The 230,686-nt window shown below is 31.2% G+C and carries 210 protein-coding genes, 2 tRNA genes, 9 pseudogenes and 2 riboswitches (2 of these 223 running past the window's edge); of the genes and pseudogenes, 149 read left to right on the plus strand and 72 right to left on the minus strand.

Going from position 1 to position 230,686, the window contains the following annotated elements; genetic code table 11:
- The 5 genes from ACWJKS_RS07820 to ACWJKS_RS07840 form a co-directional block, all read left to right on the plus strand.
- Positions 1-68 carry the 3' portion of a class I SAM-dependent methyltransferase gene (locus tag ACWJKS_RS07820; RefSeq protein ID WP_462960883.1) on the plus strand. 736 nt of this gene lie to the left of the window's left edge, so only the last 68 of its 804 coding nucleotides appear in the window; its start codon lies off the left edge, out of view; it ends in the stop codon at positions 66-68.
- 191 nt (positions 69-259) lie between these two features.
- Positions 260-616 carry a PadR family transcriptional regulator gene (locus ACWJKS_RS07825; protein WP_462960884.1) on the plus strand — a complete coding sequence of 119 codons (357 nt, stop codon included), beginning with the start codon at positions 260-262 and terminating at the stop codon, positions 614-616.
- Positions 600-1,154 (plus strand): DUF2812 domain-containing protein, encoded by a 555-nt coding sequence (locus ACWJKS_RS07830; RefSeq protein ID WP_462960885.1) that lies wholly within the window; start codon positions 600-602, stop codon positions 1,152-1,154. The genes ACWJKS_RS07825 and ACWJKS_RS07830 overlap by 17 nt, the downstream gene beginning before the upstream one ends.
- Positions 1,155-1,470: 316 nt before the next feature.
- The gene (locus ACWJKS_RS07835; RefSeq protein WP_462960886.1) at positions 1,471-1,806 is read left to right on the plus strand and encodes a DUF3784 domain-containing protein; all 336 of its coding nucleotides are present in this window, start codon (positions 1,471-1,473) and stop codon (positions 1,804-1,806) included.
- Between the two features lie 427 nt (positions 1,807-2,233).
- A complete protein-coding gene (locus tag ACWJKS_RS07840) occupies positions 2,234-3,694 on the plus strand; it encodes an IS1182 family transposase (RefSeq protein ID WP_462960113.1) in 1,461 nt (486 codons plus the stop codon).
- A gap of 134 nt (positions 3,695-3,828) precedes the next feature.
- Here ACWJKS_RS07840 and ACWJKS_RS07845 read toward each other — a convergent pair whose 3' ends face one another.
- Genes ACWJKS_RS07845 through sigY form a run of 3 tightly spaced genes read right to left on the minus strand, consistent with a single transcriptional unit; the run spans position 3,829 to position 4,973 of the window.
- The gene (locus ACWJKS_RS07845) at positions 3,829-4,035 is read right to left on the minus strand and encodes a hypothetical protein (protein WP_216303587.1); all 207 of its coding nucleotides are present in this window, start codon (positions 4,033-4,035) and stop codon (positions 3,829-3,831) included.
- A complete protein-coding gene (locus tag ACWJKS_RS07850) occupies positions 4,035-4,442 on the minus strand; it encodes a hypothetical protein (RefSeq protein WP_462960887.1) in 408 nt (135 codons plus the stop codon). Before ACWJKS_RS07850 ends, ACWJKS_RS07845 begins: the two co-directional genes overlap by 1 nt.
- Complete coding sequence (sigY, locus tag ACWJKS_RS07855) at positions 4,443-4,973, minus strand: RNA polymerase sigma factor SigY (RefSeq protein WP_462960888.1); 531 nt, start codon at positions 4,971-4,973, stop codon at positions 4,443-4,445.
- Positions 4,974-5,136: 163 nt separating this feature from the next.
- On the opposite strand from sigY, the gene ACWJKS_RS07860 reads away from it, so the two are divergent.
- Positions 5,137-5,868 (plus strand): TraX family protein, encoded by a 732-nt coding sequence (locus tag ACWJKS_RS07860; protein WP_462960889.1) that lies wholly within the window; start codon positions 5,137-5,139, stop codon positions 5,866-5,868.
- A 79-nt stretch (positions 5,869-5,947) separates the two neighbouring features.
- Complete coding sequence (locus ACWJKS_RS07865) at positions 5,948-6,394, plus strand: GNAT family N-acetyltransferase (protein WP_462960890.1); 447 nt, start codon at positions 5,948-5,950, stop codon at positions 6,392-6,394.
- A 108-nt stretch (positions 6,395-6,502) separates the two neighbouring features.
- On the opposite strand, the gene pdaA is transcribed toward ACWJKS_RS07865, so the two are convergent.
- Positions 6,503-7,396, minus strand: a complete 894-nt coding sequence (gene pdaA / locus ACWJKS_RS07870; protein ID WP_462960891.1) for a delta-lactam-biosynthetic de-N-acetylase — start codon at positions 7,394-7,396, stop codon at positions 6,503-6,505.
- A 312-nt stretch (positions 7,397-7,708) separates the two neighbouring features.
- Between pdaA and tnpA the strand changes: the two genes are divergently transcribed.
- The 4 genes from tnpA (at position 7,709) to yfcE (ending at position 11,891) form a co-directional block, all read left to right on the plus strand.
- Positions 7,709-8,113, plus strand: a complete 405-nt coding sequence (gene tnpA / locus ACWJKS_RS07875; protein ID WP_462960892.1) for an IS200/IS605 family transposase — start codon at positions 7,709-7,711, stop codon at positions 8,111-8,113.
- Positions 8,114-8,125: 12 nt separating this feature from the next.
- The gene (locus tag ACWJKS_RS07880) at positions 8,126-9,577 is read left to right on the plus strand and encodes a nuclease/transposase family protein (protein WP_462960893.1); all 1,452 of its coding nucleotides are present in this window, start codon (positions 8,126-8,128) and stop codon (positions 9,575-9,577) included.
- Positions 9,578-9,820: 243 nt separating this feature from the next.
- Complete coding sequence (locus ACWJKS_RS07885) at positions 9,821-11,323, plus strand: LexA family protein (protein WP_462960894.1); 1,503 nt, start codon at positions 9,821-9,823, stop codon at positions 11,321-11,323.
- A gap of 25 nt (positions 11,324-11,348) precedes the next feature.
- A complete protein-coding gene (gene yfcE, locus ACWJKS_RS07890) occupies positions 11,349-11,891 on the plus strand; it encodes a phosphodiesterase (RefSeq protein WP_462961060.1) in 543 nt (180 codons plus the stop codon).
- A 36-nt stretch (positions 11,892-11,927) separates the two neighbouring features.
- Here the strand turns inward: yfcE and ACWJKS_RS07895 are convergent, their stop codons facing one another.
- Complete coding sequence (locus tag ACWJKS_RS07895; RefSeq protein ID WP_462960895.1) at positions 11,928-12,773, minus strand: hypothetical protein; 846 nt, start codon at positions 12,771-12,773, stop codon at positions 11,928-11,930.
- Between the two features lie 335 nt (positions 12,774-13,108).
- On the opposite strand from ACWJKS_RS07895, the gene ACWJKS_RS07900 reads away from it, so the two are divergent.
- Positions 13,109-13,966 carry a DegV family protein gene (locus ACWJKS_RS07900; protein ID WP_462960896.1) on the plus strand — a complete coding sequence of 286 codons (858 nt, stop codon included), beginning with the start codon at positions 13,109-13,111 and terminating at the stop codon, positions 13,964-13,966.
- A gap of 100 nt (positions 13,967-14,066) precedes the next feature.
- Here the strand turns inward: ACWJKS_RS07900 and ACWJKS_RS07905 are convergent, their stop codons facing one another.
- The gene (locus ACWJKS_RS07905; protein WP_220319743.1) at positions 14,067-14,948 is read right to left on the minus strand and encodes an FUSC family protein; all 882 of its coding nucleotides are present in this window, start codon (positions 14,946-14,948) and stop codon (positions 14,067-14,069) included.
- Between the two features lie 242 nt (positions 14,949-15,190).
- Between ACWJKS_RS07905 and ACWJKS_RS07910 the strand changes: the two genes are divergently transcribed.
- From ACWJKS_RS07910 to argH, 5 genes are all read left to right on the plus strand, one after another.
- Positions 15,191-15,343: a hypothetical protein gene (locus ACWJKS_RS07910; RefSeq protein WP_462960897.1), complete on the plus strand. Its 153-nt coding sequence runs from the start codon at positions 15,191-15,193 to the stop codon at positions 15,341-15,343.
- Between the two features lie 332 nt (positions 15,344-15,675).
- A complete protein-coding gene (locus ACWJKS_RS07915; protein ID WP_216303578.1) occupies positions 15,676-16,722 on the plus strand; it encodes a carbamoyl phosphate synthase small subunit in 1,047 nt (348 codons plus the stop codon).
- A 102-nt stretch (positions 16,723-16,824) separates the two neighbouring features.
- Positions 16,825-20,031, plus strand: coding sequence for a carbamoyl-phosphate synthase large subunit (carB, locus tag ACWJKS_RS07920; RefSeq protein ID WP_462960898.1), 3,207 nt, complete (start codon positions 16,825-16,827; stop codon positions 20,029-20,031).
- Positions 20,032-20,366: 335 nt separating this feature from the next.
- Entirely contained in the window at positions 20,367-21,569 is a 1,203-nt protein-coding gene (locus ACWJKS_RS07925) for an argininosuccinate synthase (RefSeq protein ID WP_462960899.1), read from the plus strand.
- Positions 21,570-21,610: 41 nt separating this feature from the next.
- Positions 21,611-22,924, plus strand: coding sequence for an argininosuccinate lyase (argH, locus tag ACWJKS_RS07930; protein WP_220286800.1), 1,314 nt, complete (start codon positions 21,611-21,613; stop codon positions 22,922-22,924).
- A gap of 126 nt (positions 22,925-23,050) precedes the next feature.
- Here argH and ACWJKS_RS07935 read toward each other — a convergent pair whose 3' ends face one another.
- Together ACWJKS_RS07935 and ACWJKS_RS07940 are read right to left on the minus strand one after the other, a co-directional pair.
- Positions 23,051-23,911, minus strand: coding sequence for an SDR family oxidoreductase (locus ACWJKS_RS07935; protein ID WP_462960900.1), 861 nt, complete (start codon positions 23,909-23,911; stop codon positions 23,051-23,053).
- 186 nt (positions 23,912-24,097) lie between these two features.
- Positions 24,098-25,108, minus strand: coding sequence for a patatin-like phospholipase family protein (locus ACWJKS_RS07940; protein WP_462960901.1), 1,011 nt, complete (start codon positions 25,106-25,108; stop codon positions 24,098-24,100).
- Positions 25,109-25,242: 134 nt separating this feature from the next.
- Here ACWJKS_RS07940 and ACWJKS_RS07945 point away from each other — a divergent pair, with 134 nt between their 5' ends.
- The 12 genes from ACWJKS_RS07945 to ACWJKS_RS08000 all read left to right on the plus strand — a co-directional run bounded on the left by ACWJKS_RS07945 (position 25,243) and on the right by ACWJKS_RS08000 (position 36,876).
- The gene (locus ACWJKS_RS07945) at positions 25,243-25,542 is read left to right on the plus strand and encodes a hypothetical protein (RefSeq protein WP_216303573.1); all 300 of its coding nucleotides are present in this window, start codon (positions 25,243-25,245) and stop codon (positions 25,540-25,542) included.
- Between the two features lie 87 nt (positions 25,543-25,629).
- Positions 25,630-25,739: riboswitch (TPP riboswitch) on the plus strand.
- 112 nt (positions 25,740-25,851) lie between these two features.
- Positions 25,852-26,142, plus strand: coding sequence for a thiamine-binding protein (locus ACWJKS_RS07950; RefSeq protein WP_216303572.1), 291 nt, complete (start codon positions 25,852-25,854; stop codon positions 26,140-26,142).
- Positions 26,114-26,890 carry an ABC transporter permease gene (locus ACWJKS_RS07955; protein ID WP_216303571.1) on the plus strand — a complete coding sequence of 259 codons (777 nt, stop codon included), beginning with the start codon at positions 26,114-26,116 and terminating at the stop codon, positions 26,888-26,890. Before ACWJKS_RS07950 ends, ACWJKS_RS07955 begins: the two co-directional genes overlap by 29 nt.
- Positions 26,891-26,929: 39 nt before the next feature.
- Entirely contained in the window at positions 26,930-27,934 is a 1,005-nt protein-coding gene (locus ACWJKS_RS07960; RefSeq protein WP_216303570.1) for an ABC transporter substrate-binding protein, read from the plus strand.
- Positions 27,915-28,670: an ABC transporter ATP-binding protein gene (locus ACWJKS_RS07965; RefSeq protein WP_216303569.1), complete on the plus strand. Its 756-nt coding sequence runs from the start codon at positions 27,915-27,917 to the stop codon at positions 28,668-28,670. The genes ACWJKS_RS07960 and ACWJKS_RS07965 overlap by 20 nt, the downstream gene beginning before the upstream one ends.
- Positions 28,671-28,814: 144 nt before the next feature.
- Complete coding sequence (locus ACWJKS_RS07970) at positions 28,815-30,572, plus strand: helicase-related protein (protein WP_462960902.1); 1,758 nt, start codon at positions 28,815-28,817, stop codon at positions 30,570-30,572.
- A 168-nt stretch (positions 30,573-30,740) separates the two neighbouring features.
- Positions 30,741-30,923, plus strand: coding sequence for an alpha/beta-type small acid-soluble spore protein (locus ACWJKS_RS07975; RefSeq protein ID WP_216303567.1), 183 nt, complete (start codon positions 30,741-30,743; stop codon positions 30,921-30,923).
- Positions 30,924-31,079: 156 nt separating this feature from the next.
- Positions 31,080-31,154 (plus strand) — tRNA-Glu (locus tag ACWJKS_RS07980).
- A gap of 17 nt (positions 31,155-31,171) precedes the next feature.
- Positions 31,172-31,246 (plus strand) — tRNA-Gln (locus ACWJKS_RS07985).
- 217 nt (positions 31,247-31,463) lie between these two features.
- A complete protein-coding gene (locus ACWJKS_RS07990) occupies positions 31,464-31,667 on the plus strand; it encodes a cold-shock protein (RefSeq protein ID WP_165413599.1) in 204 nt (67 codons plus the stop codon).
- A 197-nt stretch (positions 31,668-31,864) separates the two neighbouring features.
- On the plus strand, positions 31,865-35,131 hold the full coding sequence (locus tag ACWJKS_RS07995; RefSeq protein WP_462961061.1) for an SNF2 helicase associated domain-containing protein: 3,267 nt from the start codon (positions 31,865-31,867) through the stop codon (positions 35,129-35,131).
- 136 nt (positions 35,132-35,267) lie between these two features.
- A riboswitch (purine riboswitch) is annotated at positions 35,268-35,369 on the plus strand.
- 109 nt (positions 35,370-35,478) lie between these two features.
- Positions 35,479-36,876 (plus strand): NCS2 family permease, encoded by a 1,398-nt coding sequence (locus ACWJKS_RS08000; protein ID WP_216303564.1) that lies wholly within the window; start codon positions 35,479-35,481, stop codon positions 36,874-36,876.
- 113 nt (positions 36,877-36,989) lie between these two features.
- On the opposite strand, the gene ACWJKS_RS08005 is transcribed toward ACWJKS_RS08000, so the two are convergent.
- Entirely contained in the window at positions 36,990-37,814 is an 825-nt protein-coding gene (locus tag ACWJKS_RS08005) for an MBL fold metallo-hydrolase (RefSeq protein ID WP_216303563.1), read from the minus strand.
- Between the two features lie 231 nt (positions 37,815-38,045).
- On the opposite strand from ACWJKS_RS08005, the gene ACWJKS_RS08010 reads away from it, so the two are divergent.
- The gene (locus tag ACWJKS_RS08010; protein WP_462960903.1) at positions 38,046-39,536 is read left to right on the plus strand and encodes a Na+/H+ antiporter NhaC family protein; all 1,491 of its coding nucleotides are present in this window, start codon (positions 38,046-38,048) and stop codon (positions 39,534-39,536) included.
- A 172-nt stretch (positions 39,537-39,708) separates the two neighbouring features.
- Here ACWJKS_RS08010 and ACWJKS_RS08015 read toward each other — a convergent pair whose 3' ends face one another.
- Positions 39,709-40,074, minus strand: coding sequence for a hypothetical protein (locus ACWJKS_RS08015; protein ID WP_462960904.1), 366 nt, complete (start codon positions 40,072-40,074; stop codon positions 39,709-39,711).
- Positions 40,075-40,466: 392 nt separating this feature from the next.
- Between ACWJKS_RS08015 and ACWJKS_RS08020 the strand changes: the two genes are divergently transcribed.
- The 7 genes from ACWJKS_RS08020 to ACWJKS_RS08050 all read left to right on the plus strand — a co-directional run bounded on the left by ACWJKS_RS08020 (position 40,467) and on the right by ACWJKS_RS08050 (position 49,792).
- A complete protein-coding gene (locus ACWJKS_RS08020) occupies positions 40,467-41,225 on the plus strand; it encodes an exodeoxyribonuclease III (protein WP_216303560.1) in 759 nt (252 codons plus the stop codon).
- Positions 41,226-41,251: 26 nt separating this feature from the next.
- Positions 41,252-42,265 (plus strand): WG repeat-containing protein, encoded by a 1,014-nt coding sequence (locus ACWJKS_RS08025; protein ID WP_462960905.1) that lies wholly within the window; start codon positions 41,252-41,254, stop codon positions 42,263-42,265.
- 145 nt (positions 42,266-42,410) lie between these two features.
- Positions 42,411-44,789, plus strand: a complete 2,379-nt coding sequence (locus tag ACWJKS_RS08030) for a U32 family peptidase (protein ID WP_462960906.1) — start codon at positions 42,411-42,413, stop codon at positions 44,787-44,789.
- Positions 44,790-44,839: 50 nt separating this feature from the next.
- Positions 44,840-47,206, plus strand: coding sequence for an endonuclease MutS2 (locus ACWJKS_RS08035; RefSeq protein ID WP_462953906.1), 2,367 nt, complete (start codon positions 44,840-44,842; stop codon positions 47,204-47,206).
- Positions 47,207-47,220: 14 nt separating this feature from the next.
- On the plus strand, positions 47,221-47,682 hold the full coding sequence (locus ACWJKS_RS08040; RefSeq protein WP_165413608.1) for a 2-thiouracil desulfurase family protein: 462 nt from the start codon (positions 47,221-47,223) through the stop codon (positions 47,680-47,682).
- Between the two features lie 12 nt (positions 47,683-47,694).
- Positions 47,695-48,708, plus strand: coding sequence for an alpha-hydroxy-acid oxidizing protein (locus tag ACWJKS_RS08045; RefSeq protein WP_216303555.1), 1,014 nt, complete (start codon positions 47,695-47,697; stop codon positions 48,706-48,708).
- A gap of 238 nt (positions 48,709-48,946) precedes the next feature.
- A complete protein-coding gene (locus tag ACWJKS_RS08050) occupies positions 48,947-49,792 on the plus strand; it encodes a hypothetical protein (protein WP_216303554.1) in 846 nt (281 codons plus the stop codon).
- Between the two features lie 19 nt (positions 49,793-49,811).
- On the opposite strand, the gene ACWJKS_RS08055 is transcribed toward ACWJKS_RS08050, so the two are convergent.
- Positions 49,812-51,302 carry an aminotransferase class I/II-fold pyridoxal phosphate-dependent enzyme gene (locus ACWJKS_RS08055; protein WP_165413611.1) on the minus strand — a complete coding sequence of 497 codons (1,491 nt, stop codon included), beginning with the start codon at positions 51,300-51,302 and terminating at the stop codon, positions 49,812-49,814.
- 409 nt (positions 51,303-51,711) lie between these two features.
- On the opposite strand from ACWJKS_RS08055, the gene ACWJKS_RS08060 reads away from it, so the two are divergent.
- From ACWJKS_RS08060 to ACWJKS_RS08210, 31 genes are all read left to right on the plus strand, one after another.
- Positions 51,712-53,442, plus strand: a complete 1,731-nt coding sequence (locus tag ACWJKS_RS08060) for a phospho-sugar mutase (RefSeq protein WP_220286808.1) — start codon at positions 51,712-51,714, stop codon at positions 53,440-53,442.
- 150 nt (positions 53,443-53,592) lie between these two features.
- Positions 53,593-54,663, plus strand: a complete 1,071-nt coding sequence (locus ACWJKS_RS08065) for a tetratricopeptide repeat protein (RefSeq protein ID WP_462953903.1) — start codon at positions 53,593-53,595, stop codon at positions 54,661-54,663.
- The gene (locus tag ACWJKS_RS08070; protein ID WP_165413614.1) at positions 54,663-55,334 is read left to right on the plus strand and encodes a YveK family protein; all 672 of its coding nucleotides are present in this window, start codon (positions 54,663-54,665) and stop codon (positions 55,332-55,334) included. Before ACWJKS_RS08065 ends, ACWJKS_RS08070 begins: the two co-directional genes overlap by 1 nt.
- Before the next feature lie 12 nt (positions 55,335-55,346).
- Complete coding sequence (locus ACWJKS_RS08075; RefSeq protein WP_165413615.1) at positions 55,347-56,030, plus strand: CpsD/CapB family tyrosine-protein kinase; 684 nt, start codon at positions 55,347-55,349, stop codon at positions 56,028-56,030.
- Positions 56,031-56,051: 21 nt separating this feature from the next.
- On the plus strand, positions 56,052-56,828 hold the full coding sequence (locus ACWJKS_RS08080) for a tyrosine-protein phosphatase (protein ID WP_216303550.1): 777 nt from the start codon (positions 56,052-56,054) through the stop codon (positions 56,826-56,828).
- 55 nt (positions 56,829-56,883) lie between these two features.
- Entirely contained in the window at positions 56,884-57,792 is a 909-nt protein-coding gene (gene galU, locus ACWJKS_RS08085; protein ID WP_462960907.1) for a UTP--glucose-1-phosphate uridylyltransferase GalU, read from the plus strand.
- 463 nt (positions 57,793-58,255) lie between these two features.
- Entirely contained in the window at positions 58,256-59,665 is a 1,410-nt protein-coding gene (gene ltrA / locus ACWJKS_RS08090; RefSeq protein ID WP_258280593.1) for a group II intron reverse transcriptase/maturase, read from the plus strand.
- 349 nt (positions 59,666-60,014) lie between these two features.
- Complete coding sequence (locus tag ACWJKS_RS08095; RefSeq protein ID WP_216304330.1) at positions 60,015-61,331, plus strand: nucleotide sugar dehydrogenase; 1,317 nt, start codon at positions 60,015-60,017, stop codon at positions 61,329-61,331.
- Positions 61,332-61,424: 93 nt separating this feature from the next.
- Positions 61,425-62,513: a Gfo/Idh/MocA family protein gene (locus tag ACWJKS_RS08100; protein WP_216304329.1), complete on the plus strand. Its 1,089-nt coding sequence runs from the start codon at positions 61,425-61,427 to the stop codon at positions 62,511-62,513.
- Positions 62,514-62,547: 34 nt separating this feature from the next.
- Positions 62,548-63,288, plus strand: a complete 741-nt coding sequence (locus ACWJKS_RS08105; RefSeq protein WP_216304328.1) for an N-acetyltransferase — start codon at positions 62,548-62,550, stop codon at positions 63,286-63,288.
- A 22-nt stretch (positions 63,289-63,310) separates the two neighbouring features.
- Complete coding sequence (locus ACWJKS_RS08110) at positions 63,311-64,015, plus strand: acylneuraminate cytidylyltransferase family protein (RefSeq protein WP_462960908.1); 705 nt, start codon at positions 63,311-63,313, stop codon at positions 64,013-64,015.
- Positions 64,008-65,051 carry an N-acetylneuraminate synthase gene (gene neuB / locus ACWJKS_RS08115; protein ID WP_216304326.1) on the plus strand — a complete coding sequence of 348 codons (1,044 nt, stop codon included), beginning with the start codon at positions 64,008-64,010 and terminating at the stop codon, positions 65,049-65,051. The genes ACWJKS_RS08110 and neuB overlap by 8 nt, the downstream gene beginning before the upstream one ends.
- A 74-nt stretch (positions 65,052-65,125) precedes the next feature.
- Positions 65,126-66,274, plus strand: a complete 1,149-nt coding sequence (gene neuC / locus ACWJKS_RS08120; RefSeq protein ID WP_216304325.1) for a UDP-N-acetylglucosamine 2-epimerase — start codon at positions 65,126-65,128, stop codon at positions 66,272-66,274.
- A 21-nt stretch (positions 66,275-66,295) separates the two neighbouring features.
- Positions 66,296-66,937, plus strand: a complete 642-nt coding sequence (locus tag ACWJKS_RS08125) for an acetyltransferase (protein ID WP_216304324.1) — start codon at positions 66,296-66,298, stop codon at positions 66,935-66,937.
- Between the two features lie 4 nt (positions 66,938-66,941).
- Positions 66,942-67,997 carry a nucleotidyltransferase family protein gene (locus ACWJKS_RS08130; protein ID WP_216304323.1) on the plus strand — a complete coding sequence of 352 codons (1,056 nt, stop codon included), beginning with the start codon at positions 66,942-66,944 and terminating at the stop codon, positions 67,995-67,997.
- Between the two features lie 16 nt (positions 67,998-68,013).
- Positions 68,014-69,006 (plus strand): NAD-dependent 4,6-dehydratase LegB, encoded by a 993-nt coding sequence (locus tag ACWJKS_RS08135; protein ID WP_462960909.1) that lies wholly within the window; start codon positions 68,014-68,016, stop codon positions 69,004-69,006.
- A gap of 37 nt (positions 69,007-69,043) precedes the next feature.
- The gene (locus ACWJKS_RS08140; protein WP_462960910.1) at positions 69,044-70,147 is read left to right on the plus strand and encodes a LegC family aminotransferase; all 1,104 of its coding nucleotides are present in this window, start codon (positions 69,044-69,046) and stop codon (positions 70,145-70,147) included.
- Positions 70,148-70,217: 70 nt separating this feature from the next.
- Positions 70,218-71,657, plus strand: coding sequence for a lipopolysaccharide biosynthesis protein (locus ACWJKS_RS08145; protein ID WP_462960911.1), 1,440 nt, complete (start codon positions 70,218-70,220; stop codon positions 71,655-71,657).
- Positions 71,658-71,771: 114 nt separating this feature from the next.
- Positions 71,772-73,526 carry a hypothetical protein gene (locus tag ACWJKS_RS08150; protein ID WP_462960912.1) on the plus strand — a complete coding sequence of 585 codons (1,755 nt, stop codon included), beginning with the start codon at positions 71,772-71,774 and terminating at the stop codon, positions 73,524-73,526.
- Between the two features lie 64 nt (positions 73,527-73,590).
- Positions 73,591-74,670 carry a glycosyltransferase gene (locus ACWJKS_RS08155; RefSeq protein ID WP_220286820.1) on the plus strand — a complete coding sequence of 360 codons (1,080 nt, stop codon included), beginning with the start codon at positions 73,591-73,593 and terminating at the stop codon, positions 74,668-74,670.
- A gap of 69 nt (positions 74,671-74,739) precedes the next feature.
- Complete coding sequence (locus ACWJKS_RS08160; protein ID WP_462959192.1) at positions 74,740-76,215, plus strand: O-antigen ligase family protein; 1,476 nt, start codon at positions 74,740-74,742, stop codon at positions 76,213-76,215.
- 27 nt (positions 76,216-76,242) lie between these two features.
- Positions 76,243-77,586: a glycosyltransferase gene (locus tag ACWJKS_RS08165; RefSeq protein ID WP_462960913.1), complete on the plus strand. Its 1,344-nt coding sequence runs from the start codon at positions 76,243-76,245 to the stop codon at positions 77,584-77,586.
- 81 nt (positions 77,587-77,667) lie between these two features.
- Entirely contained in the window at positions 77,668-78,723 is a 1,056-nt protein-coding gene (gene wecB / locus ACWJKS_RS08170) for a non-hydrolyzing UDP-N-acetylglucosamine 2-epimerase (protein ID WP_462953893.1), read from the plus strand.
- A gap of 10 nt (positions 78,724-78,733) precedes the next feature.
- Positions 78,734-79,951, plus strand: coding sequence for a glycosyltransferase family 4 protein (locus ACWJKS_RS08175; RefSeq protein ID WP_220319723.1), 1,218 nt, complete (start codon positions 78,734-78,736; stop codon positions 79,949-79,951).
- Between the two features lie 35 nt (positions 79,952-79,986).
- Positions 79,987-81,243 (plus strand): O-antigen ligase family protein, encoded by a 1,257-nt coding sequence (locus tag ACWJKS_RS08180; protein ID WP_165414070.1) that lies wholly within the window; start codon positions 79,987-79,989, stop codon positions 81,241-81,243.
- Positions 81,244-81,312: 69 nt separating this feature from the next.
- A complete protein-coding gene (locus ACWJKS_RS08185) occupies positions 81,313-81,954 on the plus strand; it encodes a sugar transferase (protein WP_462955844.1) in 642 nt (213 codons plus the stop codon).
- 29 nt (positions 81,955-81,983) lie between these two features.
- A complete protein-coding gene (locus tag ACWJKS_RS08190; RefSeq protein WP_462960914.1) occupies positions 81,984-82,703 on the plus strand; it encodes a WecB/TagA/CpsF family glycosyltransferase in 720 nt (239 codons plus the stop codon).
- Positions 82,704-82,750: 47 nt separating this feature from the next.
- Positions 82,751-83,839 (plus strand): glycosyltransferase, encoded by a 1,089-nt coding sequence (locus tag ACWJKS_RS08195; RefSeq protein WP_462960915.1) that lies wholly within the window; start codon positions 82,751-82,753, stop codon positions 83,837-83,839.
- 106 nt (positions 83,840-83,945) lie between these two features.
- The gene (locus ACWJKS_RS08200; protein WP_216304310.1) at positions 83,946-84,497 is read left to right on the plus strand and encodes a nitroreductase family protein; all 552 of its coding nucleotides are present in this window, start codon (positions 83,946-83,948) and stop codon (positions 84,495-84,497) included.
- Between the two features lie 482 nt (positions 84,498-84,979).
- Positions 84,980-86,389: a group II intron reverse transcriptase/maturase gene (ltrA, locus tag ACWJKS_RS08205; protein ID WP_258280593.1), complete on the plus strand. Its 1,410-nt coding sequence runs from the start codon at positions 84,980-84,982 to the stop codon at positions 86,387-86,389.
- Positions 86,390-86,841: 452 nt separating this feature from the next.
- Positions 86,842-87,102, plus strand: a complete 261-nt coding sequence (locus tag ACWJKS_RS08210; protein ID WP_165414112.1) for a DUF1653 domain-containing protein — start codon at positions 86,842-86,844, stop codon at positions 87,100-87,102.
- Positions 87,103-87,192: 90 nt separating this feature from the next.
- On the opposite strand, the gene ACWJKS_RS08215 is transcribed toward ACWJKS_RS08210, so the two are convergent.
- A complete protein-coding gene (locus ACWJKS_RS08215; protein WP_462961062.1) occupies positions 87,193-88,542 on the minus strand; it encodes a sodium-dependent transporter in 1,350 nt (449 codons plus the stop codon).
- 307 nt (positions 88,543-88,849) lie between these two features.
- Here ACWJKS_RS08215 and ACWJKS_RS08220 point away from each other — a divergent pair.
- The 4 genes and pseudogenes from ACWJKS_RS08220 to ACWJKS_RS08235 form a co-directional block, all read left to right on the plus strand.
- Positions 88,850-89,218: pseudogene (locus ACWJKS_RS08220) on the plus strand (mannosyltransferase YkcB-related protein); the annotation flags it as partial.
- Between the two features lie 244 nt (positions 89,219-89,462).
- Complete coding sequence (locus tag ACWJKS_RS08225; protein WP_462960916.1) at positions 89,463-90,323, plus strand: YitT family protein; 861 nt, start codon at positions 89,463-89,465, stop codon at positions 90,321-90,323.
- Positions 90,324-90,486: 163 nt separating this feature from the next.
- Positions 90,487-90,615: pseudogene (locus ACWJKS_RS08230) on the plus strand (glycosyltransferase); the annotation flags it as partial.
- Between the two features lie 504 nt (positions 90,616-91,119).
- Positions 91,120-92,034, plus strand: a complete 915-nt coding sequence (locus ACWJKS_RS08235) for a GH25 family lysozyme (RefSeq protein ID WP_258280690.1) — start codon at positions 91,120-91,122, stop codon at positions 92,032-92,034.
- A gap of 162 nt (positions 92,035-92,196) precedes the next feature.
- On the opposite strand, the gene ACWJKS_RS08240 is transcribed toward ACWJKS_RS08235, so the two are convergent.
- Positions 92,197-92,904 carry a DNA alkylation repair protein gene (locus ACWJKS_RS08240; protein ID WP_462960917.1) on the minus strand — a complete coding sequence of 236 codons (708 nt, stop codon included), beginning with the start codon at positions 92,902-92,904 and terminating at the stop codon, positions 92,197-92,199.
- Positions 92,905-93,260: 356 nt separating this feature from the next.
- Between ACWJKS_RS08240 and ACWJKS_RS08245 the strand changes: the two genes are divergently transcribed.
- The 8 genes from ACWJKS_RS08245 (at position 93,261) to ACWJKS_RS08280 (ending at position 101,065) form a co-directional block, all read left to right on the plus strand.
- Positions 93,261-93,512: a hypothetical protein gene (locus ACWJKS_RS08245; protein WP_216304349.1), complete on the plus strand. Its 252-nt coding sequence runs from the start codon at positions 93,261-93,263 to the stop codon at positions 93,510-93,512.
- Positions 93,513-93,893: 381 nt separating this feature from the next.
- Positions 93,894-94,205, plus strand: a complete 312-nt coding sequence (locus tag ACWJKS_RS08250) for a hypothetical protein (RefSeq protein ID WP_462960918.1) — start codon at positions 93,894-93,896, stop codon at positions 94,203-94,205.
- Positions 94,206-94,636: 431 nt separating this feature from the next.
- Complete coding sequence (locus tag ACWJKS_RS08255) at positions 94,637-95,686, plus strand: alpha/beta hydrolase (protein ID WP_462960919.1); 1,050 nt, start codon at positions 94,637-94,639, stop codon at positions 95,684-95,686.
- Positions 95,687-95,940: 254 nt separating this feature from the next.
- Positions 95,941-96,615: a response regulator transcription factor gene (locus ACWJKS_RS08260; protein ID WP_462960920.1), complete on the plus strand. Its 675-nt coding sequence runs from the start codon at positions 95,941-95,943 to the stop codon at positions 96,613-96,615.
- A complete protein-coding gene (locus ACWJKS_RS08265; protein ID WP_462960921.1) occupies positions 96,612-97,643 on the plus strand; it encodes a sensor histidine kinase in 1,032 nt (343 codons plus the stop codon). The genes ACWJKS_RS08260 and ACWJKS_RS08265 overlap by 4 nt, the downstream gene beginning before the upstream one ends.
- 282 nt (positions 97,644-97,925) lie before the next feature.
- The gene (locus ACWJKS_RS08270) at positions 97,926-98,696 is read left to right on the plus strand and encodes an ABC transporter ATP-binding protein (protein ID WP_216304354.1); all 771 of its coding nucleotides are present in this window, start codon (positions 97,926-97,928) and stop codon (positions 98,694-98,696) included.
- Between the two features lie 176 nt (positions 98,697-98,872).
- On the plus strand, positions 98,873-100,648 hold the full coding sequence (locus ACWJKS_RS08275) for an FtsX-like permease family protein (RefSeq protein ID WP_462960922.1): 1,776 nt from the start codon (positions 98,873-98,875) through the stop codon (positions 100,646-100,648).
- Positions 100,649-100,798: 150 nt separating this feature from the next.
- Complete coding sequence (locus tag ACWJKS_RS08280) at positions 100,799-101,065, plus strand: serine hydrolase domain-containing protein (protein WP_216304356.1); 267 nt, start codon at positions 100,799-100,801, stop codon at positions 101,063-101,065.
- 34 nt (positions 101,066-101,099) lie between these two features.
- Here ACWJKS_RS08280 and ACWJKS_RS08285 read toward each other — a convergent pair whose 3' ends face one another.
- Positions 101,100-101,711: a class I SAM-dependent methyltransferase gene (locus ACWJKS_RS08285; RefSeq protein WP_216304357.1), complete on the minus strand. Its 612-nt coding sequence runs from the start codon at positions 101,709-101,711 to the stop codon at positions 101,100-101,102.
- Between the two features lie 535 nt (positions 101,712-102,246).
- Here ACWJKS_RS08285 and ACWJKS_RS08290 point away from each other — a divergent pair.
- From ACWJKS_RS08290 to ACWJKS_RS08300, 3 genes are all read left to right on the plus strand, one after another.
- Positions 102,247-102,411 carry a hypothetical protein gene (locus tag ACWJKS_RS08290; protein ID WP_220286835.1) on the plus strand — a complete coding sequence of 55 codons (165 nt, stop codon included), beginning with the start codon at positions 102,247-102,249 and terminating at the stop codon, positions 102,409-102,411.
- A gap of 468 nt (positions 102,412-102,879) precedes the next feature.
- Positions 102,880-103,932 (plus strand): tetratricopeptide repeat protein, encoded by a 1,053-nt coding sequence (locus ACWJKS_RS08295; protein ID WP_462960923.1) that lies wholly within the window; start codon positions 102,880-102,882, stop codon positions 103,930-103,932.
- Between the two features lie 161 nt (positions 103,933-104,093).
- Complete coding sequence (locus tag ACWJKS_RS08300) at positions 104,094-105,164, plus strand: tetratricopeptide repeat protein (protein ID WP_462960924.1); 1,071 nt, start codon at positions 104,094-104,096, stop codon at positions 105,162-105,164.
- A gap of 341 nt (positions 105,165-105,505) precedes the next feature.
- Here the strand turns inward: ACWJKS_RS08300 and ACWJKS_RS08305 are convergent, their stop codons facing one another.
- Positions 105,506-106,774, minus strand: a complete 1,269-nt coding sequence (locus tag ACWJKS_RS08305) for a VanW family protein (RefSeq protein ID WP_462960925.1) — start codon at positions 106,772-106,774, stop codon at positions 105,506-105,508.
- Between the two features lie 310 nt (positions 106,775-107,084).
- On the opposite strand from ACWJKS_RS08305, the gene ACWJKS_RS08310 reads away from it, so the two are divergent.
- On the plus strand, positions 107,085-107,963 hold the full coding sequence (locus ACWJKS_RS08310; RefSeq protein WP_462961063.1) for an aldose 1-epimerase family protein: 879 nt from the start codon (positions 107,085-107,087) through the stop codon (positions 107,961-107,963).
- Positions 107,964-108,139: 176 nt separating this feature from the next.
- Here ACWJKS_RS08310 and ACWJKS_RS08315 read toward each other — a convergent pair whose 3' ends face one another.
- The 4 genes from ACWJKS_RS08315 to ACWJKS_RS08330 form a co-directional block, all read right to left on the minus strand.
- Positions 108,140-109,600, minus strand: coding sequence for an IS1182 family transposase (locus ACWJKS_RS08315; protein ID WP_462959746.1), 1,461 nt, complete (start codon positions 109,598-109,600; stop codon positions 108,140-108,142).
- Between the two features lie 187 nt (positions 109,601-109,787).
- The gene (locus tag ACWJKS_RS08320) at positions 109,788-109,928 is read right to left on the minus strand and encodes a zinc ribbon-containing protein (RefSeq protein ID WP_462960926.1); all 141 of its coding nucleotides are present in this window, start codon (positions 109,926-109,928) and stop codon (positions 109,788-109,790) included.
- Positions 109,929-110,030: 102 nt separating this feature from the next.
- Positions 110,031-111,293, minus strand: coding sequence for an MFS transporter (locus ACWJKS_RS08325; RefSeq protein ID WP_462960927.1), 1,263 nt, complete (start codon positions 111,291-111,293; stop codon positions 110,031-110,033).
- 12 nt (positions 111,294-111,305) lie between these two features.
- A complete protein-coding gene (locus tag ACWJKS_RS08330) occupies positions 111,306-111,758 on the minus strand; it encodes a MarR family winged helix-turn-helix transcriptional regulator (RefSeq protein ID WP_216304165.1) in 453 nt (150 codons plus the stop codon).
- Between the two features lie 213 nt (positions 111,759-111,971).
- Between ACWJKS_RS08330 and ACWJKS_RS08335 the strand changes: the two genes are divergently transcribed.
- Positions 111,972-112,652 carry a DUF5680 domain-containing protein gene (locus tag ACWJKS_RS08335; RefSeq protein WP_462960928.1) on the plus strand — a complete coding sequence of 227 codons (681 nt, stop codon included), beginning with the start codon at positions 111,972-111,974 and terminating at the stop codon, positions 112,650-112,652.
- 334 nt (positions 112,653-112,986) lie between these two features.
- The gene (locus tag ACWJKS_RS08340) at positions 112,987-113,568 is read left to right on the plus strand and encodes an RRXRR domain-containing protein (protein ID WP_462960929.1); all 582 of its coding nucleotides are present in this window, start codon (positions 112,987-112,989) and stop codon (positions 113,566-113,568) included.
- A gap of 19 nt (positions 113,569-113,587) precedes the next feature.
- Here the strand turns inward: ACWJKS_RS08340 and ACWJKS_RS08345 are convergent.
- A protein-coding gene (locus ACWJKS_RS08345) for an IS3 family transposase (protein WP_462959637.1) occupies positions 113,588-114,732 on the minus strand; the annotation gives its coding sequence in 2 pieces (ribosomal slippage) (positions 113,588-114,483 and positions 114,483-114,732; 1,146 coding nt in all).
- A gap of 108 nt (positions 114,733-114,840) precedes the next feature.
- Between ACWJKS_RS08345 and ACWJKS_RS08350 the strand changes: the two genes are divergently transcribed.
- On the plus strand, positions 114,841-115,287 hold the full coding sequence (locus ACWJKS_RS08350; RefSeq protein ID WP_462960930.1) for an HNH endonuclease: 447 nt from the start codon (positions 114,841-114,843) through the stop codon (positions 115,285-115,287).
- A gap of 274 nt (positions 115,288-115,561) precedes the next feature.
- Positions 115,562-116,431, plus strand: coding sequence for a methionyl aminopeptidase (locus tag ACWJKS_RS08355; protein ID WP_462960931.1), 870 nt, complete (start codon positions 115,562-115,564; stop codon positions 116,429-116,431).
- A 263-nt stretch (positions 116,432-116,694) separates the two neighbouring features.
- On the opposite strand, the gene ACWJKS_RS08360 is transcribed toward ACWJKS_RS08355, so the two are convergent.
- A complete protein-coding gene (locus ACWJKS_RS08360) occupies positions 116,695-117,681 on the minus strand; it encodes an ABC transporter permease (protein WP_216304168.1) in 987 nt (328 codons plus the stop codon).
- 1 nt (position 117,682) lies between these two features.
- Entirely contained in the window at positions 117,683-118,606 is a 924-nt protein-coding gene (locus ACWJKS_RS08365) for an ABC transporter ATP-binding protein (RefSeq protein WP_462960932.1), read from the minus strand.
- 448 nt (positions 118,607-119,054) lie between these two features.
- On the opposite strand from ACWJKS_RS08365, the gene ACWJKS_RS08370 reads away from it, so the two are divergent.
- From ACWJKS_RS08370 to ACWJKS_RS08400, 7 genes are all read left to right on the plus strand, one after another.
- A complete protein-coding gene (locus ACWJKS_RS08370) occupies positions 119,055-119,213 on the plus strand; it encodes an aspartyl-phosphate phosphatase Spo0E family protein (protein ID WP_216304170.1) in 159 nt (52 codons plus the stop codon).
- 348 nt (positions 119,214-119,561) lie between these two features.
- Entirely contained in the window at positions 119,562-120,020 is a 459-nt protein-coding gene (locus tag ACWJKS_RS08375; RefSeq protein WP_462960933.1) for a hypothetical protein, read from the plus strand.
- A 200-nt stretch (positions 120,021-120,220) separates the two neighbouring features.
- Positions 120,221-121,888 (plus strand): ABC transporter permease, encoded by a 1,668-nt coding sequence (locus ACWJKS_RS08380; protein ID WP_462960934.1) that lies wholly within the window; start codon positions 120,221-120,223, stop codon positions 121,886-121,888.
- Between the two features lie 4 nt (positions 121,889-121,892).
- Positions 121,893-122,651, plus strand: coding sequence for an ABC transporter ATP-binding protein (locus tag ACWJKS_RS08385; RefSeq protein ID WP_462956020.1), 759 nt, complete (start codon positions 121,893-121,895; stop codon positions 122,649-122,651).
- Positions 122,652-122,709: 58 nt separating this feature from the next.
- A complete protein-coding gene (locus tag ACWJKS_RS08390) occupies positions 122,710-122,937 on the plus strand; it encodes a hypothetical protein (RefSeq protein WP_462960935.1) in 228 nt (75 codons plus the stop codon).
- A complete protein-coding gene (locus ACWJKS_RS08395) occupies positions 122,934-123,659 on the plus strand; it encodes a sensor histidine kinase (RefSeq protein ID WP_462960936.1) in 726 nt (241 codons plus the stop codon). The genes ACWJKS_RS08390 and ACWJKS_RS08395 overlap by 4 nt, the downstream gene beginning before the upstream one ends.
- 71 nt (positions 123,660-123,730) lie before the next feature.
- Positions 123,731-124,033 (plus strand): hypothetical protein, encoded by a 303-nt coding sequence (locus ACWJKS_RS08400; RefSeq protein ID WP_462960937.1) that lies wholly within the window; start codon positions 123,731-123,733, stop codon positions 124,031-124,033.
- A 127-nt stretch (positions 124,034-124,160) separates the two neighbouring features.
- Here ACWJKS_RS08400 and ACWJKS_RS08405 read toward each other — a convergent pair whose 3' ends face one another.
- The gene (locus tag ACWJKS_RS08405) at positions 124,161-124,586 is read right to left on the minus strand and encodes a VOC family protein (protein WP_462960938.1); all 426 of its coding nucleotides are present in this window, start codon (positions 124,584-124,586) and stop codon (positions 124,161-124,163) included.
- Positions 124,587-124,737: 151 nt separating this feature from the next.
- Between ACWJKS_RS08405 and ACWJKS_RS08410 the strand changes: the two genes are divergently transcribed.
- A complete protein-coding gene (locus ACWJKS_RS08410; protein WP_462959168.1) occupies positions 124,738-125,682 on the plus strand; it encodes a helix-turn-helix transcriptional regulator in 945 nt (314 codons plus the stop codon).
- Between the two features lie 16 nt (positions 125,683-125,698).
- Here ACWJKS_RS08410 and ACWJKS_RS08415 read toward each other — a convergent pair whose 3' ends face one another.
- Both ACWJKS_RS08415 and ACWJKS_RS08420 read right to left on the minus strand, forming a co-directional pair.
- Complete coding sequence (locus ACWJKS_RS08415; protein WP_462961064.1) at positions 125,699-126,199, minus strand: DUF1287 domain-containing protein; 501 nt, start codon at positions 126,197-126,199, stop codon at positions 125,699-125,701.
- 15 nt (positions 126,200-126,214) lie between these two features.
- Positions 126,215-126,976, minus strand: a complete 762-nt coding sequence (locus ACWJKS_RS08420; RefSeq protein WP_216304179.1) for a YdcF family protein — start codon at positions 126,974-126,976, stop codon at positions 126,215-126,217.
- Between the two features lie 202 nt (positions 126,977-127,178).
- On the opposite strand from ACWJKS_RS08420, the gene ACWJKS_RS08425 reads away from it, so the two are divergent.
- The gene (locus tag ACWJKS_RS08425) at positions 127,179-127,592 is read left to right on the plus strand and encodes an RrF2 family transcriptional regulator (RefSeq protein ID WP_165414758.1); all 414 of its coding nucleotides are present in this window, start codon (positions 127,179-127,181) and stop codon (positions 127,590-127,592) included.
- Between the two features lie 150 nt (positions 127,593-127,742).
- Here ACWJKS_RS08425 and ACWJKS_RS08430 read toward each other — a convergent pair whose 3' ends face one another.
- A complete protein-coding gene (locus ACWJKS_RS08430; protein ID WP_462960939.1) occupies positions 127,743-128,942 on the minus strand; it encodes an FprA family A-type flavoprotein in 1,200 nt (399 codons plus the stop codon).
- A 56-nt stretch (positions 128,943-128,998) separates the two neighbouring features.
- Positions 128,999-130,906, minus strand: coding sequence for an acyl-CoA dehydrogenase family protein (locus tag ACWJKS_RS08435; RefSeq protein WP_220287125.1), 1,908 nt, complete (start codon positions 130,904-130,906; stop codon positions 128,999-129,001).
- 441 nt (positions 130,907-131,347) lie between these two features.
- On the opposite strand from ACWJKS_RS08435, the gene ACWJKS_RS08440 reads away from it, so the two are divergent.
- From ACWJKS_RS08440 to ACWJKS_RS08460, 5 genes are read left to right on the plus strand one after another with little or no spacing between them, the layout of a single operon-like run.
- A complete protein-coding gene (locus ACWJKS_RS08440; RefSeq protein WP_462960940.1) occupies positions 131,348-132,040 on the plus strand; it encodes a response regulator transcription factor in 693 nt (230 codons plus the stop codon).
- A 9-nt stretch (positions 132,041-132,049) separates the two neighbouring features.
- On the plus strand, positions 132,050-133,030 hold the full coding sequence (locus ACWJKS_RS08445) for a sensor histidine kinase (protein WP_216304182.1): 981 nt from the start codon (positions 132,050-132,052) through the stop codon (positions 133,028-133,030).
- A gap of 37 nt (positions 133,031-133,067) precedes the next feature.
- Positions 133,068-133,793: a response regulator transcription factor gene (locus ACWJKS_RS08450; RefSeq protein ID WP_462956016.1), complete on the plus strand. Its 726-nt coding sequence runs from the start codon at positions 133,068-133,070 to the stop codon at positions 133,791-133,793.
- Positions 133,794-133,853: 60 nt separating this feature from the next.
- A complete protein-coding gene (locus tag ACWJKS_RS08455) occupies positions 133,854-134,774 on the plus strand; it encodes an ATP-binding cassette domain-containing protein (protein ID WP_462960941.1) in 921 nt (306 codons plus the stop codon).
- Positions 134,767-135,519 carry an ABC transporter permease gene (locus ACWJKS_RS08460; protein ID WP_462960942.1) on the plus strand — a complete coding sequence of 251 codons (753 nt, stop codon included), beginning with the start codon at positions 134,767-134,769 and terminating at the stop codon, positions 135,517-135,519. The genes ACWJKS_RS08455 and ACWJKS_RS08460 overlap by 8 nt, the downstream gene beginning before the upstream one ends.
- A gap of 14 nt (positions 135,520-135,533) precedes the next feature.
- Here the strand turns inward: ACWJKS_RS08460 and ACWJKS_RS08465 are convergent, their stop codons facing one another.
- Positions 135,534-136,595, minus strand: a complete 1,062-nt coding sequence (locus ACWJKS_RS08465; RefSeq protein ID WP_462959495.1) for an IS30 family transposase — start codon at positions 136,593-136,595, stop codon at positions 135,534-135,536.
- Between the two features lie 186 nt (positions 136,596-136,781).
- Between ACWJKS_RS08465 and ACWJKS_RS08470 the strand changes: the two genes are divergently transcribed.
- The 5 genes from ACWJKS_RS08470 (at position 136,782) to ACWJKS_RS08490 (ending at position 141,489) form a co-directional block, all read left to right on the plus strand.
- Positions 136,782-137,207: a histidine kinase dimerization/phospho-acceptor domain-containing protein gene (locus ACWJKS_RS08470; RefSeq protein ID WP_462960943.1), complete on the plus strand. Its 426-nt coding sequence runs from the start codon at positions 136,782-136,784 to the stop codon at positions 137,205-137,207.
- A 32-nt stretch (positions 137,208-137,239) separates the two neighbouring features.
- On the plus strand, positions 137,240-137,686 hold the full coding sequence (locus ACWJKS_RS08475; RefSeq protein ID WP_462960944.1) for a sensor histidine kinase: 447 nt from the start codon (positions 137,240-137,242) through the stop codon (positions 137,684-137,686).
- A gap of 178 nt (positions 137,687-137,864) precedes the next feature.
- Positions 137,865-138,719 (plus strand): undecaprenyl-diphosphate phosphatase, encoded by an 855-nt coding sequence (locus ACWJKS_RS08480; protein ID WP_462961065.1) that lies wholly within the window; start codon positions 137,865-137,867, stop codon positions 138,717-138,719.
- Positions 138,720-138,877: 158 nt separating this feature from the next.
- A complete protein-coding gene (locus tag ACWJKS_RS08485) occupies positions 138,878-139,624 on the plus strand; it encodes an ABC transporter ATP-binding protein (protein WP_216304186.1) in 747 nt (248 codons plus the stop codon).
- On the plus strand, positions 139,624-141,489 hold the full coding sequence (locus ACWJKS_RS08490; protein ID WP_462960945.1) for an FtsX-like permease family protein: 1,866 nt from the start codon (positions 139,624-139,626) through the stop codon (positions 141,487-141,489). Before ACWJKS_RS08485 ends, ACWJKS_RS08490 begins: the two co-directional genes overlap by 1 nt.
- A gap of 438 nt (positions 141,490-141,927) precedes the next feature.
- On the opposite strand, the gene ACWJKS_RS08495 is transcribed toward ACWJKS_RS08490, so the two are convergent.
- Positions 141,928-143,421, minus strand: a complete 1,494-nt coding sequence (locus ACWJKS_RS08495) for a multicopper oxidase domain-containing protein (RefSeq protein ID WP_220319700.1) — start codon at positions 143,419-143,421, stop codon at positions 141,928-141,930.
- A gap of 591 nt (positions 143,422-144,012) precedes the next feature.
- Between ACWJKS_RS08495 and ACWJKS_RS08500 the strand changes: the two genes are divergently transcribed.
- The 5 genes from ACWJKS_RS08500 (at position 144,013) to ACWJKS_RS08520 (ending at position 148,263) form a co-directional block, all read left to right on the plus strand.
- Complete coding sequence (locus ACWJKS_RS08500) at positions 144,013-144,171, plus strand: winged helix-turn-helix domain-containing protein (RefSeq protein WP_216304028.1); 159 nt, start codon at positions 144,013-144,015, stop codon at positions 144,169-144,171.
- A 466-nt stretch (positions 144,172-144,637) separates the two neighbouring features.
- The gene (locus ACWJKS_RS08505; protein ID WP_462960946.1) at positions 144,638-145,831 is read left to right on the plus strand and encodes a phosphoenolpyruvate hydrolase family protein; all 1,194 of its coding nucleotides are present in this window, start codon (positions 144,638-144,640) and stop codon (positions 145,829-145,831) included.
- 84 nt (positions 145,832-145,915) lie between these two features.
- Positions 145,916-147,124, plus strand: a complete 1,209-nt coding sequence (locus ACWJKS_RS08510) for a Tm-1-like ATP-binding domain-containing protein (RefSeq protein ID WP_216304003.1) — start codon at positions 145,916-145,918, stop codon at positions 147,122-147,124.
- A gap of 105 nt (positions 147,125-147,229) precedes the next feature.
- Entirely contained in the window at positions 147,230-148,060 is an 831-nt protein-coding gene (locus ACWJKS_RS08515) for a phosphoenolpyruvate hydrolase family protein (protein ID WP_216304004.1), read from the plus strand.
- 50 nt (positions 148,061-148,110) lie between these two features.
- Entirely contained in the window at positions 148,111-148,263 is a 153-nt protein-coding gene (locus ACWJKS_RS08520; protein WP_216304030.1) for a hypothetical protein, read from the plus strand.
- 178 nt (positions 148,264-148,441) lie between these two features.
- Here the strand turns inward: ACWJKS_RS08520 and ACWJKS_RS08525 are convergent, their stop codons facing one another.
- On the minus strand, positions 148,442-148,708 hold the full coding sequence (locus ACWJKS_RS08525) for a hypothetical protein (protein WP_216304005.1): 267 nt from the start codon (positions 148,706-148,708) through the stop codon (positions 148,442-148,444).
- Between the two features lie 161 nt (positions 148,709-148,869).
- On the opposite strand from ACWJKS_RS08525, the pseudogene bla reads away from it, so the two are divergent.
- The 22 genes and pseudogenes from bla to ACWJKS_RS08635 form a co-directional block, all read left to right on the plus strand.
- Positions 148,870-149,391: pseudogene (gene bla, locus ACWJKS_RS08530) on the plus strand (class A beta-lactamase); the annotation flags it as partial.
- 217 nt (positions 149,392-149,608) lie between these two features.
- On the plus strand, positions 149,609-149,926 hold the full coding sequence (locus ACWJKS_RS08535) for a hypothetical protein (protein ID WP_216304006.1): 318 nt from the start codon (positions 149,609-149,611) through the stop codon (positions 149,924-149,926).
- Positions 149,927-149,979: 53 nt separating this feature from the next.
- Positions 149,980-150,045 (plus strand): annotated as a pseudogene (locus tag ACWJKS_RS08540) (hypothetical protein); the annotation flags it as partial.
- A 63-nt stretch (positions 150,046-150,108) separates the two neighbouring features.
- A pseudogene (locus ACWJKS_RS08545) lies at positions 150,109-150,678 on the plus strand (IS1595 family transposase); the annotation flags it as partial.
- Between the two features lie 42 nt (positions 150,679-150,720).
- A complete protein-coding gene (locus ACWJKS_RS08550) occupies positions 150,721-151,065 on the plus strand; it encodes a hypothetical protein (RefSeq protein WP_216304008.1) in 345 nt (114 codons plus the stop codon).
- A gap of 258 nt (positions 151,066-151,323) precedes the next feature.
- A complete protein-coding gene (locus tag ACWJKS_RS08555; RefSeq protein ID WP_216304009.1) occupies positions 151,324-151,836 on the plus strand; it encodes a hypothetical protein in 513 nt (170 codons plus the stop codon).
- Between the two features lie 150 nt (positions 151,837-151,986).
- Positions 151,987-152,529: a CDP-alcohol phosphatidyltransferase family protein gene (locus tag ACWJKS_RS08560; RefSeq protein ID WP_462960947.1), complete on the plus strand. Its 543-nt coding sequence runs from the start codon at positions 151,987-151,989 to the stop codon at positions 152,527-152,529.
- 137 nt (positions 152,530-152,666) lie between these two features.
- Positions 152,667-153,560, plus strand: a complete 894-nt coding sequence (locus ACWJKS_RS08565) for a GNAT family N-acetyltransferase (RefSeq protein ID WP_462960948.1) — start codon at positions 152,667-152,669, stop codon at positions 153,558-153,560.
- Between the two features lie 282 nt (positions 153,561-153,842).
- Positions 153,843-154,556, plus strand: a complete 714-nt coding sequence (locus tag ACWJKS_RS08570) for a CPBP family intramembrane glutamic endopeptidase (protein WP_165412960.1) — start codon at positions 153,843-153,845, stop codon at positions 154,554-154,556.
- A 215-nt stretch (positions 154,557-154,771) separates the two neighbouring features.
- A complete protein-coding gene (locus ACWJKS_RS08575) occupies positions 154,772-155,014 on the plus strand; it encodes a hypothetical protein (RefSeq protein WP_220319694.1) in 243 nt (80 codons plus the stop codon).
- Between the two features lie 54 nt (positions 155,015-155,068).
- Positions 155,069-155,389, plus strand: a pseudogene (locus tag ACWJKS_RS08580) (MerR family DNA-binding transcriptional regulator); the annotation flags it as partial.
- A gap of 9 nt (positions 155,390-155,398) precedes the next feature.
- Positions 155,399-155,956, plus strand: a pseudogene (locus tag ACWJKS_RS08585) (RNA-guided endonuclease InsQ/TnpB family protein); the annotation flags it as partial.
- A 169-nt stretch (positions 155,957-156,125) separates the two neighbouring features.
- Positions 156,126-157,856, plus strand: a complete 1,731-nt coding sequence (locus ACWJKS_RS08590; protein WP_462960949.1) for an ABC transporter ATP-binding protein — start codon at positions 156,126-156,128, stop codon at positions 157,854-157,856.
- Positions 157,853-159,634 (plus strand): ABC transporter ATP-binding protein, encoded by a 1,782-nt coding sequence (locus ACWJKS_RS08595; protein ID WP_462960950.1) that lies wholly within the window; start codon positions 157,853-157,855, stop codon positions 159,632-159,634. The genes ACWJKS_RS08590 and ACWJKS_RS08595 overlap by 4 nt, the downstream gene beginning before the upstream one ends.
- Positions 159,635-159,721: 87 nt before the next feature.
- The gene (locus tag ACWJKS_RS08600; protein ID WP_462960951.1) at positions 159,722-160,660 is read left to right on the plus strand and encodes a hypothetical protein; all 939 of its coding nucleotides are present in this window, start codon (positions 159,722-159,724) and stop codon (positions 160,658-160,660) included.
- 111 nt (positions 160,661-160,771) lie between these two features.
- Positions 160,772-161,476, plus strand: coding sequence for a response regulator transcription factor (locus tag ACWJKS_RS08605; RefSeq protein WP_462960952.1), 705 nt, complete (start codon positions 160,772-160,774; stop codon positions 161,474-161,476).
- A complete protein-coding gene (locus ACWJKS_RS08610) occupies positions 161,473-162,879 on the plus strand; it encodes a HAMP domain-containing sensor histidine kinase (RefSeq protein ID WP_462960953.1) in 1,407 nt (468 codons plus the stop codon). Before ACWJKS_RS08605 ends, ACWJKS_RS08610 begins: the two co-directional genes overlap by 4 nt.
- Positions 162,880-163,035: 156 nt before the next feature.
- A complete protein-coding gene (locus ACWJKS_RS08615; RefSeq protein ID WP_462960954.1) occupies positions 163,036-164,406 on the plus strand; it encodes an alpha/beta fold hydrolase in 1,371 nt (456 codons plus the stop codon).
- A gap of 316 nt (positions 164,407-164,722) precedes the next feature.
- Positions 164,723-165,313: a DUF1349 domain-containing protein gene (locus ACWJKS_RS08620; RefSeq protein WP_462960955.1), complete on the plus strand. Its 591-nt coding sequence runs from the start codon at positions 164,723-164,725 to the stop codon at positions 165,311-165,313.
- A gap of 345 nt (positions 165,314-165,658) precedes the next feature.
- The gene (locus ACWJKS_RS08625) at positions 165,659-166,834 is read left to right on the plus strand and encodes an ATP-binding protein (RefSeq protein ID WP_216304021.1); all 1,176 of its coding nucleotides are present in this window, start codon (positions 165,659-165,661) and stop codon (positions 166,832-166,834) included.
- Entirely contained in the window at positions 166,824-168,392 is a 1,569-nt protein-coding gene (locus ACWJKS_RS08630; RefSeq protein WP_462960956.1) for an ORC-CDC6 family AAA ATPase, read from the plus strand. Before ACWJKS_RS08625 ends, ACWJKS_RS08630 begins: the two co-directional genes overlap by 11 nt.
- 149 nt (positions 168,393-168,541) lie before the next feature.
- A complete protein-coding gene (locus ACWJKS_RS08635; RefSeq protein WP_220319690.1) occupies positions 168,542-169,822 on the plus strand; it encodes a methionine gamma-lyase family protein in 1,281 nt (426 codons plus the stop codon).
- Positions 169,823-169,928: 106 nt separating this feature from the next.
- On the opposite strand, the gene lexA is transcribed toward ACWJKS_RS08635, so the two are convergent.
- Both lexA and ACWJKS_RS08645 read right to left on the minus strand, forming a co-directional pair.
- Positions 169,929-170,537 (minus strand): transcriptional repressor LexA, encoded by a 609-nt coding sequence (gene lexA / locus ACWJKS_RS08640; RefSeq protein ID WP_216304024.1) that lies wholly within the window; start codon positions 170,535-170,537, stop codon positions 169,929-169,931.
- 353 nt (positions 170,538-170,890) lie between these two features.
- On the minus strand, positions 170,891-172,315 hold the full coding sequence (locus ACWJKS_RS08645; protein ID WP_462960957.1) for a transposase: 1,425 nt from the start codon (positions 172,313-172,315) through the stop codon (positions 170,891-170,893).
- Between the two features lie 341 nt (positions 172,316-172,656).
- Between ACWJKS_RS08645 and ACWJKS_RS08650 the strand changes: the two genes are divergently transcribed.
- Complete coding sequence (locus tag ACWJKS_RS08650; protein ID WP_462960958.1) at positions 172,657-173,115, plus strand: hypothetical protein; 459 nt, start codon at positions 172,657-172,659, stop codon at positions 173,113-173,115.
- 243 nt (positions 173,116-173,358) lie between these two features.
- Here the strand turns inward: ACWJKS_RS08650 and ACWJKS_RS08655 are convergent, their stop codons facing one another.
- Together ACWJKS_RS08655 and purB are read right to left on the minus strand one after the other, a co-directional pair.
- A complete protein-coding gene (locus ACWJKS_RS08655; RefSeq protein WP_216304026.1) occupies positions 173,359-174,357 on the minus strand; it encodes a tyrosine recombinase XerC in 999 nt (332 codons plus the stop codon).
- Between the two features lie 382 nt (positions 174,358-174,739).
- Positions 174,740-176,170: an adenylosuccinate lyase gene (gene purB / locus ACWJKS_RS08660; protein ID WP_462960959.1), complete on the minus strand. Its 1,431-nt coding sequence runs from the start codon at positions 176,168-176,170 to the stop codon at positions 174,740-174,742.
- A gap of 247 nt (positions 176,171-176,417) precedes the next feature.
- Between purB and ACWJKS_RS08665 the strand changes: the two genes are divergently transcribed.
- Positions 176,418-176,624, plus strand: a complete 207-nt coding sequence (locus ACWJKS_RS08665) for a DUF378 domain-containing protein (protein ID WP_462960960.1) — start codon at positions 176,418-176,420, stop codon at positions 176,622-176,624.
- Positions 176,625-176,812: 188 nt separating this feature from the next.
- On the opposite strand, the gene ACWJKS_RS08670 is transcribed toward ACWJKS_RS08665, so the two are convergent.
- The 19 genes from ACWJKS_RS08670 to ACWJKS_RS08760 form a co-directional block, all read right to left on the minus strand.
- Positions 176,813-178,273, minus strand: coding sequence for an IS1182 family transposase (locus ACWJKS_RS08670; RefSeq protein WP_462959746.1), 1,461 nt, complete (start codon positions 178,271-178,273; stop codon positions 176,813-176,815).
- A gap of 307 nt (positions 178,274-178,580) precedes the next feature.
- On the minus strand, positions 178,581-179,672 hold the full coding sequence (locus ACWJKS_RS08675) for a hypothetical protein (protein WP_462960961.1): 1,092 nt from the start codon (positions 179,670-179,672) through the stop codon (positions 178,581-178,583).
- Positions 179,673-180,480: 808 nt separating this feature from the next.
- A complete protein-coding gene (locus ACWJKS_RS08680) occupies positions 180,481-180,993 on the minus strand; it encodes a GNAT family N-acetyltransferase (protein ID WP_165412980.1) in 513 nt (170 codons plus the stop codon).
- A 123-nt stretch (positions 180,994-181,116) separates the two neighbouring features.
- Complete coding sequence (locus tag ACWJKS_RS08685; protein ID WP_462960962.1) at positions 181,117-182,061, minus strand: DMT family transporter; 945 nt, start codon at positions 182,059-182,061, stop codon at positions 181,117-181,119.
- Between the two features lie 338 nt (positions 182,062-182,399).
- On the minus strand, positions 182,400-182,801 hold the full coding sequence (locus ACWJKS_RS08690; protein ID WP_216304057.1) for a GerW family sporulation protein: 402 nt from the start codon (positions 182,799-182,801) through the stop codon (positions 182,400-182,402).
- An 87-nt stretch (positions 182,802-182,888) separates the two neighbouring features.
- Positions 182,889-183,557 (minus strand): DUF2953 domain-containing protein, encoded by a 669-nt coding sequence (locus ACWJKS_RS08695; protein WP_462960963.1) that lies wholly within the window; start codon positions 183,555-183,557, stop codon positions 182,889-182,891.
- A gap of 27 nt (positions 183,558-183,584) precedes the next feature.
- Positions 183,585-184,049, minus strand: coding sequence for a zf-HC2 domain-containing protein (locus ACWJKS_RS08700; protein ID WP_462960964.1), 465 nt, complete (start codon positions 184,047-184,049; stop codon positions 183,585-183,587).
- Between the two features lie 2 nt (positions 184,050-184,051).
- On the minus strand, positions 184,052-184,615 hold the full coding sequence (locus ACWJKS_RS08705) for an RNA polymerase sigma factor (RefSeq protein WP_462960965.1): 564 nt from the start codon (positions 184,613-184,615) through the stop codon (positions 184,052-184,054).
- Positions 184,616-185,049: 434 nt separating this feature from the next.
- The gene (locus ACWJKS_RS08710) at positions 185,050-185,700 is read right to left on the minus strand and encodes a hypothetical protein (protein WP_462960966.1); all 651 of its coding nucleotides are present in this window, start codon (positions 185,698-185,700) and stop codon (positions 185,050-185,052) included.
- Positions 185,636-186,925, minus strand: a complete 1,290-nt coding sequence (locus tag ACWJKS_RS08715; RefSeq protein WP_462960967.1) for an ABC transporter permease — start codon at positions 186,923-186,925, stop codon at positions 185,636-185,638. The genes ACWJKS_RS08710 and ACWJKS_RS08715 overlap by 65 nt, the downstream gene beginning before the upstream one ends.
- Positions 186,918-187,787, minus strand: a complete 870-nt coding sequence (locus tag ACWJKS_RS08720; protein ID WP_462960968.1) for an ABC transporter ATP-binding protein — start codon at positions 187,785-187,787, stop codon at positions 186,918-186,920. Before ACWJKS_RS08720 ends, ACWJKS_RS08715 begins: the two co-directional genes overlap by 8 nt.
- 12 nt (positions 187,788-187,799) lie before the next feature.
- Positions 187,800-188,081 (minus strand): hypothetical protein, encoded by a 282-nt coding sequence (locus ACWJKS_RS08725; RefSeq protein ID WP_462960969.1) that lies wholly within the window; start codon positions 188,079-188,081, stop codon positions 187,800-187,802.
- A complete protein-coding gene (locus tag ACWJKS_RS08730; RefSeq protein ID WP_462960970.1) occupies positions 188,075-188,602 on the minus strand; it encodes an RNA polymerase sigma factor in 528 nt (175 codons plus the stop codon). The genes ACWJKS_RS08725 and ACWJKS_RS08730 overlap by 7 nt, the downstream gene beginning before the upstream one ends.
- Positions 188,603-188,798: 196 nt before the next feature.
- Entirely contained in the window at positions 188,799-191,414 is a 2,616-nt protein-coding gene (locus ACWJKS_RS08735; protein ID WP_462960971.1) for an ABC transporter permease, read from the minus strand.
- Positions 191,411-192,094 (minus strand): ABC transporter ATP-binding protein, encoded by a 684-nt coding sequence (locus tag ACWJKS_RS08740; RefSeq protein ID WP_462960972.1) that lies wholly within the window; start codon positions 192,092-192,094, stop codon positions 191,411-191,413. The genes ACWJKS_RS08735 and ACWJKS_RS08740 overlap by 4 nt, the downstream gene beginning before the upstream one ends.
- A gap of 83 nt (positions 192,095-192,177) precedes the next feature.
- A complete protein-coding gene (locus ACWJKS_RS08745) occupies positions 192,178-193,188 on the minus strand; it encodes a sensor histidine kinase (RefSeq protein ID WP_462960973.1) in 1,011 nt (336 codons plus the stop codon).
- On the minus strand, positions 193,181-193,858 hold the full coding sequence (locus tag ACWJKS_RS08750; protein WP_462960974.1) for a response regulator transcription factor: 678 nt from the start codon (positions 193,856-193,858) through the stop codon (positions 193,181-193,183). The genes ACWJKS_RS08745 and ACWJKS_RS08750 overlap by 8 nt, the downstream gene beginning before the upstream one ends.
- Before the next feature lie 228 nt (positions 193,859-194,086).
- Positions 194,087-194,716: a hypothetical protein gene (locus ACWJKS_RS08755; protein ID WP_462960975.1), complete on the minus strand. Its 630-nt coding sequence runs from the start codon at positions 194,714-194,716 to the stop codon at positions 194,087-194,089.
- 112 nt (positions 194,717-194,828) lie between these two features.
- Entirely contained in the window at positions 194,829-197,207 is a 2,379-nt protein-coding gene (locus ACWJKS_RS08760; RefSeq protein WP_462960976.1) for a preprotein translocase subunit SecA, read from the minus strand.
- Positions 197,208-197,488: 281 nt separating this feature from the next.
- On the opposite strand from ACWJKS_RS08760, the gene ACWJKS_RS08765 reads away from it, so the two are divergent.
- The gene (locus ACWJKS_RS08765) at positions 197,489-198,490 is read left to right on the plus strand and encodes an alpha/beta hydrolase (protein ID WP_462960977.1); all 1,002 of its coding nucleotides are present in this window, start codon (positions 197,489-197,491) and stop codon (positions 198,488-198,490) included.
- A 296-nt stretch (positions 198,491-198,786) separates the two neighbouring features.
- Here ACWJKS_RS08765 and ACWJKS_RS08770 read toward each other — a convergent pair whose 3' ends face one another.
- Both ACWJKS_RS08770 and ACWJKS_RS08775 read right to left on the minus strand, forming a co-directional pair.
- Entirely contained in the window at positions 198,787-199,224 is a 438-nt protein-coding gene (locus ACWJKS_RS08770; protein ID WP_216304072.1) for a hypothetical protein, read from the minus strand.
- Positions 199,205-199,363, minus strand: a complete 159-nt coding sequence (locus ACWJKS_RS08775) for a helix-turn-helix transcriptional regulator (protein ID WP_220287238.1) — start codon at positions 199,361-199,363, stop codon at positions 199,205-199,207. Before ACWJKS_RS08775 ends, ACWJKS_RS08770 begins: the two co-directional genes overlap by 20 nt.
- Positions 199,364-199,949: 586 nt before the next feature.
- On the opposite strand from ACWJKS_RS08775, the gene ACWJKS_RS08780 reads away from it, so the two are divergent.
- The 4 genes from ACWJKS_RS08780 to ACWJKS_RS08795 all read left to right on the plus strand — a co-directional run bounded on the left by ACWJKS_RS08780 (position 199,950) and on the right by ACWJKS_RS08795 (position 203,250).
- Complete coding sequence (locus tag ACWJKS_RS08780; RefSeq protein ID WP_216304073.1) at positions 199,950-200,636, plus strand: response regulator transcription factor; 687 nt, start codon at positions 199,950-199,952, stop codon at positions 200,634-200,636.
- Between the two features lie 9 nt (positions 200,637-200,645).
- Entirely contained in the window at positions 200,646-201,890 is a 1,245-nt protein-coding gene (locus ACWJKS_RS08785) for a sensor histidine kinase (RefSeq protein WP_462960978.1), read from the plus strand.
- A gap of 128 nt (positions 201,891-202,018) precedes the next feature.
- Positions 202,019-202,702: an ABC transporter ATP-binding protein gene (locus ACWJKS_RS08790; protein ID WP_216304075.1), complete on the plus strand. Its 684-nt coding sequence runs from the start codon at positions 202,019-202,021 to the stop codon at positions 202,700-202,702.
- Positions 202,699-203,250, plus strand: a complete 552-nt coding sequence (locus tag ACWJKS_RS08795; protein WP_462960979.1) for an ABC transporter permease — start codon at positions 202,699-202,701, stop codon at positions 203,248-203,250. Before ACWJKS_RS08790 ends, ACWJKS_RS08795 begins: the two co-directional genes overlap by 4 nt.
- Here ACWJKS_RS08795 and ACWJKS_RS08800 read toward each other — a convergent pair.
- Positions 203,245-204,389 (minus strand): IS3 family transposase gene (locus ACWJKS_RS08800; RefSeq protein WP_462959637.1). Its coding sequence is split into 2 segments (ribosomal slippage): positions 203,245-204,140 and positions 204,140-204,389, totalling 1,146 coding nucleotides; the frame shifts between segments, so codons are not numbered across the junction. The genes ACWJKS_RS08795 and ACWJKS_RS08800 overlap by 6 nt on opposite strands.
- Positions 204,390-204,513: 124 nt before the next feature.
- On the opposite strand from ACWJKS_RS08800, the gene ACWJKS_RS08805 reads away from it, so the two are divergent.
- A complete protein-coding gene (locus tag ACWJKS_RS08805) occupies positions 204,514-206,367 on the plus strand; it encodes an ABC transporter permease (protein ID WP_462960980.1) in 1,854 nt (617 codons plus the stop codon).
- A gap of 368 nt (positions 206,368-206,735) precedes the next feature.
- Here ACWJKS_RS08805 and ACWJKS_RS08810 read toward each other — a convergent pair whose 3' ends face one another.
- The 3 genes from ACWJKS_RS08810 to ACWJKS_RS08820 all read right to left on the minus strand — a co-directional run bounded on the left by ACWJKS_RS08810 (position 206,736) and on the right by ACWJKS_RS08820 (position 208,296).
- Entirely contained in the window at positions 206,736-206,951 is a 216-nt protein-coding gene (locus ACWJKS_RS08810; protein WP_442781449.1) for a helix-turn-helix domain-containing protein, read from the minus strand.
- Positions 206,941-207,309 carry a recombinase family protein gene (locus ACWJKS_RS08815; RefSeq protein ID WP_462960981.1) on the minus strand — a complete coding sequence of 123 codons (369 nt, stop codon included), beginning with the start codon at positions 207,307-207,309 and terminating at the stop codon, positions 206,941-206,943. The genes ACWJKS_RS08810 and ACWJKS_RS08815 overlap by 11 nt, the downstream gene beginning before the upstream one ends.
- A gap of 240 nt (positions 207,310-207,549) precedes the next feature.
- A complete protein-coding gene (locus ACWJKS_RS08820) occupies positions 207,550-208,296 on the minus strand; it encodes an alpha/beta fold hydrolase (RefSeq protein WP_462960982.1) in 747 nt (248 codons plus the stop codon).
- 492 nt (positions 208,297-208,788) lie between these two features.
- Between ACWJKS_RS08820 and ACWJKS_RS08825 the strand changes: the two genes are divergently transcribed.
- On the plus strand, positions 208,789-209,037 hold the full coding sequence (locus tag ACWJKS_RS08825; protein ID WP_462960983.1) for a hypothetical protein: 249 nt from the start codon (positions 208,789-208,791) through the stop codon (positions 209,035-209,037).
- Between the two features lie 179 nt (positions 209,038-209,216).
- On the opposite strand, the gene ACWJKS_RS08830 is transcribed toward ACWJKS_RS08825, so the two are convergent.
- The 3 genes and pseudogenes from ACWJKS_RS08830 to ltrA (ACWJKS_RS08840) all read right to left on the minus strand — a co-directional run bounded on the left by ACWJKS_RS08830 (position 209,217) and on the right by ltrA (ACWJKS_RS08840) (position 211,746).
- Positions 209,217-209,387 (minus strand): His/Gly/Thr/Pro-type tRNA ligase C-terminal domain-containing protein, encoded by a 171-nt coding sequence (locus ACWJKS_RS08830; protein WP_375294754.1) that lies wholly within the window; start codon positions 209,385-209,387, stop codon positions 209,217-209,219.
- Positions 209,388-209,487: 100 nt separating this feature from the next.
- Positions 209,488-210,172: pseudogene (locus tag ACWJKS_RS08835) on the minus strand (threonine--tRNA ligase); the annotation flags it as partial.
- 164 nt (positions 210,173-210,336) lie between these two features.
- Positions 210,337-211,746: a group II intron reverse transcriptase/maturase gene (gene ltrA / locus ACWJKS_RS08840; RefSeq protein ID WP_258280593.1), complete on the minus strand. Its 1,410-nt coding sequence runs from the start codon at positions 211,744-211,746 to the stop codon at positions 210,337-210,339.
- A gap of 513 nt (positions 211,747-212,259) precedes the next feature.
- Between ltrA (ACWJKS_RS08840) and ACWJKS_RS08845 the strand changes: the two genes are divergently transcribed.
- A protein-coding gene (locus ACWJKS_RS08845) for an IS3 family transposase (RefSeq protein WP_462959637.1) occupies positions 212,260-213,404 on the plus strand; the annotation gives its coding sequence in 2 pieces (ribosomal slippage) (positions 212,260-212,509 and positions 212,509-213,404; 1,146 coding nt in all).
- 96 nt (positions 213,405-213,500) lie between these two features.
- The gene (locus tag ACWJKS_RS08850; protein ID WP_462960984.1) at positions 213,501-213,869 is read left to right on the plus strand and encodes a tyrosine-type recombinase/integrase; all 369 of its coding nucleotides are present in this window, start codon (positions 213,501-213,503) and stop codon (positions 213,867-213,869) included.
- 27 nt (positions 213,870-213,896) lie between these two features.
- On the opposite strand, the gene ACWJKS_RS08855 is transcribed toward ACWJKS_RS08850, so the two are convergent.
- A complete protein-coding gene (locus tag ACWJKS_RS08855) occupies positions 213,897-214,643 on the minus strand; it encodes a site-specific integrase (RefSeq protein ID WP_462960985.1) in 747 nt (248 codons plus the stop codon).
- Between the two features lie 559 nt (positions 214,644-215,202).
- Complete coding sequence (locus tag ACWJKS_RS08860) at positions 215,203-215,493, minus strand: hypothetical protein (RefSeq protein ID WP_268064135.1); 291 nt, start codon at positions 215,491-215,493, stop codon at positions 215,203-215,205.
- Between the two features lie 63 nt (positions 215,494-215,556).
- On the opposite strand from ACWJKS_RS08860, the pseudogene ACWJKS_RS08865 reads away from it, so the two are divergent.
- Positions 215,557-215,685: pseudogene (locus ACWJKS_RS08865) on the plus strand (transposase); the annotation flags it as partial.
- A gap of 531 nt (positions 215,686-216,216) precedes the next feature.
- Positions 216,217-217,659, plus strand: coding sequence for an IS4 family transposase (locus tag ACWJKS_RS08870; RefSeq protein WP_462960986.1), 1,443 nt, complete (start codon positions 216,217-216,219; stop codon positions 217,657-217,659).
- Between the two features lie 482 nt (positions 217,660-218,141).
- On the opposite strand, the gene megL is transcribed toward ACWJKS_RS08870, so the two are convergent.
- The 5 genes from megL to ACWJKS_RS08895 form a co-directional block, all read right to left on the minus strand.
- Positions 218,142-219,344: a methionine gamma-lyase gene (gene megL / locus ACWJKS_RS08875; RefSeq protein ID WP_220287207.1), complete on the minus strand. Its 1,203-nt coding sequence runs from the start codon at positions 219,342-219,344 to the stop codon at positions 218,142-218,144.
- A 68-nt stretch (positions 219,345-219,412) separates the two neighbouring features.
- Positions 219,413-221,089, minus strand: a complete 1,677-nt coding sequence (locus tag ACWJKS_RS08880; protein WP_462960987.1) for an ASKHA domain-containing protein — start codon at positions 221,087-221,089, stop codon at positions 219,413-219,415.
- Positions 221,089-222,120 (minus strand): MtaA/CmuA family methyltransferase, encoded by a 1,032-nt coding sequence (locus ACWJKS_RS08885; RefSeq protein ID WP_216303493.1) that lies wholly within the window; start codon positions 222,118-222,120, stop codon positions 221,089-221,091. The genes ACWJKS_RS08880 and ACWJKS_RS08885 overlap by 1 nt, the downstream gene beginning before the upstream one ends.
- Before the next feature lie 36 nt (positions 222,121-222,156).
- Positions 222,157-222,819 (minus strand): corrinoid protein, encoded by a 663-nt coding sequence (locus tag ACWJKS_RS08890; protein ID WP_462960988.1) that lies wholly within the window; start codon positions 222,817-222,819, stop codon positions 222,157-222,159.
- Positions 222,820-222,843: 24 nt separating this feature from the next.
- Positions 222,844-223,509 (minus strand): DUF1638 domain-containing protein, encoded by a 666-nt coding sequence (locus ACWJKS_RS08895; protein ID WP_165414838.1) that lies wholly within the window; start codon positions 223,507-223,509, stop codon positions 222,844-222,846.
- Between the two features lie 180 nt (positions 223,510-223,689).
- On the opposite strand from ACWJKS_RS08895, the gene ACWJKS_RS08900 reads away from it, so the two are divergent.
- Positions 223,690-225,183: a hypothetical protein gene (locus ACWJKS_RS08900; protein ID WP_462959674.1), complete on the plus strand. Its 1,494-nt coding sequence runs from the start codon at positions 223,690-223,692 to the stop codon at positions 225,181-225,183.
- A gap of 155 nt (positions 225,184-225,338) precedes the next feature.
- Here ACWJKS_RS08900 and ACWJKS_RS08905 read toward each other — a convergent pair whose 3' ends face one another.
- Positions 225,339-226,415, minus strand: a complete 1,077-nt coding sequence (locus ACWJKS_RS08905) for a uroporphyrinogen decarboxylase family protein (RefSeq protein WP_462960989.1) — start codon at positions 226,413-226,415, stop codon at positions 225,339-225,341.
- Between the two features lie 1,432 nt (positions 226,416-227,847).
- Positions 227,848-228,303, minus strand: coding sequence for an AraC family transcriptional regulator (locus ACWJKS_RS08910; RefSeq protein WP_216303489.1), 456 nt, complete (start codon positions 228,301-228,303; stop codon positions 227,848-227,850).
- Between the two features lie 667 nt (positions 228,304-228,970).
- On the opposite strand from ACWJKS_RS08910, the gene ACWJKS_RS08915 reads away from it, so the two are divergent.
- A complete protein-coding gene (locus tag ACWJKS_RS08915) occupies positions 228,971-229,225 on the plus strand; it encodes a hypothetical protein (RefSeq protein WP_216303488.1) in 255 nt (84 codons plus the stop codon).
- A 1,138-nt stretch (positions 229,226-230,363) separates the two neighbouring features.
- On the opposite strand, the gene ACWJKS_RS08920 is transcribed toward ACWJKS_RS08915, so the two are convergent.
- Positions 230,364-230,686 carry the 3' end of a VanZ family protein gene (locus ACWJKS_RS08920; RefSeq protein ID WP_220319670.1) on the minus strand. It continues 991 nt past the right edge of the window, so 323 of the gene's 1,314 nt are visible here — the last part of the coding sequence; its start codon lies off the right edge, out of view — the gene reads right to left on this strand; the stop codon is at positions 230,364-230,366.

Here is a 230,686-nt window from a genome sequence, read left to right on the forward strand (position 1 = left end):
TAGAGAAATGTGAACTTCCGCAATATAGAGATGCAACTGAGCATTTAAATATAATAGTTAGGATTTAAAGAACACAAAAATAAACTCTTGATTTTTCAAGAGTTTATTTTTGCGCCTCCATATATAGGCCACTTAGGACAGGCTAATGAAACTGTAACTAAAAAGAAAAAATTTCCAAAAAAATATTGACAGTTTTATAGAAATAGAATACTATATCATTAAATGATACATTCTACAATTATATTAAGGGAGTGAAAAGGTGGCTAGAGGAAAAGATTTAGATGAGGATATATTAACGGATTCAACCTACTGTATTTTACTTACACTAGTGAGGCCTATGCATGGATACGGAATAATGCAGGATATTGAAAGATTTTCAAAAGGCGAAATGTTAATAGGTCCGGCAAGTCTTTATACAATTATAAAAAAATTGCAAAATGCAGATTTAATCCAATTAGTAGAAGATGATGAAGAGAGACGTAAAACCTATACACTAACTTTTAAGGGGAAAGAAATATTAAAAAAAGATATTAAGAGAAGGATAACTATGATAAAGCATGGAGAGAAAGCTTTAAAATATTTAGAAGGGGATGATATTAATGGAAAAGAAGAATAGATATATAATGAATATGGGGCTAGCATTTGATGAAGATAGAGCTATGAAAAAATTGGGTCAAATGGCTAAAGAGGGGTGGATTCTTAAAGAAATGTCTTTGTCTAGGTATAAATTAGTAAAAGGTCAACCAAGAGAAATAGTTTATTCTATGGATTACAAAGAATTAAGTAAAAGTGATAATGAGTATTTCAAGTTATTTCAGAGTAGTGGATGGGAGCATATGTTTTCTTATGGTCCTTATCATTTTTTTTCAGCTCCACCCGAAACTGTTCCAATATACACTGAAAAAGAGAACCATATAAGCAAGTATGAAAGGGTAAAATACTTGTGTAAAAAAGCATCAATTATATCAACAGTAATACTGGTTTTTGTAATCCTAATTGAATTTTTGCTAGTAAGCAGAATAGAAGGAACAATGATGAAAAATCAAATGCTATTTACAGGTGTTATTCTAAGTATTATTTCAGTAGCTATTGCAGTGCCTTCACTTATGATGTGTATTGCATATTATTTAAAAGAAAAGAGGATTTTAAAGTAAAGGGGCCTATTGCAATTTTTTTATTAGTAACCTCAAATAAATCGAATGTATCATCAAGCTAATACATAATATGTATAACTGTATGAACTTTCTCCGAAAGTGACTTACAATAAGAAGAGCAGAAACATTGAAATTCCATTAGTGTTGCCACAAAATATTTTGCTAATTACATGTATTGGTTTAAATGGTTAAAGTTGTTTAATGTGGAGAAGCAATCTGTATATAGTTATGTTAAATATTTGAATAATTATATCGATATACTGTATAATTGAATAAAGACACAGTTATAAAATATTTTGGTGTAGGGGGATTAATTATGATTATTGTTGGGATAATAGATATACTTTTTTTTTCAATTATAGGTATTTGTCTTATATGCCGAAAAGGTAGTTGGATGATTTCAGGTTACAATGCTATGAGTAAAGAAGAAAAAGCAAATTGTGATATAAAGAAAATTTCTCGTGCTGTAGGGATTTTCTTATTAATTATTGGGGTTCTTATAGGTGCTATGTTCTTTGTTATCCAATATGGCATAACCAATGATGTTAAAAATATCATTGGTTATGCAGTAGGTGTGGTTGCTTTTGTAGTTACTGTGGGTAGCATTATTTTGATTATAATTTTACAGAAGTATGATAAAAATAAAAAATAAAAATACACCTTCAAAAGGTGTTATATTAAGCATAATCCATAGTAGTTATTTAATTATATATCGTGAAAATGTGAACTAAGGGAAGCAATTTCTGATTCCCTTGAAAATGTTCATATTATCAACATCCTTCTTAAACATAGCCTTTAAATAATAGAGAAAGGTACTTTAAACACTTATTTAAATGATAAAACACATGAAAGTAATAACGAGTCAGTATACGAGTCTATTTTGTGTCATACGGATTCTTTCTCATTGTCTGACACAAAATATCCCTCGCATCCTTGGAGGCCACTGAAAAACTATATGAAAAATCGTCATCTAATTAAAGATGGCGATTTTTTTATATAAAAGACTAAAAAACAAAAAGGAATTTTAAAAGATATGTCGAATTAGTATAGTAGAATAAAATAAAAGGGGCTAAACTATTATGCTAAAAGGACAATTGGAAATAAAAATAAATACATACCATAGCTTATATTCGTTAATTATTCCGAAAGATAACATTTTAAAGCAAATTAATGACCTTGTTGACTTTTCATTTGTTTATGACGAATTGATGATTAACTATAGTTCATCTATGGGTAGAGGTGCTATTAACCCCATAATGCTATTTAAATATTTACTTTTGAAAGTAATATATGAATTGTCTGATGAAGATGTTGTTGAAAGAACTCTTTATGACATGTCCTTTAAATATTTTCTAAATTTAGCCCCAGAAGAAACAAATTTAATAAACTCAAGTACACTAACTAAATTTAGAAAGCTTCGCCTTAAAGACATGAATTTATTGGATTTATTAATAAACAAGACTGTAGAACTTGCTATAAAAGAGGGAGTTTTAAAAAGTAAAGCAATAATAGTTGATGCTACGCATACCAAGTCACGTTATAACCAAAAGTCAGCAAGCGAGGAATTATTGAAACGTGCAAAAAACTTAAGAAAAACATTGTACGGAGTACATCCTGGTATTAAAGAAGAGTTACCTAATAAAGTTACAACTGGAGTACTTGAAGATATTCTTGAGTACTGCAAATTATTAATTGATACCATAAACGAGAAGCCAGAAACTGCAGCAAATCCAGCTGTGAAAACTAAATTAAACTACTTAATGGAAGCTATTAATGATGACTTAGAAAATCTAAAAATATCAAAAGATGAGGATGCAAAAGTGGGGCATAAAACTGAGGATAGTTCTTTTTTTGGATATAAATCACACCTTGCTATGAGTGAAGAACGTTTAATTACAGCAGCTGTTATTACAACTGGCGAAAAAAGTGATGGAAAGGAGCTCATAACCTTAATAGAAAAAAGCCGTGAGGCTGGTATAGATGTAAATGAAGTAATTGGAGATACAGCTTATTCTGAAAAGAAAAACCTAGAATATACAAAAGAAAATAAAATTGCATTAATTTCAAGACTAAATCCTGTAATTTCACAAGGAATGCGAAAAAAAGAAGATGAATTTGAGTTTAATAAAGATGCTGGTTTATTTGTATGTCCGGCAGGTCATATGGCTATTAAAAAAGCAAAACAGGGAAAGAAGAATGTTGGTAAAAATCAAGTGCTAACCTACTATTTTAATGTAGAAAAGTGTAAAAATTGTGTTCATAAAGATGGGTGTTATAAAGAAGGCGCTAAATCTAAAACTTATTCAGTTTCAATAAAGTCAAATACTCACAAAGATCAAATAGAGTTCGAAAAAAGTGAATATTTTAAAAAACGAGCTAGGGAACGTTATATGATAGAGGCTAAAAACAGTGAACTTAAGCACCAACATAGCTATGATGTAGCAATATCGTCAGGCTTAATTAGCATGCAAATGCAAGGTGCATTATCAATCTTCACTGTGAATATAAAGAGAATAATTAAGTTGAAAAGCATGAAATAGGGCTTTTAAAACTTAATTATAAAATAAAAAGCATGAGATATCCAAAATATGGACATCTCATGCTTTTTCTATTCAAGCTTGAAAACTCTACTAAATAAAGAGTGCTTTTTTCAGCGGCCTCCATCCTTGACCTGTTATTTTTTATTTTTTAATATTACTCGTGTTACTAATAGATAAATAAGCAGATTACCTGGTGTATTAATCAGTGCAAAAATCCCCCAAAGCCAATAGTATTTTTCTTTACGCCTTCTTGCATCACAAAATACCCAAGCTCCTTGAATTAATAATATAGGAATAGCTATTGCAAGCACTATAGTTAGTTTATTATTTAAAATCACCATTAACCTTCACTTCCCCTTCTTTTGATTGCTAAAACAGGTATTATTATCCAAGGAATAATGGTAATAATAAGAATCTGTGAAATAATTAGTAGTTTAGTACCTAAGAAAATGGTGGCTATAGCATACACAGAAAGAATTATAAAGGATGTTAATATAAAGAGAATGAATTCTTTTTTAGCCTTACTATTGCCTCGTATACACTCTCCTTGCTCTATTATGCTTAAGGTATCTATATCAAAATCAAATATATCTTCATTTAAAACATCCATTTTTTTAGCTGTGGAATTAAGGACGTTTTTAAATTCTTTATATTCATCACTATACTCTATACTTTTATCAACCTGTTCATGAGATTCATTGTAAAATTCATCAATTAAAGAGTTTTTAATCTTATCAGAATCCTTCATTTATATAATCTCCTTCCTTTCAATTTCGCTTATTATATATTTCACTGCGTTATGAAGCCTTGACCTAACTGTTCCAAGGGGACATCCTAAAATTTCTGATATTTCCTCATATTTGTAACCATAATAATGTTTTAAAATAAATACAGCCCTTTTCTCATAGGGTAAATTTAAAATTATTTTCATTATCTCTTTATATTCATAATTTGATATTACAATGTCCTCCACTTGTTTGCTTTTATCAGCCCAACTTTCCTCTACTAGTTTAAATGATCTATTTTTTCTTAAATAATCTCTGTAAACATTAGTGGCTATTTTTATGAGCCAGGTAGAAAACTTTGCTCTAGGCTCAAACTTATTTATATTAATCACAGCTTTAAGCAATGCATCCTGAATAATATCCTGTGCTAAGTGTGGGTCTCCTACCATTTTAACAGTGTATCCTTTTAAAATATTGTAATTATCTTTAAAAAGAGAATTTAGCGCGCTTTTATTTCCATCCTTAGCTTTATTAATAAGCTCTAGTTCATCCAATAATAATCACTCCTAGCAATCCTTTAACGGAGAACTTCACTAAAAAGTTCACTATATTTATTATAATACTATTAGTGTTAAAAACATAGTAATGCAAAAACATGAAATAAATGGTATCATATTATAAATACAATTAAATGAAAAAGTAATTATGGGGGTATTGATGACAGCCAGTATGTTAAAAGTTATTGCAATTTTATTTATGTTAATTGACCATATAGGAGCAGCACTTTTTCCAGAGGTTATCATTCTAAGAATGATAGGAAGGTTATCATTTCCTATATTCGCTTATTTAATTGCTGTAGGATATGCTAAAACAAAATCATTTTCTAAATATTTACGAAGATTATTAATATTTGCAGTTGTATCACAAATACCATTTTCATTAGCTTTTGGGGAACCTTTTAGTATAAATAGTTTCTCTGATTTTGTAAGATTTTTTATAGGAAGTCCATATCCGCATTTAAATATTTTTTTTACATTAGCATATGGATTATTAGTAATACATAAATGGGATAAAAATGAGTCTAAATTTGGTAAAATAGTATATGCAGTAGCGATGGGATTAACAACTGAAATTCTTCATGCCGATTACGGAATCTATGGAGTTGCTATGATTCTTGCGTTTTATGTTTTTAGAGATAGCAAAATTAAAACAATTATATCTCAGATTGTTGTATATGTATTATTTAATGCATCACAAATATTAGTCTATATGCATGAATTCTCAGTTACGACAATAGAGCTAGTTTGGTTTAATCAAGCATTATCCCTATTAGCGTTAATTTTTATATTTATGTATAACGATAAGAAGGGTAAAGACTTAAAATACTTTTTTTATGCTTTTTATCCAGTTCATTTATTAGTAATAGGATTAATAAAAGTCTTTGCGTAAAACATTATTGTAATATCAATAGTGAATACACAGAGAAATTATTAGAAAGACAACATTAAGAAAAGGAGGTTTAAGCAGTATGAAATGGGAAATAAAAAAATTCAATGAACTAAGTGGTGAAGAAGTATATGAAATTTTAAAACTTAGAAGTGAAGTCTTTGTTATAGAGCAACAATGCATTTACGAGGAGTGTGATGGTAAGGATAATAAATCCTATCATTTATTTGCAAAAGAAAATGGGCAAATCATTGTTTACTTAAGGATTTTAAAAAAAGGTATTTCTTATAATGAAATATCTATAGGTCGGGTATTAACTGATAAAAAATATCGTGGTAAAGGTTTAGCAAAGCAAATGATGATAAGAGCAATAGAATTTATCGAGAATAATTTAAATGAGAAGGTAATTAGGATTGGCGCACAGGAGTATTTGGTAAATTTCTATGAGGGTTTAGGGTTTGTGAGGGTTTCTGAGGTATATTTGGAAGATAACATTCCACATATAGAAATGTTATATAAAAATCTTTAATTATATATTAGCATCAGATTCATCTTAACGGTTTTTTTACAAAAAACAAATTAAACCCTGTCTAATATAGATAGGGTTTAATTTAAGATATAGAAAATATATAATTTTTTAATGTTTAGCAGGTAATTCATCTAAGCTTTTTAGTTCATAGCCTTTGCTTTCCCATTCGGTAATTACATCATCTAATATTTCAGCATTGGTTTTTGACACTGCATGTAGTAACATAATTCCACCGTTATGGGTTCTTTGCATAATACGTTTTTTTGCGGCTTCATGTGATGGCTGTTTATCTTTAATCCAATCCATATAAGCAAAACTCCAAAATATAGTTTTATATCCGTAATTTTGAGTGTATTGTAAGGATAACTCACTATATTTTCCCATTGGAGGTCTAAAATACTTAGACATCTTTTTATGAGTAATATTTTCAAATGCTTCTTCTACATCAGATAATTCTTTATTGAATTTATCTTCATCCTTTATAGAGGCCATTGAAGGATGGTGATTACTGTGGTTGCATACTAGGTGGCCTTCATTTACCATTCTTTTAATTAATTCTGGGTTAGAAGTAATATAAGGTTTTACAACGAAAAATGCTGCTTTTACATTATGCTTTTTTAAAACATCTAAAATTGGAGCGGTATATCCAGCTTCATAACCCTCATCAAAAGTTAGATATAATATCTTTTTTGATGTATCGCCTAAATGATAACATCCATACTTTGATATAAATTCTTTGGTTTCTTTAGGTCCTTCAGGTGGATTATTGTCATTACGCGGTTGGAAATACCAATTATATTCTTTAGTGCTTAATCCAGTAGAGGGCTTAGTATTACTAAAGACACTTTTGAAAAAATTTACTATGGTAGGTGTTTTTGAATCTTGATTATTATAATATCCATTGTTTGAGCCTTTAATTGAAATATTGCTTAAATCTTTGCTATAAGCAACACTTGAAAAAGAGTTAACAAAAAGCATTGAAGAAACAATAGTACTTAACATCTTTCCTTTCAGAATAATCACCTCTAGTTTATTTTATTTAGATATAAATTAATAAATTAATATATAACTTAGTATGCTCAGTAAATGCGTGTAGATATTCCTCAATCTAATGTTACATAACTAGTAATTTTTATTAATATTCCCATAAATATATTTGCACGACATTTTAAATTTACAATTTCATAAAAATTTTACAATGAATTTGTGCGGAAAGCCCACTCCTTGAGGTGTGGGATGGATAGCATAAGAAATTTAATTTTAAACGTGTACATTATTAATGACAACATACACGTTTTGAGGTATACTTTAATTATGGAAAATAAATATAGAACAACTAAAACAACCGTGTCATTAATTAATTATCATTTTATATTTTGCCCAAGATATAGAAGGAAAATATTCTTAATACCTAATGTGGAAGAAAGATTTAAGCATATGGTCAAATGTGTATGTGAGGAGATAGATATTGAAATTATCGCAATAGAATGTGATAAAGACCATACTCATATGTTTTTGAATTGTATTCCAACATTAAGTCCTTCTGATATTATGCAAAAAATAAAGGGTGTAACAAGTAGGATTTTGAGAGACGAGTTTAACGAATTGAAGAAAATGCCTAGTTTATGGACTAGAAGTTATTTTATATCAACTGCGGGAAATGTAAGTAGTGAAACGGTAAAAAAATATGTGGAAAATCAAAAAACAAGATATAATTAGGAGGTGAAAATTGTGTCAAATTATATTTTAACATTAAAACTAGATACAGAAAAATATCAAGAAGATATTTTAGATAAGAGATTAGAAATAAGTAGGAATATATATAATAGTTGTTTAGGAGAATTACATAAAAGATATAATTATATGAGACAGTCTAAGGAATATAAGAAAGTTGTTAAAATGGCTAAAGGAAAAGAACGTAATAAACAATTTAATGAATTAAATAAAAAATATAGTTTGACAGAGTATTCGCTTCATAAGTTTGTAAAACCTATTCAAAAACATTTTAAAAATAATGTAGATAGCTTCACCACTCAAAAAACAGCTTCAAGGTGTTTTAGTGCATTTCAAGGATTAATGTTCCATACTGCAAATAAGGTTTGTTTTAAGAAATATGGAGAAATGAACAGTGTCGAAGGGAAGTCCAATGGAACGGGGATTAGATTTAAAGATAATCAATTGATATGGAATGGGCTTAAAATCAACCCTATTGTTAAAAACAATGATGAATATGCAGAAATTTCGCTATTAAACGAAGTTAAATATTGTAGAAAATTTATTCGCGGAAAATACAAATATTATACTCAATTGGTTTTAGATGGTATTCCTCCTGTTAAATACAATAAAGAAACTGGGGAAGTTAAAAATAGTATAGGGAGGGGCAATGTTGGAATAGATATTGGGACCCAAACTATAGGAATTGCTTCAAAATATGATGTTGAATTATTAGAATTAGCACCCGAAATTAATAATATTGAAACAATTAAAAGAAGATTATTAAGAAAATTAGATAGACAAAGAAGAATTAACAATGCTAATAATTTTAATGAAAATGGTACAATAAAACATGGTATAAAATTAATATGGGTTAAATCCAACAAGTATATTAAAACGCAAAATGAATTAAGAGATATTCAAAGGAAACAAGCTGATATAAGAAAGCAAAGTCATAATATTTTAGCTAATAAAATAGTGGGCTTAGGTGATAGGATATTAGTGGAAACAATGAACTATAAAGGATTGCAAAAACGTTCTCAAAATACTACCGTTAACGAGAAAACAGGAAAATTTAATAAGAAAAAAAGATTTGGAAAGTCTTTAGCAAATAAAGCCCCAAGTATGCTTTTAACTATATTAGACAATAAATTAAAGTGGAATAATACTGAATTATATAAAGTTAATACTTATAAAATAAAAGCATCACAGTACAACCATTTTGATGAGAAGTATAGTAAAAAAGAATTAAGTGAACGTTGGAACATATTTAATATAGATAATGAAGAAATTAAAATTCAGAGAGATTTATATTCTAGTTTTTTAATAATGAATGTAAAAGAAAATTTAGAAGAAATAGATAGAGAAAAGTGTTTCAGCGAATACGGTAATTTTAAAATGCTTCATGATAAAGAAATAAATAGATTATTAAGTAGTAATGATAAGAAAATATCAAGTATGGGAATATAAAAAAATAATAAGGTTTTGATATGAGCCTTTAAACTATCGTCAATTTATCCATTGGGATAATTGGTAGTAAAAGTCTTAGAGAAGTTATTTAGTTCTTATATGTTGTAATTTATAGTTTTTATATAAATGAGAGTATAAGAGAATATAATGTATTTAAGAACCCCATGCCTTTAGGCGTGGGAGTATCAGTTTCAGGTTATTATTATTGTATACTATTAGTATGTCTACAGTGGAGGCGATTAAATGGAATTAAGTTTAGAGCAACAAAAAATGATTCATAGCAAACCCTCAAGATATAGCTTAATTAGAGGAATTCAAGGTTCAGGTAAAACGACAGCAGCCATTTATAGAAGCCTTTATTTAAAAAATAACTATTGTTTATATGAAGGGGATAAAATATTAATGTTAGCATCTAAGGATGAAGACATAAATTATATTGAAAATATATATAACAGAGCAGAAGAAGAAACTAGGTTAGATTATTTAAGTCTATTTTCTAATAGTGAAAGAAACTTTCATGTGGTTACATTAGAAAGTATTTTACATAGATATTTTATTAAATATAAAAACAAGCATAAATTAAAAAATAAAATAATTGTAGATAATGATAAAAAAAATAGCATTATGAAAGATTGCATATTAGAAATTAAAAATATTTATCCAAGACTAAGAATATTACATACAGATTATGCTCAATTTTTTATAGAAGAAGTAAAGTGGATAAAAAGTTGCAATTACTTAAAAGCTGATTTGTATTTGCAAGTAAATAGAAGAGGAAGAAAATGCGAAAAAGGACAAGGACCTCAAAGAATTCTTAAAAATTCAACTGCTAGGAAAGCAATATTTCAACTTATGATCACGTATAATGAAAAGCTTAAATCAGAGGGTTTAGTTGACAATGAAGATATTAATATATATGCTCTGCGAATGGCACAAACGACTACAGTGGGCAGGTATTCTCATATCATAATTGACAAAAGTAATAATTTAACTAAGATACAAGTGGATTTTATTAATGCATTATTTAATGAAAAATCTTATTCGAACATGGTGTTTCTTCTTGATGTGGATAGACCACACAATTCTAATTCATGGATGGTGAAAGGCAAAAGAGTTAATACTAAACCGCTAAGAGAAAAAGTAAAGTCTTATTCATTCAAAAAATACTATAAAACACAAGAAAAGCTCCAAAAAAAGTGTGATGAAATAACAAGCAAAAACTTGGATATTAATTCACTTGAGAACTTTAAGTATTGTGATATAAGACATAACAGAGCATATGAGTTTATGAGGGATTATAGTAGAAGATCAGATATTATAGTAAATGATGAAAAAGGCAACTATGAGTATATAAATGAGGAATTATTGGAGCTACCCGTGTATAGTGATATAGCAGCAGGCGAACCTATGCTTATTAATTCTGAAATGGAAGGTAAATTTTATATCCCGAAATATTGGTTAAAGGGAGTAAAAAACCCATTCATTTTAAAGGTTAAAGGTGACAGTATGATTGGGGCTCACATTAATAATGGAGATTATGTAGTAATACGGCAGGAACAAGCTGCAAATAATAAGGATATCGTAGCAGTTGACATAGGCGGAAATGCTACTTTAAAGAGACTTTCTATAAACAAAGATAGAATATTACTTATGCCAGAGAATGAAAAATATCAGCCTATTGTAGTAGATAGTGAAGATACATACATTTTAGGAGTAGCTATAGGAATTATAAAGCATGAAAATTAATCTATTTGAAAGGAGCTAAGTTATGATGAAGATATTTTTTATTTCCGATATCCATGGTTCTTTATACTATCTTAAAAAGGCTATAGAGCGGTATAAAGAAGAGGGAGCGGGTTATATAGTGCTTTTAGGAGATGTGTTATATCATGGCCCAAGAAATCAATTGCCAAAGGATTACAATCCACAATTAGTAGCTAGTCTCTTAAACGAATATAAAGACAAAATGATAGCTGTTAGAGGGAACTGTGATAGTGAGGTGGATCAAATGATTATTGAGTATCCTATGATGTCTGATTATTCTATAATATTATGCAATAATAGAAGATTATTTTTGACTCATGGGCACATATATAATGAGGATAATTTGCCCGAACTAAGTGAAAATGATGTTTTGGTATTTGGACACACGCATGTCCCTGTAGCTAAAAAACACAATAAAATATATGTGTTAAATCCTGGCTCGGTATCTTTACCTAAGGAAAATAACCCTAATTCTTATGCAATACTCAAAGATGATTTATTTCAAATAAAAGATTTAGATGGCGCTGTTATAAAAGAAATAAAATTATAAAAAATAATACCTCAGGGTGCCCTGAGGTATTATTTTTTATTTTCTAAGAAAAAAGCTAAATTGATCCTTTGTTGTAGTTGTAACAGATAGATTTCGTTTATGAAGTATACTATCAAATACTTCAAGTTGACCATCACATACATAGGCATAATCAGTTTTACCATCTTTTACCCAACCCATAAATATATAGGCATGGGAAGGCGTACCAGGACTTTCTGGCATATCTGTAGTGAAACATATATCACCTTTTTTTAATTTAGTGAAGTCAGTATTCTTTTTCCAGTCCATAGAAGTTAAAGATTCCATTAATCCCTTTACTGTTGTTGTATTCGCAGGGATAGCAATGGAATTAATTCTCAAAATCTCTGATAAGAGACATACAGTAACACCCTTTTGATTTCCACTATTTAAAGTAATTGCTTTTTTTAGGACAGATGTTCTATTTGCGTCTATATTTAAATATTCATAAATTTTAGTTGAAGTTACGGTAGGGTTAATGGTGTCAGGTTTAGTAGTTTCAGTAACTTCAGGAGCTTTAGTAGATGGGCTAGCATCGGGATTTTTTTGGACTGATTTAATGGTAGCTACATCTGCTTTGGGTTTCATGAATGAGGTGTTCATAAAAATAGAAAATATAATTATAGATACTATAACTATACCAAGTCCTAAAACAACCGCATTGTTCTTAAACTCGTTTTTGTCTGCTAACTCATGCATTTCTTTTATGTATTTTTCACTTTCCTCATCATCTTTTAACTTAGCAACTTCACTATTGTCAGTTTCAGAGTCAGGTTTTTCAGGAATATTTTTGTTTGAATACAAATTATTTATAATTTCATTATTTTCATTATTTTCATTGTTTACTAGGTCCTCTTTATTCATATTTTTCTGCTTGCCAATATAGGTAGAAATTTATCGGTTAACCTATATTTTTGCAGCACCTCCCTTTATTTTATATTGATTATATCAAAGCTTTAATTTTAAAAATTATTTATCAACTGACACAGTTTACTAAATTATTTACACCACCTACTTTTTATATTATAATTATAACATATTAAGAGGTATTTGAGTGCTATTTGTAGGAGTTTAAAGTAATTTAATATTTTGTGAAATATATTACAGTTATTGTGTTTATAATGTAATATAAAGATTGATTTTGTTTAGAACAAGACTGTAGTATAATATAATTAAAATTAATAAGTGAGGGATGTATAATGGCGGTAAAAATAGTCACTGATAGTACCTCATATATAAGTGAGGATTTAAGGAAAAAATATGATATTTCGATAGTTTCATTAAGTGTTATTTTTGGAAATAAGGAGTTCAAAGAAACCCTTATTGAAAATGAAAGTTTTTACGAAAAACTTGATAAGAACTTAAGTATTCCTACTTCATCACAACCATCGCTTGTGGAAATGTACAATATGATAGAAAATCAGGTAAGAGATAATAATGAAGTGGTTGGTGTTTTCCTTTCTTCAGACATGAGTGGAACTTATTCAAATGCATGCCTTGCAAAGAGTATGATTCTTGAAAACTACCCAAATGCACTAATTGAGATTATAGATTCTAGATCCAATTGCATGCAATTAGGATTTGCAGCCTTAACAGCGGCGATTGCGTCGCAACAAGGAAAATCAATAAATGAAGTAGTTGATATAGTAAAAAACAATATAAAGAGAAGTAGATTTCTGTTTATTCCTGATAATTTAGAGTATCTAAAAAAAGGTGGCAGAATAGGTGGTGCAAGTGCACTGTTAGGTACTATTTTTCAAATCAAACCTATTCTTACCGTAGTGGATGGAAAAACAGGATTATTTAATAAAGTAAGGACTAAAAAACGTGCAATACAAACTATGATTGATAAATTCATCGAGGACATAACAAAACATGGACTTGGAGAGGTAATGATTCATCACATAAATGATGTTGAAGGAGCACTGGCTTTTGCAAAAAAAGTCGAAGAATGTATAGGAAAAAAAGTAGACATAGCTCCAATTGGACCTGTAATAGGAACTCATGTTGGATCCGGTGCATTAGGTATTGTGTATTATACAAAGACAGATTTATAAATTAAGCAAAGCCGTATTGTGGATATATACGGCTTTGCTTATAAAATAATTTGTATAAAACACGAAATACACTCAGTAAGTTATGTTTTTAAGTAGTTTTTTAGTATATTTTTTTTGAAATAGTTAAAGTTTCAATTAAATTTTGAAGGTGAAAGTTAAATACTATATTTATATCATTACTAATGTACGGGTAACTAAACATATTTTCATTAAATAATTCATTTATTCTAATACAGTTACTCTCGTTGATATAACAATTAGAATGAGAAGGCGTAAAGGTTAAAGACTTTAGTATAACTAGGTGATTATAAGCAGTTTTAGAAGTATCTATGACTTTGTTAATTTTAAGTATATGGTGGCTTTCGACATTCTCACTTTGTATTTCACTTAAGTATGAGTCTAATGATTTTTCCAATTTGGATATTTGGATGTTTAAACTAGAAAGATTAATATCTGTATTGAAATTAATCATCTCTTTAGAAATTATAAAAACATTATGGGTTAGATTTTCTGCATCCCGATGTAAGTTATCTAAGTATTTACGATGGAATATAAGATAGTTTACTGAAACTGATACAAAAATACCAATAAAAGTTTCTTCAACCCTACTTAAACTATAAAATAGAGGAGTGCCTTGTTTAAGATTCGTCATTATTGCTAAAAAAACTACGCATGCAATTATAATAGACTTTTTTCTATTAAGAAGATTCAAAGAATAAATTACAAATACTATTCCAATGCTGGTAAGAAATACATTGTTGGGACTTATAAGTGTGAATATTAATCCCCAAATTGCACCTACAATAGTACCAATCATTCTGTTTTTACCAGCAGTAAAGGAATCATGTACAGCACTTTGCATTGTTATTACAGCAGCTATACATGCATAAAAGGGAAATGTATTATGAAAAGCTCTTAGTATAATTATACATAAAAAAACTGAAATTGCAGTCTTTATATTTCTCATTCCTATTTTTTGCACACTGTTGCCTCCTGTTTTATTCTGTAGGGTGGATATAGTTTAGTGAATTAGAATTAGTGATAGATGTATAGAATAACTTATAAAGTATGAATAAACTTGCAACCTAAAATTACATTTATACATTGACAAATAATAAAATTTAAATTAAAATAGAAAGAAATTATAAAACATAAAAATTACAAATAAAAGTAAAGTACACTTTTAAATTAGTCCTGTGAGACTAGGAAGGAGTATAGATAATTATGGCATGTGTTTTTTGTTCTGTCAATTTTGAATTTAATACTATTAAATATAATACAATTAATAATATTCAGAATAATGCTATAGATTTATTTTCTATTTTGTTAATAAATGCTATTAATATATTAATAAAGGGTAACGGAGAGATTATTTAAATAATCTCTCTGTTATCCTTTATTTTATTGAAAAAACATAATGATTTTTTTAATAAAAATGAGCAAAACCAATTAATTTGGAAAGTACTTGATTTTTATTGTGCATAAATATTATGCTAAATGAATAATGAAATAAGAAAAAACATTGCATTATTATAAAAAACAATATATAATAAATAGAATTAAGCCTGTACGTATGAGGAATATGGCTAAAAATAAATTTAAAAACATATATATTAGAAAAACATATAATATTCATAAAAATGAATAATTATTCATAAATGTCTTTTATTAATTGGAGAAAGTTTTTAGTTTACTAAGGAGGATTTAGTATGAAGGGTAAGTTGATTTTAGAGAATGGAATAATATTTGAAGGTGATATATTTGGGTGTTTAGAAGAAAATGTTGGGGAAGTAGTTTTTAATACGGGTATGACTGGATATGAAGAAGTTTTAACGGACCCATCTTATTATGGACAAATAGTGACAATGACGTATCCGCTCATCGGGAATTATGGTATTAATTTGGAGGATGTAGAGTCGAAGTATCCGAAGGTAAAGGGGTTCATTGTTAGAGAAAAATGTGATTATCCTAATAACTTTAGATGCGAAATGGATTTGGAAGCATACTTTAAACAAAATAAAATAATAGGACTCGAAGGGATTGATACAAGGGCATTAACGAAAATACTTAGAAATAACGGGACCATGAAAGGTATTATTGCTACAAAGGAACTTACTAAAATTGAAATAAATCAAAAATTTGCGAGTTTTAATAATAACGATGCGGTGATGAAAGTTACAACGAAAGAGCGCTACACGATTGAGGGCACAGGACGACATGTGGCTATTATAGATTTTGGAATAAAGGAAAATATACTTCGCTCGTTTATTGCGAGAAATTGCAAATTAACAATATTTCCTGCATGCGAGAAATCGGAAGAAATATTAAAGGTTAACCCTGATCTAGTATTTTTATCGAATGGACCTGGGGACCCGGAGGATTTGCAAGAAGTGATCAAGACGTTGGGAGAGATTATAGGTAAAAAACCTGTAGTTGGAATTTGCCTAGGGCATCAACTTTTAGCGTTAGCCCTTGGCGGGAAAACTGAAAAACTTAAGTTTGGTCATAGAGGGTGTAATCATCCAGTTAAAGATGTAGAAGAGAATAAGGTTTATATTACATCACAAAACCACGGATATTATGTGAGTGAACTGCCGGAAGATATGGAGGTTACGCATGTAAGTGTAAATGATGGAACGATAGAAGGAATGAGGCATAAGAAACTGCCGATACTTAGCGTGCAGTTCCATCCGGAAGCTTGTCCGGGGCCTAAAGATATAGATGCTATTTTTGATAAATTTCTGTCGCTGATATAGGGTAGATATTTAAAACTGAAAGTTGAGAAGGAAAGTTAAGAACTAATGAAATTAGGATGCATAAATAGAATTTAAGAAGAAATAACATATAGGGGGATTCGTATGCCATTAGATAAAAGCATTAAAAAAGTATTAGTAGTTGGGTCAGGGCCGATAATAATAGGGCAAGCGGCGGAATTTGATTATTCTGGAACACAAGCTTGCCAAGCGTTGAAAGAGGAAGGCGTAGAAGTTGTACTTGTGAATAGTAATCCGGCAACTATAATGACTGATAAAGAAGTTGCTGATAAAGTTTATATAGAACCTTTAACTATAGAATTTTTGGAGAAGGTTATTGATAAGGAGAGGCCGGACAGTTTACTTGCGGGTATGGGCGGGCAAACAGGACTTAATTTAGCGGTTGAACTATTTGATAATGGAATTTTAGAAAAATATAATGTGAGAGTGATTGGAACCTCGATAGAAGCGATAAAAAAAGGTGAAGATAGAGAGCTTTTTAGAAATCTTATGCAGGAAATTGATCAACCGGTAGTGGAAAGTGCGATTGCTACAGATATAGCAGGAGGACTAAGATTTGCGAGCGAAATGGGATATCCCGTAATTGTAAGACCGGCATATACTATGGGAGGAAGTGGCGGTGGAATTGCAGAATCAGAGGAGCAACTACTTGAAATCCTAGAACTGGGATTGCAGTTAAGCTCTATAGGGCAAGTTCTTTTAGAAAAGAGTATTAAAGGGTGGAAAGAAATAGAGTATGAAGTTATGAGGGACGGAAATGGCAATTGCATTACCATATGTAATATGGAAAATGTAGATCCTGTAGGAATACATACTGGAGATAGTATTGTTGTAGCGCCAAGCCAAACTCTTTCTGATAGAGAATACCAGATGCTTAGAAGTGCATCTATTGATATTATAAATAGTGTAGGAATAGAGGGTGGATGCAATGTGCAACTTGCGCTTGATCCCAAAAGTTTTGAGTACGCAGTTATAGAAATTAATCCGAGGGTGAGTAGATCGTCTGCGCTAGCTTCGAAGGCTACGGGATATCCTATTGCCAAAGTAGCGGCAAAAATAGCACTAGGATATGCACTAGATGAGATAAAAAATGCAGTAACGCAAAAAACCTATGCCTGTTTTGAACCTTCGCTAGACTATGTGGTAGTTAAAATTCCTAGATGGCCTTTTGATAAGTTTGAGGGTGCGAATAGGGTTTTAGGTACGAAGATGATGGCTACAGGTGAAATAATGTCAATTGGAAGCAATTTTGAGGCAGCTCTATTAAAGGGAATTCGCTCTTTAGAAATAGGAAAGTATTCATTGCAATACGACTGCCTAGCGCGAAAAAATTTAAGCGAATTAAAGAAAAGAGTGATGGCTCCTGATGATGAGAGGATATTTCATTTGGCTGAAATGCTTAGGCGTGATTATATGGTGGAAAAGGTTTCGGAAATTACAGGAATAGATAAATTCTTTGTAAACAAAATTAAGTGGATAGTGGATGAAGAGGAAAAGATTAAAAAAACGTCAGTGCAAGATATGAATAAAGATTGGTTGCTTTTGTTAAAGAAAAAGGGGTTTTCAGATAAAGGCATTGCAGATTTATTAGAGGTGAATCCAAATGTAATTTACGAACTCAGAAATATATGGGATATCAAACCTGTCTATAAGATGGTAGATACATGCGGAGGGGAATTTGAAGCATTATCACCATATTACTACTCGACTTATGATGAATATGATGAGGTAGAGATAAGTGATAGAAAGAAGGTTATGGTAATAGGATCGGGGCCTATAAGGATAGGGCAGGGCATTGAGTTTGACTATGCATCTGTTCATAGTGTAATTACTCTTAGAAAGCTGGGGATTGAGACTATAATAGTAAATAACAACCCGGAAACAGTAAGTACGGACTTTAATATTTCGGACAAATTATATTTTGAACCATTAACAGAAGAAGAAGTATTTAATATTGTTGAAAAAGAAAATCCTGATGGGGTTATACTTCAATTTGGAGGTCAGACCGCTATTAAACTCGCTAAATTCTTAAAGGAAAAAAACATACCTATATATGGAACTAAACCTGAGCAAATGGACGTAGCGGAGGATAGAGAAAAATTCGATGCGCTTTTGGAAGAGCTAAATATAAATAGACCAACGGGGAAAGCTGTTTGGAATTTAAAACAAGGATTAGAAGAGGCTGAAAACATAGGTTATCCGGTTTTGGTTAGGCCGTCGTATGTATTAGGTGGACGGGGAATGGAAATAACTTATTCGGAAAAAGAATTGGAACATTATTTAAAAAATGCATTTGAGAAAGATAAGAAAAATCCTGTTTTAATAGATAGATATTTATTGGGTAGAGAAATAGAAGTTGATGCTATTTGTGACGGTGAGGAAATATTAATACCGGGCATTATGGAACACTTAGAGAGAGCTGGAATTCACTCCGGAGACAGCATTACAATATATCCAAGTCGAAATATATCATATGCTATAAAAGAAAAGATATTAGAATACACTAAGAAGATAGCAATAGGACTCGAAGTGATAGGCATGATTAATATTCAATTTATAGAATTTAAAAGTGAATTGTATATAATAGAGGCTAATCCAAGAGCTAGCCGAACGGTTCCGTACATTAGTAAAGTTAGCAAAGTACCGATCGTAGAGCTTGCCACAAGAGTAATGCTGGGGGAAAAGTTAAAAAATTTAGGGTATGGTAATGGAGTTTATAAAGAAGCGGAGTTGGTGTCAGTTAAGGTTCCGGTATTTTCAACTCAAAAACTTCCGGAGGTTGAGGTGTGCCTTGGGCCGGAAATGAGATCCACAGGAGAGGTGCTCGGAATAGGAAGAGACTTTGAAGAAGCTCTATATAAAGGGTTTGTAGCGTCTGGAATGAAGGTTGAAAAAGAAAAAGGAGTTATCTTGGCAACGATAAATCCGCAGGATTACGAAGAGTTTTTGCATATTGCAAAGGCGTTTAATGAATTGAATTATAAATTTATAGCGACGAAAGGTACGGCTAAGTTATTGAGAAATAATGGGATTGATGCCTTAGATGTTAAAAAAATTACGGATGGAGCCCCTAATATCATTGATGTGATAAAGAGAAGGCAGGTTGATTTAGTGATAAATACACCTACTAAGGGAAATGATTCGAAAACAGATGGTTTTAGAATTAGAAGAACAGCTATAGAAAATAACATTTCTGTTATTACTTCATTAGATACTGCGAAGGCTTTAGTAGAGATTATGAAGAAAAATATTGCGAGTATAAATTTAGAAGTATTTAATATTGCGGATTAGTATATTCTATTTAAAAAAATATTGAATTATAAATTAAAACTGCCCTTAGCTTATGATTAAGCTAAGGGCAGTTTTAAACCTCATCTTGGTTTGCTTTATGTATAAATATTATAATAAATGAATAATTAATAAGGCAAAAGCATTGCATTAATATAAAAAATAATATATAATAAATAAAAACAAGCCAGCAACATCAGTAAAAATGGTTAAAAAATAGCTGTAAAAGATAAATAAACGAAAATAAGTAATATGCATAAGAATGTATAAACATTCAAAGATGCAATATGTTATAAAGATAGTGGTTACACTATCTAGAATCTAAGGGGGATATTAAAATGAAAGAAAAAGTGGTTTTAGCGTATTCTGGAGGATTAGATACATCTATAATAATAACTTGGATTAAGGAAAACTATGATATGGACGTTGTAGCAGCTTGCATTAATATTGGTCAAGAAGATGATATGAAGGCAATTGAGAAAAAGGCTATAAGTTCAGGCGCGCAAAAAATATATATTGAGAACGTAACAGCTGAATTCATAAAAGATTACGTATTTAAAGGAGTTAAAGCAAATGCTGCATATGAAGGAACATATTTATTGGGTACAGCATTTGCAAGACCATTAATAGCTAAAAAACTTGTTGAAATCGCTCATAAAGAAGGGGCAAAATATATATGTCACGGATGTACTGGGAAAGGAAATGATCAAGTTAGATTTGAAGTTGGGATAACAGCCATTGATCCTTCTATAAAGGTTATTGCTCCTTGGAGAATTTGGGATATAAAATCAAGAGAAGATGCTATAGATTATGCTAATGATAGAGGCATAGAAATATCAGTTACCAAGGAGAAAATCTATTCAATAGATCAGAACTTGTGGCATGCAAGTCATGAAGGCGGAGATATTGAAGAATTAAATAATGAGCATAAAAGAGATATGTATCTTATGGTTACACCTCCAGAAAAAGCTAAGGATGAACCTACTTATGTAGAGATATATTTTGAAAAGGGAATTGCGACCAAAATTGACGGAATTGAACTTGAGCCAATTGATATTGTTTCAACATTAAATAAAATTGGTGGAGAAAATGGAATTGGAGTTATAGATATAGTAGAGAATAGACTTGTGGGGATGAAATCAAGAGGAATATATGAGACTCCTGGTGGGACTGTACTTTATGCAGCACACAAAGAACTAGAGGAAATAACTTTAGACAAGGATACACTCCACTTTAAATACTTAGTATCACAAAAATATGGGGAATTAGTATATAATGGACTTTGGTTTAGCGCTATGAGAGAAGCCCTTGATGCATTTGTGGATAAGACTCAAGAAACAGTAACAGGGACGGTTAAACTAAAACTTTATAAGGGAAACATCATGTCAGCAGGTAAAGAATCACCTAATGCTCTTTACGACGCGGGTATATCTTCGTTTGGAGCAAGTGATTTATATGATCATAAGGATGCAGAAGGATTTATAAACTTATTTTCATTGCCAAGTAAAATTAAAGCATATAAAAATTTAAACAATAGCTAAGAAAAATTATAAAATTTATGAAGGAAGAGCGGGTGATATATATGAAACTTTGGGGTGGAAGATTTAAGGAAAAAGAAAGCAAGCTTATGGAGGACTTTAATAGTTCTCTAAGCTTTGATAAAAGATTATATTATGAAGATATTATGGGTAGCATAGCCCATGTTAAAATGCTTGCTAAATGTAGTATTTTAACAAATGAGGAAAGTGTGACTATAGTTAATGGTCTGAATTCTATTCTTTCAGATATTCAAGAAGGCAAACTTAAAATTGAAGGTGATTATGAAGATATTCACAGTTTTATGGAAATACAGCTTACAAAACTTGTAGGGGATGTAGGTAAAAAACTCCATACAGCTAGAAGTCGAAATGATCAGGTTGCAGTAGATATGAGATTATATTCAAAATACAAAGCATTGGATGTTATTGATAACTTAGATGTTATTTTAAACACTATTGAAAAAGTTGGGAATGATAATGCGGTTATAATGCCAGGGTATACACATATGCAAAGAGCACAAGTAGTGACATTTAAACAGCACATTATGGCGTACTTTAATATGTTTCGTCGCGATAAGAAAAGGATTATAAGCGCTACAGAGATTATGGATGAAAATCCTCTTGGATGCTGTGCACTAGCGGGAACAACATATGATACAGACAGGAAGTTTACAACAAGCGAGCTAGGGTTTAAAAAACCTACAGATAATTTTATGGATGGAGTAAGTGATAGAGATTATTTATTAGAACTTTTATCCGATTTTTCTATAATAATGATGCATCTTAGTAGATTAAGTGAGGAGTTCATTTTATGGAGTACTAAAGAATTTAATTTCATTGAAATTAGCGATGAATTCTCCACGGGCAGTAGTATAATGCCACAGAAAAGAAATCCAGATGCAGCAGAATTAATAAGAGGGAAAACTGGAAGAGTATATGGAGATTTAATGAGTCTGCTTACCACTATGAAAGGAATACCACTTGCCTATAATAAAGATATGCAAGAAGATAAAGAACCTTTCTTTGATGCAGTTGACACAGTTTTAAAATGCTTAAAGGTTATGAATGAAATGTTAAGTACTTTAAAAATTAAAAAAGATAATATGTATAACGCAGTTAAAAGAGGTTTTCTAAATGCTACGGAAGCTGCAGATTATCTTGTAAGCAAAGGGGCAGCCTTTAGAGATGCTCATGGTGTTATAGGCGCTATAGTTATAAATTGTGAAAAAAAACATAAGGCTATAGAAGATTTAAGTTTAGAAGAACTTAAAAGTTTTAGCGATTTATTTCAAAATGATGTGTATGAATTTATAGATTATGAAAAGACTTTAAGCCGCGGTATAAAAAAAGAAATGTAAAGGCCGCCTTAGAGGTGGCAGAATACCCCCTTTAAATATAAGGCACGTAACAGGTAAATCCCCACCTGTTACGTGCTTTTTAGTAGATAAAGCTACTTTAGTAGATAAAGCTACTTTAGTAGACAATTAATAGTTGAAATCTTTAAGGCACTTTTTAATGCAATCTTCAGTTTTAGGCATAACAATATCATAATTCTTCAATTTGCTATTACTTATTCGTAAGTCCCTTGGATGTTCTTTGTATTTTTCGGTATCTTTTTCTAAATAATTACCTGCTTTATGATTTAAGCCAATTTCTTTTAATATGAGCAAAGCTATATCATAAGTGCTTAAGTTATTTTCGCTTCCAGTGTGATAAGTTCCGTATGGAAGAGTAAAAATCTTATCAAAATTTGCTATTATATCATAAACATAGGTCATTCCTCTAAATTCATTTGAGGGTAATTTCATTTTTTTATCCTTTAAAATAGAAGATACAACATTCCATAGTATATTAGAATTTACCCTGCAATTTTTTTCTGGAAATCCAAATAACCAAGTAAGTCTTAAAATCCATAGTTCATCAATAATTCCTTTTAATTCGTTTTCGGCTTCAAGTTTATGTTTCCCATAAATGGTATTTGGAGTTGGAATGTGATTTTCATTATATGGTCCTGATTCGAAATTGCCATTAAAAATTTGTTCAGAACTTAAATATATTAATTTAGATTTTGTTAAACTACAGGCTTTAGCAATGTTAATTGAACCTTTTACATTTATTTCATAAGATAGTTCTGGGTTTCGTTCACACAAACCTGTATCAGCAATAGCAGCGGTATGTATCACGTAATCAGGTTTGAATTTCTGTATAATTTCTAAGGCTTTACTCTCGTCTGTTATATCTAACTCTGCATGTCCTAATGGGATTATTTCGTATTTATCTTTATAATATGTGTAATATCTTGACGCTAAGAAACCATTAGAGCCGGTTAATAATACTTTTTTCATTGAACTCACCTCATTTTTTTTTTCTTAATATTATAATATCACATTATTTGAACTGTGACTAAATTTGTGAACTAAGAAAAAAACACCTAAGCTTAGTGCACTTTTAGATTCTTAGTATTGCTCAATAAATAAATGTAAGATGGTGTATATATGAATAAAAAGATTTAGTGTTTTTAGCAACGATTATTATTTAAAAGAATTACTTCTAAAGATTCTATGCTTTTTATAATTATCTTCCCAATTTTTAAGAAATTCTTTTGCACAAACTTCACCAGAATTATATAACTCCATAATTTTTTTATTCCCAATATTAAAATCTGTGGTTTTAATATCAAGGGTATCGATTTTTACAGTACGCAAGAAATCCATTTCGCTTATATGAATATCATCTTGTGCTTCTAACATAGTCTCAATAATTGAGCTAGTAAAATTTAAGATATTTGTGATTTTATGTTCTCGTATTTCTTTGTTCCCTCCGAGTTTAAAACCGATGGTTGGCCAGAGAGGAATACCATTCACATCAAAAATCCAAACTGGATAATTGCTTAAAACACCACCATCAACAATGAGAGACTTTTTATTAGTCTTTATATTATATAAGTTTACAGGGTGGAAAAAATAGGGGATAGATATGCTCATTCTTATTGCCAAACTTACTTCAAGTTCATCAGGATTTATCCCGTATCCCGCAATATCCTCTGGTAGTATTAGCATCTTTCCACAGCTAATATCAGTTGCTATAATATGCAGTTTGTATTTTCTTTTATACTTATTATTATTTAAAAGAATACCCTTTTCTCCTGGAATAATCAAATCTCCGAAGGTTATTTTTTCCCTATTTGTAAGCTTAAGTTTATGCGATAGAACTTCGTCAATCCAATTTTTTATATAGTCACCTTTATAAATGCCTTTTTTAAAAAGTAGATTGTAAGCATCAGAGAATATAGGTATATTAAAATGACTTTTATCAGCAAATTTTGTGTAGTCTAGATTTAGCATTAATTTTTTTATCTCGTCAGCTGGGTAGCCTACCGCAACTAGTGCAGCTATAATAGATCCGGCAGAGTTTCCTGAAATATTTTTCCATTGATATCCATTATCCTCAAATGTTTTTAAGGCACCTACAAGACCGATGCCCTTAACTCCGCCACCTTCAAACACAATATCTGCAAATCTTCTATTGTTGTATATATTCATATATATCACCCCTTTATGAGTAATATATGAATAAAAATATCTTCATGTCATATATTTAAAAAATAATATTAGTTACACTTTTTTTTGTTAAAAGAATATAATATATTACAACCATTTTATAAAAGAGGCAATGTATGAAAAAGTTAGAAGAATTCACGCCTTGTCAATTAGCCACATTAGCAACAGTAATAGGGATTATAATTGCTGGAAAACTTAATGTTAATCAACAAAATGTAATAGGTAATTTTTTAACGGGTTTGGCGCAGAGTATTTTGATAATTGCAGCTCAGTCTCAAAATCTTGAATCGCAGGATGGCAATCAATCTGGAGATAATGGAAACAGTAATTCTAAGGGCGATAATAAGGATTTACAAAAACAAATAGATGAACTAAAGGAAAATATTAAAAAGTTTGAAGATAATATGGATTGTTAAGAAAAACGCACTGAATAAAAGATGCGTTTTTTATGGTTTGACATTATAAGAATTTTTAGGTAGTATATACGTGTAAAGTAATTTAATATTAAAAACTAGGGGAGTCAATATTTTTGTCTGAGAGGAAACAGTTAAGTTTCGACCCTTATAACCTGAATTGGATAATGCCAGCGGAGGGAAAATATAATTTGCATTTAGGTTAAAATAAGAATATATAAATGGTGCAAAGTTATTCGATTATAGAACCCTTCGCTTAAAAATGAGCAAAGGGTTTATTTTACTTTAACAATATTATAAGGGGGAATTGAAATGTCAGTTGTAAATGTGAGTCTTCAAGTTATACCAGTGGTTGCGGAAGAAAAAATTTACCCAGTAGTAGATAAGGTTATAGAATATATTCAATCTAGTGGAGTGAAATATGAGGTAGGACCAATGGAAACCACTATGGAAGGTGAAATGGATGAGCTTTTAGATATAGTAAAAAAGGCCCAGGAAATTTGTGTAGTTCATGGAGCAAGTAGGGTTGTTTCTATAGTGAAAATCGATTATAAAGCTGAAGGCGTGACTATGAATGAAAAAACATATAAGTATAGAAAATAAACTTATTCCTATAGTTTTTCAATTAATAATTCTTTTTATATGGCAGATAGCTGTAGATAAATGGAAGGTTCCGCAATATATATTGCCTTCGCCAAAAGATATTATTAGTACCTTGGTGAATATAGTTCCAAGCATTACTAAGCATATTTATGCGACTTTATATGAAGCCTTGATTGGATTCGCAATATCAATTTTGATTGCGTTAATTTTAGCCATCTTAATGGATAATGTGAAAATCATTAAAAAATGCATATATCCAATTTTAGTAGTATCTCAAACTGTTCCAATTATTGCTCTAGCACCACTTTTCATAATATGGTTTGGTTTTGGAATATTGCCTAAGATTATTGTAGTAGTGTTAGTGTGCTTTTTCCCTATAGTTGTTAGTTTGATTGATGGATTAGAATCAGTAGACGCGGATATGGTAAACCTTTTAAAGACTATGGGAGCTAGTAAGTTTCAAATTTTCACCATGGTGAAGCTGCCATCCTCTACTGTAAATTTTTTTTCGGGCCTTAGAATAGCAGCAACCTATAGTATTATGGGGGCAGTTATTGGAGAATGGCTTGGAGGAGATAAGGGTCTTGGGGTATATATGATTAGAGCTAAAAATTCATATGCACTTGATAAAGTTTTTGCAGTGATTATAATTATTGTAATATTAAGCATGGGACTATTTGGACTCTTGAATTTATTACAATATTTTTTTACTCCTTGGACTAGAAATAAAGCAGATAACAATGACTAAATTTAAATAGGACATATTATTTTATTTGGAGGTAAAATCATGCTAAAGAAAGTAATTTCATTATTATTAACAGTTTCAATGACTACGGTTTTATTTGTGGGTTGTGCTGCAAAAAAAGAAGATGTAAAGAAGGAAGAAACTTTAAAAAAGGTTACTGTTATTTTAGATTGGATACCAAACACTAATCATACTGGATTATATGTAGCGAAAGATAATGGATATTTTAAAGAAGAAGGACTTGACGTGGAAATTATTCAACCAGCGCAGGGAAGTACTGCAAGTTTAATTGCAGCGGGCAAAGGAGATTTTGGCGTAAGCTATCAAGAAGATGTAACTTATGCTAGAACTGCTAAAGATCCACTTCCAATAAAAGCTATAGCCACTATTATTCAGCATAATACTTCCGGGTTTGCATCGCCTAAGGAAAAAAATATTAAATCTCCTAAGGATTTTGAAGGAAAAACCTATGGCGGATGGGGGTCGCCTTCTGAAAATGCAATTTTAAAGGCGGTTATGGAAAAAGATAATGCGGATTTTTCAAAACTAAAGATGGTAGATGCAGGATCAGAGGATTTCTTTGCTGTAACTAAGAAAAATATTGATATTGAATGGGTATTTTATGGATGGACAGGAATAGAAGCGAAGCTTAAAAATATTCCTATTGACTATATTGATATTGGAAAATTAAATAAAGATTTAGATTATTATACTCCGGTAATTATAGCCAATGAGAACAAATTAAAAGCGGATCCTGAAATGGCAAAGAAATTTTTAAAAGCAGTTACAAAAGGATATGAATACAGCATGGAGAAACCTGAGGAAAGTGCTAAGGTTTTACTGAAAAATGCACCGGAGACAGATGAAGCTCTTGCCGTCGCAAGTCAAAAATATTTAAAGGATCAATATAAAGCTGAAGCTGAAAAATGGGGCGTAATGAAAGAATCGGTTTGGAATAATTACACCAAATTTCTTTTAGATAAAAAGCTTATAGGAAAAGATATGAAGGCGAGTGAGGCATTTACTAATGAGTACTTACCGAACTAGTAATGAAAAATTAAGAGTAGAAAATATTAAAAAAACTTTTGGAAGTATGAATATAATAAAGGATGTTTCTTTTTATGCAAGAGAGAATGAGTTTATAAGTTTACTAGGACCAAGTGGAAGTGGTAAAAGTACAATTTTTAATATTATATCAGGCCTTTTGCGTAAAGATTCGGGTGAAATTATATTTGACGGAGAAAAATGCTGCGATACTTTTGAAAAAGTAAGTTATATGCATCAAAAGGACCTGCTACTTCCATGGAAAAACATTGTGGATAACACTACACTTTCTCTTATTATAAAAGGAAAATCTAAAAAAGAGGCAAGGGCTCAGGCGCTTAGTCATTTTAAAACATTTGGGCTTGAAGGCTTCGAATATAAATATCCTTTTCAACTTTCAGGAGGTATGAGGCAGAGAGCTGCATTGCTTAGAACATATATGTCATCATCTGATATTATGCTGTTAGATGAGCCTTTTGGTGCACTTGATGCAATTACTAGGGCAAAGATGCACTATTGGCTAATAGACGTAATTAAAGAGCTAAAAGTTACCATAATATTTATAACTCATGATATTGAAGAAGCAGTATTCTTATCTGATAGAATATATGTATTATCAGATAAACCGGCAACTATAAAAAAAGAAATAATCGTTGATTTACCTAAAAACAGAAATAAGGATATTGTTACATCAGAAAAATTCAATGAAATAAAGAAAATCATTTTACAGACATTATAAGGAAAACACCCAGCTTAAAAGCATTTAAGTTGGGTGTTTTCCTTATAATGAGATTGAAAAATGTATGATAAATTTATAGTTGTGAGAAAATAGAACAATAAGCCACATGGAAATAAATAAAAAGTCAATATTGGAGGAAACAAAATGAAACAAGGAGCTATAGAAAGGAATTTAAAAAAAATAAAAAGTCAATTTGCTCAGATTGAAGAAATAGTAAAGCATACTAAGTCAAATGTACTATGGGAACATGAAGCTGCTGTAAGAAAGAAACTAAAGGAATTAAATGAGTTTAAGAAAGAAAATTTTAAAGACTATAAAAGGGTTCATGAAAATTATTCAGCATTACTTAAATATATATCAATAAGGCTTGTTGAGGACTATAACAAGAAAAATAATACAGATTTTAATTTTGAGAACATTTTAAAGGACAAGGGTGAAAGCTATTTAAAATCAGGAATTATAAGTGTGTTAATAACGGAGCATATTCCTGAGATTATATCTAGTGAGTTTGAACGCGTGTTTCCAACTAATCCTAAAAATGAATATGAGGGATCAAGAAAATTTAAAAGAAAATTTTATCTCCATTTAGGTGAAACTAATACTGGGAAAACATATAATGCAATGATGCGGCTTAAAGAGGCAACAAAAGGAATTTACCTTTCTCCCTTAAGAATATTAGCACTTGAGAATTTTGAAAGATTAAATAGAGAAGGTGTAAAATGTAATCTTGCAACTGGAGAAGAAGAAATAATCATTGAAGATGCAGCTCATGTATGTTGTACTATAGAAAAATTAAATATAAATGAGGAATATGAAGTTGGTATTATAGACGAAATTCAAATGATAGATAATGACCGGAGGGGAGCTGCCTGGACAAGAGCTGTTTTAGGATTAAAAAGTAAAGAGATACACATTTGCGGGGCTACGAATGCGAAAGAATTGCTAATAAAAATAATAGAGGATTGCTCTGAGGAGTACGAGATTATAGAGTATAAAAGGGATACCCCTCTTGTAATGGAAAATAAATCTTTTGTATATAAAAGCATTGAGGTGGGTGATGCGCTTGTTACATTTTCGAAGAAGAAAGTATTAGAACTAGCTTATCATTACTCAAACCTAGGTATAAAAGTAAGTTTAATCTATGGAGATTTACCGCCAGAAGTTAGAAAAAAACAGTACAATCAGTTTATTAACAAGGAAAGCACAATTTTAATATCTACTGATGCAATAGGTATGGGAGTTAATCTTCCTATAAAAAGAATAATATTTATGGATATTAAAAAATTTGATGGTAATGAGATAAGGTATTTAACTTCTCAAGAAGTGAAACAGATCGCGGGAAGGGCAGGTAGAAAAGGGATATATGAGGTTGGATATGTAGCATCTTATGGCGATTCTCAAGATTTTATAAGCGAAAGTTTAGATACAAGGGATGCAACTATAGAAAAAGGAGTAATAGGCCCAAGTGAAGCTATATTAAAAATCAGTTCGCTTTCTCTTAGAGAGAAATTAGCGTTATGGAGTACAAAAGAAGAAAAAACACCTTTTTATAGAAAAATGGATATAAGCGAGTATTTAGTGGTATTAGATAATTTAAGGAGTTACAAATTGGAAGAAAGAATTCAATGGAGACTCCTAAAAATTCATTTTGATGTATCTAATGATAAGATGATGAATGCGTTTTTAAAATATGTAGATGAATTGTTTATAACTAAAAGAGAGATTATCTCAAAACCACAGCGTCTATTAGAGGATCTTTATGAATTAGAGCTTTACTACCAAAAAATAAATATTTATTATTCCTTCTCAAAAATTTTTAAATTAAATTTTGATGAACAATGGGTATATGAGAATAGAATAAAAGTCAGTGAAGATATTAATAAAATTTTGAAAAGTATATAAAACAAATGATAACATCGATGATTCTTATAGAAAATAATATTTAAAAGTATAACTATTACTTGCTATACTTTTTTTACCTTTGTGCCCATCAAAACGCTGTTATAAAATATATTAAATATGTACATTATATTAATATAACAAAAAATCAACTTAAAGGAGGCACATAGTATGTCATACAGGAGTTTAGTACCAGAAGCAAAAGCAGGATTAAACAAATTCAAAATGGAAACAGCAAATCAATTAGGAGTAAACTTTACGGACTATAATGGAGATTTAACATCAAGACAATGTGGTTCAGTTGGTGGACAAATGGTTAAATTAATGGTAGAACAATACGAAAAAAACTTATAAGTTAAAATTAGATAGGGTGTGCAGCAAAACTGTATACCCTATCTTTTATTAAGGCATATTCACATAAATAATTAATTGGAAATTTATTTTTTATATATAGTTGACTTATACTACATAATGAAGTATACTAGATCTCGTAGTGTTAATTACTAATAAGGCTCCTTGGTCAAGCGGTTAAGACACCACCCTCTCACGGTGGGATCAGGGGTTCAATTCCCCTAGGAGTCACCATTAACACTTTTTTTTATTGGGATGTAGCCAAGCGGTAAGGCACTAGACTCTGACTCTGGCATCCGCAGGTTCAAATCCTGCCATCTCAGCCAAATATATTATCATAATGAATATAAATAATTCTAGCATAATGTTTATTTTGCTGGGGTTATTTTTTTGTATATTTTTTCCTTGAAATAATATTAATAATTATATTGTTAGATGAAGAAGTTAGGCATAATAAAAAGTATTAGTTAGACATTTATAGTTAATACTATATTTAAACTTTGAATTGTTTTGTACTTCAGAGAAGGACAAGGAGGGAAATATATGAAAACAGGTATAGTAAAGTGGTATGATGTTGAAAGAGGATATGGATTTATATCCGCTCAAGAAGGCGCGGATGTATTTGTTCATCATTTAGCAATAAAAGAACAAGGGCCAAGAAAGGATTTACATGAGGGAGAAGAAGTGCAATTTGATGTTGTAGATGCACCTAAAGGCCCTCAAGCTATTAATGTTCAAAAAATGTAAAAATATTCGTTATTATTAAACAATATAAATGGAAAAATTCCGGCACGCTCATTTAATCCTTTGAGTGTGCTTTTTTACAATGTATTTTGAATTTATTTGGTTGAAAAATATGGGCGTGCGTATAGTATATAATGGTAACACATTCTGGAATTTATAATATATAAAAATAGAAAAAACTCGATGGGGTGAAACTTTTGATTGCTATTAATGAAGAGATTATACGAGAACACAGTGATAAAGATTCTTATAAAAGTGGAACAGAGTATTATTTAAGTAATAAGGTTAAGCATATTGATATAGAAATAAAGAAGCGGGAAGATTACAGGGAAACTAAGATAACTTCAGATGTGGAGTCAACAAATTTCACTCGGTATAAAGTAGACACAAGTTTTAATAATAGTAATTCTTTTATAAGTTATCATTGTCAATGTAATGATTGTTATAGTTATTATGGAGAGGTGAGCATGTGCAAGCATGTAGTGGCTACATTATTAAAGTATTTTTATGAGAAAGACGAAATTATTAAAGCAAAAAGAATGGCTAAAACAAATAGTTTAATTAAACAAATAACTAAAAGTATAAATGGTGATCAAAGGATAAAATCATATCTAAATGTAGATGTAAAATATGAGCATGATCCTAATAGTGATAACCGAAAATCTTTTGTAAGTCTAAAGGTTGGAGAGGATAAGCAATACGTAGTTAAAAACATAAAAGAATTTTTTATTTGCTATAATAAAAGTTTTGAGTCTATGGAGTTTGGGAAAAAATTTACATACAATCCCTATTTGCACTCATTTAAAGAAGGTGATTTAAATATCATAGAACTTTTTAAAGAAGCGAGTGAACTTGAAGCGGTGGCTGGGGCTGCAAATACATATAAGGGAAATACAGTGAAATTTCTGTCTGGTAAAAAAGCTTATTTTACAGATAGCATGGTTAAAAGGTTATTTAAATGCTTATACAATAGGGATCTAACTGTGGTAATAAAAGGCGAAACGTTTACTAATGTACACATAAGGCAGAAAGCCATGCCCTTAGAATTCGAAATCAATAGAGAAGATAGTAAATTTATACTTCAGCAAAAAGAAGATATGCCTATTGCAATAAGCAATGATGGGGAATTCTTTTTCTATAAAGGTGAAATATATCAGCCACCTATTGCTCAAAGGGACGCATATTTACCTTTTTATAATAGATTTAAAGAGGAAAATAATAATTGCATAGAATTTTATGAACAAGAGAAAGATGATGTAGCATCATTTGTACTTCCAACTTTAAACAAGATAAGTGATAGAGTTGCCATAGACACATCATTAGAAAAAGAATTTTATATAGAAGAGCTTAAGGCGGTTGTTCATTTTGAAAAAAAGTCTAAAAATGTAGAGGTGTTCATAACTTTCAAGTATGGAGAGGTTGAGATAAATCCTTTTAATAGTAAAGAAAACAAAGCACAAGAGGGAAGAGTACTTATAAGAGACATAGAGAAGGAAATGGGTATCATAAATCAATTTCTTGAATTTGGTTTTGTTAGTACAAATAAGGGGTTTGATATTCGAGATGAAGCAAAGCTTCTAGAGTTTTTAGTTTCAGGACTGGAAAAGCTTCAGCAAGTGGCGGAGGTATATTATTCTGAAGAATTCAAGAAGATTAAGGTGCACGGAAATGCTGGATATAAGTCGAATATAAAGCTTAATAAGGATAATCTTTTAGAATTCAGCTTTAGCATTGAGGGGGTAGATAATACTGAACTCAGTAATGTTTTCTCAGCTTTAAGAGAAAAAAGAAAGTATCATAGGCTTAAAAACGGCAGTTTTGTTTTATTAGATTCAAATAATTTATTAAAAGTTGCTCAAATGATAGAGTATCTAAATATAAAGGATAGCGATATTGCGAAGAATAAAATTCTACTTTCAAAATATAATGCCATATATATAGAAGAAAAATTAAAACGAGAACAAATGGATTTTGTGAATACAAATAAAAAATTTAGAGACCTAGTTAATACTGTTAAGGATATTAGAGAATTGAAAGTAATAGTTCCTAAAACCTTAGATAGTATAATGAGAGATTATCAAAAGGTAGGGTTTAAGTGGTTAAAAACGCTTGCAAGTTGTGGATTCGGAGGGATACTAGCGGATGAAATGGGGCTGGGTAAAACACTTGAGGCTATAGCATTTATTCAATCAGAAGTGCAGGAAAATGAAAATAAGCAACCATCCCTGGTAGTATGCCCTACGTCGGTTGTATACAATTGGAAGGATGAAATAGAAAAATTTGCACCATCACTAAATTGTATAGTAATATCCGGAAATAAAAGTCAAAGAGTGCAGCAAAAACAAAGCATTGATGAGACTGATGTGATTATTACATCATATGCACTTATACGGCGAGACCTTGAGGACTATCAAAAGATAAAATTTAGATATTGTTTCTTAGATGAGGCACAGTATATTAAGAATTTTAATTCGCAAAATGCACATTCTGTGAAAAGTATAAATGCTATAAGTAAATTCGCACTTACAGGAACGCCTATTGAGAATTCTCTTACGGAGCTTTGGTCTATTTTTGACTTTATAATGCCAGGTTATCTTTTAAATCATAGTGCTTTTTCGAAAAAATACGAAGCGCCAATTGTGAAGGATGGAAGTCATGAAGCGCTACAAGAACTAAATAATCATGTAAAACCATTTATACTTAGAAGGACTAAATTAGAGGTTGCAAATGATTTGCCTTCTAAAATAGAACATAGAATTTCAGTAGAAATGACGGAGCAGCAGAAAAAGGTGTATTTAGCCTATTTAAAGGATGCAAAGGGAGAACTAGAAGAAGATATTAAGGCGAAAGGGTTTAATAAAAGCAAGTTTAAAGTACTGTCAATTTTAACAAGGCTAAGACAGATATGTTGCGACCCTTCTACTTTTATAGAGGACTATGTTGGGGGTAGCGGTAAAATGGAAGCTCTAGATGAAATTTTAGGAAATAGCTTAGAAGAAGGTCATAGAATATTAATATTTTCTCAATTTACTAGGGTGCTTAAAAACATTTCTAAGAGGTTAGATCCTAAAGAGATAAAGTACATGTATTTAGATGGCTCTACTAAGGCAGAAAAAAGAGTAGAAATGGTAAAAACCTTCAATGAAGGAGACACACAGGTATTTTTAATTTCTCTTAAAGCTGGGGGTACGGGTATAAACCTTACAGGTGCAGATATGGTAATACACTTTGACCCTTGGTGGAACCCGGCTGTGGAGTCTCAAGCTACAGATAGGGCTCATAGAATTGGGCAAAAGAAGACAGTAGAGGTGATAAAATTAATAGCAAGAGGGACTATAGAAGAAAAAATATTTAAGTTGCAACAAAAGAAAAAAGAAATTGTTGAAAGCGTTATTAATGATGAAACAGGAGCAGAATTATTTCTTTCTCAGATGAGCCAAAATGAAATTGAAGATCTATTTGTTTAATAATGCAGCTCCGCAGGAGATGATTTAACTGAATAAATTTATTAAGTAGTATCTTGCTATGGGGAAATAATATTGGGGTTTTTAGTGAAAAAACGAAAAAAATGTTGACTTATGTAGAAATGAATGTTATTATTTTGAAAAATGAATAATAATAATCCGTATAATCTTGATAATAAGGTTCAAGAGTTTCTACTAGAAGGCCATTAACCTTCTAACTATGGATTAATCCTATAAGTAAAGATTTTTACTGAAATTATGCCCGTGGATTAATCCTATCCATGGGCATTTTTTTTTGCTTAATAAGGATTTATAAATTCAACATTATATTTTACCTAGGAGGAAATGGCATGAAATCATTTTTGCAATCATTTTTTAAACTCAAAGAAAATAATTCAAACGTTAGGACCGAAATATTAGCGGGTGTTACTACCTTTATTACTATGGCATATACTATATTAGTAATTCCTAATATTTTAAAGTTTAGTGGTATGAATCTTCCTGGAATAAAGGGCGATGGTGCTGCAGTTTTTACAGCAACAAATGACCCTGTGGTAGGAGCAATTTTTACAGCAGTATGTGTAGGCTCTGGAATTGGTACTATTTTAATAGGTACCTATGCAAATTTACCTTTTGCAATTGCACCAGGTATGGGATTATGTGCTTTCTTTACATATAGTGTATGCTTAACACTCGGCTATACTTGGAATCAGGCTTTAGCAGCTGTATTTATTTCTGGAATTTTATTTATAATAATTACGGTTACTTCAATACGCGAAAAAATAGTAGATGCGCTACCAGCAAATCTCAAGATAGCTATTTGCGGTGGTATAGGATTATTTATTGCGTTAATAGGTTTTAAAACTGGAAGCATAGTAGTTCCGAATCCAGGAACTCTTATAAGTTTTGGTGAATTCACAAATCCACACGCTGCTCTTACAATTATCGGTATAATTATAACAGCAATTTTAATGGCTAGAAATGTAAGAGGAGCTATGCTTATTGGAATAATCGCAACGACAATAATTGGAATACCTATGGGTATAACAAATTTAGCTGGAATAAAGCTCTTAAGTACACCACCATCCATTGCTCCAACTTTTATGGCTTTTGACTTTAAGGGTCTTTTAGGAGCTGGAGGAGCAGGTGTTATAGGAGCGATAACTAGCATAATTATGGTGGTTTTAACTTTTAGTTTAGTAGACTTATTTGATACAATTGGTACTTTGGTTGGAACAGCAGAAAAAGCCCAGATGTTAGATGAAAATGGAAAAGTTCGAAATATGAGAAAAGCGCTCTTATCAGATGCTATCGCAACAACTATAAGTGCCTGTATTGGTACACCCACTATGGCAACTTATGTTGAATCTACTGCGGGCATAGCTGAAGGAGGAAGAACTGGGTTAACATCTTGCGTGGTAGGCGTTTTATTTCTATTCTCTTTATTCTTTGCAGGTATAGTTGGGATAGTGCCACCAGAAGCAACAGCACCTGCGCTTATAATGGTTGGAGTCCTTATGATGGGTGCAGTTACTAAATTAGATTTTGATGATTTTACAGAAGCACTTCCAGCTTTTTTTACTATGGCTATAATGCCTTTTAGCTATAGCATAGCTAATGGTATAGCGGCGGGAATAATATTTTACCCTATACTTAAGGTTAGCACAGGAAGAAGGAAAGAAGTTCATCCAATAGTTTATGTGCTTGCAGCGTTATTTATTTTAAGATTTATCTATCTACCGGATTAAGAAGTTATAGTTAATTAATTAAAGATATCATAAATATAACTTCTTGTTTATAAAAAAACAGGCCTAGACTTATTTGAAAGTTCTAGTGCCTGTTTTTTATTTTGTTTAAATCATTATAATTTTACAGTTTGACCGATATCAATAATTTTTATGCTTCCATCATTTATTCTTTTTAAAGTATCACAGGTAACCTCATCTTCATCCTGAGCTAAAATATAGGTTTTATAATGAACTGGGATCATGATTTTAGCTTCTGTCATTTTAAACATTTTAAAGCTCTGCTCAGGAGTACAATGCATTTCTTGAAACTCATCAGGTTTATAGCAGCCTACAGGCATGATAGCAACATCTGCTATTAAATTTTTATATGTATCAGTATATGCAGTATCACCAGCAAAAAAAATCTTTTTTGAACTACTTTCAATTATATAGGAATTGCTCTCAGCTTCAGCTCCCCAAGGATAACGTCTACCATCATGATTTGCTTTTAAAGCCTTTATTTTTATGTGATTATCATTATACGTTTCATCATTGTTTAGAAGAATTATACTTTTAAAACCTAAAAGTCTTAAAGGAACCTTTAGGTTTTTAGGAGCAATAATTATAGCACTTTTATTTAGTTTCATTAGAGTGGAGTAATTCATATGATCCATATGACCATGAGACAGCAATATATAATCAATATTAATGGAGGCTAAGTTTAAAGATGGTTTAACTAATCTTTTTAATTGACCAAGATATATACTAGTTACAGGGTCAGTTACTATAACCTTACCACTTAAATTAATAACTACAGTAGCATGGCCTACCCAATGAATAGAATTTGTTACTACGGGCTCATACGATGGCACACTAATGGGATTGAAGTACAATTTAAAGTTTCTACGATGTAATTCATACATATATTTAAAGATTTTCGGGAATTTATTAAAGCTCATTTTATACCTCTTAATTTTAATATATTCGTTTTATAATAAGATTAAAAAATCTAATTTAATTATAACATAACCTGCTATATTATATATATATATGTATTAAATTACTAAATAAAAAACAATTGAACTAATATAATATATAATATATAATGTACACAAGAAAGTGTGTACATTATATATTATATACATATTCTATTATTTATGTAAACGGAATCAAAAAAGGGGGACTTATACATGATTGGCTTCTTAAACGCTTTACTAAAAATATCACCAGTATTTTTAATGGCAGGATTAATGATGTCTAAAATGGATGCATTACTAGCGGCACCAATAGCAACTATTTACGCAGCTATAATAGCATCATTAGTATGTAAATTTAAATTTAATGACATTGTTGATGGTGCGGTGGATAACGTAAAAGAAATGCAATTAGTTTTCTTTATACTGATGGCAGCTTATGCAATGGCAGAGGCTTTTATGTCAACAGGAGTGGGTGCATCAATAATTAATTTCTCATTAACACTTGGATTAACAGCTAGAACTGTAGCTGTAACAGGATTTATGGTAACGGCAGTGCTTTCAGTTGCAACTGGTAGTTCATGGGGAACCTTTGCAGCTTGTGCTCCGATTTTTCTATGGCTAAACCATATAGTAGGAGGAAATTTATTACTTACTACAGCAGCAATTGCTGGTGGAGCTTGTTTTGGAGACAATATAGGGCTTATTTCTGACACAACGGTCGTAAGTTCAGGTATTCAAAAAGTGGAAGTTATTGATAGAATAAAGCATCAAGGTGTTTGGTCACTAATATGTTTAACAATAACTGCAATTATGTTCTATGCTGTAAGCGTTGGAATGGGACTTCCAACAGTAATTGGTAATGCAGCGGATGCAATAGATAAAATTCCAAAAGATGTATGGGTATCACTTGAAAAAGCTAGACCTTCAGCAGTTGAACTTTTAAATCAAGTTAAAACCGGGGTTCCATATTATATGGTAATTCCATTATTGGTTGTACTTGTAGTAGCAATTAAAGGACTTCCAACACTTGCATGTTTAGGGCTTGGAATAATAACATCTTTAATCCTTGGATTGACAGCGGGAACAGTAGAATCTGTACCTCAATTTTTAGGATTAATGAAAATAGGTTTCGCAGATGCAGGTTCATGGGTTATTGTCATGATGATGTGGGTTGGTGCCTTTGGAGGCATCATGGGTAAAATGGATGCATTTGCTCCGTTATCAAGATTAGTTTCTAAAATTTCAAAAAATGTACGCCAACTTATGTTTTGGAATGGAATGTTGTCAATTTTAGGTAATGCTGCATTAGCAGATGAAATGGCACAAATAGTAACAGTTGGACCAATAATCAAAAATTTACTTGAAGATAACGTAGAGGGTAGCGAAGAAGATATGTATACATTACGTTTAAGAAATGCTACTTTCGGTGATGCGCTTGGTGTATTTGGGTCACAGCTTATTCCATGGCATGTATATATAGCTTTTTATATGGGGATAGCTTCATCAGTTTATCCACTTCACAAGTTTGTACCTCTTGATATAATAAGATATAACTTTATGGCTATGGTGGCAGTAGGTTCATTATTACTACTTACTATAACAGGACTAGATAGATTTATACCATTATTTAAATTGCCGACTGAACCCAATGTTAGATTAAAGAAAAATATTAAGACGGATAGTAAAGATGAATTATCTGCTTAAATGTAAAGTTTTAATAATATGTAATAAAGCACTATATTGTAAATATACAATATAGTGTTTTTATTAAATATCAAAAAAATAATGAATTTGCTTAAATCAGCTCCTGCGGAGCTGAAGTCGTTAAATTGAGGAAAAGAAAAATTTTATATAAACATACTAGTTGATAAATAATTTAATAGTTATTCATGGTAAAATGTTTATCTATAATCATTTTTGAATCTTCTTCGGAGTCTTCTTGAAAATCTTCTTCGGAGTCTTCTTGAAAATTTTCTTCGGAGTCTTCTTGAAAATTTTCTTGGAAATTTTCTTCGAAATCTTCGTTTTTTTCTGGTTTTTGTCCCCATTTAACTTTAATTGAGAAATCACCATAATTTTCGTCCCTAACAAATTTAAATTCATAACCTAATTCTTCATTGTCAGGTATTAAAACACGGGTTCCGTCTATTTTGAGTTTGTCTTTGAATAATCTTATAACTTCATCTTTTAGGAAAAAGTAAAACTCTTCTTTGCTTCCAACATATCTTTCTATAGAATTCATGTATAAACCCCCTTTCATTATAATAATATTCAGATTTAATCATAAAGGTGATAGTAATTGTGTGTATTTTTACTAAAAAGCAATTTTTAACGACATTTTAGAAGGAAAGTCTCCCACTTCTATAAGCGGGAGTTACATAACCTAACAAATAGAAAACTTTAGTGGGAGTATAAATCTCCTTCTGAAGTCGTCAATGCAGCTTCTGTGAAGCTGTTGCAGCTCCGCAGGAGATGATTTAATTATAGCGAAATTAGGATATAATACTTGTTGATAGGCATAGCTAAATAAATAATTCAATAATATTCAATAATATGATATATTAAATAAAGAATATATGAAAATTATATAGGTAATGCACTTGTATGAAATAACTGTAGAAGGAAGGTTTTTTTATGAAAATTTATTCATGGAATGTAAATGGCATAAGAGCTATAAAAAATAAAGGATTTATTGAATGGATTAAAGAAGAACAGCCAGATATTTTATGTGTTCAAGAAACTAAAATCCAAGAAAACCAAATAGTTGAGGAGCTTAAAAATATAAAAGGTTATTACTCATATTTTTCGTGTGCGGAGAAAAAGGGGTATAGTGGTGTAGCTACTTACACTAAGGAAAAACCAATATCTGTTACGTACGGTATTGGAATAGAAAGATTTGATAGTGAAGGCAGAATATTAATAACTGAGTTTGAAAAGTTTACTCTATTTAACATATATTTTCCTAATGGGCAGAGAGATGAAGAAAGGTTAAATTATAAAATGGACTTTTATGATGCACTGCTCTCCTACTGTGAGACGCTTAAACTAAAAGGGAAAAAATTAATTATTTGTGGGGATTACAATACTGCACACAAAGAAGTAGATCTTAAAAATCCAAAAGCAAACGAAAAATATTCAGGGTTCTTACCGGTAGAGAGAGCTTGGATGGATAAATTTATATCATATGGTTATGTTGATACTTTTAGATATCTCCACGGGGCAGAAACCAAATATTCTTGGTGGAGTTATAGATTTAAGGCTAGAGAAAAAAATGTAGGATGGAGAATTGACTATTTTTTTGTAACTGAGGAGTTAGTAAGTGAATTAAAAGAAGCTAATATTTTAAATGATGTTTTAGGATCGGATCATTGTCCTGTGAGCATTATTTTATAGATATATATAAGAAAGGAAGTTATAGTATGAAGAATGAGAAAACATTATATCCTGTGAAATCAAAAAAAAGGTATGGGTATATAGATAAGGAAGGCAATGTAGTTATAGAATGTAAATATAATTATGCTGAGGAGTTTGAAGGCGAACTAGCCATAATTGGAATAGAGGAAAAGTATGGATTTATTAATAAAGCTGGAGAGGTTGTAATAGAACCTAAATATGATGAAGTTCAACAGTTTAGCGAAGGATCTGCAGTAATAAAGTTGGAAGGAAAGAAAGGCTATATTAATTTAAACGGTGAAATTATCGTTGAGCCTAAATATGATGAAGCTAATTACTTTATGGAGGGAAGAGCAGCAGTAAAGAATGGATATATGTGGGGATATATAGATGCTGAAGGTACGGAAATAGTGCCGGTAAACTTTTTAGATGCAAGCGACTTTAGTGAAGGGTTAGCAGCAGTGCAAATAGGTGGTAGAATAGCTTATATTGATAAATATGGAAAAGTTATAATAGATGCGATCTATGAGTATGCCCATGCATTTAACGATGGGATGGCATCTGTTTGCGCTAATGGAAAGTATGGCTATATAAACAATAAGGGAGAAATAATTATACCCCTTCGATATAATGTTTGTGGGGAGTTCAATGATGGACTCGCACCAGTTGAAATGAGGGAAAAATACGGCTATATAGATTGCAGCGGCGAGCTTATTATAAAACCTAAGTTTCAATGGGCAGATAGTTTCTATGAAGGCATAGCTGTAATTTGTGAGAATGAAAAATATGGTTGCATTGATAAAAATGGAAGCATTATAATACCCACTAAGTTTGAAGATGTAGATATTATGAGTGAAGGTTTAATAGCAGTTCAAATAGGAGAAAAGTGGGGTTACATAGATTGCGTTGGGGAAATAGTTATAGAGCCAAGTTTTGAAGAAGCATATGAATTTATTGGTGGAATTGCAAGGGTTGAATTAGGTAAAAGAATTGGATATGTTAATAAATTAGGGGAATATGTTTGGAAATTACAATCATAAAATTTTAATGGATGGAAGTTTCTTAAGTCTATTATAATTAAATAAGTATTGAAACCTCTACTGGAAATCCAGTGGAGGTTTTGTTGTATTGATGACAACATTTACTGTATAATAAGACTTACAACACTAATTAGGAGAGATGTAAATGGAAAAGATTGAATTACTAGCCCCTGCTGGAAGTATGGAAAGCGTATATGCAGCAGTGCAAATGAGGGCAGATGCAGTTTATATAGGAGGAAGTAAATTCTCAGCAAGAGCTTATGCTTTTAATTTTGATAATGAGAACCTCGCTCGGGCAGTAGATTACTGTCATATTTATGGAGTTAAAGTATATGTTACTTTAAACACATTACTAAAGGATAACGAATTAAAAGAAATTATGGAGTATGTAGGCTTTTTATATAGTGTAGGAGTAGATGCACTGATTGTTCAAGATACAGGATTAATATACTTAATAAGAAATAATTTTCCTGATTTTGAGCTTCATGCGTCCACACAGATGACGATTCATAATGGCGAAGCTGCCTTGTTTTTAAAAGAGATGGGATTTACTAGGATAGTTCTCTCAAGAGAGCTTAGTTTAAAAGAAATTGATTACATATCTAACACTTTAAAAGTGGAAACAGAAGTTTTTGTTCATGGAGCTTTATGCATATGTTATTCGGGACAGTGTCTTATGAGTAGTATTATTGGAGGGCGGAGTGGAAACAGGGGCAGATGTGCTCAACCCTGCAGATTACCTTATACACTAACAGATAAAAACACTGACAAAATGTATAAGGCATACCTTTTAAGCCCTAAAGATACTTGTACAATAGAAAACTTAAAAGATATAGCTAAAAGTGGCACGTCTTCACTAAAAATTGAAGGAAGAATGAAAAAACCGGAATATGTTGCAGGTGTTGTGGAAATATATAGACGAGCGCTGGACAATATTTGTAATAATAAAATACAAAAATTAGATAAGGATACTAAAGTTTTAACACAATTATTTAATAGAGAAGGGTTTTCAAAAGCTTACCTATATGGTAACAAAGGAAAAGATATGATGGCATATAAAGTGCCTAAAAATTCTGGGCTACCAATAGGCATCGCAAATGATGATTTGTCAGTAACACTTTTAGAGAATGTAGCATTAAAAGATGGTGTAATGTTTTTAGAGGATGGGTTTGCTATTTCAAAAATAATAAAGAATGGAATAGAGGTCGAAAATGCAGTGACCTCCGATAGAGTTTTATTAAAACCAGCTAAATTTAAAGCTGGAGACTTTTTATACAAAATTTCTGATGTTAAGTTAATGGATGATCTTTCAAATAGGTATAAGGATAAATTTAAGAGGAAAATAGAAATAAATCTTTCGATTGAGTTCGCCACAAATAAGCCTTTAAGTATAAGTACAAGTTATATGGGAAAAGGCTTTAATGTTAAGGGAGATATTGTTCAAGAAGCTTTAAATAAACCACTTGAAAGAGAACGTATAACCAAAAATCTATCTAAAACAGGAGATACTCCTTTCAAAATAAATGAAGTGAATTTTGAAAGCTTTGAAGAAGGTTTTGTGCCAATGGCAACATTGAATTTAGTTAGGCGAGAATTAATAGATGACGTTCAAAATTATATAATAGCAAAATATAAAAGAGAAAAAAATAATGTGCAGATTAATTACAATAAAGGACTTAGCCTACAGGGAGAAAAGAATTATTTAGAATTTAATGAGAATAAAAATAACATTATACCTGAGACACTTATATATGTAACAAATGAAGAGCAATTAAAAGCGGTACTTGAAATGGGTTTTGATAATATTGCTATAAATCCTTTTATGAGAAGATGTAACATCAACTTTAATGAGTATGATGTAAATATTTATTTTAAGGTTCCCAATATTATGAAAGAAGAATTTGAAAGTATTTGTGAATTTATTGAGAATAACTTAGGTAAATTAAAAGGTATTATTACTGCTAATCTAGGAATAATTAGTAGATTTAATAAAAAAATCACTGTAATTGGGGATTATAAATTGAATATTTTTAATAGCTATGCAGGAGATTTTTACAAGGATTTTCTAACGGGAACTTGTATTAGTGCTGAGTTAAACCAAATGGAAATCAAGAAAATTGCAACTAAAAGTTCTTTGCCACTGCAAATTATGATTTACGGAAAATATGAGCTTATGGTTAGTGAATATTGTGCTATAGGAAGCGTTTTTGGAAACAAGAGTGATAATAATACCTGCAAAGAGAAATGCATCAAAGGATTGTATACACTTAAAGATAGAATGGGCGCAGAATTTAGTATTGATACTGACAAATATTGTAGAAGCTATATTTATAACAATGTGCCTGTGAATTTGATCTCAAATATGGATGAAATAAAGAAAAATAATATTTCCTCTTTTAGATTAGATTTTATCTATGAAAATTATGAGGAAACTATAGAGGTTCTTAGAAATTATATCAATAAAGAATGGCAAGGAGAATTTAAAAATTATACTAGAGGGCACTATAAAAGAGGAGTCGAATAAATAATAGTAGGCTTTTAAATTTTTTAACAAAGGAAAGATGGTGAATTATTATGAATACAAAATCATTAAAGGTTTTAGAATACTATAAAATTAAAGAAAAAATCAAAGCATACACGCACACTACGGCAGGTAAAGACCTTATAGAGGGTTTGGAGCCTTACACTAATATTTATGAAGTAAAAGAACACTTACAGGAAACTAATGAGGCATTACTGCTTTTATCAAAAAAAGGAAGTGCACCATTTGAAGGTATATATGATGTTCGATCTGCAATAATAAGGGCATCAAAAGCAGCATCACTTATGCCAACGCAGCTTTTGAGGATAGCGCAAATGCTTAGGTGTGCTAGATTATTTCAAAATTATGTTGGTAACAAGTCAGATGAGCAGTCCTCTAGAGTTTTAGAAGATATATGTATAGGGATTGTCCCAATAAAAAAATTAGAAGATGAAATTTTTATAGCAATAATTAGTGATGAAGAAATTTCTGATAGGGCTAGTAGTTTGCTTTTTAGCTTAAGGAAATCTTTAAAAGAGAAAAATGCTTCAGTAAAAGATAAGGTAACTTCACTAGTTAGATCAAATGCAAAATATCTTCAAGAAAGCCTTTATACTATAAGAGGGGATAGATACGTAATTCCTGTTAAAATAGAACATAAGGGTAGTGTGCCAGGAATTGTGCATGATCAGAGTTCTTCAGGGGCTACACTATTCATTGAGCCAATGAGTTTAGTGAACCTAAATAATGAAATTAAGGAAATTATGCTAAAGGAAAAGGCTGAGGTTGAAAGAATTTTGGCTGAATTATCCTATAAGATATATGAAAATATAAATATTGTTGGTAACAATGCAAATATAGTATGGGAATTAGATTTTATTTTTGCAAAGGCAGGGTATGCAATAGAAATTAATGCTATTATTCCAGGGGTTAATGAAGAGGGAGTAATAGATATAATTGAAGCAAGGCACCCTTTGATAGATCCGTTGGTTGTAGTACCTAGTAATATTTATTTAGGAGGAGAATTTACTTCACTAGTAATAACAGGACCCAATACCGGGGGTAAAACAGTAACTTTAAAAACTGTAGGCTTAATTCAGTTAATGGCTATGAGTGGGATTTTAATTCCAGCTAGAGAAGGGTCCATGGTAAGCTTTTTTCATGAGATTTTCGCAGATATAGGTGACGAGCAAAGCATAGAGCAAAGCTTATCTACCTTTTCTTCCCATATGGCAAATATAGTAAATATAATTGAAAAAGCAGATATAAAATCTCTAGCTCTATTTGATGAATTAGGAGCTGGAACAGATCCTACAGAGGGAGCAGCACTTGCTGTTTCGATTCTCGAAAATTTAAGGGCAAGAGGTACAAAAGTAGTTGCGACTACCCATTATAGTGAATTAAAAGGATATGCTTTAAAAACTACAGGGGTTGAAAATGCTTCTGTAGAATTTAATGTAGACACGTTAAGCCCAACATATAGACTGATAATTGGAGTACCAGGTAAATCAAATGCTTTTGAAATATCTAAGAGACTAGGTCTCCCAGATTACATTATTAAAAATGCAAAAGAGAATATTTCTAAAGATACATTAGAGTTTGAAGAATTAGTTCAAAGTTTGCAAGAAAAGAGCATAAAGGCAGAGCGTGATGCTAGGGAAGCTGAAGCTTTGAAGCTAGAAGCTAGTAAGTTAAAAGACAAATACCAGGAAAAATTATATAAACTTGAAAACATTAGAGAAAATGCAATGTATGAAGCTCAAAGGGAAGCAAAGAGACTTATAAAAGATGCCAAGGAAGAATCAGATGTCATTCTTAAAAACATGAGACAACTTGAAAAGCTTGGATATTCCTCTGAAGCAAGGCAAAAGCTTGAAGAGGAAAGAATGAAAATTAAAAATAAGCTTGAAACATTAGATAGACATGTAGAAAAAAGCAATGACGAACTAGGAGAAAAATTAAAAAATGTAAAACAAGGTCAGGAAGTATATTTACCATCTCTTAACCAAAAGGTTATTGTAATCTCAAAACCTGATAAAAAGGGTGAGGTGCAGGTTCAAGCTGGCATTATGAAGATAAATGTCAAAGTGGGTGATCTGAGAGAATCAAAGCTTACGCAGGAAGATAAGAAAAAGGCAAAGATAATTAAGAGAGAAATGAAGCTAAATATAAGAAGTGTGTCAACTTCTGTAGATTTAAGAGGTATGGATTCGGAGGAAGCTCTTTATACTGTTGATAAATATTTAGATGAAGCTTGTTTAGGAGGACTTAAAGAAGCTACAATTATTCATGGCAAGGGGACAGGAGTTTTAAGAAAAGCTATTACAGATATGTTAAAGAGGCATGGCCATGTTAAAACATATAGATTGGGAAATTACGGTGAAGGCGGTAGTGGAGTTACTGTAGTAGAACTAAAATAAAGGATGGTTATGATATGATTATTGCAAGTGCTTGTTTATGTGGAGTTAATTGTAAATATAATGGTGGCAATAATTTAGATTTAAGGGTGCTTAAACTATTGAAAGAAGGAAAAGTTATGCCTGTTTGCCCAGAACAGTTAGGGGGACAAGAAACCCCTAGGGCTCCTCATGAAATTGTAAACGGGAATGGTAGAGATGTGCTAGAAGGTAAAGCTAGAATTCTTGGGCCAGAGGATGATGATGTAACTGCAAAGTTTATAAAAGGGGCTTATGAAACTCTTGAAATTGCACAAAACGTTGGAGCTAGTATTGCTATTTTAAAAGCACGAAGTCCTTCTTGTGGAACTCCCCAAATATACGATGGAACTTTTAGTGGAACCAAAAAAAAAGGTAATGGAGTTACTGCGGAGTTATTATTATCCAGGGGTATAAAAGTTTTTACAGAAGAAAATCTAGATGATTTAGATTATAACTAAGGGGGAAATAAAATGAATTATAAAGATGTTTTAAAAGATGCTAGAGGGAATTTAAACAAAAGCTGTAGAGTTTGTCCTATATGTAATGGAGTAGCTTGTGCTGGAGAGGTACCTGGAATGGGCGGAAAAGGAACAGGGGATGCTTTTAAAATTAATATAGAGTCACTGGCAGCTTATAAACTTAATATGAGAACTATACATGATGCAAAAAACCCAGATACTTCTATAGAATTATTTGGAATAAAAATGGATATACCTGTATTTGCAGCTCCCGTATCTGGAACTACTTTAAACATGGGTGGTAAATTTAGTGAAGAAGAATATATATCTTGGGTTATTAGTGGATGCCTTAAGGGTGGTATAATCCCAATGGTGGGAGATACTGCTGTAGATTCTTTTTTTACAACTAATCTTTGTGAATTAGAAAAACAGGGTGGAAACGGCATTGCAATAATAAAACCTTGGGAAAATGCAAACGTTATAGAAAAAATTAAATTAGCAGAAAAAGCAGGCGCATTTGCTATAGGTATGGATATAGATGCTTGCGGTCTTATTACGTTAGCACTTCATGGCAAACCAGTTATGCCTAAAACCGTAGAAGAGATTAAAGAAATTGTTGAATCAACGAAGCTTCCATTTATTTTAAAAGGAATAATGACAGCAGACGAAGCAAAACTTGCGGTGGATGCAGGGGTATCCGCAATTGTAGTGTCAAATCATGGTGGGAGAGTATTAGACCAAACCCCGGGTGTAGCAGATGTTCTTACGGAAATTGCGAAGGAAGTTAAGGGTAAAGTAATTATTTTAGCTGATGGTGGAGTTCGAAGTGGAGCAGATATACTTAAAATGCTAGCACTAGGTGCAGACGCGGTACTTATTGGGAGGCCATTTGTAACCGCATCATTTGGAGGCAAGGCTGAAGGCGTAAAATCTTATATTGATTACCTTAGAGGTGAATTAAAATCAGCTATGGTGCTTACAGGGTGTAAATCTATACAAAATGTTAATAATAGAATTTTATATTAAATTTATTAAAAGGTCACTGAAATATTGTGATCTTTTTAATTCTCTACTCCTTTTAGTAGATTAAATCATCTCCTGCAGAGCTTCACAGCTTCGAGGAAGATGCATCGACAACTTCAGAAGGAGATTTATACTCCCACTTATAGAAGTAGGAGACTTTCCTTCTGAAATGTCGTTAAATTGGCAAAAACATTTGTAAAAGCCTTAGAATCGTAAATGAGAAAACAAAGGAGGAATAAAAATGCCAATATACATACTAGCATCTAAAGAAATATTAGAGCATATAAAGCAATATACAAAGAAAGGTGAAGTAGTTAGGATCTCTACCCCTTTAGAATATAATAATATATTATATAGAGAGATTGTATTTTCTAAGAAATTGTTCGGAAATTTTCGTAAAGAAAATTTGGGATATCTTTATATTAATGAAAAAAATGAAATTGCTACTGAAAAATTTTTACAAGAAAGACTAGCGAAATTAGCTTATTTTTCAGAAATATTTTATAATACAGAAAACAGAGCATGCATAGTAAATTCATTTCAAGATGAATCTACAGTTGAAAAGGATAAGAAAGAGTATAAATTAGTGGCTAAGGGTTTAGAGTTATTAACTAAAGAAGGAGTTGTGGACTCAGAGCAGGTAAAACAAATTGTTACTCAATTGCCTGATATTAGAAAAAAGAATAATGAAACTTTAAAACAACTTATAGATAAATCTCAGGAATTTAAAGAGGAGAAAAAATATTTTAATGAACATATGTTGGAAGAATTATTGCCAACATACAGAGATGCCTTAAGCATAAATTTACAAAAGATAAGATTGGTATATTCTGCAAGCGAATGCTATGAAAATATTAAAAGAATTTCCGAAAATAAGAGAAAACAAATGTCCATTAGGCTTAATCAAAAATTAGCTGAACCCTTAAAAAAGATAATTCATGTTATGGAGTATTTTATTAAAACAGTTAATACCTGTGAAAAAATAAGTGAAATGCAAGACACTGAATATTTCAAGTATTTAGGAACTATTGAAAAAGCAAATGTTGATTATAGAGTAAAATTGAATAGAAGAAAAAAGAACTCCTAAATCAGGAGTTCTTTTTCTTCTATTCAACAGTTATATAAACAGCATCTTCTTCTCTAACAACTTTTATATATTCAACTTCAGGGTCTTCAGTTCCTTGAACATATAATCCAGTGTTTTTCAATTTTTCAACATAATCTACGATTTCTTGAGTTATTCTCTCACCGGGGCAAAGTACTGGAATGCCAGGTGGATAAGCCATCAAGAATTCTCCGCTTATCATACCAACACTATTTTTGATTTCAACAGCAGTGTTTACGCTGTTGAAAGCCTCGCGTGGAATTTGAACTTGCTCTGGAATACTAGGAATATCAATAAAATCAGATTTTATTGTGCCTTTGCCATAGTACTCATTGCTTATTTCTACTAAAGCTTGAAGTAATTGCTCCATTCCATCTTTTGTATCTCCATACGAACCAACGGCTAATATGTTATAAAGATCAGATAATTCCATTTGGATATGATATTTGTTAGATAAAATCATATCCAAGTCATAACCAGTTATTCCTAAATCTCTACAAGTTATTGTTATTTTAGTTGGATCAAAAGCGTAAGCACCAAAACCATCTAAAACCTCTTCGCCAAAACAATAAAATCCTGGGATTTTATTTACTTCATTTCTTACATAATTACATAAATCAATAGTTTTTTCTAAAAGCTGAGTGCCCTCTAATGCAATTTGTCTCCTAGCACAATCCAGTGATGCCATTAGAATGTAGGAAGGTGACGTTGTGTGCATTAGGTTTATTAGTTGTTTAACTCTAGCGGGGTTAACACGCTTTGAATTAACATGTAGCATTGAACTTTGAGTTAATGAACCTATAATTTTATGAGTGCTTTGAGCACAGATGTCTGCACCAGCTTCCATTGCTGACATTGGTAATTTGCTATTAAAATTAAGATGAGGGCCATGAGCTTCATCAACTATAAAAGGAATATCGTATTCATGAACAATATCTGCAATTTTCTTAATATCAGTGGAAACTCCATAATATGTTGGGTTAATTATAAGTACAGCTTTTGCATCAGGATTATTCTTTAAGGTTTCTTCCACTGTTTCTGGGGAAACTCCATGAGCAACACCTATTTTTTTATCTAGTTCTGGTTGCATATAAACTGGAACTGCACCTGATAAAATGATACCACCAGTTATGGATTTATGTACATTTCTAGGTACAATGATTTTATCACCAGATCCAACTACAGACATAATCATAGCTTGAATAGCGCCAGAAGTTCCATGTACTGAGAAAAATGATGCATCAGCACCATAAGCATCCGCTGCTAATTCTTGTGCCTTTTTGATAGGTCCAGTTGGGTGGTGAAAACTATCAACAAGTTTAAAAACCGTAACGTCAATTTTAAAAGGGTTTTCCCCCATAAAATTTCTAAATTGTTCATCAGCGCCTATTCCTTTTTTATGCCCAGGTACGTGAAAAGGTAAGGTTTCTCTGTCTACATATTCCATTAGAGCATCAAATAGTGGAGTTTCATTTTGATTTAATCTATACAATCTATACACCCCTTTCAAAAGAATTTATATTAGAAAACATTTAAATAAATAACGAGTCAGTATGTTAGACTATTATATCCTAGTCTATTTATTTAAATGTTCCAAATTTTTAAAACTGTTCTTTATAGTATATTCATTCAGCCAATTTATAATTATAAATGATTAGATATATAAATGCAATTATAATCTTCAAATAAAAGATAATCATGTCGTAAATGCTAGGCAATTAAGCTTTTTAGTAGAAATACAGTAATTGAAAACATGAAAAAGTGGGTTATTTGTAAAAAATGCCTTTTATTTGTAATGCATTGATAGTATAATATAATAGACTAAAGATAGATTAGGAGGAATAGAAAGGAAGATAATAATTGTTTGCTTCCTCAGGGGAATATAAGGAGGGTAATATAAAATGTACAAAGAAAAATATAAAAGTTGGATTAATTCTAATTTGATAGACTTGAAATTAAAGAAAGAGCTAGAGCAATTAGTAGATGAAAAAGAAATTGAAGATAGATTTTATAAGGATTTAGAGTTTGGTACAGGAGGATTAAGAGGTGTAATTGGAGCAGGAACAAACAGAATGAATATACATACCATAGGTAAAGCTACTCAAGGGTTAGCAGATTATTTGAACTCAAGATATAAGGGGAATATATCAGTTAGCATAGCGTATGATTCAAGAAATATGTCTAAGGAATTTGCAATAGCTGCTGCAGAAACTCTTTGTGGGAATGGTATTTTCGTTAATTTATTTGAACAATTAACACCGACTCCAATTTTATCTTATGCTGTACGCGCACTAAAAAGTAAAGCCGGTATTGTTATTACAGCATCACATAATCCTAAAGAGTACAATGGATATAAGGTTTATGGAGATGATGGTGGACAAGTCACTGATGAAGCTGCAAGCCAAATTATAAATTGTGCAGCTAGCATAAAAGATTTTTCTAAGGTTAAAACTATGGAGTTTCATAAAGCTAAAACCAATGGAATGTTAACAATAATTGGAGAAAATCTTTATTTATCATACATTGATAAGGTTAAAAATTTAACTATGAGAAAAGACCTAGTTAAGGAATATGCCAAGGATTTAAAAATAATTTATACTCCTATTCATGGATCTGGAAACGTACCTGTGAGGAGAGTTTTAAAAGAATTAGGATATGATAATGTATTTGTTGTAAAAGAGCAGGAAATGCCAGATGGGAATTTCCCTACGGCGCCATATCCTAATCCAGAAGAACCAAAGGTATTTGAATTGGCGCTTATTATGGCAAAAGACATTAATCCTGACATTATTTTTGGTACGGACCCTGACTGCGATAGGATTGGAGTAGTAGTTAAAGACAAAGAAGGAAAGTATAAGGTTCTTACAGGAAATCAGACAGGTGTATTATTAAGTAATTATATTTTAAGTTCATTAAGTGAAACTAATGGGTTGTCTAAAAATGGCGTAGTAATAAAAACTATTGTTACTACAAATATGGTAGAGAGTATTGGGAAAAAATATAATGTTGAAGTGTTAGATGTACTCACAGGATTTAAATATATTGGAGAAAAAATTAAAGAGTTTGAAAATGCGGGTGAAAAAGAATTTATATTTGGTTTTGAAGAAAGCTTTGGTTATTTAGCAGGAAATTTTGTGCGTGATAAAGATGCAGTAATAGCTGCAATGCTAATTTGTGAAATGACACTCTACTATAAAAACAAAGGCATGAGTTTGTATGATGCTTTGATGGATATTTATAAAGAACATGGATACTACGAGGAAGGTTTAGTTTCAATAGAACTTGCAGGAAAAGATGGCGCAGAAAAAATAGGTAATATAATAGAACATTTAAGACATTCAATGAATGGCTTAATAGGTAATAACAGAATTATAAAAAAAATGGATTATAGAGCTGGTTTAGAAGTGGATTTAATCACAAATAAAGAAAAAATAATTAAATTGCCAAAATCAAATGTATTAAAGTTTGTCTTAGAGGATGGTTCTTGGTTTGTAGTTAGGCCTTCTGGAACTGAACCAAAAATGAAAATTTATTTATCTGTTAAAGGGAATTCATTAGAGAATACATATAAAAAAATAACTGAGCTAAAAGAAAATGTTATGTCAATATTTGATGAAGCAGGCATAAATTAAAAACGTATCGTAGGTAGTTATTAAATGCATAAAAAACCATAATTTTCATTTTTATGATTTTATATGGTTTACAAAACAACCTCAGTATACTATTATTATTAATAGTAACATTTGTAGCATAAATTTTTAAACCAGTAGGAAGGTGTAATCATGGATATTAAAACATATTTTTCTGAAAAATTATCAGTTCTTCTTTTTCTAGAAATAAAAAAAGACAGCAAAATTAATGATTTTGTGATTTTGGAGGACATATATTTCCCAGTGAGAACTAATGAGATAATCCAAAAAGTAAAGAATAAAGAAGATTTCGATAATATACCAGTTAATCTATTTATAGAAGGGATGTTCTATGTTTTAGGAGCAGATGAACTTTTTAAATACAATAAAGAGTATAAACAAATTATAAATACTATTCCAAATTCAATAGGATTTATTAAGGGCGTGATATTTAAAGAAATTCAGAATGAAAAGTACGAAGAAGCATTTATCTTCTTAAAAGGATTGTTAACTATAGAAGAAAATAAAGATAATTACGATAAGATTTTTTTGTTAGTTGATAAATTAAGAGCTACAAATAGTATATTCAAGGATGAGCAACTAAAACTTGTAGAAAAAGCTAAACAAATCACTAATTACAGTAATCCATATTTATATGAGGCGCTAGTTTTAAATAGTGAAAGTAAACATGAATTAGCATTAATAGCAATAAGCAATTATACTATAAATGGTGGAGAACAAACGGAAGCGGTTATTGAACTTAAAAACGATTTGGAAACCATAACAAATTTTCATAAAGCGAAAGATTTAGTATCTAATAACCCTAAAGGTGCACTTGAAATTTTTATTCCTTTAATGGAACAATTAGGAGATAGAGCAGATATATATTATCACACTGCTGTAGCATACAGGAATTTACAAAATTATGAGAAGGCTATATACTATTTAAACGAAGCACAAGCAATTGACAACGATTTGATAGAGGTAGTAAATGAATTTGGTATTAACTATGCTTGTCTTGAAAATTACGAAGCAGCTATTCAATATTTTAGGAAAGCATTTGAGGTTACAAAGTCTATAGAGATATGTACAAATCTTGTTATGTGTTATTTAAATGTTGAAAACTTTGCGCAGGCGAGAATACATTTAGATATGGCTAAAAAAATAGATCCACAAGATGAAATTGTAATGCAACTAGAAAATCAATTGGCGGAGGGTAAATAATGGAGTTAGTGGAGTATTTTAATATTATAAAAAAGAGGTTACTATTAGTGATTTTAGTAACAATAGGAGCAACGGTGCTTAGTGGGGTTTTAAGCTATTTTGTTATTACACCTAGTTATAAATCTGATATATCAGTAATAATTGGAAAACCAGAAAGTAAATCTGCGGCGCCGCAGGATAGTTATAATGATGTAATTATGTATCAAAAATTAGTCAAAACTTATAGTGAATTTTCTAAATCACGAAAAGTTTCAGAACATGTCATTAAAGCACTTAAGTTAAATATAGAGCCTAATCAGCTTCAAGGAATGATATCAGTAGCACCTAAAGGAGATACTGAATTTTTAACGATAACAGTTAAATCTAAGGATCCCAAAGAAGCTATGAACATTGCTAATCAGTTAGCGAAGTCATTAAAATACATAAGTAACGATGTCAAAAAAGTGGATAATGTACAACTTTTAGATGAAGCACTACAACCTACAAGACCAGATAGTCCAAATTCAAAGTTAAACATAGCAATTGCATTTTTTATTGGACTAATGGTTTCGCTTGGAATAGCATTTTTATTGGAGTACTTAGATAACACTGTAAAAAGCCAAGAGGACATAGAAAAATTAACTGGGTTACCAGTTATAGGTATTATTCCTTTAACTCAAGATAAAAAATAGGAGGGTGAGAATATGTTAAAAAAATTAGTAACATTAAGAAATCCAAAATCTAGAACGGCAGAAGCTTTTAGAACATTAAGAACAAATATTCAATTCTCTTCCTTGGATAAAGAATATAAATCCATAGTAGTTACTTCATCTGGCGTTGGAGAAGGTAAAAGTACAGTAATGTCAAATTTAGCTATAACTATGGCTGAAAGTGGTAAAAATGTTATTCTTGTAGATTGTGATTTTAGAAAACCTTCAATCCACAAGAAAATGGGAATTACCAATTCTGTAGGATTAACAAATATATTAGTTCAAGGTGTGAAAAAAGAGGAATGTGTTGTTAAGTCAACTGTTAATAATCTTTTTATACTAACTAGTGGTCCGGTGCCCCCAAATCCAGCAGAATTATTAGGAAGTAAAAAAATGCGGGACTTTATTGAAGTGCTAAAAAGTGAATTTGATTTAGTTCTTATTGATGCACCACCAGTTCTTGCGGTAACGGATGCACAAATTATATCTACAATAGTAGATGGCGTGATTTTTGTAGCTTCATATGGTGAGGCTCAAAAAAAAGCATTGGTAGATGCGAAACAATTGATTGATAAGGTTGGTGGAAAGATACTGGGAGTTGTATTTAATAAAGTTCCTCAATCTGTAAGCGGTTATTATGGAAAATATTATAAGGGCTATTATGGAAATGAAAACTAAAGGTTTAAAAGGTGTAAATTTATGATAGATTTTCATAGTCATATAATATATGCTATTGACGATGGATCAAAAAACTTAGACATGTCCATAGAAATGTTGAAAACAGCAGATAGTGAAGGTGTAGAATATATTTGTGCTACTCCTCATTTTATAACTGAAGAATTTGAATTTAGTCACGAGGAATATATTGAAAAAATAGATAGATTAGTTTTAGCCTCTAGGGAAGAAAATCTTAATATTAAGATTTTATCTGGACTAGAAATTTATATGCACCCCGATTTGCCAAAACTCTATAAAGAAAAGAAGATTTGGGGAATTAACGACTCGGAATATCTACTTATTGAGCTTCCTATGGGGCAGTTTCCTCTGTACACTGAAGATGTATTTTATGAGTTAATGTTACTTGGGGCAAAACCCATTTTAGCACATCCAGAGAGAAATCTTAGGATTATGAAAAATTATGATTTAGTTATTAATTTAATTAACCAAGGGGTATTGATGCAAATAAATTCTGGTAGTTTATTAGGTGATTATGGTAAGGAAGTTAAAAAAACAGCTGAAGAATTTGTAAAAAGGAACATGATACATTTGGTGGGTAGTGACGGACATAATATTACGAGCAGAAAAACGAAGATAAAAGAAGCTTATGCAATTATAAAACATAAAAATCAAGCTGTATATAACTGGATTGCTGAAAATCAAACTAACATTATTAATAATGTTTCCTCATTGGAAGTCTTAGAAATAAAACTTAAAAAAGAAAAAGGCAAGATTTCATTTTTAAGTTTTATCAAATGAATTTTGAGAAATAAGGTTGAAATATAGAAATGCATTATTTGAGGGGAGAAAAACTATGAGAGTAAAAAAAGCTATAATTCCAGCAGCGGGGCTTGGTACAAGATTTTTGCCAGCAACAAAGGCACAACCAAAAGAGATGTTACCAATTGTTGATAAACCAACAATACAGTATATTATAGAGGAAGCGGTTGCGTCTGGGATTGAGGAAATATTAATTATAACAGGAAGAAATAAAAGAGCAATCGAAGATCATTTTGATAAGTCGATTGAACTTGAACAACAATTAGAGAAGAACGGTAAGGAAGATACCTTAACAATGGTTAGGGATATATCTAATATGGCAAACATTTATTACATACGTCAGAAAGAACCTAAAGGACTAGGTCATGCTATAGGTTGTGCAAAAACCTTTGTGGGGAACGAACCTTTTGCTGTAATGTTGGGCGATGATGTGGTGGATAGTGAAGTACCTTGTTTAAAACAACTCATAGATTGCTACGGCAAATATGAAACTTCAATTTTAGGAGTTCAAAAGGTTCCTTTAAGTGAAGTTAGCAAATATGGCATAGTAAAGGGAACTTCAGTAGAAGATAGAGTTTATAAGGTTGAAGATGTTATTGAAAAGCCTAACGCATCCGAAGCACCATCAAACATAGCAATACTCGGAAGATATATTATAACACCTAGAATATTTGATATTTTAGAAAATACAAAGCCTGGTAAGGGTGGGGAAATTCAACTTACAGATGCTTTAAAAACTTTAATAGCAGAGGAAAATATGTATGCTTATAATTTTGATGGCAGAAGATATGATGTAGGGGATAAAGAAGGATTTTTAGAAGCAAATGTAGAATATGCACTTAAAAGAGATGATCTTAAAGAAGCATTTATGAAATATCTCCTAACTATTAAGGATAACGATTCTTTTAAAGAAATTTATAATAAATGTAGTAATAATCTATAACAGAGAGTATTAGTAAAAAGCCAAGTGAAACTGGCTTTTTTTTATTGTGCGCCCGGCATGGGCGCAATCTAATGGGTGAAAGTCCCTAGCACGGGTTAATAGTGCGAAGTGCATAGCTTAAGACAAGGGTGTCCATCGTGAGATGGAATCTGAAGGAAGTTGGCGGCCAAACTCCGGTCTGACGAACAGAAACTACATATAAGGCATATGCTTGTGGGTAAGTTTGCAATACAAAACGAAGCCCAAAACTATTCGAAACAAGTGGTGTAAATGTAGCAGATAGATGGAGTGAAAGATTGCGTTCTTACCCGGGGAGATCTGATAGGTAAGTTGTGGATATGAATTTAGAAATAACAACCCATACAGTGATGTATGGCTGAACTATCAGAAGTCAGCAGACGTCATAGTACCATGCAAAACGCGTTAGCGTGGGAAGGACTGAACAATAGGAGGTTTTGGAATTTTGAAGGATACGAGAAAATATGATAAAAGCAGACAACTTCATAAAGAAGGCTCTCTACGAGAGAATAGAGTGGAACTCGAAGGTAATGTAGAAGTGCATAGTATTTCCTCTATGTCAGAAGAAGGAAGAAACGATGTGAATGAATATGATAATGGTTTACTCGAGCAGATATTATCGAGAGATAATATGAATAAAGCATATAAAAGAGTAAAAGCCAATAAAGGAAGTCATGGGATTGATGGTTTGACAGTAGATGAACTTCTACATTATCTAAAAGAGCATGGACAAGAATTAAGGCAATCATTATTAGAAAGTAGATATAGACCTCTAGCCGTAAGAAGGGTAGAAATACCAAAACCTGACGGTGGAATTAGGCTACTTGGAATACCTACTGTATTAGATAGAGTTATTCAGCAAGCGATATCACAAACTCTAATACCAGTATATGAAAAGAAATTTTCTGATAATAGTTACGGTTTTAGACCTTTAAGAAGTGGAAAACAAGCTGTTGAAAAATGTAGGGGATATATTAATGCTGGACATACATGGACGGTGAATATAGACCTTTCTAAATACTTTGATACGATAAATCATGATAAATTAATAAGGATACTATCGGAAGATATTAAAGATAGTAGAGTAATTTCTCTGATACGAAAGTATCTACAAAGTGGAGTGATGATAAATGGGGTATTTATGAATACAGAAGAAGGAGCACCTCAAGGCGGGCCTTTGTCCCCATTATTAAGTAACGTAATGTTACATGAACTCGATGTAGAACTAACAAAACGAGGACTAAACTTTTGTAGATATGCTGATGATGCGAATATATACGTCAAAAGTGAGAAATCAGCAAATAGAGTAATGAAGAGTATTACGAGATTTATTGAGGAAAAGTTAAAGCTTAGAGTGAATAAAGAAAAGAGTACAGTAGATAGACCTTGGAAACTTAAATTTTTAGGATTTTCATTTTACCGAGCAAAAGGTGAATACAGAATGAGAGTTCCTCAAAAACCTATAATCAAATTCAAAGCAAAGCTAAAAGAATTAACTTCAAGAAGTAATGCGATGAGCATGAAATATAGGTTTATGAAACTTAAGCAAGTGATAGTTGGATGGATAAATTATTTTGCTATTGCAGACATTAAAAGTATTCTTAAAACACTTGATGAATGGTTAAGGCGAAGAATTAGAATGTGTTTTTGGAAACAATGGAAAAAGATTAAAACAAAATATGGGAACCTTGTTAAATTAGGAATACCAAACAATAAAGCTTTGCAATATGCAAATACAAGGAAAGGCTATTGGAGAACATCCAATAGCCCTATATTAAACAAAACATTGACCAATAAATACCTTAAAAATATAGGATTAGTTTCTATATCTGAGACATATTTATTAAAACATTAATTTCTATTGAACCGCCGTGTACCGAACGGTATGCACGGTGGTGTGAGAGGTCGCTAAATAAATTAATTATTTAGCTCCTACTCGATTGGTGCGCTCAGTATTGGGGATGAACCAAGTAAATTTATTAGAAAATAGATTACTTGATTTTTAAGAAATTTTAAATAAATAGTTAATAAACTCCCATAGATTGAACAAATAGAAATATTTGGGGTAAAATATTATATGCTATTATAAAAAATATATTGAGAGGTTTTGGGTAGGAACTTATAATGTGGTAAAATGTAGCCATGAAGCTGTTGATAAAAGATTTGTCAAAATCATATGATCTAAGGCTATAGGAGGTAACAAAATGTTTCAATTTAAAGAGGAGTTATTATTAAAATTGAAAAATAAAACAGCTAAACTTGGTGTAGTAGGCTTGGGTTATGTGGGATTGCCATTAGCTGTAGAAAAGGCTAAAGTAGGATATGAAGTAATAGGGTTTGATGTTCAAGATCAAAAGGTTCAAATGGTAAATGAGGGACACAATTACATTGGTGATATTGTAGATTCAGATTTACTTAGATTAGTACAAGAAGGAAAACTTAAAGCTACCACAGACTTTAGCTTTGTTAAGGATGTTGATACAGTGTGTATTGCAGTCCCTACGCCACTAGATTTATATAAGCAACCGGATTTATCATATGTAGTGGAATCAACTAGAAGTGTAGCTAAGTATTTACATAGGGGGATGTTAGTAGTACTCGAAAGCACTACATACCCAGGAACAACGCAGGAAGTACTAAAACCAATACTTGAAGAATCAGGTTTAAAATGTGGAGTAGATTTTTTCTTGGCATTTTCTCCAGAGAGAGTTGATCCAGGGAATAAGCAGTTTAATACAAAAAACACCCCAAAGGTAGTTGGAGGATGTACTCCTAATTGTACTGAAGTAGCAGGAATGTTGTACAGAAGTGTACTAGAGGGAGAAATATTGGAAGTGTCTTCTCCAGCAGTGGCTGAAATGGAAAAAATTCTTGAAAATACTTTTAGAAATGTAAATATAGCACTAGCTAATGAAATGGCTATTCTGTGTAAAAGGATGAATATAGATGTTTGGGAAGTAATAGATGCAGCTAAAACTAAGCCTTATGGATTTATGCCATTCTACCCAGGCCCAGGGATTGGTGGACACTGTATACCACTTGATCCATTTTATCTAGAGTGGAAAGCAAAAGAGTATGATTATCATACAAAATTAATAGAAGCGTCGGGTATAATTAACGATTATATGCCTGAATTTGTGCTTGAAAATGTTATGAAACTTTTAAATGGTAATAAAAAGGCACTAAACGGAGCAAAAGTTCTCCTTATGGGTGTAGCTTACAAGAAAGACATAGATGATGTGAGAGAATCACCAACATTAAAGGTTATTGATCAATTAGAAAAAAATGGTGCGGATATAATTATAAATGATCCATTTATTAAAAAATTCACACACAAGGGTAAAGAATATGTATCTGTAACTTGGGAATATGAAATAAAAAATGCGGATATAGTAGTAATAACCACAGATCATAGTGGTTATAATTATGAAAAAATTGTGGAAGAAGCTAGCTTACTATATGATACTAGAAATGCTACAAAGCATGTTGTAAATAATAGAGAAAAGATAAATAAACTCTAAATAATGCATGCAAGCATTGTAAAATATTTTATAATATTGCATGCCAAAATCCTAGGAAGGCACCTTTAAGAGTAATTGCAAGGAGGGGTTTAAATGAAAAAATTAAAAATTGCAATAATAGGATGTGGAAGAATAGCATACAAACACGTGGAGGCTATAACACAAAATAAAACAGAAGTTGAACTTGTAGCAGTTTGCGATGTGTTAGAAGTTAATGCTAATTCCAAAAGAGATGAGTATATAGAAGCAATAGGTGAAAATTCAGATGTAAAAGTTTATATAGATTATAAAGAAATGCTTGAGAAAACTGATATTGATATGGTTTCTATAGCTACTGAAAGTGGGTATCATCCAGAAATAGCTATATATTGCATGAATAGTGGGAAACATGTAATTGTTGAAAAACCAATGGCATTATCTATTCAAGATGCTGATAGAATGATTAAATGCTCAAGAGAAAATAATGTAAAGCTTTGTGTTAGTCACCAAAATAGGTTTAATGAGCCAATAAGAAAACTTAGAGCTGCAGTCGACAAAAACAGGTTTGGAAAATTAGTTAATGGAACAGCAAGAATTCTTTGGAATAGAAATATGGAATATTACACGCAAGCACCTTGGAGAGGAACGTGGAGCCTGGATGGTGGTACTTTAATGAATCAATGTATTCACAATATTGATTTATTACAATGGATGATGGGTGGAGAAATAGATACGGTTTATGCTCAGTGTGGTACTTTCCTTCGAGATATAGAAGGTGAGGATTTTGGAGCAATAATTATAAGATTTATAAATGGAGCTATAGGTATAGTTGAAGGATCGGCTTGTGTATATCCTAAAAACTTGGAAGAAACATTGAGCATTTTTGGTGAAACTGGTACTGTTTCTATCGGAGGCATTGCAGTTAATTCAATAGAAACTTGGAGATTTGCTGATAATAAGGATACTGAGCAGGAAATATTAACGCAGCAAAAGGGAAATCCAGATTCAGTATATGGCTTCGGACATACCCCCTTATTTAAAAATATGATAGATGCTATAAATATGCATAGAGAACCGCTTATAAATGGCGAAGAAGGAAAAAAAGGTATGTCTATTATACTTGCAGCTTATAAATCAAGACTTACAGGTCTCCCAGTTAAATTTCCAATGGGGGATTTCTCAACACTCGAAATGAAAAAATAATTTTGAAGATATTATATGAAAAGAGGGTATTTTTATGAATTATGTTTCAGAAAAAAGCAAAATTGGCAATAATGTAACAATGGGACATTTTGTGGTAGTAGAAGATAATGTAGTAATAGGTGAAAATTGTATTATAGGAAGTAATGTAGTTATTCACATAGGAACTGTTATAGCAGATAATGTTAGAATAGATGATAATACGGTAATAGGTAAACAACCTATGAGATCAGTAAACAGTATATTCAAAAGTGAGGAAAAATTGCTTCCAGCTGAAATAAGTGAAGGTTGCATTATAGGGGCAGGAGTGATTATTTATTGTGGATGCGCAATTGCAGAAAAAACACTTATTGCTGACACTGCTGTAATAAGAGAAAATGTAATTGTAGGTTCAAAAACAATTATCGGCCGCGCAGCAACTATTGAAAATTTCTGTAAGGTTGGTTCTAATTGCAAAATACAGACTAATGTATATTTAACAGCTTATTCAGAAGTTGAGGATTATGTATTTATTGCGCCATGTGTTACAACCTCTAATGATAATTATGCAGGCAGATCAAAAGAAAGATTTGGAAAGTTCAAAGGGGTAACTATAAAAAAAGGTGGTAGAATTGGAGCAGGAGCAGTTATCCTGCCAGGTATTGTTATACATGAAGATGGTTTTGTGGCAGCAGGTAGTGTGGTCACAAAAGACGTGGAAGCAGGTAAAATCGTAGTTGGTAATCCAGCTAAAGTGCTTCGATCTGTACCAGAGGATCAATTGCTTAAAAATCAATAAAAGGAAGCAAAAGGTGATAATTATGTATAAGAATAAGAAGTTTCTAGCTATTATTCCAGCAAGAGGTGGTTCGAAAGGTATACCAAATAAAAATATTATGGCTATAAGTGGTAAACCACTTATAGCTTATACAATTGAATCAGGAAAAAAATCTAAATATATAGATGAATTAATTGTATCAACAGATAGTGAGGTTATTAAGGTTATAGCACAGCAATATGGGGCTAAGGTACCTTTTTTAAGACCAGAAGAACTATCAAATGATACTTCAAAATCCATAGACGTAGTTATACATTCAATAGATTTTTACAAAAAAAATAATGTAAGTTTTGATTACGTAATATTATTGCAACCCACATCTCCATTAAGAACGTTTAAGCACCTGGATGAATCTATAGAAAAGCTTATTGAGAGTAATAGTACCTCTTTAGTAAGTGTATGTGAAGCCTATGAAAATCCTGTACTTATGAGAAGTATAGAAAATGAAAAGCTAAAAGAAGTCATAAGTTTTGAAGGAACAAATATCAGAAGGCAAGACTTACCTGCTTTTTATATATTTAATGGTGCACTATATATAAATTCAAATGATATGTTAGTTAACAAAAAAAAATTTGTTGATGAAAACACAATCCCTTATGTAATGAACAAGGAAAGCTCTATAGATATTGACACGATGCTCGATGCAAGAATTGTAGAGATGATAATAGAGGAGAGTATTCATGTTTAAGATAGGAAATAAGGCTATAGGCGATGGAAATTCAACTTTTATTATAGCAGAGGCTGGGGTTAATCATAATGGAGACATAAAAATAGCAAAAGAGATGGTAGATAAAGCTGTATTTGCAGGGGCCGATGCCATAAAATTTCAAACATTTATTACAGAAAAATTAGTTACTGGATATGCAGAAATGGCTGAATATCAAAAGGACAACATAGGAAAAATTGACTCACAGTTTAATATGTTAAAGAAACTAGAACTATCGCACGAAAGTTTTATAGAAATACAAGAATACTGTATACATAAGGAAATTATGTTTTTATCTACACCTTTTGATTTTGAAAGCGCTGATTTTTTAGCGTCTATAGGCGTGGAGGCTTTTAAGATTAGTTCGGGAGACTTAACTAATATTCCATTTTTAGAACATATAGCAAGATTTAATAAACCTATAATTTTATCTTCTGGCATGGCGACACTTTCAGAAATCGAAGAAACAATAAATGTAATAAATTTCCTGGGCAATAAAGAAATAGCAGTGCTTCACTGTACTTCAAATTATCCAGCTAAATTAGAAAGTGTTAACTTGAATGCAATGAATACCATAAAAAAATCTTTTGAAATTGTGTCTGGATATTCCGATCACACTGAAGGAATAACAGTGCCTATTGCAGCAGTGGCTATGGGAGCAAATATAATTGAAAAGCATTTTACAATGGACAAAAGTATGGAAGGGCCAGATCATAAAGCTTCTCTGAATCCAATAGAGCTAAAAGAGATGGTTAAAGCGATTAGAGATGTAGAAATAGCACTCGGAACTGGAATTAAAATGTATAATTTTAGTGAAGTTGATACCATGAAGGCAGCTAGAAAAAGTATAGTCGCAGTTAGATATATAAAAGCAGGGGAGAGTATAAGATTCTCGGACTTAGATTACAAAAGACCAGGAAACGGACTTTCGCCTAAATTCTACATTGATATTGTTGGGCGAAAAACTAATAGAGATATAAAAATTGACGAACAAATAGCCTTAAATATGGTGGAATAAAAATTAGCTAAATTATTTCGAGCACATGGAACATGAGTACATAGAACATGCACTTATAGAATGGGAGATTAAATATGAAAAGAAAAATAGCAGTTATAACAGGTACGAGAGCAGATTATGGTATATTTTATCATGTTCTTAAAGAAATTGAAAAACATGAGGAATTGGATCTTAAGCTTATCGTTTGTGGAATGCATTTATGTCCTGAATTTGGCATGACTATAAATGAAATAGAAAAAGATGGCTTTGTAGTATCAGATAAATTTGAAACTGTTTTAGCTTCTGATACAGGGGCGGCAATGGCTAAATCTATAGGACTTTCAATTATAGGTATGGCTCAAAGCTTTGATAAAATAAAACCGGACCTAGTACTAATACTAGGTGATAGAGGAGAAATGCTAGCGGCAGCAACTGTAGCTATCCATATGAATATTCCTGTGGCTCATATTCATGGAGGAGAAGTAACGGGAACAGTAGATGAGTCTGTAAGGCACGCTATAACTAAATTTTCTCATATTCACTTTCCAGCAAATGAGGACAGCATGCAAAGAATAATTAAATTAGGGGAGAAGGAAAAAAATATTTTTGTAGTAGGAGCGCCGGGACTTGATTATATTGCGAAAGCAAAATATTTATCAAGGGAAGAAATACTAGAAAAATTTAAATTAAAAGATGATAAGATATTTTTAATGACTCAGCACCCAGTAACTACAGAAAGGGACATGGTGGAATGGCAAGTAAGAGAAACTTTAGATGCGGTTGTAGAACTTGGATATCAAACTATAGTTTCATATCCTAACAGTGATAATGGAGGAAGCGAAATTATAAGGGTTATTGAGGAGTATAGCGCTAAATATCCATTTTTAAAAGTATTTAGAAATTTAAGTCAAGTAGAATACCTAAGTTTTTTAAGTATAGCTCAGGTAATGATAGGAAATTCATCGTCAGGTATAATTGAAGCACCTAGCTTTAAACTGCCTGTAGTAAACATAGGGTCAAGGCAGGACGGAAGACTAAGAGCCCTCAATATAATAGACGTACCTTATGGAAAGGAAGCTGTAAAAGCAGGCGTTAAAAAATCAATAGACGATGAGAACTTTAAGAAGCAATTAGAAAACTGCACAAACCCTTATGGTGATGGGAATGCAAGTGGTAAAATAGCACAAATTTTAAGTGAGATAAAGATAGATAGGGAACTTATACAAAAAAGGATAACGTATTAGTTGATAGTTAGGGGTGAGATTATGGAGAAAATCGTACTTGTAGGTGCAGGTGGCCATTGCAAGGTTATTATAGACATTATAAAAAGTGCTTCTAGATATAATATTGTGGGGGTAACTGATAAAGATTATAACTACGATAAATTTGTATTAGATATACCTATAATAGGCGATGATAGCATTTTAGAAGAATTATATAATACTGGTGTAAAAAATGCATTTGTATGTGTTGGTGCACTCCAAAACATTTTAACTCGCGAAAATATATATAATAATTTAAAAGCTATAGGGTTTAACATACCGGTACTTATACATAAGGATGCAATGGTTTCACCTTATGCAAATGTTGCAGGAGGAACTTGTATAATGCCTGGAGCCATAATCAATCCAGGAGCTTACATAGAAGAAAATTGCGTAGTAAACACCGGTGCAGTAATAGAACATGATTGCAAGCTGCAAAGGAATACACATATTTCACCTAAGGCTTGTTTAGCTGGCGGAGTTAGCATAGGGTGTAACACCCATATAGGTATGGGAAGTTCTATAATTCAATCAGTGCATATAGGGAATAATGTAATTATTGGAGCAGGAGCTGTGGTTATTGAAAATATAGCAGATAATGCAGTTGCTGTAGGAATTCCATCGAAAATTATAAAGTGTAGGTGATGTTATGAAATTTCCAATTGATGATTATTGTATAGGAGTGAATTCTACTATAAAAGAAGCTATGAAGGTTATAGATAAAAACTTAACAGGGGGAGCTTTAGTTGTAAATGGAAATAATGAATTAGTGGGAACTATTACAGATGGGGATATACGGCGTGCTATACTTAAAGGCCACAGTATAAATGAGGGTATAGAGAATACATATTTTAAGGATTTTAAATTTGTTACAGAAGAGTATGGCAAAAAGAAAGCAAAAGAGTATATGATTAAGAAAAAGATAAGGCAGGTACCTGTTATTGATAAAAATAAAAAGCTCATAGACTTATATTTTTTAGATGACATATTATCTTATGATAAAAAGCAAAATTATGTTTTTATTTTAGCAGGAGGTTTGGGAACTCGGTTAAGACCATTAACTGAATCACTACCTAAACCTATGCTAACAGTTGGTGATAAACCTATCTTGGAGCTTATAATAGAACAATTTAAAGAATATGGGTTTACGAACTTTATTATTTCTCTTAATTACAAAGGGAAAATGATAGAGGAACACTTTAAAGATGGAAAAGAATTTGATGTAAACATAGAATACATTAGAGAAACTAAAAAACTAGGCACAGCAGGCTCAATAGCATTAGTAAAAGAAAAGTTTACAAAACCTTTCATAGTTATAAACGGAGATATATTAACAGGAATTGATTTTGAAAAATTTTTAAATCATCATATGAATAATAACTTTAATATAACTGTAGGTGTTAGAAATTATGAAATTAACGTTCCTTATGGAGTCTTAGTCACTGATAATATGATTATAGAGTCTGTAGAAGAGAAGCCTACATATAAATTTCACATTAATGGTGGAGTATATGCTGTTAATCCTGAAATTATAAAATACATACAGGAAGATGGAGTCTATAATATGACTGATTTAATAGAAGATGCAATTAACAATAATTGCACGTCAGGTATTTATGAGATAACTGAATACTGGAAAGATATAGGTAGAATGGAAGACTATAAAATGGCCAACACGGATATTAACAAATATTTTAAACTATAAGAAAGGAGCAGATGAAATGAACTGGCAAGGGAAAAAAGTTTTAGTTACAGGTGCAGAAGGTTTTATAGGAAGCCATTTAACAGAAAGATTGGTGGAACTTGGAGCAGATGTTACAGCCCTAGCTCAATATAATTCATTTAATAACTGGGGATGGATTGATACTTTTGATAAGTCAGTAAAAGAAAGTATTAAAGTTGTTACTGGAGACATAAGAGAATACGATGGAATGAAAAGAATTATTAAAGGACAAGAGGTAGTGTTTCATCTTGCTGCACTAATTGCAATCCCGTATTCTTATTTATCGCCTATGGCCTATGTAAGAACAAATGTGGAAGGCACTACTAACGTTTTAGAAGCCTGCAGAGAATATGGGGTAGAAAAGATTGTACACACATCAACGTCTGAAACCTATGGAACAGCACTTTATGTACCAATTGATGAAAAACACCCAATGCAGGGTCAATCTCCATATTCAGCATCAAAAATAGGAGCAGATAAAATGGCGGAAAGTTACTATAAAAGTTTTAATATGCCTATAGCAACTATTAGACCGTTTAATACATATGGACCAAGACAATCTGCAAGGGCTGTAATTCCAACAATAATATCACAGATACTCGCAGGGAAAACAGAAATCAAGCTTGGAAGCCTAACTCCGACTAGAGACTTTAACTTTGTATTGGACACTGCCCAGGCATTCATAAAAATAGCAGAGAGTGAAAAAACTAATGGTGAAGTTATAAATGCTGGTTCAAATCACGAGATAACTATAGGAGAAACAGTTAAAAAAATAATAAGTATAATAGGTAAGGATGTAAAAATTATTTGCGATGATGAAAGGTTAAGACCTATAAACAGCGAAGTTAATAGATTATGGGCTGATAATACTAAAATAAAGGAATTAACGCTCTGGAAGCCTAATTACACTATAGACAGAGGTCTTGAAGTGACAGTAGATTGGATAAAAAATAATATGCAACATTTTAAGACAGACATATATAATATTTAGCAAAAGAATAATGTTTAAAAAGTGGGAGGGTTTTGTTATGATACCTTTATGTATACCAGAAATTAGAGGAAACGAACTTAAATATGTTAAGGACTGTATAGATACTAATTGGGTATCTTCAGTAGGTAGTTATGTTAATTTATTTGAAGAAAAATTTAGTGAATATGTAGGTAGCAAAAGTGCAGTTGTCACAAATAATGGTACATCAGCACTTCAATTAGCGTTAGTAACCCTTGGAATAGGATACGCAGATGAAGTTATAGTTCCATCTTTAACTTTTATATCTCCAGTTAACACTATAAAATACGTAGGAGCACAGCCTGTATTTGTAGATGTATGTAGAGATACCTTTGTCATGGATGCAGAAAAGATAGAGGAATTAATAACACCTAAAACAAAGGCTATAATGCCAGTACATATTTATGGCCATCCTGTAGATATGGATAGAGTAATTCAAATAGCTAAAAAACATAATCTATTTGTTATAGAAGATGCAACTGAATCATTAGGATCTACTTTTAATGGCAGAATGACAGGTACCATAGGGGATATAGGCTGTTTTAGTTTTAATGGGAACAAAATTATAACTACTGGAGCAGGTGGAATGCTTGTAACTAATAATTCAGAATATGGCGCACGAGCGAAATTTTTATCCACTCAAACAAAAGTAGTTACTGAAAATAAAGCATTCTATCATTCAGAAATAGGATATAATTTTAGAATGCCAAATCTTTTGGCTGCATTTGGAGTGGCTCAACTTGAAAATATTAAAGAATATTTAAAAATTAAAAGACAAAATGCGGCATATTACAATGAACTATTAAGTGAAATTAAAGGAATTACCTTACCTATAGAAAAAGAGAATGTAGAAAATTGTTTCTGGTTATACTCAATCCTAATTGAGGAAAAGTATGGTATAACTCGCGACGCGCTTATACAAAAATTGAATAAAGAAAAGATAGAAGCAAGACCATTCTTTATGCCTATACATGATATGATTCCATATAAAACTTGTACACATGGGGATTTAAGTATTACAAATGAGCTTTATCAGCGTGGAATAAATCTTCCAAGTTCTGTTGGACTTAAAAAAGAAGACATTGCAAAGGTATGTCAAATAATAAAAGAATTCAATAAATAACTCTGTTATTTATTTGCATTTAAGGGCGAAAGTCATTAATTAAGCCGCTTTAGTGGAGGGTTATGATACATTGGTAAGGTGGATAGGAGATAATATGAATATAGATTTTATAAAGAAATTGTACAAAAGCAGATTGGTGAGAAGTGGAATTTGGTTTACTATAGGGACCTTTTTTGTTCAAGGCATTTCATTTGTAACTATGCCTATTTTTACGCGGTTACTTAGTACTAGTGATTATGGAATAACTGGGGTATACACCACATGGCTTTCCGTTTTTACAACTATAATTACATTAGGGCTATTGGCTACAGTTAATAATGCCAAGGTGGATTTTCAGGAAAGATATGATGAGTATGCTTCATCTATACTTTTTTTAGTCACACTATTTGCTATTATGTGGCTTATAATTGGATTTGTGTTTAAAAAGCAAATATCTTCTATTATAAATTTAAATTCTATATTAGTCATCTTCCTTATTATTCAAGGTTTTTTTGGATTTATCGTGGATTTTTCTAATGCCAAATTAAATGCTGAATATAAATATAAGAAATATTTACTTATATCAATAAGTAGTGCTATTATAAACACAATTCTGGCTATAATACTCATAAGTAATATTAAAAGTGATAAGTATTATGGTAGGATTGGTTCTTTAATTATTGTAGCTTTAATTTACGGTACAGTTTTATATGTAATTGCTATGAAAAAAGGCAAAAAACTAATTAGTTTTGAATACTGGAAGTATGGATTAGCCATATCTATACCGGCAATTGTACATCTTTTATCAGGCGTGATTTTGCAGTCTGTGGATACGGTTATGATAAATAGTATGATAGGATCTAGTGCTGCAGGAATATATACCTTTGCATATAAAATTGGAATGATAATGTATATTGTATGGTTGGCGTGTAATAAGGCTTGGGTACCGTGGTTTTATGAGAATATGAAAGAAAAAAATTATGATGACATAAAGCTGAAAATTAAATGTTATATTATGTTATTTTCTGTGATGGGGTTTATACTTATATTTATATCTCCTGAAATAGGAAAACTAATGGGTACAAAAAAATTTTATAAAGGGTTAGATTACGTTCCATTAATTATAATAGGATATTATTTTCAATTTCTATACAGTATACCAGCTAATATTGAATTCTATACTAAAAATACAAAGTTCCTTTCCCTAGGAACCCTTATTGCAGCTTTAATAAATGGTGTATTAAATTATATTTTAATTCCAAGATACGGCGCAGTTGCAGGGGCATGGACAACAATAATATCGTATATCTTATTATTTTTATATCATTATTATATATCTTTACGCATATTAGACGTAAGAATTTATACGTTTAAACCTTTTGCATATGGCATTTTATACATAGTACTTAGCAGTGTAATATTTTTTATAGTCAAAAACAATTGGGTTTTGAGATATGGAATATTAATAGCAACATTAATTGTATTAGGATATGAGATTAAAAAAATCAGTGGAAAATTAATGCAAAAATAAGTTAAAAGAGATGATTCAACGACATTTCAGAAGGAAAGTGTCCCACTTCTATAAGTGGGAGTACAAATCTCCTTCTGAAGTCGTTGATATTGCAGCTCCGCAGGAGATGATTTAATGGTTAAATTAATCTATACAGCACAAAAAAAAGAACTGATAATAGATAGAAAAGTTGTGGATTTATTTGAATATATAGGAAATGTAAACGCAGAAAAGGAAGCTTTTGAGTATTTAACTTATTTAGAAAATCAAAAGGTTAATGGGTTAAAGCTTGAAGAGTTATATTTATATGATGATATACCATTATATATTTTTAGTAGACCCACTATTTATAGAAAATTAAATGGTTTGATTTTCTGTATTATGGTTATAAGAAATGCTCAGTATAAAACGAATGAAGAAATACAAGTAAAAACAGATGATGACTTTATGGAAAAGGTTTGTGTAGAGGTATTCAACCTTAAATGTGAGAAAATTTATAGTGAAAAAAACATTCAAGCTATAAGTAAAGGCAAGTTAACTAAACGGTTTATTAGGGGAATAGGGAGTTACTGCAAATTTATATTTAAAAACTTTTTAACGAAGAGTAGAAATTATAAAGAACCATTTTTAATTATTTCACATGCTTCAAGTTTAAACTTAGTTAAAGGCAATACCGATGGCTATTACGATACTCAATTAGGGAAAGTTATAAATAAATTAAAAGAAACTTATAATATTTTAAATTTTCAACTCTTAAACAATAAATACATCATAGATAAGACTCTAAATTGTCATGAAAATTTTGTGCCATTTGAATTATTTATTTTATACAAAAGGCTTAAAGCCAAGAAAAATGTAAATAATAATTTATTAGTAGATAATTTAATTTATTTAGATAAGTTAGATTTTCACTTAAATGAACTTGATCTTAAAAATATACTTTTAGGATTTGTGATGAAGGATTTAAGAACGAGTTATCTTTCCTATTTATATGAACTATTAATGGCAGGAAAAATTATTAGAAAGTTGAAAAATAAAAAATGTTTAGTAGCAGGAGAAGGCGACAGGGGAAGGTGCTTTATAGTCGCAGGAAATAAGTTGAATATAGATACTTATGCTGTGCAACATGGAATAATAAATGAAACCTCATCTACTTACATAATTAATTCAAAGTATAAAGATTTGTTGGTGCCACGTAATACATTTGTCTGGGGGGAAAAGTATAAAGAATTATTGATATCTCATACAAATGTATATAATAAAGAAAATGTTAATGTAGTTGGTCAAGTAAGAACAGACAATTTAGTTCAAAATGGATATTTGAAAAAGTTTAAAAAAAATGGGACACTGAGAATACTTTATGCCACTCAATATTTTAGGGATTTACTTGAACCGGCTACCTTAATGCTATTTAAGGCAATAAATTTAATGAAGGAAGATTACGAATTAATTATCAAACTTCATCCTGTAGATTTGAATTTTGAATTTTATGAAGTTATGGTGGAAAAGTTCCACATTAAAAACTGTAAGATAATGAAGGATGGAGATTTGTATGAATTAATTAAATGGAGTGGTTTGGTAGTAAGCGTACATTCTACAGTAGTTGTAGAAGCGGCACTTATTAATAAACCTTCTATATGTATATTACTCCCTAAATATAATGATGCTGGTGGTTTTGTTAAAGAGGGGGTATCCTTTGGAGTTAAGGATGAAAATGAGCTTTTAGAGTGTATGATTAAAATAAATATAGGTGACGTGACACTAAACCACGACATGCAAAAGTATATCCATGAAAATTTCTATAAGTTGGATGGAAAAGTAACAGAGAGGATAATAAATATTATAGTAAATTCTCCTGAGAAGCTTTTAGAAACAATAAAGAATGAGTAATTAAAGATAACTTTCTAAGATTCTTAATTATACTTAAATAGTGTAAAAGAACAGGAGGAAATTTATGAGAAAAATTTGCTTTTTAGCGGATGCACATAGTATACATACAAGAAAATGGGTTCAATATTTTGCGAGACTTGGTAATGAGATTCATATAATTTCTATGAGAGAAACAGATTATGTGTATGAAAACAATGTAAATTTGCATGTGTTAAGAACTATAGGTACAAATAAGTTAAGTTATTTTTTATTAATTAAATCAATTAAAAAATTAGTAAAAGACATTAATCCAGATATATTACACAGTCACTATGCTACTAGCTATGGACTTTATGGGAGAATGTGCAATTTCCATCCATTTGTAATATCTGTTTGGGGTAGCGATGTGTATGAGTTCCCTAAAGATAATAAAGCTAAAGAATTGCTACTTAAGTATATATTAAAAGGAGCGGATAAAGTTTGCTCTACAAGTTATAATATGACTGAGGAAACAAAAAAATACTACAACAAAGAGATAGTAGTAACCCCCTTTGGTGTAGATTTAGATAAATTTAAATGTAACACACCTATACTAAATAGTAGTTATATTACCATAGGTGTTATTAAGGGATTAGAAAAAATATACGGGTTAAATTATCTTATTGAGGGATTTTCAGAGCTTATACGTAAATACAGCGGAACCAAAGATTTAAGACTTTTAATTGTTGGAGATGGTACCCAAAAATTAGAGCTTGAGTCTTTAGTAAAGAAATTAAATTTAAATTCTAAGGTTACATTTACAGGTAAAATAGATAATGAAAAAGTACCTGAATACATAAACAAGATGGATATAGTATGTCTGCCATCCTTAAGTGAAAGTTTTGGAGTTTCAGCTGTCGAGGCCTGTGCGTGTGGACGGCCAATAATAACTACAGATGTAGGTGGATTAAAAGAGATAATTTTTAATAACTATAACGGTTTTGTAATCAAGCAAAAGAGTAGTTATGATATAACATTAAAACTTATGAAAATCATTGAAAATGAAGATCAAATGAAGGAATTTTCAAAAAATGCAAGAAGATTAGTCCGGGAGAGGTATAATTGGTTTGACAATGCAAAAATCATGAATGATATATATAAAACACTTGAGAAGGTTAGTAAATAGTAATGGTATATTCTAGCTTGCAATGCACTTGTCATTTGAAAATATCAGAAAGTATGTAGGAGGATAAAAATGCAATTAACGCAAGAGATTAAAGAGTATTACTATTATTTGAAAAAGTATATTCACATAATTCTAATATTATATGCTGTTATAGAAATAGGATTGTTTATAAAGATGGGTACATCAAATGTGCTCATGTTCGTAAGTAGCATATTTGTAACCTTGTTCGTAATTTGTAGTTTGATTTTAATGTTTAAAGATTTTGTTACCGCAAGTTTAGTTTACGCGGTAGCAATACCAATAATACCTATGGCATTGTATATTATGAATAGGTTAAATATAGCTGGGATAGGTGAAGTGGTATATTTAGCTTATTTTGCTATATATTTAACAAATATGGCTCGCGAATTTAAATATGGAGGATTTGATTTTTCAAAGCTTACGGTTAAATACACCAAGCTAAGTGTACTCTATATTATATTGTTATTATTAGCGACTATATCTTCTATGCTAAGTATTCATGTTTTAGAAGCATTTAAGCTAGTGCTACTTAACATGGTTTCAATGATGACCTATAGCATAGGTATACTTTGCTATAAAAAAAGCAATAAAGAGTTTTACAAGGATATATTGCTCTATTTATGCGTGGGAGTTACGTTATCATCAATACCAGATATAATAGTAACTTTATATAATTTAATTGTACGTAGCAATAATCAGCATCTCTATGGGGTCTTAGGTAGCAATTTCATGCTTGGATATACTATAATAGTAATGCCTTTTATATTGTTATATGCTATAAATAAAGAGCTATCAGGGAAACATAACAAAATATATATATTCTTATTATTAATTCAAATAATTAATTTTAGTACTCAAAAATCAAGGGGCATTCTACTAACATTAGCTATGTGTTTTTTTATTGTAATTATAGTAGATATAAATAATTGGAAAAAATATTTACTAATTTCTATAGTTGTGATTTCTTGCATGACATTTAATGTTATGCATAGGTGGGAAGTGGAAGAAATTGCAACGGACATAAAGATAAACAGTATAGAAGACCTAGTCAGCAACAATGCCAGAATGCTTAAAAGATTAATAGAGCAAACTAAAAGTCGAAGACCAATATGGGCCTTAGCTTTTGAAATGATAAATGACCACTTTTATTTTGGTGTGGGACCAGGGCACTTTAAATATTACTATTTACAATATGGTGGAAACCCTAAAAAATTGTACATAGATGCTCATAATATAATTCTTAATTTAATTACAGAATTTGGAATTATATTTACTTTTACTTTTATGTTAGCTTGGCTAAGCAGCTTAATAAAGTCAGTATTGGATATAATTAAAAATAATAAGAAAGATTTCAAAGAATTTAAATGGCCAGGAATTATTGGGCTTTTATGTCTCTTAGTTTATGGAAATATTACAGGCCAATCTTTTATGGCCTCAAGAGATCCAATAAGTGTAGTGCCTGCTTTTGTTTTTACTGTAGTGATGATACTAATGATATATTCAGAAGGGAAATCTGTTAGTTAAGAGTTAGGACAATGAGAGGTGTTAATAATGAAAAACATATTAATTGTAGCTTATGTTTACCCACCACTAGGAGGTGCAGGGGTTCAGAGAACTTTAAAATTTGCTAAGTTTCTAAAGAAATTTGGATACAACGTAAACGTGCTTACTGTAAATAATGAAAAGAGCACTATAAAGGATGAGTCTTTGGAAGCTGAATCAACGGATGGAATAAAGGTATTTAGGGCTATGCAAAGAGATAATTTTATTGTCAATACTATTGCTAATAGGAATATAACCCATGTCAAAACCATGAAGGTTGAAAATAAAGAGGATATAATAAAAATAACCTCTGAAATTACACTTAAATCTAAAGTTAAGAGAAAAATAAAAAAAACCTTATTAAATATTTATAGAAATATGTACATACCGGATGATAAAATTTCATGGAAAAAAGATGCGGTAGAATTAGGACTTAAAATAATTAAGGAAGAAAAAATTGATATAATATACTCTACCTCAGCACCATATACTGGGCATTTAATTGCTTGTGAATTAAAGCAAAAATCTAACATAGCGTGGATTGCTGACTTTCGTGACCAATGGGTAACTAACCCATTCGCAGATTACACGCCCTATGCTAAGAGAAAAAATGAAAGGATGGAGACGACAGTTATTGAAAAAGCGAATGTTGTAATATCTGTAAGTAAACCTATAATAGATGATTTTATTGATAGATATAAGAATCAGAGGGCAGATAAATTTAAAATAATTACTAATGGATATGATGAGGATGATTTTGATGATTATAATATAGATAGGATACCTCCCAAATATATTATAACTTATAATGGAACCCTGTATGGGAAGATATCACCAAAGAATTTCTTAATAGCTATAGATAGGCTTATTGAGGATAAAAAAATAAAACTGGAAGAGCTTATCATTAGATTTGTCGGGCAAATAGGCAAGGATGCCCAGGAACATATTACGTTTTTTCTTGCAAAATATGATAAGGTTATTGAATTTATATCATATTTGCCCCATAAAGAAAGTTTGAAGGAATTAGAAAATTCTTCAGCAGCGCTTCTAATTATAGGAGCTTTTGAAAGAAGCGAAGGCGTATATACAGGAAAGATATTTGAGTACATAAGAAGTGGAAGGGTTGTTATAGGCATTGTACCGGACGGTGTTGCTAAAGATTTAATACTTGATACGAACACAGGATTTTGTTGTCATCCTGAACAAATAGATGAAATTAAAGCAGTTATATATAAATCCTATGGCATTTGGAAAGGCACGCAGGAAAAGTTAGATATTCATTGGGAAAAAGTTAAAAAGTACAACAGAGAAAATTTAACTAGAGAACTGATGAGTATTATAGAAAGTTTATAAATGATGATTTGAAAAGGAAGTGCAATTCTAATTTTTATAAAAAACTTTATTAAAAAAACTTATTAAAAGTCAGGAGTCTATATGAAAATATTAACAGTCGTAGGAGCAAGACCGCAGTTTATAAAAGCAGCTGCAGTATCGAATATAATTAGAAATGAGCATGAAGAAATTTTAATACATACAGGTCAACATTATGATGAAAATATGTCAAAGATTTTTTTCGAAGAACTTAAAATACCTAAGCCTAGTTATAATTTAGAGGTAGGTTCAGGTGGACACGGCATGCAAACTGGTAGGATGTTAATAGAGCTCGAAGAAATTTATATAAAAGAAAAGCCAGATATGGTTTTAGTTTATGGGGATACGAACTCAACCTTTGCTGGAGCAATTTGTGCAAGTAAGTTACGTATTCCAGTAGCACATATAGAAGCGGGACTTAGAAGCTTTAACATGAATATGCCGGAGGAACAAAATAGAATCTTAACAGATCATATTTCAAAATATCTGTTTGCACCTACAACTTCAGCGGTTAAAAACCTAAGTACTGAGGGCATAACTAAGGGTGTTCATAATGTAGGGGATGTAATGTATGATGCGACCCTTAATTTTTCAAAGATTTCAAAAGAAAAATCTAAGATTATGAAGAAACTTAATTTATACCAGGAAGAATTTATTTTAGCTACCATACATAGAGCAGAAAATACTAATGATATAAATAGATTAAGAAATATTAGTGAGGCATTAAATGAGAGCGGCAAAAAAATAATATTACCCCTACATCCAAGAACAAAAAAATATATGGATGATTATGGTTTGAAATTTAATAATAATATAAAGATAATTGACCCAGTTGGGTATTTAGACATGATCATTTTAGAAATGTACTGTAAAAAGATTGTCACAGACAGTGGTGGAGTTCAAAAGGAAGCTTTCTTTATGAGTAAGCCTTGTATTACTATGAGAGAAGAAACAGAATGGGTAGAAACAGTAGAAAATGGATGGAATATTATTGTTGGAACTGATAAAACTAAGATTTTAGAGGGCATAGTTAATTTTATGCCAAATAAATCTCAGCAAAATGTTTTTGGAGATGGCCATGCTGCAGAGAAAATTTTAAAAATTATAAACAAACAATAGAGGTGAAAACATGCGTATTTTATTTTTAACTCAGTACTGTCCCCCAGAGGTGGGGGCACCTCAAAATAGAATTTTTGAGTTTGCTAAAAAATTACAGGAATTTGGCCATGAAATTACAATATTAACAGCAATGCCTAACTACCCTAGAGGGGAGATTTTTGATGATTATAAAGGTAATAAGGTGGTCATAGAAGAAATTGAAGGTATAAAGATAATTAGAACTAGTATTTATGCTACAAAATCTAAGAGTTTTACTAAGAGATTAAGAAATTATTTATCTTTTACTTTTTCTTCTGTACTTCAAGGGGCTATTCATATAAATAAGCAGGATGTAGTAATAACGGAATCTCCACCACTGTTTCTAGGCTTTTCAGGGTATGTAATAGCTAAGCTTAAAAAAGCTAAATTTGTTTTTAACATATCTGATTTATGGCCAGAATCAGCTATAAAATTAGGTATGCTTCATAATAAGTTATTCATTAAAATGTCTGTATGGTTAGAAGAATTTTGTTATAGACGTGCAGTAGCTGTTACTTGTCAAACAGAAGGAATAGTTGATGATATAGTCGGTAGAGGATTTGATAAAAACAAAGTACATCTGCTAACTAATGGAGTTGATACAAAGCTATTTAAAAGTGAAAATAGGGATGAAACATTTAGAAGTGAAATTGGAGTAGAAAATAAGTTTGCACTATGTTACGCTGGTATTCATGGACTTGCACAAGGACTACAAGTTATAATAAATGCAGCAGAGATAGTAAAAGAGGAAAAAAACATTCAATTTGTTTTTGTAGGTGATGGTCCGGAAAAACAAGATCTTGTAAATATGGCAAAAGAAAAAGGATTAAAAAATGTTACCTTTTTACCTCTTCAGCCAAAGGTAAATATGCCTAAAATAGTAGCTTCTATGGATGCTGCAATAATCCCTTTAAAGAAGTTAGAACTTTTTAAAGGTGCTCTACCTTCAAAAATGTTTGAGACCTTAGCTTCAGAAATACCTATTATTTTACCAGTACAGGGTGAAGCGGCTAAACTAATAAACAGTGCAAATGCAGGAATTGTAGTAGAACCAGAAAATTCAAAAGAAATTGCAGAAGCGGTGTTAAAGTTATATAATAACATGGAGCTTAGAAATAGGTTGGGTGAAAATGGAAGGGCTTATGTTATGGAGAATTATGCTAGAGAGGATATAACAAGAAAATTAGAAAAAATATTGATGAATTTATAAAAATTATAATATTAGTCTATAAAGAGGTGTAAAAAATGAAAGCTAAGTGTAGTATTTTGTATTATTTAATGTGTGCTTATATAGTGATAATGCCTCTAATTCAAGAGGGAACAAATTTAAAAGGAGTATCTGTTTCAGATATTTTATTAGGAATAATTATGTGCTTATATCTCATAAAGTTGATTTTTAATAGGGATACGAGGGGAAGGTTTCTTTATGGGATTAGAGACTTCTTTAGTAGTACTTTAAGTATTTGCATAGTGATGTTATTGGGTATTATGTTATTATCAACTTTTTATGCATTAGAAAAGGGATTAGCATTAAGCGAAAGCGCAAGATTTTTAACATATGTATTTATATTTTTTATAATTAAGTATGAATTTAATACAAAAAAATTAGTGAAAAACTTATTGAGATGCTTTATATTCACATCAGGAGTCTTGAGTATTTTTGGTATAATTCAATACTTTACAATAATTGGATTAGATAAAAGGTTTATTGTGAAATACTCCTATGGATATAGAGCAAGTAAGATTGCTGCAACAATGCAAAATCCTAATGCATATGCGGGCTTTCTTATTTTAATTATTTTTCCATTAGTAATGCTAACAATTTATGAAAAAAATAAAAAATTAAAAAGTATGTATGGAATAATATCAATTCTAATATTTCTCAATATACTTATGACTTATTCTAGAAATGTTTTATTAGGCGTTTGTATCGGTGCAGCGGTTTTATGTGTGCTGTATAGTTTAAAATTAATTGTAGTTTTTGGAGGGGTAGGTATTTTGGCTTTATTTAGTCCGGCGGTTCTTGATACAGTTAAGGATTTAACAAATAATGGACAAAATGTGGCTAGAATTAAATTGTGGAAAACGGCTCTAATGATGATTAAGGAACATCCAATTCTAGGAGTTGGTAATGGTAATTATATCAGTAGGTATAACGAATATATTAATAAGTATAAAGGCCTAAGCTACAACTCGTATACAAGATATCCTACACATAGTTCTTATTTAAAGACTCAAAGTGAATTGGGCATAATAGGAATAACATCTCTTTTAGTAATTTTAATAACAGTGCTTATTAGATTGAAAAAATTAATTACTATAACAGATGACAAATTTTTGCAAGCTTTTTACATGGGTGCATTGGCATCGATGGTAGCATTCTATTTTATGAATTTATCAGACAATCTATTTTTTGTGCCTAAAGTTACAACATATTTTTGGTTTATAGTAGCTACAGCTGAAAGTTTATTAAACGCATCAACAAATAATTTGAATATATAAGTTGGTGAAGAAACTTAGAAATACAGGGGGACGCTTAAATATTCATCAGAAAGTAGGAGTTAACGCAATATGATAAATATAGATAAAAAAGCGCATATTGAGAATAAGAAGCTTCAATTTGGACTTAAGAGATTAATGGATATTACATTATCTTTTATAGGTATAATTATATTATTGCCTATATATTTAATTATCATTATTGCTATTAAACTAGATTCAAAAGGAGCAACTGTATTTAAGCAGGTTAGGGTAGGTAAAGATGGAAAAAACTTTAATATTTATAAATTTAGAACTATGATAGCTCAAGCTGAAAGCAAAATAGAACTTAATATAGATCCGTTTGATTTGGAGAATTTTGTGTTTCAAGACAAGTCGGACGTTAGAATAACAAGGGTTGGAAAATTTTTAAGGTGCAACAGCCTAGATGAGATTCCACAATTTTTCAATGTTTTGTTTGGACAAATGAGCATTGTAGGTCCTAGGCCTGAAATACCAGAGATAGTTAAGTATTATCCCGAAAGCTACTACCAAAGACTCTTAGTTTTGCCAGGAATTACTGGACTTGCACAGATTAGTGGAAGAGGAGAAATCGAACTAGGGAAAACAGTTACTTATGATTTGGATTATATTAAAAATTTTTCAGTCCAATTAGATATAAAAATTATCTTCTTAACAGTTGTATCTGTGTTTAAAAAAGACGGCGCTTATTAGGGAGTTGTTAATTTGGAGGGGTTTTATTTATGATAACAAGGATTTTTCAATTCGAAATTTTTAATGATACCATAGAAGAATTGTTTAAAAACATAAACAGTTTTAAAAAGGTACATATTGTTTCAGGAAATCCACAAGTTCTTTTTAGTGGGCTACAAAATAATTTATTGTTAAAAAATTTCACTAGTAAAAATTCAATCATTATTCCAGATGGAATTGGTACAGTAATATGTTCTAAAATTGTAGGTCAACCGGTGAAAGAAAAAATTGCTGGTGTAGAACTTATGGATTGTATAGTAAAAAAATGTGAAAAAGAAAGCCAAGGAATATATTTGTTAGGGTCCACCCAGGAAACAGTGAATATGTGCAATATTAATCTGCGAACTAAATATCGCAAATTAAATATTTTAGGGAGTCATGATGGATATTTCGAAATGGACAATTGTGAAGAACTATTAAAAGAAATAGAAAAAGTTAGTCCACAAGTCTTATTTGTTGCTATGGGATGCCCAAGGCAAGAAGTATTTATAGCGAAATATATGGACAGACTTCCTTGCAAAGTATTTATGGGAGTTGGAGGAAGTTTTGATATTATAGCTGGTAATGTTAAACGTGCACCTAAATGGATGATAAATATAGGCATGGAATGGTTATACAGAGTTGCGAAAGAACCATTTAGAATTAAAAGATTATCATCTATACCTAAGTTTATTTTAATGGTAATAAAGGACAAGTATAAACGTAAATAATTGTTATTAACATCAGAGAAGTAAAGGAGAGGATCCATATTAAAGTTTTGCATGTCATATCAGGAAATGATAATGGTGGTGGTGGAAAACACGTATTAAACATATGCAGTAAATACAATAACAAATTTGAGAATATAGTCGGTTGCTTGGGAGAAGGTCCACTTTACTCAAAAGTTAGAGTTATGGATATTAGCTACAAACTTTTTAGTAAGAAGCTTAATAATATTGAGCTAGTGAATTTTATAAGATGCAATTCGATAAGTTTAGTAAATTTCCATGGAGCAAAGCCATTCCTAATGCATTTAATTTTAAAAAGTAAATTAAACGTACCTACAGTAGCTGTAGTTCACAGTGATTTTAGATATGATTTCCTTAATAATAAAGTGAAATATTTTATTTTTACTCCCCTGAGTATTAAGGGTCTAAAGAGCTTTAATAATTATATTTGTGTATCAAATAATTTGAGGGTTTTATTAGAAGAAAAAAATATTCAAGGAAGTAAATCAGTTGTAAATAATGGTATAGATATAAAGAAAATTAGTATTGTGACGCCAACAGAAGATATACGAAATAATTTGAATTTAAAGAAGAATGATTTTGTATATGTTATGGTTGCGAGATTACATCCTATAAAAAATCATAGAGAAGTTATAGTGGGATTTAGAAAACTTACTATTGAATTTCATGATGTAAAATTGCTTTTAGTTGGTGATGGTGAGCTACAATCCGAACTAGAGAAGTTAATAGTGGAGCTAAAAATAGAAAATAAAGTTATAATGACCGGAAATGTTTCTAATCCAATAGACTATATAAACGCCTCTGATGTTAGTGTTTTAGCTTCTTTAAGCGAGGGTGGAGCACCACCCTTAACGGTTTTAGAATCAGCAATTGTAAAGAAACCTTTGATTTATACTGAAGTGGGCGACTTACAAAGTATATTAGGCGAAGACAGCGGGTATAAAGTGAAGAATCAAAACAACGAAAATATTTATAAAGCTATGAAAGAAGCATATTTAGATAAGAGCAATTTTAACATAAAGGGTGAAAAGTTATATAACATTGTTGTAAATAATTTTACTATAGAGAAGTTTTGGAAAAATTATTTTGAAATTTATAAGAGTATACTAAAAAAATAATAAGTACACTTTTTTATTTTTTTAATTCTATCTTTAAAATTTTAGGTGAAACAACTACATTATTTATGAAGCGATTACACATACTATAATTAAAGGAGTGTGTTATATGGAATTTTATGATGTAGTCAAAAGTAGAAAAAGTATTAAAAAATTTAAGAATACCCCAGTAAATAAAGAAAAATTAGCAAAAATGATTGATTCAGCTATGATGTCCCCTTCATGGAAAAATAATACTTCATACAAATTTATTTTAGTTGATGAAAAAAACAAACTAGAACAAATTTCTAAATCTATAATGAATAAGGACAATTCAGCAGCACAATCAATATTAGATGCTCCAATGACGGCGGTTATAGTAGCAAAGCCAGATGCTTCTGGAGAAGTTGAAAACAGAGAGTATTATTTAGTGGATAGTGCCATTGCTATGGAGCATTTTATTTTGTCAGCTACTAATGAGGGTTATGGAACTTGTTGGATTGCTGCAATTGATGAAGATATTATAAAAAAAGCATTAGCCATTCCACAAAATTACAAAGTAGTTGCAATGACTCCTATTGGGGAAATTGCAGAAAGTAAAGAACATAACAATAAAAAAGATGCAAAAGATTATGTATTCTTGAATACTTGGGATAATGCCTATGCTGAAAACACTAAATAAATTATGATTTAGATGATTTTTTTTAATTACCCTATGTCTGCAAAAGCAGACATAGGGCTTTTATTGTGCGCCCGGCATGGGCGCAATCTAATGGGTGAAAGTCCCTAGCACGGGTTAATAGTGCCAAGTGCATAGCTTAAGACAAGGATGTCCATCGTGAGATGGAATCTGAAGGAAGTTGGCGGCCAAACTCCGGTCTGACGAACAGAAACTACATATAAGGCATATGCTTGTGGGTAAGTTTGCAATACAAAACGAAGCCCAAAACTATTCGAAACAAGTGGTGTAAATGTAGCAGATAGATGGAGTGAAAGATTGCGTTCTTACCCGGGGAGATCTGATAGGTAAGTTGTGGATATGAATTTAGAAATAACAACCCATACAGTGATGTATGGCTGAACTATCAGAAGTCAGCAGACGTCATAGTACCATGCAAAACGCGTTAGCGTGGGAAGGACTGAACAATAGGAGGTTTTGGAATTTTGAAGGATACGAGAAAATATGATAAAAGCAGACAACTTCATAAAGAAGGCTCTCTACGAGAGAATAGAGTGGAACTCGAAGGTAATGTAGAAGTGCATAGTATTTCCTCTATGTCAGAAGAAGGAAGAAACGATGTGAATGAATATGATAATGGTTTACTCGAGCAGATATTATCGAGAGATAATATGAATAAAGCATATAAAAGAGTAAAAGCCAATAAAGGAAGTCATGGGATTGATGGTTTGACAGTAGATGAACTTCTACATTATCTAAAAGAGCATGGACAAGAATTAAGGCAATCATTATTAGAAAGTAGATATAGACCTCTAGCCGTAAGAAGGGTAGAAATACCAAAACCTGACGGTGGAATTAGGCTACTTGGAATACCTACTGTATTAGATAGAGTTATTCAGCAAGCGATATCACAAACTCTAATACCAGTATATGAAAAGAAATTTTCTGATAATAGTTACGGTTTTAGACCTTTAAGAAGTGGAAAACAAGCTGTTGAAAAATGTAGGGGATATATTAATGCTGGACATACATGGACGGTGAATATAGACCTTTCTAAATACTTTGATACGATAAATCATGATAAATTAATAAGGATACTATCGGAAGATATTAAAGATAGTAGAGTAATTTCTCTGATACGAAAGTATCTACAAAGTGGAGTGATGATAAATGGGGTATTTATGAATACAGAAGAAGGAGCACCTCAAGGCGGGCCTTTGTCCCCATTATTAAGTAACGTAATGTTACATGAACTCGATGTAGAACTAACAAAACGAGGACTAAACTTTTGTAGATATGCTGATGATGCGAATATATACGTCAAAAGTGAGAAATCAGCAAATAGAGTAATGAAGAGTATTACGAGATTTATTGAGGAAAAGTTAAAGCTTAGAGTGAATAAAGAAAAGAGTACAGTAGATAGACCTTGGAAACTTAAATTTTTAGGATTTTCATTTTACCGAGCAAAAGGTGAATACAGAATGAGAGTTCCTCAAAAACCTATAATCAAATTCAAAGCAAAGCTAAAAGAATTAACTTCAAGAAGTAATGCGATGAGCATGAAATATAGGTTTATGAAACTTAAGCAAGTGATAGTTGGATGGATAAATTATTTTGCTATTGCAGACATTAAAAGTATTCTTAAAACACTTGATGAATGGTTAAGGCGAAGAATTAGAATGTGTTTTTGGAAACAATGGAAAAAGATTAAAACAAAATATGGGAACCTTGTTAAATTAGGAATACCAAACAATAAAGCTTTGCAATATGCAAATACAAGGAAAGGCTATTGGAGAACATCCAATAGCCCTATATTAAACAAAACATTGACCAATAAATACCTTAAAAATATAGGATTAGTTTCTATATCTGAGACATATTTATTAAAACATTAATTTCTATTGAACCGCCGTGTACCGAACGGTATGCACGGTGGTGTGAGAGGTCGCTAAATAAATTAATTATTTAGCTCCTACTCGATTTGTTATATATCTATAAATGAGCGAAACGATTCCTGAAGAAATTATTAGTGATATATTGATGATGTTTTTAAATTGGCAAGAAGAAGGTAATACTGTAGAAAGTATTGAGTGCATAAGGTAAGAAAAGCGGGTATAATAAAGTAAGCTAAGTATGTCTATAATTCTAATGGTAACTTACGTATTAAACTTAAATTTTATAAAAAAATAAATATTTATTAACCGTGAAAAATAGAAAAATGAGGGAGTGGCAGTAATGTCTTCAGATCAAGCATGTAATTAAACTCACTCATTTCAATTTAGAAGAGATAATAAGTTAGAAGATTTAAAGCCTAAAAAATATATTTCTATAAAGAAGGTATGTATTAATGAATGAAAATAATATTGTAATCGGTAAAAAATATAGACATTTTAAAGGCAATGAGTATTTAGTGCTTTATGTAGCAAAACACTCAGAAACGCGTGAAGATATGGTGGTTTATCAGGCCCTTTATGGAGAAAGAGGAATATGGGTTAGACCATTAAGTATGTTTTTAGAGAAAAAAGAAGTTGATGGTAAAATGGTAAATAGATTTGAAAAGATTGATAACGAACTGGAATTAGCCGAAGAAATGCATCACAGTAGTTGATGTTATTAAGGTTGAAAACCAAATTAGTGGCATAGATGTGAAAGGTAAACCACTTCAGTAATGAAGTGGTTTGTTAATAAATATTTTTATTTAAAATTTAATTATTCCTATAGAATTTAAGAAAATAATTAAAAGAAGGATTGGTGATATAAATTTAATAAATACATATATAATGTTTAACACAGAATCGTTATTTAAAGTTCCTTGATTTGATAGTTCTAGTTTGAAATCTTCCTTTTTAGTAAAGTATCCAACGTAAATCGCTATTAAAAGCCCACCTATTGGAAGTAATATATCTGAAGATAAGTAGTCAAAGGTATCGAAAAATCCTCTCTGGCCTATTATATGAATATTAGCAAGGGTACTCGTGGGATGAGCCGATAATGTTGCGAGAATTCCAAACACCATCATTATGCTTGTTGTAAATAACACAGCTTTCGTTCTACTCATACCCTTTTCTTCTGTAAAATACGCAACTGGGACTTGAACCATAGATATCAGTGCTGTTGTAGCGGCTATTGCAGTTAAAAAGAAAAATGCGACTAATAATACACTGCCAAAAGGTATTTTTGAGAATACAAGTGGTATAGTCATAAATAAAAGACCAGGACCTTCACTAGGTTTTAGACCAAAAGAGAATACGGCTGGGAATATTGCAATTCCTGCCAATATTGAAATTAGTGAGTCAGATAAGGCAACCTTAACTGAAGTTGCTATCATATTATTATCAGGTGTAAAATAACTTCCATAAGTAATCATTGTTCCCATTCCGAGGGACAGTTTGAAAAAGGCTAGACCAAGAGCTGCTAATATAACACGTCCAGTTAATTGCGAAAAATCCACATGAAATAAAAATTTTAATCCTTGTGATGCACCTGGAAGTGTTAATGCCCTTGCACCACATATAATAATTAGTATGAATAATACAGGCATAAGTGTCTTTGTTATTCTTTCAATTCCATTTTTAACTCCTGCAATTAAGATTATTGAAACTACGATGAGAACTATAAATTGCCATACTATTGGAGACAGTGGTCCAATTAAGGTTGACATGAATTTTGCCGAAGCAGTACTAGAAGTAACCCCCCTAAAATCGCCCTTTATTGCCTTGAATACATAGGAATAAACCCATCCTGCAACACAGCTATAAAAAAATGCTATTAGAAATGCTGTAGATGTCCCCATTAATCCAATAGTTTTCCAGCCTTTAGCAGCATTTAATTTTTTAAAAGCTCCGACTGCATTTTTCCTTGATTTTCTTCCAATGTAAAATTCACATGCCATAATGGGAATACCAACTAATACAACACATAAAAGATATACTAAGAGAAAAGCTCCTCCACCGTTAGACCCTATTAAATAAGGGAATTTCCATATGTTACCTAAACCTACGGCTGAACCTAATGTTGCAAAAAAAATTGCAAATCCTGTAGAAAACATCTCTCTTTTATTTTTCTCTGCCACTGCATATCACTCCTCTTTATCTTTAATTAAACAATTATCTGTACTACAAAATTAGAGTACTGTTTAAATGATATCAAATTTATTTAAAAGGTAAAATTAATTTGTATCTGTTACTTTAACACCTTAGCACGTACATTTAAATATATCAATAAAAAAGTATTATTACGGAACGTTATTTTTATTTATTATTTCTCTTATTAGTGTATATATTCATATCTTATGAAGGTGTACAGACAAAGCAAATTAAGATAAAACACCGATATAAAAAGTAAAACAATATGATATTACCTATTTATATAGTAATAAAACAACTGAAAAATATATCCTAGTTACATCATCTACCAATGGAAATGCAACAGATATAATACTTAAAACTGATGAATCTGTAATGATAGGGGGCTTTTTCGGAACTGATAAGGCAATAACACTCGCTCAGTTTAAATCCCTAGTGAATAAAGGAGAAGTTAGGTACGTAATGATAGGCGGCCAAGGTGGCGGCTCAAGTAACGAAATCATGACCTGGGCTAAAAAGGCCGGTAAAATCGTTAAAGAGAGTGAATGGAAAGATTCTACAAATTCAAAAAATCAGCAACCTGATGGTGGAAGTTCCGAAGAGTTATATGATTTAAAAGCTGCCGATACTACAAAATAACAAACTTATGTATTAGGATAACGCCATAAAACAAAAAAAATCTAGTTTTAATCCACCATTTACTATGCAGTAGAACTGTATTAGGTACATGGTGGTTTTTTATTCTTATTTACATTTAATTCATATAATGATACTGTTATGACACACTATAACAAGAAGGTCTATATGATTAATTCATAAAGTTTTCATGTTAAAGACTATTATAGACTCTGAAAAATAGCTTTACTCTGGAGGAGGAAACAATATGTTTAATTATATAAACAAAAATATCATTAAGAATATCTTCTTTATACTACTGGGAAGTTTGATATCTTCACTCGGAATTAATTTGTTTATTTCCAAAGCCAAACTTCTAAGTGGTGGTGCAACTGGTATATCGTTAATTATCCAATATTTATTTAAATTTCCTGCTGGATATACTATACTCTTATTAAATATTCCGTTATTAATACTAAGTTATAAATATCTTAACAAACGATTTACTATTTTTTCAATTATAGGTATAATCTCATTTTCTTTGTTCTTAATTTTAACTGCTCCTTTAAAAGAACTGATTGGCACAAACGATACGTTACTATTATGTTTATACGGTGGAGTATTAAATGGAATTGGCATAGGAATAATATTCAGCAATCACGGTTCCGGAGGAGGAGCCAACATTGTTTCAGCTTTGATAAAAGTAAAGCATGATAACTTTAATATAGGACAAATATCATTTTGTGTTAATATGATAATTGTTTGTATCGGTACTTTCTTTTTTGGAGTAACTAGCGCGTTGTATACTATAGCTTCTATGTATATAACGGCTGAAGTTACCGATAGAATAATTCATGGAATGAAAAAACAAAAATTAGTTCTTATTATTACTACAAAAGAAAAAGAAATTTGTAGTGGAATTTTGTATAAAATGCATAGAGGAGTTACTTTTTTATATGGAGAAGGTGCATATACTGGTAATCATCAAAAAATATTATTTTGTACAGTAGCACTCCATCAAATTCCTGAATTAAAATTAATAATTAAAGAAATAGACAATAATGCTTATATGATAATAGTTGATGCTTCAGAGGTGAGAGGTAAAGGATTTAAAAACGATTTAATATAGTAGTAACCACTCCAACAGTAACTGGCTGCCTTTCTTAGGTAGCCTTTTTATATAACTTATCACATAAAGTTCACATATTAATTTGATACTGCTGATACAATTTACCCTTATAATTTTAATTGTGGAGAAACATTTAATAATTAAAGTGAAGGGAATGATAATAATGAGTAATGGAATTATTTTTTCTGTAATAGTGCCTTTGTATAATGAAGAACTTGTTATAAATGAGAGTTACAAAAGATTAAAATCCGTCATGGATCGAACACTTGAAAATCATGAAATTTTATTTATTATAAACCATTAATGATTACTGGCTACTTTGGAGCATTTGCAGGTTTAATAGGTACTATTTTATTAATTAGTAGTATTACAACCTCACCGTTTAAGCAAAGCAATATATTAAATTTAGGTCTAATACTTTCCATTAACTTAATTATGTTTGGCATTATGTTTTGCTTTCTCGCTATTATAGGGCAATATATTGGAAGAATATCTGATGAGAGTAAAGACAGACCTTTATATATAATTGCAAGTACAATAAGTTACAATGAACTTAAAAATAGTGTGACTTTTAAAGGTAATTGAGGATAGTATTGTGGATATGAAAGGTATAGAAAGTTTAATTGCTGATTTGATACTACAGCTACTAAGCTATGTGGCAGGGGACAATAAATATCAGAGAAGTTTTCACCAGCAAGATACTCCTTTGTTACATAAAAATATTATAAACACCTGAGCGGTATCAAAGATGTGGGTTGAAACATATATTGTTACGAGAAAATAATTAAAATTGGAGATGGGTTTTATTAAAGGAATAGATATATCTAGTTACCAACAAAATGTAGATTTAAAAAAAGTAAAAAACAGTGGAATAGAAATAGTTTATATTAAAGCCACGGAAGGAATCAATTATAAAAATCCACTGTTACAATCACAATATAGTGGAGCAATTGAAGCAGGACTTAAAATTGGGTTTTATCATTTTTTAAGAGCAAATGATCCAATATTAGAAGCAAAACATTTTCTAAGTGTTATAGAAGGGCTTTCATCCGATTGTAAATACGTTATAGATGTAGAAGTGGCATTAGGGCAAACAGTAACTAAGACAAGCTCTAATGTAAGACTTTTCGCGAATTATCTAATATCAAATAATAAGGAAGTATGCATTTATACAGGAGATTATTTTTACGCAAACAATTTAAATAGCTCAGTTAAAGATATACCTTTGTGGGTGGCTCATTATGGAGCAGCAAAGCCCGATGTAATTAATTATATAGGATTTCAATATTCAAGCTCTGGGGGAGTAGACGGAATAAATGGACCTGTTGATTTAAATGAATTTAAATCTGATATATTTATTAATTCAGTCTCACATGTACCTGTAAATATTGTTGTAGTAGCTTTTCAACATGCTGTCAACATACTCGGATTAAAAGATAAAAACGGGGACAAGCTTGTTGAAGATGGCATCAAAGGTACACATACTAATGAGGTTGTAGCTAAGACATTTGTTACTAGAGGCGCCCATAATGAACTTGTAAGGTGGATACAGCAGCGACTTATTGCATTAGGATTTAGTTGTGGTAAAACAGGATCTGATTCAAATTTTGGATTGAACACATTATTATCTGTTCAGCATTTTCAGGCTTCAAGAGGGTTAAAACCAGATGGAATTGTCGGGCCAATAACCATAATACAACTTTTAAAATAAAAAGTAGTTTTTATGAATGTAACTCAACAGTATTGTGTTGCATTCATAAATTATAGCAAATGGGTATTTAATTTCTTATTTTACTTGTTTATGCCAAATTTATTAGGGAAGGGTCTCTTCCTTCACTTGGTTGCTATTTTTTAATTATTTTGAGCTAAACCCCTAACAAATATATTTCTTTCTTTTAATGCCTATTTTATCCATATTAATCATTTTTTCTATAATTTCCTTAGCTAGTGGCACTTTACAACTAGTTTTATTCATTAAAGCATTAACTTTACCTATATTAAAAGCAACCTTTAATGCTTTTTCATTTAATTCTGTTATATAAGTTCCAACATCTATTACAAACCCATTCATAGTATATTTAACCCTATTCTTTTCATTACGTATATTTGCTTCTATATTATTTAAAAGATATTCTATTTCATTAATATCAATTAGATTATCCTCTGCTACAGATATATAAATGCTATATGTACTCCAACCACAAGCTGCAATCAGTTCATTTTCAGATGTTATCCATTCCTTTGCAAGTTCTACTGCATAATCACTTCCGGCTGTTACAGTTGCAACTATATATTCCGCAATTGGATAACAATAAGCTTTATCTATCCACCCTTCTAGTTCTTCCTTTGACATGCTTTTAGGATTTATAGATAATGCTGCTAAATACATAGCATCATAAATCCCTGTTTTATATAATTCTTTCGCCAAATCATTATTTTTCTTTACAAACTTAACTAACTTTTTCAAATCAGCTATTTTAGCTCCAAAGAATGGTTCGCATATTCCATGATTAGACAATACATTTTTTATTTGAGGTGTCCCAAATGCTTCTATTTTGTTTACTATTTCATTTAACTCCATAAAGTCCTCCTAAATTATTTTATATTCTCAAAAGTTTATTTCTTATTTTCCTTATTAATATCAGCGTAATCAACCATATTATTAAACATCCTCAGTGTGGCATTGATACTCATTATCAATTATATTTTACTGAATAAAACATAATCTGTCAAATATATTAAAAAAATATTAACAATAAAAGTTTTAAATTAATTAAAATGGAGTTCCTGGTTTTTGTGAGATTCAGCGACGATAAATCACTTAAAGATTGTACCATATAATAATAGCTATCTTAAACTATATTTTATAGAATTGGGTAAGCTATAGTATACACTTATTAATACAGTGTAATTTATATATTTGAAGGGAGAATACTTATGAATAATAAAAATAAAAACGCTAATGTAAGCAGTAGCACTAGTGGCGCCACATTACAATCAAGTAAAGAATCAACTGGTTTTAAGGTTGGTTCAGTAAAAGTGCTAAGTAATGAACAATCTTATGCATCAAAGGACGATCCAAGCACTGATATGTCTACTATGACTAATAATATTAAATTTAGCACTCCAGAAGATGTAAAAGAATTTAATGAACGTTCAGAAGCTATTATAGCTGCAGGTAAAAAATAAACTAAGTATTAGATTAAGAGGATAAATATAAATTATGGATATAAAAAAGTTGAAGAGATTAAAGCTGATGCCATATATGAAATTAATCAAATGGTGGCTCTAATCGATGATCAAATGGAAGAAATGGTATTTTATAGTGAGTATGGTTTTTATGAATGGTAGGAAGTCACCTTGGAATTATATTTTACAAAGGAAATTCCAATAAAGTACTGCATTGGGCATTCGTCCTAATGCAGTATTTTATTTATACATCAAGTCTAATAAGATATTTGCATAATATGATAATGTATCCTTTTCAACAATCAATAATTTTGCTGGTAGGTACCCTTTCATATCCCGTGAATATAATAATATCATAGAATTTATTTAGGAGGATTTATTTTGGAAGAAAAAATAAAAGATAGTAAACCAACATATCAACCTTGCCCATTTATGTTGCAACAACCTATGGATTATACTGGTATGATGGGACAAATGTCTATGAGTAATCCAACAGAAAGAGAAGAAGATGAAGACTTTCTTGTAAGACAACACGGTCACGGAGGGGGCGGTGGACATTTTGGACATGGTGGTAACTTCGGTCACGGTGGTGGACTTTTTGGTGTCTTTGATTTTTTTCCATTCTACCTTTATCCTTATCCATATTATGATTATGATTACGATTATGATTATGATTATCCAACACCTTATTAAAGAAATTATAAAACAACAAATTGGGCAATCTCCTAAGAGACTGCCCTTTAAGTTATTCTGCTACTGTTTGATTAACTATCAAAGTTGCAACTAGCTTAAATGTAGAAAGCTATAAAACAACTATTAACTTTCCAATATCAATTGGTAACTAAACGATGTTCAAATAAAATATCCAATAAGCGCACTCCATATAATTATTAACCTATGTTCATTATATGGTCAGTATAAACAAAATTTGAATAGGGTAATATAATATAGTCGATATAAAATACAAAGGCGATTAACATATCTATCTATTCGTGATATTAACTTATGGATATATCAATGAGTTTAGTTATTTATTAATTCATCCATAGTACTGCATAGGATTGGTACCAATCATAAATAAAAATGAATTTTGTAAATAGTTAAGTTAATGGTGGAGGTATTGAATGAAAAAGAAAAAAATATTTTGGATTTTTTCTGCTATTGTCTTGATTGTTACAATATACTGTTTTCTTTTAATTAAAAACTTTTCTAGAACAGGTGATGGTAAGCTTGATACATTATTTGGTGTAATGTCAAAAATAGAAGAGCATTTTAATCCTATTTCACTTAAAGGAAAATCAATATATGAAATGCGTGCAGCATTGCATAAGTCAACAACTATATGGAAATCCAAACCTATACCCTTTTCCAATATAAAAAATATGGATATAAAAACAGATTCAAATCAAGTGCCAGTGCGAATATATACGCCTGACGGCAATGGGAATGAATTGCCTATCATAATTTATTCACATGGCGGCAGTTGGATTAGCGGTAGTATTGATGACTATGACAATGTTTGCAGGAAGCTTTCAAAAAATTCAAGGGCTATAGTTGTATCTGTAAATTATCGTCTTGCGCCAGAAGATCCATTCCCAGCTGGTCTTAATGACGTATATAATGTGCTCCAATGGGTTTATAAATATGCTAAGAGTATTAATGGGGACTCCAGTCGAATATGTGTTGTAGGGGACAGTGCTGGGGGCAACCTTTCTGCAGTAGTTGCACAAATGGCACGTGATAAAGGTGGCCCATACATAATCTCTGAGGTACTAATATATCCATCAACAAACATTTATCAACTAAATACTAAATCTTGGTCGTATTTTGGTATGGATTATAATCTTACAAGGGAAAACTCTGAAAAATTTATATCCCTATACACTCCAAGTTTAGAAGAAAGAAAAAGTGGATATACCTCGCCTTTATTATCTGAAAATTTTAAAGATTTACCAGACACACTCATAATCACAGCCGAATTTGATCCATTAAGGGATGACGGTGAAGCTTACGGTAATAAATTAAAGGAAGCAGGTGTGAATGTAATTTCTACCAGATATAAAGGTGTTACACATGGCTTTATCTCAATGGATAAGATTACGAATAAATCAGATGAGGCTTTAATCGAAATTTCAACATATCTAAAAGAGCAATTTAATAGAAAGCAAATTTAATATTATGCTAAATAAATATTTTTTAATTACTTATATAATTAAACTTTATGGTGAATACATAAATATACAAAATATTTTAAACTAACCGGAAGTAAAGGGCCATGTAATATTAAGTTTTTAAAGCCACTAATGTTTAAAGTATAGTTTTACATTACAGTACTTGGTTAATGTTGTAAGCCAACATAATGGTGTAGATACCCATTTTATAGTATAATGGAGAAGAATCAAATTCCATTTTAAAGTGAGGTTTTTACATGTTTAAGATAATGATAGTAGAAGATGATGTTAGGATAAAAGAAATATTGCTTGAAAATGTAATGAGATGGGGTTTTGATGGAAAAGCCATTGAGAACTTTAATGAGGTGTTTATCGAGTTTTCAAAATACTCTCCACATCTAGTTCTTATGGATATAAACCTTCCTTATTTTGATGGTTTTTACTGGTGCTATAAAATCAGAGAAATATCAAAGGTTCCCATAATATTTGTTTCTTCAAGGAATAACAATATGGATGTAATAATGGCAATTAATATGGGAGGAGATGATTTTATTCAAAAGCCCTTTTCCTTAGAAATATTGATGGCCAAAATAAATGCATTGATAAGAAGAACATATTCCTACGCAGATGCGCAGACTAATGTGCTTGAGTATAAAAACATTGTTTTAAATATGAAGGATAATAGCGTGTTTTTTAAAGATAAGAGGGTAGAACTAAGTAGAAATGAATTTAGCATTCTATATCTACTTATGAAAAATAATGGCAATTTAATAAGCAGAGATAAAATTATGCGAAGTCTCTGGGAGGATGAAAGTTTTGTTGATGATAATACCCTTACAGTGAATATCAATAGACTGCGTAAAAAATTAGAGAATATTGAACTAGAAGACTTAATTAAAACAAAAAAAAGGCAAGGGTATACAATACTATGAGATTTAGAAATTTTTTAAGGGACAGGATATTTTTAATTTTGTTTTATTTTATATTGATGCTATTTATTTCTTCGGTGGTGTATTTTAACAATGAAGTAAAAATAAGTGTTGGCGATATAGCCTATATCAATATAGTAGGGTTTATTATGTTTATACTTTACTTAATATTTGAGTATTTAAAAAATAGAAGATATTATAATGTTATTAAATGTATTATAGATAACCAGAAAGAGAATATTGTTAATTCGTTGCCTATGCCATTAAATTACGAACAAAGGCTATATGGAGAAATTCTTATGAAAGTTAACGAAGAATTCAATTTAAAAACAGATAGATTACATGAAGGGAAAAAAGAAAATGTAGACTTTATAAATTCCTGGGTTCATGAGATAAAAACGCCTATTTCTGCATGTAGATTGGTTATAGAGAACAGTATGTACAAGTCTAAGGAGGAGACCTTAAGTAACTTAGAGGATGAAATAGATCATATAGAGAATTACGTTGAACAAGCATTGTACTATTCACGATTAGATAGCTTTTCAAAGGACTATTTAATAAATGAAATAAATATGCGTAGTCTAATTGTTGGGGTTGTGAAAAAACATGCAAAGGAATTTATAGGTAAAAAAATAAAGATAGAATTAAGTGACTTAGAATTTACTATAGACTCAGATAAAAAGTGGCTTTTCTTTATTTTGGATCAGATTTTATCAAATTCATTAAAATATACAACAAGCGATGGGCTTATTAAAATTAGTGGAGTATTAAAGCACAATGAGAAACAGCTTATTATCCAAGATAATGGAATTGGAATAAAATCTGAGGATATTAATAGGGTTTTTGACAAAGGATTTACTGGATATAATGGACGGGATGATTTTAAAGCCACAGGTATGGGACTCTATCTATCAAAAAATCTTGCTACAAAGCTTGGTCACCATATAACTATTGAATCAATGCATTCTGAATTTACTAGAGTAACAGTTCATTTTCCAAAACTTATAGAATATTATAGGGTTACAAACTAAAAATGTGGTTTGTAGCCCTATTTTTTTAAAACTTACAACAATGTAAGTTTAGAATGGACTTTGTAATGTTACACAATGGATTGGGTATTAGATTTGTTATAAAATAGAATTGTAATAAGCGAAAGGAGCGAAAGGGTTTTAGGGACATTTCAGAAGGAAGTCTCCAACTTTTATAAGTGGGGGTATACTACAACAAAGAGAAATTTCAGTAAAAATCTAAATCTCCTTCTGAAGTCGTTAATATTGCAGCTTCGAAGAGGATAATTTAAGGAGGAAATAAAAATGGAAAATGTATTAGTTGCGAGAAATTTGAAAAAGGTTTACGGCTCAAGGGGGAATGTTTACACTGCATTGAATGGTATAAACCTTGAAATAAAAGAAGGGGAGTTTATTGGAATAATGGGGCCTTCAGGTGCAGGAAAAACTACATTATTAAATATTATATCAACTATAGATAAACCAACTTCGGGAGTAGTAACTATTGATAAGGAAGATCTTGCAAAAATGAATGAAGATAAGTTAGCTTCTTTTAGAAGAGACAAATTAGGCTTTATATTTCAAGATTTTAATTTACTCGATACGTTAACATTAAAAGAAAATGTGGTGCTTCCATTAGCTCTTGCTAGAATAAACATAAAAGATATTGAAGCACGGGCTAGTATTATAGGAGCTACTTTAGGTATAAAGGATATATTCAATAAATATCCTTATGAGGTATCTGGGGGACAAAAACAGAGAGCAGCTGCTGCCAGAGCTATTATTACTAAACCTAAGATTATACTAGCCGATGAACCGACAGGTGCGTTGGATTCTAAATCTTCCACAGAACTTTTACAATCTTTAAGTGATTTAAATGAAACTCAAAGGGCTACTATTATGATGGTAACGCATGATGCCTTTGCTGCCAGCTATTGCAAACGGATAATATTTATAAAAGATGGTTCGCTATTTACGGAGCTTGTCAAGGGCACAACATCACGAAAAGAATTTTTTAAAAAGATACTAGATGTATTGGCTGCCTTAGGCGGGAACTTCGATGAAGTATCAATTTAACTTAGAAAGGATGTGATATACAGATGAATTTATTTAATATTACTTTTAGAAACATAAAGAGAAATTTTCATAACTATTTAATATATTTTGTATCCATGGTATTTTGTATAATGATTTATTATACCTTTACCTCCATCGAGTACAATAAACAGGTTACAGACTTAGCGGCGGATTCTATGAAAGTAAGTACTGCTTTTAATGCAGCCTCCATTGTTATAGCAGTGTTTGTAGCTATGTTTATATGGTATTCAAACTCATTTTTTACTAAAAAAAGAAAAAAGGAAGTAGCTTTATACTCCATGCTTGGAGTTAAGAAAAAGCAGATAGGAAGAATGTTATTTTATGAGAATCTAGTAATGGGAGCGCTGGCACTTGTGGCAGGCATATTAATAGGAACGTTATTTTCAAAATTATTTGTAATGATTTTAATTCATATTATGAGCTTTGATGTAAATGTTAAATTTGCTATATCGTTAAAGGCTATTATTAGCACAATTATAGTATTTTTAGTGATATTTATTATAGCATCCGTGCATTCATATACACTAATTTATAGATTTCAGCTAATAGAACTTTTTAAATCAGAGAAGGTGGCACAGAAGCAGCCAAAAGCTTCACTAATATTGGCTCTACTTTCTATAATTTTTATTGGGACGGGTTATTATATGGCACTAACCTATAAATTTGATGATTTATCTAAATTGTTAGTTATATTAGTTAGTACAGTTATTGGAACTTATATGTTCTTCTCTTCACTTATAGTATTTATTGTTAAGCTTTCTAAGAAAAATAAGGTTAAATATTTTAGGGGCTTAAATATGATAGGTACTTCGCAGCTTTTATATAGAATAAAAGCTAATGGAAGATCTTTAGCTACTATTGCAGTGCTTAGTGCAACAACTATTACGGCTATGGGAACCGCAGCATCGCTTTATTATGATCAAGTAAATAGTATAAATAAGTTAACCCCATTTAGTTATGACTATAAGAGCAATGGCAAAACGTTAGATGAACAAATTGATCAGATCATAAATAAATATCCGAATAATAAAATTAAAAGTTCTACTAATAGCGAATTTTTAATTATAGATAGTAAATGGCCTGAGATATCAAAGATGAAAATGCAGCCATTAACAAATTCAAAATCCTTTATTATATCAGAAAGTACTATGAAAGAATTATCAAAAGCAAGAGGAATAGATTACAATATATCTTTAAATTCAGATGAAGTATTATTTTTTATGCGGATGTATTCAGATAAGATGATGGAGAATCCTGTTGGGAGGAATATACAGCTTAAAATAAAGGATAGAACAGTTCCCTTAAAAATAAAAGATTTCAAAGAGAGCCTTCTAACTAATTCAATTGATATAAATGATTCATTTATGCAAGATACCGTAGTTGTAAAGGATGAGGTTTACAATAAATTATATGATAAAGATAAGGTTATAAAAAGAAGATTTATAAATATTGAAAATCAGAAAGAAAGTAAAAAGCTTACATCAGAAATAGAAACAGCACTAGGTAGTAAAGAGGCCCTATCATCATATTATAAGAGCTACATACATACTATGACTAGTATGGGTATTATAATATTTTTAGCATCATTTATAGGGTTTGTGTTTTTGATATGCACTGGAAGTATAATATTCTTCAAACAGCTGTCAGAGGCTGGTGAGGATAAGGACAAATACGATATACTAAAAAAAATTGGTGTGAAAAAATCAGAAATAAGGATTTCTATAGCAAAGCAAATGATTTTTATATTTGCACTACCTTTAGTTGTTGGAATAACACATAGTATTATTGCATTAACAATTCTGCAAATTATGCTTAGCTCGAGCTTAGTATATCCCCTTCTTATAACTGTGGGAGTATACACTCTGATTTATTTAATATATTATATATTAACTGTTAATTCTTATTGGAAAATAGTTAATGTAAAAGCATAAAAATTGATTGGAGTATCAAATTTATACTTACATGTTGTATGGAAATCGTAAGAAAAAATTAAGAAATATTGAAACATTGTAAGAAAAATAGCCTACATACTAATAGTTGTTAGATGTTGGTAAATAATTTTAACAATTAAGCAAAATGTAATGTATATATCAAGAAGTTTAAAGTATGGTAATAAATATGTAACTGGTTTTAAAATCAAAAATGACTTTCCAAAACCAGTTACACTTAGAAATTTGTTAACTCATACTGCAGGCCTTGATGATAGATTGCCACTTTACTATAAAAGTATAGGTGATAAATTTTATGATTCTGTTGAACCCTTAGGAGAACTTTTAAAAAGAGATCTTCCACCAGTTATCAGAAAACCAGGAAGCTTATTTCCAGCATATACATTATTAATTATTTGATAAAAAATAAACTCTTACTCAGATGGAAAGTAAGTTATTTTTCGCCGATACATATATAGGTATATTTTGTTGACTTATGCCAGCTGATATTTCTAAACTTTCTTTCATTAAACATTTTTGTGATTTCAATTTCTGAATATATTCTTACATCACCACCATCACTGAATTTAATAAAAACATTCATAATCTGCCTTATTGGAGTAAACATCCACGTATCGCAAAGAATAAATTTACCCTGTGGTTTTAATACCCTATGAATTTCATCTAAAGCTTTTAATGGGTTAGGATAGTGGTGAAAGGATTCCGTACATATCACTACATCAAAGCTATTGTCTTTATAAGGTAGATTTTCCGAATCACCTTGTATTAGTTCTGCTTTTTCTTCTAATTTTTGCCTTGCGATTGTTAGCATTTCATCTGATAAATCCAGCCCATAAGCATGTATATTAGGCTTTTGTTCTAATAATAAAGCTAAAACACTGCCTGTACCACATCCTAAGTCTAAGATTGTGTCAAACTCTATTTCAGATAATACTTTTATAACGTTAGGATAACATTCTCTTGGATACTTACTATAATTACTTTCATCATATACTTTAGCTTGCATATTGAAATTTTGTTTTGATTTCTCCTTATAATCTTTCATAGTTCACCTCATTTATTATTTTTAAATAAATATAAGTAAATTCAGTCATTTTTACAAGTGTTAACTAAATTATAGTTCATTTAATTACTAATTATAACATAAATTTCAATTATAAGGGATTGAATTATTTAACAAGTGGTTCTCTGCCTTTGTAAACTCATACAATAGCTTTAACCATAGCCATTGTATGAAATTTAAGTTACAAAATTCTTATTAAAGTTTTCGGATAGGTGAACCAACTATCGAACAAAACATAGGTTCCAGGTATGGTATAAGCTACCGCTTGCTTTAGTAGGTCAATCATTACATCTGGTGATTTTTTTCAGCTGTTGCTCCGCTTAAAAGGAGTCATTTAATCTTGTGAAAGTATTTTTTCACAATCTCAGTCTATAATAGCAATTAAGATCATTTTAAATGATTTTACCTAAGTAAACGTATTAACTACCCATTTGAGAAGTTGCTAAGCCTTTGTATATCATAGTATAGTTTTAACATAGATTGAAATTATGAGATATTTTAGGAGATGAAAAAACATATGGGGTCAGATATTATAGTAGGAGTTATCGGTAGTGTATTAATAGCTATGGGGTTAATGGGATTTAAAAAAGACATGACATTACTAAAGATGGAATTCGAAGGAACAAAAATGGAAACTGAAAAAACAAAAAAATGTAATTGGCTAAAAGTATTATACGTATAATTCATAAAACAAGAAAAGTTTAGCAATTCCGCTAGGCTTTTTCTTATTTACAAATATATTTTGATTTTCTATATTTAATGTTTTAACTTATTCTGATTTTTAAGTTTTATTCTTGATCTAGTAGTTTAATAATCTCGTCTTTATCTGAATTTTTCTAACTGTTTTTTTATTGTTTATAAACATCTTCCATTCGGACATCATAAATTACTCGGAGTACAGTGCCAATTATGCTTGCCATTACAACATTTATAGCTCTAAATACATTTGGTTTTTCGGTAATAGAACCATAAATATAATTGTTATAAAAACACTAATGTTGGTAATTTTAATTAATATATAAGTATTTTTGCAGATATAACATACTATTACTTTTTTCTAAATGCTTACCATGAAAAATTTACAATATTATATATATTGTGTTTAATACAATATATTATGGTATTTAACTTTAATGAAGGGTGATGAGAAATGAATTTTATATTATGTAGTTGTGTAATTGGAATTTTTATAATAGTATTCATAGTGGTTAACTTTAGAAATAAATCAAAGAAGCCAAAATTTTCTTTAGATAAAGATGAGGACAAGATAGAAATTGATACTTTTTCAAATATTATTGTTAGTCCTATTAAAATATATAGATCTATTGGATATGCTTTTAGAGGAAATCATTATTTAAAATTAGGTAAATATAGTGATGCTTTACACGATTTATTAGAATCAATTAGACTTGTCCAACTCCCTGCGATAAACATGGGTTTAATGGGTGAGTTGTTTTGTGCAGTTAACGAATATAACAGAGCATTTAAATACTTTTCAAAAGCGGTTAACTTTAAGCCTAAGTCTAGTTCAACGCATTTATCTTTGGGGTTATTTTATTTCCGCACGAAAGAGTATAATAAAGCTATTGAAAGTTTTAATACATCACTAAAATGTAAAAACAACAAAAGAAACAAGAAAGTAATATATGCTAGTTTAGGAGTAACCTATATTCAACTAAAAGAGTATGATAAAGCTAGTAAAACTCTATCTAAATCATGGGATATAGAGCCAGAAAATTATTCGGCTTGTATAGGTTACGCTAATCTACATAGGATAAAGGGAGATTTTTTACTAGCAAAAGATTATGCTTTAAAAGCTATAAATCAAAACGCTCATGAATATGGTTTTTATAAAATATTGGCAGAAATAAATCTTATGGAGAATAACTACATAGATTTTTATAAAAATTTCAAAACATTTTTAGATAGAAAATTTTTTAATTTCGATTACGAATATATTAAAGATTCTATTTATGATAAAGTTAGAAATGAGGATGAATTTAAATCATTAATAGAAAAAAAAATGGAAAATATAACTCTCTTTAATGACCTAAATTGTTTTATAGATGATGATAAACTTCTTTCTTATAAAAGATATAAAAAACAAAAAAGTATTTATTATATAAAGATAGTATGCGTTGTGTTATTAATAATACTAGCCATATTATCAATAATAAAACTATATAAAATGGGTAAAAGCTAAGAATGAGATTGTCTTAAAAGATGATATACTAATCACTTTTTAAGATAACCTTTTTAATTTATAATAGTCTGTTGCATATGTAACAGACTATTACTATAGTCCAAGGACTTAATATAGAAAATTTACAACATATAATTGAAAGTGATAAAAGGTGATAAAAAATGAAGTTTGTTTTATTTATTTGTATAGCAGTATTAGTTGTAATTTTTATAAAAATATACATGCGTGTTACATTTAGAAATAAATTAAAAAAGGCAGCAAATTTTTCAGATAAAGGTGAAAATATTAAAGCAATCGATATTTATTCAAATATTATTGACAGTCATGGTAAAGTTAAAAGGGCTAAAGGATATGTTTATAGAGGAAATTGTTATTTGAAAATGGGTAGATATATTGATGCTTTACACGATTTATCAGATTCTATTAGAGTTGTTCAAATACCAGATATAAATATGGTATTAATGGGTGATTTTTTTTGTGCAGTTAAAAAATATAGTATAGCCTTTAAATACTTTTCAAAAGCAGTTAAATTTAAGCCTAAGTCTAGTATGACGCATTTATCTTTGGGGTTGTTTTATTATCGGACGAAACAGTATAATAAAGCTATTGAAAGTTTTGATAGAGCACTTGAATATAGACATAACAAGTGCATTATATATGCTCACTTAGGATCAACATATATTAAACTAAAAGATTATGATAAAGCAGGTAGCAACCTGTTGGAATCATTGGAAATAAATCCTGGAAATTGCACTGCTTGTATAAGTTACGCTAATTTACTTAGGATAGAGGGAGATTTTTCACAAGCAAAAGAATATATCTTAAAAGGTATAAATACAAACGCTCATGAATATCGTTTTTATAAAATATTGGCAGAAATAAATCTTATAGAGGATAACTACATAGAGTTTTATGAAAATTTCAAAATATTTTTAAATAAAAAGCCTTTAAATTTTGATTACAAAGAAATTCAAGATTCTATTTATGATAAAGTTAGAAATGAAGACAAATTTAAATCGTTAATACAAATAAAAATGGAAAATATAATTCTCTTTAATGACCTAAATTGTTTTATAGATGATGATAAACTTCTTTCTTATAAAAAATATAAAAAGCAAAGGCGGATTTATCATATAAGAAAAGTATTCCGTGTGTTATTAATAAGTCTATTTGCATTAATAATGTTATTAATAATTCTATTTGTATTTGTATTCCATTGTCTTACTGTGTAAATAATTTTGTGTGTTGTGGTCTTAATCATAAGCGAAAAACATCTGCTTAGATGTTTTTTTATTTACCGAAATTAAATGATAATATTAAAGGGTCTTTAAATTTTTTATAGAATTATATTTACATTGAAATGTCGGAATTAATTAGGAATGTTAAGAAAATAGGATTAGATATAGATTGAATTAAAAAAAGAAAAGCTTCTGTCTAGAGAAAATTTGCCTTGAATATAAAAATCCCACCAATCATAGTTTTCTCATCCTACAATTGGGGGGATTTCGCAATGACCATTTTTAGGGGTTCAGTTTATAGGAAAGGTAGGTTGTCCAACTAATATTAATATTTTCTATGAAAGTTTATCAGTATAAAGAAAGGTTTTAGACACTTGATTACCGTTCTCATATGTTATTCTAAATACATTTACTTTCTTTCCCACAATTTCATTAACAATATCATATTTTTTATTGTTAAGAATTGAATTTGAGTAGATACTAAATGTTACATTTTTGTTATGTACTGCAGATTCTATATATATAGGATAAGCAGTAGTATTTTTAAACCTATAATCGAGAGAACCGTAGGCAACTGTAGCATCCAATCCTGCACCAATATAGCTAGAATGCATTGTATGCGGATATCTTTCTACAGATGTTAAATTAGTTCTAAGTACTGCATTATAAAGTGTAGTTGAAACTTGGCATACTCCACCACCTATGCCATCTACATATTTGTCGCCTACAATTTCTTTTGATGTTTTATATCCTCGTTCAGAAGTTCTATCACCTACTACATCATTAAAACTAAAAACATCTCCCGGCATAAGTAGCTTCCCATTTATAGTATTAGAAGATACTCTAATATTTTCTGAACGATTTTCATTTGAATTTCTAAAGTTAGTTGTAACACTAGATATTTCAGCATTTATACCTTTTAAATCATTTTCTTTAATTTTAGGTTCAACTTTTTTTAATTTAGATTCGATTACTAAATTTTGATCTTTTTCAATAGTATTAACTTTGTTAATTATAGCTTTTTTTAAACTGGCAGAATCAACACTAAGACCATATTCATCTTCAGTTATAACTAATTGACCTGAATTGTTTCTGAAAATAGTTGCATCTATTGCATTTTTATTGTTGTCCTTAGCAATATCTTTAAGTAAGGTATCTAGAATGGCATAATTGTAGGTATATTTAACATCAAAAGTTTGCTTGCCAGGAGACGTTATAGCAAAATAATTTTTAAATAAATTCTCTTTTCTACCAATATCGTAAGCTTTATTAATGACAACATTGTAATCCTGTTTTATTCCAAGTTTTGATGTATGGACGGTATAGTGTTTGTCATTAAGATTTATTGTTATATCTTTTTTAGCAATAATATTATTACGATTTTTAATAATAGCATTTTTCGCTTCATCCTTAGTCATGCCACCTAAATTTATATCCTCCACCCATACCTCGGGATAGATCTTTAAGTCGTATTTTGATATAGTAGAATACATAATAATTAATTGGACTCCTATTAGAGACACAATTATTCCTACTATAATCAAGGTTGTTCTTAACCTTTTTTTTCTTTTTTTGCTTGCTTTTGACATAATATTTAAACTCATGTTTTTTGCACCTCTCCTTACAATTATTGTTTTTCGACTATAATCCGTATATTAATACATATTTTGTTGCAACTAAGTACATTATAACTGATTTTTGATAGAGAGTTATTACAAAGAAGTTACTTTTATTTTTAATTTTTTATTCATTCTACTATTTATAGTTATACTGATGTATATTAGTAGTTGATAGTTATTTTTGAATATAAAATTAGTTGTAAAGATGAAAGTATTACTTATTAATGGAAGTCCTAAGGCTAAAGGATGTGCTTATGCGGCTTTATGTAAACTAAATAATGAAAGGGTGTTTTTGATGATTTATTCTTTAGAAAATTCAACAATTAAAATAACGGCTAGCGCTCATGGTGCAGAACTACATTCAATAACTGGAAAAAAAGAAGGAACAGAGTATCTGTGGAATGGAGACCCAAACTATTGGAAATATCATTCACCAATTTTATTTCCAATAGTCGGAAAGCTAGTTGATTCAAAATATAAAATTGATGAAAAGCTATATGAATTGCCATCTCATGGATTAGGTAGGATATCAGATTTTAAATTTATATCACAAACTAATGATTCAATTACTTTTGAACTAAAATATTCTGAGGATACTATAAAAAGATATCCATATAAATTTTCTTTACTTATTAATTACACAATTGAAAAGAATACAGTTAAAGTAACGTATAATGTTATAAATTTAGATAATAAGGATATATCATTTTCAATTGGTGCACATCCTGCATTTATGTGTCCTATTGAAAAAAATGAAAAATTAGAAGATTATTACCTTGAATTTAATAAGAAAGAAACAAGTGATATTATGGAATTAACTAAAGATGCTTATTTTTCACATAAGAGAAAAGAATGTTTAAAGGATACTGATATCATGATACTATCAAAAGAGTTATTTAAAGATGATGCTTTAGTATTTGATGATTTGAAATCTGATAAAATAACTATAAAATCAAAAAATCATGAAAAGTCGGTATCAGTAGAATTTAAGGGATTCCCTTACATGGGAATATGGTCACCAAAAGGCAGAGCACCATTTTTATGCATAGAACCTTGGTTTGGACATGCAGATTATGAAGATTTTACTGGTGAATTTAAAGATAAAGAGGGCTCGATTTCATTAACTATTGGAGAAGAGTTTACATATAGTTATAAGATTTCTATTGTAGAATAATACATGCTAATAAATGCATAGGTTGTTACAAGAAAAAAATAAGCCCAAGACTAGGGAGGCCGCTGAAAAAAGCACTCTTTATTTAGTAGAGTTTTCAAGCTTGAATAGAAAAAGCATGAGATGTCCATATTTTGGATATATCATGCTTTTTATTTTATAATTAAGTTTTAAAAGCCCTATTTCCTGCTTTTCAACTTAATTATTCTCTTTAGATTCACAGTGAAGATTGATAATGCACCTTGCATTTGCATGCTAATTAAGCCTGACGATATTGCTACATCATAGCTATGTTGGTGCTTAAGTTCACTGTTTTTAGCCTCTATCATATAACGTTCCCTAGCTCGTTTTTTAAAATATTCACTTTTTTCGAACTCTATTTGATCTTTGTGAGTATTTGACTTTATTGAAACTGAATAAGTTTTAGATTTAGCGCCTTCTTTATAACACCCATCTTTATGAACACAATTTTTACACTTTTCTACATTAAAATAGTAGGTTAGCACTTGATTTTTACCAACATTCTTCTTTCCCTGTTTTGCTTTTTTAATAGCCATATGACCTGCCGGACATACAAATAAACCAGCATCTTTATTAAACTCAAATTCATCTTCTTTTTTTCGCATTCCTTGTGAAATTACAGGATTTAGTCTTGAAATTAATGCAATTTTATTTTCTTTTGTATATTCTAGGTTTTTCTTTTCAGAATAAGCTGTATCTCCAATTACTTCATTTACATCTATACCAGCCTCACGGCTTTTTTCTATTAAGGTTATGAGCTCCTTTCCATCACTTTTTTCGCCAGTTGTAATAACAGCTGCTGTAATTAAACGTTCTTCACTCATAGCAAGGTGTGATTTATATCCAAAAAAAGAACTATCCTCAGTTTTATGCCCCACTTTTGCATCCTCATCTTTTGATATTTTTAGATTTTCTAAGTCATCATTAATAGCTTCCATTAAGTAGTTTAATTTAGTTTTCACAGCTGGATTTGCTGCAGTTTCTGGCTTCTCGTTTATGGTATCAATTAATAATTTGCAGTACTCAAGAATATCTTCAAGTACTCCAGTTGTAACTTTATTAGGTAACTCTTCTTTAATACCAGGATGTACTCCGTACAATGTTTTTCTTAAGTTTTTTGCACGTTTCAATAATTCCTCGCTTGCTGACTTTTGGTTATAACGTGACTTGGTATGCGTAGCATCAACTATTATTGCTTTACTTTTTAAAACTCCCTCTTTTATAGCAAGTTCTACAGTCTTGTTTATTAATAAATCCAATAAATTCATGTCTTTAAGGCGAAGCTTTCTAAATTTAGTTAGTGTACTTGAGTTTATTAAATTTGTTTCTTCTGGGGCTAAATTTAGAAAATATTTAAAGGACATGTCATAAAGAGTTCTTTCAACAACATCTTCATCAGACAATTCATATATTACTTTCAAAAGTAAATATTTAAATAGCATTATGGGGTTAATAGCACCTCTACCCATAGATGAACTATAGTTAATCATCAATTCGTCATAAACAAATGAAAAGTCAACAAGGTCATTAATTTGCTTTAAAATGTTATCTTTCGGAATAATTAACGAATATAAGCTATGGTATGTATTTATTTTTATTTCCAATTGTCCTTTTAGCATAATAGTTTAGCCCCTTTTATTTTATTCTACTATACTAATTCGACATATCTTTTAAAATTCCTTTTTGTTTTTTAGTCTTTTATATAAAAAAATCGCCATCTTTAATTAGATGACGATTTTTCATATAGTTTTTCAGTGGCCTCAGACTAGGGCTTATTTTTTTCTTGTATTGTACCATTATTTTATGTTAAAATTTCCTATAGTTTGTTTTTTTACATTTAGGACAGGGAGGTAAAGTATCAGTATTATCATCTAATACTACTTTTTGACCGCAAATTTTACAAATATATGTACCATTTCCAGGTTTTTCACCAGTTGAGTATTTCATAAATAATTCACCTCTTTTTTTTATTAAATTATAGTTAATATAATTTTAGCATAGTAGAATTATTTTAACAATACTAGAAAAGGAAGTAGCAATAGCTTTAATTTATACGGATGCAACTTTACCATTTTTTCTAAGTTTAGACCAAGTAACAAGTAACAATATCAACATTATTGCAGAAATACCTGATAATATGAAACAAGTGTTAGCACCGTATTTTTCAGCCACCCCCCCTGAAAGAAGACTTCCAAGGGGGGTGAATCCAGCAAATACAAGTGAATATACACTCATAACTCGTCCTCTGTATTCATCCTTAGAATTTAGTTGTAACATTGAATTTGCAGTGGTGGAAAAAAACATATTAAATATTCCTGTTATAGCTAAACTTAAGGCAGTAAAATAATATAAATTACTTATACCTGTAAAAATTAACATTATGCCAATTCCAATAGAGCTACCAATCATAAGAATTTTATTTGGACCATTTTTGCTTTTAAAAGACATGAGAAGTGCTCCAATGAGGGAACCTGCTCCAAGTGCAGATAGTAAAATTCCATAGGTTTTTTCCTGCATATGTAGTACGTTTTTCGTAAATACAGGTATCAAAACGTTGTAGTTAAAAACGAATATTCCCATAATGCTAATTAATATCAAGGTTTCGAGTAAGATAGATTTGCTTTTTATATATTTAAGGCCATCCAATATTTCTTTAAGCATCCCTTTTTCAGAAGTTTTCTTTCTAACATAATTGATTGCTTCAATATGGACCAGTCCATAGATAACTGCCATAAAACTAAAACCATTTAATAAAAAACACCATCCTGCTCCGAGATATCCCATGAGTAGAGCTCCAATAGCCGGTCCAATAATTCTTGCTAAATTAAAAGTGGCTGAGTTTAAAGCAATGGCATTCATTAAATCGTCCTTTCCTACTATTTCAACATTAAAAGCTTGCCTAGTTGGCATATCTAAAGTATTACAAAATCCAAGACACAAAGCTAAAGCTATTAGATGTTCATACTTTAATGTATTCGTAAAGACTAAGGCAGACAATATAAAAGCTAATATCATCGATACGCTCTGAGTGAAAATCAGTATTTTTTTCTTTGGAAACTTATCAGTTAGTACCCCCGCAAATAATGAGAAAAAGGTTATGGGTAAAAACTGCATTGCTCCGACAAGTCCAAGTAAAAATGGAGATCCTGTCAGAGAAAGTACTAGCCAAGATTGCCCTATATTTTGTGTCCAGGTACCTATTAAAGAAAGACACTGACCCATCCAAAAATATCTATAATTTTTATGTGTAAGAGCATGAAAATTATTGTTAATAATTCTCTTAGTATTAACCACTATATTAATTTTTATCATCTCCTAATGAGCTTAATCATCTTTAGAATAATCATGTGTGAAAGTTGTAGCATTTTCTCCCATCCTTTCGAGTAATGCTAACGATGTTTTCTTTTCATCTTCACTAAATCCTGAAAATAAAATATATATCCAATCCATCATGGCTTTTCTAACCAGAGGTTTTATTTTCAATGCTTTCTCTGTAAGATAAACATTATATGCTCTTTTATCTTTTGCATCTATTTTTCTAATGATATAGTCATCATCTTCCAGCTTTTTTATAGCCTTTGCTGTGGTACCTTTATCAATTTTAAGGTAATCTGATAATTGTTCCTGACGTACTCCATCTTTTTTATATAATGCATTTAAAAATGTATATTGACCCTTACTTATATTATATGGCTTAAGTTGCCTTCCTACGTATACATGACCATTTCTATGTAAAAGAGAAATCCATCTTCCTAATGAGTTCATATTTTTATTCATTGTCGTATTCCTCCTAAATTAGTTGCAATCCCTACTAATTATATAATAGAGCAATATAGTTGTGAGTGCAACTATATTTTATAATAGTAGTGAAGTATGATTTAATTATAGAGATTTAAAATTTAAAGGCAACCTATAGTTGACAAAAATGTTATGTTTAATTGGTAGCAATATGGTTGTTTTATTAGTAGACTTATGTAGGGGTGATTAAAAATGAGTTTTCAGGAACAATTGCAAATCCTTAGAAAAGGAAAAGGATTATCACAAGAAAAATTAGCTGAAATGTTAGGTATATCAAGACAAGCAGTTGCAAAGTGGGAAGTTGGACATTCATATCCTGACATTGCAAGACTAATTGCATTAAGTGATTTCTTTAAAGTGAGTATTGATAAATTAGTTAATGATTATGAAGAAAATTGCCGTTTATGTATAGAAGAGAATAAGGTTGCTTCTATAAATGAAAAAATAATAGAATTTTTACGTACAGCAAAGAGATCTACATATGCAGGAAAGGGTGCCGAGATCCAATCTTCAAGACCTAATTCACATGATTTAGAGTATGTAGAAGGAAATCTAAAATATATTGATACCTATTTAGGGGGAGGGCAATTCGCAGGAGAAGAGGCTTTATGGAAGGATGATATTCCATTTTGGTCAATGAATTATACAGGCAGAATTATAGGGGAAGGATTTTCAGGAAACTTTTTAAAAGAAGCCTTGAGCTTAGTACCAAAAGAAAATCCATATCGTGGACCTATGGTATATCAAAATGGACAATATAAATATCATTGGATTGTTAATGGAGAATTTAAATGGTTTCAAGGATATGAGGAAATTTATTTTGATGATACAAAGGTATATGAGTGCTTTTTTCATGGTGGAACTATTAAATAATAGATTAATACTAATATAGGAGCTACTAAACTGCTTAAAAAATCTAAACAATTTCAAATAAAAGTGAACATATTTAGTTGTTCATGCAGTGAACGTTGCTTTCAAGCTTAAGTGAGTGTAGCATCTGAAAAGATTGTAGCACGATGAACTACGTGAAATGACAGGTTAAAGACGTACCTTTAGATGTACTTCAGTCTGATGCTCTACGATAATGAGGAGAAAAATAATCTAAGATTTTGCTACGGCTTAATTATGATTAGACACACCGAAATTCAGTGCACCATCATTTTACATTGGCAAGAAGAAAAATTTCCCGTAAGGAGGTTGACTAGAAATGGTCGAATATTCATTTGTACTGGACTTAGCTGGCAACAGACTAAGCCCATGCAACAAAAATAAAGCTTATTACCTTATTAGAAATAAAAAAGCAAAAATGCTTAATAAATTTCCGATGGTAATACAATTGTTTAAAATAGTTAAGGAGAATAACAATAATAAAACTAAAACCTATCTTGGAATTGACGATGGGAGTAAACATGTTGGACTAGGAATAATCCAAGATTGTAATAACAAAGTAAAACCAATTTTTAAGGGGACTATAGAACTTAGACATGACGTTTCTAAAAAAATGGCTATAAGAAAAGGGTATAGGACATATCATAGATATCATAAAAGGTATAGAGAAAAGAGATTTGATAATAGGAAATCATCTAAAAGAAAAAGTAGACTTGCTCCAACGATAATGCAAAAGAAACAATCCATTTTACGAGTTGTAAACAAAATAACCAAATGGATTAAGATAGATTCGATATATTTAGAAAATGTGTTAATAGACATACGAGTTCTAACTGAAGGTAGAAGGCTATACAAATGGCAATATCAAAAATCTAATAGTGGATCTATGTCAATATCTTAGACATAAAAAGTCGAACTTTTTATGAAGCCTTTTTAGCCAAATCTTCACACTGTTGAGGAGTAATATATCCAATACTACTATGTATCCTTTTTATATTGTACCAAGCTTCTATATATTCAAATATTCCTAATCTTGCAGCATCATAATCAAAATATTTAACATGGTAAACTTCTTCTTTTTTCAATGAGGCATGAAATGACTCAATGCAAGCATTATCATATGGGCAACCTTTGGCACTAAATGAGTGTTTAATAATTTTAGTGCTCTCTATATATTCTTTAAAAGCGAAGCTTGTATATTGGCATCCCAAATCGCTATGAAGTATTAGAGGCTTAGTTGGTTTTTGTAGCTGTATACCATTTTTAACAGCTTGTAGGGCTAATGTAGTATCAATGAATTTAGCCATAGCGTGACCTATTATTTTTCTGCTATAAAGATCCATGACTGATGCTAAATAGCACCAACCATCTTTAATAGTATGGATGTAAGTGATATCTGTTACCCACTTTTCATTAACTGTAGTAGCTGTAAAATCTCTCTTTAAAATGTTTTCCTGCTCTATTATTTTATTTTTAGATGAAGTTGGTCTATATTTTTTTACTATTAAAGATCTTATCCCCAATTTTTTCATCAATCTTTGTGTTCTTTTTAAACTAATAGTTATCCCCAGTGCATTTAGTGATTTATTTATTTTAGGAGCCCCATATCGATTTTTGCTTGTGCTGTGGATATTTATAATTTCTTTTTCTATATTCTTGTTTTCAATTTCTCGCTTGCTTGGTTTCTTGTGTAAATAATTGTAATAAGAGCTTCGTGCAACACCTAAAACCTCACACATTAGTTTGATATCATGATATTTTTTGTTGTTAGTAATGAATTCAAATACAGTAGTTATTTCCTTGCGAATATACCCATTGCTTTTTTTAATATTTCAACTTCTTCTTCAAGCTTAGCATTTTTCTTTAATAAGTTTTTGTATCCTTCTGCAGTTAAAGTTATATTTTTATCCACAGCTATTGGCTTATTTTTATTTATCCAACCTGTTACCGTTGATTTTGAAAGGGCATATTCACTGCTTAACTCTGCTAAGCTTTTTCCAGAGTTATATAGCTCTACTATTGTGTTTTTAAATTCATCTGTATATTGTTTTTGACCTCTTGCCATTATAAACACATCCTTATCTTATTTATATTTTAATGTGTTCGGCTTTCCGTGTCTACAATATTATACTAACACCATAGACTGGATAATAACATTAGGATAGCGGCACTCATGAGAGATAACTTTACTTGTGTTGATTGTGGTTCTAAAGAAAATGTACAAGAACACCACATTAAACCAAGACGTGCTAAAGGAGCCGACAGCATACATAATGTTGTAACATTATGCAAGTCATGTCACACAAAAACCTTTGGCAGAGAAATCGAGTTAATAGATCAATATTTAGCTATAATAAAAGGTAGAAAATTAAATCTTAGTGATGCCTTGCATGTTATGCAAGGTAAAAAAAATTTACAAACTGAACTTAAGAAAATAGCCCCATTATATTTAACTACGGGTGGTGATACTGCAAACCATAGAAATGATTGGGATATAGAAAAAACACACTCAAATGATGCTTTAGTTATATGTAAAGTAGATATCAAAAAAAATAATATTGATATCAAAGACTGGCAAATATCACCTTTACGTAAAAATCTAAGGGTGACGCGGAGCTAATTGTAAAAGGATTTAAGCATAGAGATTATGTAAAGTATACCAAGAAAAATGGAACCGAGTATATTGGATATATTACAGCATTATACCCAAATAAAAATCAATTTAACATGACACAAACAAATGGTGAGATATTAAAAAGATATGGTCTAAAAAGCTTGAAACTATTATCAAGACCAAAATGTATACGGTGGATATAATATTAAAAATAAGGAGGTGAACTGGTTAATTAAATCAAATGTACAATTATGTTCAGATTTAATTAACCAGGATGTACATGATTTTAAATAGAAATGATAAATGCTGGTGTGGAAGTGGACTAAAATATAAGAATTGCCATTTGGACTTTGATAAAAAGCTAGAAAACTTGAAGAAACAAGGCTGCATAGTTCCAACAAGAAATCTTATTAAGAGCAAAGAGCAAATTGAAGGAATAAGAAAAAGTGCTAAAATTAATAATGCTCTTTTAGATTTAGTTAGTGAGAATATTAAAGAAGGAATGACTACAGAGGAAATTAATAAACTAGCTCATGAATATACAATATCTCATGGTGGAATTCCAGCTACTCTTAATTATGATGGATTTCCAAAAAGTATTTGTACATCTATCAATGATGAAGTGTGTCATGGAATACCAAGTAAAGATGTAGTACTTAAAAATGGTGATATTATAAATGTCGATGCAACTACTATACTTAATGGATATTATTCAGACGCATCAAGAATGTTTATGATAGGAGAAGTAAGTAATGAAGCTAAGAAGATAGTAGAAATAACTAAGGAATGTTTAAATAAGGGAATAGAATCAGTAAAACCTTGGGGCTTTTTAGGTGATATAGGGGCAGCTATTCAAGAATATGCAGAAAGTAATGGATACTCAGTAGTTAGGGATTTTGGCGGACACGGAGTTGGGCTAAATATGCATGAGGATCCATTTGTTTTTCATTTTGGTACTAGAGGAACAGGTATGATTTTAGCACCAGGAATGGTATTTACGATTGAACCAATGATAAATGGCGGAAGTCATAAAATATATATAGATGAAGATAATGGATGGACAGCGCTTACAGCTGATGGATCTCTTTCATCACAATGGGAGCATACACTTCTTGTAACTGAGGATGGTATAGAGATAATATCTAAATAAATAATAATCAAATCATCTCCTGCGGAGTTGCAATATTAACATTAGCAGAACATGGTGGTTATTAAAAAAGCTCTGATTTTCTTAAGAAAATCAGAGCTTTTTAGGAGAATCTAGGTAGAGTACGATTACCAGTTAAATCATCACCTGCGGTGCTGTAATATCAACGACTTCAGAAGGAGATTTATACTCCCCCTAAAGTTTTTTCTTTGTTATAGTCCATAACCCCATCTTATAGAAGAGGGAGACTTTCTTCTGAAATGTCGTTAAATATCGCGTTTCTCAAAAACTAAAAAACCTGCAGCGCAGAATATAACAGAATATATAACTGATACGCCAATAGCAAATGCAAGTGTTGTACCAACGACGAATGATCCGTTAACAATAAAGTAAGTAAAATCAGACAATCCAAAAGGAAGATATTTACCCCAGCTGAAATAGGATGAGAATATTTGGACCATATAACTACCAGCTAAAAGCAAGAATAAAGAGCATCCGGTTGCAATTGAGCGTGAACGAGATATTATTGAAAGTGCAAAAGCTACTAATACATACACAAGCACAGTAAGAAAATTAAGGCCATAAATAATAATTGTTTTTAGTACGGCTGGTATATATATTATTTTGGTACTCGTCCACATCATTTCCTTAGCACCCATGCCATTGAAACCGAAATATATACCCAGCAATATAAAGTTTAACAAAAATGCTGTTACCAAAAGTACAAGACCATAAAATAATGTAACAATTAGTTTTGCAGTAAGAATTTCAAACCGTTTATAAGGCCGTGATATCATCATTTTCATTGTACCCTCTGAAAATTCACCTGCAAATAAAGCTGAACATGCTATTATTAAAAGAAGTGCAATAATTAAACTATATGGAACATATGAATCAAACTTTGTGATTCTTGTCCAAATGCTGTCTTTGGATTCTGGCCTGATATTGTTAACAATGCTGTATTCATCTTCAGCTATGCTTTTTTTCATATTTCCTATGGATGCTGACGTTTTATCTGTTTTTTCAATTTGCGTTAGAGCAGCTTTTTCTACCGGAAGATTTGCCAGTAAGTCCTGTTTCCAATTTTCGGAAATTTTTGTAGTAGTTGAACTATTATGAGACACCTTGTGATATTTATAAATACTCGTTGCCGCTATTACAATTACAATCATTATGAGTAACATTATTTTTGTAGAAAGTCTTTTCCAAAGTTTTGTATTTTCTAGTGAAATAAGTGTAAAAAAATTCGCCATGTTATTTTTCCTCCCCTGTAAGCTTCATAAATACATCTTCAAGTGATTGAATCACTTGTCTGTCCATAGCGAAAATAGCTATGCCTGCAGAAGTTAATGTTGTAACTACTTCTGGAACACGATTTTTGGTTGTTTCAATATGTAATCCACCTTCCAAGATGCTGTTACTTATATTAACGCTTGTTAGAAGTGAAGCTGCTTTTTCATTATTATCAGATTCTAATGTCAGAACAGTTTTATCACCCTTTTGTGACATGTTAAGGAGTTCGTCAATGGATTTTACCGTTATAATTTTCCCCTTATTAATTATACCAACACGGTCGCACATCTGCTGCATTTCACCTAATATATGACTAGATACAAGCACCGTAAGACTAGTTTCTGATGAAAGCTTTCGAAGTAGCGCACGCATATCTTTAATTCCTGCGGGATCAAGACCATTTGTAGGCTCATCAAGTATAAGAAGTTTTGGACTATGAAGTATGGCCTGAGCAATACCTAGACGTTGCTTCATACCTAACGAATAAGTTTTCACCTTATCATTTATTGCCCGCTCTAAATCCACAATTTTCACTACTTCATTGATTCGAATCTCATCTACATCTTTATATATTTTAGCGAATAGTTTAAGATTATCGAGTCCAGACATATAATTATACATATCCGGATTTTCAACTATGCACCCAATGTTACGCATTGCTCCTTTGAAATCTTCTTTTACTGAGCATCCATCTACATAAATATTTCCCTCAGTAATTTTGGATAATCCAACAATCATCTTAATAGTAGTGGATTTTCCAGCGCCATTAGGTCCAAGAAAACCGAATATTTCTCCTTTTTTAAGTTCAATGGAAATATCTGAAACGATTGTACGTTTACCAATTACTTTTTTTAGTTTTTCGATTTTTAATACTTCATTAGCCATAATATGCCCCCTGAATTTTTTTCATTTCTCATCACTATAACCATAGTATACTCCACGAGCTGCTAACACTCAATGTCGCTACACTTACAAATAAAAAAGTTATCTTACTATTTTGTAAGAAAGCCCATATTTACAGTTATTAGTTAAGAAAGTAAAAATAGACTAAGGACACTCGAAAGGGTGTCTTTTCTTTTACATTAAATCATCTCCTGCGGAGCTGCATATTAACGACTTCAGAAGGAGATTTACCCCTTTGTAGCCCTCTGGAGTAGATAACAATTCTCAATTGTTATCCCCCCACTGAAGTTTTCTATTTGTTAGGGTAAGTAACTCCTACTTATAGAAGTGGGAGACTTTCCTTCTGGAATGTCGTTAAAATATGGGTTACATAATGGCAGTCAAACCTCTGCCAATTTTCGCTATAATTGGTAGAGGAAGGAGGGAAATTATGACACAATTGGATGAAATATTACAAAAAATTGAAAAACACAGAACTTTATTGCATCAGTTAATGGATGAAAAAGAAACCTTAACTGATCCCAGATTAGTAGTACTTAGTCAAGAGTTAGATGAACTACTAAATGAATACGATAAGCTATTAGATTAAATTTAATAGCTTATCGTATCAAATCAATTAAGGAGCCTAAGGGCTCCTTTTCATATTAAACCCAGTAACAATTATATGAATGAATCGTAATATATGGTAATATTTTAACAATGGCATAGTTAAGTTTCCTTCAAGAAATATATCTCATGAAAATGTGATACATAGTAACAAAATATCAAGCAAAAATGAAAGCGTAAAAGTGGAACTTTCAGATATTCATTTATAATTTTGATGTAGTCGGGTGAAATATTTGTTGAATAAGTATTATTGTAAGATTTCATTAATAATTTAAATATATTTCTTTAACTTTTCTTATGTATTATATAATTAAAGAAAGGATGTGTTTAGATGTGGCTTAAAAAACTAAAAAAGAAAAAACTTCAATGTTTTTTAATAGGAGCGTTATTATTTTTATCCTCTTTAATATTTACAAGTAGTTTGTCTATGTTAACTTCTATTCAAGGGTATATTAATAAATTTTATTCTAATGATAAATTTTACGATATAATTTGTTATAACGCTAATGAAAGTTCTACAAATGATGTACTTAAGTGGGGTAAAAATAATACAGAGGTTAATGATGTTAAAGCTACTGAGGCGTTCACTTCTGGTAACGACCTTTATCACAATGGTGTAAATTTAAAGATTTCAATGTACGATGTTGTTCCCATAGAAGATAGCAAAAATATTCCATTTGGACTAACTAAGGGTAACTCATCAAATAATGACAGTTGTCCTAAAAAAGGTGAAGTGTGGATTACTAAGATTCTAGCAGAAAATAATAATATTCACCTTGGAGATACTTAACCATAAAAACAAAGACAAAGGACGTTACTTTAAAGGTTTCTTCCTTAATTAATGACTCTCTTGAGCCATCTTCTACTATTGGTATAATTAATCTATATACCAATAAGAATAGTGAGCAGGAATTCTCTTCATTAAGGAAAGCATCATTAATTTTTATAGATGTTAAAAGTGGGACTAATGTAGCTAATGTAGAAAAGGATTTGACGGGGGCTATAAAAGTTGGTGGCTTTGTATTTGATAAAGATTTATTAAGCTTAAGTTCAACGATGGCTTCTTCTATGATAGGTGGCATTGCAACCTTAGCTTCAATTCTAGTGTTTATTGTTTCAGTGCTTCTTATGCGATTTATTTTATGGAATAATATTTTAAAAGAATATAAATCTATTGGAATATACAAAGCTCTTGGTTTTTCTAAAAGAGATATTCTCAAATTTTATATTATAGGTTACTCAATAATTGCATTTATTGGAAGTATCCTTGGAGCGCTGTGCAGTATTCCTATATTAAATTATACAGCCTCGAAAGTTTTAAAGTATATTGGTGATTTTAAAGGTGTAAGTATTAATGCATATGTTATTTTAGCTACAGTAATTTTATTTACATTAGTGGTGATTATTAATCTGTATTTTGTAATTAGAAGAACTAATAAGATTACCCCAGTGGAGGCTCTTAGAACAGGGATTGCATCTTCAAGGAGAAAGTTAACAAAGTCATTGATCAAAGATAATATATCTTCCTTAGCCTTTGCAATAAACGATATGTTTAAATATAAAAAGACTACTGCCTTTATCACATTAACATTAACATTATCCCTAACACTGGTATTGATATTTGGTAATGCAAATGGATCTATGTCAAAGATGAAGGAAAATGCTCCTATTTGGTTTGGACTACCTAAAAGTGATGTAGCCATTAGTGCTCCGCAAATGGTTAGACAATCAGAAGGTTTAAATAAGGTTTTGAATGATGTAAAGAAGGACAATAGAATTAAAAATTATGTTTATGGATCTATGATGCTAACGGATGTAGTAGAACTTGATACTAAAAAATACCCTATAAAGAGTACACTTTACGATATATTTGTGATGAATTCTTACACCAGTGATTTAGGCTTTACTATCATAGATGGGCATAATCCCAAAAATTCTAAAGAAGTAGCTGTTTCTTCAAAAATATTAAAAGATGCAGGGTTATCCGTAGGAGACTATATAGAACTATCTATAAATAATAAAAAAGACTCCTATTTAATAACAGGCGCTTATAATTCAATGATGCAAAATGGATATGGTATAAGAATATTAAATGCTGCAATAGAAAAGGAGATTCCAAAATTTATAGGCAGTGAAATTTTTATAACTCTAACAGCTGGTACAGATATAAAACAATTTAAGAAAGAGATTAACAATATATATCCTAATTTAGATGCCAGTGACATTCCACCTGCAATTAAAGATGTCATAGTATCTATCCCTGGAACAGTACTCCCTATTACCAATTTATTAATTGTGGTATTTATAGCATTTGGTGCAATAACGATATTAAATATTATCATAATCAATATTAGGGATAATAGAAGAAACTTTGGAATAATGAAGGCACTAGGATTTACATCTAAAGAAATAAGAAACAGATATCTATATAGGGTATTAATCCTAACATTATTTAGCACAATTATAGCTATCATATTTAATTTAACGCTAGCAAGACCTATGATTGCTGCAGCAGTTAGTAAATTAGATGTGTTAATAATATCTCCAATAACAATGTTACTACTAATAATCACTATGGTTATTTTAATATTAGTAACAACACTTATATGCTGTAACTCTATAAAAAATACTAAGATTACTGAATTAATGGAGGAGTGATTTGATGAAAAAATCAGTTATAAAAGCTAATAACCTTTGCAAATCCTTTGTCACAGGTAAAACTGCGCTTAATGTGATAAAAAATTTAAGTTTAGACATCTATGAAGGGGACTTTACTGTAATTATGGGAAGCTCAGGCTCTGGTAAATCTACATTATTATATACCTTAAGTGGTATGGACTCACCCACTAGTGGCAGCGTTAATATCTTAGGAAAGGATATTACATCAATGAAAGAGGATGAACTTTCATTAATTAGAAAAAAAGACATTTCCTTTGTATTTCAAAGTATAAATTTATTACCTGATATAACGGTTTTTGAAAACATAGCTTATTGTGGTTATGGAGTAAATAAAAATAAAAAAGAAGTAAATGAGAAAACCTTAAAGCTTCTTGAAACCCTGAGTATAAAAGATGCTAAGGAAAAATACCCCTCAGAAATTTCTGGTGGTATGCAACAAAGAGCAGCAGTGGCAAGAGCTATAATCACATCCCCTAAAATACTATTTGGAGACGAGCCCACAGGAGCACTTAACTCCACTGCGGGAGAAGAGGTTCTAGACATATTGTCGGACTTAAATAATAATGGTCAAACAGTAGTTATGGTTACTCATGATTTAAAGGCTGCTGCTCGTGCTTCCAGATTAATATATTTAAAGGATGGTAGAATAGATGGAGAACTTGATTTAGATAAATTCTTTAAATCAGACGATGGAAATAGAGAGGTTTTAATATTTGAATTTTTGAAAGAAAGAGGGTGGTAAACTCTCTTTTTTATATTTTTATGGTAAAATGTAATTATAAAGCATTTGGAGGGTAATTATGGCAAATGAAAAAAATCTTATCATTGAAGATGATATAGTCATCTCTTTATCTGCAATAATTATACTAATAATCCTCACTTATATTTTATTGAAAAAGGATATTTTATTGCCCTTAGATTCTCTTAATGAAAGTGCGCGGAGAATTTTAAAGGGTGATTTCACATATGAAATTCATTATGATTATTATACAGAAATGGGTGTTTTTGCCACGATTTCGAAGCTATGAGAGATGAACTTAAATTTTCAAAGGAAAAGGAAATATCAATAAAGGTAAGTGAAAAGGAGCTTTTAGCTTGCTTATCTCATGATATTAAAACCCCTCTAACTGCCATCCATGGATATGTGTCAGGGATTAAGGATGGCATTGTTAAAGATAAGGCGGGTATTGAAAATTATTGTATAATAATATTAAACAGAGTAAAAATGTTATCTAAGCTTCTAGAGGATATACTAGAGCATTCAAAGGCAGAGCTTAACAAAATGAACATATCATTAGTTGAGTTCTACTGTGGCGATTTCTTTAAGGATATATTAGATGATTTATCTGTAGAGATAACCAGTAAGGAAATTCATTTTATTTTCCCTCATAAAATACCTAACCTTTTGTTAAATGGTGATAAGAAAAGACTTTCTCAAGTAATGTACAATTTAGTTTCAAATAGTATAAAGTATTCAAGAGAAGATGGATCCATCTCAATATATTTTGAAAACACTGGTAGGTATCTTAATGTATACATAAAAGATACAGGAATGGGAATTTCTTCGGCTGATATTCCTTATATATTTAATAAATTCTATAGAGCCGAGAAATGCAGAAATCAAAATATTCCAGGATCCGGCCTTGGTCTCTCCATTTCTAAGTATATTGTTGAGGCTCATGGTGGCTTTATAAATTGCGTTGAATCTTCATTGAATGGGACTATTATTTGCTTTGGTATACCAATATAAGTGGTGTGGGTTAAGATGTATTTGTTAGATAGTGTACATTAAAATTGTAACTGTATGAGGAGGTGGGGAATATGAAGAGTAAAATTTCAACTAAAAACATTGGAAATATGTTAGTTATTATTTCTTTTACAATACCTTTAATTAATTTTATGTTTATACTGAATTGGTTCTTTGAGATAACTCCATATCAAAAATTAGAAGGGATGCCTTTATTGTTGACGCCTTTAATCTGTCCAATAGGGATGTTATTTGGTGTTTTGTCAATGGCGATTATACGTAATAAACTTGCAAAATATAGTATTATTTTCAATATTATATTAATAACACTACCGTTTTTATATTGGACTTTAGGAACTTTAATTTTTGGACCATGAACTAGCCTCCACTTTATAAGTGGGGCTTATTGGTGAATATAGATAATGATACAAGTTCCCCAAGCTAATAAATAAGAAAACACATAGAAAATTTTCCACTATGTGTTTCTTGTAATTCTAATTTTGTTTATTTTCTAGCAGTAAAAATCTGAAAAGTAACTCCAAACTTATCAGTGACCATTCCATAAGCAGGGCTAAAGTAAATTTCATTAAGTTCAATAAGGATTTTACCATCTTCCTTCAATTTCTCATAAAATTGTTTAGTTATTGAAATGTCATCGCTTGTGATACATATTGAGATTTGATTTCCCTTCTGAAAAGGAACACCAGGGAAAATATCAGCAACCATAATTTCATTTTCACCAATTTTTAATACTGAGTGTGCGACAAGATCTAATTGATTCTTTTCAAACTTTGACACCTCATCTTTGGGACCTTGACCTAAAGTTTGCATAAAAAGAACTTTAGCATTTAAAACCTCTTGATAATATTCAATTGCTTCTTTTGCTCTTCCATCCATTATCTGAATAAAAGGGCTGACGTTTAATGACATAATTAAACAGCTCCTTTGTAAATTTTTATAAGGATTTAATATAATTCAAATTTAGTCTCTACAAAAGCAAATATCCTTATTCATTGCTCTATTTATTATTATATATTATAATGGTGACAAACTATGTCATAGTTATTTTTGGGAGGCGTATATGTCTAAAGCAAAAAGATTAAATGAAATGATTATGATGGTCAATCGAAAGAAGAGATTTACGGTTCGGGAATTAGCACAAGAATTTGGGGTTTCTAAAAGAACCATTTTGAGAGATTTGCAAGAATTAGGCGAAATGGGTGTACCATTGTATTCAGAAGTAGGTCCGCATGGGGGCTATCAAGTCTTAAATGAACGAATTCTTCCTGCCATCACATTTACCGATGATGAGGCTATCTCTATATTCTTTGCTATTCATGCATTAAGACATTATATTTCTCTCCCATTTGACGGTGAGTATGAATCAATAAAAAAGAAATTTTATTTAAATCTTTCTGGAGATATTAGAGATACGATAGATAGAATAAAAGACCGTGTTGATTTTTTGTCAGTACATCAACAAGAGGAAATTCCATTTTTAAGACAATTATTAGATGCATCAATAAAGCAGGATGTTATTATAATTAACTATGTGACAAATGAGAAAGCCAGCAATAGAAGTGTTCAACCAATTGGTATATATGCAAATGAAGGAATGTGGTATTGTCCATCTTATTGCTTTTTAACTAAAGATTATCGAGTCTTTAGGTGTGACCGTATAAAGTCTGTAAAACTTGATGAAAAAACCGATACTATCGACATGTCTAATATTAATTTAAAGAACCGTTTTTCAATCCTTAATGACACTAAAGAAACATTTGAATTATATGTGGAGTTAACTAATAAAGGTGTAGAAAAATATCAATCTGCAAAATGGCCAAAGATTGAGTTGAATAAACAAGAAGATGGTTCAGGATTTTTGAATGGTAATATCTCAAAACATGATATTGATTTTTTTTCTGATTACTTTATTACATATAGTAAACATGCAATTATCAAAAAACCTTTTGAGTTAATTGCATGCATAAAAGGGAAACTAAATATAATTTTAAATCAGTATACTTAATTTAAATATGAATTATTTAATCAAATTTCCATCTATAATGACCGTGTATAGGAGATGTAAAGTAAGAGAGTTTCAGTATACTAGCATGAGGTTTGGTGTTATGAATGACATAAGGGATACCATTTTTATCTCTTTTATTAGAAATAATACCAATATGTTCATACCCCTTAGTAAATACCACAATATCACCAGGTTGCCATTCTTTTAAATTTTCAGCATTCCTAGATTTAACTTCGGTGGTTAAACTTAGAGCGTGCCTACTAAAAAATATATCTTGATTGGGCACTCGTCTGAAATCAATATTAGGGTCTGGCTTTTCATCTACTCTAGGATAAAGTTTAATATTGCTTTTTATGTCCTCATCAATAAGGTCTTTTAAATTAATGTTAGCAGTTTTAAAACCTCGCCAAATTACGTCGGTACATACCCCTTCTTTTTCAGGTGGATAGCCACCATTATAATAATTACTTATATATTTTGTTTTATTAAGAACTTCATTATTAGCACCAGTAACTATATCTTTAGCCCATAATTATCTATCAAAAATAAATGAATTTATTACTGCTAAATATTCCCGAACAAAACAAGTAGGCACTAGAATTGGATGAAGTGGGGCAGGATACCCATATACTTTTAACCCCTGCCTTTCTGCTAAGAACTTAGCTCTAAACATATGGAAATTATTTGTAACAATAGTTACTTCTATATTTTCTTTTTTATCTAATCCTTTTAAAAGCGCTGCTGTAAATTTAAAGTTTTCTAAAGTATCGGTTGACTTTTCCTCCTGTATTATCTGTTCTTTTGCCACTCCGTGCTTTATTAAAAATCTTTTCATAGCCGCTGCTTCCGTAATAGTTTCACTAGGACCTATTCCACCTGAAACCACTACCTTAACATTAGGATTTAATTTAATATATTCTAAACTGGCATAAAGCCTTTGATAAAGTGCCGTTGAAGGAACTTCTCCTCTAATACCAGCCCCTAAAATAACTAGATAATCTGTTTTTTCTCTATGCTTTGATATAGCTGATTGAATTATGCACCCTTCAATAAATACAAAAGAAGCTAGTCCCATAAAAAAGCATATTTTTATCGCTGTTCTAATCTTTCCTGGTTTTATTAAAATATATTCCCGTTTACTTTTCCGTTTAATTAATCCTAGTGATATTAATAATACTCCGAGGCCTAGATAAAATTCTGCAAAAGTTACTCTCCCGCCAAATATTATAGTTCCTATAAAATAGACTTCACATAATACACCTAAAACTACATAAACATTGCCCTTATTTTTCATAATATCTCCTACCCTGCTGTGTGCAGATAACACTTTTTATTTATATAATATCATAATATTTTATATAAATGGTATAATATTTATAACAATGCTACTCTGAAACCTAATTAGTATGAAAAACATCAAAAACTATTGACAAAATAGGGTAAACGTTTTAAGATGAAACTATACCAAATGTATATACTTTAGGGAGAAATATAATATGAAAATAACACAAGAAGCAGATTATGCTCTTAGAGTAGTAATTTACTTATGCAAATTAGGCTATGGTGAAAAGATAGAGGCAAAAGTAATTTCAGAAAAAGAAGGTATACCGCTAAGATTTCTTTTAAAACTTTTAGGAAAGCTTATACAAGCAAACATTCTAAAATCTTATAGGGGAGTCAAGGGAGGCTATGCTATAAACAAATTGCCAGAACAAATAACATTAAAAGGTGTTATAGAAGCAATAGACGGTCCAATATGTGTTAATAGATGCGTAATTGAACCAAGCTTTTGTAATTTGAATAGAAGTGGTGAATGCATTGTGCATAGAGCTATGACAAAAGTACAAAAGAATTTAAATGCGGAATTAGAAAGTATAAATTTTAAACAACTAGTAGAGGGAGAAGTTTAGGTATGAAATAAAGATTAGTTATGCATGCCTAATCTTACTGATAAATTATATAAAAAAACAAATATAAATTTAATAGTAAGATGTATACCAAAAGGGACCTGCTCATGAACTTTATCTATGAGCAGGTCCTAAATTTATATTTTTCTAAAATTACTTCATTGACTCGATAATGCTGCCTGCAATGGCATCCATTGAATCCGCATCATCTTCTTTCATGCTGGAGTTCAATGACATCTCATTATCTAAAATAGTCATTTCTTTCATCTCATCCAAAAGTCCACGCATCAATTTGCCGGATTGAGGGGCCCATGAGCCATTTTCTATAAGAGTGAAAGTACGTTTTTGAAGATTTAATGATTTCATATCCATCATATAATTCAGCATCGGTGGATAAATCTTCAAGTTGTAGGTTACAGAGGCAAGAACCACATGACTATATTTGAATGTCTCAGAAATCAAATAGGAGACGTGAGTTTTTGAAACGTCATACATAACCACATTAGTCATTCCCTTTTCCACGAGCCTTGTTGCTAGGTCACTTGCAGCGGCCTCCGTATTGCCGTACATTGTTCCATAAACGATCATTACTCCATTTTCCTCAGGCTCGTATCGACTCCACTTGTCGTACTTATCTAACAAGTACCCCAAATCATTACGCCATACTGGTCCATGTAGCGGGCAGATAATCTTGATGTCGAGAGTGCCCGCCTTCTTTAAAAGATTCTGAACATGAGGACCATACTTTCCTACAATGTTTGTATAATACCTTCTGGCATCGTCAATCCAATCCCGGTCAAAGTTCATTTCGTCATTAAACAGCTGACCATCTAATGAGCCGAAAGAACCGAAGGCATCAGCTGAAAATAATACACCATTGTAAGTATCAAATGTCACCATAGCTTCTGGCCAATGTACCATTGGAGCAGCTACAAATGTAACGTTATGTTTTCCAAAGGACATTGTATCTCCTTCACTAACTTCCATTATTTTGCCATCAATAGCGAAACCGAACTGATGCATGAACAAGGAAGCTTTTTGGGTGCATACAATCTTTACATTAGGATAACGAAGAATAATCTCTTCAATGCATGCTGCATGATCAGGTTCCATATGGTTAATTACCATATAATCTAAAGGCTTGCCTTTTAGGATTGATTGAATATTCAAAAGGAACTGACGGCAAATTGACCAGTCTACTGTATCAAAGAGTACTGTCTTCTCGTCCATTAGCAAATATGAGTTATAAGAAACTCCTCGTGGAATTGGATGAATGTTTTCGAAAAGGGAAAGGCGACGATCGCTTCCACCAACCCAATAAAGATCCTCAGTTATATTTCTAACACAATACATATATATAATCCTCCTTTATACTAAAAACACATTATTAAATTTAATTATTATAAAAATTAGACTTCTATAAACATATTTTTTTCTTCATAACAAGATGGACAAGTCCACCCTTCAGGTATGTTTTCAAAGAGAGTACCTTCAGCTATTTCGCCTTCGCGATCACCCATACCAGGATCGTATTCATAACCGCATCCGTTACATACATAATGTTTCCAGGTTGGAACAATTTTCTTAGGAGTAGCTGACTTTATCTTCACCATCGGTGGAGCATCTTTCTTTGCTTCTCCGTTATCTAAAGCAGCAGTAAGTAATGGTAATATCTCCATTAAATCGCCAACGATACCGTAATCAGAGTTCTTAAAAATTTTCGCTTTGGGATCAATATTTATAGCAACTATTGTAGCAGCATCCTTTATGCCCTTCAAATGCTGACCTGCACCTGAAATACCACAAGCAATATAGAGATTTCCTTTAAATTTTTGACCAGACATACCAACATAACGATTGAGTGGTAAATATTTAAGTGTTTCAGCTACTGGACGCGAAGATCCTATAGCTGCACCAGCTTGAACTGCCAAGTCTTCTATAAGCTTCATATTTTCTTTTTCCCCTATACCTAGTCCTACGCTGACTACTCTTTCAGCCTTAGTTATAGGAGTATCCATTGGAATTCCAACTGTAAAATCATATTTATCAGCCTTAAGGGCTTCCACAAGTGCATTTACTTTTTCACTCGCAGTTCCTTCCTTGAAAATCACTTTTCTGCGATAACCTGTTGCAGGTCCACGTTCAGTAGCTTTACCTGTATTCTTGTTTTTCGGCATCTTGCCAATGATGTGAGCAGCGATAACGACACGTTGAATCTCATTAGTTCCTTCATATATTGTGCAAATTTTAGCATCTCTGTAAGCACGCTCAACTTCCATACCTTTCAAATAGCCGTTTCCACCAAATATTTGAAGAGCGTCATTTACAATCTCAAGGCAAACATCTGAAGCATATTGTTTCGCCATAGCAGCTTCCATACTGTAACGCTCATGATTTTCTTTAAGCTCTGCTGCACTGTAAATAAGTAATCTAGCTGCTCTAAGTTTTGTCGCCATATCTGCCAACTTAAAAGAGATAATCTGTTGCTGACAAATAGGTTTACCAAATTGAACCCTTTCTTTTGAGTACTCTAAAGCATTTTCATACGCGCCTTGAGCTATTCCTAGAGCCTGAGCTGCAATACCGATACGACCACCATCCAAAGTTGCCATAGCAATCTTGAACCCGTCACCTTCATTTCCTAGTAGATTTTCCTTAGGGACTTTCACGTCATTGAATATTAGCTCTGCAGTTGCAGATGATCTAATACCCATCTTGTCGTAATGCTTACCGAAGGTAAAGCCCTCTGTATCTTTTTCCACAATAAATGCACTTATACCACGAATACCTATATCCGGCGTAGTAATTGCAAAAACAACGTAAATATCAGCCTTACCAGCATTTGTTATGAAGATTTTTTCACCATTCAAAATGTAATTATCACCATCGAGTACGGCAATGGTTTCCGTACCGCCAGCATCACTACCAGCATTTTCTTCGGTAAGACCGAATGCACCAAGTTTCTCTCCCTTTGCGAGTGGCACTAAGTATTTTTGTTTCTGCTCCTCTGTTCCATAGGCAGAAATTGGGTAGGTGCCCAAAGATGTATGAGCGGAAAGAATTACGCCTGTACCACCATCCACTCTTGATAATTCTTCAACGGCAATTGCATAGCTCATTACATCCAGACCTGCTCCGCCGTATTCTTTTGGATATGGGATCCCCAGCATTCCCATTTTACCTAACTTATTAATTGCTTCCATAGGGAATTTATTTTCCTGATCCAAGGTAAATGCAATAGGTTTAACTTCCTCTTCTGCAAATTCTCTAATCTTTGTCCTCAAATTTTCATGTTGCTGCCTAGTCTTAAAAAACATAAATATACCCCCCTTTAATTAATACGGTTTCGTAAATGTTGCTTTGTGAAATCTGTAAAACCACAACATTGAGCTGCTGCAAGCAAAACTCATCAAACTCCTCCAATTATTTTTACATTTGGAATACATCTAATCAATATGTTTTACTGCATTAACCATACTTGGATTTTTTTTCGAATGTATACCTAAACCGTGTAGATTTATTATATACGTAAGAGATTTACATTACAAGCTTAACCAAAACCTTTTTTTCGTCAGGATTCCCCATAAAAATGTGTGGCTTATTCTAAGGCTAAAAGAGGAATTTGCAAAGTGAGATTACTATGTTTTTTACTTCTTTCTACAAATTTAGAAGGGTAATCAGGGTACTTTGTAGAAATATGGTTTAGAAGCATGTCGTTGAAAATAATTTTGAATTTATTAAATTAAGGAGAAATAAATATGAAATACAAAATATATATTGTAGAAGATGATTTATCAATAAGTACTTTATTACAAGAATACATAGCTAAGTATGGGTTTGAGGTAATAGCGGTAAAAAACTTTGAAGAAATAATGATAGGATTTAATGGGTGTAACCCAGACTTAGTATTATTAGATGTTAATTTACCTAAATTTGATGGATTTTATTGGTGTAGAAAGATAAGGCAGCAATCAAAGATTCCTATAATATTTATATCTGCAAGAGATAGTGGAATGGATCAGGTTATGGCTTTAGAGAGTGGCGCAGATGACTATATAACCAAACCTTTTTATGTTGATGTTGTTATTGCAAAGATAAAAAGCCATATAAGAAGAGCTTTTGGAGATTATGCACCTAAGGTAGAGGAAAGAATAGTTGAAGCCGATAGTCTTAAGTTCTACCCAGAAAGGTCAGAAGTAGAATTTAATGGTGAAAGTTTAATTATCACTAAAAGGGAAGGCGTACTACTAGAATGCCTTATGGAAAGGTATCCTAAGGTAGTTAGTAGAGATTTCCTTTTAGAAAGAATATGGGATGACATTGAGTTTGTAGAGGAAAATACCCTAAGCGTAAATATTAGTAGAATAAGAAAGAGGTTGCAGGTTTTAGGAATAGATATGGGCATAGAGACTATAAGAGGAGCAGGTTATAGATTAAATAAAACCTGGTAGTGGAATGATATGAAATTATTTTTAAAGGATAATAGAGGTTATGTTTTTATATATTTATCAAGTTTAGCTCTTACAGTTATGTATTGTAATATTATGGGGTTCATAGAGTTTGGTGAAATCATTTATATACTTGTATTTAATACATTTATTCTGGTATGCTTCTTAGCTTTTAGGTATTATCAAAATAGACAGTTATACAAATTATTAAGAAATGGATTAAATTGTTTGAATGATGCTTTTTTGGAACTTGATAGTTCGGATTTGAGTCAAAATATTTCTGAAATATTAAAGAAGCAACATAATTTATATGAAGCTGAAATACAAAAGTGTAACAAAAATCATAATGAGCATTTAACTTTTATAAATCAGTGGGTACATCAAATGAAGACACCTCTTTCTGTAATACAACTTCTCCTTCAAGAATACGCAGGAGAAGAAAAGGCGCGAAGTATAGAAGAAGAGGTTAATAAATTAAATAAAGGTTTAAATATGGCAATGCATTTTGCAAGAATAGATTCTTTCCAAAAAGATTTTGTAGCAGAGCGAATTTCTTTGAAGAAGTTAGTTATTGATACAGTAAATGAAGAAAAGAAGATTTTCATAAAAAACAGAATAATTCCTAGAGTAGAAATAGATGAAGATATTGAAGTATACAGTGATGTAAAGTGGATAAAGTTTGTATTAGATCAACTTATTATTAATGGTGTGAAGTATTCAAAAGGCATGGGAAAAGAATTGATTATAAAAGCATGGGAAGAAGAAAAAGAAATTAAATTAAGTGTTATTGATGAGGGAATAGGAATCCCAAGGAAAGATATTAAAAGGGTATTTGACCTATTCTTTACTGGAGAGAATGGGCGTAGATATGGAGAATCAACTGGTATGGGATTATATATAGCCAAAGAGGTATGTGTAAATTTAGGCCATGCAATAGAGATAGAATCCACTGTGCATGAAGGAACAGTGGTTACAATAAGATTTACAAAATGAAAAATAGCTTTATATATAGATTATAATGGGGTGGAATATGGATAAAAGAGCTAAGATTTTAGTAGTTGAAGATGAAAATGAAATTAATAAATTACTTTGTAGTATTCTTGAAAATAAGGGTTATAGAGTTAGAGCAGCTTTTTCAGGGACAGAAGCTTTAATGTGTGTAGAAAATGAACGGTGGGATATGATTTTATTAGATTTGATGATCCCAGGGATTAGTGGAGAAGAAGCTATATTAAAAATTAGAGAAATAACAAAAGCACCAATAATTGTAGTAAGTGCAAAAACATCTAAAAAAACTAAGATAGAATTATTAGAAAGTGGAGCAGATGATTTTATTTGTAAGCCATTTGATCCAGATGAAGTTGTTGCAAGAGTTAATTGTAATTTGAGAAGATATCTAGAATTTTTTAAGGATGAGGGAAAGAAAAATAGAGATAATATTTTGAGTTATAAAGATATTAGTTTAAATACAGAAAGTAAAGAAGTAAAAGTGGGACAAACTATACTTACGCTAACTGCAAAAGAATTTGCATTACTAAAACTGTTATTAACAAATCCCAATAAGGTATACAGTAAATCTAATATTTTCGAAAGTATATGGGGAGAAGAATTTTTGGGCGATGATAATACTGTAAATGTACATGTGAGTAGACTAAGAAATAAGCTGTTTATTGCAAATGATAGTGAAGATTACATAGAAACAATTTGGGCAATGGGGTATAAATTAAGAAGAATTAAGACTTTTGAAAGACTTTAGTAAAGTTTTCTTATGAAACATTAGTTATGATAAAAGAATGATTCATAAGGAGGTAATAAAATGAGTGAGTATGTAATTATAGCTAGTAACATTACAAAAACATATGGTAGTCGCAAAGTTTTAGATGATTTGTCCATAAAGATAAAAAAAGGTGATATATATGGAGTTATAGGGAAAAATGGTGCCGGAAAAACAACTATGATTAGAGTGCTTACAGGTCTTGTTATACCTAATGTTGGACAAGTTGAACTATTTGGACATAGTGAGGAGAAAGAGATTATTAAGGAAAGAAGTAGAATTGGTACATTAATAGAATCACCAGCTCTTTATCTTAACATGACGGCGTATGAAAATCTTGAACTTGTCAAAATTCAAAGAGGAGTTCCAGGAAACAAATGTATTAATGAGACTTTAAATTTAGTAGGACTTAAGGATGTCGCGAAAAAGAAAACTAAGAATTTCTCGCTAGGAATGAAACAAAGACTGGGAATTGCTATGGCATTATTAAGTGAGCCAGAATTTTTGGTTTTAGATGAACCTATGAATGGGCTAGATCCAATTGGAATAAAAGAAATAAGAGAGCTTTTAATTAAATTAAACAAAGAAAGAGGAACAACTATTTTAATATCAAGTCATATGTTATCTGAACTTACTCATATTTCCAATAGATATGGTTTTATAAATGATGGGAAATTAATTGAAGAAATGACGTCTTGTGAACTTTCAAACAAATGTAGAACTTATCTTCATTTGAAAGTAAATTATACTTCGGATGTTTCAGTTATTTTAGAAAATGAGATTGGGATAAAAGACTTTGAAGTTTTTCCAAATAATATCATAAGAATATATGATGAATTTGACGGAGAAAAGATTACTATTGCTCTATCTAAACATAACATAGGCGTTAAAGAAATAATGCAAATGGGTGAATCACTGGAGGATTATTTTACTAAGTTAGTTGGAGGAGAAGATAATGAGTAATCTAATTAGAGGAGAATTTTATAAATTAAGGAAAAGTAGATATTTTGTTGGAATGATATTTATGGCAATAGTGGCTTCATTTTTTTTAATTACTGTATGGGATAAGGATATACAACGACTGCAGAAAGTACATCCTAATTTTCTTATGAATGGAGCATATTCAATACAATATGGATTCGAATATAGTATATATACTAGTTTTATATTTGCATTATTAGGCGGAGAATTTATTGCTAAGGATTTTAAGAATAATAATATAATTAAAAGTTTCAGTTATGGATATACGAGAAGTAAGGTTATATTAAGTAAATTAATAGTATTTATAATGGCTTGTTTATTTTTAGAAATAATTTATACAACAATTTTAGTTATATATGTTTCAATAAATCATGGATTTTGTGAAGTCTTAAATTTAAGTGCTATTTTATACTTAACCAGAGTAATTATTATTGGAATAATGTATAGTGCAGTCACAATATGTATAATTGCTATGATTGCTATGATAACAAAGAGTGCTCTTTGTACATTTGTTTCACCAGTTATATTCTTTCTGAGTTTTCAATTGCCAAGCAACATAAGTGCATATATACTTCCTTATGTTGCTGGGCGAGTGGCAATATCAAAATTTGCACCTAAAGAAGAGATTATATTTGGGATAATTTCATCACTTTTAACTTTTATTATAACAATTGGAGGGAGTATGTTATATGTTGTAGATTGCAATATAAAATGTCCGAAATTTTGAAGAAAAATATAATGTTAAGTTGTAATGGTTTTCTGTTCCATCATATTGGCAGATAAACCGTTGAAAATCCTTCTTGGATAATTGTTGATCCAGTGCTGTATTTGCATAATTTGTTTTTTAGAGAATGCTGAAATATCCACACCTTTTGGGATAAATCGTCGTATCATTTTATTGATATTTTCGTTTGTGCCTCGCTCCCATGAACTATATGGGTGAGCATAATACACTTTAGTTCTCTTTCGTTTATTTCTTACTGAGTTCTCAATACCCTCGAAATCAAGGTTCTCACAGCCGTTATCACAGGTGATTGTTTTAAATGTTTTTGAGAATAACATTCCCATTTTACGCTCCAATTTGTCCAATTCTTTCACGACAGCCGCCTGTGATTTAGATGGTATTTTAAAGACTAACTCCTTACGAGTTACTCTTTCACTTAACACCATTAAGACAGTTTTTGTACCCTGTTTGCCAACTACAGTGTCCATTTCCCAATGGCCTATCTCATCACGTGCAGCTACCGCTGCAGGTCTCTCCGATATGCTAGTTCCTTTGGTATTGTTATACGCTGATCTTATTTTTTTATAGTTTCTCTTTTTAGCATTCTTTTTAACAGGCAGATCTTTGTTACTTATATTTAAAAACAAATTATTATCCAAATAGTTATACACAGTTTTGAAGCAAATAGTTGTTTCAAATTGTAGATCTTTATTTGTGATATTTTGAATAGCTGCATACGGAGATTCGCCATCTATACCAATAGCTTTTTCTAAGTACCTCACCAATTTGTGATCTTTTCCTATTTTTAATGCAGGACCTTTAGCGGCACCTTGTTTGTCATGCTCTGACTGCCCAATTTCTGCGCTATATTCCATTCGAGTGGTTAAGTCACTATTCAATAGTTCTACAATTCCTTTAGCAATTTCACGCCTTATTGTACGTTCTGAACGCCCACCTATTTGCTCCGCAATACGAGTTGAATTAAGTCCCATTTTGTGTAAAGCTTCTAACTTTATGCGTTCCTCGTATGTTATGTGTTTACCTTTTCTGCTCTGTGTGATAAAATCTAATTGACTCATTTGAAATCCTCCCGTATATGTTGGTTTAGTCACTTAACATTATACAAGAGTATTTCTCTTGAGTCTTTATTTTTTGTTACTCTTCGGTCATTTCATTATACAACTTACCAGTATGTTATATGTACGGCGTGAAGATATTAAGTAAAAGATAAGTAAAAATTTTATTATATGAGTAGGAGAAATGAAATGTATTTAGCTATTATTTTAATGATTATTTTTCTAATATTAATTTTGGCAGTAGCAATTATTAAGTTACATTTATATAAAAGAGAAATAGGAGCTATAACTAAGCAAATCAGAAATTTTAGAGTGCGAGAAACCAATAAAAAAGTTAATACTGAAATAGCTGATAAATATATAGAAAATTTAGCTTTTGAAATTAATGAATATTTAGAACTTTACAGAAGAAATGAACAAGAAAAAGTAATGTTTGAAAATACATTAAAACAAGGCATAGCTAATATGTCTCATGATTTAAGGACCCCCTTAACATCAATAATAGGATATTTAAAACTTCTTAAACAAAATACCATAGATAAAGAAGAGGCATTAGAGATAATTGAAAATAAAACTAACAAATTAAATGTTCTTATAAATGATTTTTTTGAGTAGCTTCAATAGAGACTGAAGATTATGAGTTAGAGATGGTAAAAATAAATTTAACTAATATAGTACGAGACGAAATTTTATCACTTTATGAATCTTTTGAGAGAAAAGGGATAGAGCCCAAAATATGCATTCCGGATAAGCCAATTTTTATAATGGGGGATAAGGATAGTCTAGAGAGAATAATAGATAATTTGCTATCTAATACATTAAAATATGCTGAGAAAGTTATTGAAATAAAATTAGAAGAATGTGATGCTAAAGTTACTTTTGAAATTTCAAATATATGTACAGGCATTGATGAAAAAGATGTATTACATATGTTTGATAGATTCTATATGGCAGACAAAGTGAGAACGGGGAATGGTGTAGGACTTGGGCTGTCTATTGTAAAAAGTTTAATGGAAAAGATGAATGGAGTTGTAATATCAAAACTCGAAGAAAATAGGATTTCTATAATATGTGAATGGAAGTATATAAAATAGTATTATTTTATATGCTTTTTTTTAGGGCGTTAAATTGTCTTCTGCGGAGCTGCAACAACTAATAATTGCAAAGCTTACAACCATGTCACATTCCTGTAAGCTTTGCAGATAGTACTTTATACATTATTATTATAAACTATATATAAAGTAATAATTAGTTTGTAAGGAGTGATAAGACATAGATATAATATTTTTATTAAAAGCAATCATAATAGCAATAGTAGAGGGGGTAACTGAATTTATCCCAGTATCTTCTACAGGCCATATGATATTAATTGGATGGGCAATTGGGTTTGAGGGAGAATTTGCAAAGATGTTTGAAGTTGTAATTCAACTTGGGGCAATAATGGCAGTTGTTGTTTTGTATTGGGAGAAGATTAACGAAAGTGTAATAGAATTTTTTAAGTTTATATTTACTAAAGGAAGAGAGGGGGAAAAGGGATTTAGATTTGGGATTAATGTTGTTGCAGCTTCTATTCCCATGGCTATTGTAGGAGTAACATTTTACGATAAAATAAAATCGAAATTTATACCCAAAGCTGTCATAGTAGGATTTATAGTTGGTGGATTATTGTTACTGATAGTCGAAAAGAGTTTCGTAGGTAAGAAGCATAAAGTAGATAGTATAGATAATATAACACCTGTACAATCATTAAAAATTGGCATATTACAACTTCTTTGCGTGTGGCCAGGAATGTCAAGAAGTGCATCTACGATTATGGGTGGATGGATTGCAGGATTATCAACACCGATAGCGGCAGAATTTTCATTTTTCATAGCGATTCCAGCTATGATAGGGGCAACAGGTAAGGACTTATTTGAATTTGATTATTCTATAATGACGAAAACATTATGGATTTCATTAATAACTGGATTTATTGTGGCTTTCATAGTGTCTTTAATAGTTATGAAAAAATTTGTTGAGTACTTAAAAAAGAAGCCAATGAAAGTATTTGCAGTATATAGAATAGTAGTAGGGATTTTACTTGGTGTATTAGTATTAACTAAGATTATCACGTTAACTACAATTTAGAAGGAAAGTCACCTACGTCTATAAGTTTCTGTTACACACTATAACAAAATAAAACTTAAGTGGGAGTATAAATCTTCTTCTGAAGTCGTTAATGCATCTTCGTAGAAGATGAGCAGCACCGCAGGTGATGATTTAACATAATAGGAGGAATAAGTAATATGGATATTTTGAAAGTAAAGAATTTAAGCAAGGTATATGGTAATAAAATATCATTCAATGCTTTGGATAATATAAGTTTCACAATTGACGAAGGAGAATTTGTAGGGATAATGGGCCCATCAGGAAGTGGTAAGACAACATTATTAAATATGATTTCAACAGTAGATAAGCCAACATCAGGAGAAATAAGAATAAAAGATAAAAATCCACTGAATCTTAAGGGCGATGATCTGGCCTTATTTAGAAGGAGAGAATTAGGTTTTGTATTTCAAGATTTCAACCTATTAGATACTTTAACTGTTGGTGAAAATATAGTGCTTCCACTAACATTAGATGGAGTACTAGTTAAAGATCAGGATGAGGAACTTAATAGAATATCAAAGATACTTGGAATAGAGAATCTAATTAACAAGAGAACTTTTGAAATATCAGGAGGAGAAGCTCAGAGAACAGCTATTGCAAGAGCATTAATACATAATCCTACTCTATTACTTGCTGATGAGCCAACTGGTAACTTGGATTCAAAAGCTGCTAAAAATGTAATGGAATTATTTGAAAAAATAAATAAAGATGAAAAAGTAACTACAATGATGGTAACTCACGATACATTTTCAGCAAGTTATTGTAATAAAATTCTATTTATAAAAGATGGAACTATATATAATGAAATTTATAGGGGAGATAGCAGGAAACAGTTTTATCAGGAAATTATTGACGTGATTGCACTAATGGGAGGTGGAAACTAATGAATCTTAGAGAGTTTGCCACTAAAAATGTGTACAGAAATATAAAAGGATATTTTGCCTACTTTTTAAGTAGTAGTATATCAGCAACACTATTATTCTCTTTTACTATGATTATAGTTCATCCTGACTTTGTGGGGCTTAAATTACCTAATAACATAAGAAATGCTCTTTATGTTACAACTGTAATTGCATACTTATTTTTGTGTTTTTTTGTATTCTATTCAGTAAGTGTCTTTTTAAAAAGTAGATATAAAGAATTTGGAATACTTTATATTATAGGCTCATCAAAAAAGCAAATACAGAGAATTATAACCATTGAAAATATAATAATTAGTTCAGTATCTGCAGTAGTAGGGATAATAGTAGGAATTGTATTTTCAAAAATACTTTTAGCAGTCAGTGGAAAGTTGTTAGGATTTAATGCACTAGGATTTTATATTCCAGTTAAAGCTATGATTATTACCTTAATTGCATTTGTATTGATAGGAATAGTAATTTCAATATTTTGTTCATTTGTTATAAAAGAAGATATGGTTTTAAGATTGCTTAAAGGGACTAAAAAACCCAAAGCAGAACCAAAATCATCGGCTATTCTCTCGATTATATGTATAGTATTGCTTACAGTAGGATATTATCTATCAATTACATCAAGTGAAAAGACACTAGCCTATAGAATAATACCTGTAACAATAATGGTGATTGTAGCAACATATCTATTATTTTCTCAATTAAGTGTATTTGTACTCAAGTTACTTAAAAAAAGCAGAAACTTTTATATGAATAAAACTACAGTACTATGGGTGTCAAATTTACTATATAGAATAAAAGATAACACAAGAATGCTTTTCTTAATTACAATAACTTCAACAGTTGCTCTTTCGTCAATAGGGTCAGTATATGCTTATTGGAGAGATAAAGAGGCGGAGGTAAATAAAATTTCTCCACAAGCATTTTTCTGTGTTGATACTTATAATAATAAAACTAAAGTTGATTATAAAGTCGATTTTATAGAAGATTCATTGAAAAATGAAGAGATAGATTATACTAAGGTTAATGGCGAAATGAAGTTTGTTATACCTGATGGTGGTAAAGATGAAGTAACTATAATTAAAGAAGATATTTATAATAAATTAGCAGTGGAACTATCTTTAAACACTATTATTTTAAAAGAAAATGAGACCAGAATAGTCGAAGCTTTAGCTAAAGATGAAAGAGAAAATGTTACTTTAGAAAATAAGGAATTAAAGGTTGTTAGTAGAGGTGATGAAGGAGTAATCCCAGCAATTTATGAAAAGGTATATGTGGTTAAAGATGATGTATATGAAAAAATGAAGGGGTCTAAGTGCTACTTTGGAGCACTTAATGTAAATAATTACAAGGATACATTAAGTATAGGTAATAATTATTATAATAAGTTTTGCGATGATAAAGGTGATAAATTTTATAATAACTTCCTAAAAGCTTATATATTGGAAAGAACTAAAATAGTCTATGGGGTGATTTTGTTTAGTGCAATATTTATAGGACTTATATTCTTTGTAACAACCGCAAGTTTCTTATACAACAAGTGTTACATGGATCTTATAGAGGATAAAAAGAAGTATAAACAATTGAATAAAATAGGATTAACTTATAGTGAAATAAAGAAGGTATTAAATATTGAGATAGGGGTATTATTTCTACTCCCATATATAATTGCTGTTGTACATTTTTTCTTTGCAATGAGTTCATTAAAATCTGCTTTTGGATTTGAGATTACTGTACCAGCATTACAGGTCATAGGAATTATGTTGATTGTCCAAATTATATATTTCCTCGTTATAAGAAAAAACTATTTATTAGAGATTAAAAAAAGCTTAGTGTAATTTTATTTTAATTGAATTATCTCGTAATATAGCGCACATTTGTTGTTTGCTGATAATAAGAAAAAAATAGAGAGGTTACAATTACTGGTGTTACCTCTCAAGTGTGAAGAGTACTATTTACACAAATATAATACATATGAAGATCTGTCTAATGCAATTGATGAATATATTATATTCTGCAATACCAAGCGTTTACAAAAAGATTAAACGGCCTTAGCCCTTTGAAATTTAGGGGTCAGGCCGCTTGATTAGTTTTTATTATTTCCACTGTCTATTTTATAGGGATCAGTTCAACTTTTGTATTACATTAAAAAACACAGCAGAGCATGAAAACACCGTATTATTCAGGAATGGATTTTATGGTGCTTTTGCTATGAAGGAGTATAAATAAGAAGTCACTGCCTTTTACAGAAAGGCCTTACCTCAACTACATTTATACTAATTTTCTTTTTCACACCAAGGATCACACCCATCTTCAGGACAAGTAACGTGATTATGCTTTTTTTCACGCTTTGACTCAGGAGCATCAGTTTGAATGTAGGTCAATTGTCCTCCTGGATACACTCCATTGTTAGTAACTTTATAATCATCATGATTGTGCATAGGATAAAATTGAGGGAAAAAGTTGTCATTAACAGCTGAAGGTTCATCGCAGATATCTACATAATTGACTGTATTTATATTATTGATGTTGACTGGTTCAGTTGGAATATTAGCTATTGCATTTGGGTCTATATTCTTTATTTCATGCATTTGCTTACACAAAGAGGGTATACAATCTTGTCCATTTACAATATAGTTTCTATATTGTGGACGTTTATCTTCGGCTTCTATCAATAGGTCAAACGTTTCTCCTGAACCTATTGTAGCTGTAAAGCCTCTTTCAAGGCCCTCATGTCCTTGTAAAACTAGTGTTTCAGACATCTTTAAGAATGGGCTTGGATTAGCATCCTTACCTATTACTGCAAAATGCCATCCGTGTATATGCCATGGTACGACCTGATAGCCCATATTAATCATTCTAAGCAGGAACATTTCTCCTGTTTTCACATGCACATAGGATTCGTAGTTAATCTGAGATACATCTTTATTACTGCCTGGAGAAGGAGTTAAGGGATGTGGAAGTAAGGTGTCCGGGAAGGCACGACCATTTACAAGCCAAAAGTCAGGTTTAAAATCCACAGGATTAAAATTACCACCGGTTTGAACACTATCATGCCATCTGGTATCTATATCAGAAAGTAACATGATATATTCCTTGTCAAAATAAGAACGTATATCATTGTATGCAAAATTTCTATTTGTAGCAGTTTTAGAAATATGGTGTTGTAGTTTTCCTTTGTATACCCAGCCGCCATTACATAATTTACTTATACCTACCAATTTAAGACTTTTCATGGACGGATAGACAACCAGGGCTCCGTACATACCCATCTGAACATGCTCAGATGCCTCAACATGACAGTGATACATATAGGTTCCGGGATGTTCCGTATCAAAAAGATAAGTTGCCACGGATGGGGCTTTATCAAAATCCATCCACATAGGAACTCCAAAGGATGATTCCGGGAAGCCATCCAGCTGAGTCGCTACATGGGCACCGTGCATATGCACAGTGTGATTATCCATAATACCTGCGGTAGGCATGCCTAAATTTATCAAGGTTATATAAACTCTATCGCCCATTTCCCCCCAGATCATTGGTGAAGGTATGGTAGCAGTTCCTATCAAGGCTTTAAATTTTGGCCAATTAGAGGGCTTTGTCCAATCAAGGTCTTCATTTACTACTTTACCATTAACACTTAACAGCCCACCAACAAAACCAAATACATACACTTTTCTACGCTCAGTTCCTACTGGCGGTAGGTCTGGAGAAGTAGGAAGTTCTATAAACCCATCAGTGGCAACAAGCACATAATGTCTAACACTCATTTTCTTATCACTCCTGTTTATTTATTTTTGATCAATATTGAAAGAAATATAGTAGTTTGTATACAGATCCAGCTCTTTGAAAGATATAATTTCAAATATATAACTGCATCTTTAGTTCATAATATGACAAATATAATAGAATTGATTCTAAATTCAAGTGAATATATTATACTTAATCTAGTATCTAAAGTTACATTTCTTGATCAAAATGCTTTACTTCACCGCTAGGATTAAACTCTTTACTACTCTTACCCTTTTCTTGAATGAATTCTATGAGTTTTTCTATATCATCTGTTTCCATTCTTACTGAAAAAGGTGTAGTAACCGCTAAGCGTAAATTTACCACGTTAAGAAAATATTATTAAAATAACGATAAATCCAGGGGAATATTAAATATACTCGTGTTATTTTAATATTGTTCTCAAAGATGTTACATTAGCTAATATATGCTAATAATATTTTCAATTTTTATCACCTTGAGGTAATGCTCTCATTAGAAAGAATTGTGTGAAAAAAGGAGAAGAAAAGATTATGTCTCAAGGTATAGTTTTTTCTCTTAAGGACATGAAGATATAAAAAAATCAAGAGGAGATATTTTTAAGTAATACAGAACTGAAATTATTCAAATATTTAATTATTAATCCTAAGCAATTTCTAGCAAAGGAGCAGCTTTTAAATGAATTGTGGAATATTGATGGGGATTTTATAGACCCAAATACTATAGCTGTAAATATAAGAAGTTTACAGTAATAGCTGTGATTGGCATCGCTTTTTTGTGGTACATAATAAAATATTTTGTTCGAAAACTAGATAGCTTTTCTTTAGAGGTAGATGAAATAATGAAGGGGAATTATTCTTTCAACATGGTGGATTATGACCAGGGTGTTTTATCTAGGCTTAATTTTCAATTTAGGCAAATGAGTAAGAAACTTGAAATGTGGAGTGATGTTTGATGCTAATAAAAAAATATATATGCCATAATAAGAAAAGATAGCAAAGTGATTTAGAGGGAAGAATTTTAGTTAAATCATCACCTTTTGAAATGTCGTTAAATATGGATAAAAGCAAAAAAGATATTATAGGTAAAATAAAGATAAAATGATAAAATTTGCAGTATAATGAAGATAGAATAAGGTTGAGGACTGCAAGGATTATTTTTGAAGAGAAAATATGAACACAGAAATGAATTATGAATAAAATAAGGGGCTTAGAAAGTATGGAAAGAGAAAAAATATTAGAAAATCTAAAATCACAAATAAAAATGGGTAATCATATTATTGGGGTAGCTACAGGTGCAGGAATAACAGCAACGTATGCCAAACAGGGTGGGGCTGATTTTCTTTTGATGTTAAATTCAGGTAGGTTTCGCCAAATGGGGAGGGGCTCACTAGCAGGTTTTTTACCGTTTTGTAATAGCAATGATATGGTAATGGACTTTGCTTCTAAAGAAATAATGCCTTTGGTAACTGACATACCTATTATTTTTGGCCTTAATGCAACAGACCCTACAAAAAACATAAATAGTTACATAGATGAAATAAGGGTCATGGGTTTTTCTGGTATTAATAATTACCCGACAGTTGGACTAATTGACGGTCAATTTAGCGAGGCTCTTAAAGACAATGGACAGCATTATCTAATTGAAGTACAAGCAATAAGAATAGCCCATGAAAAAGATATGTTTACAGTTGCATTTGTGTTTGACGAGGTACAAACAGCTCAGATGATTGATGCTGGAGCTGATATAATTTGTGCACATTTAGGATTAACGGGAGGCGGGTTATTAGGGGCAAAAAAAGTGTTCTCTCTGGAAGCTGCAAAGGTTAAAGTGGACAAGATATTTAATAAATGTAATGAATTAAAGCCAGAAGTAATTAAGTTGGTTTATGGTGGCCCTGTAAAGACACCAATTGATATTCAGTATATGTATAGTAGTAATAAAAGCTTAATGGGATATATAGGTGGGTCTGCATTTGAGAGGATTCCATCAGAAAAGGCGATTACAAATATAACAAAAGCCTTCAAAATAGCAGGGCAGCTGAATGAAGAAGATTTAATGATTAAGATGTTGGATGGAGTTTCAAAACACTACGATTATGTTGGATTTGTGCAGGAATACGTTTCTGAAAATTATATGAATGATATTTCGTTTTTAGATTTAGCTACAGTAGCGCATGTATCTAGGAGTTATTTAAGCAGTCTATTCAAAAAGAAAATTGGTTGCAGTTTTCCACAGTATATAGTTAAATTCCGTATAAATAAAGCAGTAGAAATTTTAGAAAGAGAAAATATCCAGTTATCAGAGTTAGCATCATTAGTTGGTTATCATGATTATTCACAATTTAGCAAAATGTTTAAAAAGTACAAGGGATTGTCTCCCAAACAATATAAAGCTAAAAATAATACATAAGCACAAAAACATAAGACATAAAAGCGTTTACGGTAAGAAGCTATGGCAGTATGATTAATTTAGAGTTGTATAGGGGGTTAAAAATTGAAAACAATTGCAATTGCAGGAACATTTGATACTAAAGGTGATGAGTATTTATATGTAAAAGAATTGATTGAAGGTTTGGGGTTAAGTACTTTTACGATTCACACAGGAGTGTTTAAGCCAACATTTAAACCTGATGTATCAAACAATGAAGTAGCAGAGATAGCAGGCGTAGACATTAAAACTCTCGTTGATAAAAAGGACAGAGCATTAGCAACAGAAATATTATCAAAAGGTATGGAAAAATTAGCACCTAAATTATACAAAGAAGGTAAATTTGATGGAATAATATCCCTTGGAGGTAGTGGAGGAACTTCACTAGTAACACCAGCAATGAGGGCACTTCCTATTGGGGTGCCAAAAGTTATGGTATCGACAGTAGCATCGGGAAATACTGCTCCATATGTAGGAACAAGTGATATTGTTATGATGCCATCTGTAGTAGATGTTTCAGGGCTTAATTCAATTTCAACTAAGATTTTTGCAAATGCAGTATTTGCAATAGCAGGTATGGTTAAATTTGAAAACATAAAAGTGGTAGAGAAAAAAAAATTAATTGCTGCAACTATGTTTGGCGTAACAACTCCATGTGTAACGGCAGCCAGAAAATATCTTGAGGATAGAGGATATGAAGTGCTTGTGTTCCATGCAACAGGTATAGGTGGACAGTCGATGGAAGCACTTATTGAGGCTGGATTTATTGAAGGAGTTTTAGATCTTACAACAACAGAGTGGGCAGATGAAGTTATCGGTGGAGTTTTGAATGCAGGGGAACATCGTTTAGAAGCCGCAAGTAAAAATCATGTTCCACAAGTTGTATCAGTAGGTGCACTTGATATGTGCAACTTTGGGACATACGATACAGTACCAAAAAAGTTTGAGGGACGTAATTTTTATAAGCACAATCCGACAGTGACACTTATGAGAACAAATGTAGCAGAAAATGAAGCAATCGGGAAAAAGCTTGTTGAGAAATTAAATATGGCAAAAGAGAAAACTGCTTTATTTTTACCACTAAGAGGCATATCGGGCATTGATGTAGAAGGTCAAGAGTTTTATGGTGTAGAAGAAGATAAGATGCTATTTGACACCTTAAGAAATGGTGTGAACAAAAACATTGTAGAAGTAATTGAAATGGATTGTGAGATTAACAATGCAGTATTTGCAGAAGTAGCAGCACAAAAATTAATAGATTTAATGAGTAAGTAGGATATAATGTTCGGATATATTAGTGTAGTAATAGGATTTTAGGTAATAATCCCAAAATTGAAAAACTAGTGACCAAAATTCAAACTATTTAAGGAGGATTTGGAAATGAATAAAATGACGAGAAAAGAAATTATTATAAAGTTTAAGGATGAAGTTAAAAATGGAAAGATACTATTAGGAGTAGGAGCGGGTACAGGTATTACTGCTAAAAGCAGCGAAGCTGGCGGAGCTGATATGCTAATTATATATAATTCTGGAAGATATAGAATGGCAGGCCGCGGATCACTTGCAGGATTATTATCTTATGGTGATGCAAATCAAATTGTGGTTGAGATGGGTTCAGAAGTATTACCTGTTGTAAAACATACACCCGTTTTAGCGGGGGTATGTGGTACTGATCCTTTTAGAGTTATGGAAATATATTTAAAACAACTAAAGGATCAAGGGTTTAATGGAGTTCAAAATTTCCCAACAGTAGGTTTAATTGATGGCGTATTCAGACAAAATTTAGAGGAAACAGGTATGGGATATGGATTAGAAGTAGAAATGATTAGAACAGCACATGAATTAGACATGCTTACGACTCCTTATGTATTTAATCCAGATCAAGCAAAAGCTATGGCAGCAGCAGGAGCAGATATCTTAGTCGCACATATGGGTTTGACTACCAAAGGTACAATTGGAGCAAAAACAGCTCTTACATTAGATGATTGTGTTAAGAAGATTGAAGCTATTATTAAAGCGGGTAGAGAAGTTAATCCAGATATTATGGTAATTTGTCACGGTGGACCGATTGCAGAACCAGAAGATGCTACATACGTAATTGAAAGAACAGAAGGGATAGATGGTTTCTTTGGTGCATCAAGTATTGAAAGATTTGCAGCTGAGAAAGGTATTAAAGAACAGACAGTATTATTTAAATCGATAGCAAAATAAATTATTAAGATTATACTTTAAAGGGAAAAGAAAGGGTTATGAGGTGCAAGATGCTTATTAAACAACCTATGGAAAGTTTAATGGAACAACAAAGTGTAACAGATGAAATTATGAAATATAAAGAATTATTAGATGAACGAATTATAACAGAAGAAGAATTTTTTATTAAGGAAAAAGAATTATTAAGAAAAATAATAAAATAAATATGGAATAATAAGAAGCTTAAAAATTGGCTTCTTTTTTATTACGTAATATAGTAGTTTAATTTATTGTAATTAATTGGGTTTAGGCTGTTAACAAAAATTAGAAAAGCATAAGTATAGTTTAAGACTCATGCTTTTCTAATTTTAACTACTACATACTTATTAATTTTTCCTGCATTTATTTCTTATCCATATTCTCAATCTTATTCATTTTATCCATCATTTTCATAGTATTCATTTGTATAGTTATATACATTTGCATCATGATATGCATGTGCATCATTTGCATATGCTCAGGCATAGTCATAGGCATAGTACTGTTAGATATAGGCATAATGGGCATAGGAATATTGGGCATATTGGGCATGTTTGGCATATTAGGCATAGGTGCAGGTGCCATCCTCCACGGCATCATGGGTTCTTCCATATTGTACATTTGATTCATATTGTTCCTCCAAAAATTATTATGTTACCCTATTATATATATTCAAATGAAGTCAAAATGTGTTTGTATGATAGAAAAATATAAGTAGGAATTTATAGAAGAAGCTCGGGTGCATTTAATTTAAGCTCTGAGTTTTGATTTTCACTTTGCACTGCACCTGTAAGTTGGGTATTTTTGCCCATGATGATAGGTTTGCTTACTGTTCTACATTCAAAGCTTTAGCCGCTGGTGCTGTTTTAAAACAAGATTCATTAGAGCAGCTTAAACAAGTAGTTAAATATAACAAAGAAGATGTTCTTTCTTATGCTCCAATTACAAAAGATAACATTGATAAAGGCATGACCATTGAAGAAATTTGCAATGCAGCATTACTGTTTAGTGATAATACAGCTGCAAACCTTTTATTTGATCATATAGGTGGACCTAATGGTTTTAAATCAGCACTTAATCAATTAGGGGATAACGTTACGCAACCTACACGTATAGAACCAGATCTAAACGAAGCCATACCTGAAGATATTAGGGACACTAGCACACCAAGACAATTGGCAACTGATTTACAAGCATACACAACTGGAGATATATTAACAGACGATAAGAAAAAAATTCTTATTGATTGGATGACATGTAATGCAACAGGTAATACACTAATTCGTGCAGGAGCACCAGAGGGCTGGGTAGTTATCATTGGAATAGTTAGGGTAGTGTCAATGATAGTGGTGTTTGTAAAGTATAAAACATTTGGGATACTTCATACTTATGGGAATAAAATTACAGGGCTTGTGCTATTTACATTCCCACTATCACTTGCTTTTTCCCAATCAGATGTTCTGATGTATATAATTTGTATGGTTGCAAGTGCCGCTGCTTTTGAAGAATTATTCATTCATCTATTATCAAATGAATTGCAAGCAAATAAGAAAAGTATATTCTTTAAGTGATAATAATTCTAGTTCTGGACAGGAATTTATTAAATCCACAGGTGCCAGCTTTGATAACTCTGAATATGAGATGTTTTTAAGAAATAAATTAAAACAAAATACAATAGCGCGTGATGTAGTTTTAAGAAAAACTACAAATAAAGATGCAAAAGAAATTGCAGTGCAGGATTATATATATTCAAATGTGGAATTCAAAGAAGAGGATATTTGTATGTTTGAGGAAGAAGAAAAATGTGGCGCAATTACTTATATAGCAGAAATTAATAATAAAACATAGGAAAAGTTCGTTTAGAAATATGTGATGGTGTAGGAGGTATTTATGGATTTGGTGTGCTCCCAGAACACCGTGGGAATGGTTATGGGAGAGACATTTTACTCTCATCAATAGAAAAATTGAAAGAGAAAAACTCAAAGAATATTATGCTTCAAGTGTCTGTAAAAAACAAAAATGCTTTAAAAAAGTCCTGCCGAAAGACCTTTACCGACTTTACACTCTCACCACGTTATAACAGTAAAAAAGATATTAAGAAGTGGATACTATATTCAAAATGTATGGCAAATGGTTATTCTATAAGAAAATGTGCAGAGCTAGTTGGAATAAGCATACCTACATCATTCTTTTGGAGATATAATTTTTAGATGCTAAAATCTATTCTGTGTACTGATTCACATAAGAGTTATATTAAATTTGCTCAAAATTCAAATGTTGAACTACAACAGATTAAACGTGGTAAACACAAGGAAGGCATATTTCATATACAGCATATTAATGCGTTCCATAGCAAATTAAAAGAGTGGATGTATCAGTTTCATAGTGTTGCAACAAAATATCTTGCCAACTACATGTACTGGTTTAAGTGGGTAGAGTTCTTTAAAACAGAGAAGGATACTGAAAAAAGCAAATATTTATTAGTTCAATCACATACATCTCATTCTGATACAAAGTTAAAGGATTTTAAAATAGGGAAGCGATTTATATGTGATAATGTTAAATATTTGAAATATATACTTAATTTTTGTATAATATAATAAAGACATAATGATTTAATAAATTGAAAGGAGTAGTTGTTTATGAAAATTTTTAATAAAACATATTTGGGTATTATTTTAGGCACTATTGTAGGAATTATAAATGTTTTACCTATGATATTGCAAAAGGTAGCTTGGGATGCTAATATATCAACTTTTTTGACTTGGGTTATAGTGGGCTTCTTTATTTCAACAACAAAGTTGAAATTCCATGGAATTATAAAAGGAATTATTATTTCTATACTTATATTTATCCCCTCAACTATTTTTGTAATAGAATCTAATTTAACAGGAGCAATTTGGACTATAGTAATGACATTGATTTTCGGTGGTTTATTAGGGTATTTAATTGATAAACTTGAAAAACAACAATTCGTGAATTTGTAAAATATTGATTAAAGGAATCCTAAAATGTATTCATTTAAAATTGGCATATTATTAACACTATGATTAAACATAGCTTAATATTTATATAAAAGCAATCTAGATAAGCTTAATTCTCCGATTAAAAAAATACAAAATGAAAGTTTTTTAGGTAAGGATTTAGATTTATATAAAAAAAGAGTCAAGTTGACTTCGCCAATATTTTACATAAACAAAAAATTCCCTCCAGCTTTTATATTATGTGAAGGTGAAAGGATGTGTATGTTAGTGAATTTGGGAACAGCATTGATACATGGATTAATTTGGGCACTTATGTGGAGCAGTACGGTTACATTTATTGAAATAAAGTGGCCTCATTTATTTCTACAAGATTATCCGAAAGAACTACAGGAGGTTATTAATCTTCCTCCATTTACAAACAAAAAAGCTGCATATATGTTTGAAACAATAACGATGCTTTTAATTGTAGCTTTTATATTTTGGAGTGGCATATATACATATCATGAAAATCAAGTAAGTTATTGGATAATCTTTTGCCATATACTTATAGTCTGCCTGTGTTGGAATATATTTGATTTAATCGTGATGGACTGGCTTATTTTTTGCACTTGGCAGCCGAAGTTTATTGTACTTCCTGGGAGTGAGGGAAATAAAGCGTACAAAGATTATAAATTCCATTTTATCGGTTTCTTAAAGGGAAGTGTAATATCAGTAATTGGGTCGATTGTTATTTCAGGGATATGTTTTGTGATTTTAAAGTATTTAATATGGTAAGAGCATGAGCATAATGTGTGGTCATTTTAAGTCCGATTTTTATAAAGTTCAGCATAAACAACTACAAGAATTCTTGAAAGAATAATGGGGGTATGTCAACTTGTATTCTTATAGGAAGGAAGGCTAATTTATATTTTAAGAGGTGATGCAGTGAAGACAATAGCAAATTATATATCAATTGCGAGAATATTTTTTTCCATTACATTGCTTGTGGCAAAACCATTAAGTATAGTGTTCTTCGCAATCTATCTCGTTTGTGGAATTAGCGATGTTTTTGATGGATACATAGCAAGAAAAACAGATACCGCAAGTAAATTGGGTGAAAAACTTGACTCTGTTGCAGATTTGATAATGGTTGTGATACTGACAATTGTGCTATATCCAATTATTAATTCAATTATAAATCCAACAGTTCAAATCATTGTTTGGGTAGTTATCATCGGAATAGTTAGAGTAGTGTCAATGATAGTGGTGTTTGTAAAGTATAAAACATTTGGGATACTTCATACTTATGGGAATAAAATTACAGGGCTTGTGCTATTTGCATTCCCACTATCACTTGCTTTTTCCAAATCAGATGTGCTGATGTATATAATTTGTATGGTTGCAAGTGCCGCTGCTTTTGAAGAATTATTCATTCATCTATTATCAAATGAATTGCAAGCAAATAAGAAAAGTATATTCTTAAAATGAGCATTATCCATATCAATTAACAGTTAATACAAATCATTCTTAAGGTTCGTCATAAACAACTGTAAGAGAAAAGGATGGTGCAAATATATAGTATTAACTATTACTAATAAATAATAAAAAGGGGTTAGATATAGATTATGGGTGAAATAAAAAGTCCCTATATAAGATTAAGAGAAAGATTAAATAAAAATGACTATGAAGATATATATGCTCTTCAAGGAATTTGTTTAGAAATGGATAGAGTAAAACTAAAATTAGAGATTGATTATAAGCTAAGCAGGGCAGAAGGAAAAATTGATACTTTAAGCAAAATTAATGAATTCATGTATTATGATGGAGATGAGCTTATAGGTTATGCTGGTATATGTAACTTTGGGGGAGCTGTACTAGAAGTAAATGGTATGGTGCACCCCGGGTATAGAAGAATGGGTGTATTTAAAAGGTTATTTTCTTTAGTTAAAGATGAATGGAGAAGAGGCGATGCAACAAAAATGCTTTTGCTAAGTGATAATAATTCTAGTTCTGGACAGGAATTTATTAAATCCACAGGTGCCAGCTTTGATAACTCTGAATATGAGATGTTTTTAAGAAATAAATTAAAACAAAATACAATAGCGCATAATGTAGTTTTAAGAAAAACTACAAATAAGGATGCAAAAGAAATTGCAGTGCAGGATCATATATATTCAAATGTGGAATTAAAAGAAGAGGATATTTGTATGTTTGAGGAAGAAGAAAAATGTGGCGCAATTACTTATATAGCAGAAATTAATAATAAAATCATAGGAAAAGTTCGTTTAGAAATATGTGATGGTGTAGGTGGTATTTATGGATTTGGTGTGCTTCCAGAGTACCGTGGGAATGGTTATGGAAGAGACATTTTACTCTTATCAATAGAAAAATTGAAAGAGAAAAACTCAAAGGATATTATGCTCCAAGTGTCTGTAAAAAACAAAAATGCTTTAAATCTTTATAAATCTTGTAGCTTTGAAGAGACTTATACTATGGATTACTATGAAATAAGTAAGTAAATATTGCATTTATGCAAAAATATTCTTAGATGTACTACTATCGGAATGCTATGAACGTAAAACACTAATCATAAACACAAACATTGAATTGTTCGGTTTTATAGTTATGACGCTTAATAAGAATGATATGTTTAATTAAATACGAGTAAATTAAAGTAGGGGTTAAAATGAAGAAGGTTAAATAGAAATTTAAAAATCGTAGCAGTATCTTTTGTAAATATTATCTTAGCTGCATTTGTATGGTATGTAATAACACTTATTAGTAGAAAATTTGGGCTTAAATTGCTTGAAAATAATTTTATAAATTATAGTGGCTTAGAAATTAGTATATTAATCGGCCAGTATTTTGTTATTAAAAAGTACAATAATGGCAGAGTTAGTTTTGATTTTATTGACATGAAGTTTAAACAAAATAGTTTTAAACAGTTATTTATAGGTATTGGCATAGGAACGCTAATGTATTTCGCTGGGGTGTTGATTTTGAGTGTAATGAAAATTGTAAAATTCAAAGGTATAGGGTTTATGTTCTACCCTACAAATGAGATTATTGTAGCTATTATTAGTGCATTCGTGACTTGTGCAATAGTCGGTTTTACTGAAGAAATATTATATAGGGGTATTATTTTAAAGCATTTAATGCAATTTAAAGGGAAAGTCGTTGCTCTGATAATAAGCTCATTAATATTCACAATATTTCATACGCAGTATTATCAACAATTTCATGCCCTATTTGTTGTATTTATTATGGGAATTCTATTGGGGTATTTGTATATAATAACAGAATCTTTATATTTGCCTATAGGGTTACATTTCGTAGTAGATTTTTATAGTTTCATAACAGGTGAATCTAACAATTTTTTACTTTTCGATATAAAAATTAGTAACTTGGTTTTCAGTTTATATTTTGATTATGTAACAATTATTGTAATTATAATACTGATTTTAATTTTAGCAGTGTATAAATTTAAACATAAAAAATTAAGTGCCAATACTTAAAAACAAGCTTAGGATTTATTATAAACGCTTATTTTTTTTATAGGTCGTGAGTAGAAATTACTGGACAGTAAAATTAATAGGGATTTCTGAATATCAATATGGCTTTATTTTTTAACACCATACTAATGGATTTAGATAATTCGTCAATCGTAAATCCATAATACCTAAACATTTGTAGAAAATTGAGAAGATTATTTTTATTGGGAGGTAATAACTTGAAAAAAGTAAGAGTTATAAAAATATTAATCTCAGCAATAGTTATTACATTATCGCTTTTAGGTTTATTTAATATCATTAATATAAAAATTATAATACCAATTGCATTACTATTATTAGGTATCTTGAGCATATTAAATGGGTATGACTCATATATTAATAACAAAAAAGGAGAATCAATTTTGTTAATTCTAAGTGGAATATTCGTAATCTTTGTTTCTGTAATTATAACATTTTTTTAGTAAATTTAGGATTAGTAAGATAAGTTATACGATAAAGAGCGTGGTATGATTTGAATGAATATATACAAACCACAAGCATTTGCTGAAATGATAGGCATTTCAGTAAGAACATTACAAAGATGGGATAACGATAAGAAATTAATAGCTTTTAGAAATCCTTCTAATAGAAGATATTATACCCATAACCAATATGTTAAATATATGGGAAAAATAATTCAAGATAAAGACATCAGAAAAACCATTATTTATACAATAGTTTCGAGTAGTGGTCAGAAAGATGATTTAAAAAATCAAGTTGCTACTCTTAAAGAATTTGCCAAGGCTAGAGGTATCATAATTGATGAGGTATTTGAGGATATTGGAAGTGGACTTAATTAGTTAAAAGTAACTAGTGGAACTGTAAGTTTTAAAGCAGGTAGGTACTATGTTTCTGTTTTAATTAATGTTCAAAGGAAATATGAGAGTTTGAAGGTAAGAAATAAAAAAATAAATATAAAAGGAGGAACTGCTACCAGGCAAAATATATCCGAACAAATAGTTATGGTACAAAAACTTCATCAGAAACTTTCTTATATTAGAAACAATTATGTTAATCAAGTAGTTAATAAGATAGTAAAAACCAAACCGTCTTATATAATAATTGAAGATTTAAACGTAAAAGGAATGATGAAGAATAAGCATTTGGCAAAGGCAATAGCACAACAAAATTTTTATGGCTTTAGAGTTAAACTTACTTTCAAATGTAAGATTAACAATATAGAATTAAGAATTGTTGATAGATGGTATCCATCAAGTACAACGTGTTCTGATTGTGGAAGCATTAAGGAAGATTTAAAACTTTCAGACAGAGAGTATGTATGTCCAGTATGTGGACTTATAATTGATAGGGATAAAAATGCTAGTATAAACCTTGCAAATGCTAAAATATACAAAGTAGCATAACCAAGCTATTGTATATATGTACCGATGGCTAGTCTGGAATTTACGCCTTTGGAGTGTTATATCAAATGTTAGTAGTATAGTTTGCTATATGAGGACAGACACGGTGAAAACGTAATTTTCTTGGTATGGGTATAATTGTCCATATTTTAAGTAGCAGTGAATAGAAGGAATGAAACTAATATTAAAATATATAAAAAAATATAAACTGCTTCTAGTGCTGAATATAATATCCGTTTTTGGATTTGTATTAGTGGAATTAGGAATTCCAACAATAATGGCTAGAGTGATTGACACAGGAATAGCTAATAAGGATATAGAATACACAAAGCATATGGGTACTGTAATTGTAGGAATATCTATAGTTGGAGCCATGGGTACAATATTATTAGGATACTGTTCTTCAAAAATCTCTACTAGTATGATTAGAGATTTAAGAAACGATATTTTTAAAAAATCTCAGGAATTTTCACATAGTGAATATGATAAGTTTGGGATATCGTCAATGATAACCAGAACAACCAATGATGTTTTTCAATTACAACAATTTACAAATACATTATTAAGAGTAGCATTCCTTGCACCGGTTATGTTTATTGTAAGTTTGGTAATGATTATAAGAACGAGCTTACATTTGTCTGTAGTATTAGCGATAACGGTACCATTCATAGTGCTTGGGGTAATTATTATATCTAAGATATCTTATCCAATATCAGAAAAGCAACAGAAAAAATTAGATAAATTAAATAGAATATCAAGAGAAAATTTAACTGGAGCGAGAGTAATTAGGGCATTTGGTAACGATGATCATGAAAACCAAAGATTTGAAGAAATTAACAATGAGTATACAAATCTATCTAAGAAGTTATATAAGCTTATGGCAATTTCTCAGCCAACTTTCTTTTTCTTGTTGAATTTAGCAGTGCTCGCTATTTTTTGGATTTCTAGCAAAATGATAAATGCAGGAACGCTACAAGTTGGACAACTGGTAGCATTTATAGAATATTTGTTTCATGCAATGTTCTCAATTATGCTTTTTTCAATGATGTTTATCATGTATCCAAAAGCACAGATTTCAGCTAATAGAATTAACGAGATATTAGCTGAAGAGCCTATTATTAAAAATCCTAAATATGGTGTTAAAAATACGGCTATTAGGGGGATTGTGGAGTTTGATAATGTTACCTTTATTTATCCAGATGGAGAGATTCCAGTTTTAAGTGATATATCCTTTACAGCAGTAAAAGGAGAAAAAGTTGCATTTATAGGAAGTACAGGCAGTGGGAAAAGTACGTTAATTAATTTAATTCCAAGATTTTATGATGTTACAAAGGGTAGCATAAAGATAGATGGCGTAGATGTGAGAGAATATGATTTAAAAGCACTACGTGAAAAAATGGGGTTTATACCTCAGAAAACATTGTTGTTTACTGGCAGTATAGGCACTAATATTAAATTTGGTAAAGCTGCTGCAGATAAACAAGAACTTGAACATTCGGCTAAGGTAGCCCAGGCTTATGATTTTATTAATAGTAAACATAAAAAATTTGAAGAATTAATAAGTGAAGGTGGATCTAATATGTCAGGAGGTCAAAAGCAAAGATTATCTATTGCAAGAGCATTAGTTAGAAAGCCTGAAATTTATATTTTTGATGATAGTTTTTCCGCTTTAGATTTTAAAACAGATGCAATGCTTAGAGAAAAGTTAAAGGACGAAACTAGAGATTCCGTAGTTTTAATGGTTGCACAACGGATAGGATCCATAATTGATGCTAATAAGATTATAGTATTGAATGAAGGCGAGATAGTAGGAATAGGAACTCATAAAGAATTACTAAAAACCTGCGAAATCTATTATGAAATTGCATCATCTCAACTTACAAAGGAGGAACTGGAACAATGAAAAAGTTAACGGATAATATAAGAAAAATTTCTCCCTTCGTAAAACCATATAGGAGAGCACTGATTGGCGCAATTTTATTTATAGTAGTAGCGTCTATTTTTACTGCTATTGCTCCAAAAATAGAGGGGTTAATTACAACTAGTCTTGCCAAAGATGTTGTGAATATAGCAAAAGGTATAAAAGGAGCTTCAGTTAACTTTAATTATATTTTAAGGGTATTGGTAATATTGGCTTTTATTTATATATTTGGAACATTATCAACATATGCAGCAAGTTTGTTGTTAACTAATTCTATTCAAAACACTATGGAAGATTTAAGAAATGCTGTACAAGGTAAAATTAGGAAATTACCTATAAGTTATTTTGATAAAAATAGCTATGGGGATATGCTGAGCCGCATAACAAATGATATAGATACTATCTCTAATGCACTTCAACAGAGTTTTAGCCAAGTTATAAATTCAATATTGGCAATAACTCTAGCTATTGCGATGATGTTTACAATTAATATAAAACTTGCATTGGTAGCTATACTTATAATACCGATAAGTTATTTAGTGTCAAAATTTATAGTAAGTAAATCACAAAATTTATTTTATAAACAGCAAAATGTTTTGGGGGAATTAAATGGTAAAGTGCAAGAAATATATACTGGTTTTAATGAAATAAAGCTGTATGGAAAGCAAGAAGATGCTATAAAAGATTTTGAAAATATTAATGAAGAACTTTTTAATACTGGATTTAAGGCGCAATTTATATCTAGTATAATTTCTCCATTAGTTTCTTTGGTAAGTTATTTAGGAATTGCAGCCATTGGAATTCTTGGCGCAACATATGCTATAAATGGAATAATGACAGTGGGTAATCTTCAAGCATCTATTCGTTATATCTGGCAAATAAACCAACCAATTTCTCAAGTAACACAATTATCTGCTGCAATACAATCAGCCTTTGCGGCAATTGAACGTGTATTTGAAATATTAGATGAGAAGGAGGAGATTCCAGATAAAGCCTCTTTTATAAAGCTCGCGAATGTACGTGGAAATGTTACTTTTGAACATGTCAAATTTGGATATAGTGGAGATAAGATTTTAATTGAGGACTTAAACGCAGAGATAAAAAGTGGTCAGATGGTTGCTATTGTAGGTCCAACAGGAGCAGGTAAAACAACATTAATAAATTTATTAATGAGATTTTATGATATTCAAGGGGGAGCTATAAAGATAGATGGAGTGGATACTAGAGATATGAAACGTGAAGATTTACGTTCTATATTCGGTATGGTTCTTCAGGATACTTGGCTATACAATGGAACAATTTATGAAAACATTGAGTATGGTAGATTTGGAGCTACCAAGGAAGAAATTATTGAAGCGGCTAAAATAGCTAACGTACATCACTTTATTAAAACACTTCCAGATGGGTATAACATGTTTCTAAACGAAGAGGCTTCTAACATATCTCAAGGAGAGAAACAACTTTTTACTATAGCAAGAGCTATAATATCAAATCCAGCAATATTAATATTAGATGAAGCAACTAGTTCAGTTGACACTAGATTAGAAATATTACTTCAAAAAGCTATGAGGAATATAATGAAAGGAAGAACTAGCTTTGTTATTGCACATAGACTTTCAACTATTCGTAATGCAGATTTAATATTGGTTATAGATGAAGGAAATATTATAGAACAAGGAACCCATAATGAGTTAATGAAAAAGGGCAGTTTCTATGAAAAACTATATAATAGTCAGTTTGGGAGTCCGGTAGCAAATTAAACTAATTATTAATGAATATTTAAAGTATCATGGTCGTATTGTACTTTATTGTGTATAAAAAAGTTATATGCAGAAAGGGAGTTTAGTATGTTTGAAGAACTTAACAGGGAACTTATAAATGTCAAAGAAAAATTGTTGAGAAAAAAGAAATTTCAAAGTTCGGTTAACCAGACTGGGGAAGTGTTGCAAAAAGAATTAGATAGAAAGATAGAGCTCGAAAATATTCTTAAAGATGAGGATAAGGATGTCAAAAAACTTGAATCATTAAGTATTACTAGTATATTTTATTCGATACTCGGGAGTAAACATCAACAGCTTGAAAAAGAGAGGCAAGAGTTGCTTTCTGCTAGGTTAAAGTATGATGAGTGTTGTAAATCAGTTTTAGCATTAGAGAGGGAAATTGTATCGTATAAAGCTTCATTAAACAGTCTACTTGGCGTAGAGTGTGAATATGAAACTGTATTGAAGCACAAAGAAGAGTTTATACTGCGATTAAATGATGGTAAATCTCAAAAGTTACTTCAACTTATAGACAACCTAGCTGACCTTGAAGCACAGAAGAAAGAATTGAAGGAAGCAATTGCGTCAGGTGAGGCTGTACAAATTGAACTTGGACGGGTAAAAAATTCTCTTGAAAGCGCTGAAGGCTGGGGAACATGGGATATACTAGGAGGAGGCTTACTTGCAACTGCAGCTAAGCACTCACATATTGATGAAGCTAAGGAATATGCAAATAATACAAAAATTGCATTGATACGATTCCAAAATGAATTATCCGATGTGAATTTAATAATGAATATAGATATAAATATTGGGTCTTTCGAAACATTTGCAGATTATTTTATTGATGGTCTTATATCTGATTGGGTTGTACAATCAAGGATCTGTGAATCATTAGATAGTGTACATCGTGTTGCAAACAATGTAGAAAATGTAATAGGTTCACTGAAAGAAAAGCTCGATAGTATACAAAATGCCTTGCTTTCAACGGAAGAAAATATTAAATTGCTTGTTGAACAAGCGTAAATGTAGATTGAGGAAACATAAAAGTTATTTTGTTTAAAGGTAGGCATTAATTAAGGAGGAGTAGATGTTGATATCAGCGCAAACAAATATACACGATGAGGAAGTGGTTTTTTGAATGTATTAATCGCAGAAGATGAAAAGGACATCAGAATCCTTTTAAAGTTAGAGCTTGAGCAGGATGGATACTCTGTATTTGCTGCAGAGGATGGCATTGAGGCTTTAGAAATCATACGAAACAAAGCAATTGATATTGCTATCCTTGATGTTATGATGCCACGACTGGATGGATTCAATCTGCTACGAAAAATCCGTCAAACAAGCAATCTTCCTGTCATATTTCTAACCGCTAGAGGTGATGATATGGACAAGATTTTAGGACTTGGGATTGGTGCTGATGATTACCTAGTAAAGCCATTTAGCATGCCAGAACTGCTTGCAAGAGTTGGTGCACAGCTTAGGCGAAACCTTGAATATTCGTCTCAAAGGCCGCATGCTTTCTCCAAAATAAAGTATGGCAGTTTGTGCTTGGATAAAGACGCCTGCTGCGTATATAAAGAGGATGTGCTGGTGGTACTGAATGCAAAAGAATATATGTTGCTTAAGTACCTTATGGAGAATCCGGAAAGGGTTTTTACCAGAAAGCAGTTATACAAGGCAGTATGGGATGAGGATATTTATTGTGACAATAACACCATTATGGTGCATATAAGTCATATCAGAAATAAGATTGAGACTGATCCAAGAAATCCGGAATATGTCAAAACCATTAGGGGTATTGGATATAAGTTTCATAAACAGAGCACGGTTAGCCTATGAACAGAAAAATAGAAAGCAGATTCTTAGCAAACTATGTCCTCATGTTTATTATTTCCATAATGATAGCTTTATTTGCACTTATGATTTTAGGTTTTGCAAACGATGTTATATCAAAGAATCTTGTTAAGAATAATTATACCGCAGAAAGCCTAATGAAGGATGATTATAAAAGGATTGACGTAGAACAGGTTATTGATAATGGCGGCGGTGTACAGGTAATTAACACCGATTATGAAGTTGCATATTCTTTAGGGCTTAACACTATTTCAAAAGATAAACTTACCACAGCGGAGTTTACTGATTTTTTGATGAAGAGTAAAAGTATTGAAAGACGTTATAGCTATAGTATTAAATATAATTCTAAGAAGCAATTTTGGCTGGTAGTGACGTTTCCAACTTCTATTAGAATTGATTTGAATTTCGTATACAACAAAGAATACAATTCCGTTGATAAACAGGGAGTAGTTGGTGTTATTGTTGCTGTTATTTTGTTTTACTTAATACTGCTTGCAATATGCACTGTGATATATTCAAAGCTATCATCTATAAGCATTATAAGCCCCTTAAAAAAATTTCGTCACAGTGCTTCTCGATTGAAAGATGGAGATTATTCTTCAAGAGTTGAGCTTAATTTGAAAAATGAGTTTGGAGAATTAGAATATATATTTAACGAAATGGCAGAACAAATTGAACATGAAATATATCTTAGAAAACAGTCTGAAGAAAACCGTAAAAGGCTTATACTTAATATTTCTCATGATCTTAAAAACCCTCTTGCAAGTATTATGGGTTATGCAGAGTTTAGCTATAACAAACCTGATTTATCAAAAGAAGAACACCTTACATACATGAAAGTAATATGTGAAAATAGCTTAAGAGCAAACAATTTGGTTACTGACCTATTTGAGCTGTCTAAAATGGAAAGTTCGGAATATTTATTGAATAAAACCAGAGTTGATATATGTGAATATATGAGGGAAGAAATAGGCTTTTTTATAACTACCTTTGATAAGGCCCAATTTACATATGATTTTGAGATACCAGAAAAAGAAATCTTTATTGACATCGATTTAAAGCAGATGAATAGAGTAATCCAAAATCTTGTTTCTAATACAATAAAATATAATCCCAAAGGAACACTCTTAATGATCAGCTTATTTGAGCAGGGTGATGGAGTCGTTATTATCTTTAAGGATAATGGGATTGGAATGCCTTCAGAAATTGCAAAAGATATATTTAATCCATTTGTACGCGCGGATATGGCAAGAAACTCACAAACAGGTGGCACAGGCCTCGGACTGGCCATAGTTAAAAAAATCATTGAAACACATGGAGGTAGTATTCGTCTAAACACAGAGGTAAACTGTGGGTGTGAGTTTATTATCAATATCCCCAAAATTTAAGATGGATTTAAGATTAGAAACAGCCCCAGTTAAGTATACCTTGTTATAGTAATAGCAAGGGGTACTAAATGGGGTTGTTCTCCATTTTTTTGTGTCAAATAAAGAATTTGAGGTATCTGAGAAAACAGACTAAATATTTGTAGAAGGGAGACTAATATGAAATCATTATTTAAAAAAGATACAACTTCTCGTGGGTCAAAAACCAATTTGTTGCTTCAACTACGTTTTCTTTTACCGCTACTCACAGCAGTTATAATCGCTTTGTATATTATTGTTATACGCCCACATCTTATGATTACAATGAAAACTGTCCCTATAGAGTTAGGGTTTGCGTTAATATTGATACTTTCTTTGGTTGTAGCAATAGCAACTCTTTTCATCTCAATTTTGATTACAGTAATTATTGCTGTTTGTACACGTAAAAAAGCAAGGATAACGCCCTGGCTTTTGAAACTGCGGAGTCAGTTGATTGTAGCAGTAGTATTATTATTTGTGAATGTTGTTTCTATACTATGTAGCCAGTGGATGGCATACACGCCACCTATACTTGGAGATAATGGCAAACCATTAGTGGGTAGTATTGCTACCTTAGAGAAAGTAAGTCTAGGTGGTAGTGATCAGTGGATAACTATTCGTGGAAAAAATAAAAATAATCCGGTGCTACTTTTTCTAGCTGGTGGTCCCGGTGGAACACAGCTAGCCGCAACCAGAGAGCAACTAAAAAAACTTGAAGATAATTATGTGGTTGTTAACTGGGATCAACCAGGGGCGGGTAAGTCAATTAATGCTGTACCTCTTAAATCAATTACCCCTGAGCGATATATTTCTGATGGACATGAGCTAACACAGTACCTGTGCAATAGATTTAAACAAGAAAAGGTATATGTACTTGGTGAGTCGTGGGGGAGTGCACTAGGTATATTGCTTGTGCAACGTTACCCAGAACTATTTTCTGCTTTTATTGGTACTGGTCAGATGGTTGAATTCGTTGAAACCGATGTCCGTATGTATGAACTAGTGCTTAAGATGGCAAAAGATAGCAGAGATATAAAACAAATTGAAAAAATGAAAAATCAAGGCCTCCCACCATACCATGGTAAAGATGTAGTTTGGAAATTTTCTACCCTCTCACAGTACTTGAGTAAACATATGACAAAAAATTCTGAAATTGAGAGAGCAGGATATAATACATTTGGTGAAATTGGAGGTACTGAGTATGGGTTATGCGATAAAGTAAATTATTTTTTTGGTTTAGTTACTACTTTTAATCATGTCTATCCTCAGTTATACAATTTAGATCTACGTAAACAAGCTATAAAGTTAGATGTTCCAGTGTACTTTATGGAAGGTCGTCACGATGTCAACGCGTCACCAGTATTGGTTGAGGATTATTTCAATTCACTAAAAGCCCCTTCTAAAGAGCTCATTTGGTTTGAACACTCAGGGCACGATCCATGGAGAAACGAACCAGACAAGTTTGTTGATTTGATGATAAATTTGATATTGAAGGAAACAAAGATAAAGTAACAGAGTTATTGAAATGGGACTGTTTTCCGTTTCTTGTACTGAGTCTCCACATTATTGATATATCAATGAAGTGGGGACTATGAGTCGTCCCTATTATTATCGTAGTAGCGCCAACATTGCTTGTTTATCTATACTAATTCACATATAAATGGCTTGGACAATTGATTTTAGTGTTGCGTATATATAAACAATGTATGATCTTTATTTACGAGGAAATTGTTCCAAAGTGTGGTAAATTATGATAATATTACATTAGTTACGACGCAGTTGTATTTTATTATGTATTAAAAGTTATTTGAATTGGGGGAGGATTAAGATGTTTGAAATTAGTGATAAAGAAGAAAAATGGTTTTTTAAACCTCGATATTATGTAATTGGAAGAGATAGAGTTGAAATTATAACAGACCCTAACACTGATTTTTGGCAAAGAACTTATTATGGATTTAGAAATGATAATGCTCATGTTCTTTATATTACAACAGATGAAAGATATTTTTCATTTACAGTAAAGGCAGAGTTTAATAGTACAGCATTGTTTGACCAATGTGGAGTTGCAATTTATCAAAACAGTGAAAATTGGGTAAAGGCAGGAATAGAATTTCATGACAATAATACTGCATGGCTTGGAAGTGTGGTAACAAATCATGGATATTCTGATTGGGCAACTACGGATATTGGAGCATTTGTAAATTGTATGTGGTATAGATTAAGCAGACGAGAGAGTGATTATTGTCTTGAAAATTCCTTTGATGGTGTAAATTTCAAACAGATGCGGATTTTCCACTTGTTTGAAGGTGAAAAAGAAATTAATATTGGGTTACTTGCATGTTCACCAAGTAAAAATTCTTTTAAGGCTGTTTTTACTGAAATGAAGATAGGGGATTGTTTATGGAAAGAGCATAAATAATAAAATGAGAAAATAACATATGTGTAGGCGTTATGATATTAAGTGCTGTATTATTGTATTCCCATTTGGAACACCAGAAACATTTAGTAAATTAGGGATTAAAAAAACTATCTTAATTATTAGAATTTTAGGATTGATATTATTAATAGGAAGTTTTATTTGCTATAGTAATCCTCAGATATTATTTTAAGTAGTTAGGGTACATGTTTCTTAAATTGTTTAGTAATTGTAAAAAAAGCGAATAAGGGGGTTTGACTTTGACAAAAAATATTTTGTTAGAATGCTTGACAAAATATTTTTTGTTAGATATAATTGTAAATATAAGTAATTGCGGAGGTGCTAATTATGAAAATTACAACAGGGCAAGCTGCACGAGGTGAAAATTTTTTTAAAAGACCTATTTTAATAAATAAATTATGGAGAAAAATTGATTCAGCTAGTAGTATTATAATTTCAGCTCCAAGAAGGGTTGGGAAAACATCTTTAATGAGGTATATAGAAGATAACCCAAGGGATAAATATTATATAATCTATGTAATTACGGAGTCTGTTTACAACGAAAATAAGTATTATAAGGAAATTGTAAAGGCCATTTTAAATTGCGATTCAATAAAGAAAAGAGACAAAGTAATAAATTCAATTAAAGATTTAGCTAAAACCATTTTTAAAAGTATTGACGAAGTAGGCATAGACACTGTTAAGTTTACTAAGACTATTGAACTTAATTATTATGAAAAGTTTATAGAAATTATGAGATCTATTGATTTAGAAGGGCACAAATTAATTATAATGATAGATGAATTTGCTCAAACAATAGAAAATATTCAACAAAATGAAGGCACTACATATGCAGTTCATCTTCTTCAAAGTAATAGAGCATTAAGACAAAATAGTGATATAAATAATAAATTTCAATTCATATATACAGGGTCCATAAGCCTCGAGGGTATTGCAAGACGAATGGACTCTTCAAAGTTTATAAATGATCTAGATATTTTAAAAGTCACTCCACTAAGTGAATCAGAGGGGAAAAGTCTTATAAATGAACTACTTAAAGGGCTTGATTTCACAATGGATACCGCTACTATAAATCATATGCTTCATGAAATTAAGTGGTTGATTCCTTTTTATATTCAACTTGCTATGGATAAAATTCAGGATATTTATGATGAAGATCAAATATGCTCTATATATAATAAATCGGTTGATATAGCAATTAAACGGATGATAGAGGAAAATAATAAATTTAGCAGTTGGCATGAGAGACTTAAGGTGTACAAAAATAATGACTATAAGTTTATTATAGAAGTATTAAACATAATAGCTATAACAGAAGCTAAGAAGATAACTTATAACGAAATATATGATTTAGCTGTAAAATATAATCTTTGCGAAACATATAAAGATCTCTTAAATACTATTATTGATGATGGATATATAAATAATGATGAGGAGGAAAAATTATATACATTTACCTCTCCTATATTAAGAATGTGGTGGTGTAAAAAAAATGCAAACTAGTACTTTAAGTTTTTATAATCCCAATAATTTATCGCATCAAGAATTAGTTGATAGATTTGTAATAAGGAAAAAAGAATTTCAAAAGATTTTTAAAGATATAAAAAATTCTGACATGAAATATCCAGAGCAGCATTATATCATAGAAGGTCAAAGAGGATATGGTAAAACAACTTTATTAAAAAGAATATACTTTGAAATAAAAGGAGATAAGCAGCTAAAAGCAAAGTTTATCCCTGTTATATTTCCTGAGGAGCAATACAGTATACGGAGACTGTTTAAACTTTGGGAGGTAACGGCTGCGAATCTTGAAAAGGAAAATGATGAGTTTGTAGGGCTTTATGATGAAATGGATAAATATGCAGAGGTAGAAGACTACGAAGATATATGCTTTAAAATACTTGAGCAAAAACTTAAAGAAAAAAATAAAAAATTAATACTATTAATAGATGATACTTTCGGTATTCTAAAGAAGTTTAAAATCTATGAGCAGCAAAAACTTAGAGAAATTCTATTAACCTCTGCTGAAATTCGAATTATAGGAGCATCTTCAGAAGTTTTAGAATTTACTTTTGATTATAGTAAGCCCTTCTATAACTTCTTTAATCTGATAAAATTAGAAGGATTAAATTCAGAAGAAATTGTGGAATTTTTTGAAAAGTTAGGTGGAATTTTTAATAAGAAGGGTATAAATGAGATACTTAAAAGTAACAGTGGGAAAATAGAAGCTTTAAGGCGGTTAACAGGTGGGGTGCCAAGAATCATGGCATTACTTTTCGATATTTTAAATGTTGACAACGGACCCGTATTTAAACAATTAGATACATTACTAGATAGAGTAACACCTCTTTATAAACATACAATGGATAGGTTATCTCCAGTGCAACAGGAAATTGTTGATGTTATAGCTTTACGCTTTGATGCCATAACCACAAAAGAAATAGCAGATAAAATAAGAATGCAAAGTAAAGAAGTATCCGCTCAGTTAAATCAATTAGAAAAAAACGGAGTAATAAATAAAACACCTGTAAATAAGAAAAATTATATGTACAAAATAAAAGAACGCTTTTTTAACATATGGTATATGATGAGGTTTGGGGGAGAAAAAGAAAAACAGCAGGTGAAATGGCTTGTGGGTTTTTTTGAAAGCTGGTGCAATAAAGAGGAACTAATTAACAAAAGTGAAAAAAATGAAAATGATTTTAATACCATTTATGTTTTATCTGAAACCTTACTTTCTAATGATCGAATAGAAGAATCCTTAGAAAAAGCTCGCTTATTTTTAAGATCAGCTAATAATACAGATAAATATAATAAATCTATTAATGAATATTTAATTTTTCTAATGGCTAAAAAACAATACAATTCCTTATTTAAAATGTTTAATGAAGCTGAATTTAAGCTAAAGGATAAATTTAAGCCTACTTATTATGCGTTAATGTATTTTATGAAAAATCAAAATGAAAAATTTGAAATTGAGTATAAAAAAGTTGGAAAAGAATTAGAGGAAACTGTTGAAGAGATTATTGAAAAAGTTAAATCATCACCTGCGGTGCTGTAATAGTAAAGAAAGAGACAATTAAATACATACTAATATGATTGATATATAAATAAAACTATTCTACATCGGTATTATTTATGTTACTATTATTACGGTAGTTAAAGTTTAAAACACATAATATATACATAATAAAAAGGGGACCTGGAATCATGATAGACATAACAAAAGAATACCTTCAAAAGAAGTATAAAATAAGTTCAAAAACGCTAAAACTCTATGATATAGCAATACAAGATGTACAAGATGAGTTTAAAATTCTTGATGAAATAAGAGAGTTTAATCAGCTTAAGGTTTTGACCGCACTACAAGATGAACGAATTAGCGAATGCCATTTTACAAATTCATCTGGATACGGTTATGGCGATATTGGGAGAGATTCATTAGATAAAGTATATGCAAGAATTTTCAATTGTGAGAGTGCACTCGTTCGGCCGCATTTCGTAAATGGAACACATGCAATTGGAGCGTCCTTATTTGGTAATTTAAGACCTAATGATACCATGATATCGGTATGCGGAACACCTTATGATACACTTCTTAATATAATAGGTATAAATGCTAAGGAGGATATAGGCTCATTAAAAGATTATGGTGTAAAATATAAACAATTAGAATTAAACGATAACTCTAAAGTTGATATTGATTTAATGAAAAAGACACTGATTGAAGATAAGTCAATAAAGCTAATTCATATTCAAAGATCTACTGGATATGGCTGGAGAAAAGCATTATTAATTTCTGAAATAGATGATATTATAAGCGCTGCAAAAGCTATAAATCCAAAGGTTATTTGTTTTGTAGATAATTGTTATGGTGAATTTATTGATGTTACGGAGCCTACAGATGTAGGAGCAGATATAGTTGCTGGATCCCTCATAAAAAATATTGGTGGTGGAATTGCACCTACAGGTGGATATATTGCAGGTAAAGAAGAATATGTACGACAAGCTTCTTATAGACTAACAACTCCTGGAATAGGAGGGGAATGTGGTTCTACGTTTGGAGTTATGCGTTCTTTATATCAAGGACTATTCATAGCACCACATATAGCTATGGAAGCATTGAAGGGCGCTATTTTCTGTGCAAGAATTATGGAACTTGCAGGTTTTGAAGTTCTTCCTAAGTATACTGATAAAAGAAGTGATATAATTCAAGCAATTAAATTTAATGATAAGGAAAAGTTAATTAATTTCTGTAGGGGTATACAAGAGGGGTCTCCCATTGATTCTTTTGTTCAATGCGAACCGTGGGACATGCCAGGATATGAAGATAAGGTTATAATGGCAGCAGGTGCATTTATTCAGGGAGCATCTATAGAATTATCTGCAGACGCTCCAATAAGAGAGCCTTATATAGCATATTTACAGGGTGGATTAACGTTTGATCATGCTAAAATTGGAATACTAATAGCACTTTCAAGAGTTATTTGAACTAGAAAGTAAATATTTATGACTTAATAATAGAATAAAAAAATCCTGCAATTGATATATTCATTGCAGGACTTTTTTGTTACATAAAATCTTTAAAGGTGGATATTTAATACTTTCTGTAAATACCAACAAGTACACCTAAAATTACACAGTCATCAACTATGATAGGGGACATAGTTGAATTTTCAGGCTGAAGCCTTATATGATCTTTTTCCTTGAAAAATCTTTTAATAGTTGCTTCATTATCAATAAGAGCTACAACTATATCGCCATTTTTAGCGGTATTGATTTTCTCAATTATAGCAAGGTCTTTATCCAATATTCCTGCTTCAATCATGCTGCTACCAGAAACTTTAAGCATAAATAGTTCATTATTGGTTTTAGTGAAATTTAAAGGAAGTGTAAATGTATCTTCAACATTTTCAACTGCGAGTATTGGTTTGCCAGCAGTGATTTTCCCTATAATAGGTATATCTATAAGCTCTTTTCTTATGACAGAATCCTTTATTAATTCAATTGCACGAGGCTTGGTAGGGTCTCTACGGATAAATCCTTTTTTTTCTAGTCTTGCTAAATGCCCATGAACAGTCGAAGTAGATCTTAATCCTACGCCATCACATATTTCTCTGACTGAAGGTGGATATCCTTTTAGTTGTACCTGTTTCTTTATAAAGTTATATATTTCACTTTGCTTATCTTTTTTTTCAGTTAACATGTAAACGCCTCCCATTCATAGTATAATTATACCATATAAATGTAATAACATCAAACTTACGTTCTGTTTTATAGTTATTAATAAAAATAAAAAATTATATATTATTATGTATGAATACATAAGTCATGAGTGTACTCGAAAAACAATAATTAACAATTCCCATATTTGAGGAATAAAAGTATTTATTTGGATGAAATGCTATACTTGAATTAATAGTAGGCATGACAAAAAGGCTTTTTTATACACTATTTTAAAAAAGCCGTAGGCTGGTTATTGAGTTAAAACTGATTATAAATTAGGCAGCTATTTTCTTGAAAACCGGGAAGATATCAGCAATTGTTACCTCTTTTTCATTAGCCCAAGCATCTATAAAACAGCAAAATGCACCAAGAAATACTCTTGTTATTCTGCGACCAACACCTTTCAGTAGTTGAACGTCGTTTATAAAGAGATTTCCATTGCTTTGAACCTCTTAGTATAGGAGTAAAATATCTTGGATTATCTAATGTTTTAGTGTAATAAATTTTCTTGCTTTTAATAGGACATTTTTCACAGTGGTCACATTGAACTGGGAATAACCATTTATGCCTAAATTCCTTACGGACGATTCCCCAATTACGAAGCTGATGTCCACAAATTTTCCCATGAGGAATGCCCTTATCGTCAAGTTCAACAAAATCACTGCCTGATGAAGGTTTTAAAGAACGTGAATTTAAATCAATAATAGGATTTATTCCATAATGCATGCATAAAAGATAAAATGCATTAGCATCATAGGCAGAATCTAAGGCTACGGAATAGAATTTAATTTCAGGGTATAAATCTACAATCTCTTTAAGTGCATAAACACCGGTAACAGAATCATGCCGTGCTGCACTAACAAATTTAATATGGATAGGTAGGCTGTAAAAACTATCACAGGCAGTGAACCCGTGATAAGTTTGACCATAGTAATAGTGTTCATTAAAGCTATCCCAACCCCAGCTAGCACTGGGATCGGTAAACTTTCGATAACAAGCACAATGCTCTCCTGGTTTAAGTTTGCAATCACAAACTTTTTTACCATAAGGCGAAGCCTGTGTAGGCATACAAGTTCCATCACCAGCAATATTTAGTTTAGAAGGGTCACCCAAAATGCCCATTGATAAGGAAGGAATAACAAATAATTCCTTAAGTATGTTGTTCATTTTGGATTCTATTCTGTCAGAAAGCTTAGAATTATCATATTTTAAGATTCTTTTAACTAAACGTTCGACTACACCAGATTTGGAGTTATTCATCTTTTGGTTTTTCTTTTGTTTTTTACTTGGTTTACGTTTCAATTTACGCAGTTTGGATTTATATAGGATTTTATCCTTATGAATCAGCCTATCCATAAAATCATAAAAAGTACCTATGCCAGGTATTTGATCAGCAACTATGCCTTCGGCTTTAAAAGGCGAGTAGCAAGCAGGGATAAAGCCTGACAGAATTGCATAAAACGGTTCTGAACGTAATGTCTTTATCCAAGATGATATGCTGGTTTCTTTACAATAAGCCATAATAATAAGTGATCTGAGTAAAGCTACCGCATCTTTGGGCGGAGCCCCTTGATTGGAGTTAGAATAAGCACTTTGTATTAGAGGGACAATTCCGGTTAGGTCGGCAGACCAGATTTTTGTTATTATTGAACTACGCTCAAACAAAGTAATTTCTTGATTATTTTGAATAAAGAATTTTTCTAGAAATGTTTCAACGAAATTTTGATATTGAGTATGTGAGGCCTTAACAGTTAACATAAAAATCACTCCTTATAAATGAAAAATGGTAATAATATACATAATTCATTTTGCGAAATTTTTACTGCTGTCAAGTCTTATTTAAAACTATTTAATTAAAATAAATCGATAATACTAAGGATAGCTTAGACTATCTATGCTATCCGAAAGATATAAAACTCGAAGAAATTCTGGGGTGAAGTTGATATATGAATAAAAATGAACCTAGAATTAGCAATGGCTTGAGAGTTTCCGAGAGTACTAAGTCATTATTAAGGGGTGTTAGTGTTTGATTATTGAAAATATATTTGCTATAATAGTCTATTATGAAAGTATTTGAAATAAATAGATTGGAGTGTTGTATGTCTAAAAATTGTATATTTAATAATAAGAAAATTTGTAATAGTTGTGGAGAATGTGAAGTCTGTGAATTAAATTCAAATAAGAAATGTAATAATTGCGGTAAATGCTTAGAAATGGAAGGTTATGATGTAAAAGCTATAAAAATTGATGAAGTTTTTGAGGATAATGAGATTGAAGGGGTAGAAGAGGTAGACGAAAATATTTGTGACAGGTCTGAAATTAATTTAGCGGAAGAAGTAGATAATGATGAACTACCAAAACTTGAAGATTATGACTCAGTGGTAGCCAGCGATGAATTTTTAAAACTACATCAAGATGAGTTCATACCTGAAAACAATGAGGTTTGGGAATTTATAGATGACATAGACGGGGCAAAAGAGCTACTTGAAAATGAAGATGATAACTCAGGATTACTTCAAGAAGAATTTCCTGGACTTATAAGACTAAAAAAAATATAAGTATTAAAAGTAAATAGGGAAATAGTTAAAATCTATTGCATATTTTTTATGTGCAAAAAAAGTATATATTACGTATAATGCATTTGAACAAGCTTTAGAACTTCTTATTTTATTTTTAATTAATATGCGTTAAGAAAAATATATGTTTGAGCGACATTGAGTTTATATTTTTTAGCAGATTAATTAAAAAAAATTAGTAGTTCTTAGCGAAGTGAATGTATTAATAGTAATATATACTTTTTTTTATTCATCAGAAAGTGGGTTTGACTTAACCGCATTTCTTAATTTATCATTATCTACATGAGTATATATTTGGGTGGTAGATATATTTTCATGGCCTAATATTTCTTGTAGACTTCTAATGTCTACATTTCCATATTTATACATAAGGGTAGCAGATGTATGCCTTAATTTATGAGGAGTATACTTATCTTTATTAAGTCCAGCATTACCTATATATTTTTTTACAATTCTCTCCACAGTGCGTTTATTAATTCTTCCATATTTACCACTTATAAAAAGGGCATCCTTATCTTCAGAATGAATTTTATCTATGTTCGTATTTCTAATAGGCAAATATTTATAAATTGATTTCAATGAAGCTTTATTCAAATAAATGGTTCGTTCTTTATTTCCTTTCCCAATAATAGATAATGTATCATCTTTAAAATCGGATATATTTATACTACAAAGTTCTGACAGCCTGATACCACAATTTAAGAATAATGTAATAATACTATGGTCGCGAATAGAATGCTTATCTCTAGAGCTTGTAGCGTCGAGTAGTGCCTTACTTTCACTTAATGTTAAAAAAACAGGACTTCTTTTACCAAGTTTTGGTGACTCTAAATCTATTGTCGGGTCTATAGTTAGCACTTTAGCCTTAGTGGTTAAATACTTGAATAGAGACTTTATAGATGCAATTTTTCTTGCTTTAGCGTAGTTACCATTAGCCCTATATTTCCCAAGATAGGAGATATAGGCATATAAATCCTGCAATGTAAGGGTTCTTAATGTATCTAAAGTTAGGTCACTAATTATAATGGTCTCAAGAGGTAGAGCATTTTCTGAAGAGACTAGACCTTTGTATATTTTTAAGAACTTTAATAGCAATGATAAATCAGCAGTATAAGCAACAACAGTAGAACTAGAACATCCTTTAATAGTAGATAAATAATTCAGATAATCATTTAGAAACGGTGGGAGTTCATTGTTATAAATAGTATTTATATTCGATTTCATAAGTACCTCCAAAAATCATAATAATGTCGTGAAACTTACATTTCACGACATTATTATACTACAAGAGGGGGAGCAAAATCCTGATTTTTCTAAAATAATAAAAATAAACAAATGTTTTTATTATTTTTATTATTTCCACATGCAATTTGAATTTTATTCTTCGAAAGTTATAGTGAAATCATGGCCTGTGGAGCTACAATATTACCGACTTCAAAAGGAGATTTATACTACCACTGAAATTTTCTATTTGTTAGGTTATGTAACTCTTACTTATAGAATTGGGAGACTTTCCTTCTAAAATGTCGTTAAACTAAAAAAGCTATCAGTTTTGTTTGCATCACTGATAGCTTTTTATAGTATAATTTCTATCCAATACTAAGGATTATACGTTTATAGAAGTTTCTACTCCTAATGCATCTTTATTGGCCTCGATTATTGGTTTTACATATTCATCTATAAATTCTATTACTTGACTTGGAGCTCTACCTACAAATTTAATCGGGTCAATTACAGCAAATATCTCTTCTTTTGACATTTTAAAACTATCATCATTTATTATTCTTTCTATAAGATCATTATTTAAGCCTTCTTCTTTAACGCGTTTTGCTGCAGCCATAGAATGAACTCTAATGTTCTCATGAAGTTCTTGTCTGTCCCCGCCCCTTTTAACAGCTTCCATAAGGATATTTTCTGTAGCCATAAATGGAAGCTCGTGGTTTACATGAGCAGTAATTACTTTTTCATATACTACCATATTTCCAGCTATATTCATATACAAATTTAATACTCCATCAAGTGCTAAGAAAGCTTCAGCTACGGATATTCTCTTATTAGCTGAATCATCTAATGTTCTTTCAAACCATTGTGTTGCAGCTGTTATAGCAGGATTTAATGAATTCACTATAATATATCTTGATAAAGAGCTAATTCGCTCAGAACGCATAGGGTTTCTTTTGTATGCCATTGCAGAGGATCCAATTTGATTTTTTTCAAAAGGCTCTTCCACTTCTTTCATGCTTTGAAGTATCCTTAAATCATTACTGAATTTATATGCACTTTGAGCTATTTCTGATAAAGTATTTAATACTATAGAGTCTACTTTTCTAGAATAAGTTTGACCAGTAACGGGATATGTATCTTCAAAGCCCATTTTATTCGCTACATATTTATCTAAGTCTTTTACTTTTTTCTCATCATTTTCGAATAGATTCATAAAGCTCGCTTGGGTTCCAGTTGTTCCTTTAACCCCTAGTAACTTTATTCTATCTATTACAAAGTCTAAATTTTCTAGATCCATTATTAATTCTTGAATCCATAGGGTTGCCCTTTTACCTACAGTAGTTAATTGAGCTGGCTGTAAATGGGTAAAACCTAGTGTAGGAACATCTTTATACTTTAATGCAAATTCCGAAGATTTACTAATTACATTAATTAATTTTTTCTTAATTAATAATAAAGCCTTTTTCATGACTATTAAGTCTGTATTATCGCCTACATAGCAGCTAGTAGCCCCTAAATGAATAATACCCTTCGCATTAGGACATTGAACCCCATATGCATATACATGGCTCATTACGTCATGTCGTATTTCTTTTTCTTTATTTTCAGCCACTTCGTAATTCACATTATCTACATAGGATTTAAGCTCTTCAATTTGAGATTCTGTAATATTGATTCCTAATATCCTTTCACCTTCAGCTAGTGCAACCCAAAGCTTTCTCCATGTTCTAAACTTCATATCATCTGAAAATAAATAACTCATCTCTTTTGATGCATATCTACTATTTAATGGTGTATTATAAGAATTTCTCATATTCTGCCTCCATACGTACAATTTTAAATATAAAACAAGTTTCATTCATATTATAACATACAATAGTGCTAAAAGTAATGAAAATGTTCGTATACTTAATTTGTACTTTCCAAATTATTTTTTAGTATATAAATTTATATACCATAACATTATATACGCTTTAAAGAAATTATTAAACAGTTCTAAAATATTATATTTATAATATAATTTATACAAATAGAATAATTATATTAGTCTGGGGGTAATTATGTATAAGCTTAGTATTATCGACAAACTTTCATTCGTGTTTGTATTGATTGGTTCTTTAAATTGGGGACTTTTAGGATTGTTAAATGTTAACTTAGTTAGTCTTATCTTTGGATTTGTTCCCTTCCTTGCTAGAGCAATATACATTTTAGTAGGATTATCTGCTGTGAATATTATTGTTTTCATAGCGAGAAATAAAAAAAATTAGATCCTCTTTTCTATTAATATTATCTTAAATAGTGTAATATTAATAGAAAAATACTCCGTAAATTATTGAGGCCGCTGAAAAAAGCACTCTTTATTTAGTAGAGTTTTCAAGCTTGAATAGAAAAAGCATGAGATGTCCATATTTTGGATATATCATGCTTTTTATTTTATAATTAAGTTTTAAAAGCCCTATTTCCTGCTTTTCAACTTAATTATTCTCTTTAGATTCACAGTGAAGATTGATAATGCACCTTGCATTTGCATGCTAATTAAGCCTGACGATATTGCTACATCATAGCTATGTTGGTGCTTAAGTTCACTGTTTTTAGCCTCTATCATATAACGTTCCCTAGCTCGTTTTTTAAAATATTCACTTTTTTCGAACTCTATTTGATCTTTGTGAGTATTTGACTTTATTGAAACTGAATAAGTTTTAGATTTAGCGCCTTCTTTATAACACCCATCTTTATGAACACAATTTTTACACTTTTCTACATTAAAATAGTAGGTTAGCACTTGATTTTTACCAACATTCTTCTTTCCCTGTTTTGCTTTTTTAATAGCCATATGACCTGCCGGACATACAAATAAACCAGCATCTTTATTAAACTCAAATTCATCTTCTTTTTTTCGCATTCCTTGTGAAATTACAGGATTTAGTCTTGAAATTAATGCAATTTTATTTTCTTTTGTATATTCTAGGTTTTTCTTTTCAGAATAAGCTGTATCTCCAATTACTTCATTTACATCTATACCAGCCTCACGGCTTTTTTCTATTAAGGTTATGAGCTCCTTTCCATCACTTTTTTCGCCAGTTGTAATAACAGCTGCTGTAATTAAACGTTCTTCACTCATAGCAAGGTGTGATTTATATCCAAAAAAAGAACTATCCTCAGTTTTATGCCCCACTTTTGCATCCTCATCTTTTGATATTTTTAGATTTTCTAAGTCATCATTAATAGCTTCCATTAAGTAGTTTAATTTAGTTTTCACAGCTGGATTTGCTGCAGTTTCTGGCTTCTCGTTTATGGTATCAATTAATAATTTGCAGTACTCAAGAATATCTTCAAGTACTCCAGTTGTAACTTTATTAGGTAACTCTTCTTTAATACCAGGATGTACTCCGTACAATGTTTTTCTTAAGTTTTTTGCACGTTTCAATAATTCCTCGCTTGCTGACTTTTGGTTATAACGTGACTTGGTATGCGTAGCATCAACTATTATTGCTTTACTTTTTAAAACTCCCTCTTTTATAGCAAGTTCTACAGTCTTGTTTATTAATAAATCCAATAAATTCATGTCTTTAAGGCGAAGCTTTCTAAATTTAGTTAGTGTACTTGAGTTTATTAAATTTGTTTCTTCTGGGGCTAAATTTAGAAAATATTTAAAGGACATGTCATAAAGAGTTCTTTCAACAACATCTTCATCAGACAATTCATATATTACTTTCAAAAGTAAATATTTAAATAGCATTATGGGGTTAATAGCACCTCTACCCATAGATGAACTATAGTTAATCATCAATTCGTCATAAACAAATGAAAAGTCAACAAGGTCATTAATTTGCTTTAAAATGTTATCTTTCGGAATAATTAACGAATATAAGCTATGGTATGTATTTATTTTTATTTCCAATTGTCCTTTTAGCATAATAGTTTAGCCCCTTTTATTTTATTCTACTATACTAATTCGACATATCTTTTAAAATTCCTTTTTGTTTTTTAGTCTTTTATATAAAAAAATCGCCATCTTTAATTAGATGACGATTTTTCATATAGTTTTTCAGTGGCCTCAAATTATTATGGAGTATTTTTGATTATATTAAATCATCTATTGGGTTTCTAGGCCCTCTTAATTGGGCTCAGTTCACAATTGCTAAGTTATACTGGCCTACGTTCCAATACTTTTATTTTAATTTCTGATATATCGATTTTTTCCATTATCACATCCTAGCTAACTAGTTACTTGGAGTTACAGTTGATTGTTTTTCGTCTGGAGCTACAGTTGGTTCTTTTTCATCTGGAGTTACAGTTGGTTCTTTTTCGTCTGGAGTTACAGTTGGTTCTTTTTCGTCTGGAGTTACAGTTGGTTCTTTTTCATCTGGAGTTACAGTTGGTTCTTTTTTATCTGGAGTTCCAGTTGACTCTTTTTCATCTGGAGTTACAGGTGATTCTTTTTCATCTGGAGTTCCAGGTGATTCTTTTTTATCTGGAGTTACAGGTGATTCTTTTTCATCTGGAGTTCCAGTTGATCCTTTTTTATCTGGAGTTCCAGTTGATTTTTTTTCATCTGTGGATAGTTTGGGAACGGGAGTTTTTACATTAGGAGATGTCCCTTTAAAATAAAATCTTCCTAAACCCCCAACAATTATAACTAAAATAATTGTTGCGATAATTATCATTGCCTTTTTATTCTTACTAGTTTTCTTATTTCTAGAGAGCGCTTCCCTATTTTCTTTATTTATTGTTTGTTCAGCGCCTGTTACCTTATTCATAACCGCTGTAAAATCTTCTTTTTCATTAGGAACTATTGCTTCGTTCTTTCTCACTGCCTTAAGGATTACCTGTTTTACATTTTTAGGTATATTAAACAAAAATGATAGTATTCCCTTTTGTTCTACAGAGTCTATCTCCTTAAAATTTTCAGGTGATCTGATTACAATAATAGGCTTATTATTGTAATTAGATTGTTTTTCTACATATACTGTAACTGAAAACTCATCACCCTTACTTATAAAAGGGATATAAACCTCTAAAATGTTATCCTTTATTGAAGAATCAAATTTTAAACCTTTTGTTATTGTGGCACCCGCACTCTTTAAGCTAGTTTGTGATCCCTGTATATTTATAGTTAACTCATGAATTGTTTTATTTGATGGGTTCTTAACAGTAATAATGTATGTGCAATGTTCTTTGCCATCCGTTTTTATAGGTTTACCATTTCGTACATTACATAATATTCTAGGTCCTAAATTTCTATAATAATCTAATAGTAATCCAGATATAAATGATATTATTATAGTTATAATTGCAGTTTTAATAATATTCATAAAATTAATTTTCGCTCCCTTATTTTTTACTGTTTTTCCAGCTACATAATTATATAATTCACTTTCAGTAAATTATAAAGTAGATGGATACTTGTGACAAACTTAAAAATTGAATTGAGAAGATTTATACAAGAGCCCAAGTAATAGTAGCTACGCATCTTAATGTAGACATGGTCTTGCCAACGCCTCCCTTTTGATTGCTCACTACACTGAAATTTTCTCTTTGTAGTCCCCCTAGAAATATAATGAAGTATCGTTAAAATACTTGTTTCATTATATTCCATATATCGAATGATAGCAAATCAAATTCCCCAAATGTGGTATCATTAATAAAAATTTAACATCATAAAATACTTCATTATGATGTTGACGCTACCCCGTATAGTAACATTAATTGCTTTTTTACTTGCTGATTTAAATAACATACAAGTATGTCTCAACAAAGGATATTTTAAGTTGTAGTTGGAAAATAATTTTGTTAATAATTATTTTTGATACCTTATTTATTTGTTTGATTAAATTTGTTCCATTGTTAGTATTCTCTTGTTCCCATTTTCAGTTTCTTCAATAAAGAGAATATTATATTTTGCGAGATATATGTGATTAAACTAATCAAGTTTTACTTGAAATTTTTTTATTAACAAAAAAAAGCATCTATAAATTAATATAGATGCTTTGTCTAAATGAATTTTTGATTAGTTAGGCACTAGAATTACTACTCCAATTATTACAATAAATTGCTCTCATATCATTGCAGCCATTCTATTTCCTACTCTCTATGTATTTTATAATTATTATAACTTACACACTAACCATCTATTGGGTTTTCAGGGCCTTTAAGCTCTAATTGATAAAAAACAAGATTGAGCCACTTCCCAAATTTAAATCCAGCTTTATTTATCTTACCTGAATACTCGAACCCTAATTTTTCGTGCATTTTGATACTTTTTTCATTTGAGTCATCAATTGCCGCCACCATGGTTGCAAATCCCCTTTCATTGGAAAATCTTATTAGTTCTTTAGCTAGTAGTGTTCCTATGCCTTTGTTTCTACAGTTACCATTAACATAAATAGAGTGTTCAATAGTATATTTATATGCAGGCCATGCTCTGAATGGCCCAAATGTAGCAAATCCGATAACCTTATTATTTTCTTCAACTACTAATATTGGATACCCCTCTTGCTTCTTTTTTTCATACCATTGTTTTCTGTCATCAATTGTGTGAACTTTATAATCATAGACAGCTGTTGTATTTAATATTGCATCATTACAAATTTCTAAAATATCAATCAAATCATTTTCTACTGCTTCTCTTATCATTTTTATACCCCTCTCACAATAAAAAGTTGCCACTAAAAATCTCTTAACGATCATTCTATACAACATTATACAATATTTTTGTTTTTTAAAACATAACCTTTTATAATTGGTTTTTTCTTTTTCTTATAAGGGTTTTTTATTAGTGTTAGACCCTAAAGTTAAAATTGCTACTGTAGATATAATACACATTCCTCCGATTACTTCAAACAATCCAAAAGGAACATGCAACCAAAATATAGAAGCAAGTGTAGCGGATAAAGGTTCTGCACTTGCCAATAAGCTAGCTTCAGTAGGTTCAATATATTGTAAACTAGCTATGTACAAATAAAAGGCAATTAGTGTACCGAATAAAACCACAAATCCGACAAATAAACTAGAAAGCAAAGACCAATTTTGACCTTGTATATTCCATGGCGGGTTTATGAAACTCAGCCCAACTCCGCCTATAAGCATACCCCAACCTACAACAATCACAGCCCCCCACTCCTTAAGCAAGCTATGTGGATATAATGTATAAAAGGCAAGGGCAATTGCTGACCCACCCCCCCAAGCAATGGCAGGTAACGAAATAGTAAGTCTATCAACCGTGCCGTTAGTCACAAGAAGAAATGTTCCCAAAATAGCTAAACCAACTGAAATAAATTCTTTTGGGCTTGGGACTTTTTTTAATCGTATTGCCAAATATGCTACTATAAATATCGGAGCTAAATATTGCAACAAAGTGGCTGTCGCAGCGTTACCTGATTTGATGGACATAAAATAAGTATATTGTACTCCGAGCATCCCAATTATCCCGAATATAATCAAATGTAATCGTTTAGAAGTGTCTTTCCATACAGACCAAACCTTATGTTGTCCATTAGTTTTAATACTTGCGAATAAGAGCAATAGTACACCTGATGTTATCATTCTTACTGTTACTAGCCAGCCAGGTTGAAATCCTTCGTTTTGAAAAAGTTTCTGTGCAACAGTACCAGAAATCCCCCACAAAATCGCACCGACTATAGCCATTGCATATCCTTTGTAGCGTAAATTCAGCATAATTCTAAACTCCTTTTTTCTATTCATTATGTTAACTACCAATAACTTTGTTTACTGATTACAAAACAACAGCATAGGTGTCATTATTTTCAATAAACATTTTTATGTACTGCCAACCAGCATTAGGACCAATTAGCTCACACCTAAAATAATACCTAAATATATTTTGTTGAATTTTCTCATAAACGGCTAGATCCATCCCCATTAAATTACCATTGCGTAATTATTCAATTATACATAATATTAATATAAGTTTCAAATATTTAGTAAAATTATGTATAAATTGATTTCATATTTTTTATCAATACAAAAAAGCATCTATAAATATATTATAGATGCTTTTTTTTAATGTATTTAATACTTAATTATTCTTTTTCCGTTTTAGTATCCTCTTCAGACCCTTCTTTTTTGTTCTTACAACATCCCATTTTTGAGCTTACTTTAGATACTATTTCTGGTACCATTTCAATAAGACTTTCAAGATTGCATTTACCCTTTATAGGAAGCATTGTTACTTCTCCATTTTTTATAACTAAAATAGCAGTCGGGGTTATTCTAGCTCCTGCTCCAAGTCCGCCTCCAGAACCCTCACCGTCCTTAGTAGAGTTGCCTGTGCCACCGCCAGTTCCACATCCGAATGAAACTGTAATAAGTGGTATGAGTGTTGTTTCCCCTATAATTATTGCCTCCCCCACTACTGTTTCTGTTTTTAAAAATTTTTCAAGGTTTGAGAATAATGCTTCGGTATTTTCTGTAATATTTATCATAACTTAATCCCCCTAATATTTTAAATTTAAGTATTTATTGATTGCGCAATCATTATTAACTTTATACTTAACAATACACATGAATTATTAATAAGTTTCAGATTTTTTAAAGTTTTTAAATATTTTCCCTCTATTATTTTTCTTAAGAACGAATTTAAGTGTTTTTATTGTAGCAGCCAATAAAGAAATTCTGCCATGAATTTCACAAAAAATATCAATTATTTCATCATCAAACACTGGTTGCAAATTAATATCGCTTGTAGGAATAAGACTTGATACTAAAGGGACAATTCCACAAGCTATACCCGTTAATGAAGGATCTTCAAATCCATAAACGCCATTGATTTTGATTCTTTTTGGTTTAGTAATATTTATTATATCTTTATTGTAATTAATTAAATCATTTATGAATGCCCCTTGGATATAATCCTTTATATTAAAATTAACATTTTTCTTCTTTTTCTTTTTTAGTTTTACCTTTTCATTTTCTTTTTTTCTATTAGACATTTTAACTTTTTTTCTAATAATGCATAATCCCATCACCTTTATTAAAAATAATGTTTCTTTATCCTCATATGCCACCATCATCTTTAAAAATTTTTTAAAAAATGATAGATTTACATCTGCCCTAATTTTTTCATCAATTTTTGTATTGAATTCATATTCAAATGGTATTATTATAAACAATAAAATCAAACCCAATATAGTGATTAATAAATAAAGTAGTGTTTTTATTATTGAAAATAAAACAAACAAGCTTGCACCTCCTTTTCCTTTAGCAGTCTAACCTACTTTTAATTTAAATTTTTTTAATATACTCATTTCATTTATCTTGTTTTTAATCATATGTTTTACAGGCGTTTTAATATAATTAAAAGTAGCATCAATTCTATTACTTATGAAATTATTATATGGATTATGTTTATATGCTCCGCTTGATTCTGTTATAACGTTATGTATGCTTCTATATCTCTCAATAATGGTGTGAATTTTAGGCCTTATGCTGGTATCTTCCATTTCAGATATACAGTTTTCTGCAACAAGTTGTGAAATTATGCTTAGTCTATCAGGAAATTCAATATGACTTAGCTCATCTTTAATATTTTCATTAATAATAGTTATTAGCTTTAGGTCTTTTTGACAGTCAGTGCAGTATTTTATGTGCTCTTCAATGAATATTTTCTCCAATGGTTCAATTGTCTTATCATCAAAAGCATATAACAGTTCCTTATCAAATTTACAGCACATAATTACGCCTCCATCTCACTTTCTAGTTGTTTCTTTAATATAGCTTTAGCCCTATACAAGTCCGTTTTAATTGTTCCAAGTGGTTTATTTAACAATTCTGAAATTTCCAAGTAACTCAGATCATCAAAATATCTTAATGCAATTACCATTCTATAATTATCAGATAAGTTCTTAAGTCCAGCCTCAATAATCTTTTTAAAATCCTTTTTCTCAACTTCCTCTTCTAAATTGTAGTCAGAAACAATAGTATCTTCTAAACAAAGTTTATTAGCATATTCATAATTTAATGAAATGACGTTGGTTTTAATATTTCTTTTAAAGTTAATACAAGTATTTACTGAAATCCTTCGTAACCAAGGGCGAAAAGGCATTGTCTCATCAAAACTTGATATATTTTTAAAAATCTTTATATAAATTTCTTGTACAATATCAAGAGAATCCTGTTCATTTTGAGTGTAACTATAGCAAATGCTATACAAATACCGCTCGTAAATCTTAAAAAGTTCCATAAAGGAGGATTTGTCATAGTTTTTGCATCTCGATATTAATTTTTTTTCAATCTCCACAACATCCCCTCCTGCTTCTACCTTAAATCATCTCCTGCGGAGCTGCAACATCTCCGCAGGAGATGCATTAACGACTTCAGAAGGAGATTTATACTCCCACTTAAATGTCCTTAAAAATTAAAATAATTCTCTCTATTATATACACATAATTAATGAATAAAGTTTCAAATTTATATTATTTTTATTTATATCAAAAATTAAAAGGTGTTCATAATAAATTTGTATCAATTTATTATGAACACCTTTTTTATGTCACTTAATTATTAAGGTATAATACCAAATCCAATAATAATTAATCTAGAGCATATAAATAAAACTATATTCCCTCCAAATCCTTCTTTAGATAAGATTCTAATAACTTTATTTTCTGGAGGTTTTTGAGGAGTTAATGCATCCTGCTCCTAATGTCCAATAAACAAATAATAGAAACAAATTCAAATGTTGGCGACACTTCTGCTATTCTTAACCCAATAAACAAATAATGATGAAATTATTAGAACTATTGCTGCTACAAGCAGATAATATTTTTCTTTAAAACTATTATTCATTAAAGAAAATATACAAAAGTTCTTTGTGTATTTACCCTTTGTCATGATATCTAAGACAAAATAAACTATTGGTATCATATACCCTATGCTTACATTTTCAGTAAGGGAGGCAAAAAATAATCCTAATCCACCTAGAAATAATGCAGATCCAAATGTTCCCATTATTAACATTCCTGAAGTAAAGGTTCCACCAAGATAAATCAATATATTAACAAATAATGCTATTAGTGATACTAGTAAAATTACTGATATTAGTATTCTTATTATATAAACCAATATAGGAGAAATAGCCTTTGCGTTTATTGTCTCTTTTATATTTCCATCTTCCTCCGGTGTAAAGATTGGCACTAGAATCACTACTCCAATCATTATAATAAATTGCTCACATATCTTTGCAGCCATTGGAAAATCCAAATTAGTAATGCTAAAGATTATGGGAGCTACAATTAATAATACAATTGAGAATAATATATTATTTCGAAAAGCTATTCTTAAATTTACCTTTGAAATTTGTAAAACATTTCGAATACTTATCATAAAAATCAATCCTTCCTATTCTCTTTAGATTTAATATATAAATAGATGCAATCACGAAAATTGCCGATAGCGATATAAAGAACATTCTATTTAAAAATATATTATTTATAGTAGAAACAAATTCATCTCTCTCATATATTGTATTGAATCTTATCGTTAATTGACTTAAACCATAACTTCCAATTAATGCACCTTTAAATATAGAGGAGTACCACCAAATCATTTGAACTGGAATAGCTATTGCTGTTTCTGTAAGAAGAGTTAAAAACATCCCTACCGCAGTTACTGCCATAAGCGTTGGCATAAGCCATCCTATTGAATATTTAAAAAACGCAAAATAATCTACCGTTAAATTAAGTTTTCCACTAATACTTGCGGCCTGAAGCGTTGAGACGATTGCAAGTAAGAAAATTGGAACCATCATCATTATAACTAAGGCACTATACCTCGACAGGATTAACTTAGTAGAGCTTACTCTTCTACTATAAATGACTTGTTTCATATTGCTTTTTTTATCTTTCCTAATAAAAGATACTACAACAAACACCGGAAATAAGCCCATTACGATTCCCATAAAGTCGCAAAATATCCTTGCAAAACCATTTGTAATCTTATCCTTCTCTATTAAATCTTTATAAGTTTTCATAGCTTCCTCATATGTTATTGGTCTAACGCCAAACCTTCTTAAATTTTCTTTTGAATAATTAGATTGCTCTCCTATTATATTATTAGCTTCCTCCATTAATACTTTAAAGCTAGCATAGTCCTTTGAGCTGCTGCTAAAATGTATTTCACTCCATTTTTCGGTTTTATGCAATTTGTCTAACTCGCTTAGAGATTTTCCTGTTATTTGACATAAAATTTCTTCTATCTTTTTCGTGTCTTCCTTATCTAATTTAACATTTTTAAACAAGCTATGTGGATAGGATGAGTATGTTCCTTGCATATGCTCTCCATACATCATTGATGTTGATTTAGAAATAATTTGTTCTGGTATCTCTTTAAAGGTAGATCCATAAGGATACCCATCATTCTCTTTATTGTACTTTTCAACATCTTGAACATAAGAAGGCTTTATCAAAGCACTTCCTTGATACTGTGGATCATTTCCTTTTATTTCTGAAAAGTATTGGGTATTATAAAATACTATGGCGATACAAATAAAAACTATATAAATCAAACTCTTACCTAATTGCTTACATTCCTTTGAAAATAGATTAAACATTATCTATCCCTCCAATCATAAGCATGTACGAATCTTCAATATTGGGTTCTCGAATTTGGGAATTATCGCTTGGAGGAACATCTGAGATAACCCTAATGGAGATACTGTCCCCTAACATAATCATACCTGTTATAATATATTGTTGTTTTATTTTTTCTAATTCATCGGGGTTAACCTTCATAGAAAAAACTTTTCCTTCTGCTTTGTTTTTTAATTCCTGAACAGTTCCTTTAAATATAAGGCTCCCATTGTCTAATATTCCAATGTTTTTGCAGGTAGCTTCAATATCTCCGATTATATGTGTTGAAAGAATAACTATCTTATCCTTTGCTAGTTCACAAAGAAGGTTTCTAAATCGAATTCTCTCCTTTGGATCTAACCCGGCAGTTGGCTCATCAACTATTAAGACTTTTGGATTATGCAAAATCGCTTGAGCTATTCCAAGTCTTCTTTTCATTCCGCCAGATAGAGCCCTAACCTTTACTTTTTTACAATCTAACAAGTTAACCTTTTCTAAAAGTTCTGGAATTACTCTTTTCCTCTCACTTGAGGGAACTTCTGATAAAACTCCTAAATAATCCATAGCTTCATAAACGGATAGATTTGGATAAACTGAGAAGTCCTGAGGAAGATATCCAATAAGTTTTCTTAATTCTTTAGTTTTTAAAATATCTATTCCACAAATGCTGATTTCGCCACTACTTTTATTAAGCAGAGTTGCTAGTATTCTCATCAAAGTAGTTTTGCCTGCGCCATTTCTTCCAAGCAGTCCAAACATCCCCTGATCTATTGTTAAATTAACATCCTTTAAGGCACTCATACCACTAAATTTTTTTGATAAATTATTTATATTAATTTGCATGATTCCTACCTCCTAATTAATTACTTGTGTAAAATTCATTGATTTAGATTCATAATTCATTGACGATAAAAGAGCAATAAATGATAAAATGGCGATTATAGATATATCAATATAAACAAATAAAGAGAGAACTGAAATTCCTATAAACATTAGAATTAAAGCGAAATAGATAAAACACTGTCTTTTCTTAATTTCCTTATCTCTTATTAAAATTCTTTCTATTTCCAATTGTTCATTTTCAACTATTTCAACCTTCTGCCACATTACGCTTAGAAATTCTTCATCTTTTAACATCTATATTCCTCCTTAGCAAGTTTTTGTAGTTTTTTTCTTGCTCTAAAAATAATAATTTTCACTTGACCTACAGACTTAATCATTATCTTTGAAATATCCTTATAGGACATATCCTCATATTCATAAAGGTACAATGCAGTCTTATACTCCTTATTTAATTTACCTAATAATTCTGTTACAAATAATCTGTCTTCCTTTTTCATAACAATATCCTCTGCGGAAGGTGTCCGTAGCTTTATATCATCAATATTTACTGGCTTTTGTTTTCTTAGATAATCGATGCACTTATTCCTTACCACTGTATATAAGAATGTTTTAAAACTATATTTATTCTTATAATTCATTCTTTTTACATAAATTAAAGCAAAACTATCCTGTATAATATCTTCTGATATAAGTTCATCTTTTACATATTTCTGTGCAAACCTTAAAGCCTTTAATCTGTGTCTAATAACAATCTCCTCAAAAGCTTTTTTATTACCACTTTTGACTAGATCCATTATTGTATTATCATCAATCAAATCATCACCTCTTTGCGAAAAAACCATAGCTTAACTATTTTATTATACTTCTTACACGTATAAGTTCATAAAAAGTTACACTATAAGAAAAATTTTCATGTGAATTAAATTATCACCTGCGATGCTGCAATATTAAAAAGCTAGCAAGGAGATGCTAACCTCCAAACTAGCTTTTTAGAAAAACATTAATGTTACCTTATATATTTTCTATTTTTAGTGCATCAATAATATTCTCTTTTTTAATCTTTGAAGTTGCATATATCATCGTTGAACGGACAATTGCAAATACAGCAATTATAGTCACAATAACACTACCCCATGGAACAGCAAATTGAATATCGAATGAGTCCCTCAAAACCCTGTAAATCAAATACATCATTCCAAAACTAATAGGAAGCCCATAGATCAAGCTCTTAATTCCATAAAACCAGCTTTCGTAATTAATCATTTTATTGAAACTCTTTGGTGTCATTCCAACGGATTTAAGCATTGCAAATTCCCGTCTACGTAGGGATATGCTAGTTGATATGGTATTTAAAATATTAGCTACGCAAATAGCAGTAATAATTGCTATAAAGCCATAGAAAAATACATAGATAAATGTCATTTGTTGCCTGCCTTGTTTATTTTGCATTGTAAAATCAATAATATTTACACTTGCAATTGAGGTCTTATTTTGATATTCCTTAATACTTTCCACAAGCTTTGTAGGATTAGAACTTTTAATAAGCATATCAACCTGGCTAATCTCAGATATTTTTGGCAGCTTCCCTTGTATACTAGCATACACATCCTTTGATACTATGATCATAGGTTCTTCTATATAAGTTAACATGGTTTCACCAATAGGCGTCTTATCTGCAAGGGCTGCTATTTCTAATAAAACACTATATTCATTAGGCTTATTACCTACAGGATACGTAAATTTCAATTTTTCTCCTGGCTTAATATTAAAGCGGTTCATACGTAGGTATTTATTATCCGCTTTGATAGACACAGTGTTAATGAGTATGCCAGATGGATTTACAATATCTTTTAAACTAGTAAGATCAGTTCCCGTTTCTTTAGCATATCTCTTAAGTGCTGCCTCATCAATAGATTTTATCGTAAAATGTGTTTCATAATTTTCAGCCTTTTCTTCTTTATTATTTGGTGAAATACTTGCTTTAATTTCATCAGGAATTAAACTGCTTTTAACATCTACTACAGCATTATTCATAGTTTCTTCAATAATACTTTCATCCACATATTTCATTTTTGTTATGGCATTATAAAAATTCTTTTTCTCTTGTGCTGTGGCAGAGGATGTTACAAAAACATTAACATCATAAGGCATATTATTAACTTTACTTTCTGCTGATTTTTGAAACAGCAAGGATAGGGATGAAACTGATAAAAACAGTACAATACTAATAACTAAGGAAAATATGGTAGTTTTATATCTGCGACTATTGCGCTTTAAGTTTTTAAGCCCAAGCTCTGCTTCAAATCCAAATATAAATCTTGTCTGTTTAGATGTCTTCACAACTCTACTGGTGAGCTTGATGTCTCGTGATTGACACAGCGCATCAATAGGCGATATCTTAGATGCACTCTTTGCGGGAATGTAAGCTGATATTAAAATAGTAATAATAGAAAGTAATATAGCCACTAGTATTGCACCTGGAGATATTACAAGCTTTAGTTTAACAACTATTCCGAAGCCTTCTATTAGCGGTTGCACAAGCTTAAAAGCTATACCCATTGCTACTGTCCCCAAAAATACACCTATAGGAATACCGATAACCCCAACAACAAAACCTTCAAAAAATACAGATTTACTCTTTTGCTTTTTTGTTGCGCCTACACTTGCAAGCATCCCTAAATAACGGCTACGTTCCGAAATTGAAATTGCGAAGGAATTATATATAAGCGCTATGGAACCTATAATTATAATAACCATCATTATACTTGCAAGAATATATAGAGTTAAGAGTAAATCCTTATTAATAATTCCACAGTACCTTAAAAGGCTACTATTGTAGATTTTACTATCGCTAGGAACTCCTATTCTTTCCGAAAGCTCGTTTGCTTGTGTATTTACTTTTTTGCTCACATTTTTCCAAACTACTGATATATTAACAGTGTCAGCAGGCGCAAGCTCCGTTTTATCAAGATAGGATATCACTGTATAGCCAGGTGACCAGTAGAGTTCGAAGTTGGGTCTACTTATAATTCCTGTTATAGTATATTCTTTTTTATATTCCTCGATAAGTTTTTCACCTTTTTTATCTTTGCTTTGCTTTTCGAAGCTATAATCCTGTCCAAGGGCTACCTTATTTCCATCTTCATAACGCTTTCCAACATCTAATTTAAGCACGTCACCAACCTTATATGCCACGCCACCATTTTCTGAAATCTGAGAAGATATAACTATTTCATTTGATTTTTTAGGGAGACGACCCTTAACTAAATCTAAATTAAAGCTTTCCATGCCCTGCATATCATATTCTTCTATAAAAAGATAGGGTTTATTCTTATTTTTAGAACCTTCAAGCTTTGAATATCCTATATTCCTGCTTAGAGCTGCATTTGCCGTATTTTTATCATTCATCACTTCATTAATGTTTTCACTGCGTAAATTGTTATAGCGTACATGCCAATTACCTGTATCCTCTATGGTATTTTGCTGCATCATACTAAGGAAAGACATCACAGAGGTAGGTATGGCTGTTATCATAGAAACTGATAATATAACACCAATAATTGTAACAATAGTACGCTTTTTATTTGATTTCATGTGACGAAGGGTCAAAGAATTTATGATATTCATCTTCGAATCACCTCATCCTTTGCGATTCGCCCATCTTCAATTGAAATTATTCGGTCTGCCTGCAAAGCAATGCGTTCATCATGAGTGATTATTATTAAGGTCTGATGGTATTTTTTATTTGACAGCTTTAGAAGTTCTATTATTTCTCCACTGTTTTTGCTATCAAGGTTTCCGGTAGGCTCATCTGCAAGTACGATCGCTGGGTTATTAATCAATGCCCTTCCTATTGATACACGTTGCTGTTGACCACCTGAAAGCTGATTAGGCAGATGATTTAATCTATCTACAAGGCCCAGCGTGTTAATTATCTCATCTAGTTGCCCATTTTTTATCTTTTGACCATCCAGTAATAGCGGTAGGGTAATATTTTCTTCCACATTCAAAACTGGTATTAAATTATAAAATTGATAGATAAGACCTATTTGCCTACGTCTAAATATGGCAAGCTTTGTTTCATCCATTTCGTAAATGTCAGCATTCTCTACAAAAACCTTTCCACTTGTTGGCGTATCAACGCCACCTAATATATGTAAAAGTGTTGATTTGCCCGACCCCGATGGTCCAATAATTGCAACAAACTCCCCTTTATTGACTGAAAACGAAACATTATCTAGAGCCTTTACAGATGATTCACCCCTACCATATATTTTAGACAGATTTTCTACTCTTAATATCTCCATTGCTGCTCACTCCTCTGTTAGTTTGTAACCTTAGTATATCTGTCTAATATGACTTTACAGTGACTATTTGTGTGACGATTTTGTCACACAACACTTTTATAAATCTTTATAATAAATTTTGTACCTTTGTTTTTCTCACTGGTAACTTCAATTGTACCACCTTGTTTCTGCAAAATGATTTTTGACATGGCGAGTCCAATACCTATACTGTCGTTGAGAGCATTGATACCCTTATAAAAGCGATCGAATATATGTGGTAAATCCTCCTTATGGATCCCCTCACCATTATCAAATATTTTTATCATTGTATATATTGGAGTTTCGCAAAAATCAACACCTATATTTCCACCACAAGGTGTATGCTCAACACAATTTTTTATTATATTTGAAGCAGCCTCTGAGGACCAATTAAAATCGCCAATAAACTCAGTATGCTCATCACCGCTAATTTCAAGGGTTTGATCTTTAAGTTCCATAGGAATTAGCAGGTGATGCGTAGCCCTACTGATAAGCTCCCGTACATTTACATTCTCTTTTTTTAACTCAATTGTACCTGCATCAATCTTAGATAACTTTAGTAGTGACGCAACAAGCCACTTAAGTCTTTCAAGTTGTGACCGAATATTTTGGGTGAATTCCTGGCGTTTATCCTGGGGTAGACTTTTGTCACATATAAGGTCTGTCATAACAAACATTGAAGTTATTGGAGTTTTAAGTTGATGGGAAATATCAGAAATTGAATCCGAAAGAAAAATTTTATCTTTCTTTAATAGTTCAGCCTGTTCATATAAAGTCACAGTTACTTTGTATATTTCATTTTTAAGTATACTAAGCTCGCCTTCATCATTATCTCTAATATCAAGGGAATAATCTCCACTTGTAATTATCCTTAGATACTCAGATAATTGGTCTAATTGATTATATCTCCATCTGGTAAAAATGAAAGATATAACAATTATTAAAAGCAAAACTAAAAGTGCTATAATTCCTGCAATTATATTAACGAAAAAACAGGCAACTGATCCTATTAGTGAAATTGAAACCAAAAGAGTTATATATATCTTTATTTCTTTATTTCGTAGAATATTAATCACCTCCCTTATATCCAATTCCACGAACTGTTTTTATAATTGTTGGATTTTTGCTGTCATCCTCAATTTTTTCACGCAAACGTTTAATATATACCGTTAAAGTATTGTCATTCACAAAATCCCCTGCAAAATCCCATAGACCTTCTAAAAGTTGATTGCGATCAATAACTTGCCTCTGATTATTTGCAAAGATTAGAAGTAGTCGGTATTCAAGAGATGTTAATGTAACTTCATTCGCTTCTTTATACACTTTTGCCTGTGTAGTGTCTATCTTTATACCGCTAAACTCAATGATTGTTTTTGTAATTTCTGTTTTATCATATCTGCGAAGTACAGATTTAATTCGAGATAGAAGCTCTCTTATACGAAATGGCTTTGTTATATAGTCATCTGCCCCCCTATCAAGCCCCATAACTACATTAACTTCATCATCTATTGCCGTTAGAAATATTACTGGTATATCTTCCTTTGCCTTAATTATTTTACAAATATCGTAGCCGCTTCCATCTGGAAGAGATAAATCAAGTATTGCCAAGTTAAAGCTATTTTTATGCAGCATAGTTTTTGCTGACTCCACATTCAAGCAGTGGGTAACAAAATACCCCTCCTGAGTCAGTGAGTAGCAAAGCCCTGATGCAATTATTCTATCATCCTCAACAAATAGTATTTTCATTGTGTAAATCTCCTTTGTATACCTAGTAAGTATTATCTTTCTTCTATTTTATCACATTATCTATCTCATAATTTAAATAAAAACGATAGTTTGATGTTAAAATGAATAACCCTACGTAAAGGTATTCCTTTGCGTAGGGTTAAAAACTTATAAAATGTATTCATAAAGTATAACAAAACATTTTAACAAATTAGATATTCGTGTTCTTTATGTCAACAGACGTTTATTTTAATATCCATGATGGAACATTCTTCTCCGTCTTCTTCTCCTTCGTCCAAGTAAATCTCTGATAAACAGTATTCTGGTTAAATCTTGAATCGGACCTCTTCTGCCTTGACGGCGTGTGTCTCTCATATCCTCATCATCATTATCATCGTCATCCCTATAATGTTTTTCACACTTTTCAGATACTTCTTTACACATATGCTCCATTTCATCCTTACTAGGGCAATACATTGGGCCATACTTGGATTCCATCATATCACAATGTTTTTTTACCATGGGATATATCATTCTATAGATTTTAGGATACATGCTTTTTAAATCTTCATCAGCTTCATCATGCATTGCCATATTCATCATAGGCATATTCATCATAGGCATACTCATCATGGCCATATTCATCATGGCCATATTCATCATGGGCATGCTCATCATAGGCATGTTCATCATAGGCATGTTCTCCATAGGCATGTTCATCATAGGCATATTCTCCATAGGCATATTGGCCATTGGCATATTGGCCATTGGCATATTGGCCATTGGCATATTGGCCATTGGGATTTTCGTCATAGGCATATTGGCCATAGGAATTTTTTGTCCAACATTTTCACAGTCTTTATAACGGTAGTCGTACATAAGTACCTCCAAAATAATATTCACCATTTATATTATTCTGCTTTCGCTGTTTTGTTACAAATACCTATTTCCAGTGATTCCTTTAAGCCTTATTATATTGTTTAACACTATTTTAAATTCTATTTTTAAGAATTTTTCTATAAATCAAAGTTCCAAATCGAATTGGTAAGGCAAGAAACATTCCTATGGATGCAATTGCGTTACCAATAAATAATGAAGAAAGTGGATCCATTAGTGAATTGTCATTAACAAGATAAGTCCAAGTTGAAGAGGGTGGGTTTATCCGCTGTTTTAAGTTAATGAGTCCCTGCGTTGATAAATCTAACGTTTCAAAATCTTGTAAAATTCTCGTTTGTATCTCTTGCTGCATCGTCTGAAATATGCCAGCTGTTTCTATTTGAAATGCTTGCAACGGATCTTTAAGCCTTAGTATACTTAACTTTACTCCCTCTTTAAGATATTCTACATGAGCGAGGTAATCAGCCCAAACTTCATCGATATTATATAGTGCTACTTGTTTTTCAAGTTCCTTTACGAGGTCTTCACTAAAGAAGTTAATTAATTTTGTAAATAGCTGTGGATTTTCCAGGCTTAATATATTAAAAGGTAAAATATCATATACTATTTCCATTCTCCTTTGGTGAACAACAAGTCGCTGATTTTCTATGATAAAGGAATACTGCCATAATTCTCTACGTAAATCGGAATCCTGGCCCTGGATAATCCTCTGAACGTGTTCTATTTTACCTGCTATCTTAGGATTAAGCAAAGGTTCTTCTTGTATAGAAGATCTAATTGCCACAGGTATTATTTCATCGATACCATATCTTTTAATGAGGTCATCTTCAAGGCTTATAAAGAACTTTGACATGCCCATATCACCCTGACGTCCAGTTCTTCCTTTAAGCTGCTTATCAATGCGTTTACTCTCATACCTATTAGTACCTATAACATATAATCCTCCAAGGGAAACTATCTTATCTTTATTAGCTCCATCTAGGCCCCCAAGTTTTATATCAGCACCCCTGCCAGCCATATTAGTTGAAACAGTAACTGCATAAAGAGTACCTGCTTGTTCAATGATATGTGCTTCAAGTTCATCATTTTTTGCGTTTAAAATTTTATATTTAACGCCTAGCTTATTTAATTCTTCAGCCAAATATTCTGATTCTGCTACACTACAAGTGCCGATTAAAATAGGCTGTCCTGTGTCATGTACTCTTTTGATTTCCGAGCTCAAAGCTTTGTATTTGGCTTTTTTGTGCGTGAATATTACATCAGGATAATCAATTCGATTGCAAGGAATATGTGGTGGAATTACTATCACCTCCATGTCATACATCTCGCTGATTTCATTCAATGAGTCCATTGCTGTACCGGTCATCCCTGAAATTTTTTTATAAAGCAAAATGAAACTTTGCAAAGTTATCTGATTCATTATACGTCCTTTTGACTTATGGCTAAGGCACTCCTTGGCCTCAAGGGCTGATTGAATTCCATCGGGCCAACGCCTGTTTTCAGCGATGCGTCCAGTAAACTCGTCTACCATTTCAATTTTACCGTCTCTTACAATATAGTCTATATCCTTCTTCAATAAAGCAATTACATGAAGAATATTGTGTACTTCACTTAATAATTTAAAGTTTTCTTCTGCATATAAATTTTCACAATTAAGCATAGCTTCTGCTCGAAGTAGTCCTTTATTAGTCAAAAATACGTTCCTTTTAACTTCATCTTTCTCATAGTCAACTTCAGGCTCTAGTTTTCTTAAAGCTTCCATTGTTAAACAAAGAGTATCATCAGCAGCGTTCCCTCCTATTGCAATAACTAATGGTATTCTGGCTTCATCAATTATTATGGAATCTGCCTCGTCTATTATGGCAAAATTAAATGGACGTAGCACAATTTCACTTTTTTTATAAGAAAGTGAGTCCATTAAATAATCAAATCCAGCTACCTTGGCAGTTACATATGTAACATCACAACCATAAGCTCTTTGTTTTTCAGGCCGTTTCATAGTTTCCTGTACGAACCCCACAGTTAATCCAAGCATTTCATATACGGGTCCCATCCAAGTTGCATCCCTACGCGCTAAATAATCATTAAAGGTCAGTATATGACATCCACGACCTGTAAGTGCATTTAAGACTGCGGGGAACACCGCGGCTAAAGTTTTTCCTTCACCGGTCTGCATCTCTATTAATCTTCCATTATGCATAGCTATGCCAGCAATCAGTTGCTCGTCGTAAGTAATGAGTCCTAGTACTCTTTTAACCGCCTGTTTTGTAAGTGCAAAGACTTCTATAATTATGTCATCCATAGATGTATACTCTAAAAGCTTACTCCTGAGCCCATGTGATTTATTTAGAAATTCAGTATTATCCAATGAATCAAATCTAAGACGATTTATTTGTTCTACTGTTTTTTCATAGCTATTATATTCTGCCTTATTTACTAAGTCATGAAATTTTTTTCTAATACTAATGGACATATGAATCACCACTCTTTCAACATAAAATAATTTGATTCTCAATTCACTTAAATAGTACAAACACGTTAGATATTGTAAATTATGACACTTTGTTTTTAGTAATTCAAATCATGCAATAATTTTAAGTCAATTATACCATTATGAACCATAAATTACTGTTTTTTAAAATGGATGAGTTAATTTATACATACTACTAATTTTCTTTGTCTTGATTGTTTATATTATCCATATTTTTATTTATGTGTTAAACTCAAGGTGAAACATTCGAAAAGGAGGATATTATGAAAAGACAAAGAAATGTTATAGAGGGCAGTATTTCGGAAAAAGTTTATGTTAAAATTAACGGAGCTAAGATGGGAATGATTATTAAAAGTGAGAATGCATCAAATCCAGTACTGCTTTTTGTTCACGGAGGCCCTGGTATGCCGGAATATCCACTTACCGAAGCATACCCTACGGGACTTGAGAAATATTTTACGGTAGTATGGTGGAATCAGCGTGGCGCGGGTTTGTCCTATAGCAGTGATATCTCAGCAAAAACAATGACAACAGAACAGTTTGTATCTGACACAATAGAAGTAACGAACTATCTGCGTAAACGGTTTGGACAAGATAAAATATACCTTATGGGACACTCATGGGGTTCATACATAGCTATAGAGGCAGCGGCAAAATCATATGAGTTATACCATGCTTATATTGGTGTCGGACAAATATCAAATCAAATGGAATCGGAAAAAATTGCATATAAATATATGCTTAAGTACTACAAGGTAACAGGTGATAAAAAAACTGTAAAGAAGCTTCAGGCAATACCTATTGAAACAATAGATCATCTGCCAGATGCATACAATAAAATAAGGGATAATGTGATGCATAGAGCAGGAATTGGTACAACGCATAAGATGAAATCAGTAGTCACCGGAATTTTTATGCCAGTTATGCAGAATCGCGAATATACCTTGAGAGAAAAAATTAATATATGGCGTGGAAAAGCATTTTCAAATTCTACTGTTTTAAACGAGGAGCTTTACAGAACGGATTTGAGTAACAAGATAACAAAACTTGATATTCCGGTATATTTCTTTTCGGGAATATATGATTATACGGTAAACTATTCGATGTCGGAAGCTTATCTTAAAAAACTTGGTGCACCTGCAAAAGGATTTTATCTTTTTAAGGAATCTGCCCACAGTCCAATATTTGAAGAGTCTGAAAAAGTGTTACAGATTATACAGCAGGATGTATTAAAGGGCAGGAATGATCTAGCTGACACATATTAATACAAAGTATGATCATAATATTTAGTACAAATTATTTATCTATTATAGATCAGTAAGATAAGATGAATTTTTATGACATAACATTTTCAGTGTATTCTTTGATAGTAATATTGTTACCATAAATTTACTACTATTCAAATTCGCTTAGAAATCAACATTTATATATCTCGCTTTGAAATCTCAGTTTGGTCTAAATTTGACTTTACCGTTTTAATACTAGAAGATTCCTCTTTTTCATTGCTTCTCTTTATATCTTTTTCAAGAAAATTGGCCTAATGAAGTGCCCAATTATAAAATTAATTCCGCTTGTCATGATAAAAATAACTACTTATTTCAGCAATCATCATAATCGTAAAAATGATGCCGAAACAACTGAAAATGCCGAGACACACATCATTTTTTGTTACTCCCCATACAACCATTGATAGTATTAAAAAAGTAACACAAATGATCAGTGTAATATTAAAAGCACTGGTTTTTGATTTCATATTAATTAAATTTACTCTTTCATCATCATTTTGAACATCTTGTTTTGTACATCTGCTACTCAAACCTTTCCATATTTCTGTAACTCCAAATAGAATACAAAAAATATCCAATATAATAGACTTGGTAATTCTTAAAGCATTCAAAGTATTAAACCGCGTAATTGTATCTGGAATGCTAATTACTGCTAAGAATAAAAATATTATACCACTCCAAAAGTTCTTTTTATTATATGTTTTTTTCTTCATTTTCTAAATTCTCCTTTAAACAATATAATTTTTCAATAGTGGTGTTGAAAACGGAAGCTATCTTATATGCAAGCATAATTGAGGGGTTATACTGTCCTTTTTCAAGTGAAATAATCGTTCTTGATGAAACTGAATATATTCCTTAATTGTGTATCCGTCCAGAGAATAAAAAATTCTATATAAACCAGCAAGTTACATACAGGCTTCATTAGCAACGCTTTGTAGTTCAAACTTGTTTTAATATTTAATTCAATATAATTCATTACGTAACCCTCATCAGCTGATATATTCATGTTAACTTTTTTTCAGTCCCTTGCCTTGACTTTTTTCTCGATTTTTAATACAACTTAATAAAGTATATATTTACTAATTTCTTGGCTTCCTCAACAGAGGCTACAAGCTCGCACCATGGCATTACAGATTCTAACGTTTTAAATGGGTCTAAATTCTCATCCCTTGCCTTATTTCAACCAGTCAGTCAAAACCAACCTGCCAGGATGATGAGGCGCTGATTAAACGGCTTTATGTATAGCTTGATAAAAATTATTATTTCCATTTTATCTTTAAGTTTGGTAGAAAACACTTTTTTTATAGCTGAAACACGAAAACTCAAATTAAGTTCTATTGCTTTTTCTGTAATTTGAAACGATAATAATATAAGAGGCATTATGCAATTTTGATACATTGTAGTATTATTAGACAGAAAAAGCAGGGAGGGATCAACAGTGAATACAATTTTATTGGTAGAAGATGATTTGAGTATTATTGCTGGGCTAGAGTTTTCACTCCGAAAGAATGGCTTTCATATTGCCTTAGCACGAACCGTAAGGGAATGCTTTTTGATGCTTAGTGATAAGAAGTATGATTTGTTGCTACTCGATTTGACCTTACCCGATGGAAGCGGTTTTGACATCTGTAAGAAAGTACGGCAATCCTCCGATGTACCAATTATATTTTTAACGGCTTCCGATGAAGAGGTCAATATTGTAATGGGTTTGGATATTGGTGGGGATGACTATATTACAAAACCTTTCAAATTAAATGAACTGATTTCGCGAGTCAATGCTTTGCTTCGCCGTTCTCACATTCCTAGCCAAGAACCTATTGAATTGAAATCTAATGATATTACCATCAAACTGTTGGAAAGCCGAGTATTTAAGGATTCTAAAGAAATAGAACTTACTACGGCGGAGTACCGTCTTCTGCGCCTGCTCATGCAAAACCAAAATATTGTGCTCACGAGAAACGTTATATTGGACAAGCTTTGGGACAATAACGGCAACTTCATCGATGATAACACCCTATCCGTCTATGTACGAAGACTAAGAATGAAAATTGAAGATAACGCTGATAAACCGAAATTTTTATTGACAATACGACGATTAGGCTATAAATGGAGTGTGTTAAAGTGAGGCTATTATATGAGAATTTTTATTAATTACAATATAAGGAGACTATTTTCAATCGTATCCATAATTCTTTTGTGTTTTATTCTAATAACACAGGTCATGGTATATTTCATGACAAACCAATATAAAAAGGAAATCATTACACACGATTATGCCATTGCCGGATATTTATATCAACAGGATGCAACAACAGACCAGATTGTACCTGCCTTCACTGGTAAAAAAGGTATGAAAGATTATACCATTGGGCGGGAGCTTTTGCAGCCTAAAGGGTATACAGACAGTATAAATAACAAGCTTCTGCCTGAAATTCAAAGTTTCCATCACAAACTCGAGATTCTGGTACTGATACTTTCCGTTGTTGTATCGCTTCTCATGCTTTCAACATTATTTATTTTTTTTGTCCGGCAGGACAGAAAGCTTGAAAAGGCCAACACGGATATCTTAAGTTTTATGCATGGCAATAAAGATATCCGCTTCAGCGACAATGAGGAAGGTATTGTATCTCAGCTTTTTTCCTCTATAGATGTAATGGCAACATCTCTAACTGCCCATATAACAAAGGAAAAACAGACAAAGGAGTTCCTAAAGAATACGATATCTGACATATCACATCAGTTAAAAACACCATTGACTGCGCTAAAAATGTACAATGAAATTATTCAGGAAGAAAACATAAACAACGGTGTTGTCGACAGCTTCACCATAAAAAGCAGTAATCAACTGGAACGGATGGAGTATCTAATTCGGAACCTTCTGAAATTGGCACGGCTAGATGCTGACACCATCGAATTAGAGAAAAGCAACTGCCTTATGAAAGATTTGCTAGAATGCATCGTTATAGGTTTCTCCACCCGTGCAAAATCAGAGGACAAGTCAATTATGCTAATGTGCAATAGCTATACCCTGTTAAATTGTGATGGAGGTTGGATACTGGAAGCTTTCAGTAATATTATGAAAAATGCATTGGATCACACCGTTTCGGGAAATGAAGTTCAAATTCTATGCGACGAAACGCCTGTGTTAATCTGTATCACAATTAAAGACAACGGTAGTGGCATCCACCCAGAGGACATCCATTATATTTTCAAACGATTTTATAGAAGCCGATTTTCCAAGGATAAGGATGGTATCGGCATTGGACTTACCCTTGCGAAAACCATTGTCGAAAAACATGGAGGCTCTATAACGGTGGAAAGCACGTTGAACCAAGGAACGACTTTCTATTTGACTTTTCCAAAGCTTACAAATCTGTAAGAAAGAATACACCTATCTGTAAGCTTAGCTTGTTATGCTAATAATAATTTAGAACATTGTGCATCATTGTTTCGGGTGGGATATGTTCAATAAATGATCTTAATAAAAATTCAGAAGAGGTGTTTATATTGGATATTTTAATAGCCAAAAATTTAAGTAAAACTTATGGAAAGGGTGAAGTGAAAGTTGACGCACTGAAAGAGGTATCTTTTTCAGTTGCAAAAGGGGAATTTGTCTCAATAGTAGGACCATCCGGTTCAGGAAAAAGTACACTGCTTAATCTCCTTGGGGCATTGGACTCTCCAACCTCTGGAAATGTATTTCTTGATGGCAAAGACATTTCTACCATGAAGGAAAAGAATCTCTCCGTCTTCCGCAGACGTAACATTGGATTTATTTTTCAGGCATTCAATCTAATTCCCGAACTAAATGTAGAAGAGAACATTTTGTTGCCACTGCTACTTGACTACAAGAAACCGGATATGAAATATATTGCTGAACTTTTGGACATACTTGGGCTCTCCAGCAGGAAACACCACCTTCCAAACCAGCTTTCTGGGGGACAGCAACAGCGCGTAGCAATCGGGCGTGCCCTTTCAACTCGTCCGGCAATTATTCTGGCAGACGAACCCACGGGAAATCTTGATACAAAAAACAGCAAAGAGGTAATCAATCTTTTAAAGCTTTCTGTCGAAAGATATAATCAGACATTAATTATGATTACCCACAATCCGAGTTTTGCCTCCTTCTCGGATCGGGTGCTAAACGTAGAGGATGGTATTGTATCCGAACTAGGGAGGGCTAAAAAATGAAAAACTATCTTGAGCTCGCACCAAAATACCTCTCTGCCCATAAACGAAAAACACGCCTGACTATCACCAGCGTTGCCATGGCTGTTGCACTGGTTGTCGGTATTTTTTCTATGGTAGATGCGTTAGTGAAATTTGAAAAAGCACAAGTACTAAAGGATCAAGGTAACTACCATATTTTAATTCGAAATCCGTCCCCAAGAGAGATTCAAGTCATTGGTAGCCGTATTGATGTACAAAATGCTGGAACCTGGAAAGACCTTGGTGAAGGAACCATCAACAGTGAGAACTGTGCCCTCACATCTCTAGATGAAAATTTCGCGAAAAATATCAACTTTAATCTTAACCAAGGCCGTTACCCGACTTTTAAAAATGAAATTATGCTTGAAAAATGGTTTATGGAAAAATCTAAGCCGGCACATAAAATCGGTGATGCAATGACAATTACCTTACCAGACGAAACAGTTCAAGAGTTCATCATTAGCGGTATATACAATGACTGGGTGGATCTATGTCAATATCTTAGACATAAAAAGTCGAACTTTTTATGAAGCCTTTTTAGCCAAATCTTCACACTGTTGAGGAGTAATATATCCAATACTACTATGTATCCTTTTTATATTGTACCAAGCTTCTATATATTCAAATATTCCTAATCTTGCAGCATCATAATCAAAATATTTAACATGGTAAACTTCTTCTTTTTTCAATGAGGCATGAAATGACTCAATGCAAGCATTATCATATGGGCAACCTTTGGCACTAAATGAGTGTTTAATAATTTTAGTGCTCTCTATATATTCTTTAAAAGCGAAGCTTGTATATTGGCATCCCAAATCGCTATGAAGTATTAGAGGCTTAGTTGGTTTTTGTAGCTGTATACCATTTTTAACAGCTTGTAGGGCTAATGTAGTATCAATGAATTTAGCCATAGCGTGACCTATTATTTTTCTGCTATAAAGATCCATGACTGATGCTAAATAGCACCAACCATCTTTAATAGTATGGATGTAAGTGATATCTGTTACCCACTTTTCATTAACTGTAGTAGCTGTAAAATCTCTCTTTAAAATGTTTTCCTGCTCTATTATTTTATTTTTAGATGAAGTTGGTCTATATTTTTTTACTATTAAAGATCTTATCCCCAATTTTTTCATCAATCTTTGTGTTCTTTTTAAACTAATAGTTATCCCCAGTGCATTTAGTGATTTATTTATTTTAGGAGCCCCATATCGATTTTTGCTTGTGCTGTGGATATTTATAATTTCTTTTTCTATATTCTTGTTTTCAATTTCTCGCTTGCTTGGTTTCTTGTGTAAATAATTGTAATAAGAGCTTCGTGCAACACCTAAAACCTCACACATTAGTTTGATATCATGATATTTTTTGTTGTTAGTAATGAATTCAAATACAGTAGTTATTTCCTTGCGAATATACCCATTGCTTTTTTTAATATTTCAACTTCTTCTTCAAGCTTAGCATTTTTCTTTAATAAGTTTTTGTATCCTTCTGCAGTTAAAGTTATATTTTTATCCACAGCTATTGGCTTATTTTTATTTATCCAACCTGTTACCGTTGATTTTGAAAGGGCATATTCACTGCTTAACTCTGCTAAGCTTTTTCCAGAGTTATATAGCTCTACTATTGTGTTTTTAAATTCATCTGTATATTGTTTTTGACCTCTTGCCATTATAAACACATTCTTATCTTATTTATATTTTAATGTGTTCGGCTTTCCGTGTCTACAATATTATACTAACACCAGGGGTGCTACCAAAGCTGCTGCTATACCTGCCGTATTCGTGTCAACAAAAATGTCGGAACAGCTAAAACCGAAATCAAGCCAATATTTTGTGCTATTTAAAGATGGTGTAAATATCACACAGGTTGAAGGAGAAATCAAGAAAACTTTGAATATAGCAGATGACCGCATAGGGCGCAACGAAGGTCTTTTAGCCCTCATGATGCAAACAAAAAACAATACCATTTTGAAGATGTATGCTATCGGCGGCGTCTTATTCTTTATCGTCCTTATTACAAGCGTTGTAATGATCTATAACACTTTCAACATTTCAGTAATGGAAAGAGTTCGCCAATTCGGAATTCTGAGATGTATAGGGGCGTCACAGTCACAAATAAAGCGTTTGGTAAAAAGAGAAGGCTTATCCATAAGTTTGAGAGCAATCCCCCTTGGCGTATTCGCCGGTATTTTGATAACCTTTATTTGTTCGGCAATAATAAAATTTTACAATAACAAGCTTTTTGGTGATATTTCATTGATTAATTTCAGCGCATTCGGCATTGGCGCGGGTATTGTAATAGGGTTTCTGACAGTCTTTATCTCTTCCTTATTACCTGCAAAAAAAGCTGCAAAAGTTTCTCCTGTAAGTGCCTTGAACGGAAGCGGGGATACAAATATATCCCAAAAGACCAAGAGAGGCCTTCTTATGAAGATATTTCACGCTGAAATTGTTATTGGCATTAGCAACGCTGTTTACAAGAAGAAAACTCTTTTCTTGATATCTAGTTCTATTGCTTTCAGCATCATTATGTTTATGTGTTTTAGTGTAATCGTCAATCCCACGTTTTTTGGAATGAAAGCTACGGAAGTCTATACTCCTGACGTTTCAATCACATCCTCGCAAGGTATTGGCGAAAATATATACAAGAAACTGTCAACGCTTGGCGGTGTAAAAAGGGTGTATGGAAGAATGTCAAACTATGTGTATGCTACGTTTGACGTTACAAGGCTGACGGACACCTATAAAAAGGAAATGGGTCCCATCAAGACAGAAAGCAATGGCCTTATGGTTGCAACGGAGAGGTCTTGGATCGTTTCCTATGATTCAATGCAAATGCAATGGGCAAAGAAATCATTAATGGCTGGAGGTATGGATGAAAATGAACTCAATGCTCAGAATGGTATTGTGGCCGTTGTTAAAAATTACAGAAAAGGAGAATTAGCGGCAGACGCAAGCCTGAAAGTTGGTGATGCTGTCTATATTAAAACTGCTACAGAGACTAAAGAATATAAAGTCATGGGAGTCTTGAGCTCTATGCCTTATGAAAGCGAAAAACAGGCATTAACTACATTTATCACCACCCAAAAGCAGTTTACAGAAATCACTGGAGATATAACCTCTAACTATAAGACAATCGATATACAACTGAACAAGGATAATCAAGCACAAACCATAAATGAAATAAAAGCGTTAGTCGGAAATTCAGTGACACTACATGACATTCGTCAGCTAAGCGCAGAAGCAAATAACTCATTTATGACTATCGCAGTATTTATTTACGGATTTGTAGGTATAATTACACTCATCAGTATTCTAAACATTATCAATACGATGAATACCAACATCACATCCAAAACTAAGTATTTGGGAATTATGCGTGCAATAGGCATGTCTGAGAGACAACTCACAAGAATGGCATTGGCAGAAGCTGTCGTCTATACGGTGAGCGGCTGCATAGCAGGATGCACCCTAGGGGTTCTACTACAGAAAACCCTGATGTCCTTACTTATTTCTAACTGGGAGTTTCCTGTATTGCAAGTCGTACTGATATTCATTATTTCCATTCTAGCTGCATCGTTCTCTATCATCAGCCCATTGAAGAGAATAAAGGCTCGTGGGATTTCTGAAGTCATTGGATCGCTCTAACTGCCAAAAGGACTCATAAAGAAGTGACAAAAACCTCCAATATTTCGCAGATAAACAGATGAAATATGGGGAGGTAACTTTAGATCATGCCTATTTTGTTTTTTATAAATAGGGTGTTTTTGCCTATCCTCGCGAAAAGATGGATTAAGCAATTTATCTAAAATGACTTTTTTTATATTCTAGGGTAAGTTCTAAGTCACTCTTTTTTATTCCTATTGGTGTGATTCAGAGAAATGTTGGCGAGACGCCCTAAGGGCCTATTTATAGGGGTTTGTGTAGTAATGGAACAGAAAGCTGGTATAAGAACAGAAAATAATGGTATTCATCTTTTTCAAATTTAATATCTCCAATGTTACACAATGTACTTATTAAACTTTTCTTTTCCTAACTCCTCGAATTAGTGTTGACTTACTTATTACAGTTATCTCTGCAACTGCTGTATATGAATTGTTTTTTAGCATTTCAATCGCATTATTTATTCGTTTTGATGTATATATCTTAGGTCTACCCTCTTTAAAGCCTTCTTTAGTTTTTGCAATTGCTTTACCTGTTTGGGTACGTTCAATAATTGTATTACGCTGCATCCTCGGCAACTGATAATAGTGTAGTTAAAAAAAACTTACCCATACTTGTATTCTCTAGCAGTCCACCATTAATTACATGGACAGATATTCCTTTATTAAATAGCTCTTGAACTATGCTAATGCCTTCTACAGTATTTCTAGCCAATCTGTCTAGTTTAGTAACTACTAAGGTATCCCCCTGTTTTAAATCCTCTATCAATTTATTGAATATAGGTCTATCTATTGTAGTTCCTGTATACTGCTCTACTCTAATTTCGGCACCATCATATCTATCTAGTATATTCCTCGTCTGAACCTCTATGGAATGTCCTTCTTTTAATTGTCCTTTTGTACTTACCCTTGCATAACCTATTATCATTATAACCCCTTTTTAGCATATTGATTTGATTATACGTAAGTGTTTTATAGGTATCAATACTGTTAAGTTATGACATTAAGATTTTATACATTTTCTTATACATTAGGGTTATATCCACTATCTAATATTAAAAATAAAAAGAGCAGAAATTTCTGTTCTTGATGTTGCACAATATAAGAATATTCCATTATAAAAACACCATAAAATTCAATTCTGAATAATACGGTGTTTTATTATGACCTAGGACAAAAATTCCAAAACTAAATTTCTAAACTCTTTTTTGTTACTAAACATAGCAGGATGATTTCCATTCTCAAAAATAACCAATTTAGAATTTTTCATTTTTAAATTAATAGCTTTTAATGTACTTTGGACATTAGGTATTAAATCATCTTTCGAGCTTCCTGTAATTAAAACATTATTTTCTATGTTACTAAGTTCATAATTAAAAAAATTACCTATGTTTCTTGAAAAATCTATAATTAAGTTTGTATTTTGATCAATAACATTTTTCCAATCAAAGCCATGCATTATAAACCAAAATAATTTAGAACCTAACTTGTTTTTTGCTGTTTTTCTATCATCTACAATTTTTTGCGCAAACTCATAAGATAAATTTTCTCCCATAAAACTATCTACAATTATTCTGTTAAATAAATTAGGTTGTTTCAATACAGCATTTAAAGCAACAATAGCCCCGCCACTTGTACCTAACAGATTAACATCGCTAATACCAATGTGCTTACATAATTCAATAATTAAAGTAGAATTAAAATGCCAATAATTTAATGGTAATTTATCTACTCTCTGAGATTTCCCTTGACCTACCAAATCTAATAAAATTACTTTAAAGTTTTTAGAATAGAATTTTAATTCTGATATAAACATTTTTGAGGAAGCTGTATCTCCATGTATAATAACTAAAGGTCTCCCTTCACCAGATACTTTATAATATATATTAATATTTTCATACTTTAAATAAGACATTTTCAACCTCCCAATAGCAAATATTGTAAATTTTTTTAATGAATATTTGTTTTATATAATCTACATGGGAGAGTTAGTAATTACTCTTACATATAGACTATTTTAGTTTATTAAAAATCCCCATTATGATACCTCCTTGTAGTTTAGCAACTCACATTATTTTACAGATGTGTCTTAATATCAAGGACTATTATACCACTACCGATAAGCTACTTATAGTTTTAGATTGGGGGTTGTGTAGTAATAAGGCATAAACAGAATATAATTACAATTTATTACCGAATAGTTTTTTGTCCATTGGTTGCAATGGTCTCGCTTACCAGATAATATTTGTTTGCTAAGTCAAATGAATAATGCCCTACAATATTTACATTGCATAATTTTGTATTTTTCAACATAATATGTTTTTATATCATCATAAATTGTTCGATTTATGATGAAATATTACAAAAAAACATATTTTTAAATATGACTTAAGTAGAGGAGAATAAAATGAAAAACAGACAAAAAAATAAACCAATATGTATATTAATTACTTTGATTATTTTTAGTTTTACTATGCTAACTACTAATATTACATCAAATGCAGCGGACATAAGTCCTAAAAATATAGATTTAGTAATAGTATTTGATGATAATAATATTGATGAAAATGTAAAAAATATTATAACTAATTCTGGTGGAAAAGTTGTAGAAGAATTTCCTGAATTAGTAATTAATAACCTGAATGTAACACAATAAACAATTGAGTTACATTCACATTGAGTCTATTACTCGTTTTGAAAGAATTGTAAATATACTCTATTTTTAAAATCAGTCTTTTAAATTTGAAGTTATTGTTTCCTAATATAAAAAAGCATACAACACAATAAAAATTATGTTATATGCTTTTTCTCCTATTTATGACTCATATGATACACCTAATTATCTAGCATTTTACCATCAATTTCCTGTGTGATCCTTGAAATAAAGGCCTCTAGTGAACAGTTACCCTCATCACCATTTTTTCTACTTCTGAGGGATATACTCTCTGAGTTTTGTTCTTTTTCACCAATAACTATGATATAGGGCAATCTTTCTATGCTACCCAAAATCACTCTGTGTATAACAATAGGTCTATGCTTTTCTCCATCACTGCCGATATATTGTAAGTCAAATCTTTGGGGAAGGTGTAAATCTAGTTGTATAGTTCCACATTTCTTTGTTTAATATCATAGGAGTTTCTATCTCAACATAACCATTTTTCTTATGAAGTTCTCTCCAGTACTCAATTAAATTATTCTTTAAAACTACACCATTGGGAAGGAAAAATGGAAATCCTGGTCCCTCATCCATTAAAGCAAATAATTTTAGTTCTTTACCAAGTTTTCTATGATCCCTTTTCTTCGCTTCTTCAATCATATTCAAATATTCATCAAGTTCACTTTTCTTAGCAAATGCCGTTCCATATATTCTTTGAAGCATTTTATTTTTTTCGCTGCCTCTCCAGTAAGCTCCTGCAACTGATAATAGCTTAAAGGCTTTTACTTTTGAAGTTGATAATACATGTGGCCCTGCACAGAGTTCTATAAAATCTCCCTGCTTAAAAAAAACTAATTCTTCTCCTTCTGGTAAATCATTAATGAGTTCTATTTTATAGATTTGTCCCTTATCTTCCATAATCTTCAAAGCTTCTTTTATAGAAACTACTGATCGCTCTAATCTTAAGTCTTCTTTAACTATTTTTCTCATTTCTACTTCTATTTTTTCGAGTATATCCATAGTAAAGGGTTCTACTACATCAAAATCGTAATAAAATCCATTATCTATTGCAGGGCCGATAGCTAATTTAGCATTTGGATATAATAGCAAGTATATGATAGGCGGTGTGTCTAAGTGCCCTTCTTCTTCATTAGAATTTATTACAGTGCCATCCTTTATTACAACCTTTAACATAAATATTCCTCTTTCAAAAATCGAGTAGGAGCTAAATAATTAATTTATTTAGCGACCTCTCACACCACCGTGCATACCGTTCGGTACACGGCGGTTCAATAGAAATTAATGTTTTAATAAATATGTCTCAGATATAGAAACTAATCCTATATTTTTAAGGTATTTATTGGTCAATGTTTTGTTTAATATAGGGCTATTGGATGTTCTCCAATAGCCTTTCCTTGTATTTGCATATTGCAAAGCTTTATTGTTTGGTATTCCTAATTTAACAAGGTTCCCATATTTTGTTTTAATCTTTTTCCATTGTTTCCAAAAACACATTCTAATTCTTCGCCTTAACCATTCATCAAGTGTTTTAAGAATACTTTTAATGTCTGCAATAGCAAAATAATTTATCCATCCAACTATCACTTGCTTAAGTTTCATAAACCTATATTTCATGCTCATCGCATTACTTCTTGAAGTTAATTCTTTTAGCTTTGCTTTGAATTTGATTATAGGTTTTTGAGGAACTCTCATTCTGTATTCACCTTTTGCTCGGTAAAATGAAAATCCTAAAAATTTAAGTTTCCAAGGTCTATCTACTGTACTCTTTTCTTTATTCACTCTAAGCTTTAACTTTTCCTCAATAAATCTCGTAATACTCTTCATTACTCTATTTGCTGATTTCTCACTTTTGACGTATATATTCGCATCATCAGCATATCTACAAAAGTTTAGTCCTCGTTTTGTTAGTTCTACATCGAGTTCATGTAACATTACGTTACTTAATAATGGGGACAAAGGCCCGCCTTGAGGTGCTCCTTCTTCTGTATTCATAAATACCCCATTTATCATCACTCCACTTTGTAGATACTTTCGTATCAGAGAAATTACTCTACTATCTTTAATATCTTCCGATAGTATCCTTATTAATTTATCATGATTTATCGTATCAAAGTATTTAGAAAGGTCTATATTCACCGTCCATGTATGTCCAGCATTAATATATCCCCTACATTTTTCAACAGCTTGTTTTCCACTTCTTAAAGGTCTAAAACCGTAACTATTATCAGAAAATTTCTTTTCATATACTGGTATTAGAGTTTGTGATATCGCTTGCTGAATAACTCTATCTAATACAGTAGGTATTCCAAGTAGCCTAATTCCACCGTCAGGTTTTGGTATTTCTACCCTTCTTACGGCTAGAGGTCTATATCTACTTTCTAATAATGATTGCCTTAATTCTTGTCCATGCTCTTTTAGATAATGTAGAAGTTCATCTACTGTCAAACCATCAATCCCATGACTTCCTTTATTGGCTTTTACTCTTTTATATGCTTTATTCATATTATCTCTCGATAATATCTGCTCGAGTAAACCATTATCATATTCATTCACATCGTTTCTTCCTTCTTCTGACATAGAGGAAATACTATGCACTTCTACATTACCTTCGAGTTCCACTCTATTCTCTCGTAGAGAGCCTTCTTTATGAAGTTGTCTGCTTTTATCATATTTTCTCGTATCCTTCAAAATTCCAAAACCTCCTATTGTTCAGTCCTTCCCACGCTAACGCGTTTTGCATGGTACTATGACGTCTGCTGACTTCTGATAGTTCAGCCATACATCACTGTATGGGTTGTTATTTCTAAATTCATATCCACAACTTACCTATCAGATCTCCCCGGGTAAGAACGCAATCTTTCACTCCATCTATCTGCTACATTTACACCACTTGTTTCGAATAGTTTTGGGCTTCGTTTTGTATTGCAAACTTACCCACAAGCATATGCCTTATATGTAGTTTCTGTTCGTCAGACCGGAGTTTGGCCGCCAACTTCCTTCAGATTCCATCTCACGATGGACACCCTTGTCTTAAGCTATGCACTTGGCACTATTAACCCGTGCTAGGGACTTTCACCCATTAGATTGCGCCCATGCCGGGCGCACAATAATAAACCCGCCCCAAAGTTGGTGTTAGTATAATATTGTAGACACGGAAAGCCGAACACATTAAAATATAAATAAGATAAGGATGTGTTTATAATGGCAAGAGGTCAAAAACAATATACAGATGAATTTAAAAACACAATAGTAGAGCTATATAACTCTGGAAAAAGCTTAGCAGAGTTAAGCAGTGAATATGCCCTTTCAAAATCAACGGTAACAGGTTGGATAAATAAAAATAAGCCAATAGCTGTGGATAAAAATATAACTTTAACTGCAGAAGGATACAAAAACTTATTAAAGAAAAATGCTAAGCTTGAAGAAGAAGTTGAAATATTAAAAAAAGCAATGGGTATATTCGCAAGGAAATAACTACTGTATTTGAATTCATTACTAACAACAAAAAATATCATGATATCAAACTAATGTGTGAGGTTTTAGGTGTTGCACGAAGCTCTTATTACAATTATTTACACAAGAAACCAAGCAAGCGAGAAATTGAAAACAAGAATATAGAAAAAGAAATTATAAATATCCACAGCACAAGCAAAAATCGATATGGGGCTCCTAAAATAAATAAATCACTAAATGCACTGGGGATAACTATTAGTTTAAAAAGAACACAAAGATTGATGAAAAAATTGGGGATAAGATCTTTAATAGTAAAAAAATATAGACCAACTTCATCTAAAAATAAAATAATAGAGCAGGAAAACATTTTAAAGAGAGATTTTACAGCTACTACAGTTAATGAAAAGTGGGTAACAGATATCACTTACATCCATACTATTAAAGATGGTTGGTGCTATTTAGCATCAGTCATGGATCTTTATAGCAGAAAAATAATAGGTCACGCTATGGCTAAATTCATTGATACTACATTAGCCCTACAAGCTGTTAAAAATGGTATACAGCTACAAAAACCAACTAAGCCTCTAATACTTCATAGCGATTTGGGATGCCAATATACAAGCTTCGCTTTTAAAGAATATATAGAGAGCACTAAAATTATTAAACACTCATTTAGTGCCAAAGGTTGCCCATATGATAATGCTTGCATTGAGTCATTTCATGCCTCATTGAAAAAAGAAGAAGTTTACCATGTTAAATATTTTGATTATGATGCTGCAAGATTAGGAATATTTGAATATATAGAAGCTTGGTACAATATAAAAAGGATACATAGTAGTATTGGATATATTACTCCTCAACAGTGTGAAGATTTGGCTAAAAAGGCTTCATAAAAAGTTCGACTTTTTATGTCTAAGATATTGACATAGATCCAGAAGATACTCCAACAATATTTAGATGAAAGTAAACAAAGCACTGGAATCTCAAAAATGGAATTGCCCGTTTTCTATAATCAACAGCATAGAAAACTCTCACGTTGGGGCGTATCATATATTATAAATAAATATGTAGAAAAGGCAAAACAGAATCCACACTTCAGCATTGACTTTCCTGTAACGCCACATGTTATTCGCAATAGCAAAGCTATGTGTTTGCTCCAAGCGAGTGTAAATCTAATATATATTCGTGATTTCTTGGGTCATGTTGATGTGGCGACAACTGAGATTTACGCAAGGGCAGATAGTGAAATGAAACGAAAGGCATTAGAAAATTCATATATAGATTTAGTCACTTATGAATTGCCAAAGTGGGAGAAAGATGCAGGTTTAATGAAATGGCTTAACAGCCTATGTGAGTAAAAATGTGTAATATTATGGTGAGTGTTTTTAGGTTAAGTTGTTTAACAGCTGATGTTGCGGAGTTACACTCACCATAATCAAACACTCTACATAATGGCGAAGCGTATGGACAGTTGCATGCTTAGTGTTTTTAGTTTTTTTTATAGATTTCTCGAGCATTTTCTGAACACTACGTGGACTTATAGAATCTGTACGACCCTTTCCAGAAAATAAATATTCCGTAGGATGATATCTGCTCCAATACTCTCTGAGGATTTCTAAATTTGCTTTAGACAACAATGAATATCTATCTTTTTTACCTTTGCCCTCTCTAATTAATATTTGCATGTTTTTACTATCAATATCTGTTATTTTTAGGTTGCAAACTTCACTAACTCTTAATCCTGCGGAGTAGACCGTCATGAGAATTGCCTTATGCTTAAGGTTTTCAGTAACATCAAAGATAGATTTAACCTCATCTGGAGATAATACAGGAGGTAATTTTGATGGTTCTTTCATCCTTGCAATTTTGTCCGAATTCCAATATCTATTTAAAGTTTTAGTATAAAAAAATTTAAGACTTGAATTAATATAATTAACTGTTCCTTCACTTAATTTTTTTTTAATGATACAATAATGTAGATAGTCACAAATTTCTTTTTCACCTAAATACTTTGGTGATTTGTTGTAAAATTTAGCAAAGTTACTAACGTGATTGATATAGCTTTTTATAGTCATTGGACTATAACCCCTTAGTTCCATATCCATTTTCATTTTTTCTCTTAATTCTGACATAAATAATAACACTTCCTTATTTTTTATTTCGACAATAAAAGTTTATAGGAAGTGTGTATTATAATAAAGAAGTATCTTAGTCAAATAAGGATACTTCTTTCTATTTTATTTAAGTAAAAATTAAATTAATATGATTAGCACTTGTCTGCCACCGTTTTTAGCGGTTTAGTTCTTTTTTACTGTTGCGACACAAAACATTTATTTAATTATACTATTATTACCGTTAATTAACGAGTAAAATATTTACATTTATGGCATTTTAGTTTCCTTAACGTACGAAATATCATTTTTGCGTATGCTACCCCCTATTAAATATACTCGTGTTAATTTAATGTTTTTCTTAAATTTCACATTAACTAATATATATTTTTTATTACTGTTTTAGTTAGCGTTATCAATACTATGACTGCATTTTAACTAACTTGTTTTGAGTAAAAAAATAAGAGCTTTACATTGATATTATATATTTTTTTGAGTTAGAACTATTGTCTATTAATTCTAACTCGGAATATTCAAATAATAGTGTCGAATTGTAAATAACTGGCTTAATGTTGTAAATTTACGCTTTGCGAGCCCTACCCCTAGCTAAAATAACCCAGACCTCTGGCTTTCCTCTTCCATTATTATATTTCTTTGCGAATTCATCACCCGGATGGACCTGCACTGGTAAATCAGCAATTGGATCTAAAATATTTACACGAACAGGCAACTCACTGGTATTACATTGAAACCATTTTGGCTCTGCTTCATATAATTCAGATAATGTCATTTTCATTTCCGGGATTTCACAATCTGCATGATTCTTTAAAGCCACAACATTATATACTTCGCCCAACATAGTGGAATTCATTGACCAGCCGGTCCCCCCCACCCCACATTCTTGCTTTATAAAATGGCATGATTTTAACAATTTGCACTTGAAAATTTAATTTCTGCAAAAGAAAAATGGGGAAGTAAATATCCAAATGCTATTAAGAGTTGGGAAGATAATTGGGATAATCTTATAACTTTCTTTGTATTTCCAGATTATATTCGTAGAATAGATAAAAAACTTTAATCGACTTTAAATAATATTATTTTACAAAAATTAATAGATCGATTTTTTGCCTATAGAAAGAGTATACACAAAATAATTTACACGCCTGAAAAAATAGCAATTCATTTGTAAGTAATTCAAAGAATGATTCACATTTAGAACCTATTTTATCCATTCATCATGACATTAATGAGTACAGACTTAAAGAAGCATTCTCTATCATTAAATTTAATTGTATTAAACACAAAAGATATACGCTACCAGATGGCAAAGAATTTATAAGGATGGACTTCAAACAATGATTATATATTAGTTCTCAATTCTCTTTTTTTACGTTATAATAGGCACAAAATAGTAGTCACGATTTTGATTTATAATTCATTATGGGAAATGCTGTCTTGTGGCTGTTTTTTGACGAATTGTTGCCTTACCCCATAGCCATCAAGCTAAGGGAAGTCTATAAAAATAAAGCCCCCCATTTGTAAAAATGTTATCATTTAAAAGATAACAAAACACATCAATGGGGGTAATTTACAAATGATAGAAGAAAACTTAAAATTGGATAAAGATATGAAACATTTTGCAGCTGAAATTAAAAGATGTTTTTCAAAAGAGGAGATTGAAGAAATAGCTAGAGTAACAGGCTTTGTGAAAAGAAAAGGTAAAATTAAAGCATGGGAATTCGTTTGCTTATGCTGCTTTATGGATGCAGAGGTTGCGAATAATACACTTGTTACCTTATGTACAAAACTTAGTGCAAAAATAGGAATAGTTATTTCTAATCAAGCATTAGATCAACGTTTAAATGAAAGATGTGTGGAATTTTTAAAGAAGATTTTTGAGAACCTGTTGCGCCAAACAATAACAAATAATACTTGTATACCAAGTGTATGGGATGAACATTTCAAACGAATAAGAATACTTGATTCTACTGCTTTTCAAGTACCAGAAAGCTATAAAGATATTTATCCTGGATCTGGTGGCTGCTCTCAAGCTTCAGGTGTAAAAATACAACTAGAATATGAATTGAAATCTGGAAATCTTCTTAATATACAAGTAGGAGCTGGCTCAGGAAGCGACAATACTTTTGGGAGCAAAATAAGAGATACTATCAAATCTGGGGATCTTATTTTAAGAGATCTTGGGTATTTAAACTTTGAAGATTTTTTGGACATAGAAGATAGAGAAGCGTTTTACATATCAAGACTCAAACCTAATATAGCAGTATATATAGAAAATAAGGATATAGAGTACTATAAGAATGGCGATCCTAAAAAATCAAGCCTTTTTAAAAGAATCTATATTTCTGACATAATGAAACAGATGGGCGAGGGGGACCGTTATGAAATTAAGGATGTCTATGTAGGCAAGGAAAAGACGCTAAAAACAAGGATTATTTTATATAAACTAACAAATGATCAATTGAAAAAAAGAACAGAAAAATCTGTGAAGAATGCTAAAAAAAAGGGTATAGAAAAAAGTAATAATACGATTGAATTATTAGGTATATCTATTTATATAACGAATATTAAGGAAGAAGTTTTAAGTTCAAAGCAGGTTCATGAGTTTTACAGTTTAAGATGGCAGATCGAAATAATATTTAAAACGTGGAAATCCATATTTAGTATACAGGTTGTAAAGTTAGTTAAAATAGAACGGTTTCAATGTCAGCTTTATGGAAAACTTATTTTGCTACTAATAAGCTCTGCTGTAATGTTTAAAATGAGGACTTTAGCTTTAGAAAATAAAGGCCTTGAAGCCAGTGAAATTAAAACTTGTGAAATAGTTCATGAATATATTGATAGTCTATATTTTGAGCTTATCAAATTCCCTAATAAAGTTCTCGATACCTTAAAATTAATATTTGAAAATGTAGTTAGGAATGGTCTGAAATCTCATAAAAAGGATAAGAAAACTGTTTTTGATATTCTTGGAGTTTGTTATAAATTAACATCATCGCAGGCTAAAGTTGCAGCATAAAACAACTTGATAAAATTGTAAAAGTCCCACTATATACGTGGCTTTTTTTGGTGTACCCTAAAATTGTTTGAATACTATTGTACACTTAAAATTTACCATTAAAATTTATCAAAATAAATTTTAATGGTAAAATATAGTATTTAATACTGACTTACTAATATTCAATATGGCTTAGCTTGATGGCTATGTTGCCTTACCCCCTATTATAGTTATTAAATACAGTATTTGACTTATTAGTAGCTGCTCCAGTGCTATTATAAGAGTAACTTCCTGTCTTGACATTAAAAGTTATATTCGTACCATTACTAGTATAGCCTCTTACTTTTAATAAAAGTATGCTCTTTTACTTTTTTAAAAAAACATTTACTGTTTTTTATCAATTTATATACACTCAAAAATTTAGATTATCCACCTAAAACTTGTCTTGGTAATTAACAAAAAAACACAGTCATGAGCTGTGTTTATCTATAAATCTTGACTTACTATTTAACAATCAAATTAAGTGCTCCATCTAAATCAGAAATAATATCTTTAACATTTTCAAGCCCTACTGCCAACCTTATTAAACCATCAGTTATACCAGCTTCCAATCTTTCTTCTTGTGGATATGAAGAATGAGTCATTGAAGCAGGATGTTCAATTAAAGTTTCAGGATCTCCTAAACTAACAGCTAATTTGCACATTTCAACTGCATTTATAACCCTTTTGCCTTCTTCTACTCCACCCTTTATTTCAAAAGCAATTACCGCTCCTGGAAGGCTCATTTGTTTTTTTGCTAATGCATATTGTGGGAAACTCTCAAGTCCTGGAAAATATACATTTTCTACTGCTGGGTGAGCTTCTAAAAATTTAGCTACAGACATTGCACTTTCACAGTGTCTGTCCATTCTAATTTCTAGTGTTTTCATTCCTCGTATAATCAAATATGCATCAAAAGGACTTAAACAAGCTCCTGTCATATCCTTAACACCGAATAATCTAACTTCATCAATAAATACTTTAGATCCGATAACAAAGCCAGCAATTACATCACCATGTCCATTTAGAAATTTGGTTCCAGAATGCACTACCACGTCTGCGCCTAGTTCTAATGGTCTTTGTATATATGGCGTGCTGAATGTATTATCCACCATTACTATGCAATTTTCTACTTCATGTGCAATCTTTGATATTTTATCAATATCTGTTATGAGTAACGTTGGATTTGCAGGTGTTTCTAAGAAAACAACCCTTGTATTTTCTTTCATAGCATTTCTTACATTTTCTAGATTCGTAACATCAACAAAAGTAACCTCAACGCCAAATCTTGCAATCCCATTACTTAAAAATGCATGAGTACAGCCATAAATAGTTTTTGATGCCACTACATGATCTCCAGCCTTTAATAATGACCACATTGCTGAAGTTATGGCTCCTATGCCTGATGACATAGACATGCATGCTTCTCCACCTTCAAGTATTGCCAGTTTTTCTTCTAAAACTGTGTTAGTGGGATTTCCCAGTCTTGAATAAATATAGCCATCTTCTCTTCCTGCAAATCTATTACCACCTTGATCAGCTGAGTCAAAAACGAAGGTAGCTGTTTGATGTATTGGAGTAGCTAGTGCTCCGTATTGATCCACCTTACTTCCTCCATGTATAGCTTTAGTAGCAAATCCTTTGTTAATTAAATATTCTTTATTCATTATTAATTCCTCCTAATATTTAGTTATTACATAAATTAGTTAACACTATCAACACTTATTTCTTCACTCTATCTAAAGCTCAAGCTTTGTACAAAAACTTTATCAAAGTCTTCATAGTTTGAAAGTTCAATAATATCAACCTTTTTAACTACTGTCTCCATTTCCTTCCTATAAGACTTATTTAATAAAAATATTTGCCCTCCAGATTTTGAAGTATTTCCGACAAAGTCAATTTTGTCTTCAAGTTCTAAGGGTAGTAGACCTATATTTATTAAACTTTTTGCTCTGAGGTGGTAGCCAAAAGACCCTGCAATCAGTACTTTGTCTACTTTATTAGCCGTAATGTCTTTACTCCTCAGTAAAAATTCTATTCCAGCCCTAACTGCACCTTTTGCAAGCTGTACTTGCCTTATATCCTTTTGTGATAAGTAAACTTTATCAGTTATTTTAAATACCGTTTTGCCTTCATGTTTAACTATCTTTTCCTTCAATAGAGGTTTCACTTCTTCTTTATCTGTATCAACAAACTTACCATTTTTCTTAATTACTCCATGTTTAACAAGCTCACCAACAATGTCTAAAAGTCCACTTCCACAAATTCCAATTGCTTTGTCATCACCAATTGTTTTGACAGTTATGTTTCCGTCATCTTCTATATTGAAAAACTCTATAGCACCATTAGACGCCCTCATGCCATGAGTTATATTCATTCCTTCAAAGGCGGGGCCTGCAGCAGTGGAGGCCGCTGATAATTCTCCGTCTAAACTTAGAACCATCTCACCATTTGTCCCAATATCCACAAAAAGTGTAACACCATCTTTTTCATATGATTTAGCTGCAAGGATACCTGATGTTATGTCTGATCCAACATAAGCAGAAATTATAGGTGGAAGATATATTAGTCCAAAAGGGGAAATATTAAAGTCATGATGCAACGCTTCAACATGGTTCCCGCCAAAAATTTTAGGAGTATAAGGATACCTACCAAGCGAACTAGGGTTTATATTTGTTGCTAGATGTAACATACAAGTGTTTCCGCTTAGAATAACCTCATAGATATTTTCATTGGCTATACCTGCATTTTTACTTATTTCACTTATCATATTTTTAATTTCACGAGTAACACCACTATACATGGTATTTAAGCCCTTTTCCTCAGATGCAAACTTTATTCTCGACAAAACATCCTGTGCATGAATTGCTTGTGGATTTAGACAAGAAGTTGAACTAATTTCCACTCCATTAAATAAATCTATAAGAGAAGCAACCATGGTAGTTGTACCAATATCAACTACAACACCAAAATTCTTATTTTCCGTATTATTTGCTTCAATTCCAATAATTTGTTCCCCTGAATATACTCTCGTTACGCCTTCATCATCAAAATACTTCTTTTTAATTATAGGGTTAATTTTAAATTCAAAACTTTTGCCATGATTTAGAATTTTTAAGCTTTCATTTTGTTCCTTACGAGTTACCTCAACTAAAACATCCCCTATAACTTTTGTAGCACAGGATAATACAAATCCTGCCGTCTCTTCTTCTTTGGATAAATGATGTACTCCATTTGAAATTACATTCTTTATTGAGATGTTATCAAGCTTTACCTTGCATTTACCACAGGTTACAGCTGCATTACAAGGGGACTCTATTACTACCCCTGCAAGTCGCGCTGCTTGAAGAATTGTAGTTCCAACTTCAACACTAATTGTTATATTATCCGGAACAAATTTTACCTGTACCATTATTTTACACTTCCTTCCCTAACTGTTTTCGTAAAAGTATATATATTTTCAAGAGACGAAGAAGTACTTAAACCACATGCAGGAGATATAATATTTATACCATCTCGCAAAAGCTTCTCAGTTTGACTGGCAACTTTCTCTGTAGAACCAAATTCTAATAGGTAGGTACTTAAATTCCCCATAGTAGTAAGAGACGGGTACTCTTCTTTAAGAATACGCAAATTCACTAGTGAATCTGTGCTTATAGCATTGCATTTTATATTGGGCAACAGATTTTTTACAGCATTTAATTTACCACAAATATGAACTATAACAGGTACATTCAAAGAATGAATACCATTGATAAGCTTATTTAAATATCTTACAGCATATTCTTCAAACATTTTAGGTCCAAGTATTTCTCCAGTTGCTGTAGGATCTGCAATGGATATAACAGTAACTCCGTTATCAATCATAAGTTTTGCATACTCTATTAAAAAATCTGTTACATAATCAATAACTTTATGTGATCCTTCTTTATTCTTTCTTAACTCCTTCAAAAATGTCATTGGGTCAACCATAGAGGCAGCAGTACTTATAGGTCCAGTCAAACTGCCAATTACAGGCACGTCATCATTTTGCTTTGATATATAATAAACTGCCTGGATAATGGTATCAACACGTCCGTTTTTAAGAATTTCACTTATATTTTTAAATTCTACATTTGAAACGGAAGAAAATACTTCTGTAATAATTTTAGGTTCACAGGCAAGTGTTCCAAAATCTACTTTACTTCCAAGAACCTCAGCTTCTACAGTCATACAAAATGGAATCCCCAAGTTTTCAAAGCCTGTATGAGTATGAACATCCTTTGAAAGCAAGCACATAAGCTTACCATCCTTATGTGCCTGAGGCAAAGTATGCCCGGTTTTTTTCATTACATCTATTATAGCCGCATTCATCATTCCCCCTGGGCAAATAACAGGAGGCCTATCTACTTTTTCTTTATTTAAAACTCTTAGCAATCTTTCTTTTTGAGTAAGTACTTCCATTTTTAACCCTCTTTTCTTTTTAATTTTAAAAAGTAATTAGACTACAATTGAAGCAGCAACTAATTTCCTTGCCAGTCTTACATCTTCTGCTGCATTTACCGAATACCCGTCTGCTCCAATTCTATCCGCAAACCCTTGTGAAATTGGACCTCCACCTATCATAATCTTAAATTTATCCCTGATATTTTGCTTGTCTAAAATTCTTATAACTTCTGCCATGTTATCCATAGTTGTAGTCATTAAAGTTGAAAGTGCTATTATATTTGCATTTTCCTCTTTCGCTCTTTCTACAAATATTGAAGGTGGAACGTCTCTTCCAAGATCAATAATATCAAAGCCTGAAGTCTCAAGCATAATCTTTACAAGATTTTTCCCTATATCATGAGTATCTCCCTCAACTACACCTATAATAACCTTGTGTTTCACTTCATTTTTATCTATTTTTATATGTGGTTTTAAAATATCAAGTCCTGCATACATTGCATCGGAACACATTAAAAGCTCTGGAATAAAATATTCTTCTTCCTCAAAAAGCTCTCCTGCTCTTTCCATACCTGCTGATAATCCTTTATCAATTGCTTCAAATGCATCATACTTCTGCGCAATTACCTCTTTTGAAATAGCTATTGCTACATCTTCATCCATATCAACCACTGATTCCGCTAGTTTCTTAAATAATATTTCTTTATTATCTGACATTTTATACCCTCCATTTTTAGTGCATTATTTTATACCAATATTAAAATCATCCTCTTTAACAATACCCCCGGGACTTATATTTATAAATTTATCATTGTCCCATGGACCTTTTACAATCTGTTCAATAAAAGTATCACTTCCTTTAATTGTGTCATGACTTAGGTTAAGCAGTTTTGCTATTTCTCCAGATTGTTCAATATCAGCCTTTTCGCTGCAACAACCGGTTTTAATAAACAATATCTGGTTATAACCTTCATACATTCTTGAGAGGACTTTTAAAGCTTTCTTTTCACCATATTTATCTTTAATACGATTGTGCTCAGCAAGTATTGATTTCTCTGAGTTCATATAACCACAAGATAAATAAAAGGTACCTGTTTTCTTTTCATAAATACCTTGATTTAATTTACCTGAATCAAGAAAAATTGAAATACAATCGTGTACTTTAGGTATTGTTAGAGTGCAATGGGTGGGCACCAACCCCTTAGCTGCCCCACCGCACAAGCCAAAAGCTAAAATAATTCTCGAATACCCTGTTGATCTTTCAATTATGCACTGCAATTCTTTCCTAAGTTTTTCAGGATAAAGATGTAGATTCATAGATATAAACTCAAATTCAACATCAAGTACTGGTGTTATAGAAAGCAACTCTTTTTTCATAACCTCACAAGCAATAATTTTCATAGTCATATAAATCCCCCCTTATCTAAAAAGAGCTTTCACGGAAACTCCTTAGCTCCTGTGATTACTCATTTTTAGTATCATTAATTTTTGTTGATTCCCCCACTTTTTTTGCATAAAACACTTGACAAGCCTGTAAAATTTTGCGGTCCTCCTCTTAAAGACATGTTTTAATAGGAGGATTATTTTATGCTTAAAAATTGGAGCTCTCATGCTGATTATCAGCAATTTATTATTTTAAATCTCTCATGTTTCTACAAAGCTTTTCCTAAAAAAATTATAGAACTTGAACCTTCTATCTCTAAGTTGTATTGCTTAGACTTAGATATTCTTAGAGAGATATTAAAACCTTATTATTCTAATATTGGTAGACCTGCAACTCTTCAACCTGAGATATTTCGTTCATTTTCTTTAATGCTTTTTCAAAAGGAAACAAGCATTACCAACTGGGTTAAAAAGATTCATGCCTGTGAGTTACTTGCAACCTGTATAGGCTGCACTAAAAATAATGTCCCATCACTTGGTGCTCATTATGATTTTATCTCTAGATTATGGCTTTCAAATCTGTCTACCGACAGGGTAAACCTAAAAAAAATATATTCGTATAAGAAGAAACCCTCTAAAATTAAGGCACCCGGGAAAAATAAAAAGCTTCCTAATAAAAAAACTGGTGTTGTTAAGAGAATTTCAGATTTTTTTGAAGCTGGTCGCTCATTTTCCCTAAGAGCCGAAAGGCTGCTTCAAAAAATATTCTCATTAGTTGCTGTAGAACCCTCTTTTAATCTTAACTTAATAGAAAAAGATAACCTTACAGTTGGCGGCGATGGTACTTGTGTTCACTGTAAGTCTTCTTACTATGGTTCTAAAGTTTGTGACTGCCGTGAAAATGGAATTTACGATTGCAAATGCCCTCGTAGACTTTCTGACATAAATGCTAATTGGGGTTGGGACAGCCATGAAAATCGTTGGTTTTATGGCTACACTCTCTATGCTTTATCTGTCTATAATAAAAAATATAAGATAGATCTACCTATTTATCTACGATTTGTAGAGGCAAGCAGACACGACAGTGTCACTGGAATAGTAGCATTAGCTGAATTTAGAGAACTGTTACCGCAGTTCACTATATCAAATTATGTTCTTGACTCAGCTAATGATAACTACCCTACATATGAATTATGTTCTAAATGGAACATTAATCCCTTTATTGATCTGAACTCCAAAAACAAAGGAAATTCAAAATATCCAGTTACTCTAGATATTAATGAAAAAGGATTTCCTATCTGTATTGGTGGCCATGAAATGGTCTATAACGGTTATGAAAAAAGTCGTTCACGCCTTAAATGGCGTTGCCCTTTAGTTTTAAAAAAGGTTGCTAGTTGCTCTTGCTGTGAACAGTGCTCACCTTCACCTTATGGGCGAGTAATCTACACTAAACCATCATGGGATTTGCGGTTGTTTACTCCTGTGCCTCGCGGCTCAAAACAATGGAAAACTATTTATAAAACTAGAACCTGCTCAGAACGTATAAACAATCGTATTCTAAATGATTATAAAATTCATACTTTACGAATACATGGTAAAAAACGTTATTCATTTATGACTATGATTGCTGGAATTAATATTCATCTAGATGCAAGACTTAAAGTTTCAGGTTTTAGTATTTTAAATTTATTAGAGTAGCTGTTTGACAATTAAGTACTTTTTTCTGAAAATTCCTGCATCGTGTAGGCTTGTTTGCTATACCTATTTTTATTCCTAACTGCTCTCTGAATATAAAATTTATAGCACTATAATGACTCTATACATAATTAAGTTTTACATATTAGTTTCCGTGACTACTCAAAAAGTTCAGGATCAAATGGATATTTGCCGTATTTCCTAGCTGCAGCACGTAAGGAAAGAATATTTTCAGGCGGAGTATCTATTGGCAAACCACAACCTAAAGCAAGTATATATCCCTTTGGACTGTCATAAGCTTTTCTAAGACAATCCTTTGCTTCTCTTTCAACATCTTGAGGAGTACCCAAATACATGGTGGCCGTAGGCTTCACATTGCCTACAAGGACTACTCTGTGACCTATAACCTTTTTTGCTTCTTTTAAATCTATAGTTTCATCAAGACTTAAAGCGCCTGCCCCGGCATCTGCCATAAGTGTCCAAATCTTTGTTGTATTTCCGCAAATGTGTAGGGTAGGAGCACTTTTACCAGAACTGATAATTGCATCAATAACTTTTTTTAAATATGGCAAAGTAAATTTTGCAAACATGTCCTTACTTATTAAAGCCCCTGAAGCAGTTGGTTCATCAATTTCTATGCTCACATCACGCTTAGCCACTTCCTTAATAAACGCAATAGTTGTATCTGTTACAAGTCTAAGAATCCTATGTGCAAATTCTGGATTTTTTCTTAAATCTCGTAAGAAATTTACTGTACCTCTAAGATTTCCTGCAGTTGTAAAAGGTCCTGGAATTCCAACAGAAACTGGTATTTCTTTTCCTAACTTATCTACAAGAGCTTCAGCAGTCTGTAAAATAAAGGGAAACCTACCGGACTTTTGAGGATCTGCAAAGGAAATCTTGTCCAAATCCGAAAAGTTCTTTATTGCGTAATCTGCAACATAAGGAGCCCCATGGTCAGGGAAAACAAGTTTACTTCCCAATGCTTCTGCGATTCCTCCAAGGCCTGGCCCGATAATGGTTGACTCAATGGCATATTTTTCATTTGCTGCAATTTGTCCCTGTAAAAATTTTTCTACTGAAAAATGAAGTTCAGACACCTTTACATTTATAAGATTTGCAGCATGATCACCAATACTAGGTCCACATTGAATTCTATCGTAAGACTTACCTTTTGCTATTGCTTCCGCTCTTTCTTTTGGAGTCATTTCATCTTTTAAATTTTGCCTATTCATATTTTCATTTCCTTTCTTGATTTATTTGTTTAAAATATAAATAAAAAGGTCAAAACAGCTTCTATAATTTAGAAATAATTTCATCCTCCAGTTTTCTGGTGAACCTCATTAAATTTTTTTTATAATACCTATATGTTTAATGGGTATTGTATTAGTAATATACTACTTTGTCAACTTTTTGTGACTCAAACCTTTGAGAATGTAGATTGCAATATAAAATGTCCGGAAATTAAAAGAAAAATATAATGTTGGGGTATCGTCAGCAAAAATGTTATTTCGTACGCTAAGGAAAGTGTAGTTACATAAATGTAATTATTTCACTTGCTGAATTCATAGATCAGATTATTTTTATAAATCTCAAGTTTTAAATTCTTATGTACGAATGTAATCTTTTAAGCAAAACCTTACATTCATAAAAGCAACATAAAGCGTTGATATATAAAGGTTTATATCAAATTAAACTAACGCCTTTTCCCTTATTGTATATTTGAATGTATTGTTTTATCTGATATATTATAAATGGAGTACATTGATTTTGTGTTCTCAGGGACACTTTTTAGGAGTGAATTTATGATAGTAATAACCACTCACTTGATGAATAATATTGATTGTTTAGGACATCATAAATTTAATTTATATTAAAATTGACATCTTAAAGATTTAAATTGTTAAACTAAGCACTTTACAGCCTTAATCGTTACATTGTAAATATATTTTAAAACATTAATTATTTTACTCCGCAGTCAAAGGCTGATCCACAGCATATTTTCTCCTTCATTCTTCATACTAAAACCTGATGTGGCACAAGCTCTTTCACTACTCTAGGTCACAAATGAAGCTTTGGACAATCCTACTCACTGCCCAAAAGTAAACTAATCTATTAAAGTACCTAAGCATTCATCATTCTATTTAATCTTAGTAGCAGTCAGTAAACTTGTCTAAAGCAAATGAAATTATTTCCCCTTCCCCCAAGGGAAACAGATCCTACTGCACTACAGCAGGATCTGTTTTTTTGTTTTCAACCTACTATGGGTATATGTAGTAACGGAACCAAAAACGGCTATAAGCATGTAAATAAATGGATTTGAAATTCAAGAATACATTGCTTATAGCATCATATATATTTGATAATGCTTTAGGATGGAGATGTTATTGGGGTAGAAACCGCAAAGCGTAAATTCGCCCGGTTAAGCATATATTCCCAAGACGCTGATGCAATAAAACAGTTATTAAATATATGGGGTATTGAGACGATTCGTGAAAAAAACAGCCATAAGACAGTATTCTCCATTTTTGATGAACTATAAATCAAAAACGGAACTACTATTTCGTGGCTGTTATGATGTAAAGTATGAAGAATGGGACACAACTAATGCGTAAGACTTACGTATTTTATTAAATTCTATAACCTATAATTTATTAAAACTAAATTTTAGTTAATTGGTACACAAATCTCACAAAAATGGTTTTTAACCATTTCAGTTTTATACCTTTCAAGAATAGGTCTTGCCTCATCCAGTTGATACCCTTTCTTGAATAATTCCGGAAAAATTGCAAGCCACGCTTTTTGAACTTCTTCAGCTGTATGTCTTATTTTAAAAACTGCATATTTTCCTCCAAGAATGTTACCATCACTAATATAATCATCACTAATGCAATAATCATTTGAAATAACGAGACCTGTGTCATAACGACAATTTTCAGGTTCTACTATTTTAGGGTTATCATGGGCAATTCCTAGTATGATAGATTGCTCATTAAGCAGTCCATTAGACTTAGCCCATTTCTTTAATTTTTCCATTACTTTAATATTATTCTGCCCATAAGATCCAACCTGCCTTATATAAGCAATTCTATAAAATGAAGTTTTTTCAATTTCTATATTCATAATTCTTCCTTTCTTTATAAAGTACATCGATGTCTATAAACATCATATAATGCTTTAAAATAGAAAACAAGACATTTTTTAAAATTACTAATTACCACTTACATGTGTTTATTAATACTTTATATGACGCATTAATTTATCAATTTGACGTAACTTTTAGGAATATTATACCCATTATCGGAGTAATGTTAAATTACTTTCAAAGGTCTCATGTTATCTACTAAATCATAATCAGAATTATCGCCATTTTTATCTCTCGCTTAGTTAGTGTTATCAATACTATAATTCTACTTTAACTAACTTGTTTTGAGCAAAAAAATAAGAGCTTTATCATTTAGTGATTAAACCCTAGGTATATCAATGATTTACACTGATGTTATATACTTTTTTGAGGTAGAACTTTTACATATTAATTCTAACTCGCAATATTCAAATAATAATATCCAACTGTAAATAACTGGCTTAGCGTTGTAAATTTACGCTTTGCGGTTACTACCCCTCTTACAGGAATACTTGAGGAATATAAACAATATAAAGTTGAAGTGGAACAGTATAAGAAGTCACTTGCAGATACTCAATCTAAAGATATGGAGTTATTAGTTAGCATTAAATATAAATTTTTACTGTTAGTAATTTAGGAAAAGACATTGAGAAGGTTGTTAACGGGTTGAATGAGAGTCAAGAGCAATTAGGTTTTTTTGCAATCATAAGTTCATCACATGCTTACGTATTTAATAATAATTATAAAATTATAAAATCGGGTTATAGTAGAAATTATAATAAGAATTTTGCATCGGCCACTGCATGTATTTACGGTAGGCCTGCAGGTACTTTTTGGTATGGTTTGAGTGCAAATTATTTTATGGATAGTTACTATGGTAATTTTGATGGAACTATTAAGTCGCCTAACATGACATGGTAAGAATATGAAGGATAGATTTTAAAAGCTATCCTTTTATTTTTACTGGAATGTTTTTTCGTATAGTATGTTATTCTCTTTATCCAAAATATAAATATGTTGTAAATCTAATTTGCCTGAAGAATTTGTTATGATTACACCTTTCTTTCTATCATCACTTTGGCTATTTTCAGTTCTGAAAATTTAGAATTTCAAAAAAATAAATTTATAGTAGAGGTCACAAACTCGTCCATTTACCAGCATCCTACAAATTTTAAAAAAGTAATTAGTCTTCGTGTTTTCCTTCTTGGATATCGAAATATTATTATAGTATATATATTTTATAAAACCTTATTATAATAATTATTATATTTTATAGCTACTAGTAGTATAGGGAATTTGGAAGGACAAGGTCTGGGCACGTATACCGTCACCCAAAAAGAGAACAAGCTTCAGCATAAGACTCTCTAAGCTTCCCAGTGTTTTCGTCCCTCAAACCATGGTAACTAAGAGCTACTAATGATAAAGCTAGTCCTTTTTTGGGTACCCGACGGCGTGCATCGATTCTAGTTAAATTAATGACATGAAGATTAGAATTAGAAGTGGTAAAGGAAATAAAGAGAGATATACTTTATTATCAGAAAGAAATTTAGAATTATTAAGCGTATACTGGCGTGGTTTAGGAAGAAAGAATTACTCTATGCTCCGAAACTTAAGTTATTATTATCTTGATTTTACTATATTTTTATCCATATATATTTCATAAATTCTGTTATCAGTGGGTTCCTGTTTTTCTAATTAATCAACTTCAAAAGCAGGGTAATTCATGTTAATCAACACGAATCACCCTGCTAGGTATATCTTTTATAAAACTTGATAATTATTTTTATCAGTTCCTGTATGTGATCTCCTATCTTGTCTTTCATGATATTTACCTAGTCCAAATCTTTCATCCAAACTTAAATATCCTGTTACTCTTTAAATTCCACTTATAGGATTATTATAATTCAATCGGTACATCTTTTTCTTATATATATTCTTGTTTCTACTCTATTATAAAATTATCATTGTCTATTTTTTATTATTTTATCTTTTAAATATTGTATTTCTGATATGCTACCAGGGTTTTTACTTTACTATGGAGAGTTTGCTAATATTAGTTTTATTCCATCCTTATAATTACTATCTTATCAGCTATTAGTGCTCCATCAGAACTTTCTCCCCAAACATCTAACTTGTCGCCCTTTTTCATATCATCTATAGAAGTTGATTTTATAGACCTTACTTCTCCTGCTGAAGTTATAACTTTAATAATATAATTTGTATCATCCTGTACTTTTATTTTCACCTTATTATCGGATGAAACGGAAATAGTAGACTCCCCACTTTCGAAATTATCTATACGGTTAATTGTTATTACATCATTTTCATACTCTTTAAAGCAACCTTCTATATCAGACTTCGCTTCTGGAATTTGAATATCAT

Source organism: Clostridium sp. CM038 (genome assembly GCF_055081105.1).

Bases quoted from the DNA above. Each gene is read 5' to 3' on its own strand.
- ACWJKS_RS08000 (WP_216303564.1), top strand. From the start codon at position 35,479: ATGAAATCATTTTTGCAATCATTTTTTAAACTCAAAGAAAATAATTCA.
- ACWJKS_RS08285 (WP_216304357.1), bottom strand. From the start codon at position 101,711: ATGAAAGATTATAAGGAGAAATCAAAACAAAATTTCAATATGCAAGCT.
- ACWJKS_RS08625 (WP_216304021.1), top strand. From the start codon at position 165,659: ATGAAAATTACAACAGGGCAAGCTGCACGAGGTGAAAATTTTTTTAAA.
- ACWJKS_RS08330 (WP_216304165.1), bottom strand. From the start codon at position 111,758: ATGAATAAAAATATGAACTCATTAGGAAGATGGATTTCTCTTTTACAT.
- ACWJKS_RS08240 (WP_462960917.1), bottom strand. From the start codon at position 92,904: ATGGAGTTAAATGAAATAGTAAACAAAATAGAAGCATTTGGGACACCT.
- ACWJKS_RS08905 (WP_462960989.1), bottom strand. From the start codon at position 226,415: ATGAATAGGCAAAATTTAAAAGATGAAATGACTCCAAAAGAAAGAGCG.
- ACWJKS_RS08665 (WP_462960960.1), top strand. From the start codon at position 176,418: ATGTATAAGCTTAGTATTATCGACAAACTTTCATTCGTGTTTGTATTG.
- ACWJKS_RS08190 (WP_462960914.1), top strand. From the start codon at position 81,984: ATGATAACAAGGATTTTTCAATTCGAAATTTTTAATGATACCATAGAA.
- ACWJKS_RS08400 (WP_462960937.1), top strand. From the start codon at position 123,731: ATGAAGAGTAAAATTTCAACTAAAAACATTGGAAATATGTTAGTTATT.
- lexA (WP_216304024.1), bottom strand. From the start codon at position 170,537: ATGTTAACTGAAAAAAAAGATAAGCAAAGTGAAATATATAACTTTATA.
- ACWJKS_RS08225 (WP_462960916.1), top strand. From the start codon at position 89,463: ATGTTTAATTATATAAACAAAAATATCATTAAGAATATCTTCTTTATA.
- ACWJKS_RS08770 (WP_216304072.1), bottom strand. From the start codon at position 199,224: ATGAAGAAAAAAACATATAATAAAAAGAACTTTTGGAGTGGTATAATA.
- ACWJKS_RS08465 (WP_462959495.1), bottom strand. From the start codon at position 136,595: ATGAGTCAATTAGATTTTATCACACAGAGCAGAAAAGGTAAACACATA.
- ACWJKS_RS08255 (WP_462960919.1), top strand. From the start codon at position 94,637: ATGAAAAAGAAAAAAATATTTTGGATTTTTTCTGCTATTGTCTTGATT.
- ACWJKS_RS07900 (WP_462960896.1), top strand. From the start codon at position 13,109: ATGGCGGTAAAAATAGTCACTGATAGTACCTCATATATAAGTGAGGAT.
- ACWJKS_RS08785 (WP_462960978.1), top strand. From the start codon at position 200,646: ATGAGAATTTTTATTAATTACAATATAAGGAGACTATTTTCAATCGTA.
- ACWJKS_RS08355 (WP_462960931.1), top strand. From the start codon at position 115,562: ATGATTTTAAATAGAAATGATAAATGCTGGTGTGGAAGTGGACTAAAA.
- ACWJKS_RS08305 (WP_462960925.1), bottom strand. From the start codon at position 106,774: ATGAGTTTAAATATTATGTCAAAAGCAAGCAAAAAAAGAAAAAAAAGG.
- ACWJKS_RS08455 (WP_462960941.1), top strand. From the start codon at position 133,854: ATGAGTGAGTATGTAATTATAGCTAGTAACATTACAAAAACATATGGT.
- ACWJKS_RS07860 (WP_462960889.1), top strand. From the start codon at position 5,137: ATGACAGCCAGTATGTTAAAAGTTATTGCAATTTTATTTATGTTAATT.
- ACWJKS_RS08340 (WP_462960929.1), top strand. From the start codon at position 112,987: ATGGTCGAATATTCATTTGTACTGGACTTAGCTGGCAACAGACTAAGC.
- ACWJKS_RS07960 (WP_216303570.1), top strand. From the start codon at position 26,930: ATGCTAAAGAAAGTAATTTCATTATTATTAACAGTTTCAATGACTACG.
- ACWJKS_RS08410 (WP_462959168.1), top strand. From the start codon at position 124,738: ATGTCTAAAGCAAAAAGATTAAATGAAATGATTATGATGGTCAATCGA.
- ACWJKS_RS07865 (WP_462960890.1), top strand. From the start codon at position 5,948: ATGAAATGGGAAATAAAAAAATTCAATGAACTAAGTGGTGAAGAAGTA.
- ACWJKS_RS08855 (WP_462960985.1), bottom strand. From the start codon at position 214,643: ATGTCAGAATTAAGAGAAAAAATGAAAATGGATATGGAACTAAGGGGT.
- ACWJKS_RS08635 (WP_220319690.1), top strand. From the start codon at position 168,542: ATGATAGACATAACAAAAGAATACCTTCAAAAGAAGTATAAAATAAGT.
- ACWJKS_RS08760 (WP_462960976.1), bottom strand. From the start codon at position 197,207: ATGTCCATTAGTATTAGAAAAAAATTTCATGACTTAGTAAATAAGGCA.
- ACWJKS_RS08630 (WP_462960956.1), top strand. From the start codon at position 166,824: ATGCAAACTAGTACTTTAAGTTTTTATAATCCCAATAATTTATCGCAT.
- ACWJKS_RS08360 (WP_216304168.1), bottom strand. From the start codon at position 117,681: ATGGCGAATTTTTTTACACTTATTTCACTAGAAAATACAAAACTTTGG.
- ACWJKS_RS08405 (WP_462960938.1), bottom strand. From the start codon at position 124,586: ATGTCATTAAACGTCAGCCCTTTTATTCAGATAATGGATGGAAGAGCA.
- ACWJKS_RS07945 (WP_216303573.1), top strand. From the start codon at position 25,243: ATGAAAAAGTTAGAAGAATTCACGCCTTGTCAATTAGCCACATTAGCA.
- ACWJKS_RS08735 (WP_462960971.1), bottom strand. From the start codon at position 191,414: ATGAATATCATAAATTCTTTGACCCTTCGTCACATGAAATCAAATAAA.
- argH (WP_220286800.1), top strand. From the start codon at position 21,611: ATGAAACTTTGGGGTGGAAGATTTAAGGAAAAAGAAAGCAAGCTTATG.
- ACWJKS_RS08030 (WP_462960906.1), top strand. From the start codon at position 42,411: ATGGAAAAGATTGAATTACTAGCCCCTGCTGGAAGTATGGAAAGCGTA.
- ACWJKS_RS08850 (WP_462960984.1), top strand. From the start codon at position 213,501: ATGGAATTGCCCGTTTTCTATAATCAACAGCATAGAAAACTCTCACGT.
- ACWJKS_RS08070 (WP_165413614.1), top strand. From the start codon at position 54,663: ATGGAGTTAGTGGAGTATTTTAATATTATAAAAAAGAGGTTACTATTA.
- ACWJKS_RS08180 (WP_165414070.1), top strand. From the start codon at position 79,987: ATGAAAGCTAAGTGTAGTATTTTGTATTATTTAATGTGTGCTTATATA.
- ACWJKS_RS08155 (WP_220286820.1), top strand. From the start codon at position 73,591: ATGAGAAAAATTTGCTTTTTAGCGGATGCACATAGTATACATACAAGA.
- ACWJKS_RS08420 (WP_216304179.1), bottom strand. From the start codon at position 126,976: ATGAAAAATAAGGGCAATGTTTATGTAGTTTTAGGTGTATTATGTGAA.
- ACWJKS_RS08320 (WP_462960926.1), bottom strand. From the start codon at position 109,928: ATGAAATACTCAACTGGTGAAAAACCTGGAAATGGTACATATATTTGT.
- ACWJKS_RS08450 (WP_462956016.1), top strand. From the start codon at position 133,068: ATGGATAAAAGAGCTAAGATTTTAGTAGTTGAAGATGAAAATGAAATT.
- ACWJKS_RS08720 (WP_462960968.1), bottom strand. From the start codon at position 187,787: ATGCAAATTAATATAAATAATTTATCAAAAAAATTTAGTGGTATGAGT.
- ACWJKS_RS08555 (WP_216304009.1), top strand. From the start codon at position 151,324: ATGTTAGTGAATTTGGGAACAGCATTGATACATGGATTAATTTGGGCA.
- ACWJKS_RS07965 (WP_216303569.1), top strand. From the start codon at position 27,915: ATGAGTACTTACCGAACTAGTAATGAAAAATTAAGAGTAGAAAATATT.
- ACWJKS_RS08325 (WP_462960927.1), bottom strand. From the start codon at position 111,293: ATGATAAAAATTAATATAGTGGTTAATACTAAGAGAATTATTAACAAT.
- ACWJKS_RS08105 (WP_216304328.1), top strand. From the start codon at position 62,548: ATGAATTATGTTTCAGAAAAAAGCAAAATTGGCAATAATGTAACAATG.
- ACWJKS_RS08040 (WP_165413608.1), top strand. From the start codon at position 47,221: ATGATTATTGCAAGTGCTTGTTTATGTGGAGTTAATTGTAAATATAAT.
- ACWJKS_RS08075 (WP_165413615.1), top strand. From the start codon at position 55,347: ATGTTAAAAAAATTAGTAACATTAAGAAATCCAAAATCTAGAACGGCA.
- ACWJKS_RS08615 (WP_462960954.1), top strand. From the start codon at position 163,036: ATGAAATCATTATTTAAAAAAGATACAACTTCTCGTGGGTCAAAAACC.
- ACWJKS_RS08690 (WP_216304057.1), bottom strand. From the start codon at position 182,801: ATGATAAATATTACAGAAAATACCGAAGCATTATTCTCAAACCTTGAA.
- ACWJKS_RS08165 (WP_462960913.1), top strand. From the start codon at position 76,243: ATGAAAAACATATTAATTGTAGCTTATGTTTACCCACCACTAGGAGGT.
- ACWJKS_RS07885 (WP_462960894.1), top strand. From the start codon at position 9,821: ATGGAATTAAGTTTAGAGCAACAAAAAATGATTCATAGCAAACCCTCA.
- ACWJKS_RS08620 (WP_462960955.1), top strand. From the start codon at position 164,723: ATGTTTGAAATTAGTGATAAAGAAGAAAAATGGTTTTTTAAACCTCGA.
- ACWJKS_RS08670 (WP_462959746.1), bottom strand. From the start codon at position 178,273: ATGCTAAAAGGACAATTGGAAATAAAAATAAATACATACCATAGCTTA.
- ACWJKS_RS08805 (WP_462960980.1), top strand. From the start codon at position 204,514: ATGTCGGAACAGCTAAAACCGAAATCAAGCCAATATTTTGTGCTATTT.
- ACWJKS_RS08810 (WP_442781449.1), bottom strand. From the start codon at position 206,951: ATGCAGCGTAATACAATTATTGAACGTACCCAAACAGGTAAAGCAATT.
- ACWJKS_RS08520 (WP_216304030.1), top strand. From the start codon at position 148,111: ATGCTTATTAAACAACCTATGGAAAGTTTAATGGAACAACAAAGTGTA.
- ACWJKS_RS08565 (WP_462960948.1), top strand. From the start codon at position 152,667: ATGGGTGAAATAAAAAGTCCCTATATAAGATTAAGAGAAAGATTAAAT.
- galU (WP_462960907.1), top strand. From the start codon at position 56,884: ATGAGAGTAAAAAAAGCTATAATTCCAGCAGCGGGGCTTGGTACAAGA.
- ACWJKS_RS08525 (WP_216304005.1), bottom strand. From the start codon at position 148,708: ATGAATCAAATGTACAATATGGAAGAACCCATGATGCCGTGGAGGATG.
- ACWJKS_RS08495 (WP_220319700.1), bottom strand. From the start codon at position 143,421: ATGAGTGTTAGACATTATGTGCTTGTTGCCACTGATGGGTTTATAGAA.
- ACWJKS_RS08470 (WP_462960943.1), top strand. From the start codon at position 136,782: ATGTATTTAGCTATTATTTTAATGATTATTTTTCTAATATTAATTTTG.
- ACWJKS_RS08290 (WP_220286835.1), top strand. From the start codon at position 102,247: ATGGGGTCAGATATTATAGTAGGAGTTATCGGTAGTGTATTAATAGCT.
- ACWJKS_RS07840 (WP_462960113.1), top strand. From the start codon at position 2,234: ATGCTAAAAGGACAATTGGAAATAAAAATAAATACATACCATAGCTTA.
- ACWJKS_RS08550 (WP_216304008.1), top strand. From the start codon at position 150,721: ATGAAAATTTTTAATAAAACATATTTGGGTATTATTTTAGGCACTATT.
- ACWJKS_RS08885 (WP_216303493.1), bottom strand. From the start codon at position 222,120: ATGGAAGTACTTACTCAAAAAGAAAGATTGCTAAGAGTTTTAAATAAA.
- ACWJKS_RS08215 (WP_462961062.1), bottom strand. From the start codon at position 88,542: ATGTTTTCTACAGGATTTGCAATTTTTTTTGCAACATTAGGTTCAGCC.
- ACWJKS_RS08395 (WP_462960936.1), top strand. From the start codon at position 122,934: ATGAGAGATGAACTTAAATTTTCAAAGGAAAAGGAAATATCAATAAAG.
- ACWJKS_RS08725 (WP_462960969.1), bottom strand. From the start codon at position 188,081: ATGTTAAAAGATGAAGAATTTCTAAGCGTAATGTGGCAGAAGGTTGAA.
- ACWJKS_RS08130 (WP_216304323.1), top strand. From the start codon at position 66,942: ATGAAATTTCCAATTGATGATTATTGTATAGGAGTGAATTCTACTATA.
- ACWJKS_RS08235 (WP_258280690.1), top strand. From the start codon at position 91,120: ATGGGTTTTATTAAAGGAATAGATATATCTAGTTACCAACAAAATGTA.
- ACWJKS_RS08870 (WP_462960986.1), top strand. From the start codon at position 216,217: ATGATAGAAGAAAACTTAAAATTGGATAAAGATATGAAACATTTTGCA.
- ACWJKS_RS08095 (WP_216304330.1), top strand. From the start codon at position 60,015: ATGTTTCAATTTAAAGAGGAGTTATTATTAAAATTGAAAAATAAAACA.
- ACWJKS_RS08900 (WP_462959674.1), top strand. From the start codon at position 223,690: ATGCTTAAAAATTGGAGCTCTCATGCTGATTATCAGCAATTTATTATT.
- ACWJKS_RS08650 (WP_462960958.1), top strand. From the start codon at position 172,657: ATGTCTAAAAATTGTATATTTAATAATAAGAAAATTTGTAATAGTTGT.
- ACWJKS_RS08515 (WP_216304004.1), top strand. From the start codon at position 147,230: ATGAATAAAATGACGAGAAAAGAAATTATTATAAAGTTTAAGGATGAA.
- megL (WP_220287207.1), bottom strand. From the start codon at position 219,344: ATGAATAAAGAATATTTAATTAACAAAGGATTTGCTACTAAAGCTATA.
- neuB (WP_216304326.1), top strand. From the start codon at position 64,008: ATGTTTAAGATAGGAAATAAGGCTATAGGCGATGGAAATTCAACTTTT.
- purB (WP_462960959.1), bottom strand. From the start codon at position 176,170: ATGAGAAATTCTTATAATACACCATTAAATAGTAGATATGCATCAAAA.
- ACWJKS_RS08890 (WP_462960988.1), bottom strand. From the start codon at position 222,819: ATGTCAGATAATAAAGAAATATTATTTAAGAAACTAGCGGAATCAGTG.
- ACWJKS_RS08365 (WP_462960932.1), bottom strand. From the start codon at position 118,606: ATGGCTAATGAAGTATTAAAAATCGAAAAACTAAAAAAAGTAATTGGT.
- ACWJKS_RS08685 (WP_462960962.1), bottom strand. From the start codon at position 182,061: ATGAATAGAAAAAAGGAGTTTAGAATTATGCTGAATTTACGCTACAAA.
- ACWJKS_RS08175 (WP_220319723.1), top strand. From the start codon at position 78,734: ATGCGTATTTTATTTTTAACTCAGTACTGTCCCCCAGAGGTGGGGGCA.
- ACWJKS_RS08595 (WP_462960950.1), top strand. From the start codon at position 157,853: ATGAAAAAGTTAACGGATAATATAAGAAAAATTTCTCCCTTCGTAAAA.
- ACWJKS_RS08675 (WP_462960961.1), bottom strand. From the start codon at position 179,672: ATGAATATTATTAAAACTGCAATTATAACTATAATAATATCATTTATA.
- ACWJKS_RS08820 (WP_462960982.1), bottom strand. From the start codon at position 208,296: ATGTCTTATTTAAAGTATGAAAATATTAATATATATTATAAAGTATCT.
- ACWJKS_RS07830 (WP_462960885.1), top strand. From the start codon at position 600: ATGGAAAAGAAGAATAGATATATAATGAATATGGGGCTAGCATTTGAT.
- ACWJKS_RS08825 (WP_462960983.1), top strand. From the start codon at position 208,789: ATGAAAAACAGACAAAAAAATAAACCAATATGTATATTAATTACTTTG.
- ACWJKS_RS08310 (WP_462961063.1), top strand. From the start codon at position 107,085: ATGATTTATTCTTTAGAAAATTCAACAATTAAAATAACGGCTAGCGCT.
- carB (WP_462960898.1), top strand. From the start codon at position 16,825: ATGCCATTAGATAAAAGCATTAAAAAAGTATTAGTAGTTGGGTCAGGG.
- ACWJKS_RS07970 (WP_462960902.1), top strand. From the start codon at position 28,815: ATGAAACAAGGAGCTATAGAAAGGAATTTAAAAAAAATAAAAAGTCAA.
- ACWJKS_RS08680 (WP_165412980.1), bottom strand. From the start codon at position 180,993: ATGATAAGAGAAGCAGTAGAAAATGATTTGATTGATATTTTAGAAATT.
- ACWJKS_RS08045 (WP_216303555.1), top strand. From the start codon at position 47,695: ATGAATTATAAAGATGTTTTAAAAGATGCTAGAGGGAATTTAAACAAA.
- ACWJKS_RS08715 (WP_462960967.1), bottom strand. From the start codon at position 186,925: ATGTTTAATCTATTTTCAAAGGAATGTAAGCAATTAGGTAAGAGTTTG.
- ACWJKS_RS08035 (WP_462953906.1), top strand. From the start codon at position 44,840: ATGAATACAAAATCATTAAAGGTTTTAGAATACTATAAAATTAAAGAA.
- ACWJKS_RS08490 (WP_462960945.1), top strand. From the start codon at position 139,624: ATGAATCTTAGAGAGTTTGCCACTAAAAATGTGTACAGAAATATAAAA.
- ACWJKS_RS08100 (WP_216304329.1), top strand. From the start codon at position 61,425: ATGAAAAAATTAAAAATTGCAATAATAGGATGTGGAAGAATAGCATAC.
- ACWJKS_RS08060 (WP_220286808.1), top strand. From the start codon at position 51,712: ATGTACAAAGAAAAATATAAAAGTTGGATTAATTCTAATTTGATAGAC.
- ACWJKS_RS08015 (WP_462960904.1), bottom strand. From the start codon at position 40,074: ATGAATTCTATAGAAAGATATGTTGGAAGCAAAGAAGAGTTTTACTTT.
- ACWJKS_RS08590 (WP_462960949.1), top strand. From the start codon at position 156,126: ATGAAACTAATATTAAAATATATAAAAAAATATAAACTGCTTCTAGTG.
- ACWJKS_RS07940 (WP_462960901.1), bottom strand. From the start codon at position 25,108: ATGAATATATACAACAATAGAAGATTTGCAGATATTGTGTTTGAAGGT.
- ACWJKS_RS08880 (WP_462960987.1), bottom strand. From the start codon at position 221,089: ATGGTACAGGTAAAATTTGTTCCGGATAATATAACAATTAGTGTTGAA.
- ACWJKS_RS08135 (WP_462960909.1), top strand. From the start codon at position 68,014: ATGAACTGGCAAGGGAAAAAAGTTTTAGTTACAGGTGCAGAAGGTTTT.
- ACWJKS_RS07835 (WP_462960886.1), top strand. From the start codon at position 1,471: ATGATTATTGTTGGGATAATAGATATACTTTTTTTTTCAATTATAGGT.
- ACWJKS_RS08430 (WP_462960939.1), bottom strand. From the start codon at position 128,942: ATGTATTGTGTTAGAAATATAACTGAGGATCTTTATTGGGTTGGTGGA.
- ACWJKS_RS08445 (WP_216304182.1), top strand. From the start codon at position 132,050: ATGAAATTATTTTTAAAGGATAATAGAGGTTATGTTTTTATATATTTA.
- ACWJKS_RS08710 (WP_462960966.1), bottom strand. From the start codon at position 185,700: ATGATAAGTATTCGAAATGTTTTACAAATTTCAAAGGTAAATTTAAGA.
- ACWJKS_RS08315 (WP_462959746.1), bottom strand. From the start codon at position 109,600: ATGCTAAAAGGACAATTGGAAATAAAAATAAATACATACCATAGCTTA.
- ACWJKS_RS07925 (WP_462960899.1), top strand. From the start codon at position 20,367: ATGAAAGAAAAAGTGGTTTTAGCGTATTCTGGAGGATTAGATACATCT.
- ACWJKS_RS08265 (WP_462960921.1), top strand. From the start codon at position 96,612: ATGAGATTTAGAAATTTTTTAAGGGACAGGATATTTTTAATTTTGTTT.
- ACWJKS_RS08270 (WP_216304354.1), top strand. From the start codon at position 97,926: ATGGAAAATGTATTAGTTGCGAGAAATTTGAAAAAGGTTTACGGCTCA.
- ACWJKS_RS08065 (WP_462953903.1), top strand. From the start codon at position 53,593: ATGGATATTAAAACATATTTTTCTGAAAAATTATCAGTTCTTCTTTTT.
- ACWJKS_RS08025 (WP_462960905.1), top strand. From the start codon at position 41,252: ATGAAGAATGAGAAAACATTATATCCTGTGAAATCAAAAAAAAGGTAT.
- ACWJKS_RS07975 (WP_216303567.1), top strand. From the start codon at position 30,741: ATGTCATACAGGAGTTTAGTACCAGAAGCAAAAGCAGGATTAAACAAA.
- ACWJKS_RS08385 (WP_462956020.1), top strand. From the start codon at position 121,893: ATGAAAAAATCAGTTATAAAAGCTAATAACCTTTGCAAATCCTTTGTC.
- ACWJKS_RS08740 (WP_462960972.1), bottom strand. From the start codon at position 192,094: ATGGAGATATTAAGAGTAGAAAATCTGTCTAAAATATATGGTAGGGGT.
- ACWJKS_RS08200 (WP_216304310.1), top strand. From the start codon at position 83,946: ATGGAATTTTATGATGTAGTCAAAAGTAGAAAAAGTATTAAAAAATTT.
- ACWJKS_RS08655 (WP_216304026.1), bottom strand. From the start codon at position 174,357: ATGAAATCGAATATAAATACTATTTATAACAATGAACTCCCACCGTTT.
- ACWJKS_RS08150 (WP_462960912.1), top strand. From the start codon at position 71,772: ATGGTTAAATTAATCTATACAGCACAAAAAAAAGAACTGATAATAGAT.
- ACWJKS_RS08815 (WP_462960981.1), bottom strand. From the start codon at position 207,309: ATGATAATAGGTTATGCAAGGGTAAGTACAAAAGGACAATTAAAAGAA.
- ACWJKS_RS08535 (WP_216304006.1), top strand. From the start codon at position 149,609: ATGAATTGCAAGCAAATAAGAAAAGTATATTCTTTAAGTGATAATAAT.
- ACWJKS_RS08110 (WP_462960908.1), top strand. From the start codon at position 63,311: ATGTATAAGAATAAGAAGTTTCTAGCTATTATTCCAGCAAGAGGTGGT.
- ACWJKS_RS08860 (WP_268064135.1), bottom strand. From the start codon at position 215,493: ATGAATTCCACTATGTTGGGCGAAGTATATAATGTTGTGGCTTTAAAG.
- ACWJKS_RS08750 (WP_462960974.1), bottom strand. From the start codon at position 193,858: ATGAAAATACTATTTGTTGAGGATGATAGAATAATTGCATCAGGGCTT.
- ACWJKS_RS08370 (WP_216304170.1), top strand. From the start codon at position 119,055: ATGACACAATTGGATGAAATATTACAAAAAATTGAAAAACACAGAACT.
- ACWJKS_RS08125 (WP_216304324.1), top strand. From the start codon at position 66,296: ATGGAGAAAATCGTACTTGTAGGTGCAGGTGGCCATTGCAAGGTTATT.
- ACWJKS_RS08505 (WP_462960946.1), top strand. From the start codon at position 144,638: ATGGAAAGAGAAAAAATATTAGAAAATCTAAAATCACAAATAAAAATG.
- ACWJKS_RS08275 (WP_462960922.1), top strand. From the start codon at position 98,873: ATGAAAGTAAGTACTGCTTTTAATGCAGCCTCCATTGTTATAGCAGTG.
- ACWJKS_RS08645 (WP_462960957.1), bottom strand. From the start codon at position 172,315: ATGTTAACTGTTAAGGCCTCACATACTCAATATCAAAATTTCGTTGAA.
- ACWJKS_RS08280 (WP_216304356.1), top strand. From the start codon at position 100,799: ATGTATATATCAAGAAGTTTAAAGTATGGTAATAAATATGTAACTGGT.
- ACWJKS_RS08010 (WP_462960903.1), top strand. From the start codon at position 38,046: ATGATTGGCTTCTTAAACGCTTTACTAAAAATATCACCAGTATTTTTA.
- ACWJKS_RS08210 (WP_165414112.1), top strand. From the start codon at position 86,842: ATGAATGAAAATAATATTGTAATCGGTAAAAAATATAGACATTTTAAA.
- ACWJKS_RS07950 (WP_216303572.1), top strand. From the start codon at position 25,852: ATGTCAGTTGTAAATGTGAGTCTTCAAGTTATACCAGTGGTTGCGGAA.
- ACWJKS_RS08140 (WP_462960910.1), top strand. From the start codon at position 69,044: ATGATACCTTTATGTATACCAGAAATTAGAGGAAACGAACTTAAATAT.
- ACWJKS_RS08260 (WP_462960920.1), top strand. From the start codon at position 95,941: ATGTTTAAGATAATGATAGTAGAAGATGATGTTAGGATAAAAGAAATA.
- ACWJKS_RS08600 (WP_462960951.1), top strand. From the start codon at position 159,722: ATGTTTGAAGAACTTAACAGGGAACTTATAAATGTCAAAGAAAAATTG.
- ACWJKS_RS07845 (WP_216303587.1), bottom strand. From the start codon at position 4,035: ATGGTGATTTTAAATAATAAACTAACTATAGTGCTTGCAATAGCTATT.
- ACWJKS_RS08300 (WP_462960924.1), top strand. From the start codon at position 104,094: ATGAAGTTTGTTTTATTTATTTGTATAGCAGTATTAGTTGTAATTTTT.
- ACWJKS_RS08425 (WP_165414758.1), top strand. From the start codon at position 127,179: ATGAAAATAACACAAGAAGCAGATTATGCTCTTAGAGTAGTAATTTAC.
- ACWJKS_RS08700 (WP_462960964.1), bottom strand. From the start codon at position 184,049: ATGTGCTGTAAATTTGATAAGGAACTGTTATATGCTTTTGATGATAAG.
- ACWJKS_RS08765 (WP_462960977.1), top strand. From the start codon at position 197,489: ATGAAAAGACAAAGAAATGTTATAGAGGGCAGTATTTCGGAAAAAGTT.
- ACWJKS_RS08005 (WP_216303563.1), bottom strand. From the start codon at position 37,814: ATGAGCTTTAATAAATTCCCGAAAATCTTTAAATATATGTATGAATTA.
- ACWJKS_RS08910 (WP_216303489.1), bottom strand. From the start codon at position 228,303: ATGAATATAGAAATTGAAAAAACTTCATTTTATAGAATTGCTTATATA.
- tnpA (WP_462960892.1), top strand. From the start codon at position 7,709: ATGGAAAATAAATATAGAACAACTAAAACAACCGTGTCATTAATTAAT.
- ACWJKS_RS08390 (WP_462960935.1), top strand. From the start codon at position 122,710: ATGGCAAATGAAAAAAATCTTATCATTGAAGATGATATAGTCATCTCT.
- ACWJKS_RS08080 (WP_216303550.1), top strand. From the start codon at position 56,052: ATGATAGATTTTCATAGTCATATAATATATGCTATTGACGATGGATCA.
- ACWJKS_RS08350 (WP_462960930.1), top strand. From the start codon at position 114,841: ATGAGAGATAACTTTACTTGTGTTGATTGTGGTTCTAAAGAAAATGTA.
- ACWJKS_RS08895 (WP_165414838.1), bottom strand. From the start codon at position 223,509: ATGACTATGAAAATTATTGCTTGTGAGGTTATGAAAAAAGAGTTGCTT.
- ACWJKS_RS07935 (WP_462960900.1), bottom strand. From the start codon at position 23,911: ATGAAAAAAGTATTATTAACCGGCTCTAATGGTTTCTTAGCGTCAAGA.
- ACWJKS_RS08610 (WP_462960953.1), top strand. From the start codon at position 161,473: ATGAACAGAAAAATAGAAAGCAGATTCTTAGCAAACTATGTCCTCATG.
- ACWJKS_RS08160 (WP_462959192.1), top strand. From the start codon at position 74,740: ATGCAATTAACGCAAGAGATTAAAGAGTATTACTATTATTTGAAAAAG.
- ACWJKS_RS08295 (WP_462960923.1), top strand. From the start codon at position 102,880: ATGAATTTTATATTATGTAGTTGTGTAATTGGAATTTTTATAATAGTA.
- ACWJKS_RS08245 (WP_216304349.1), top strand. From the start codon at position 93,261: ATGAATAATAAAAATAAAAACGCTAATGTAAGCAGTAGCACTAGTGGC.
- ACWJKS_RS07895 (WP_462960895.1), bottom strand. From the start codon at position 12,773: ATGAATAAAGAGGACCTAGTAAACAATGAAAATAATGAAAATAATGAA.
- ACWJKS_RS08460 (WP_462960942.1), top strand. From the start codon at position 134,767: ATGAGTAATCTAATTAGAGGAGAATTTTATAAATTAAGGAAAAGTAGA.
- ACWJKS_RS07990 (WP_165413599.1), top strand. From the start codon at position 31,464: ATGAAAACAGGTATAGTAAAGTGGTATGATGTTGAAAGAGGATATGGA.
- ACWJKS_RS08375 (WP_462960933.1), top strand. From the start codon at position 119,562: ATGTGGCTTAAAAAACTAAAAAAGAAAAAACTTCAATGTTTTTTAATA.
- ACWJKS_RS08440 (WP_462960940.1), top strand. From the start codon at position 131,348: ATGAAATACAAAATATATATTGTAGAAGATGATTTATCAATAAGTACT.
- ACWJKS_RS07910 (WP_462960897.1), top strand. From the start codon at position 15,191: ATGGCATGTGTTTTTTGTTCTGTCAATTTTGAATTTAATACTATTAAA.
- ACWJKS_RS08185 (WP_462955844.1), top strand. From the start codon at position 81,313: ATGATAAATATAGATAAAAAAGCGCATATTGAGAATAAGAAGCTTCAA.
- pdaA (WP_462960891.1), bottom strand. From the start codon at position 7,396: ATGTTAAGTACTATTGTTTCTTCAATGCTTTTTGTTAACTCTTTTTCA.
- ACWJKS_RS07955 (WP_216303571.1), top strand. From the start codon at position 26,114: ATGAAAAAACATATAAGTATAGAAAATAAACTTATTCCTATAGTTTTT.
- neuC (WP_216304325.1), top strand. From the start codon at position 65,126: ATGAAAAGAAAAATAGCAGTTATAACAGGTACGAGAGCAGATTATGGT.
- ACWJKS_RS08475 (WP_462960944.1), top strand. From the start codon at position 137,240: ATGGTAAAAATAAATTTAACTAATATAGTACGAGACGAAATTTTATCA.
- ACWJKS_RS08435 (WP_220287125.1), bottom strand. From the start codon at position 130,906: ATGTTTTTTAAGACTAGGCAGCAACATGAAAATTTGAGGACAAAGATT.
- ACWJKS_RS07850 (WP_462960887.1), bottom strand. From the start codon at position 4,442: ATGAAGGATTCTGATAAGATTAAAAACTCTTTAATTGATGAATTTTAC.
- yfcE (WP_462961060.1), top strand. From the start codon at position 11,349: ATGAAGATATTTTTTATTTCCGATATCCATGGTTCTTTATACTATCTT.
- ACWJKS_RS08050 (WP_216303554.1), top strand. From the start codon at position 48,947: ATGCCAATATACATACTAGCATCTAAAGAAATATTAGAGCATATAAAG.
- wecB (WP_462953893.1), top strand. From the start codon at position 77,668: ATGAAAATATTAACAGTCGTAGGAGCAAGACCGCAGTTTATAAAAGCA.
- ACWJKS_RS08335 (WP_462960928.1), top strand. From the start codon at position 111,972: ATGAGTTTTCAGGAACAATTGCAAATCCTTAGAAAAGGAAAAGGATTA.
- ACWJKS_RS08485 (WP_216304186.1), top strand. From the start codon at position 138,878: ATGGATATTTTGAAAGTAAAGAATTTAAGCAAGGTATATGGTAATAAA.
- ACWJKS_RS07915 (WP_216303578.1), top strand. From the start codon at position 15,676: ATGAAGGGTAAGTTGATTTTAGAGAATGGAATAATATTTGAAGGTGAT.
- ACWJKS_RS08755 (WP_462960975.1), bottom strand. From the start codon at position 194,716: ATGTACGACTACCGTTATAAAGACTGTGAAAATGTTGGACAAAAAATT.
- ACWJKS_RS08795 (WP_462960979.1), top strand. From the start codon at position 202,699: ATGAAAAACTATCTTGAGCTCGCACCAAAATACCTCTCTGCCCATAAA.
- ACWJKS_RS08020 (WP_216303560.1), top strand. From the start codon at position 40,467: ATGAAAATTTATTCATGGAATGTAAATGGCATAAGAGCTATAAAAAAT.